Source organism: Streptomyces sp. NPDC002734 (assembly GCF_040295685.1).
Taxonomy (GTDB): Bacteria; Actinomycetota; Actinomycetes; order Streptomycetales; family Streptomycetaceae; genus Streptomyces.
In genome coordinates, this window is the sequence record NZ_JBEOVU010000009.1 from 1 (window position 1) to 202,402 (window position 202,402).

The 202,402-nt window shown below is 72.2% G+C and carries 166 protein-coding genes, 14 tRNA genes, 1 rRNA gene, 1 other RNA gene and 1 riboswitch; of the genes, 89 read left to right on the forward strand and 93 right to left on the reverse strand.

The features are described 5' to 3' along the window. The 3 genes from ABT026_RS10290 to dnaA all read right to left on the reverse strand — a co-directional run. Nucleotides 1–398 (reverse strand): NAD(P)-binding domain-containing protein (locus ABT026_RS10290; protein WP_351113729.1); only part of this gene is annotated, 398 nt, incomplete at its 3' end. Nucleotides 399–591: 193 nt separating this feature from the next. Then, a complete protein-coding gene (gene dnaN / locus ABT026_RS10295) occupies nt 592–1,722 on the reverse strand; it encodes a DNA polymerase III subunit beta (RefSeq protein WP_351113885.1) in 1,131 nt (376 codons plus the stop codon). 993 nt (nt 1,723–2,715) lie between these two features. After that, complete coding sequence (gene dnaA, locus ABT026_RS10300; RefSeq protein ID WP_351113730.1) at nt 2,716–4,821, reverse strand: chromosomal replication initiator protein DnaA; 2,106 nt, start codon at nt 4,819–4,821, stop codon at nt 2,716–2,718. A 506-nt stretch (nt 4,822–5,327) separates the two neighbouring features. Here dnaA and rpmH point away from each other — a divergent pair. From rpmH to ABT026_RS10345, 9 genes are all read left to right on the forward strand, one after another. Beyond that, on the forward strand, nt 5,328–5,465 hold the full coding sequence (rpmH, locus tag ABT026_RS10305; RefSeq protein WP_003975051.1) for a 50S ribosomal protein L34: 138 nt from the start codon (nt 5,328–5,330) through the stop codon (nt 5,463–5,465). 21 nt (nt 5,466–5,486) lie between these two features. After that, a complete protein-coding gene (rnpA, locus tag ABT026_RS10310) occupies nt 5,487–5,858 on the forward strand; it encodes a ribonuclease P protein component (protein ID WP_351113732.1) in 372 nt (123 codons plus the stop codon). After that, on the forward strand, nt 5,855–6,229 hold the full coding sequence (gene yidD / locus ABT026_RS10315; protein WP_351113734.1) for a membrane protein insertion efficiency factor YidD: 375 nt from the start codon (nt 5,855–5,857) through the stop codon (nt 6,227–6,229). The genes rnpA and yidD overlap by 4 nt, the downstream gene beginning before the upstream one ends. Before the next feature lie 3 nt (nt 6,230–6,232). Next, on the forward strand, nt 6,233–7,537 hold the full coding sequence (yidC, locus tag ABT026_RS10320; protein ID WP_351113735.1) for a membrane protein insertase YidC: 1,305 nt from the start codon (nt 6,233–6,235) through the stop codon (nt 7,535–7,537). Between the two features lie 19 nt (nt 7,538–7,556). After that, nucleotides 7,557–8,069, forward strand: a complete 513-nt coding sequence (locus ABT026_RS10325) for a Jag family protein (protein ID WP_351113736.1) — start codon at nt 7,557–7,559, stop codon at nt 8,067–8,069. 121 nt (nt 8,070–8,190) lie between these two features. Further along, nucleotides 8,191–8,910, forward strand: coding sequence for a 16S rRNA (guanine(527)-N(7))-methyltransferase RsmG (gene rsmG, locus ABT026_RS10330; protein WP_351113737.1), 720 nt, complete (start codon nt 8,191–8,193; stop codon nt 8,908–8,910). Between the two features lie 372 nt (nt 8,911–9,282). Further along, a complete protein-coding gene (locus ABT026_RS10335) occupies nt 9,283–10,419 on the forward strand; it encodes a ParA family protein (protein ID WP_351113738.1) in 1,137 nt (378 codons plus the stop codon). After that, complete coding sequence (locus ABT026_RS10340) at nt 10,416–11,546, forward strand: ParB/RepB/Spo0J family partition protein (RefSeq protein WP_351113739.1); 1,131 nt, start codon at nt 10,416–10,418, stop codon at nt 11,544–11,546. The genes ABT026_RS10335 and ABT026_RS10340 overlap by 4 nt, the downstream gene beginning before the upstream one ends. Nucleotides 11,547–11,684: 138 nt before the next feature. Further along, a complete protein-coding gene (locus tag ABT026_RS10345) occupies nt 11,685–12,302 on the forward strand; it encodes a GNAT family N-acetyltransferase (RefSeq protein ID WP_351113740.1) in 618 nt (205 codons plus the stop codon). Nucleotides 12,303–12,412: 110 nt separating this feature from the next. Here the strand turns inward: ABT026_RS10345 and trxA are convergent, their stop codons facing one another. The 7 genes from trxA to ABT026_RS10380 form a co-directional block, all read right to left on the reverse strand. Next, entirely contained in the window at nt 12,413–12,745 is a 333-nt protein-coding gene (trxA, locus tag ABT026_RS10350; protein WP_351113741.1) for a thioredoxin, read from the reverse strand. A gap of 35 nt (nt 12,746–12,780) precedes the next feature. Then, the gene (trxB, locus tag ABT026_RS10355) at nt 12,781–13,752 is read right to left on the reverse strand and encodes a thioredoxin-disulfide reductase (protein ID WP_351113742.1); all 972 of its coding nucleotides are present in this window, start codon (nt 13,750–13,752) and stop codon (nt 12,781–12,783) included. A 160-nt stretch (nt 13,753–13,912) separates the two neighbouring features. Next, nucleotides 13,913–14,815: an RsmA family anti-sigma factor gene (locus ABT026_RS10360; protein ID WP_351113743.1), complete on the reverse strand. Its 903-nt coding sequence runs from the start codon at nt 14,813–14,815 to the stop codon at nt 13,913–13,915. Next, on the reverse strand, nt 14,812–15,525 hold the full coding sequence (sigM, locus tag ABT026_RS10365) for an RNA polymerase sigma factor SigM (protein ID WP_351113744.1): 714 nt from the start codon (nt 15,523–15,525) through the stop codon (nt 14,812–14,814). Before sigM ends, ABT026_RS10360 begins: the two co-directional genes overlap by 4 nt. Before the next feature lie 81 nt (nt 15,526–15,606). Then, complete coding sequence (locus tag ABT026_RS10370; protein WP_351113746.1) at nt 15,607–17,283, reverse strand: protein kinase family protein; 1,677 nt, start codon at nt 17,281–17,283, stop codon at nt 15,607–15,609. Nucleotides 17,284–17,400: 117 nt separating this feature from the next. After that, nucleotides 17,401–19,662 (reverse strand): murein biosynthesis integral membrane protein MurJ, encoded by a 2,262-nt coding sequence (gene murJ / locus ABT026_RS10375; protein WP_351113747.1) that lies wholly within the window; start codon nt 19,660–19,662, stop codon nt 17,401–17,403. A gap of 46 nt (nt 19,663–19,708) precedes the next feature. Then, nucleotides 19,709–22,054 (reverse strand): DUF6049 family protein, encoded by a 2,346-nt coding sequence (locus tag ABT026_RS10380; protein ID WP_351113748.1) that lies wholly within the window; start codon nt 22,052–22,054, stop codon nt 19,709–19,711. 257 nt (nt 22,055–22,311) lie between these two features. Between ABT026_RS10380 and ABT026_RS10385 the strand changes: the two genes are divergently transcribed. After that, nucleotides 22,312–23,754, forward strand: a complete 1,443-nt coding sequence (locus ABT026_RS10385; protein ID WP_351113749.1) for a CCA tRNA nucleotidyltransferase — start codon at nt 22,312–22,314, stop codon at nt 23,752–23,754. Nucleotides 23,755–23,861: 107 nt separating this feature from the next. Here ABT026_RS10385 and ABT026_RS10390 read toward each other — a convergent pair whose 3' ends face one another. The 3 genes from ABT026_RS10390 to ABT026_RS10400 all read right to left on the reverse strand — a co-directional run bounded on the left by ABT026_RS10390 (nt 23,862) and on the right by ABT026_RS10400 (nt 27,101). Continuing rightward, complete coding sequence (locus ABT026_RS10390) at nt 23,862–25,172, reverse strand: MFS transporter (protein ID WP_351113750.1); 1,311 nt, start codon at nt 25,170–25,172, stop codon at nt 23,862–23,864. Between the two features lie 121 nt (nt 25,173–25,293). After that, nucleotides 25,294–26,376, reverse strand: coding sequence for an inositol-3-phosphate synthase (locus tag ABT026_RS10395; RefSeq protein WP_351113751.1), 1,083 nt, complete (start codon nt 26,374–26,376; stop codon nt 25,294–25,296). Between the two features lie 41 nt (nt 26,377–26,417). Beyond that, nucleotides 26,418–27,101 carry a PadR family transcriptional regulator gene (locus ABT026_RS10400; RefSeq protein ID WP_108956435.1) on the reverse strand — a complete coding sequence of 228 codons (684 nt, stop codon included), beginning with the start codon at nt 27,099–27,101 and terminating at the stop codon, nt 26,418–26,420. A 373-nt stretch (nt 27,102–27,474) separates the two neighbouring features. Here ABT026_RS10400 and ABT026_RS10405 point away from each other — a divergent pair, with 373 nt between their 5' ends. Together ABT026_RS10405 and ABT026_RS10410 are read left to right on the forward strand one after the other, a co-directional pair. Beyond that, nucleotides 27,475–30,129, forward strand: a complete 2,655-nt coding sequence (locus ABT026_RS10405) for a transglycosylase domain-containing protein (protein WP_351113752.1) — start codon at nt 27,475–27,477, stop codon at nt 30,127–30,129. 98 nt (nt 30,130–30,227) lie between these two features. Continuing rightward, on the forward strand, nt 30,228–31,910 hold the full coding sequence (locus ABT026_RS10410; RefSeq protein WP_502967943.1) for a glycosyltransferase family 87 protein: 1,683 nt from the start codon (nt 30,228–30,230) through the stop codon (nt 31,908–31,910). A gap of 16 nt (nt 31,911–31,926) precedes the next feature. On the opposite strand, the gene ABT026_RS10415 is transcribed toward ABT026_RS10410, so the two are convergent. From ABT026_RS10415 to ABT026_RS10425, 3 genes are all read right to left on the reverse strand, one after another. Then, nucleotides 31,927–32,958, reverse strand: coding sequence for an alanine racemase (locus ABT026_RS10415; protein ID WP_351113753.1), 1,032 nt, complete (start codon nt 32,956–32,958; stop codon nt 31,927–31,929). A gap of 99 nt (nt 32,959–33,057) precedes the next feature. Beyond that, nucleotides 33,058–34,179 carry a lipid II:glycine glycyltransferase FemX gene (locus ABT026_RS10420; protein ID WP_351113754.1) on the reverse strand — a complete coding sequence of 374 codons (1,122 nt, stop codon included), beginning with the start codon at nt 34,177–34,179 and terminating at the stop codon, nt 33,058–33,060. 225 nt (nt 34,180–34,404) lie between these two features. Further along, nucleotides 34,405–34,731 carry a hypothetical protein gene (locus ABT026_RS10425; RefSeq protein ID WP_351113755.1) on the reverse strand — a complete coding sequence of 109 codons (327 nt, stop codon included), beginning with the start codon at nt 34,729–34,731 and terminating at the stop codon, nt 34,405–34,407. A gap of 261 nt (nt 34,732–34,992) precedes the next feature. Here ABT026_RS10425 and rpsF point away from each other — a divergent pair, with 261 nt between their 5' ends. The 4 genes from rpsF to rplI all read left to right on the forward strand — a co-directional run bounded on the left by rpsF (nt 34,993) and on the right by rplI (nt 36,698). Beyond that, nucleotides 34,993–35,283, forward strand: a complete 291-nt coding sequence (rpsF, locus tag ABT026_RS10430) for a 30S ribosomal protein S6 (RefSeq protein ID WP_351113756.1) — start codon at nt 34,993–34,995, stop codon at nt 35,281–35,283. 77 nt (nt 35,284–35,360) lie between these two features. After that, nucleotides 35,361–35,951 carry a single-stranded DNA-binding protein gene (locus ABT026_RS10435; RefSeq protein ID WP_351113757.1) on the forward strand — a complete coding sequence of 197 codons (591 nt, stop codon included), beginning with the start codon at nt 35,361–35,363 and terminating at the stop codon, nt 35,949–35,951. A 45-nt stretch (nt 35,952–35,996) separates the two neighbouring features. Then, nucleotides 35,997–36,233: a 30S ribosomal protein S18 gene (rpsR, locus tag ABT026_RS10440; RefSeq protein ID WP_006381652.1), complete on the forward strand. Its 237-nt coding sequence runs from the start codon at nt 35,997–35,999 to the stop codon at nt 36,231–36,233. 18 nt (nt 36,234–36,251) lie between these two features. After that, on the forward strand, nt 36,252–36,698 hold the full coding sequence (gene rplI / locus ABT026_RS10445; RefSeq protein ID WP_351113758.1) for a 50S ribosomal protein L9: 447 nt from the start codon (nt 36,252–36,254) through the stop codon (nt 36,696–36,698). Nucleotides 36,699–36,861: 163 nt separating this feature from the next. Here the strand turns inward: rplI and ABT026_RS10450 are convergent, their stop codons facing one another. Beyond that, nucleotides 36,862–38,208, reverse strand: coding sequence for an MATE family efflux transporter (locus ABT026_RS10450; protein WP_502967944.1), 1,347 nt, complete (start codon nt 38,206–38,208; stop codon nt 36,862–36,864). 463 nt (nt 38,209–38,671) lie between these two features. On the opposite strand from ABT026_RS10450, the gene dnaB reads away from it, so the two are divergent. From dnaB to ABT026_RS10475, 5 genes are all read left to right on the forward strand, one after another. Continuing rightward, a complete protein-coding gene (gene dnaB, locus ABT026_RS10455; RefSeq protein ID WP_351113760.1) occupies nt 38,672–40,153 on the forward strand; it encodes a replicative DNA helicase in 1,482 nt (493 codons plus the stop codon). Between the two features lie 204 nt (nt 40,154–40,357). Further along, complete coding sequence (locus tag ABT026_RS10460; RefSeq protein ID WP_351113761.1) at nt 40,358–41,008, forward strand: TnsA-like heteromeric transposase endonuclease subunit; 651 nt, start codon at nt 40,358–40,360, stop codon at nt 41,006–41,008. Nucleotides 41,009–41,085: 77 nt separating this feature from the next. Next, nucleotides 41,086–43,215 (forward strand): TnsB C-terminal domain-containing protein, encoded by a 2,130-nt coding sequence (locus tag ABT026_RS10465; protein WP_351113762.1) that lies wholly within the window; start codon nt 41,086–41,088, stop codon nt 43,213–43,215. Then, nucleotides 43,212–44,330, forward strand: coding sequence for an AAA family ATPase (locus tag ABT026_RS10470; protein ID WP_351113763.1), 1,119 nt, complete (start codon nt 43,212–43,214; stop codon nt 44,328–44,330). Before ABT026_RS10465 ends, ABT026_RS10470 begins: the two co-directional genes overlap by 4 nt. Next, the gene (locus ABT026_RS10475) at nt 44,327–46,984 is read left to right on the forward strand and encodes a TniQ family protein (RefSeq protein ID WP_351113764.1); all 2,658 of its coding nucleotides are present in this window, start codon (nt 44,327–44,329) and stop codon (nt 46,982–46,984) included. Before ABT026_RS10470 ends, ABT026_RS10475 begins: the two co-directional genes overlap by 4 nt. On the opposite strand, the gene def is transcribed toward ABT026_RS10475, so the two are convergent. Next, nucleotides 46,959–47,621: a peptide deformylase gene (def, locus tag ABT026_RS10480; protein WP_351113765.1), complete on the reverse strand. Its 663-nt coding sequence runs from the start codon at nt 47,619–47,621 to the stop codon at nt 46,959–46,961. The genes ABT026_RS10475 and def overlap by 26 nt on opposite strands. A 111-nt stretch (nt 47,622–47,732) precedes the next feature. Between def and ABT026_RS10485 the strand changes: the two genes are divergently transcribed. Next, nucleotides 47,733–48,314, forward strand: coding sequence for a winged helix-turn-helix domain-containing protein (locus ABT026_RS10485; RefSeq protein WP_351113766.1), 582 nt, complete (start codon nt 47,733–47,735; stop codon nt 48,312–48,314). Nucleotides 48,315–48,507: 193 nt separating this feature from the next. Here ABT026_RS10485 and ABT026_RS10490 read toward each other — a convergent pair whose 3' ends face one another. Then, nucleotides 48,508–49,071: a dihydrofolate reductase family protein gene (locus tag ABT026_RS10490; RefSeq protein WP_351113767.1), complete on the reverse strand. Its 564-nt coding sequence runs from the start codon at nt 49,069–49,071 to the stop codon at nt 48,508–48,510. A gap of 142 nt (nt 49,072–49,213) precedes the next feature. Beyond that, complete coding sequence (locus tag ABT026_RS10495; protein WP_351113768.1) at nt 49,214–50,440, reverse strand: GNAT family N-acetyltransferase; 1,227 nt, start codon at nt 50,438–50,440, stop codon at nt 49,214–49,216. 144 nt (nt 50,441–50,584) lie between these two features. On the opposite strand from ABT026_RS10495, the gene ABT026_RS10500 reads away from it, so the two are divergent. After that, nucleotides 50,585–51,988 carry a serine hydrolase domain-containing protein gene (locus tag ABT026_RS10500; protein WP_351113770.1) on the forward strand — a complete coding sequence of 468 codons (1,404 nt, stop codon included), beginning with the start codon at nt 50,585–50,587 and terminating at the stop codon, nt 51,986–51,988. Nucleotides 51,989–52,037: 49 nt separating this feature from the next. On the opposite strand, the gene ABT026_RS10505 is transcribed toward ABT026_RS10500, so the two are convergent. The 5 genes from ABT026_RS10505 to ABT026_RS10525 form a co-directional block, all read right to left on the reverse strand. Then, on the reverse strand, nt 52,038–52,490 hold the full coding sequence (locus tag ABT026_RS10505) for a GNAT family N-acetyltransferase (protein ID WP_351113771.1): 453 nt from the start codon (nt 52,488–52,490) through the stop codon (nt 52,038–52,040). 63 nt (nt 52,491–52,553) lie between these two features. Continuing rightward, on the reverse strand, nt 52,554–53,036 hold the full coding sequence (locus ABT026_RS10510) for an NUDIX domain-containing protein (protein WP_351113772.1): 483 nt from the start codon (nt 53,034–53,036) through the stop codon (nt 52,554–52,556). Between the two features lie 69 nt (nt 53,037–53,105). After that, nucleotides 53,106–54,017, reverse strand: a complete 912-nt coding sequence (locus tag ABT026_RS10515; protein WP_351113773.1) for a LysR family transcriptional regulator — start codon at nt 54,015–54,017, stop codon at nt 53,106–53,108. A gap of 330 nt (nt 54,018–54,347) precedes the next feature. Next, nucleotides 54,348–55,553, reverse strand: a complete 1,206-nt coding sequence (locus ABT026_RS10520) for a cystathionine gamma-lyase (protein ID WP_351113774.1) — start codon at nt 55,551–55,553, stop codon at nt 54,348–54,350. A 229-nt stretch (nt 55,554–55,782) separates the two neighbouring features. Beyond that, complete coding sequence (locus ABT026_RS10525; RefSeq protein WP_351113775.1) at nt 55,783–56,160, reverse strand: phage holin family protein; 378 nt, start codon at nt 56,158–56,160, stop codon at nt 55,783–55,785. A gap of 60 nt (nt 56,161–56,220) precedes the next feature. Here ABT026_RS10525 and ABT026_RS10530 point away from each other — a divergent pair, with 60 nt between their 5' ends. The 4 genes from ABT026_RS10530 (at nt 56,221) to ABT026_RS10545 (ending at nt 58,546) form a co-directional block, all read left to right on the forward strand. Beyond that, nucleotides 56,221–56,538 (forward strand): cupin domain-containing protein, encoded by a 318-nt coding sequence (locus tag ABT026_RS10530; RefSeq protein WP_351113776.1) that lies wholly within the window; start codon nt 56,221–56,223, stop codon nt 56,536–56,538. Between the two features lie 163 nt (nt 56,539–56,701). Continuing rightward, nucleotides 56,702–56,920 (forward strand): DUF5326 family protein, encoded by a 219-nt coding sequence (locus ABT026_RS10535; RefSeq protein WP_351113777.1) that lies wholly within the window; start codon nt 56,702–56,704, stop codon nt 56,918–56,920. A 232-nt stretch (nt 56,921–57,152) separates the two neighbouring features. Next, nucleotides 57,153–58,007: an IclR family transcriptional regulator gene (locus ABT026_RS10540; RefSeq protein WP_502967945.1), complete on the forward strand. Its 855-nt coding sequence runs from the start codon at nt 57,153–57,155 to the stop codon at nt 58,005–58,007. A 101-nt stretch (nt 58,008–58,108) separates the two neighbouring features. Continuing rightward, nucleotides 58,109–58,546 (forward strand): SsgA family sporulation/cell division regulator, encoded by a 438-nt coding sequence (locus tag ABT026_RS10545; protein ID WP_108956397.1) that lies wholly within the window; start codon nt 58,109–58,111, stop codon nt 58,544–58,546. A gap of 137 nt (nt 58,547–58,683) precedes the next feature. Here ABT026_RS10545 and ABT026_RS10550 read toward each other — a convergent pair whose 3' ends face one another. Then, nucleotides 58,684–60,324 carry a YibE/F family protein gene (locus tag ABT026_RS10550; protein WP_502967949.1) on the reverse strand — a complete coding sequence of 547 codons (1,641 nt, stop codon included), beginning with the start codon at nt 60,322–60,324 and terminating at the stop codon, nt 58,684–58,686. A gap of 293 nt (nt 60,325–60,617) precedes the next feature. On the opposite strand from ABT026_RS10550, the gene thiC reads away from it, so the two are divergent. Both thiC and ABT026_RS10560 read left to right on the forward strand, forming a co-directional pair. Beyond that, nucleotides 60,618–62,375 (forward strand): phosphomethylpyrimidine synthase ThiC, encoded by a 1,758-nt coding sequence (gene thiC / locus ABT026_RS10555; RefSeq protein ID WP_351113778.1) that lies wholly within the window; start codon nt 60,618–60,620, stop codon nt 62,373–62,375. A gap of 147 nt (nt 62,376–62,522) precedes the next feature. Further along, entirely contained in the window at nt 62,523–63,521 is a 999-nt protein-coding gene (locus tag ABT026_RS10560; protein ID WP_351113779.1) for a WD40 repeat domain-containing protein, read from the forward strand. Between the two features lie 101 nt (nt 63,522–63,622). On the opposite strand, the gene ABT026_RS10565 is transcribed toward ABT026_RS10560, so the two are convergent. The 3 genes from ABT026_RS10565 to ABT026_RS10575 form a co-directional block, all read right to left on the reverse strand. Next, nucleotides 63,623–64,435, reverse strand: coding sequence for a hypothetical protein (locus ABT026_RS10565; protein WP_351113780.1), 813 nt, complete (start codon nt 64,433–64,435; stop codon nt 63,623–63,625). Between the two features lie 270 nt (nt 64,436–64,705). Then, the gene (locus ABT026_RS10570) at nt 64,706–65,866 is read right to left on the reverse strand and encodes a metallophosphoesterase (RefSeq protein WP_351113889.1); all 1,161 of its coding nucleotides are present in this window, start codon (nt 65,864–65,866) and stop codon (nt 64,706–64,708) included. A gap of 383 nt (nt 65,867–66,249) precedes the next feature. After that, nucleotides 66,250–67,362, reverse strand: coding sequence for a LacI family DNA-binding transcriptional regulator (locus tag ABT026_RS10575; protein WP_351113781.1), 1,113 nt, complete (start codon nt 67,360–67,362; stop codon nt 66,250–66,252). Between the two features lie 421 nt (nt 67,363–67,783). Between ABT026_RS10575 and hisC the strand changes: the two genes are divergently transcribed. The 5 genes from hisC to ABT026_RS10600 all read left to right on the forward strand — a co-directional run bounded on the left by hisC (nt 67,784) and on the right by ABT026_RS10600 (nt 76,888). Next, entirely contained in the window at nt 67,784–68,863 is a 1,080-nt protein-coding gene (gene hisC, locus ABT026_RS10580) for a histidinol-phosphate transaminase (protein WP_351113782.1), read from the forward strand. A 347-nt stretch (nt 68,864–69,210) separates the two neighbouring features. Continuing rightward, a complete protein-coding gene (locus ABT026_RS10585) occupies nt 69,211–70,722 on the forward strand; it encodes a cytochrome ubiquinol oxidase subunit I (protein ID WP_351113784.1) in 1,512 nt (503 codons plus the stop codon). A gap of 19 nt (nt 70,723–70,741) precedes the next feature. Beyond that, the gene (gene cydB, locus ABT026_RS10590; RefSeq protein WP_351113785.1) at nt 70,742–71,749 is read left to right on the forward strand and encodes a cytochrome d ubiquinol oxidase subunit II; all 1,008 of its coding nucleotides are present in this window, start codon (nt 70,742–70,744) and stop codon (nt 71,747–71,749) included. A 24-nt stretch (nt 71,750–71,773) separates the two neighbouring features. Beyond that, complete coding sequence (cydD, locus tag ABT026_RS10595) at nt 71,774–75,547, forward strand: thiol reductant ABC exporter subunit CydD (RefSeq protein ID WP_351113787.1); 3,774 nt, start codon at nt 71,774–71,776, stop codon at nt 75,545–75,547. Nucleotides 75,548–75,820: 273 nt separating this feature from the next. Next, complete coding sequence (locus ABT026_RS10600; protein ID WP_351113788.1) at nt 75,821–76,888, forward strand: M23 family metallopeptidase; 1,068 nt, start codon at nt 75,821–75,823, stop codon at nt 76,886–76,888. A gap of 138 nt (nt 76,889–77,026) precedes the next feature. Here the strand turns inward: ABT026_RS10600 and ABT026_RS10605 are convergent, their stop codons facing one another. The 3 genes from ABT026_RS10605 to ABT026_RS10615 form a co-directional block, all read right to left on the reverse strand. Further along, the gene (locus tag ABT026_RS10605; protein WP_351113789.1) at nt 77,027–77,917 is read right to left on the reverse strand and encodes a Cof-type HAD-IIB family hydrolase; all 891 of its coding nucleotides are present in this window, start codon (nt 77,915–77,917) and stop codon (nt 77,027–77,029) included. 118 nt (nt 77,918–78,035) lie between these two features. Beyond that, nucleotides 78,036–78,938: an LLM class flavin-dependent oxidoreductase gene (locus ABT026_RS10610; RefSeq protein WP_351113790.1), complete on the reverse strand. Its 903-nt coding sequence runs from the start codon at nt 78,936–78,938 to the stop codon at nt 78,036–78,038. Between the two features lie 52 nt (nt 78,939–78,990). Continuing rightward, on the reverse strand, nt 78,991–79,563 hold the full coding sequence (locus tag ABT026_RS10615) for an RNA 2'-phosphotransferase (RefSeq protein ID WP_351113791.1): 573 nt from the start codon (nt 79,561–79,563) through the stop codon (nt 78,991–78,993). Between the two features lie 323 nt (nt 79,564–79,886). On the opposite strand from ABT026_RS10615, the gene ABT026_RS10620 reads away from it, so the two are divergent. From ABT026_RS10620 to ABT026_RS10640, 5 genes are all read left to right on the forward strand, one after another. Next, nucleotides 79,887–80,822, forward strand: a complete 936-nt coding sequence (locus ABT026_RS10620; protein WP_351113890.1) for an ABC transporter ATP-binding protein — start codon at nt 79,887–79,889, stop codon at nt 80,820–80,822. Then, the gene (locus tag ABT026_RS10625; RefSeq protein WP_351113792.1) at nt 80,809–81,750 is read left to right on the forward strand and encodes an ABC transporter permease; all 942 of its coding nucleotides are present in this window, start codon (nt 80,809–80,811) and stop codon (nt 81,748–81,750) included. The genes ABT026_RS10620 and ABT026_RS10625 overlap by 14 nt, the downstream gene beginning before the upstream one ends. Next, a complete protein-coding gene (locus ABT026_RS10630; protein WP_351113793.1) occupies nt 81,747–82,658 on the forward strand; it encodes an ABC transporter ATP-binding protein in 912 nt (303 codons plus the stop codon). Before ABT026_RS10625 ends, ABT026_RS10630 begins: the two co-directional genes overlap by 4 nt. A 28-nt stretch (nt 82,659–82,686) precedes the next feature. Continuing rightward, nucleotides 82,687–83,415 (forward strand): ABC transporter permease subunit, encoded by a 729-nt coding sequence (locus tag ABT026_RS10635; protein WP_351113794.1) that lies wholly within the window; start codon nt 82,687–82,689, stop codon nt 83,413–83,415. A 123-nt stretch (nt 83,416–83,538) separates the two neighbouring features. Continuing rightward, the gene (locus tag ABT026_RS10640; protein ID WP_351113795.1) at nt 83,539–83,763 is read left to right on the forward strand and encodes an SGM_3592 family protein; all 225 of its coding nucleotides are present in this window, start codon (nt 83,539–83,541) and stop codon (nt 83,761–83,763) included. Between the two features lie 330 nt (nt 83,764–84,093). Here ABT026_RS10640 and ABT026_RS10645 read toward each other — a convergent pair whose 3' ends face one another. The 9 genes from ABT026_RS10645 to ABT026_RS10685 all read right to left on the reverse strand — a co-directional run bounded on the left by ABT026_RS10645 (nt 84,094) and on the right by ABT026_RS10685 (nt 94,208). Further along, nucleotides 84,094–84,909 carry an HAD family hydrolase gene (locus ABT026_RS10645; RefSeq protein WP_351113796.1) on the reverse strand — a complete coding sequence of 272 codons (816 nt, stop codon included), beginning with the start codon at nt 84,907–84,909 and terminating at the stop codon, nt 84,094–84,096. Next, nucleotides 84,906–86,186: a serine--tRNA ligase gene (gene serS / locus ABT026_RS10650; protein ID WP_351113797.1), complete on the reverse strand. Its 1,281-nt coding sequence runs from the start codon at nt 86,184–86,186 to the stop codon at nt 84,906–84,908. The genes ABT026_RS10645 and serS overlap by 4 nt, the downstream gene beginning before the upstream one ends. Nucleotides 86,187–86,604: 418 nt before the next feature. After that, nucleotides 86,605–87,561, reverse strand: a complete 957-nt coding sequence (pheA, locus tag ABT026_RS10655; protein WP_351113798.1) for a prephenate dehydratase — start codon at nt 87,559–87,561, stop codon at nt 86,605–86,607. A gap of 62 nt (nt 87,562–87,623) precedes the next feature. Beyond that, a complete protein-coding gene (gene efeB, locus ABT026_RS10660; RefSeq protein WP_351113799.1) occupies nt 87,624–88,961 on the reverse strand; it encodes an iron uptake transporter deferrochelatase/peroxidase subunit in 1,338 nt (445 codons plus the stop codon). A gap of 7 nt (nt 88,962–88,968) precedes the next feature. Continuing rightward, nucleotides 88,969–91,167, reverse strand: a complete 2,199-nt coding sequence (locus ABT026_RS10665) for a copper resistance CopC/CopD family protein (RefSeq protein ID WP_502967946.1) — start codon at nt 91,165–91,167, stop codon at nt 88,969–88,971. Nucleotides 91,168–91,179: 12 nt separating this feature from the next. Further along, a complete protein-coding gene (locus ABT026_RS10670; RefSeq protein ID WP_351113801.1) occupies nt 91,180–91,674 on the reverse strand; it encodes a copper chaperone PCu(A)C in 495 nt (164 codons plus the stop codon). Next, the gene (locus ABT026_RS10675) at nt 91,671–92,315 is read right to left on the reverse strand and encodes an SCO family protein (RefSeq protein WP_351113802.1); all 645 of its coding nucleotides are present in this window, start codon (nt 92,313–92,315) and stop codon (nt 91,671–91,673) included. The genes ABT026_RS10670 and ABT026_RS10675 overlap by 4 nt, the downstream gene beginning before the upstream one ends. Before the next feature lie 103 nt (nt 92,316–92,418). Beyond that, entirely contained in the window at nt 92,419–93,177 is a 759-nt protein-coding gene (locus ABT026_RS10680; protein ID WP_351113804.1) for a YcnI family copper-binding membrane protein, read from the reverse strand. Nucleotides 93,178–93,341: 164 nt separating this feature from the next. Beyond that, the gene (locus tag ABT026_RS10685) at nt 93,342–94,208 is read right to left on the reverse strand and encodes a hypothetical protein (protein WP_351113805.1); all 867 of its coding nucleotides are present in this window, start codon (nt 94,206–94,208) and stop codon (nt 93,342–93,344) included. Nucleotides 94,209–94,388: 180 nt separating this feature from the next. Here ABT026_RS10685 and ABT026_RS10690 point away from each other — a divergent pair, with 180 nt between their 5' ends. Continuing rightward, on the forward strand, nt 94,389–94,847 hold the full coding sequence (locus tag ABT026_RS10690) for an ATP-binding protein (RefSeq protein WP_351113806.1): 459 nt from the start codon (nt 94,389–94,391) through the stop codon (nt 94,845–94,847). Nucleotides 94,848–94,921: 74 nt separating this feature from the next. Here ABT026_RS10690 and ABT026_RS10695 read toward each other — a convergent pair whose 3' ends face one another. Both ABT026_RS10695 and ABT026_RS10700 read right to left on the reverse strand, forming a co-directional pair. Beyond that, nucleotides 94,922–96,379 carry an aminopeptidase P family protein gene (locus tag ABT026_RS10695; protein ID WP_351113807.1) on the reverse strand — a complete coding sequence of 486 codons (1,458 nt, stop codon included), beginning with the start codon at nt 96,377–96,379 and terminating at the stop codon, nt 94,922–94,924. A gap of 295 nt (nt 96,380–96,674) precedes the next feature. Then, nucleotides 96,675–98,183: a PP2C family protein-serine/threonine phosphatase gene (locus tag ABT026_RS10700; protein ID WP_351113809.1), complete on the reverse strand. Its 1,509-nt coding sequence runs from the start codon at nt 98,181–98,183 to the stop codon at nt 96,675–96,677. Between the two features lie 626 nt (nt 98,184–98,809). On the opposite strand from ABT026_RS10700, the gene ABT026_RS10705 reads away from it, so the two are divergent. Further along, on the forward strand, nt 98,810–99,583 hold the full coding sequence (locus tag ABT026_RS10705; protein WP_502967947.1) for a bifunctional DNA primase/polymerase: 774 nt from the start codon (nt 98,810–98,812) through the stop codon (nt 99,581–99,583). Between the two features lie 335 nt (nt 99,584–99,918). Here ABT026_RS10705 and ABT026_RS10710 read toward each other — a convergent pair whose 3' ends face one another. From ABT026_RS10710 to ABT026_RS10720, 3 genes are all read right to left on the reverse strand, one after another. Beyond that, nucleotides 99,919–100,899, reverse strand: a complete 981-nt coding sequence (locus ABT026_RS10710) for a DUF5926 family protein (RefSeq protein ID WP_351113810.1) — start codon at nt 100,897–100,899, stop codon at nt 99,919–99,921. A 173-nt stretch (nt 100,900–101,072) separates the two neighbouring features. Beyond that, nucleotides 101,073–101,720 (reverse strand): ATP-binding protein, encoded by a 648-nt coding sequence (locus ABT026_RS10715; protein ID WP_351113812.1) that lies wholly within the window; start codon nt 101,718–101,720, stop codon nt 101,073–101,075. Nucleotides 101,721–101,803: 83 nt separating this feature from the next. Then, on the reverse strand, nt 101,804–102,631 hold the full coding sequence (locus ABT026_RS10720; protein WP_351113813.1) for a glycerophosphodiester phosphodiesterase: 828 nt from the start codon (nt 102,629–102,631) through the stop codon (nt 101,804–101,806). 306 nt (nt 102,632–102,937) lie between these two features. On the opposite strand from ABT026_RS10720, the gene ABT026_RS10725 reads away from it, so the two are divergent. The 5 genes from ABT026_RS10725 (at nt 102,938) to ABT026_RS10745 (ending at nt 106,870) form a co-directional block, all read left to right on the forward strand. Further along, nucleotides 102,938–104,470, forward strand: a complete 1,533-nt coding sequence (locus tag ABT026_RS10725; RefSeq protein WP_351113815.1) for a S1C family serine protease — start codon at nt 102,938–102,940, stop codon at nt 104,468–104,470. A 61-nt stretch (nt 104,471–104,531) separates the two neighbouring features. Continuing rightward, nucleotides 104,532–104,618: transfer RNA gene (locus tag ABT026_RS10730), tRNA-Ser, on the forward strand. Between the two features lie 288 nt (nt 104,619–104,906). Beyond that, entirely contained in the window at nt 104,907–105,173 is a 267-nt protein-coding gene (locus ABT026_RS10735) for a DUF6959 family protein (RefSeq protein WP_351113816.1), read from the forward strand. A gap of 472 nt (nt 105,174–105,645) precedes the next feature. Next, nucleotides 105,646–105,993 (forward strand): hypothetical protein, encoded by a 348-nt coding sequence (locus ABT026_RS10740; protein WP_351113817.1) that lies wholly within the window; start codon nt 105,646–105,648, stop codon nt 105,991–105,993. A 100-nt stretch (nt 105,994–106,093) separates the two neighbouring features. Further along, on the forward strand, nt 106,094–106,870 hold the full coding sequence (locus ABT026_RS10745; RefSeq protein WP_351113818.1) for a hypothetical protein: 777 nt from the start codon (nt 106,094–106,096) through the stop codon (nt 106,868–106,870). A gap of 78 nt (nt 106,871–106,948) precedes the next feature. Here ABT026_RS10745 and ABT026_RS10750 read toward each other — a convergent pair whose 3' ends face one another. Further along, nucleotides 106,949–107,110 (reverse strand): hypothetical protein, encoded by a 162-nt coding sequence (locus tag ABT026_RS10750; protein WP_351113819.1) that lies wholly within the window; start codon nt 107,108–107,110, stop codon nt 106,949–106,951. Nucleotides 107,111–108,140: 1,030 nt separating this feature from the next. Between ABT026_RS10750 and ABT026_RS10755 the strand changes: the two genes are divergently transcribed. Both ABT026_RS10755 and ABT026_RS10760 read left to right on the forward strand, forming a co-directional pair. After that, nucleotides 108,141–108,680, forward strand: a complete 540-nt coding sequence (locus tag ABT026_RS10755) for a SigE family RNA polymerase sigma factor (RefSeq protein ID WP_351113820.1) — start codon at nt 108,141–108,143, stop codon at nt 108,678–108,680. Between the two features lie 80 nt (nt 108,681–108,760). After that, the gene (locus ABT026_RS10760) at nt 108,761–110,419 is read left to right on the forward strand and encodes a long-chain fatty acid--CoA ligase (protein WP_351113821.1); all 1,659 of its coding nucleotides are present in this window, start codon (nt 108,761–108,763) and stop codon (nt 110,417–110,419) included. A gap of 87 nt (nt 110,420–110,506) precedes the next feature. Here ABT026_RS10760 and ABT026_RS10765 read toward each other — a convergent pair whose 3' ends face one another. Beyond that, a complete protein-coding gene (locus ABT026_RS10765; protein ID WP_351113822.1) occupies nt 110,507–115,270 on the reverse strand; it encodes a PAS domain-containing protein in 4,764 nt (1,587 codons plus the stop codon). A gap of 219 nt (nt 115,271–115,489) precedes the next feature. Further along, a complete protein-coding gene (locus ABT026_RS10770) occupies nt 115,490–116,026 on the reverse strand; it encodes a hypothetical protein (protein ID WP_351113823.1) in 537 nt (178 codons plus the stop codon). Between the two features lie 204 nt (nt 116,027–116,230). Here ABT026_RS10770 and ABT026_RS10775 point away from each other — a divergent pair. The 3 genes from ABT026_RS10775 to ABT026_RS10785 all read left to right on the forward strand — a co-directional run bounded on the left by ABT026_RS10775 (nt 116,231) and on the right by ABT026_RS10785 (nt 118,110). Beyond that, nucleotides 116,231–116,321, forward strand: a tRNA-Ser gene (locus ABT026_RS10775). A gap of 336 nt (nt 116,322–116,657) precedes the next feature. After that, nucleotides 116,658–116,730 (forward strand) — tRNA-Arg (locus ABT026_RS10780). A 966-nt stretch (nt 116,731–117,696) separates the two neighbouring features. After that, entirely contained in the window at nt 117,697–118,110 is a 414-nt protein-coding gene (locus tag ABT026_RS10785) for a hypothetical protein (protein ID WP_351113824.1), read from the forward strand. A 73-nt stretch (nt 118,111–118,183) separates the two neighbouring features. Here the strand turns inward: ABT026_RS10785 and ABT026_RS10790 are convergent, their stop codons facing one another. Further along, complete coding sequence (locus tag ABT026_RS10790) at nt 118,184–118,762, reverse strand: hypothetical protein (protein WP_351113825.1); 579 nt, start codon at nt 118,760–118,762, stop codon at nt 118,184–118,186. 141 nt (nt 118,763–118,903) lie between these two features. Between ABT026_RS10790 and ABT026_RS10795 the strand changes: the two genes are divergently transcribed. Beyond that, entirely contained in the window at nt 118,904–119,890 is a 987-nt protein-coding gene (locus ABT026_RS10795) for an NAD(P)-dependent oxidoreductase (protein ID WP_351113826.1), read from the forward strand. Continuing rightward, nucleotides 119,887–120,771 (forward strand): DUF2797 domain-containing protein, encoded by an 885-nt coding sequence (locus ABT026_RS10800; protein ID WP_351113893.1) that lies wholly within the window; start codon nt 119,887–119,889, stop codon nt 120,769–120,771. Before ABT026_RS10795 ends, ABT026_RS10800 begins: the two co-directional genes overlap by 4 nt. A gap of 78 nt (nt 120,772–120,849) precedes the next feature. Here the strand turns inward: ABT026_RS10800 and ABT026_RS10805 are convergent, their stop codons facing one another. From ABT026_RS10805 to ABT026_RS10820, 4 genes are all read right to left on the reverse strand, one after another. Then, nucleotides 120,850–121,323, reverse strand: a complete 474-nt coding sequence (locus ABT026_RS10805) for a PPOX class F420-dependent oxidoreductase (protein ID WP_351113827.1) — start codon at nt 121,321–121,323, stop codon at nt 120,850–120,852. A gap of 76 nt (nt 121,324–121,399) precedes the next feature. Then, a complete protein-coding gene (locus tag ABT026_RS10810) occupies nt 121,400–122,221 on the reverse strand; it encodes a YceI family protein (RefSeq protein WP_351113828.1) in 822 nt (273 codons plus the stop codon). A gap of 152 nt (nt 122,222–122,373) precedes the next feature. Then, nucleotides 122,374–124,782, reverse strand: coding sequence for an MFS transporter (locus tag ABT026_RS10815; RefSeq protein ID WP_502967950.1), 2,409 nt, complete (start codon nt 124,780–124,782; stop codon nt 122,374–122,376). Between the two features lie 86 nt (nt 124,783–124,868). After that, a complete protein-coding gene (locus ABT026_RS10820) occupies nt 124,869–125,351 on the reverse strand; it encodes a MarR family winged helix-turn-helix transcriptional regulator (RefSeq protein ID WP_351113830.1) in 483 nt (160 codons plus the stop codon). 313 nt (nt 125,352–125,664) lie between these two features. Here ABT026_RS10820 and ABT026_RS10825 point away from each other — a divergent pair, with 313 nt between their 5' ends. Further along, the gene (locus ABT026_RS10825; protein ID WP_351113831.1) at nt 125,665–125,862 is read left to right on the forward strand and encodes a hypothetical protein; all 198 of its coding nucleotides are present in this window, start codon (nt 125,665–125,667) and stop codon (nt 125,860–125,862) included. A 120-nt stretch (nt 125,863–125,982) separates the two neighbouring features. On the opposite strand, the gene ABT026_RS10830 is transcribed toward ABT026_RS10825, so the two are convergent. From ABT026_RS10830 to ABT026_RS10865, 8 genes are all read right to left on the reverse strand, one after another. After that, nucleotides 125,983–126,870 (reverse strand): RNA polymerase sigma factor SigF, encoded by an 888-nt coding sequence (locus ABT026_RS10830; RefSeq protein ID WP_108956324.1) that lies wholly within the window; start codon nt 126,868–126,870, stop codon nt 125,983–125,985. Between the two features lie 243 nt (nt 126,871–127,113). Beyond that, nucleotides 127,114–127,929, reverse strand: a complete 816-nt coding sequence (locus ABT026_RS10835) for an RNA polymerase sigma factor SigF (RefSeq protein WP_351113894.1) — start codon at nt 127,927–127,929, stop codon at nt 127,114–127,116. A 415-nt stretch (nt 127,930–128,344) separates the two neighbouring features. Then, nucleotides 128,345–128,638: a Dabb family protein gene (locus ABT026_RS10840; RefSeq protein WP_108956322.1), complete on the reverse strand. Its 294-nt coding sequence runs from the start codon at nt 128,636–128,638 to the stop codon at nt 128,345–128,347. Between the two features lie 40 nt (nt 128,639–128,678). Beyond that, nucleotides 128,679–128,861, reverse strand: a complete 183-nt coding sequence (locus ABT026_RS10845) for a hypothetical protein (protein ID WP_351113895.1) — start codon at nt 128,859–128,861, stop codon at nt 128,679–128,681. A 170-nt stretch (nt 128,862–129,031) separates the two neighbouring features. Continuing rightward, nucleotides 129,032–129,116, reverse strand: a tRNA-Ser gene (locus ABT026_RS10850). Between the two features lie 98 nt (nt 129,117–129,214). Beyond that, complete coding sequence (gene tadA / locus ABT026_RS10855; protein WP_351113896.1) at nt 129,215–129,646, reverse strand: tRNA adenosine(34) deaminase TadA; 432 nt, start codon at nt 129,644–129,646, stop codon at nt 129,215–129,217. Between the two features lie 111 nt (nt 129,647–129,757). Beyond that, nucleotides 129,758–130,321 (reverse strand): tRNA adenosine deaminase-associated protein, encoded by a 564-nt coding sequence (locus tag ABT026_RS10860; protein WP_351113897.1) that lies wholly within the window; start codon nt 130,319–130,321, stop codon nt 129,758–129,760. Between the two features lie 197 nt (nt 130,322–130,518). Continuing rightward, complete coding sequence (locus ABT026_RS10865; protein ID WP_351113902.1) at nt 130,519–131,412, reverse strand: TrbL/VirB6 family protein; 894 nt, start codon at nt 131,410–131,412, stop codon at nt 130,519–130,521. A gap of 150 nt (nt 131,413–131,562) precedes the next feature. Between ABT026_RS10865 and upp the strand changes: the two genes are divergently transcribed. Continuing rightward, a complete protein-coding gene (gene upp, locus ABT026_RS10870) occupies nt 131,563–132,198 on the forward strand; it encodes a uracil phosphoribosyltransferase (protein ID WP_351113832.1) in 636 nt (211 codons plus the stop codon). 109 nt (nt 132,199–132,307) lie between these two features. On the opposite strand, the gene ABT026_RS10875 is transcribed toward upp, so the two are convergent. From ABT026_RS10875 to ABT026_RS10895, 5 genes are all read right to left on the reverse strand, one after another. Next, the gene (locus tag ABT026_RS10875; RefSeq protein ID WP_351113833.1) at nt 132,308–132,964 is read right to left on the reverse strand and encodes a LytR C-terminal domain-containing protein; all 657 of its coding nucleotides are present in this window, start codon (nt 132,962–132,964) and stop codon (nt 132,308–132,310) included. Nucleotides 132,965–133,056: 92 nt separating this feature from the next. Continuing rightward, nucleotides 133,057–133,353 carry a type II toxin-antitoxin system VapB family antitoxin gene (locus ABT026_RS10880; protein ID WP_108956311.1) on the reverse strand — a complete coding sequence of 99 codons (297 nt, stop codon included), beginning with the start codon at nt 133,351–133,353 and terminating at the stop codon, nt 133,057–133,059. A gap of 163 nt (nt 133,354–133,516) precedes the next feature. Beyond that, a complete protein-coding gene (locus tag ABT026_RS10885; RefSeq protein WP_351113834.1) occupies nt 133,517–134,113 on the reverse strand; it encodes an HhH-GPD-type base excision DNA repair protein in 597 nt (198 codons plus the stop codon). A 234-nt stretch (nt 134,114–134,347) separates the two neighbouring features. Next, on the reverse strand, nt 134,348–135,604 hold the full coding sequence (locus ABT026_RS10890; protein WP_351113836.1) for a cation:proton antiporter: 1,257 nt from the start codon (nt 135,602–135,604) through the stop codon (nt 134,348–134,350). A 4-nt stretch (nt 135,605–135,608) separates the two neighbouring features. Then, nucleotides 135,609–136,094, reverse strand: a complete 486-nt coding sequence (locus ABT026_RS10895) for a cation:proton antiporter regulatory subunit (protein WP_502967948.1) — start codon at nt 136,092–136,094, stop codon at nt 135,609–135,611. Between the two features lie 239 nt (nt 136,095–136,333). Between ABT026_RS10895 and ABT026_RS10900 the strand changes: the two genes are divergently transcribed. The 3 genes from ABT026_RS10900 to ABT026_RS10910 are packed head-to-tail and all read left to right on the forward strand — an operon-like array spanning nt 136,334 to nt 138,491. Next, complete coding sequence (locus ABT026_RS10900; protein ID WP_351113838.1) at nt 136,334–136,798, forward strand: hypothetical protein; 465 nt, start codon at nt 136,334–136,336, stop codon at nt 136,796–136,798. Then, entirely contained in the window at nt 136,795–137,625 is an 831-nt protein-coding gene (locus tag ABT026_RS10905; RefSeq protein ID WP_351113839.1) for a hypothetical protein, read from the forward strand. The genes ABT026_RS10900 and ABT026_RS10905 overlap by 4 nt, the downstream gene beginning before the upstream one ends. Continuing rightward, entirely contained in the window at nt 137,622–138,491 is an 870-nt protein-coding gene (locus tag ABT026_RS10910; RefSeq protein ID WP_351113840.1) for a hypothetical protein, read from the forward strand. Before ABT026_RS10905 ends, ABT026_RS10910 begins: the two co-directional genes overlap by 4 nt. An 18-nt stretch (nt 138,492–138,509) precedes the next feature. Here ABT026_RS10910 and ABT026_RS10915 read toward each other — a convergent pair whose 3' ends face one another. The 3 genes from ABT026_RS10915 to ABT026_RS10925 all read right to left on the reverse strand — a co-directional run bounded on the left by ABT026_RS10915 (nt 138,510) and on the right by ABT026_RS10925 (nt 141,638). Then, nucleotides 138,510–139,958, reverse strand: a complete 1,449-nt coding sequence (locus ABT026_RS10915; protein WP_351113841.1) for an FG-GAP and VCBS repeat-containing protein — start codon at nt 139,956–139,958, stop codon at nt 138,510–138,512. A gap of 143 nt (nt 139,959–140,101) precedes the next feature. Next, nucleotides 140,102–140,971: an AraC family transcriptional regulator gene (locus ABT026_RS10920; RefSeq protein ID WP_351113842.1), complete on the reverse strand. Its 870-nt coding sequence runs from the start codon at nt 140,969–140,971 to the stop codon at nt 140,102–140,104. 91 nt (nt 140,972–141,062) lie between these two features. Continuing rightward, a complete protein-coding gene (locus tag ABT026_RS10925) occupies nt 141,063–141,638 on the reverse strand; it encodes an NADPH-dependent FMN reductase (RefSeq protein ID WP_351113898.1) in 576 nt (191 codons plus the stop codon). A gap of 199 nt (nt 141,639–141,837) precedes the next feature. Here ABT026_RS10925 and ABT026_RS10930 point away from each other — a divergent pair, with 199 nt between their 5' ends. Next, complete coding sequence (locus ABT026_RS10930) at nt 141,838–142,674, forward strand: helix-turn-helix transcriptional regulator (protein ID WP_351113843.1); 837 nt, start codon at nt 141,838–141,840, stop codon at nt 142,672–142,674. A gap of 27 nt (nt 142,675–142,701) precedes the next feature. Here the strand turns inward: ABT026_RS10930 and ABT026_RS10935 are convergent, their stop codons facing one another. Then, nucleotides 142,702–143,259: a helix-turn-helix domain-containing protein gene (locus tag ABT026_RS10935; protein ID WP_351113844.1), complete on the reverse strand. Its 558-nt coding sequence runs from the start codon at nt 143,257–143,259 to the stop codon at nt 142,702–142,704. A 75-nt stretch (nt 143,260–143,334) separates the two neighbouring features. Here ABT026_RS10935 and ABT026_RS10940 point away from each other — a divergent pair, with 75 nt between their 5' ends. Both ABT026_RS10940 and ABT026_RS10945 read left to right on the forward strand, forming a co-directional pair. After that, entirely contained in the window at nt 143,335–145,020 is a 1,686-nt protein-coding gene (locus ABT026_RS10940; protein WP_351113845.1) for an FAD-dependent oxidoreductase, read from the forward strand. A gap of 151 nt (nt 145,021–145,171) precedes the next feature. Next, nucleotides 145,172–146,098 (forward strand): calcium-binding protein, encoded by a 927-nt coding sequence (locus ABT026_RS10945; protein ID WP_351113846.1) that lies wholly within the window; start codon nt 145,172–145,174, stop codon nt 146,096–146,098. A gap of 204 nt (nt 146,099–146,302) precedes the next feature. Here the strand turns inward: ABT026_RS10945 and ABT026_RS10950 are convergent. Continuing rightward, nucleotides 146,303–146,390, reverse strand: a tRNA-Ser gene (locus tag ABT026_RS10950). Between the two features lie 71 nt (nt 146,391–146,461). Between ABT026_RS10950 and ffs the strand changes: the two genes are divergently transcribed. From ffs to ABT026_RS10980, 6 genes are all read left to right on the forward strand, one after another. Beyond that, nucleotides 146,462–146,560, forward strand: an RNA gene (gene ffs / locus ABT026_RS10955) — signal recognition particle sRNA small type. A 78-nt stretch (nt 146,561–146,638) separates the two neighbouring features. Then, complete coding sequence (locus tag ABT026_RS10960; RefSeq protein ID WP_351113847.1) at nt 146,639–149,014, forward strand: DNA polymerase III subunit gamma and tau; 2,376 nt, start codon at nt 146,639–146,641, stop codon at nt 149,012–149,014. Between the two features lie 133 nt (nt 149,015–149,147). After that, nucleotides 149,148–150,401: a phosphoribosylamine--glycine ligase gene (gene purD / locus ABT026_RS10965; protein ID WP_351113848.1), complete on the forward strand. Its 1,254-nt coding sequence runs from the start codon at nt 149,148–149,150 to the stop codon at nt 150,399–150,401. A 294-nt stretch (nt 150,402–150,695) separates the two neighbouring features. Further along, the gene (locus ABT026_RS10970) at nt 150,696–152,594 is read left to right on the forward strand and encodes a M48 family metalloprotease (protein ID WP_351113849.1); all 1,899 of its coding nucleotides are present in this window, start codon (nt 150,696–150,698) and stop codon (nt 152,592–152,594) included. Nucleotides 152,595–152,688: 94 nt separating this feature from the next. Further along, complete coding sequence (locus ABT026_RS10975; protein ID WP_351113850.1) at nt 152,689–154,143, forward strand: N,N-dimethylformamidase beta subunit family domain-containing protein; 1,455 nt, start codon at nt 152,689–152,691, stop codon at nt 154,141–154,143. Nucleotides 154,144–154,306: 163 nt separating this feature from the next. Continuing rightward, nucleotides 154,307–155,206: a phosphoribosylaminoimidazolesuccinocarboxamide synthase gene (locus ABT026_RS10980; RefSeq protein WP_351113852.1), complete on the forward strand. Its 900-nt coding sequence runs from the start codon at nt 154,307–154,309 to the stop codon at nt 155,204–155,206. Nucleotides 155,207–155,255: 49 nt separating this feature from the next. On the opposite strand, the gene ABT026_RS10985 is transcribed toward ABT026_RS10980, so the two are convergent. From ABT026_RS10985 to ABT026_RS11020, 8 genes are all read right to left on the reverse strand, one after another. Next, nucleotides 155,256–155,331 (reverse strand) — tRNA-Gly (locus ABT026_RS10985). Nucleotides 155,332–155,354: 23 nt separating this feature from the next. Next, nucleotides 155,355–155,969, reverse strand: coding sequence for a response regulator transcription factor (locus tag ABT026_RS10990; protein ID WP_351113853.1), 615 nt, complete (start codon nt 155,967–155,969; stop codon nt 155,355–155,357). After that, on the reverse strand, nt 155,966–157,297 hold the full coding sequence (locus ABT026_RS10995; protein WP_351113854.1) for a sensor histidine kinase: 1,332 nt from the start codon (nt 157,295–157,297) through the stop codon (nt 155,966–155,968). Before ABT026_RS10995 ends, ABT026_RS10990 begins: the two co-directional genes overlap by 4 nt. Before the next feature lie 42 nt (nt 157,298–157,339). Further along, nucleotides 157,340–158,146, reverse strand: a complete 807-nt coding sequence (locus ABT026_RS11000) for an ABC transporter permease (RefSeq protein ID WP_351113855.1) — start codon at nt 158,144–158,146, stop codon at nt 157,340–157,342. Continuing rightward, nucleotides 158,143–159,168: an ABC transporter ATP-binding protein gene (locus ABT026_RS11005; protein WP_351113856.1), complete on the reverse strand. Its 1,026-nt coding sequence runs from the start codon at nt 159,166–159,168 to the stop codon at nt 158,143–158,145. Before ABT026_RS11005 ends, ABT026_RS11000 begins: the two co-directional genes overlap by 4 nt. Before the next feature lie 140 nt (nt 159,169–159,308). After that, nucleotides 159,309–159,384, reverse strand: a tRNA-Gly gene (locus ABT026_RS11010). 87 nt (nt 159,385–159,471) lie between these two features. Continuing rightward, nucleotides 159,472–159,543: transfer RNA gene (locus ABT026_RS11015), tRNA-Gly, on the reverse strand. Nucleotides 159,544–159,659: 116 nt separating this feature from the next. Next, entirely contained in the window at nt 159,660–159,980 is a 321-nt protein-coding gene (locus ABT026_RS11020; protein ID WP_351113857.1) for a histone-like nucleoid-structuring protein Lsr2, read from the reverse strand. Between the two features lie 393 nt (nt 159,981–160,373). Between ABT026_RS11020 and purS the strand changes: the two genes are divergently transcribed. From purS to purM, 6 genes are all read left to right on the forward strand, one after another. Then, on the forward strand, nt 160,374–160,637 hold the full coding sequence (gene purS, locus ABT026_RS11025) for a phosphoribosylformylglycinamidine synthase subunit PurS (protein WP_108956272.1): 264 nt from the start codon (nt 160,374–160,376) through the stop codon (nt 160,635–160,637). Continuing rightward, a complete protein-coding gene (purQ, locus tag ABT026_RS11030; RefSeq protein WP_351113858.1) occupies nt 160,634–161,335 on the forward strand; it encodes a phosphoribosylformylglycinamidine synthase subunit PurQ in 702 nt (233 codons plus the stop codon). Before purS ends, purQ begins: the two co-directional genes overlap by 4 nt. Further along, nucleotides 161,332–163,593 carry a phosphoribosylformylglycinamidine synthase subunit PurL gene (purL, locus tag ABT026_RS11035; RefSeq protein ID WP_351113859.1) on the forward strand — a complete coding sequence of 754 codons (2,262 nt, stop codon included), beginning with the start codon at nt 161,332–161,334 and terminating at the stop codon, nt 163,591–163,593. Before purQ ends, purL begins: the two co-directional genes overlap by 4 nt. A 258-nt stretch (nt 163,594–163,851) precedes the next feature. Continuing rightward, entirely contained in the window at nt 163,852–164,661 is an 810-nt protein-coding gene (locus tag ABT026_RS11040; protein WP_351113861.1) for a sterol carrier family protein, read from the forward strand. A gap of 279 nt (nt 164,662–164,940) precedes the next feature. Beyond that, the gene (purF, locus tag ABT026_RS11045; RefSeq protein WP_351113862.1) at nt 164,941–166,461 is read left to right on the forward strand and encodes an amidophosphoribosyltransferase; all 1,521 of its coding nucleotides are present in this window, start codon (nt 164,941–164,943) and stop codon (nt 166,459–166,461) included. Nucleotides 166,462–166,572: 111 nt separating this feature from the next. After that, nucleotides 166,573–167,640, forward strand: coding sequence for a phosphoribosylformylglycinamidine cyclo-ligase (gene purM, locus ABT026_RS11050; RefSeq protein ID WP_351113863.1), 1,068 nt, complete (start codon nt 166,573–166,575; stop codon nt 167,638–167,640). A gap of 155 nt (nt 167,641–167,795) precedes the next feature. Here purM and ABT026_RS11055 read toward each other — a convergent pair whose 3' ends face one another. Further along, a complete protein-coding gene (locus ABT026_RS11055) occupies nt 167,796–168,041 on the reverse strand; it encodes a DUF3073 domain-containing protein (protein ID WP_108956261.1) in 246 nt (81 codons plus the stop codon). Between the two features lie 426 nt (nt 168,042–168,467). Next, nucleotides 168,468–169,547: a Leu/Phe/Val dehydrogenase gene (locus ABT026_RS11060; RefSeq protein WP_351113899.1), complete on the reverse strand. Its 1,080-nt coding sequence runs from the start codon at nt 169,545–169,547 to the stop codon at nt 168,468–168,470. A gap of 247 nt (nt 169,548–169,794) precedes the next feature. Between ABT026_RS11060 and ABT026_RS11065 the strand changes: the two genes are divergently transcribed. Both ABT026_RS11065 and bldC read left to right on the forward strand, forming a co-directional pair. Beyond that, nucleotides 169,795–170,637, forward strand: a complete 843-nt coding sequence (locus tag ABT026_RS11065; RefSeq protein ID WP_351113864.1) for a DUF8083 family protein — start codon at nt 169,795–169,797, stop codon at nt 170,635–170,637. A 486-nt stretch (nt 170,638–171,123) separates the two neighbouring features. After that, nucleotides 171,124–171,330 carry a developmental transcriptional regulator BldC gene (gene bldC / locus ABT026_RS11070; RefSeq protein WP_003949541.1) on the forward strand — a complete coding sequence of 69 codons (207 nt, stop codon included), beginning with the start codon at nt 171,124–171,126 and terminating at the stop codon, nt 171,328–171,330. 860 nt (nt 171,331–172,190) lie between these two features. Here the strand turns inward: bldC and ABT026_RS11075 are convergent. The 6 genes from ABT026_RS11075 to ABT026_RS11100 form a co-directional block, all read right to left on the reverse strand. Further along, a tRNA-Asp gene (locus ABT026_RS11075) sits at nt 172,191–172,265 on the reverse strand. A 126-nt stretch (nt 172,266–172,391) separates the two neighbouring features. Then, entirely contained in the window at nt 172,392–176,387 is a 3,996-nt protein-coding gene (hrpA, locus tag ABT026_RS11080; protein WP_351113865.1) for an ATP-dependent RNA helicase HrpA, read from the reverse strand. 149 nt (nt 176,388–176,536) lie between these two features. Beyond that, nucleotides 176,537–176,613, reverse strand: a tRNA-Phe gene (locus ABT026_RS11085). Between the two features lie 24 nt (nt 176,614–176,637). After that, nucleotides 176,638–176,712, reverse strand: a tRNA-Asp gene (locus ABT026_RS11090). Nucleotides 176,713–176,759: 47 nt separating this feature from the next. After that, nucleotides 176,760–176,832: transfer RNA gene (locus ABT026_RS11095), tRNA-Glu, on the reverse strand. Nucleotides 176,833–176,912: 80 nt separating this feature from the next. Further along, the gene (locus ABT026_RS11100; protein ID WP_351113866.1) at nt 176,913–178,511 is read right to left on the reverse strand and encodes a metallophosphoesterase family protein; all 1,599 of its coding nucleotides are present in this window, start codon (nt 178,509–178,511) and stop codon (nt 176,913–176,915) included. Between the two features lie 105 nt (nt 178,512–178,616). Here ABT026_RS11100 and ABT026_RS11105 point away from each other — a divergent pair, with 105 nt between their 5' ends. The 9 genes from ABT026_RS11105 (at nt 178,617) to ABT026_RS11145 (ending at nt 187,579) form a co-directional block, all read left to right on the forward strand. Continuing rightward, the gene (locus ABT026_RS11105; protein WP_351113867.1) at nt 178,617–178,967 is read left to right on the forward strand and encodes a metallopeptidase family protein; all 351 of its coding nucleotides are present in this window, start codon (nt 178,617–178,619) and stop codon (nt 178,965–178,967) included. A 203-nt stretch (nt 178,968–179,170) separates the two neighbouring features. Next, nucleotides 179,171–179,698 carry a hypothetical protein gene (locus ABT026_RS11110; protein ID WP_351113868.1) on the forward strand — a complete coding sequence of 176 codons (528 nt, stop codon included), beginning with the start codon at nt 179,171–179,173 and terminating at the stop codon, nt 179,696–179,698. A gap of 229 nt (nt 179,699–179,927) precedes the next feature. After that, a complete protein-coding gene (locus ABT026_RS11115) occupies nt 179,928–182,291 on the forward strand; it encodes a DEAD/DEAH box helicase (protein ID WP_351113869.1) in 2,364 nt (787 codons plus the stop codon). Between the two features lie 141 nt (nt 182,292–182,432). Next, nucleotides 182,433–182,505, forward strand: a tRNA-Lys gene (locus ABT026_RS11120). A gap of 72 nt (nt 182,506–182,577) precedes the next feature. After that, the gene (locus tag ABT026_RS11125) at nt 182,578–183,726 is read left to right on the forward strand and encodes a dihydrofolate reductase family protein (RefSeq protein ID WP_351113870.1); all 1,149 of its coding nucleotides are present in this window, start codon (nt 182,578–182,580) and stop codon (nt 183,724–183,726) included. A 49-nt stretch (nt 183,727–183,775) separates the two neighbouring features. Next, nucleotides 183,776–183,849 (forward strand) — tRNA-Met (locus tag ABT026_RS11130). Between the two features lie 132 nt (nt 183,850–183,981). Then, nucleotides 183,982–185,115 carry a PP2C family protein-serine/threonine phosphatase gene (locus tag ABT026_RS11135; RefSeq protein ID WP_351113871.1) on the forward strand — a complete coding sequence of 378 codons (1,134 nt, stop codon included), beginning with the start codon at nt 183,982–183,984 and terminating at the stop codon, nt 185,113–185,115. A 234-nt stretch (nt 185,116–185,349) separates the two neighbouring features. Continuing rightward, nucleotides 185,350–185,489: riboswitch (cyclic di-AMP (ydaO/yuaA leader) on the forward strand. Nucleotides 185,490–185,500: 11 nt separating this feature from the next. After that, nucleotides 185,501–186,541 (forward strand): M23 family metallopeptidase, encoded by a 1,041-nt coding sequence (locus ABT026_RS11140; RefSeq protein ID WP_351113873.1) that lies wholly within the window; start codon nt 185,501–185,503, stop codon nt 186,539–186,541. Between the two features lie 93 nt (nt 186,542–186,634). Beyond that, entirely contained in the window at nt 186,635–187,579 is a 945-nt protein-coding gene (locus tag ABT026_RS11145; protein ID WP_351113874.1) for an aldo/keto reductase, read from the forward strand. 20 nt (nt 187,580–187,599) lie between these two features. Here ABT026_RS11145 and trmB read toward each other — a convergent pair whose 3' ends face one another. Both trmB and ABT026_RS11155 read right to left on the reverse strand, forming a co-directional pair. Continuing rightward, a complete protein-coding gene (gene trmB, locus ABT026_RS11150) occupies nt 187,600–188,361 on the reverse strand; it encodes a tRNA (guanosine(46)-N7)-methyltransferase TrmB (RefSeq protein ID WP_351113876.1) in 762 nt (253 codons plus the stop codon). 86 nt (nt 188,362–188,447) lie between these two features. Next, the gene (locus tag ABT026_RS11155) at nt 188,448–189,872 is read right to left on the reverse strand and encodes an NsdA family TPR-like regulatory protein (protein WP_351113877.1); all 1,425 of its coding nucleotides are present in this window, start codon (nt 189,870–189,872) and stop codon (nt 188,448–188,450) included. A gap of 648 nt (nt 189,873–190,520) precedes the next feature. Here ABT026_RS11155 and ABT026_RS11160 point away from each other — a divergent pair. Then, nucleotides 190,521–192,647 carry an asparagine synthase-related protein gene (locus ABT026_RS11160; RefSeq protein ID WP_351113878.1) on the forward strand — a complete coding sequence of 709 codons (2,127 nt, stop codon included), beginning with the start codon at nt 190,521–190,523 and terminating at the stop codon, nt 192,645–192,647. Between the two features lie 257 nt (nt 192,648–192,904). Here the strand turns inward: ABT026_RS11160 and ABT026_RS11165 are convergent, their stop codons facing one another. Together ABT026_RS11165 and ABT026_RS11170 are read right to left on the reverse strand one after the other, a co-directional pair. Then, nucleotides 192,905–195,064, reverse strand: a complete 2,160-nt coding sequence (locus ABT026_RS11165; protein WP_351113901.1) for a sigma-70 family RNA polymerase sigma factor — start codon at nt 195,062–195,064, stop codon at nt 192,905–192,907. A 231-nt stretch (nt 195,065–195,295) separates the two neighbouring features. Next, the gene (locus ABT026_RS11170) at nt 195,296–196,036 is read right to left on the reverse strand and encodes a TetR/AcrR family transcriptional regulator (protein WP_351113879.1); all 741 of its coding nucleotides are present in this window, start codon (nt 196,034–196,036) and stop codon (nt 195,296–195,298) included. A gap of 380 nt (nt 196,037–196,416) precedes the next feature. Between ABT026_RS11170 and ABT026_RS11175 the strand changes: the two genes are divergently transcribed. Both ABT026_RS11175 and ABT026_RS11180 read left to right on the forward strand, forming a co-directional pair. Further along, nucleotides 196,417–197,814, forward strand: a complete 1,398-nt coding sequence (locus tag ABT026_RS11175; protein ID WP_351113880.1) for an NAD(P)/FAD-dependent oxidoreductase — start codon at nt 196,417–196,419, stop codon at nt 197,812–197,814. Between the two features lie 163 nt (nt 197,815–197,977). Then, entirely contained in the window at nt 197,978–199,651 is a 1,674-nt protein-coding gene (locus tag ABT026_RS11180; RefSeq protein WP_351113881.1) for an ATP-binding SpoIIE family protein phosphatase, read from the forward strand. 65 nt (nt 199,652–199,716) lie between these two features. On the opposite strand, the gene ABT026_RS11185 is transcribed toward ABT026_RS11180, so the two are convergent. After that, nucleotides 199,717–201,009 carry an MFS transporter gene (locus ABT026_RS11185; protein WP_351113882.1) on the reverse strand — a complete coding sequence of 431 codons (1,293 nt, stop codon included), beginning with the start codon at nt 201,007–201,009 and terminating at the stop codon, nt 199,717–199,719. A 117-nt stretch (nt 201,010–201,126) separates the two neighbouring features. Here ABT026_RS11185 and ABT026_RS11190 point away from each other — a divergent pair, with 117 nt between their 5' ends. Next, nucleotides 201,127–201,693, forward strand: coding sequence for a MarR family winged helix-turn-helix transcriptional regulator (locus ABT026_RS11190; RefSeq protein WP_351113883.1), 567 nt, complete (start codon nt 201,127–201,129; stop codon nt 201,691–201,693). A gap of 638 nt (nt 201,694–202,331) precedes the next feature. After that, a 16S ribosomal RNA gene (locus ABT026_RS11195) occupies nt 202,332–202,402 on the forward strand; the annotation flags it as partial.

The window sequence follows — 202,402 nt, forward strand, 5'->3', positions numbered from 1 at the left end:
CCGTGCACACCGCCGGAGACACCGCAGTCCACGAAGCCGATGCCCTTCTCGGCCAGCTCCGCGGCGTGCTTCTCGTCGTCCGTCCAGCGCGAGTTACCGCCGTCGACCACCACGTCACCGGGCTCCAGGAGCTCGCCCAGCTCGTCGACGGTGGACTGCGTCGCGGCGCCGGCCGGGACCATCACCCACACCACGCGCGGCGCCTGCAGGCTGTCCACAAGCTCACGCAGGCTGTGGACGTCCGAGACGTCCGGGTTGCGGTCGTAGCCCACTACGGTGTGGCCTGCGCGGCGGATCCGCTCGCGCATGTTGCCGCCCATCTTGCCGAGGCCGATGAGACCGAGCTCCATCAGTAGTTCCCTTTGGTTGCGAGGTGGGGTGTGGGCGCGTTCCGGCACCCACGTCCGAGCGTAAACCCGGCTCCGCACCGCCACCCGATGGGCGGCCCCTTGACCTGGTGCTTCGACCGGTGGCAGGCGACGCCGCGTGCGGCGCCACCCGTCCGGGGCGGCTCCGCGGTGCGCGGAACCGTCCGGAAAACGGCTCCGCGGTGCGCGGGGCACACCCCTGGCACCGCGGAGGGACAGCAGGTCAGCCGCTGAGGCGGACCGGCATGATCAGGTACTTGTAGGCCTCGTCGGCCTCGGCGTCCACGGCGGCCTTGCCGCTGAGCAGTGCCGGCTTGGTCGACGTGGTGAAGGACAGCTGCGCGACCGGGGAGTCGATGGCGCTCAGGCCGTCCAGCAGGAAGGTCGGGTTGAAGGCGATCGAGATGTCGTCGCCCTCCAGGTTGGCGTCGACCTTCTCCACAGCCTGTGCGTCGTCGCTGGAGCCCGCCTCCAGGATCAGCACGCCCTGCTCGAAGGTCAGCCGGACCGGGGTGTTCCGCTCGGCGACCAGGGCCACGCGCTTGACGGCCTCGACGAACGGGGCCGTCTCGATGGTGGCCACGCTGTTGAACTCGGTCGGGAAGAGCGTGCGGTACTTCGGGAGGTCGCCCTCCAGCAGTCGCGTCGTGGTGCGGCGGCCGGCGCCCTCGAAACCGATCAGGCCCTCGCCCTTGCCGGAGCCGGAGAGCGCCAGGATCACGCTGTCACCGCTGGTCAGCGCCTTGGCGGTGTCCAGCAGCGTCTTGGCGGGCACCAGCGCCACCGCGGAGGCGTCCGGGTTCTCCGGCTTCCACAGGAACTCGCGGACCGCGAAGCGGTAGCGGTCGGTGGAGGCCAGGGTGACGGTGTCGCCCTCGATCTCGATGCGCACACCGGTGAGCACCGGGAGGGTGTCGTCGCGGCCCGCGGCGATCGCGACCTGGGCGGCGGCCGCGGCGAAGACCTCGCCGGGGACCGTGCCGGTGGCGTTCGGCATCTGCGGGAGCGCGGGGTACTCCTCCACAGGGAGGGTGTGGAGGGTGAACCGGGACGAGCCGCAGACCACCGTCGCCCGCACGCCGTCGGTGGAGATCTCCACCGGGCGGTTGGGGAGGGCGCGGCAGATGTCGGCGAGGAGACGGCCGGAGACGAGCACCGTGCCCTCCTCCTCGACCTCGGCCTCCACCGAGACCCGGGCCGAGACCTCGTAGTCGAAGCTGGAGAGACTCAGCTGCCCGTCCTCGGCCTTCAGCAGCAGGCCCGCGAGGACCGGGGCCGGCGGACGGGCGGGCAGGCTGCGCGCAGCCCAGGCCACCGCCTCCGCGAGTACGTCGCGTTCCACCCGGATCTTCACCGTTGCCGCCTCCTGCTGTTGCCGGCGTCCCTCGCCCTGCTGGCCTTCGTCGGTGGTGTAGCCGGCTCCCCGGGAGGGGAGAACCACCGGGGACCAGTCTGACGCATCCCGCTGACAGCTGTTGCCGCTCGGGTCAAGTCGCACCGAGGCCCGTCAGGGCCGCCCGAGCCGAGTTGTGCACAGGACCCACTTCGAAACGAATTCCCGGCTCTCTCAAGTTGGGAGTAGTAGTAGGGGCTGTGGATACCGTGGATAACCCCGTTTTCCCAGGTCAGCCCCGGTTTTTTATCCACCGACCCTGTGGGTGGAGCCGGTGGACAACCCGGTGGTTCTGTGGACGGCGGAAAGTTCTGCACAGCCCATGCACAGGGAGGGGCTACTTCTCCCCAGCTGCGTCCCCAGCTTTTCCCAGGTTTCCCACACCCCACTCCCGCAGCATGATGTGACGCGCTTCACTCCGAGCAGTGATCCGGCCCTGGATGTTGCCGAACAGTGGACAGTGATGTGGAGAACCGCCGGTTCGCTGGGGACAACCAGCCACAACCTGTGGGTTGCCGGTGGACAACCGAAGCGGCCTCCTGTGGGCTTCGAGACTGTCCACAGGCTGTGGAAACTCTTCGTCCACGAATCCACAGGGCGCTGACCTGTTCTGATGAGCGGTCACCGGGGTTACCTGTGGACACATTCTGGACAACGTGGCCCTCCCCAGGCTGTGGATGCCAGAAAGTCCCCGAATCTGTGGAGGAAGACCGTAACCCCGGCTCCGCTCGAACGGAGTGGGCGGGTGTTCCCCTCCCGAAAGCGCCCGACAACTCCCCGAGAGCGGTTTGGCAGCGACCCCTGAGGCGGCCGACGGGCCGTCACGGGCGACGAAAAGCGCCCCGGAGCGGAACTCCGGGGCGCTCGTGACGCGTTCGTGCGGGACGGTGGCGGGGTCTGGGCCCCGGCCGGGTGCGGAACCGTTGCCCCCTGCCGCCGGCGGCTCGTGCCGCCTCAGCCGTTCTTGATGCGGTTGGTGAGCTCGGTGACCTGGTTGTAGATGGAGCGCCGCTCGGCCATCAGGGCGCGGATCTTCCGGTCGGCGTGCATCACCGTCGTGTGGTCGCGGCCGCCGAACTGCGCGCCGATCTTCGGCAGAGACAGGTCCGTGAGCTCACGGCACAGGTACATGGCGATCTGCCGTGCCGTCACCAGCGCCCGGCCGCGGGAGGTACCGCACAGGTCCTCCACGGTCAGCCCGAAGTAGTCGGCGGTGGCCGCCATGATGGCCGAGGCGGTGATCTCCGGCGCCGAGTCCTCGCCGCCGGGGATCAGGTCCTTGAGAACGATCTCGGTGAGCCCCAGGTCCACCGGCTGCCGGTTGAGCGAGGCGAACGCCGTCACCCGGATCAGCGCGCCCTCCAGTTCACGGATGTTCCGCGAGATCCGCGAGGCGATGAACTCCAGCACCTCCGGCGGGGCGTTCAGCTGCTCCTGCACGGCCTTCTTGCGGAGGATCGCGATCCGGGTCTCCAGCTCGGGAGGCTGGACGTCGGTGATCAGACCCCACTCGAACCGGTTGCGCAGCCGGTCCTCCAGCGTCACCAGCTGCTTGGGCGGCCGGTCGCTGGAGAGCACGATCTGCTTGTTCGCGTTGTGCAGGGTGTTGAAGGTGTGGAAGAACTCCTCCTGCGTCGACTCCTTGTCCGCGAGGAACTGGATGTCGTCGACCAGCAGGATGTCCATCTCCCGGTAGCGCTTGCGGAAGCTGTCGCCCTTGCCGTCACGGATCGAGTTGATGAACTCGTTGGTGAACTCCTCCGAGCTCACGTACCGCACCCGGGTGCCCGGGTAGAGGCTACGCGCGTAATGCCCGATGGCGTGCAGGAGATGGGTCTTGCCGAGCCCGGACTCCCCGTAGATGAACAGGGGGTTGTACGCCTTGGCGGGCGCCTCCGCCACGGCCACCGCCGCGGCGTGCGCGAAGCGGTTCGAGGCGCCGATGACGAACGTCTCGAAGAGGTACTTGGGGTTCAGGCGCGCCGCGGGCTCGCCCACGCCCGGGGTCCCCGCACCACCGCCCGCGCCGGAGCCGCCCAGAGAAGAAGAGGAGGACCCCGAGGAGGGCGAGGAGACGGAGGAGGGCGCCGGTGCGTAGCCGTCGTACCCGCCCCGGTCGAAGCCGGGCCGCTCGTAGCCGCCGTCGCCGCGCTGCGGACGCTCGTAGTCGCCGCGGTCCTGGCGGTCCTGGCGCGCGTCCCGGTCGGTGTGGTCGCCGCGGTCAACGCGCTCGCCACGGGAGTCGGGGGAACGCTCGTACCCGGGCCGGCCGTAGTCGGGCCGCTCGAAGTCCTTGCGCTCGGGGCGCTCGTAGTCGCTCCGGTCGTACTCGGGACGCTCCGGGCGCTCGGCGGGAGACCGGTCGTATTCGCGGCGGTCGTGATCCCGGCGGTCGTGGTCGCGCCGCTCGTACTCGGAGCGGGAGTAGTCCTGGCGGTCGTAGTCGCCGGACCGGCCGTAGGGGGCGCGGTGCCGTCCGTACTCCTGGGCCCCGTAGTCCTGGCCGTAGTCCTGGCCGCCGTACTCCTGGGAGGAGGAGGGCGTGGCGTACGGATCGCGCTCCGGGAAACCGAGCGGCTGCTGCTGCCAGCCGAAGTCCTGCTGTCCCGGACGCGGCCACGCCCCGGGCTCCGGGCGCTGGTGCTCCGGGTAGGCAGGGCGCGCGGTGGGCAGCTGCTCCTGCCGGGACTCCGGCGCGGCCTCGCGCGCCGGAGCGGCCGCGGGGCCCTCCAGCTCCTCCTGGCCGCCGCCCGACGGCGACGTGGACGGAGCCGGCGGCTCACCCATGGAGGTGTCGACGGTGATGGCGATACGAATGGGGCGCCCGCACTCACGGGTCAGCGTGTCGCTGACCACCGGGGCGAGCCGTCCCTCCAGCACCGTCTTGGCGAATTCGTTGGGGACCGCGAGGAGCGCCGTGTCGGCGACCAGGGCCAGCGGCTGGCAGCTGCGCAGCCACCTCTCGTCCTTGGCCTCCACTCCCTGCCCACGACCCTCGCCGAGGAGCCCGTCCAGCACCCGGGGCCACACTGCGGCAAGATCGGCGGGTACGTCAGCCACAGTGCACGCTCTCTCACAGGTCCCACGTCGGTGTGGTGCGGGACGATCGGTCGGCCGTCCGGCGGACGGCAGGTAACGAATCAGTCGGGCCGGGGGAGAACCGAACGAAACGGGAGTCCACCCACGGTAGTCAGGGCAACGGCTGTGCATCAAGTCGTTGTCCCCAGCCTGTGGACAGTGTGCCGCCGTGCCACGCCGGGCCGGAAATCGAGAGGGAAGGCGTCTTCCGCCCCGTCCCTCCGAAGGTCTGTCGCACCCCTGGTGAGCTGCGGTCACGAGGTAGGCTGCCGGGGTCACACAACCGTCGGGTTTGACCGGATGGCGCAGCCGCGCGTACCGTGACCAGGTCGAGTTGTCGATGGCTGCTGCCGCCTGCCTCCGATGGGCAAAGATCACGTACCAGTGATCGAGAAGCGGTGCACTCGGGCGTAAGCGAGCTACTCGTGGGCGCACGGTGACAGCCAGACGGCACCCGCCACCCACCGATTCATTTCTGGAGCCCCCGAGTGAGCAAGCGCACCTTCCAGCCGAACAACCGTCGTCGCGCGAAGACCCACGGCTTCCGGCTGCGTATGCGGACCCGTGCCGGCCGCGCGATCCTGGCGACCCGCCGCAGCAAGGGTCGCGCCCGTCTGTCCGCCTGATTCCGGTCAGGTCATGACGTCGTGCTGCCCACCGACAACCGGCTGAGGCGGCGCGAGGACTTCGCGACCGCTGTACGACGAGGGCGCCGGGCAGGCCGCCCGTCCCTCGTCGTCCACTTTCGTAGCGGTGCCACGGACCCGCACGCGCAGGGGGAGAGCGCTCCCCCGCCGCGTGCGGGTTTCGTCGTGAGCAAAGCCGTGGGCGGAGCAGTGGTGCGCAACAAGGTGAAGCGTCGACTTCGTCACTTGATGCGCGAGCGGGTCGCTCAGCTGCCCCCCGGTAGCCTGGTAGTCGTACGAGCGCTGCCCCCCGCGGGCGGCGCGGCCAACGAAGAACTGGCCCGAGACCTGGACGCCGCCCTCCAGCGGCTGCTGGGAGGGGGCACGCGATGAAGTACCCGCTGCTGGCTCTGATCAAGCTCTACCAGTGGACGATCAGTCCGCTGCTCGGGCCGGTGTGCAAGTACTACCCGTCGTGCTCCCACTACGGCTACCAGGCCATCGACCGGCACGGTGCGATCAAGGGATCGGCGCTCACCGCGTGGCGCATCCTGCGCTGCAACCCGTGGTCGCTCGGCGGCGTGGACCATGTGCCTGAGCGGAAACGTCCGCGCTGGCACGAGATGCTGCGAGCCTTCTGGCACGCACGCAAGGGCGGGACCTCCGCCGAATCCGCCACCGTGGAGCGAGGAGAGACGGGCAACCAGCCCGACCCCTCCCCGAGCCCGGCCGCAGAGACCCCGTCCCATGCCCAAGGAGCATGATTAGTGGACACGATTGCCGGCTTCTTCAGCTTTATCACCACACCCGTTTCCTGGATCATCGTCCAGTTCCACACCGTCTACGGCGCTCTCTTCGGCGAGTCCAGCGGCTGGGCCTGGGGTCTGTCGATCGTGTCCCTGGTGGTGCTGATCCGCATCTGCCTGATCCCGCTTTTTGTGAAGCAGATCAAGGCGACCCGGGCCATGCAGACGCTGCAGCCCGAGATGAAGAAGATCCAGGAGCGCTACAAGAACGACAAGCAGCGCCAGTCCGAAGAGATGATGAAGCTGTACAAGGAGTCGGGTACCAACCCGCTCTCCTCGTGCCTTCCCATCCTGGCGCAGTCGCCCTTCTTCTTCGCGCTGTACCACGTCCTGAACGCCATCGCGCAGGGCGAGCCCATCGGCGTCCTGAACCAGAGCCTGGTGGACAGCGCCCGCCAGGCCCACATCTTCGGCGCTCCTCTCGCTGCCAAGTTCACCAGCCCGGAGTCGGTGCTCGGGCCGCTCCAGGCCAGCGTCACCGACGTCCGCGTCGTGACCGTGGTCATGATCGTCCTGATGTCGCTGTCGCAGTTCTTCACCCAGCGCCAGCTGATGACGAAGAACGTCGACACCTCGGTGAAGACGCCGTTCATGCAGCAGCAGAAGATGCTGATGTACGTCTTCCCGGTGATCTTCGCGGTCTTCGGCATCAACTTCCCGGTCGGTGTCCTCGTCTACTGGCTGACCACCAACGTGTGGACCATGGGCCAGCAGATGTACGTGATCCACAACAACCCGACCCCGGGTTCCAAGGCCCAGGCCTCCTACCTCGAGCGGCTCGCCAAGAAGATCGAGCACAGCGGTTCCCTCCGTGGCCGTGGCCGCCGCGCCATCGTCAAGGCCATCGTCGCCAAGGGCCGTGACCGCAACCCCGCCGAGCGGAAGTTCATCACCGGGCTCAACAAGATGGGCTTCGCCGCCCAGCCCGACGGCACCGTGGTGAAGAGCGAGAAGCTCGCCGCCGACCAGGCCGTCGACGGGCCCGGGGCCACCACCCCCGCCGGCGCCCCCAAGCGCCAGCAGCCGAAGCGCCAGACCAAGGCCCAGCGCCAGGCCGCCGTCAAGGCCGCCGCCGACGCGGCCGAGGAGGAGGCGGAGGCCGCCGAGGGCGGCCACCCGAGCTCCGAGCCCCAGGACACCAAGCCGCAGGGCGCCAAGCCCCAGGGCGGTGCCACCAGGGCCGGTGGCGCCGGCAACGGCCGCAGCCGGGCCCAGTCGGGCCGTAAGGGTCCCCAGCAGCGCTCCAAGTCCTCGTCCAAGAAGTAAGCAAGAAGGAGCCCATCCCGTGACGGAAGGCACCATCCCCTCCGCCGCCGACGGCGCGGACGCCTTGACCCGCCTGGAGCAGGAGGGCGAGATCGCGGCGGATTACCTGGAAGGTCTGCTGGACATCGCCGACCTCGACGGCGACATCGACATGGACGTCGAGGCCGACCGGGCGGCCGTGTCGATCATCAGCGACTCGAGCGGCCGCGACCTGCAGAAGCTGGTCGGCCGTGACGGTGAGGTGCTGGAGGCTCTCCAGGAGCTCACTCGCCTGGCCGTGCACCGGGAGACCGGTGACCGCAGCCGCCTGATGCTGGACATCGCCGGCTTCCGGGCCCGCAAGCGCGAGGAGCTCTCCGAGATCGGCGCCAAGGCCGCGGCCGAGGCGCGCAGCAGCGGTGAGCCGGTGCGGCTGCGCCCGATGTCTCCGTTCGAGCGCAAGGTCGTGCACGACGCGGTCAAGGCCGCCGGTCTGCGGAGTGAGTCCGAGGGCGAGGAGCCGCAGCGCTTCGTCGTCGTACTGCCTGCCTGATTCGGCGCGCGTACGTTCCACGGCCCCGTCTGTTGAGCAGACGGGGCCGTGACTTTGTCAGCCTGGTAGTTCTGGTGGTCAGCGCCCAGTGCGCTTTTTGCGGTACGGAAGGACGGTCCTCGTGACGGAGGCAGCAGAGCTTCCCCCTGCGCCCGAGCAGGCGCGTGCAGTGTTCGGCGATCGCTTCGACGACGCCGTGCGGTACGCCGAACTGCTGGCGGAGGCAGGCGTGCAGCGCGGGCTCATCGGCCCACGTGAGGTGCCCCGGCTCTGGGAACGGCACCTGCTGAACTGCGCGGTGCTCTCCGAGGCCGTGCCCGAGGGCGTGACCGTCTGCGACGTCGGTTCCGGCGCCGGCCTCCCCGGCATCCCGCTGGCCCTGGTCCGCGGTGATCTGAAGATCACGCTGCTCGAGCCGCTGCTGCGGCGCACCAACTTCCTCACCGAGGTGGTGGAGCTGCTCGGGCTGGACCACGTGACGGTGGTACGCGGCCGTGCCGAAGAGGTCCTCGGCAAGCTGCCTCCGGTCCACGTGGTCACCGCGCGCGCCGTGGCGCCGCTGGACCGTCTGGCGACCTGGGGTATCCCGCTGCTGCGGCCCTACGGCGAGATGCTCGCACTGAAGGGCGACACCGCCGAGGAGGAGTTGAAGGCCGCATCCTCCGCGCTCAGCAAGCTCGGTGCCGTGGAGACCGGCGTCCTCCAGGTCGGCGACGGCGTGGTGGATCCGCTGTCGACCGTGGTGCAGGTGAAGGTCGGCGAGAGCCCGGGAGGCGTCCGGTTCGCTGCCAAGCGCGCCAAGGCTGCCCGCCCAGCCCGCGCCGCCCGCCGCCGCCGCTGACACCTGCCGTGGGCGGAGCGCTGCCCCGCCCACGGCCACGCGCGGCCGCGTGCCCCCTCCGGGGGTCCGCCGGTGGTCACTGGCGTCTGCTGGTACTCCACCCCGGTTCACGCAGGCCCCACGTTCCTGTCGTCCGGAGTGTCGGAGGGCCCGTCGGCCCCAGGCTCGGCATCGTTGTTTCACGTGAAACGTCGCTCACTCCTGCAAGGCGTCATCGGCCGCAGCCACGCCGCCGCCGAACCCCGCGACCGTAAGCCCGCCACCCCCCTCCGGAAACCCTCCAGCGGTTCACCGGACCGGGGCGACAAGTTGTCCACAGAGGCGGATTTCTCCACAGAACGACCGGCCTCACTGGTTCGCACCCCCAAAGGCATGGGACGCTCTGTGTATAGAGAGCCTGAAGTCGAGGAGAGTGAATCCTTGCGGTCCGACGCCAACATCGCGGGACCGATGACCGATCCGGTCCCCGGTCCCCGCACCGAGTCGCAGGGGGACGATGTTTCACGTGAAACACCGCCCCCCATGGACGACACCCCTATGGGACACGCCAGCCAGCAGGCGGTGGACGCCATGGGGCGCGCTGCCGGGGAAGGTCTGCCCCGCCCGGAGCAGACCCGGATCATCGTGGTCGCCAACCAGAAGGGCGGGGTCGGTAAGACCACCACGACGGTCAACGTCGCCGCCTCGTTGGCGCTGCACGGGAACCGCGTCCTGGTGGTCGACCTCGACCCCCAGGGCAACGCCTCGACCGCGCTGGGGATCGACCACCACGCCGAGGTCCCCTCGATCTACGACGTCCTGGTGGACAGCCGCCCTCTCTCCGAAGTGGTGCAGCCGGTACCGGACGTGGAAGGGCTCTTCTGTGCGCCCGCCACCATCGACCTGGCCGGTGCCGAGATCGAGCTGGTCTCTCTGGTGGCCCGTGAGAGCCGCCTACAGCGTGCGCTCCAGGCGTACGAGCAGCCGCTGGACTACGTCCTCATCGACTGCCCGCCGTCCCTGGGCCTGCTGACCGTCAACGCGATGGTGGCCGGCGCGGAGGTGCTCATCCCCATCCAGTGCGAGTACTACGCGCTGGAGGGTCTGGGGCAGCTGCTGAGGAACGTCGAGCTGATCCGGGGCCACCTGAACCCGAACCTGCATGTCTCGACGATCCTGCTCACCATGTACGACGGCCGGACGCGCCTGGCGTCCCAGGTCGCCGAAGAGGTTCGCACCCACTTCGGCGAGGAGGTGCTGCGCACCAGCATCCCGCGCTCGGTGCGGATCTCCGAGGCCCCCAGTTACGGGCAGACGGTTCTGACCTACGATCCAGGTTCGAGTGGTGCCCTCTCCTACCTGGAGGCGGCACGGGAGCTCGCACTCCGGGGCGTGGGCATCCGCTACGACGGCTCGCAGGCCCACACGGGCGCTGCGGTGGGGCAGCTGTCCGGCGGGCAGCCGCAGGGCGGTCAGGTCGCGGACGGTCAGATGATGAGCGGACAGAACATGGTGGAGGGGATCCAGTGAGTGAACGACGCAGAGGGCTGGGCCGCGGGCTTGGCGCGCTGATCCCCGCGGCACCGACAGGGGACAGGCCGGTCGGTGGTCCCGGGACGGCCGCTCCGGTCTCCGCGGGCACGGCGACCCAGACGGTTCCGACGGTCCCTGGTTCTGCCGGAGAGCGCGGTGTTCCGGCGGCCAAGCTGGCGTCCCTGCCGTCGGCCCTTCGGGAGGAGGACCACGCAGCGGGGTCGGCCTCCGAGCTGCCGGCTCCCCCGGTGGGCGCGTACTTCGCCGAACTCCCGCTGGACGCCATCACCCCCAACCCTCGGCAGCCCCGCAAGGAGTTCGACGAGGACGCACTGGCGGAGCTGGTCACCTCCATCAAGGAGGTCGGCCTGCTGCAGCCCGTGGTGGTCCGGCAGACGGGGCCGGGGCGCTACGAGCTCATCATGGGCGAGCGCCGGCTGCGGGCCAGCCGTAAGGCCGGCCTGGAGGCGATCCCTGCGATCGTCCGCGGGACCGAGGACGAGAAGCTCCTCCTCGACGCCTTGCTGGAGAACCTCCACCGCGCGCAGCTGAACCCGCTGGAGGAGGCCTTCGCCTACGACCAGCTCCTCAAGGACTTCGAGTGCACTCATGACCAGCTGGCGGACCGGATCGGCCGGTCCCGGCCTCAGGTCTCCAACACGCTGCGTCTGCTGAAGCTGTCCACCGCGGTACAGCGGCGCGTGGCGGCGGGCGTGCTCTCGGCCGGCCACGCCCGCGCGCTGCTCTCCATCGAGGACGCGGAGGAGCAGGACCGGATGGCGAAGCGGATCGTCGCCGAAGGGCTGTCGGTCCGTGCGGTGGAGGAGATCGTCCAGCTGATGGGCACCGGCCCGGAGAAGCCCGCTCGGGCCAAGGGGCCGCGTGCCGGCTCCAAGGTCTCGCCGGCTCTCTCTGAGCTCGCCACCCGTCTGTCGGACCGCTTCGAGACGCGCGTCAAGGTCGACCTCGGCAAGACCAAGGGCAAGATCACGGTCGAGTTCGCGTCCGTGGAGGACCTCGAGCGCATCCTGACGACACTGGCTCCCGACGAGGCGCCCATGCTCCAGGACATCTCGACGCCCCACGCCGAGGAAGACGGGCACGCCGGGGACCCGATCGAGTAGGCGACGATCGCCCCGACTGAATCGGCAGCGCGGGTCATGTTCGGCTAGTTCCGGACACGACCCGCGCTTTGCTTTGTGGAGCGGGCATAAGGGCCTCATGGTGGAGGGTGGGACCACAGGAAGCGAGGAAGAGCGTTCATGGGGCGTCGGCTTGTTCCGCTCACACTGGACAATCTCCAGGACCTACCGCGGCGCTGCCGAGGGTGTGTCTTCTGGGAACTGGACCCCTTCAGTGGGGAGACGGCTCTCCAGGACGGCACAGCCGAGGGCGAGAAGGAGTCCTGGATCTCCGCCGTCTTGCTGGACTGGGGTTCCTGCGGCCGCCTCGTCTACGTGGACGACGTGCCGGCCGGGTTCGTGCTCTATGCGCCGTCGGCCTATGTGCCGCGTGCCACGGCTTTCCCCACCAGTCCCGTTTCCCCGGACGCCGTCCAACTGATCACGTCGTTCATTCTTCCTGAGTTCCAAGGACAAGGCCTGGGCCGGGTCCTGGTGCAGACCGTGGCCAAGGATCTGCTGCGGCGGGGCTTCAAAGCGGTGGAAGCATTCGGCGACGCACGCTGGAAGGAGCCTGCCTGTCTGCTCCCCGCGGATCATCTGCTGGCGGTCGGCTTCAAGACGGTCCGCTCCCATCCGACCTACCCGCGACTGCGCCTGGAACTGCGCTCGACGCTCTCCTGGAAGGAGGACGTCGAGATGGCCCTGGACCGGCTGCTGGGCGCCGTGCAGAAGGAACCGGCACTCCGCCCGCTCTGAGGGCCGGCGGAGCCGGAGAAGGGCGAAGGGCCGACCCGTCCGGGTCGGCCCTTCGCCGGCGTGTTCCTCGCATGTTTCACGTGAAACGAGGTTTCACGTGAAACATGGCCTCACTCGGAGATGAACTCGTCGAGGTCCCGCACGATCATCGCCTTCGGCTTGGCGCCGACGATGGTCTTGGCAACCTCGCCGCCCTGGTAGACGTTCAGGGTCGGGATCGACATGACGCCGTACTTCGCCGCAGTCGCCGGGTTCTCGTCGATGTTGAGCTTGACGACCTCGATCTTGTCCGCGTGCTCGGCGGCGATCGCTTCCAGCGACGGGGCGATCTGACGGCACGGGCCGCACCAAGCGGCCCAGAAGTCCACGAGGACGGGCTTGTCGCTCTTCAAGACCTCTTCTTCGAAGGTCTCGTCGGTGACGTTCTTCAGGCTGCCAGCCACTGAGGGCTCCTCACTACGAATCGGGGGGAAGGAAATCAGGCCGAGGTCTTCTCCGGCTCCGCCTGCTGCTCGGAGTCGGAGAGAGAAGCCAGGTAGCGCTCGGCGTCCAGGGCGGCGGAACAGCCGGTGCCTGCGGCGGTGATCGCCTGACGGTAGGTGTGGTCCACCACGTCGCCGGCGCCGAAGACGCCCGTCAGGTTGGTGCGGGTGGAGGGGGCGTCCACCTTGAGGTAGCCCTCGTCATCGAGCTCCAGCTGACCCTTGAAGAGCTCGGTGCGCGGGTCGTGACCGATGGCGATGAACAGACCGGTGACCGCCAGGTCCGAGAGCTCGCCGGTCTTCACGTTGCGCAGCTTCAGGCCCGAGAGCTTGGCGTCGCCCTGCACCTCGGCGACCTCGCTGTCCCAGATGAACCGGATCTTCGGGTCGGCGAAGGCACGCTCCTGCATCGCCTTGGAGGCTCGCAGGGTGTCCCGGCGGTGGACGATGGTGACCGACTTGGCGAACCGGGAGAGGAAGGTCGCTTCCTCCATCGCTGTGTCGCCGCCGCCGATCACGGCGATGTCGTGCTCCCGGAAGAAGAAGCCGTCACAGGTGGCGCACCAGGAAACGCCTCGCCCGGAGAGCGCGTCCTCGTTCGGCAGGCCCAGCTTGCGGTGCTGGGAGCCGGTGGTGACGATGACGGCCTTGGCGCGGTGCACCGTGCCCGCAGTGTCGGTGACGGTCTTGATCTCACCGGCCAGGTCGACGGAGACGACGTCGTCCGGGATCAGCTCCGCACCGAAGCGCTCCGCCTGGGCGCGCATGTTGTCCATGAGCTCCGGGCCCATGATGCCGGTCTGGAAGCCGGGGAAGTTCTCGACCTCGGTGGTGTTCATCAGGGCGCCACCGGCGGTGACGGCGCCCTCGAACACCAGCGGCTTCAGCGACGCGCGCGCGGTGTAGAGCGCCGCCGTGTAGCCGGCGGGCCCTGAGCCGATGATGATCACGTTACGGACGTCGCTCACGGCGGGTTTCCTCGTCTCTGGACTGCGTCTTCAGGGGCTCTTCTGGTGCGGTGAGCCTGGTTCGGTGCTCTCACCTCACCCCAACGGATCCTAGAGGCCGGGCATTCCCCGCTGTGCGCGGGCACGCGAGTGTCTCAGGGCGGGCGTCCAGCGGTCGTCGTCAGTTCGAGGACCGGGCGTACGAGCGCCGGAGGAGAACGTCTCCCTTGGTCTCCTTGCCCGAGGAGGCCTGGGTGATGCACGAAGCGTCCACCACGTAGGCAGTCACCCGGGAGTCCTTCGCGGGGTCGGGAAGGACCACCAGGTAGGCGTCCTTCTCCTGGAACCTGCCGCGCTGAGCGGCGAGTGCCTCCGCATCTCCACCGATCCCTGCCCGGATACAGGCGGGGACCTCGACAGCCGGCCGGACCAGGGTACGGGGCTGGGGAGAGGACGACTGCGTAGAGATGTCGGCCTCGTCGAGGAGGCCGGTCACGCGTTGTTGGAGCGGCTGTCCGGAGAAGGTGGCCGCCGTGGCGGGGGGCGTGTCCGTCTGGAAGGGCTGGGTTACCCAGACGCCGATGCCGAGCGCCGCAGCGACGAAGGCAGCGCCGAGCGTCAGGGAGCGTCGGCGGGATGCGCGCGTCCGAGGCCTGCTTTCACCGGGGCGGCCCGGGCCGGTGGCTGCGACGGGCTTCCGGCCAGCGGGACGCGATCCGGCGCGGCCGGCGGGCCGTGCCGCGTCTCGCTCTGTTTCACGTGAAACATCTGCCGCACGAGCAGCACCGGGGTCGAGCGCACCCGGGGATGCGGCAGCCGCGGTGTCGGAGGCGCTCAGCAGCGCTTCGGCGGCGAGGGCGGCGTCGATCCGTCCGGAGACGTCGGCAGGCATCCGCACCGGGCCCGGGAGGGTTCCGAGGGCGCAGCGGATCTCCTCCAGTGCCGAGAGGACGTCGGCGCAGAGCACGCAGTCGTCGAGGTGACCGCGCACCGACTCTGTACGGTCGGGCGCGAGTGCCCCCTCCGCCAGGTCGGAGATCTCGGTGACGTCCGGGTGCCCGGCCGTGTCCTTCGTCGCGGTCACGCTCGTTCACCTCCGCCCTTCGCGGTAGCAGAATCGGTGGGTCCGGTGAGGGGCTTCTCAGAGACCCCAGGTGGGACGGACGCGCGGGGCGGGTGGTTCCGTCCTTCACCCGAAGGGTGTCCTGGTCGGGCACGGGGCGGCCGCAGATGGGTCAGCAGAGGCAGCAACCGTGCTCTCCCTCGGGCGCAGCGGCTCTTCACGGTGCCGACGGGGACGTCGAGGATGCCCGCCGCCTCCACGACGGGATACCCCTGCATGTCCACCAGGACCAGGGCCGCACGCTGGTCGGCGGGCAGGGTGGCGAGAGCCGCGACCAGTTCCCGCTGGAGGTCGTTGCGCTCGGCCGGGGCGGAGGCCGCCTCGTGCGGCTCCAGCAACTGCTCCATGCGCTCGGGGTCGTCCACCGGTGACGTTCTGCGGGTCGCTGCCTTGCGGATGCGGTCCAGGCAGGCGTTCACGGTGATGCGGTGCAGCCAGGTGGTGACGGCCGAGTGGCCACGGAAGGTGTGCGCGGAGCGGTAGGCGGAGACCAGGGCGTCCTGGACGGCGTCGGCCGCCTCTTCCCGGTCGCCGAGGGTGCGGAGTGCCACCGCCCACAGCCGGTCACGATGGCGGCGGACCAGTTCACCGAAGGCGTCGGGGTCGCCCCGGAGGTGGAGGTCCAGCAGTTCCTGGTCGTTCGTTCCGCCGTACCCGCCGACGTCCGCCATCCGCCCCTCCCCCTGTGGTTCCTTGCCCGGGGTGGGCCGCTCACCCTGTGGCATCCGGAGCGGCGACCCGTCCCCGATGCGTCAGCTGGTCACCTTGATGTCGACCACCCGGCCGCGGAACGTGCCGGCGCTCTCCGGCGGCAGCTTGGTCAGCCAGACCAGAAGGTAGCGGGACTCGAGGTCCTTGCCAGGAGTGAGCGTGACCTTCGTACCGGAGCCCTGGGCCACCTTCTTGAACGCGTCGAAGGAGTTGGGCTGTGCGCCGTCCGCGCCGGAGGCCGCGCGCAGCTCGACCGAGGTCTCACCCACGAACGTGACAGTGACCTTGCCGACCGACTGCTTCTTGCCGAGGTCGAGGATGACTCCGACACCCGGCTTCAGATTGCCGAACTTGGCATCACCCGAGTAGTAGTCCGTCTGCCAGTAGGTGCCGGGCGTCTTGTCGTAGACCTTCCCTATGTCCGCGGGCTTCTCGCGGCCGTCCCTGGCGAACGGATCGAAATCCGTGGCGTCCTTGATGGCTATCGGCAGAGGCGTCTTCGGCTTCTCATCCTGCGGCGCGTTCTGCGGCACCGTGTCGAGCGGTTCGGGTTTCTTGTCCAGCAAGGTGGCCGCGAGCTGCCAGCTGCCGAGGCCCAGGGCGGCGATCAGGAGCGCCGAGACGGCCCACTTGAGCGCCTTGCCCGTCTTGGTGTCCAGCGGAGCGGGCGGGGTGGGCACGGGCGGCGGCACGGGGCCCGCCGCCGTGTAGCCGGTCGGGGCGTAGGGAGGCCGCGCGTACTCCGACGGCGGGGTGAAGGAAGGCTCGGGGCGCCGGACGCGCGGCATCTCCGTGACCGCCTTGGCCAGCTCCTCCGGAGTCGTGCAGGCGGACTCGTGGCGGGAGGCGGTGGCGCCGTTGTTGGCGAGGGCACGCATCGCCAGCTCGGACAGGCCCAGGTGGACCCCGGCCCGGACCTGGTCCGGGGGGATCAGCCCGAGGTCCTTGGGCAGGCCGGCGAGACCGTGGGCATCCGTCTCGTAGGGCCAGCGGTGGGTGAGGGCGGCGTAGAGAAGGGCGCCGAGGGCTTCGGTGTCGGCGCGCTGCGGGGTGTCCGTGCTGATGCCGCGCAGGGCGGAGCTCACGGCGAGGCCGCGGATCCGCCACTGTCCCGCGGAGGTCCGCAGAACGGTGCTCGGGGTGAGGCAGAGGTGGGCGAGGCCCTCGCGGTGGGCCGCCGCCATGGCCTGGGAGACCTGTAGCACCATCTGGTAGGCCTCGTGTGCCTCCAGCGGTCCGGAGGCCAGCAGGCCGGTGAGTTCGGTGGCGTCGGGGAGCCACTCGTGGACCACGTAGACGAGGTCGTCGTCCTCGACCGCGTCGAGGACCTGGACGAACCGGGGGTCACCGAGGAGAGCCGCGGCGCGGGCTGCGGACAGGACCGAACGGGCGCGAGGGTGGTCGGTCGGCAGGATGTGCACGCCGACGGCACGGCGCAGCATCTCGTCCATCGCCCGCCAGCTGCTGAACCCGTCCAGACGGGTGACGCATTCCTCCAGGCGGTACCGCCTGGCCAGCTTGTGACCGCTGTGCAGTTCGAGCGCCTGGGCCGGGACCTGGTCCGTCACGACCATGTCGCCCTGCGTCTGGTCGTGCTCCGTGCCCGGTTGCCGCTTCTGGGCCACCCCGTCGGCCGTGGACTTCTCCGCCTCGGCGGTCGACGACTCGTCGCCGCCTTTGCCTGCCACGTCGACGGCAGCTGTGCTTCGTTCCGCCACCGTCGTTCCTGCCTCCCCATCCATCGCGTGCTCACCACGCCGAAACCCATTGTGCCCACAGTCCGTCACTCCGCACGACAAGCGGTGGCGGCCGATGGTTGTGCGCCTACCCCGGACTCATCGCCCGAGGCGTCCCCTGACCATGCCGACCAGAGAGTTCAGCTCCTCCACCCTCATCCGCCGGGCGGCGAGGAAGAAGACTCCGAGAAGAACGATGCCGCCCAGGATGAGCGCGCTCAGCGATCCGAGAAGACTCCAGCCCAGAGTCTGGCCGATGCCGTAGCAGACGGCCCCGCTGAGTGCGGCGGCCGGAACCGACGCGATGCAGAGCCTGGCATATGTCCGCAGTACGCGGGAGCCGTCGAGGTCACCGCCGAGCTTCTTGCGCAGGCGCCGCCAGGCGACGCCCACGCCGATGCCGTACGCCAGGCCGTAGGAGGCGGCCATGCCGACCACGGCCCAGCGGGCCGGCAGCAGCAGGAAGCAGAGGAACGACGCGCCGGCGTTGCCCGCCGCGACGATCACGGTGTTGTAGAAGGGGGTCCGGGTGTCCTCGTAGGCGTAGAAGGCACGCAGCACCACGTACTGGACCGAATAGGGGATCAGGCCGAGGCCGAAGGCCATCAGCATGTAGCCCATGTTGGTCGCCGCGGAGGTGCCGGAGCCGCCGAACATCAGGTTGCACATGGGGACGCCCAGGGCGATGAAGCCGAAGGCGATCGGGACGATCGCGACGGCCGTGGTCCGCAGGCCCTGCGAGATGTCGTCCCGGACCGCGCCGGTGTCGTCCTCCGCGGCGGAGCGGGCCAGCCGGGGCAGCAGCGCGGCCATCAGCGACACGGTGATGATCGCCTGCGGCAGGCCCCAGATCAGCTGGGCGTTTGCGTAGGCGCTGAAGCCGGTGCCGTTCTTGTCGCCGCTGTCCATGAGGGCCCGGGTGGCCAACTGGGAGACCACCACTGCGCCGAGTTGGTTGGCGAGCACGAAGAGGACGGTCCACTTGGCCAGCTTGGCGGCCTTGCCCAGGCCGTGTCCGCGCCAGTCGAAGCGCAGTCGGAGGCGGAAGCCGCTCTCCTTGAGGTACGGGATCATCGCCAGCGCCTGGACCACCAATCCCAGCAGCACGCCGATGCCGATGAGACGGACGCCTTCCGGCGGGATGCTCTCCACGCTCATCTTCGAGTCGGCGGACGTGCCGTAGACCCAGAGGAACATGCCGAGCGTCACGATGATGACGATGTTGTTGAGGACCGGGGTCCACATCATCGCGCCGAACCGGTTCCTCGCATTGAGGATCTGACCCATGACGACATGGACGCCCATGAAGAAGATCGTGGGCAGGAAGTACAGGCTGAGGGTGACGGCGACGTCGTTCGCCGCGGGGTCTCCGGCGAGGGAGTCCGACAGGGCCCGGACCAGAAGCGGTGCGCCCACCATGGCGAGCCCGGTGAGGACGGCCAGCGACACCATCACCAGGGTGAGGAGGCGGTTGGCGTACGCCTCGCCGCCGTCCTCGTCGTTCTTCATGGCGCGCACCAGCTGAGGCACGAAGACCGAGTTCAGGCCGCCACCCACGGTGAGGATGTAGATCATCGTCGGCAGCTGGTAAGAGACCTGGAACGCCTCACCGAGCAGCCCGAGGCCCAGGGCGGCGACGATCATCATCGACCGGATGAAGCCGGTGAGCCGCGACACCAGGGTGCCGGCGGCCATCACGGCACTCGACTTGAGGATGCCGGAGGCGCGGCCGCCCTTCTTGGCCGCCGCCGCGGGCTCCTCCGGTCCGCCGGCCGCGGGGCCGGACGGCTCTGGGCGGGCCTGAGGCGCGCCGGCGGGCCCTGGAGGCACGCCGGGGACCGTCGGAGGCTGCGCGGGGCCAGGGACGCCCACCGGGGGCATCCCCGCGCCCGCTGCGGGGCCGACCGGAGGCCGGGCACCGCTCGGCTGCTGGTCGCGGTAGAGGTTGGCGAACGCGTCCTGGTTCTGACCCGCCGAGGGGGCGCCGCTCACCAGCTCGTCGACGCCGACGTAAGGGGAGTGGTCGTCCGCGGACGGCCGGGCGCCTGCCGGCGCCTGGCCGGGTGCCGGGGCCCAGACCCGCGGGTCCGGAGCGCGGGGCGGCTCGGGGGCCCGCGGACCCCCCTGCGGGGCGTGCGCCTCCGGCGTCACCGGCGGCCGCACCGAAGGGTCGTAGAGCCCGTCGCCGGCCGGATCCTGCGTAGGCAGGTCCTGGCCACGGTAGGGATCCTGGTCGTGGGCGTCCTGGAAGTACGTGTCCGCGGGCGGCGGAGGCACCTGCCCGTGCTCGGTCGGCGGCACCCCGGGGTGGCCCGGCCCGCTCGCGGACCGGCCGCGGTCACCGTCGTACGGCGCGTTCATGGTTACCCCACCTCATGGTTCCCGGGCCGACCGGCCTCGACATCGCTCAACGGTCCACTTTCTCACCCGTGGCGGACGGGTCGGCGCTTTCCGCCGAGGTGTCCGGGGCCGGGTCACTCGCCTGCTCGGAGGCGTCCGGAGTCCGGCCGGGGCCGTCCCCCTGCTCGGCCGCGGCGTCGGCCTCCGCGTCGCGGCGGGCCGCGGCGCGCTTGCGCTGGGTGTACATCCGGAATCCGGCCAGCACCAGGATCAGCACGCCGCCGCCGATCACCAGCATGACCGTCGCCGTCACCTCGGTGGCCCGCACCTTGAACGTCACCGAACGACCGTAGGCCTGGCCGTCCTCGGTGTAGAGCTGGGCGACGACGGTGGACGGGCCGTTGGCGTTCGCCGAGGTGGTGAACTTCACCGACTGGCTGCGGCTGCCGGCCACGGTGATCGGCTGTTCGTCGTACCGCTTCCCGTTGATCTCCAGACGCGTCGGGTTGGTGGAGGTCAGCCTGACCACCAGGCCCTCGACGTCCTGCAGGAGGTCGTTCTTGACGGTCACCGGGATGGTGGCGCTGTGCCCGGAGAGCTTGGTCTCCGACTTGTCGATCAGCCACACACGATCGGCGAGGTCGTCCAGGTACGCCTTGACATCGGCACGGTAGTCGCCCGCCGCCCCGGCGTGCCCCCGCCAGGAGACGGACATCGCGCGGTTCATGGCCAGTCCGAAGGGAGTCACCACGCGTCCCTTCCTGCTGAGGATGACCTTGAAGCTGTTGAGCTTGTCCTGCGTCCGTGCGATCTGCTCGAAGGCCTCTCGGGGGAGTTCCTTCTTGCGCAGTGCGGAGGGGTAGGCCGAGCGGGGCGGCAGCGACGAGGAGGCGCGCGGATCGGGGTCCGTCTCCGCGGTCTCCGACAGCGCCTGCGGCAGGGACCAGGATCCTTCCCGGAGGGCGGTCAGGGCCTCGGCCATGGCCTGCGCCTGGGCGGCGGACGGCGTGCGCTGCGGAGCGACGAGGATGCTGCGCTCCCGGCTGGTCTGCTGGGTGATCGCGACGCTCTGTCCGAGGAACTGCTGCACGGCCTGGGTGGAGTTCTCCGCCCGGGACAGGTCGCCCTGGAAGGCGGTCGACAGCAGTGCGTCGGCCACCACGGCGGTGGTGCCACCGCCGATGGGCCGGGCGGCGGACGGGGTGTACGACAGGCCGTCCTTGAGACTGTCGCTGCGTGCGATCACCTTGTCGGCGCCGGCTGAGGTGGCCACGTTCTTGATCGCGGGGTCGAGCGCGCCGTCGACGGGCCAGGCGTACTCCGTGGAGGCCTCCACGTGGAGGACGGTCCGTACGGTCAGGGCGGCCACATCGGTCGCGCTCTTGAGCTGGTTCAGGGTGCCGCTGACGTTGCGGCCGTTGTGCGCGATGGACGCCAGGTCCGGGTCCGCGAACGGCAGCGCGACGACCTCTTCGTCCTGGACCGCCGCGGTGAGCTTGGACAGCCAGCGGGCCGCATCCTTCTGATGCGCGCCGCGGACGCTGCGGCCGTCCTCCCCCTTCACCTCGTAGGCGCTGTCCGCCATCACGTCGACCGTGGCCAGAAGGTCCGGGTCGACCACCCATGTGATGTCCAGGTCGTCGCCCAGGGAGACCATCCGGTCCAGGCGGCCGCCGGGTGCGATCTCCTTGCCCAGGGAGTCGTTCAGGAACACCGGGGCCCGGTCGTCGTCGGAGGCGGTCTCGGCGGTCATGCTGACATCCGAGATCAACGGCCACAGGAAGGTCGTGCGGGTGGCGGTCCGGGTGTCCGGCTGCCAGGGAAGGACGGTCCGCCGGATGCCGAGCACCTGCTCCGCCCACGGCTGTTCAGCGGTCAGGCCCGAGACCGAGGCGCCGAACTGGTAGACCCCCGCCTCGCCAAGGCCCAGTTCGTCGGCCGGGACCGTCATGGTGAAGACCTGCGAGACCTTCGGCTCAAGCCGCTCGAACCCGGTGGTGTACTTGCCGCCGACCGGGTTGCCGTCCACACCGGGCTGGAACGCGGTGTGCCGGGAGACGTTGTCGATGGCCGAGCGGGTCCCCAGGGCCTGTCCCAGCCGGAGGTCCACCCGGGCCTTGGTGATCGGCTTCTTGGTGGTGTTGGTGACGGTGCCCGACACGGTCAGCGTGTCGCCCTCGGAGAGGACGCCGGGCGTCACCTTGTTCAGAGAGACCGAGACCGGACCGGAGGCGGTTTCGGCGGTCTTCGCCGTGGTCGGCGCGCTCGCCGGAGCCGCGGTCGCCTCCTCGGCGGAGGGCAGGAAGAGGAAGCCGGCCAGCAGAGGCGCTCCGGCCAGCACTGCGCCGGTGCGCCGCAACCACCGGCGGCCAGGTGAGGAACTCATCCCCTGGAAGTCTGCCGCCTGGGCCACGCGCTCGTCCGTCCCTCGTCGTCGGTGGTGGTCTTCGGTACCGGATTCTCGGCTGCCGGTCGTACGCGACCGGTCGCGGATCGTGCCGCTCGTCGGCGCCTGTCCGAGTGTGCGTCCAGGCATGGTAACGAGGTGCGAGGAGCAGATGCGCCGCGGACCGCTCCAGCACGATCAAGCTCACTGTGTGGACCGTCACCCGGGCACTCGGAAATTACTGGCGAGCGGTGGCGGGGCCGGGCCACGTACTCTTTTCTGTTGTGCCGAACGCCAATGAAGACAAGTCCAGTGCCCTGAGCCAGGCCGAGAGCCTCGCGGTCAGCGAACTGCTCCGCGTGGCTCCCGTCGCCGACGACCTAGGACGCCGATTCCAGGACGCGGGGTTCCGTCTCGCGCTGGTCGGCGGATCGGTACGGGACGCCCTGCTGGGCAGGCTGGGCAACGATCTGGACTTCACCACCGACGCCCGCCCCGAGGACGTCCTGAAGATCGTCCGGCCGTGGGCCGAGGCCGTCTGGGAGGTGGGCATCGCCTTCGGCACCGTGGGTTGCCAGAAGGACGGTTACCAGATCGAGGTCACCACCTACCGCTCGGAGGCGTACGACCGCACCTCACGGAAGCCCGAGGTGTCCTACGGCGACTCCATCGAGCAGGACCTGGTGCGGCGGGACTTCACGGTCAACGCCATGGCGCTCGCGCTTCCGGAGCAGGAGTTCATCGACCCGCACGGAGGCCGGGAGGACCTGGCACGCCGCGTGCTGCGCACGCCGGGCACCCCCGAGGAGTCCTTCTCCGACGACCCGCTGCGCATGATGCGCGCCGCGCGCTTCGCGGCGCAGCTGGACTTCGAGGTGGCGCCCGAGGTGGTCGCCGCGATGACCGACATGGCCGGCCGGATCGAGATCGTCTCCGCCGAGCGGGTCCGGGACGAGCTCAACAAACTGATCCTCTCCGCACGGCCGCGCAAGGGCCTCACGCTGCTGGTGGACACCGGTCTGGCCGACCACGTGCTGCCCGAGCTTCCGGCGCTGCGCCTGGAGCGGGACGAGCACCACCGGCACAAGGACGTCTACGACCACACGCTGATCGTGCTGGAGCAGGCCATCGACCTGGAGGAGGACGGCCCCGACCTGGTCCTCCGTCTTTCCGCGCTGCTCCACGACATCGGCAAGCCGCGCACCCGCCGCTTCGAGCAGGACGGCAGGGTCTCCTTCCACCACCACGAGGTGGTGGGCGCCAAGATGACCAAGAAGCGCATGACAGCGCTGAAGTACCCGAACGAGATGGTGAAGGACGTCTCCCGACTGGTCGAACTCCACCTTCGCTTCCACGGGTACGGGACCGGCGAGTGGACCGACTCCGCGGTGCGCCGCTACGTGCGGGACGCAGGTCCTCTTCTCGACCGCCTGCACAAGCTGACTCGCTCGGACTGCACCACCCGTAACAAGCGGAAGGCGACCGCGCTGTCGCGCGCCTACGACGGACTCGAGGAGCGCATCGCCCAACTGCAGGAGCAGGAGGAGCTGGATTCGATCCGCCCGGACCTCGACGGCAACCAGATCATGGAGATTCTGGGCGTCGGCCCCGGGCCGGTGATCGGTCGGGCTTACTCGTTCCTGTTGGAGCTTCGCCTGGAGAACGGGCCGATGGAGCACGACGCCGCCGTGGCAGCGCTCAAGGAATGGTGGGCCGGCCAGAGCTGATCAGGCCCGACCGCCGACCGGTCACCGTTTCACGTGAAACGTCGGTGTCCGGAGGTGGTGGCGAGGTGGTGGAGTGATGGGCGATGTTTCACGTGAAACATTGCCCATCACGCGTCCGAGGGCCGCGTCCGGTCTGGTGCCCGGCCGGCGAGCCGCAGCAGGACCAGTGTGGTGAGGCCGTAGAGCGCCGCCACGGTGAGGACCAGGGACGGGGAGCGACCGTCGTGCGGCAGCATCAGTGCCGCCAGCCCGGCCGCGGCGACGAACGCCACGTTGAAGAGGACGTCGTACAGGGAGAAGATCCGGCCCCGGAACTTGTCCTCGGTGTGGGACTGCACCACCGTGTCGGTCGAGATCTTCGCGCCCTGGGTGACAAGCCCCAGGACGAAGGCGGCCACCAGGACGGACGTCGGGCGGAACGGCAGGACCAGTGCCGGTGCGAGCACCGTGGCACTCCCGGCGCAGATCGTCATCCAGCGCATCGGGCCCAGTCGACCGGCCACCGAAGGCGTGATCACCGCGGCGGCGAAGAAGCCGGCCCCCGAGACCGCGACTGCCACACCCAGCAGCGCCAGGCCGTCCCGTGTGCCTCCCACGGTCGTCTCGTCGTTCCAGGTGTGACGGCAGAGCATCAGCACCATCACCGTCTGGGCGCCGTAGCAGAAGCGCATCAGCGTCATCGCGACCAGCGCCCAGGCCGTCTGCCGCCTCTCGGATTCCCCGAGGTGCCGAAGACCGTCGGCCAGGCCGCGGGCGGTGCCGCTGACCGCCTGACGCATCTTCGGGGCGGTAACCCCGTTCCGGTCCGGCCCCAGCAGGGACGGCGCCATGCGGAGCGAGGCGAGCGCGGCACAGAGGTAGAGAGCGGCGCCCAGCAGCACCACCACGGCGTCCGAGTCCGCGCCGGCCAGGCGGACCACGAAGGCCAGACCGCCACCGACGGTGGCCGCCAGGGTGCCTGCCGTCGGAGTGAGGGAGTTGGCCGTGACCAGCTGCTCGCCGTCGACGACGCGGGGCAGGGAGGCCGAGAGGCCGGCCAGGACGAAGCGGTTGACCGCCGTCACGCACAGCGCGGAGGCGTAGAACAGCGGCCCGGGCGCACCGCCCAGCATGAGGAACGCGGTCACCAGGGCGAGCAGCGCGCGCAGCAGGCTGCCGAACAGCAGGACCTGACGGCGGCGCCACCGGTCGAGAAGGACCCCGGCGAACGGACCCACGAAGGAGTACGGAAGGAGCAGTACGGCCATGGCGGAGGCGATGGCCGCCGCCGAGGTCTGCTGCTCGGGGGAGAAGACGACGTAGGTGGCGAGCGCCACCTGATAGACGCCGTCCGCCGCCTGCGAGAGCAGTCGAACACCGAGCAGGCGTCGGAAGTCCCGCAGGCGGAGCAGGACGGACAGGTCGCGTACAGCGGACATGGCGCTCAGCCTCACATACGCAGGCCCGGGAACGGGGGGAGGGGCCCCGGGCGACATGCCCGGGGCCCCTCCTGAGTCCCAGTGGTGCTCCCGCCGGTTCACGCCGGCGAGGGGACGGGTGTCAGCGCTCGACCTCACCCGCGATGAACTTCTCGACGCTGGTGCGGGCCTCGTCGTCGAAGTACTGGACCGGCGGGGACTTCATGAAGTAGCTCGACGCGGAGAGGATCGGGCCACCGATGCCCCGGTCCTTGGCGATCTTCGCAGCGCGCAGGGCATCGATGATGACACCCGCCGAGTTCGGGGAGTCCCAGACCTCGAGCTTGTACTCCAGGTTCAGCGGGACGTCACCGAAGGCGCGGCCCTCGAGGCGGACGTACGCCCACTTGCGGTCGTCCAGCCAGGCCACGTAGTCGGACGGGCCGATGTGGACGTTCTTCTCGCCGAGGTCCCGGTCGGGGATCTGCGAGGTGACGGCCTGCGTCTTGGAGATCTTCTTCGACTCGAGGCGGTCGCGCTCGAGCATGTTCTTGAAGTCCATGTTGCCGCCGACGTTGAGCTGCATGGTGCGGTCCAGGACCACGCCGCGGTCCTCGAACAGCTTCGCCATCACGCGGTGCGTGATGGTGGCGCCGACCTGGGACTTGATGTCGTCGCCGACGATCGGGACACCGGCCTCGGTGAACTTGTCAGCCCACTCCTTGGTGCCGGCGATGAAGACCGGGAGGGCGTTGACGAAGGCGACCTTGGCGTCGATGGCGCACTGGGCGTAGAAGCGGGCCGCGTCCTCGGAACCGACGGGCAGGTAGCAGACCAGCACGTCGACCTTCTGGTCCTTGAGGACCTGGACGACGTCGACCGGCTCCTCGGCGGACTCCTCGATGGTCTCGCGGTAGTACTTGCCGAGGCCGTCGAGGGTGTGACCACGCTGGACCGTGACACCGGTACGCGGCACGTCACAGATCTTGATGGTGTTGTTCTCGGAGGCGCCGATGGCGTCGGCGAGGTCGAGACCGACCTTCTTGGTGTCGACGTCGAAGGCGGCGACGAACTCCACGTCACGGACGTGGTACTCGCCGAACTGCACGTGCATCAGGCCAGGCACCTTGGACGCCGGGTCGGCGTCCTTGTAGTACTCGACGCCCTGCACCAGCGAGGCGGCGCAGTTGCCCACGCCGACGATGGCTACGCGAACCGAACCCATTGCGGTGGCTCCCTGTGTGTACTCGGTGAAACCCTGTGGCTTCACGTGTTGTTGTCTTCGGGCGTCTCGGGCGGGGTGTCGACCCCACGCCGGGTCTGGCCGCCCGTCGCTCCGGATGACGTGTCCTGCTGAGCGGAACCCGAGGACGGCGACCGCTTCTGGTCGCGCCCGGCCCGCTCGCTCTCGATGAGCTCGTTCAGCCAGCGCACTTCGCGCTCCACGGACTCCATGCCGTGGCGCTGGAGCTCAAGGGTGTAGTCGTCGAGGCGTTCCCGCGTGCGCGCGAACGACGCACGCATCTTCTCCAGGCGCTCCTCGAGACGGCTGCGCCGGCCTTCCAGCACGCGCATGCGCACGTCCCGTGAGGTCTGCCCGAAGAAGGCGAACCGGGCCGCGAAGGTCTCGTCCTCGTAGGAGTCGGGTCCTGTCTGCGAGAGCAGTTCCTCGAACCGCTCCTTACCTTCTGCCGTCAGCCGGTAGACGATCTTGGCGCGGCGCCCGGTGAGGGGGGCTGCCAGGGCGTCCACGGGTTCGGCCGAGGGTTCCTCGATCAACCAGCCGTTTGCGACCAGCGTCTTGAGGCATGGGTAGAGGGTTCCGTAACTGAAGGCGCGGAATACGCCCAGCGACGTGTTGAGCCGTTTGCGCAGCTCGTAGCCGTGCATCGGGGACTCGCGGAGCAGACCGAGAACGGCGAACTCGAGGATCCCGGCACGCCGGCTCATCGTCGCCTCCTCTCTGCCGCGGACTGTCGGGTCGGCAGTTTATGTTCCCCCGATGTATCGAGTCGATACATCCGAACGATAGGTCTGCCTCGGGCGGCGTACAAGTGTGGTCTCGGTGAGCGGCGTCACATCACCGATTCAGGTCGTAGCGCTATGCGTTGTTCGTGCGTGAGAACCCGATTTGGCGCTGTTCGGCGATGCGTAGTCTGTGCGGCATGCAATCCGCCGGGAACCAAGTGACGTCCGTGATACGTCCACGTCCCAGGTGTAGTACGGCTGATCGAATGACCGTCGGCCGTACGTCGGGGGGACCGGAAACCAGCCGCTGTTTCCAGGCGCTCATGTGTGCGCCTGCCCGAGGAGTAATCGTTCGATGAGCGAGCACCGTCGCAAACCGCCACAGCCGCAGGGAGGCGGACGTGCCGCGGCCCGACGCGCCCAGTCCGGTTCGTCCTCCGGCCGCCGTGCGGCTCCGAGAGGAGCCACCAACTCCTCCGCCGGCTCGTACTACGGGCCTGACGCGGAGGAGCGTCCGTACGGCGGACGCGCGGAGGCCCGCCGGGCCGCGCAGAGGTCCGGCGGCGCCGGAGGGGCCGGAGGAGGCCGCCGCAGGGCGGCACCCCCGGAGGGGCGGCGTGGCCGCAACGCGTCCAAGGACCGTTTCATCGACTACCCGCGTGCCGGAAAGTACGGCGCCGCCCGGTGGGTGCCCTCGTGGCGCCTGGTCACCGGCACGTTCGTCGCCTTCTTCGCCGGCCTGATGCTGGTCGGCGGCATCGGGTACGCCATGGTGGAGGTCCCCGACCAGGACAAGGCCGCGATCGCGGAGACCAATGTCTACTACTGGGCCGACGGGTCCCGGATGGCGTCCACGGGTGGTGGCACCACTCGCCAGAACGTGGAGATCGAGGACATTCCGCCCGCGCTGCGAAACGCGGTGATCGCCGCTGAGAACGCGTCCTTCGAGGACGACCGGGGCGTCGACCCGATGGGCATCGCCCGGGCGCTGTTCAACATGGCCAAGGGCGACGAGGTGCAGGGTGGTTCGACCATCACCCAGCAGTTCGTGAAGAACACCTACCTGGACCAGAGTCAGACCCTGACGCGTAAGTTCAAGGAGCTGTTCATCTCCATAAAGGTCGGCTCGAAGATGTCGAAGGACCAGATCCTCGCGGGCTACCTGAACACCGCCTACTACGGGCGGAACGCCTACGGCGTCCAGGCGGCATCGCTGGCGTACTTCGACAAGGAGGCCAAGAAGCTCAGCCCTGAGGAGTGCGTCTTCCTGGCCTCGGTGCTCAAGGGGCCGAACCTCTACAGCCCGGACGGTGGATCCGGTGACAACGCGACTCCGGAGAAGAACCGCGAGCGCGCCGAGCTGCGATGGAAGTGGATCCTGGACCGCATGGTCGAGGTAGGCCGGATGACGCCTGCCGAGCGGAGCAAGATCGGGGACTTCCCCAAGCTGAAGAAGCGCCCCACCACGGACCTCCCCGGCCAGAAGGGCTACCTGGTCGACATCGCGAAGACGTATGTGGCCAAGACCGCCGGTATTTCCGCGGACGAGCTGGACAAGCGGGGTGGTTACAAGATCTACACCACCTTCGACAAGGACCGCGTGAGGGAGCTGGAGAAGGCCGTCGAGAAGTCCCGCAAGACACTGCTCGACGAGAAGGCCCGTCCGAAGACGGACACCCACGTGCAGTTCGGCGGTGCCTCCGTCGACCCCGACACCGGGGCCATCGTGGCCGTCTACGGTGGTGACGGCTTCGACAAGAACCACTTCACCAACAACGCCAACACCTCGGGTGTGCCGGTCGGCTCGACCTGGAAGCCCTTCGTGCTCGCGTCGGCCATGGAGTACGGCACGATCCACACGGACGGACAGCCGCTGTCGCCGCAGAGCCTCTACCAGGGCAACGACGGAACAGTGATCACGGACCAGAGCGGCAAGCCGCTGCTGAACGACAAGAACCAGCCGTTCAAGCAGGCGAACGAGGGCCCCACGCCCTGGGGCATGATCACGCTCGAGAAGGCCATGGAGCAGTCGGTCAACGTGCCGTTCGTGCAACTCGGCATCGACGTGGGTCTGGACAAGACCCGGAAGACCGCCAAGAGCCTGGGCATTCTCGAGAGCAGCTTCGACACAGGCAACCTGGACACCGCGTCGTTCTCGCTGGGTACCTCGACGCCGAGTGCGATCCGTATGGCGGACGCGTATGCGGGATTCGCCTCCTCCGGTGATCACTACGAGCCGTTCTCCGTGACCAAGGTCGTGGACGTCAAGGGCAACGAACTCCCCGACTTCGAGCCGCCGGAGAAGAAGAAGGGTCTCGAGCCGGAGGTCGCGGACAACGTGACCAAGGTGCTGGAGAACGTGGTCCAGAACGGTACGGCCAAGGCGCTGGCGGATCTTCCGTTCCCGAACGCCGGCAAGACCGGAACCACCGACGAGAACAAGTCCGCCTGGTACGTCGGGTACACCACGGAGCTCTCCACGGCGGTGGCGATGTTCCGGACCAACCCGAAGGACAAGGAACTCCTCTCCATGAACGGAGTGGGCGGTCTCACCTCCATCCACGGTGGTGACATCCCTGCCGACGTGTGGAAGGAGTACATGTCCATCGCCATGAAGGACGAGGACTACAAGCCGAAGCCCTTCCCGGATCCGGCACCGCTGGGGACGGTCTACAACCCGTCCCCGAGCCCGGAGCCGAGCCCGTCGGAGTCCGCGCCGGAGGAGGACGAGGAGAAGGACGACCGGCCGAAGCCCAGCAAGCCGGCCGAGCCCTCGTCGAGCTGCCAGCCGTTCGACTTCGAGTGCATGGGCGCCGGTGGGAACACCACCGACGGCCAGACCACCGACGGCGGAACCTTCGGCGGCACGGACACCGGCGGCACCACTACCGGTACGACCACCGACGGCACGACCGGCGGTGAGACCGATACCGGAACGGTGAGCGAAGGCACGGTCTTCGGCAATACCAATACCGGTGGCGGAAACGGAAGAGGCGGAACCACCGGATAGCGGCGGAATCGGGCGTCACGTCCGTTTCACGTGAAACATGGGCCGCCACACCTACGGGTGCGGCGGCCCTCGCCCTTTTCCGGCGCGGGTACGGCAGGATGTGCGCCATGCCGAGCGCAGAGACGATGCACGAGAGCACTCCCGAGCCGGGTACCGGAGCCACCGTGGCGCGGGTCGCGACGGAGCCCGTGGCGCCGACCCGCGAGGACCCGGTGGCCGCGTCGGGCAGTGCCTTCCTGGGCGGTCCCCTGGGCCGGCACTCGCTGACCGGCGCCTCCTGGTGGTCGCCGGTACGCATCGTGGTGCTGGTGGCGATGGTGGTCTTCGCCCTGGGGTTGATCCAGAAGGCCCCTTGCTACAACGGCGGCTGGTTCTTCGGCGCCGGGGCCCAGTACACCCATGCCTGCTACTCCGACATCCCGCACCTGTACCACGCGCGCGGCTTCGCCGAGGGCCTGGTCCCGTACTTCGACCGCCTGCCCGGCGACATGGAGTACCTCGAATACCCGGTGCTCACCGGCGTCTTCATGCAGGTTGCCGCCTGGCTGACCCCGGACGGCGGCAGCTACCAGGACCTGGGACAGCACTACTGGATGGTCAACACCGGCATGCTGATGGTGTGCGCCGCGGTGATCGCCGTCTGCACCGTCCGTACCCACTCCCGGCGGCCCTGGGACGGCCTGCTGGTCGCCCTGGCGCCGGCCTTCGCACTGACCGCCACCATCAACTGGGACCTCCTGGCGGTCGCCCTGACGTCCGCGGCGATGCTGATGTGGGCGCGGTCCCGACCGCTGGCCTTCGGCGTCCTGCTCGGTCTGGCCACCGCCGCGAAGCTCTACCCGGTCTTCCTGCTGGTCCCGCTGCTGGCTCTGTGCTGGCGTGCCGGACGTCTGCGGGCGTACGGGACCGCGGTGGCGGGCGCGGCGGGCGCCTGGCTGGTGGTGAACCTGCCGGTGATGGTCTTCTCCTTCGAGGGCTGGTCGAAGTTCTACCGCTTCAGCCAGGAGCGCTCGGTCGACTTCGGCTCGTTCTGGCTGATCCTCGACCAGCGCACCGATCTGAACCTCGCTCCGGCGGTGGTGAACCCGATCGCCCTCGTCCTGACCGTCGCGGCGCTCGCCGGCGGGGTGGCGCTGGTCGTGGCCGCGCCCAGGCGCCCTCGCTTCGCACAGCTGGCCTTCCTGGCCGTCGCGGCCTTCATCCTGACCAACAAGGTCTACTCGCCGCAGTACGTGCTCTGGCTGGTCCCCCTGGCGGCCCTGGCGCGTCCGCGGTGGCGCGACTTCCTGATCTGGCAGGCCTGCGAGGTCACGTACTACCTGGGCATCTGGATGTACCTCGCGTTCACCAGCGGTGGCGACAAGGCGAAGGGGCTCCCGTTGGAGGGGTACCAGTTCGCGATCGTCGTCCACCTGGTGGGGACGCTCTTCCTCTGCGCCATGGTCGTCCGCGACATCCTGCACCCGGAGGCGGATCCGGTGCGGCGATCGGGCGACGACGACCCCTCGGGCGGCGTGCTGGACGGAGCGCCCGACGCCGTGGCTCTGCGCGGCCGGTCCGGGCCGTCGGACGAGCCGGGACCCGAAGGGCACGACGAGCACGACGGGACGGACGGGGACGGCGAGCGCGGCGCCTCCGGCGACGGAGACGGCGATCGCGACGGGGACGGCGACCGCGACTCCACGGACGCCTGGGGCGACGTGGACGATGAGGACCCCTGGAAATACCGCGGCGGCCCTCTCCGGAAGGAGAAGGCCGTCGGGGGGCGGAACGACGGCTGAGGACGCCGCAGGCCGCTCAGTTGTCCACGAGGCGGTCGAACTGGGTGGTCGTGTGGCGCAGGTGGGCGACGAGCTCGTCGCCCACCGTGGGCTCGGGGGCGTCCGCCGGGACGAAGAGGATGGACACCTGCATGTGCGGGGGCTCGGCGAACCACCGCTGCTTGCCCGCCCACACGAAGGGCGACAGGTTGCGGTTGACCGTCGCCAGGCCGGCCCGCGCCACGCCCTTGGCCCGGGGCATCACGCCGTGCAGCGCCTTCGGCGCCTCCAGGCCGACGCCGTGCGAGGTACCGCCGGCCACGACCACCAGGTAGCCGTCCGAGGCGGCCTTCTGCTGGCGGTAGCCGAACCGGTCCCCCTTGGAGACCCGCGTGACGTCCAGGACGGCGCCGCGGTACTCGGTCGCCTCGTGGTCACCGAGCCACAGCCGGGTCCCGATCCGCGCGCGGAAGCGCGTCTGCGGGAACTGCTGCTGCAGCCGCGCGAGTTCGTCCGCCTTGAGATGGCTGACGAACATGGTGTGCAGCGGCAGGCGGGCGGCCCGGAGACGGTCCATCCACCCGATGACCTCCTCGACGGCGTCCGAGCCGTCGGTGCGGTCCAGGGGGAGGTGGAGCGCGAAGCCCTCCAGGCGGACGTTCTCTATGGCGGCGTGCAGCTGCGAGAGTTCCGCCTCGCTGACGCCGTGGCGCTTCATCGAGGACATCACCTCGATGACCACCCGCGCCCCCACGAGGCCGTAGACCCCGTCCACCGAGGAGACCGACCGGATGACCCGGTCGGGCAACGGGACAGGCTCCTCGCCGCGGCGGAAGGGCGTCAGGACCAGCAGGTCACCGCCGAACCAGTCCTTGAGCTTGGCCGCCTCGTAGGTGGTGCCGGTGGCGAGGACGTCGGAGCCCAGCCGGGTCGCCTCCTCGGCCAGGCGCTCGTGACCGAAGCCGTAACCGTTCCCCTTGCAGACGGGGACGAGGCCGGGGAACGAATCCTGCACGTGCTTGTGGTGTGCCCGCCAGCGCGCGGAGTCGACGTAGAGCGTGAGCGCCATGGCCGGTCCGGACCCTTTCTCGTGGCTTCGGGTGAAGTGTGGAGCGTCGCGGCCGCCCGCGGCGGCCTCAGCTGACTATGGAAGCAAACACCGCCGAGGTCAGCGGCGCGACATGTAGATGTCGAGAGCCTTGTGGAGCAGCTTGTTGAGCGGGAAGTCCCACTCGCCCAGGTACTCCGCGGCCTGGCCGCCGGTGCCCACCTTGAACTGGATGAGGCCGAAGAGGTGGTCCGTCTCGTCGAGCGAGTCGGAGATGCCCCGCAGGTCGTACACGGTGGCGCCCAGGGCGTAGGCGTCCCGGAGCATCCGCCACTGCATGGCGTTGGAGGGGCGGAACTCGCGGCCGAGGTTGTCGGAGGCGCCGTAGGAGTACCAGACGTGCCCGCCGACGATCAGCATGGTCGCCGCGGAGAGGTTCACCCCGTCCTTGCGGGCGAAGTACAGCCGCATGCGGTTGGGGTCCTCGGCGTTGAGCGCCGTCCACATGCGCTGGAAGTAGGAGAGCGGACGCGGCCGGAAGTGGTCGCGGACGGCGGTGATCTCGTAGAGCCGCTGCCACTCCTCCAGGTCCTCGTAACCGCCCTGCACGACCTCCACGCCGGCCTTCTCGGCCTTCTTGATGTTGCGGCGCCAGAGCTGGTTGAAGTTCCTGTGCACGTCCTCCAGCGACCGGTTCTCGAGCGGCACCTGGTAGACGTACCGGGGCTGCACGTCGCCGAAGCCGGCGCCGCCGTCCTCGCCCTGCTGCCAGCCCATGCGGCGCAGCTTGTCGGCGACCTCGAAGGCGCGCGGCTCGATGAAGTCGGGCTCGATGTCCCGCAGCCGCTTCACCTCGGTGTCCTGGATGCCCTTCTTGATGGAGGGCGCGTCCCAGCGGCGGATGATCACCGGCGGGCCCATCTTCACCGAGAAGGCGCCCTGCGCCTTCAGGTGAGCCAGCATGGGCTCCAGCCAGTCGGTGAGGTTGGGGGCGAACCAGTTGATGACCGGGCCTTCGGGCAGGTAGGCCAGGTAGCGCTTGATCTTGGGGAGCTGCCGGTACAGGACCAGACCGGCGCCGACCAGCTCGCCGGTGCGGTCGTCGAACCAACCGAGGTTCTCTGAGCGCCACTCGGACTTCACATCCGCCCACGCCGGTACCTGCATGTGGCTCGCCGAGGGCAGGCTCTGGATGTACGCCAGATGCTGTTCTCGGCTGATCGTCCTCAGGGTCAGGCTCATTCGGGGCGCTCCTCGGGCTGGCGTGTCCCCACATGTAGGGGCTCCGGCTCTCGCGCCGAAGCCTACTGTGCCAGCCGAACGTACTGACGGACACGTACGGAGTCCGCCCCGGTCCGGGGGCCGGCGGAGCCGGCGCGGACCGGGGCGGACGGGTGGCGGGGGCGGACGGGGAGAATTCGGAGCTGCTCCGGCTGATCCGGGGCTGATCCAGCGACTCCGGCGGCTCTACGAGCCGATCCCGCCGAAAAGACCGCCGTGCGACATGCCCAGGAGCAGTCCCAGGGCGCAGGCGCCGATGCCGACGATCAGCCCGAACCGCTCCCGGGTGGTCGCCGAGATGAACTGGCCGACACCGCCCGTGACGATGCCGATCAGCCCCGCCCACGAGGTGAGAAGGTGCAGGTGGTGGAACCCGGCGGTCGCCAGGGCCACCACACCGAGCACCAGCGTGACGCCGAGCAGGGCGTTCACCTTGGGGTGGGGCCTGTGATCGGTGGCGAAGAGGGACCCGTGAATGGTGGGCCGCGGCTGCGAACGCGTTGTCTGTGCCATGAGCACCTCCCGACGGAAGCGGCGCATCCTAGTCGGCGAGTACCCGATATGTGCCGGATCGACGCTGTTCGCGCACGGATTTCAGCCGGAAGCCGGTGTGCGGGTAGTCTGTACCGTCTGCACCGGTGTCTGCCCACGTCAGGAAGGCATCCATCCCGACTGTCAGTGGGGCCCGATACCGTTGCTCACGTAACACCACGCATACAACCCTCCTGCCACGGATCGACCGTGGCCGCTGAGTCCAAAGGAGGTGGGTTCCACATGCGTCACTACGAGGTGATGGTCATCCTCGACCCCGATCTGGAGGAGCGCGCCGTCGCCCCCCTGATCGAGAACTTCCTCTCCGTCGTCCGTGAGGGCAGCGGAAAGGTCGAGAAGGTCGACACCTGGGGCCGTCGTCGTCTCGCGTACGAGATCAAGAAGAAGCCCGAGGGCATCTACTCGGTCATCGACCTGCAGGCCGAGCCTGCGGTCGTCAAGGAGCTCGACCGCCAGATGAACCTGAACGAGTCGGTCCTCCGGACCAAGGTCCTCCGTCCCGAGATGCACTGAGCCTGCCGGCTCGGTCCATCCCGGGAATCGAGTAGCACCACCAGCAACCAGCAGCTAACCCGCTGAGAGGTTCCCCCATGGCAGGCGAGACCGTCATCACGGTCGTCGGCAATCTCGTCGACGACCCCGAGCTGCGCTTCACCGCGTCTGGTGCGCCGGTCGCGAACTTCCGAGTCGCGTCCACCCCCCGCACCTTCGACCGGCAGACCAACGAGTGGAAGGACGGCGAGAGCCTGTTCCTGAGCTGCTCGGTCTGGCGGCAGACGGCGGAGCACGTCGCGGAGTCCCTGACGAAGGGCATGCGCGTGATCGTCCAGGGCCGCCTCAAGCAGCGGTCCTACGACGACAACCAGGGCGTCAGGCGGACGGTCTACGAGCTGGACGTCGAGGAAGTCGGCCCCAGCCTGCGCAGCGCCACGGCCAAGGTCACCAAGGCCGCCGGAGGCGGCGGCGGTGCCCGCGGCGGCCAGGGCGGTTACGGCGGCGGTGGCGGCCAGGGTGGCGGCGGCTGGGGCGGAGGCCCCAGTGGCGGTCAGCAGGGCGGCGGCTCCCAGCCTGCCGACCCGTGGGCGTCCGGCGGTGCTCCCGCCGGCGGCCAGGGCGGCGGCGGCTGGGGCGGCAACCAGGGCGGCTCCGGCGGTGGCTACTCGGACGAGCCCCCCTTCTAGGGCGGACTCGTCACCCACACTTCTTGATCACACAGGAGAATCACCATGGCGAAGCCGCCTGTGCGCAAGCCGAAGAAGAAGGTCTGCGCGTTCTGCAAGGACAAGGTCCAGTACGTGGACTACAAGGACACGAACATGCTGCGGAAGTTCATTTCCGACCGCGGCAAGATCCGTGCCCGCCGGGTGACCGGCAACTGCACGCAGCACCAGCGTGACGTCGCCACGGCCGTGAAGAACAGCCGTGAGATGGCGCTGCTGCCCTACACGTCCACCGCGCGATAAGGGAAGGGTGACCGAAAAATGAAGATCATCCTCACCCACGAGGTCTCTGGCCTCGGCGCTGCCGGCGACGTCGTCGACGTCAAGGACGGCTACGCTCGCAACTACCTGATCCCGCGGAACTTCGCGATCCGCTGGACCAAGGGTGGCGAGAAGGACGTGGCGCAGATCCGCCGCGCCCGCAAGATCCACGAGATCCAGACCATCGAGCAGGCCAACGCCATCAAGGCGCAGCTCGAGGGCACCAAGGTTCGTCTGGCCGTTCGCTCCGGCGACGCCGGTCGTCTCTTCGGCTCCGTCACCCCGGCTGACGTCGCGTCCGCGATCAAGGCTTCCGGTGGCCCCGAGGTCGACAAGCGCCGCATCGAGCTGGGCGCCCCGATCAAGACCCTGGGCTCGCACGAGACCTCGGTGCGTCTGCACCCCGAGGTTGCCGCGAAGGTCAACGTCGAGGTCGTCTCTGCCTGAGCTCCGGCTCGGGTCTGAGCTCTCGGCTCGGCATCACTGAGAAGGGCCGCACCCCCTGGGTGCGGCCCTTCTTGGCTGTCCGGTCTGTCCCGTGAGCGGTGTTTCACGTGAAACCGTCCGCACGACGCGGCGGGTGGACGGCCCGCGGGCGCTGCTCCCTGCGTCAGCGGACGGCCCCGGTCACCAGCCAGTGGCCGGACCGTGCCCGCCACCACAGGGTGGCCATCCGCACCGCCATCATCAAGGTCATCGCACCCCAGAGCGCGGTGAGACCTCCGCCCATGGAGGGCACCAGCAGGGCGACGGGCGTGAAGACGGCGAGCGTCGCGATCATGGCCCAAGCCAGGTACGGGCCGTCTCCCGCGCCCATCAGGACCCCGTCGAGCACGAAGACGACCCCGCTCAGCGGTTGCGACACCGCGACGACGATCAGGGCGGGGAGCGCCGCGTCCCACACCGCGGTGTCACCGGTGAACATGGGCAGCAGGAGTGGCCGGGCCAGCACCACCAGAATGCCCAGCGCGATGCCGACGGCGATGCCCCACTCGACCATGCGGCGGCAGACCGCCCGGGCGCCGTCGGCGTCACCGGCCCCCAGGTAGCGTCCGATGATGGCCTGCCCGGCGATCGCGATGGCGTCCAGGGCGAAGGCCAGCAAGCTCCACAGGGAGAGCACGATCTGGTGGGCTGCCACGTCCGCGTCGCCCAGCCGGGCGGCGACCGCGGTCGCGATCAGCAGGATGGCGCGGAGGGAAAGGGTGCGGACCAGCAAGGGAGCACCGGTCTGGGCCGAAGCCCGGATGCCTGCCGCGTCCGGGCGGAGTGAGGCTCCGTGGCGACGGGCTCCCCGCACGACCACCACCAGGTAGACGGCCGCCATGCCGCACTGGGCGATCACCGTGCCCCAGGCAGAGCCGGCGATCCCGAGGTCCAGGCCGTAGACCAGCAGGACGTTGAGGACCGCGTTGGCCAGGAAGCCGGCGACGGCGACGCGCAGAGGCGTCTTGGTGTCCTGGAGTCCTCGTAGGACGCCGGTAGCCGCCAGGACGATCAGCATCGGCGGAATGCCGAGCGAGGAGATGCGCAGGTATGTCACCGCGTACGGCGCGGCGGTGTCCGAGGCTCCGAACAGGTCGATCAGCGTCGGAGCGGTGGGCAGCACGGCGACGATCACCGCACAGCCCAGCAGGACCGCCAGCCAGATGCCGTCCATGCCCTGGCGTATGGCGGCGCCTAGTTCCCCGGCGCCGACCCGCCGGGCCACCGCTGCCGTCGTGGCATAGGCGAGAAAGACGAAGATGCTGACCGCGGTGGTCAGCAGGGCCGAGGCCACGCCCAGCCCGGCGAGTTGCGCGGTGCCGAGGTGCCCGACGATGGCGCTGTCCGCGAGGATGAAAAGAGGCTCGGCCACCAGAGCGCCGAAGGCCGGAAAAGCCAGAGCGATGATCTCGCGATCGTGTCGCCGTCGGCCCGTACGGCCGGTCGCGGAAGCCTGTGTCATAAGCACCAATCTAATCTTCCACAGGTAAGTGGTGCAATGCCACTGGGCCTCTTACCTTTTGACCGGCGGCGTGTGTTCTCGCACAGCGTTCCGGTAGATCTTGGCCCGGCGGCCGATTTTTTTCTTCTGCACAAGCCGTGGATCGCGTTACCGCAGGTCAGAGAGGTCACGCCGGGAAGGCTGCGGGCTTGTTCACAGCGCTGTCCACCGACTCGTGCACAGGTTTCCGGGGGTTGTCCACAGCATACGGCCGTTCTTCCACATGGCCTGTGGATAACCAGATTGGCTGCAGGTGCCCGCGGGCTTAGCGTGGTGCGGTGCCCGCCCTCTGCGGCCAGTGAGATTTCACCACGAAACCGGCGTCCGACGCCGGTGCCGACGAGGGCTGCGGGCAGCTCGATCTGTCAGAGCCGTGCCGTACAACTGAGAGGCACGGCGAGGTCCGCGCGGCGGACGGGAGGAGGGTCGCTCGGTGAGCATTTCCGAGCCCTTGGACGACCCCTGGGCCGAGAGCGGTCCCAGTGATCGTCTGCCCGCGTCGCGCCGTCGTGAGGACTCCGGTCAGGGCCGCTCCGGTGGCCGTGGAGGGCGTTCCGGCGACGGGAGGTGGGACGACGAGGAGGTCTCCCCCTTCGAGCGGGTGCCCCCGCAGGACCTCGACGCCGAGCAGTCCGTGCTCGGCGGCATGCTGCTGTCCAAGGACGCCATCGCCGACGTGGTGGAGATCCTCAAGGGCCACGACTTCTACAAGCCCGCCCACGAGCTGATCTACCAGGCGATCCTCGACATCTACGCCAAGGGCGAGCCGGCCGACCCGATCACCATCGCCGCCGAGCTCACCAAGCGCGGCGAGATCAACAAGGTGGGCGGCGCGGCCTACCTGCACACCCTGGTGCAGACGGTCCCCACCGCGGCCAACGCCGAGTACTACGCGGAGATCGTTCATGAGCGCGCGGTGCTGCGGCGCCTGGTCGAGGCCGGCACCCGCATCACCCAGATGGGATACGCGGCCGACGACGACGTCGACGAGATCGTCAACCGGGCCCAGGCCGAGATCTACGCCGTCACCGAGCAGCGCACCAGCGAGGACTACCTCCCGCTCGGCGACATCATGGAGGGCGCGCTCGACGAGATCGAGGCGATCGGCTCCCGCAGCGGGGAGATGACCGGTGTGCCGACCGGTTTCACCGACTTCGACGCCCTGACCAACGGCCTGCACCCCGGCCAGATGATCGTCATCGCGGCTCGTCCCGCGATGGGTAAGTCGACCCTGGCGCTGGACTTCGCCCGCGCGGCGTCGATCAAGAACCAGCTGCCGAGCGTCATCTTCTCCCTCGAGATGGGCCGCAACGAGATCGCCATGCGCCTGCTGTCCGCCGAGGCGCGGGTGGCCCTGCACCACATGCGCTCCGGCACCATGACCGACGACGACTGGACGCGTCTCGCGCGCCGGATGCCCGACGTCTCCGCCGCGCCCCTCTACATCGACGACTCCCCCAACCTGTCGATGATGGAGATCCGGGCCAAGTGCCGCCGCCTCAAGCAGCGCAACGACATCAAGCTGGTCGTCATCGACTACCTCCAGCTGATGCAGTCCGGCGGCTCCAAGCGCGCCGAGAACCGCCAGCAGGAGGTCTCGGACATGTCCCGTAACCTCAAGCTGCTGGCCAAGGAGCTGGAGATCCCGGTCATCGCGCTCTCCCAGCTGAACCGAGGCCCCGAGCAGCGCACCGACAAGAAGCCGATGGTCTCCGACCTGCGTGAGTCCGGCTCCATCGAGCAGGACGCCGACATGGTCATCCTGCTCCACCGCGAGGACGCCTACGAGAAGGAGTCACCGCGCGCCGGCGAGGCGGACCTGATCGTGGCCAAGCACCGTAACGGCCCGACGGCCACCATCACCGTGGCCTTCCAGGGCCACTACTCGCGGTTCGTGGACATGGCACAGAGCTGACCGGCACCGCTGTAGGTTCTCAAATCTCGTGTCATTTTCTCAGTTGCGATGTCATCTGAGTGGCCGATCTGACACGGGATTGAGAATCGCTGCTCATCGCTATCACTCGTTTGGGTGACCCTGTATCAGGTCCGGCCTGTGAGCCTCCCGCGGATGCGAACGTAGCGCCCGTGAAGGGGACTGCCTGCGATCCGGGGGTGACTTATGGAGGCAGGGCTGAGCCCGGGATCGATCACCGTGAGCCTGCGGGGCCCGAACGGCAGCTTGCTTGAGAACCGGGAGTGGACTGCTTCCCCGATCGACGGGCTTGCGGCGGCGGACCCGTGGCGGATCTTCCGCTGGTACCGAGGCCAGCGGCACTACTCGGGCACCTACTGGTCCGCCACAATGCGCGACCACGTCATCTACGAGTCGCGCCTCGAACTGGAGAGGCTCCTCTTCGCTGATTTCGACCCGGCCGTACGGCACATCGTGGCCCAGCCCTTTTTGCTCAAGGCCGAGGTGGATGGGGCCGTGCGCAAGCACATCCCGGACTATCTTCTGGTCACCGACGAGGGGCCTGTGATCGTGGATGTGAAGCCACTGCACCGGTTGTCCAAGCCGGAGGTGGCCTTCACTTTCGGCTGGACCCGTGAGGCGGTGGAGGTTCGCGGGTGGAGTTACGAGGTCTGGAGCGAGCCACCTGCGGCTGAGCTGGAGAACGTCCGTTTCTTGTCGGGCTACCGCAGGGACTGGCTGTTCGATCGTGGGCTCGTCGACGAACTCCGTGGCGCTGAACTCGATGGAGTCTCTTTGCGACGCGCGGCGGTCAGCCTGCCTGGTCACCCGGAGGAGCAAGTCCGTTCTGCGGTGTAGCACTTGCTGTGGACGCACGAGTTCACGGTTGATCTCGACCGGCCGCTTAGCTCGGCGCACGTGCTGAGGAGGACGGCGTGAGCAGGGCGGGGGCACGGGTCGGCGTCGGTACGCACTTCCGCTATGACGGGGAGACCGTCGAGGTGGTCGAGATGGCTGCCACCACGGCCGGCAACGAGGTCGTCCTCAAGGACGGCCAGGGCAGGCTCCTGCGTCTCTCTTTGCGGGAACTGCTCTTCTCTGACCGGGCCATCCTCATCCCCGAAGGGCCGGGACCGTCCTCGGACGACGCCGAGGAGATCGCTTCAGTGGTGCTGGGGCAGCTGGACGAGGATGCCAAACGGCAGATCCTGGAGCGGGCCGAGCACGTTCGGGAACTTCTCACGGGATATCGGTCCGGCAGCGCTGAACTGGCACGTGAAGGCGAACCGCGAGCTCCGTACACGCCAATGCTGTCGCTGGAGGCACGCTATGCGGCGAAGGCTTCGGAACTCGGCGTCGCCGATCGCACCATTCGACGATGGGTCGCCGACTACCGCCGACACGGTGAGGCCGGACTGGTCCAGCGGACAAGTTCCCAGGCACGGCCCTTCGGCAGGGCCGATGACCGATGGGTGGAGACCGCGCTGGAAGTCATGGTCGAGCACACGGGAGAGTCGAAGCCTTCACGCAAGATGGTCATCGACCGGACTCGGGCCCGGCTGATCGCGCGGTTCGGTCCCGACGTCGTCCCCCAGCCCAGCCAAGCCACTGCCTACCGGGTGCTCACGGAGCTGGAGCGGCGGCACCCGCTGTTCCGCCTGAGTACGAAGCGGAACCGAGACATCGCGGACCGGCCGGAGGGTCCGTACGGCAAGCTGCGGCCGACGCGGCCGGGTGAGTACCTGCTGATGGACTCCACTCGGCTGGACGTCTTCGCGTTCGACCCGCTGACTCTGAAGTGGGTGCAGGCCGAATTGAGTGTTGGGATGGATTGGTACACCCGCTGCATCACGGGGATCCGGCTCACCCCGGTGTCGACGAAGGCGGTGGATGTCAGCGCGGTGCTGTTCCAGTCGTTCCGGCCGAGGCCGGCGGGGCGGGACTGGCCGCGCGGTGCCGTCTGGCCCGAGCACGGCATCCCGCGCACGGTCCTGGTCGACGTCGAGGGCACCGTCGGTCCCGGGCTGGCCTCGCCGCCGCTGGTCCCCGAGACGCTGGTGGTCGATCACGGCAAGGTCTACCTCTCGGAGCATCTGACCAGCGTTTGCCGCCGGATGGGCATCTCTATCCAGCCGGCTCGACTGCGGACGGGCCGCGATAAAGGTCCGGTGGAGCGTTATTTCCGCACCCTGCGGGAGGGGCTGCTGCAAGCGCTGCCCGGCTACAAGGGGCCCGACATTCATTCGCGGGGCGAGAGCCCGGAGGACGATGCGTTCTTCTTCCTCGACGAGCTTGAGGCGATCATCCGGGAGTGGACGGCGGCGGTCTATCACTGCAAGCCGCACTCCAGTCTGGTCGATCCGGGCCTGCCGGGCCTGCGGATGTCCCCGGCGAAGATGTTCGAGCACGGCATGGCGCGGGCGGGCTACATCGAAGCACCGCGCGACCGGGACCTGGCTTACGAGTTCCTGCAGACGAAGTGGCGCACGGTCCAGCACTACGGGGTCGAGATCGGCCGCCGCCGCTACAGCGGCCCTGGCCTGCCCGAGCCGGGCATCCGCAGTCCCTACGACAGTCCAGTCAAGAACGGCTGGCCGTTCCAAGTGGACCCCGACGACATCACCAAGATCTACTTCTGCAACCCCACAACCCGCGCATGGCACACCCTGCCGTGGGAGCATGCACCGTCGGCCGAGATGCCGCTGAGTGAGGACGCGTTGACATTCGCCCGGCAGTTGGCCGCCTCGAAGTATCGCTTCCCCGACGACCGGCTGGCCGTCGCCGACTTGCTTCAGCGGTGGAACCTCGGGCTGGGCACCACGATCGCCGAGCGGCGCATGGCCCTGCGGCTCTCGCGCGAGCAGGCTGCCATTGAACTTCCGGAGAGTGAGGCGGAGACAGTCGTCTCGCTTCCATCCGTACGCAAGGCCCTCGGCCAAGACGAGGTAATGCCGAAGCCGGAGGAGCCCGATGCGGTGGCGGAAACGGGTGATGACGACGAGGCCGATGTGGAGGACCTCGCTGAGGAGAACGACTTCTACGCCGATGCTCTGGAGGACGTGTGAGTGAGGAGCGTGTTCCGGAGCCGGACAGTCTCGCCCTGTCGCGGAAGGAGGACTTCAAGGCGTTCGCTGAGAGCCCTCGCCGCAGCCGACCTGATCTGCTGACCCGCAAGCAGCTGAAGTCCCTGGACACGCAAGAGAGGGCTGACTACGACCGGCAGCGCCGGAAGTGGCACGCGAACATCGGCCCGGTCAAGACGCCACAACTGGCAGAGCTCCACGAGGACTTGTGGGACATTGTCGACAGCAATGAGCAGGACGGTGACAAGGCCAAGGGGGCGGTGGCCGTCGACGCGTTCCCGGGGCTGGGCAAGACTACCTCGGTGCTTGCCTTCGCCCGCGACTTCCACCAGCGGGAGATCGAGGAGTCGGGCCCGTTCACGAGTCAGGGGCACGAACGGATCCCGGTCTGCCGGGTCGGGCTGACCGGGAACACCGGGATGAAGGACCTCAACCGGGCCATGCTGGAGTTCTTCGGCCACCCCGGAACGGGGCGGGGCACCACCGCCCAGTTCGGACGGCGGGTGCTGGACTGCGTGTTGTGCTGCGATGTCCGACTGGTGGTTCTGGACGATCTGCACTTCCTGAAATGGGGACAGAAGAGCGGCATCGAGGTGAGCAACCACCTGAAGTGGATCGCCAACGAGTTCCCGGTGACGTTGCTGATGGTGGGGGTCGAACTCGCGGAGAAGGGCCTGTTCGGCGAGGGAACGAACGGCCGCGACACAGCTCTGGCCCAGACCGGCCGCCGCACCACCCGCCTCGGGCTTCGCCCGTTCACCATCGACGCGGAGGCCGGACGCCGGGAATGGCGGCAGATGCTGCTGGCCCTCGAACAGCGCGTCGTGCTTGCCGACAAGCACCCCGGCATGCTCGCGGACGACCTGTCGGATTACCTCTTCGCCCGCAGCACCGGACACATCGGCTCGCTGATGACGCTGATCAACCGCGGCTGCCAGCGGGCGGTCCGCACCGGCGCGGAACGTCTTGACGAGGAGCTGATGGACCGGGTGAAGAACGATGAGGCGTCCGAGGCTGCCCGCCTCGAACTTCAGGCCGCGCTGGAGAAGAAGCGGCTGACCAGCCGTCCGCGGTCCCGGGGCCGACGAGCCGCATGAGGCAGTCGGCCCGCACCCTGCCGATCCGGCTGCCGCCCGTGCCGGGCGAGGCCCTGGACTCCTGGTTGGAGGCGACGGCCAGACGGATAGACACCACGCTCGGCGATGTCCTGCTGCACTTCGGATTCCCGGTCCGGCAGAGCGCTGGAAATCAGTTCCGGGGCATCCCGACGGACTGGACGATCTTCCTCGACGAGCAGTTGACCGCCGCCGTCGCGCACGCCACCGGGACGGCCCCGGAGGCGGTCACTGCGATGACCCTGGCGCACTATGACGGACGGGCCCTGCAGATGAGTGCCGCAGGCCGGGCCGTGTCGCGGCATGTCCTTTGGGGGCGCGGCCGGGGGTCCCGGTTCTGCCCGGACTGTCTCCGCTCCAGCGAGGGTCGCTGGCAGTTGTCCTGGAGGCTCGGCTTCTCCTTCGCCTGCACCCAGCACCGCCGCCTGCTGGCGGACCGCTGCCCGCACTGCGGGCGGGTTCCGCGGCAGCGGCCCCATTCAGGCCGATCCGTCCCCCAACCGGAACTCTGCGGCAATCCGCCGATCCGCCCCGGCGGTCCGGTTACGGCCGGCTGCGGCACCGATCTCACCCGTGCTTCGACGCTTCTCCTGTCTTCCGGCCATCCGGTTCTCATGGCGCAGGACCGGGTGATGGGGATCATTAACGGGGCGACGGCGGCCTTCGGCCCCTACCGGATCGTTCCCCAGCCGACACCGGCAGTGCTGGCCGACATCCGGGCTCTGGGCATCCGCGTCCTGAGCGACCTTCCTGCTGCTGTCCTGCGTGAACGGATACCGGCCGATATCGCAGAAGTGCACCTCGCTACCGATCGGGTCGTCCCGCACGCCGAACAGGCGGCGGACCGCCCAGGATTCATGGCTCCGCCGCGAGCCGTGGATGCCGCCGTCGCGGTCACCATGGCCTTGGGCATCCTGGAACAGCCGGGAATCCATCCGGCCGGCGAGGCCCTGCGGGGCCTGCTGGACGAAGTACGCGAGGAACTCGCGCAGATCTCGGTGACCAGCATCGACGACTGGGGCCGGGGCATCAGCCCGGTGCTGCAGTCCGTGCACCTGGCCGCCCTCGCTCCTTCCCTCCGCCCCAGCGAGCACCTCCGCTACCGCACCACGACCGAGACTCCCCGCCGACCGACAAAGACCACCCGGGACATCGAGCAACGGGCCAAGAAGATCCCCACGATGTTCTGGCCGCCCTGGGCAGTCCGGCTCACACCACCTGCAGGAATCCATGCACGTGCCCTGGCCCCCGTCCTCGCCGCCCTGCTGCTGATCCCCGACAGCCGCACCTCCCTGGACCAGGCCGCCAGGCTGGTCGGCGACGTGATCGACGGCATCGAGATCTCACGCCTCCTCCAAGAACTCGACGACCTTCCGCAATGGCCGGACATCGTTACCGCCCTGGATCGGCTCGCCAGCCACCTCGACGCCGACGACACCCCCATCGACTACGGCCGTCGCCGGCTCCTGGGCTACACCGGCCTGCTTCCCCACGGCCGCTGGCTGGAGATCTGCCGCCGCACCGGAACACCGCCGGGGACCGGCCGACGCGAACGCATCGCCCGCAGCCAGCTCTTCAGACGCTTGAGCGGCCTGCCCACCGAGTCTGCCCCCGACGATCCGGGCGGGCTCGACAGTGCAGAGTTCCGGGCGACGTCCTTGAGGTTCACCGCCCTTCAGACCCCCGAACTCGCACACGCACTCCAGCAGGAAGCCCTCAACTTCCTGGCCTCGCACCACATCCACGATGAGCCCGCGACCTGGCAGCCTCCCACCACGCTGCTGGCCGGACTCTCCCTTCCCGGACCCGACCCGGCGAACATCGACCTACCCCGCCTGCACCAACTCGTCCGAGAACGCCAGCACCCCGTTCAGCACGCCGCCCAAGCCCTGGGCACAACCGTCGAGGCCATCCGACATGTCCTCGACGAACACCCAGCCCCCGCACCCCCGCTGACGGAGAACGCCGCGAGAGCTACCGGCCGCATCCGGCAGCAAGCCCGGCAAACCGTCCCGGAAGAGCGCTTCATTCAGCTCTACCTCGACGAACATCGGTCTCTCCAGCAGATCGCCACCCTCACGGGCTTCTCTCGCAGAGTGCTGACCGACCTTGCCAGGGAGTACGGCATCCCGCTTCGCGAAGGTCCACAGGACTACAAACGCCGGGGCGCCGTCGAACGGGACTGGCTCATCGAGCAGTACGTCCACCGTCGGCGAACTCTGCCGGACCTCGCCCGCGAAACCGGCATGAGCACCGCGAACATGACCCGCTGGGCTCACACCCACAACATCCCCCTCCGGCCACGCGGCGGAGCCAGCCACCACACCGCCCTCCGTGCCCCCGAGCAGGCCACAGATGCCCCCGCCATTCTGCGCGCTGCCCTGACCAGCCCAAATACCCGGCAGCGACTCGAACGCTTCGCTGCCGCCTTGCCCTACCCCACCGTCACCGAAGCCGCCCGAGCCCTCGGCATTCACCAATCGACACTTACAACCCAGATCAACCGGCTCGAAAAGGACCTGGGCCGACCCCTGATCGAACGTGCTGAACGGGGCCGCAGGATGCGGCCCACACCCTTCGGTAGAAAAGTGGCCGCTGCCGCCAAGCGTTTCATTGGCCCAGGCGGGCGGCCTTGATCGTGCGTTGGGCGAAGACCTCCTCCCGGCGGTCTTCCATCTGTCTCAACGCGTCCTTGCGGTCCCGCTTGGAGAGCCGATCAAGATACGTATGGCCCACGAGGTGATCGGTCTCGTGCTGCAGACACCGGGCGAAGTACCCCAGCCCCTCGATGACGAGTGGGTTGCCATCCTTGTCGAACCCACGGGCGACAGCACGATCGGTGCGGGGAACCGCCATGCCTGCACCGGGCACCGACAGGCAGCCCTCGAAGTCGTCAATGAGCCGGCGGCTACCCGGATCGGGCAGGTCCAGAACCGGGTTGATGATGTGACCGACATGCCGGATCCCATAATCGTCCGGGCAGTCATACACGAACAGGCGCAGGTCAACGCCAACCTGGTTGGCAGCCAGGCCGGCGCCGTCGGCTACATACATGGTCAGGAACATGTCGTCGATTAACGCCGACAACTCCGGAGTCCCGAACTCGGTCACCTCCCGGCATGGACGGCTCAGTACCTCCTCACCGACCACCGTGACCCTGCGAACCGAACCCCGTCCTGCCTCTGGCGGCAGAGCCGGATAGGTGTCCACCGGCCGGCCTTGCACACGGACTCGTCGGTCGACGGAACGGGACCGCTCGTGACGAACAGACATGGATGTCTCCCTTTTGCGCACGCCACAGATGCCGCGGAGGTCACCGCAGCTGATTGCCTTCAGCAGGACTACTGCTTGCCAAGCTCTTTGCAAAGTAGCAGACTTTGCAAAGTGACTGAAGATGACGTCAACACCCCGGACGACCAGACAGCCGACACCGGCGAAGAATTGCGTGAGCACGAAGTCCGCACAGCCCTGCTGGACCTGCTCGCCGAGGTCGGCACTGTCACGGCGACCGAAGCCGCCTCCCGGCTGGGCTACAGCTCTGGCCTCTGCTCGTTCCACCTACGGCAGCTCGCACGCCACGGATACATCGAAGAAGCCCCCCACCGCGGGGGCCGCGCACGTCCCTGGCGTCTGAGGCAGCACACCCCCGCTGCGGAGGGTCCCATGGCGGAAGAGCAGTTCGGCGACCTGGCCCGCGGGCTGGAGGACGAGAGCTGGCAGCGGTGGCTGACCCAGCGAGACGAGGCGCCGGCCGAATGGCGTCACGACGAAGCCTTCAGTGCCGTCGCCTACCTGACACCCGAAGAGATGAGCCGGGTCGCGGACGTGATCCGACGGGCCCTGGCGCCCTACCAGGACCGCGAACAACGCCCTCTGGCCCGGCCCGACGGTGCTCGACCGGTGGCCCTCATCACCCGACTCTTCCCCTTGCTTCCCCACGCAGCAGACGGCGCGGACCAGGACTGAGAAGACGTCGGCCGTTCGCACTCACTTGAGGAAATGACACGGCGCTGAGACAGCAGGCAGATGACACGACGTGAGACAGCCTGAAAACGTCCAGGCCACGGCGTCGCCGCATGACACAGCGGCTGAGAACCTACAACCGCGAGGTCCGGCTTTCACGGCACGCTCGCGGGCGGCCGAGTCACGCACCCGGTGTTCAGCGCCGCGTCCCGTACCTGGTCAGGACCACACCGCAGGGCAGTGTGCGCGTCTCCACCAGGTTCAGGTTCACCCAGTTGTCCAGCGCGGTGAAGAACGGCGTGCCGCCGCCCACCAGGACCGGCGCGGTGGCCAGCACGTACTCGTCGATCAGCCCGGCCCGCATGGCCGCCGCGGCGAGCGCCGCGCCGCCGATGTCCATCGGGCCGCCGTCCTCGGCCTTGAGCCGGGCGATCTCGGCGACCGCGTCTCCGGTGACCAGGCGGGTGTTCCAGTCGACCTCGTGGATCGTCGAGGAGAACACCACCTTCGCCATGTCCCGCCAGCGGCGCCCGAACTCGATCTCCGCCGGCGTGGAGTCGGGCCGCTGGTCGGCGGTCGGCCAGTAGGGGGCCATCATGTGCCACAGCTTGCGCCCGTACAGCGACAGCTCGGTCGCCTGCAGCTGGTCGGACCAGAACTGGAAGAGCTCGTCGCTCGGCACGCTCCAGCCGATGTCGTCGCCGGGCGCGGCGATGTAGCCGTCCAGGGACACGTTCATGCCGTAGATCAGTTTCCGCATGGCGCCAGCCTTTCGTGGATCGGGACCACGCGTACGGACCGACGCGGCACGGGAAACTCATCGGTGCGCCCCGTGCCCGCGTACGGTCCACGCGCTCCGGCTCGGCCGTGGCGCGTCGGCGCCGGGCCGCCGGTCACGTCGGTCAGAACCAGTGCAGGCAGTGCGGCGTGCGTTCGGCGCGGAAGAGCGCGTCGGCGAGCTCGGGGGCGCCCGGACGGTGGGCCCTGATGTGCCCGGCCCGCACCAACGTGCTCGGCAGGGTCCCGCCGAGGTAGACCGAGCCCAGGTCGCTGACGTCCAGCGAGAGGTCGGGCTCCTGGTCGGTCGGGGCGCAGTCGGCCTTCCCGTCCTGGACGGTCAGCCGGTACCGGCCGTGCTCACCGAGCCAGGGGTCGTCGACCTCGAGGACGAGTTCGCCTTCCTCCGACCAGCCCCGGGCGGTCAGGGCGCGCGGGATGTCGAGCAGCCGCACCCACAGCCAGTCCGTGCTGTCGCCCAGCTCGCCGGCCCGGTAGTCGGTGAGCTGCCAGCGCAGCGGATGACCGGGCGGAAGGTGCTTGAAAACCACCTTCCCGACCAGGTCGTGCTCGAGCAGGAACCGGGCCAGGGCGGTGAAGGCGGCGTCGTCGACGGTGATCGTCTCGTCCACCGTCAAGGTCCTCTCCTTGTCGACGGAGTAGCTGGCGTACCCGTCGGCCACGCCGTCGGCGTCACGGTGGACGGCGATGTACCGCGGGGCCCGTGCGATCGGCGGCTGGCCCGCACCCAGGCTCCACCAACGGTGCGGGCGCGACAGCGCGCCGGGCTGCGTGCGGCGGTACCGGTCGTAGACCTCCTCCAGGAGGCCGCCGCACTCGGCCCGCCGCAGCACCTCGACCGAACCGGTGCGGGCCGCGGACCCGTCGGCGGCCTCCCCCGCGCGCGGCCGTGCGAGTGCCGCCCGGTGGCGGTCGACCGTCATCCTCTGCGTGTAGGTCGCCGGGCCGTAGCCGAAGCGCCGGTAGATCACCGCCTCCGAGGACAGCAGCACCGACAGGATCTCGCCCTGTTCACGCAGGTCGGCGAGCTGGCGCCGCATCATGGCGCTGAGCAGGCCCTGCCGTCGGTGCGTGGGCAGGACGCCGACCGCGGTCACCCCGGGCGCCGGGACCACGGCGCCGCCCGGCAGCGTGAGGTCGAAGGAGTACGCGCCGACCGTGCCGACGGGCCGCCCGTCCTCCGTGACGGCGAGCAACGAGCGGTCCATCTCGAACGCCGACCACCACGCTCCCTCACCCTCCGCCGGAGTCTCGCGTTCCATGGCGAACGCGGTGTGGGCCGTGTCGACGAAGACGTCGAAGTCCTGCTCGGTCGTGGAACGGATTTCCATCGCTGGCTGTGCCTCCCCGGTGTCCGGCGCCACGGCGGTGTGGGCCCGCCACAGTGCAACGTGACGACAGGTCCAGGTCAAACCATTTACCGCCGGGCCGGAACACGGTCGCCCCGGCCCGACCAGGTCTGATGCACTGAGGTCATGACGACACCTCAGGATGAGAACGCCCTGCTGCCCGCCACCCGGCGCGCCCTGCTGCACCGCATCGCGGTCGCCCAGTCCGAGGGACGCACGCCGTCGCTCACCGCGGCGGTCGCCCGGGGCGGCGAGATCGTGTGGACCGGGGCGCGGACCTCGGTGGACGGGCACGCACCCGACGGCGACGTCCAGTACCGGATCGGGTCGATCACCAAGACCTTCGTCGCCGTCCTGGTGATGCGGCTGCGCGACGAGGGGCGGCTCTCGCTCCAGGACCCCCTGGAGAAGCACCTTCCCGGAACGTCGGCGGGCGAGGCCACCATCGCCCAGTTGCTGGCCCACACCGCGGGCCTGGCCGCCGAGTCGCCCGCGCCGTGGTGGGAGCGGACACCGGGCTCGCTGCGCCCCGAACTGGCCGACGTGCTCGGCGACAACCCCGGACTCCATCCGGGCGGGCGCAGGTTCCACTACTCCAACCCCGGCTACACGCTGCTGGGCGCGCTGGTGGAGGAGCTGCGGCAGGAACCGTGGGACCAGGTGCTGCGCCGAGAGGTGCTGGAACCGCTCGGTCTGCACCGCACCGGCCCGGACCCGGTGGCCCCGTCCGCCGGCGGCTGGGCCGTCCATCCGTGGGCCGACGTCCTGCTCCCCGAACAGGTCGAGGACCTGGGCCGGATGGCGCCCGCGGGGCAGCTCTGGTCGACCACCACCGACCTGGCACGCTTCGCCGTCTTCCTGGCCCACGGTGACGACCGGGTGCTGAGCGCGGCCTCGCTGGCCGAGATGCGGACCCCCGCCGCGCCGCCGGAGCCGGGCGACCTGGCGTCCGGGTACGGCTACGGGCTGGGCATGCAGATCCAGTACTGGGGCGAACGTCAGGTGGTCGGCCACTCCGGCTCGGTCCCCGGCTACCTGGCCAACCTGTCCCTGTCCGTCGCGGACGACGTGGCCGCGGTGGTGCTGGTCAACAGCACCTCCGGGGTCCCCATCTCGACGCTGGGCGCCGACCTGGTGCGCATCGTCGCGGAGGCGGAGCCCCGCATCCCCGAGCCGTGGCGCCCCCTGCCGGACGTCGATCCGGAGACGCTGGCGCTGACCGGTCCCTGGTACTGGGGGACCCAGGCCTTCGTCCTGCGCCTGACCCCGGACGGCGGCGTCTCACTCGATCCGCTGGCGGCCAACGGCCCCCGCAGGTCGCGCTTCCGGGCGGCCGGGGACGGTGCTTGGACCGGCCTGGAGGGCTACTACGCGGGGGAGACCCTGCGGGCGGTCCGGCGTTCCGACGGGACCGTGAGCCACCTGGACCTCGGGTCGTTCGTCTTCACCCGCATCCCCTACGACCCCGCCGCCCCCGTCCCGGGTGGCGTGGACGAGGGCGGCTGGCGCGGGCTGAAGCAGGAGGGCTGACCGTCTTCCCGGGCCATGACCGGCCCGGGAAGGCCACCCGGCCCGGCGTTCACAGCTGGAGCTTGAAGCCGAGGTGGGAGGCGGTGAAGCCGAGACGCTCGTAGAACCTGCGGGCGTCGGTCCGGGTGGCGTCGGAGGTCAGCTGCACCAGCCCGCACCCCTGCCGCCCGGACTCCTCGATCGCCCACCGGACGAGCTGCGTGCCCAGCCCGCTGCCGCGCTCGTCGGAGTGGATCCGCACGCCCTCGATGACCGACCGGGTGGTGCCGCGGCGCGAGAGGCCGGGGATCACGGTCAGCTGGAGGGTCCCGACGACCGTGCCGGAACGCTCGGCCACCATCAGGTGCTGGTGGGGGTCCGCCGCCAGCCGCTCGAAGGCCACCAGGTAGGGGTCCAGGTCGTCAGGGGTCTCGCGGAGCGCACCCAGGGGGTCGTCCGCGTACAGGGCGACGAGGGCGGGTACGTCGCCCACCTGGGCAGGGCGTATCGAAAGATCACTCATGCCCGCACCCTAGGGCCTGTCCGCGGTGCGGAGCCCTGCCCCACCAGATCGGCGGTGTGCGGTTCACACCAGATCGGCGGCGTGCAACGCGCGGACGCCCTCGATGTTGCCGTCCAGGTAGTGCCGCAGGGAGAGCGGTACGAGATGGACGGAGGCGATCCCGACGCGGGTGAAGGGCACGCGCACGATCTCGTACTCCCCGGCAGGTTCCTCCACCTCGGGACCGTGACGGAGGGAGGGATCCATCGACTCCAGCCGGCAGACGAAGAAGTGCTGGATCTTGACGCCGGTGGACGCCTCGTCGGGGCCGATGTGCTCCACGGTGTCCACGAAGCAGGGAATGACGCCGGAGATCTTGGCGCCGAGTTCTTCGTGCACCTCGCGGTGCAGCGCCTCGACGACCGTGGCGTCCTCGGGCTCCACGCCGCCGCCCGGGGTGACCCAATAGGGGTCGACACCGGGCTTGGTGCGCTTGATCAGGATGAGGTCGTCACCGTCCAGGAGGACGGCTCGGGCGGTGCGCTTGACCACGGGGCGGACGGTCATGGGGGAAATCTGGCCCGCGATGTTCCACGTGAAACATCGCCCGGGGCCATTCGCCGGTGAGCCGCGCTCTCAGGACCACGCGGCGGCGGCCTGCTGCAGGAGCTCCCGTGCCCGGCCGATGTGCGGAAGGCCGAGTGTGCCGCTGCGCGTCACCAGGAAGTACGTCCGCAACGGAGAGACATCGGGTTCGTACGGGACGACCAGCGAGCCCCGCTCCAGGGCGGTGGCGCACAGGTAACGCGGCAGGACGGCGAGGCCGGCGCCCCGCTCGGCGCAGGCGAGGACCGCCCGCAGGTCCGGTACCACCACGGCTCCCGAGGCCGCGGCGGGGACGGCGTCGAAGACCGCGGCCCAGTAACGCGAGACGAACGGCAGCGACTCGTGCACCTCGACCACGGGGAGCAGGTCCAGCCGGGCCAGGAGCTCCGCAGGCCGGTGCCGGCGGCCGGAGCCCGCCCCGGCCACCAGTCCCGGGGCCGCCACCAGGACGTGCTCCTCGTCGCACAGCGGGATGGAGTGCAGCAGCGAACCGCGTGGGCGGGCCGTGGTGACGGAGAGGTCGTAGTGTCCGGCAGCCAGCCCTTCCAGGACCTCCTCGTCGTTGCCGAAGGAGGCGCGCAGCGGCGGTGCCAGGCCGTTGTCGTCGGTGAGGCCCACCAGGGCGGGCAGGACGCGCTCGGCCAGGAACTCCGGAGGTCCCGACAGGTGGAGGGTGCGCGGTGCGCCGTCGTCGCCTCCGGCCTCGGCTATCTCCACCAGCGCGTCCAGGTGCGGAGCGGCCCGGTGGGCCAGCTCGTCGCCGATGCTGGTGGGCACGACCCCGCGTGCCCTTCTCAGGAAGAGCGGGCGGCCGAGCTGGCGCTCCAGCGTGCGGATCTGGGAGGTGACAGCGGGCTGGGAGAGGCCGAGCAGAGCGGCGGCGCGGGTGAAGGACCCGGCTCGGTGCACCGCCACGAAGGTGCGGAGCAAGGCCAGATCCATGGACGCCCCCTCGGCTTCCCCGGGCGGTACCGGCCGCCGTCGGCGGCCCGTCGGCCGCGTCCCACTATAAATATGTCGATACGACCCTGTCGCTCCCGTGATTGGACACTGACACAGAGTCAACTAGCCTTGGTCGCGCGGTGCGACCGGGTGGTCGCACGGTGGGCAGGAGGCCAGGTCCGAGCCACGAGGGGGGAGGCTCGGGCCGGGCCCTTCGCGCTCCGGGGGCGGTGCCCAACCGCACCGCCCCGGACCGCACCGCCCCCGACCGCACTGCCCCGGCCGCGTCGTCGCGGCTGCGTGTCGCCGAGGGACGGGCACAGTTCCCGGTCAGTGTCCGGCGGTCGTGCCCGCCGCCTTGTCGAGGGCCCGCAGCACGTCCGCCAGCAGGTCGTCCGGGTCCTCGGCGCCCACCGAGAGGCGGATGAAGCCCTCCGGCACCGCGTCCCCGCCCCAGCGGCCCCGCCGCTCGGCGCTGGAGCGCACCCCGCCGAAGCTGGTCGCCTCGTCGACGAGACGCAGCGACTCCAGGAACCGCTCGGCGTGCTCGCGGCCGGGCAGGGTGAAGGAGACCACGCTGCCGAAGCGGCGCATCTGCCGCGAGGCCACGGCGTGGGACGGGTCGTCCGGGAGGCCGGGATAGCGCAGGTCGCCCACCTCGGGCCGGTCCTTGAGGGCCCGGGCCAGGGTGAGGGCGGTGGCGGCCTGCCGGTCCACCCGCATCTGCAGGGTGGAGATCGAGCGGTGGGCCAGCCAGGCCTCCATCGGCCCCGCGATCACTCCGGCGATCTTCCGCCAGCGTCGTACCGCGTCCATTGCCTTGCCGCGGGCACCGGTCACATAGCCGAGCAGCACGTCGCCGTGGCCGGTCAGTTGCTTGGTCCCGCTGGCCACCGAGAAGTCGGCGCCCAGTTCCAGCGGCCGCTGGCCGAGCGGGGTGGCCAGCGTGTTGTCGACGGCGACCAGGATGCCCCGGGAGTGCGCCTCCTCGGCGAGCCGGCGCACGTCGCAGACGTCCAGGCCGGGGTTGGAGGGCGTCTCGATCCACAGCAGCCGGGCGCCGTCGAGCACCTCGAGCTGCGCGTCGCCACCGGTCGGGGCGGTGCGGACCTCGACGCCGAAGGCCTCGAGCTGGGCCCGGACCAGGGGGAACACCTGGTAGCCGTCGCTGGGCAGGACCACCGTGTCGCCGGAGCGCAGCTGGGAGAAGAGCACCGCGGAGATCGCACCCATGCCGGAGGGGAAGACCAGCGTCTCCACGTCCTCCCGGCCGGGAGCCTCGAGCTCGCCGATGGCGTTCTCCAGCAGGGTCCAGGTGGGGTTCTCGTCCCGGCCGTAGGTGTACGGACCGGTGGGTTCGCCCGGCAGGTGGAAGTGGGCGGCGAACACCGGGCCGGGGAGGGTCGGCTCGTACTTCACCGGTTCCGGCAGGCCGGCGCGGACCGCCCGGGTGCCGTCACCGGTCGTGGGGTGCGTCGTGCCCGTGCCGTCGGCCTCGGCGCCCTGTCCTGGGGTGTGCGCGGCGGAGTCGTTCATACGGCCCGTCCTTCCTGGTGCTCACGTCCGGTGGCGGCCGGCAGGCTCGCCACCCCCACTGTCTCAGGGCGGTCGGCCGGCCGGACGGACGGGTGGCTGAACAGGCAGGTCAGGGACGTGGCGTCGTCTCACCAGGCGGACAGGACGCGATCTGCGGCGGGCCGGGACGCCCAGGCGACGCGGGAAGGCCCAGGCCGCGCTGTGGCGGCCTGGGTCGTCCGGAGCGCGGTCAGTCGTCCTCGGGGAGGATCAGGTTGAGGGCCCAGGAGACCACCGAGATGACCAGACCGCCCAGGACCGCGGTCCAGAACCCCTCGACGTGGAAGCTCAGGTCGAGCTTCCCGGCGATCCAGGAGGTGAGCAGCAGCATCAGGGCGTTGACCACCAGCGTGATCAGACCGAGGGTGAGGATGAAGAGCGGGAGCGTCAGCAGCTTGACGACCGGCTTCACCAGCAGGTTGACCAGGCCGAAGATCAGGGCCACCAGGATCAGCGTCCAGGCCTTCTTGCCGGTGCTTCCGCCCTCGAGGCTGATGTCGTCGATCAGCCACACGGCCACCGCCAGGGCTCCCGCGTTGGCGAGCGTCTTGACTAGGAAATTCATCATGTATCTGATCGTGGCAGAAGAGATCGATAGTGGTCCTGGACTCAAGGGGCGAGCGGGGCGATGAAAGCATTCCGGCTGGACGAACTCGAGGCCGAACGGGCCGCCAACGACGGCGCGTATCTGCAGTTCCTGCGCGAACGGCACATGTCGGTCGGGCTCTACGCGCTGGACGCCGGCACGCAGGATCCGCAGCAGCCGCACCACCAGGACGAGGTGTACTTCGTGGTGAGCGGACGCGGCTGGCTCACCGTGGGGACCGAGACCACCGAGGTGGCGCGCGGCAGCGTGGTCTACGTGCCGGCCGGGGTCCCGCACAAGTTCCACCACATCAGTGAGGACCTCAGGGTGATGGTCGTCTTCTCCCCGCCGGAGGGGTGACGGAGGGCTCCGGCCGAGGGTCGCGGGGCCGCGTCCCCTAGGGGTGCGGTCAGGGGGGAACGGGGGTGCCCGGAGCCCCTGCCGGCCCCTTCGCGCGCCTAGCATCGATGATGTGGCGCCCGAGACGCGGCGCCCGACTCGCAGAGGGAAAAGGGGCTGGGCGATGCGTGAGATCCTCGCGGACGTGCCGTGGTGGGTGAAGTGGGTGGCGATCCCGGTGATCGCGCTGGTGGTCTTCGGCGGCTTTCTGCTGAGCCTGCTCGGCTTCCTGGTGCACCTGCTGTTCAAGGTGCTGCTGTTCGTGGCGCTGGTGGGAGGTCTGATCTTCCTGGTGCGGAAGTTCACCGGCTCCTCCTCCTCGTCCTCCGACGGGAAGTGGTAGAGCGCGCCCGGCGCGCAAGGGGCGGATCCCTCGTGAGAGGGAAGCTTCGCCCGCGGGGTGTATGCGGCAGGTGACGGACCGTTAGAGTCCGGAACTCGACGTGGGGGAGCCAGAGCCCCCGCGGGCGGCCTGCACATCCCCCGTGTTTCCCCGGCACGGGCAGCCCCTCGCGCTCCGGGAGTGACCCTTGGCCACGGCCGACACCGCGTCCGCCTCGCGACGCGCCCCATCGGTGCCAGTCCAGCCCACCCAGGCGGGCCACCTGCCCGCCGGCTCCGCGAAGGGGGGCCCGGGCAGAGGCGGAGCGGCCGAGGGCGCCGGAAGACCGCGCCAGGGCCAGCCGGCGACGCTGATCGGATCGGTCCAGCGGGCGATGCGCCTGCTGGAGACCGTGGCCGCACACGAGCAGGGCGCACCGGCGAAACAACTGGCCCGGCAGGCGGGGCTCGCGCTGCCGACCACGTACCACCTGCTGCGCACCCTCGTGCACGAGGGCTATCTGCGGCGAGACAGCGGCCTCTTCCACCTCGGGGACGCCGCCGAGCGGCTGAGCCGCAGACTGGCCCGGCAGAGACGTCGCGGCGCGGTCACCGAGGCGTTGGCCCACTGGCACGACGCCGTGGGAGCCCCGCTGTACTGCGCGCGCTACCGCGACGGGGAGATCGAGGTCGTCGGCGTCGCGGACTCCGAGGAGAGCCCGGCGGTCGACGAGTGGGCCGACTTCCGGGCCACCGGGCACGCGCACGCCATCGGGCAGTGCCTGCTCTCCCAGCTGGACGAGGACGCCCGCCGGGACCACCTGGCCCGCTACCCGGTGCAGCGGCTGACCCCGTACACCGTCGAGGACGAGCGCGTCCTGCTGCGGCGTTTGGCGGCCTGCCGCCATGGGGAGCCAGTGATCGAGCGTCAGGAGTACGTCCTGGGCACGGTGTGCGCGGCGATCCCCATCCGGATCGGCACGCTCGTCGCCACGGTGGCCGTCTCCCTCCCCGCCCAGCAGGCCGACGGCCTGCTCCCGGCGGCCCGCCGGCTGCAGGCCGAGATCGGGCGCCAACCCGGTGTCCTGGCCCTGTCTTTCAGTATCTGAAAAATCACTCCTTGTGATTCGCCGTGTACGTTCAGCAAGATGGCGCGCAGGGTCAGCAGGATGAGTCCCGGACAACCCGAGGACAAAAGACGGGGTAGGCGATGCGCGAGTCGGTGCAGGCAGAGGTCATGATGAACTTTCTCGTCTCGGACGAGCTCTCGTTCCGCATTCCGGTCGAGCTGCGCTACGAGACCTCTGATCCGTTCGCCGTGCGACTGACCTTTCACCTTCCTGGTGACGCGCCGGTGACCTGGGCCTTCGGTCGGGAGCTGCTGATCGACGGGGTGGGGCGGCCCTGCGGGGACGGTGACGTGAGAGTGTCGCCGGCCGACCCCGACATGCTGGGCGAGGTGCTGATCCGTCTCCAGGTGGGCCGCGACCAGGCGCTGTTCCGCTCCGGCGCCGCTCCGCTGGTGGCGTTCCTGGACCGGACGGACAAGCTGGTGCCGCTCGGTCAGGAGGGCGCGCTGGCCGACTTCGACGCCCACCTCGACGAGGCGCTGGACCGCATCCTGGCCGAGGAACAGAGCGCCGGCTGACCTGCCCGCCGTGGTCGGCTCCGCTCCCCTGAAGGAACGCTTCGGCCCGGCGGTCGCTGCCCGGGCGGCCCTGACCCGCCTCCCGGGGGCCGGGAGCCCGCGCCGCACCTCCGACGCGGGTGTCACGCCCGGTGAGGTCAGCGGCGGCGGCGACGCCCGCGGTTGGCGCGGCTCCGCCCGGCCGTCTGCGGGGCGCCTCGGCCGTCGGGGCCGGGGCGGTCGGCGGCGACCACCAGGGCGGCCAGCGCGGTGGTCACCGGCACCGAGGCAACCAGGCCGATGGAACCGACCAAGGTGCGCACGATCTCCTGGGCGACCAGCTCGCTGTTGGCGACGGAGCCCACGCTGCTCTGGGCGATCGAGAAGAGCAGCAGCAGCGGCAGCGCGGCGCCCGCGTAGGCGAGCACCAGGGTGTTGACCACCGAGGCGATGTGGTCCCGGCCGATGCGCAGACCGGCGCGGTAGAGGCCGCGCGGGCCCAGCGAGGGGTTGGCCTCGTGGAGCTCCCAGACCGCCGAGGTCTGGGTGACGGTCACGTCGTCCAGGACGCCCAGCGAGCCGATGATGATCCCGGCCAGCAGCAGGCCGCTCATGTCGATCTGCGGATACAGGCCGTGGATCAGGCCGGTGTTGTCGTCGGTGTTGCCGGTCAGGACGGCCCAGTCGATGAACACCGAGCCCAGGACGCCGATCAGCAGCAGCGACACCAGGGTGCCCAGGACCGCCACCGAGGTCCTGGCCGACAGGCCGTGGCACAGGTAGAGCGCGATCAGCATGATGGCGCTGGATCCGACCACCGCGACCACCAACGGGTTCGAACCCTGGAGGATGGCGGGCAGGATGAACAGGGTGAGGACCAGGAAGCTCACCGCCAGCGCGATCAGCGCCATCAGGCCCCGCAGCCGGCCCACGACCACCACGGCCACCGCGAAGATGCCCGCCAGCAGGGCGAGCGGGAACTTCCGGTTCATGTCCATGACCGAGTACTGCAGTTCCTTCGGCGCGGACGGCTCGTAGGCGGCGATCACCGAGTCGCCCTCGGCCAACTGCCGGGACTGGTCCTTCTGGACCAGTTCGGTGAAGGTGCGGCCCTTGTCCTTCCCGGTGTCGATCCGCACCGTGGCCAGGGAGCACTCCTGGTCCTTCTTGCTCTGCTGTCCGCAGGAGGTCTTCTCCACGCGGGTGACGGTGGCCTGCTCGGTGTGCCGGTCGAAACCCACGCCGGAGCGCTCGTGGCCGGGCGCCCCGCCGGGCCACAGGACCAGCAGACCGACGGCGACGGCGGCGGCGAACGGCACCAGGACGGCGGTGATGATCCTCCGCAGCCGGCGGGAGGCCGGTGCGGCCGGCCCGTGCGCGTGACTGTGCCCGTGTCCCCCGCCGGAGCCGTGGCCGCCACCGGAACCCTGTCCCCCGCCGGAACCGGGTCCCCCGCCGGAGCCGTGCCCGTGCCCGTGGCCGGACCCGGATCCTCCGGCGGAGCCTGGTCCGTGGCTGTGGCTGTGGCTGTGGCTGTGGCCGTGTGCGGCGGCGTCGTCCCCCGAGCCGTGCCCGTCGCCGGAGCCCTGTCCCGCCGCGGCGCCGTACCCGCCACCTGGCCCTTCGGCGTACCCGCGGTCCGATCCGGCGCCGTACCCGCTACCCGGCCCGGGTCCCCGTCCCGGCCCCGTACCGGGAGCGGATCCGCGGCCGGGCGGAGGGCCGTAGCCGGGTGGCGGACCGTAGGCGGGACCGGGGCCATGACCGGATCCGGCGCCGTGCGCGTGACCGTGCGGCAGGCGAGGGCCGTTGGGGGAACGCGGCGGTTCGGGAGGCGGTTGCATGGTGCTCACGGACAGATCATCCCAAGAGTGACAGAGGCCTACTGTTCACCGCGCCCGGCGAGACGCTAGCGTGGGGTCACCTTTGCACACGCGGGAGCTCGGAGCACCGGGCTGAGAGGACGCTGACCTCCGCACCGCCCCCGGAACGGGGCGGGCGGACGATGTTTCACGGGAAACATCGTCACGGAGACCGCTGCGTCGACCGCCGAACCTGTTACCGGGTAATGCCGGCGTAGGGAGTAGGTCTCATGACCGACAAGGACGCACGCACGCCTGCTCGTTGGCACAAGAGCTATGTCGAGGGCTCGCGCTCCGACATTCGCGTGCCGATGCGGCAGGTCCACCTCACCAATGGCCGTTCGGTGTCGCTGTACGACACCTCCGGCCCGTACACCGACCCCGAGGCGGCCACCGACGTCCGCCGGGGCCTGCCGTCACTGCGGCAGAACTGGATCGTCGCCCGGGGGGACACCGAGGAGTATCCCGGCCGTCCGGTCCGGCCCGAGGACGACGGAATCCGCCACACCTTGCCGCGCGGCGGGCTGCGGAACCTGGACGCGGTGTTCCCCGGTGCGCCGCGGCTTCCGCGTCGCGGCCGGGACGGCCGTCCGGTCACCCAGCTCGCCTACGCGCAGCGCGGCGAGATCACGCCGGAGATGGAGTTCGTCGCCCTCCGGGAGAACGTCGCCCCCGAAGTGGTGCGCGAGGAGATCGCGGCGGGCCGGGCGGTGCTGCCCGCCAACGTGAACCACCCGGAGATCGAGCCGATGATCATCGGCAAGCGGTTCCTGGTGAAGGTCAACGCCAACATCGGCAACTCCGCGGTGACCTCCTCCATCGAGGAGGAGGTGGAGAAGATGACCTGGGCGACCCGCTGGGGCGCCGACACGGTCATGGACCTCTCCACGGGCCGCAACATCCACACCACGCGGGAGTGGGTGCTGCGCAACTCGCCCGTCCCGATCGGCACCGTGCCGCTCTACCAGGCGCTGGAGAAGGTGGAAGGCCGGGCCGAGGAGCTGACCTGGGAGATCTACCGGGACACGGTGATCGAACAGGCCGAGCAGGGCGTGGACTACATGACGGTGCACGCCGGGGTCCGGCTGGCCTACGTGCCGCTGACGGCCGGTCGCAAGACGGGCATCGTCTCGCGCGGCGGGTCCATCATGGCCGCCTGGTGCCTGGCCCACCACCGGGAGAGCTTCCTCTACGAGCATTTCGAGGAGCTGAGCGAGATCCTCGCCGCGTACGACGTCACCTACTCGTTGGGCGACGGCCTGCGTCCGGGATCGATCGCCGACGCCAACGACGAGGCGCAGTTCGCCGAGTTGCGCACCCTCGGGGAACTCGGCCGCATCGCCAGGCGGTGCGGTGTGCAGACGATGATCGAGGGCCCGGGACACGTCCCGATGCACAAGATCAAGGAGAACATCGACCTCCAGCAGGAGATCTGCGACGAGGCGCCGTTCTACACCCTGGGCCCGCTGACCACGGACATCGCTCCGGGCTACGACCACATCACCTCCGGGATCGGCGCGGCGATGATCGCCTGGTGGGGCACGGCGATGCTCTGCTACGTGACGCCCAAGGAGCACCTGGGCCTTCCCGACCGCGACGACGTCAAGACGGGAGTGATCACCTACAAGATCGCCGCCCACGCCGCGGACCTGGCCAAGGGACACCCGGGCGCCCAGGAATGGGACGACGCGCTCTCCGACGCCCGGTTCGAGTTCCGGTGGGAGGACCAGTTCGACCTCTCCCTGGACCCGGTCACGGCACGGGAGTTCCACGACGAGACGCTCCCCGCGGAGCCGGCGAAGACGGCGCACTTCTGCTCCATGTGCGGGCCGAAGTTCTGCTCGATGCGGATCAGCCGGGACATCAACGAGCGGTTCGGCGGTGACGCGGCGGCGGGTTCGCCGGAGGAGATCGCCGAGGGGATGCTGCAGAAGTCCAAGGAGTTCGCGGCACGCGGCAACCGGGTCTACCTGCCGCTGGTGGACTGACTCGGCGTCCGGAACCGCGAGCCGGGCCCGCGACCCACGGGGGAGTCGCGGGCCCGGCTCGATCCGTCATGCGGCGACGCGACCGTGGGTGCTCCGCCATGATGCGTCGATGACGTACGGCGTACGTCCGCCGACGGAGGGGGAACGATGGGCAACACGGATGTGGTGCGGTGGAAGTCGACCGGCGAGGTGCGGTCGTTGGTGTGGGAGGGGGACGACCTCGTCGACAGAGCGGACGGGGTACGGCGCTGGACGTCCGACGGCGTCGAGCACCCCTCAGGATGCGTGTACGCGTACCCCTTCGACCGGGCCGTCGTCTCGCCGTCCGGCCGGTACACCGTCGCATACACCGAGCGGGGGACGAAGGCGCTGCTCCTCGACGGAGAGCGGATCGTCCGTGAGCTCAACAGGAGCTACTACCACGCCGAGGACTTCGACTACCCGGTGGCGCTGGGCGCGCTCTCCGACGGTCGGGAGGTGCTGGCGCACTGTCCCGAAGCCTATGAGGTCATCGAAGTCGAGGACGCGGCAACGGGTGAGCGGCTCACTCATGGCGAGCGGACGCCGACCGACATCTTCCATTCCAGGCTCGCCATGAGCCCCGACGGCAAACACCTCCTCTCGGCCGGCTGGCTGTGGAGTCCTTTCGGCATTGCCCAGGTGTACGACCTTGAACGGGCACTGGCCGAGCCGGCCGTGCTCGACGACGAGGGCCTCCTGCCGTGGGGCGGGTTGAACGCCGAAATCGACGCCGCCTGCTGGCTCGACGGCGATCGCCTGGCGGTGGCGACGGGTGAGGACGCGGCCGACGATGACGACGAGGGCGACCCGGCAACGATGGGGCCCAGGGAGTTGGGCATATGGTCGTTGTCGGAGCGGAGATGGCTGCACAGGCACCGGCTTGAGCTTCCGATGGGCACACTCGTCGGGCACGGTGATCGCGTCATCGTGCTGTGCGAGTACCCGCGGCTGATCGACGTGGCCACTGGAGCCGTGCTGGCGGAGTGGCCGGAGGTCGGCGTCTCACCGCGCGTCGGCAGCTACGGGGTGAACCACGTACCGACTCCCGTCGCCGCACTTCATCCGGACGGCAGCCGTCTGGCGGTGGCCCAGCCGGACGCAATTGCGATCCTTGCGCTTCCTTAGCCGGCTGGCGTGTCCGTCCCCGGAGGAGATCGCCCCCGGTGCGGCGGCGTGTCACGCCGGCCGGGCGCCTGTGCGCGCCCGGCCGGCGTGGCCGCGTCACCTCAGGGGTTGCGGCGGTCCCGGCTGGAGAAGTCGGGGCTGCTGTAGCCCGGGCTGCTGAAGCGCGGGCTGGTCATCCGGCCCGGCTCCCGACGGGCACCGGGGTGGCCGTCCTGGTCACCCGGCGCGGGCAGCGGTCCGCCGGCCGGGGCGACCCGGGAGGCGGAGGCCGACGCCTTCTCCAGGAAGGGCTGGAGGCCGAGCTCGCGCAGAGCCTCCAGCCACTCCAGGCGGGCCCGCTCCAGGTCCGCGTCCTGCCGATGCCGGGGCTCCACGTGGTAGGCCCGGGCGCCGTTGCGCAGGGCGGTAATCAGCAGTCCGGCCGCGGCGGTCAGCAGGCCGCCCGCGGCCAGCGCCCCGAACACCCAGCCGGCGGTCAACAGGGTCCGCGCCATGGCCGGTTCCGGCGTGACCATCTTCAGCACGTAGCCGATCAGCAGCAGCACGACCGCCGACGCTCCCGCCAGCAGGGGAGCCAGGACGACGGCCACCGCGCCCGCGCCGGGACCGGAGGCGTCGGCCTCCCGCGCAACGGCGTTCTCCGCGGTGTCGGATTCCGGCTCCCCGGCCGGGTCGGCCAGACGCCGCAGGCCGTCACGGAGGTCGAGGTAGTGGCCGTACTCGACGGCCGCCGCCTGGGCGATCTCGTCGGCGCAGGCCAGGGCGTGCGTGCGCAGCTGCTCGGTGTTCGGCCGCCCGGTGAGAACCGCCGGGTCACTCTCGCGCGGGGTCGAGCGCAGAACCTCGTCCAGGGCTCGCTCGAAATCGGGGCGGTCCTCGTTCCGCAGGTGCTGCGGGTGGCTGGTCATGTGCATCCCCCGATGCTCCGTAGGGCTGTGGCTCGGCATGCCGACGAGCCGTCTGGCTGGGACGGAGGGGAGCCTGCTACGGATAGTCCGATGGTAGTGCCGTGGCGGCGGGTGATGACAAGGGGAATTCCGGGAGTTTCCCGGTTTCCTGCCGGATCCGCGCCGGATCCGGCAGGAAATGCGACGTATGAACTCCCGTGATGTGCTTGGGAGTTGATCACTGCGCGTGATCAGGCGCAGGGGAAGGCGCCGGATGCGGCGACGGGTGCGCCCGGGTCAGGCGACGGGCAGGCGCCGCACCAGGAGGGTGCCGGCCATGGTGACGCCGCCGTCCATGGCGACGGCCAGGCCGTCGGCGTAGATGTGCGGCCCGTCGATCGGGGAGCGTCCCGAGCCCGACGCGCCGTCCTCCGAGCCCGCCTCGCCGGTGAGGTACGGGATCGGGCTGTGGCCGTGGACGATCCGGGTGCCGCCGTAGGCGTCGAGGAGCTCGCGGGCGGCGTCCACACCGCCGTCCCGGAAGGCGAACCGCTTGGTGAACTTGCGGAAGAGGTCCCACACCTCGTCCGGGTCGTTGCGGGTCAGCGTCTCCCGGACGGTGTCGTTGACCTCCTCGATGGAGGCGCCGAACTCCAGGTACGCGGTGGTGTCGGAGTGCACCAGCAGGTGCCCGTCGACCTCCTCCATGGCGGCGAGCCGCGACATCCACTGCAGGTGGTGGTCGCGCAGACGCTCCATGTCCGCCTTCTGACCGCCGTTGAGCAGCCAGGCGGCCTGGAAGGTGGCGGTGCCCGCGCTGGAGTTGACGGGCGTGTCGGCGTACCGCTTGGCGCCGAGCAGGAGGAGCTCGTGGTTGCCGAGCAGCGCCTTGCAGTAGCCGCCCGCGGCCGCGGCCTCGGCCGACAGCCGCATCACGAGGTCGATCACGCCGATCCCGTCGGGGCCCCGGTCGGTGAAGTCGCCGAGGAACCACAGCCGGGTGTTGCCGGCCGACCATTCGCCGTTCGCGTCGACGATGCCCTGCTCGTGCAGCGCGTCCAGGAGCTCGTCGAGGTAGCCGTGGACGTCGCCGACGACGTAGAGCGGGCCGGGGGCGGGCTGCCCCGCGGTCGTCGCCTCCGCGGGACCGGCGGCGGGGGACGGGATGAGCTGCAGCGTGTCGCTGCGGCGGATCACCGGGAGGTCCCGCTCGGTCGGGGTGTACTCGTCGGCGCGGTGACCGGGGATGTCCTCGGGCGGCACCGAACCGGGGTGCGGTTCCGCCGGGGGCTCGCTGTGCGCGGCGGAGGCCGGCGGCACGGGAGCGGGAGGGATCACCGCCGCTGTGTGCGGAACGGGTTCGTGGACGTATGCGGGCACCCGGAAGTCGCGCAGCGTCGCCGTACGCTCCACCTCGGGTCCCCGACCGGCCCCCTGAGTCATCGACCCCTCCACCATCGCGCCGCGTCTGCACCGCATCGGACTGCCTGGTGGCAGCGGCCCGCGGTGCCGTGCGCCCATCATAGGAACGCGGATCGTGCCGTGGGACGACCCAGGGGTGGTGAATCCTGCGGCACGAGGGGATGACGGGCGGGATTTCGGCCGAATCGCACGGTGTGCGCCGGTTGACGTCGCTCCGGCGACCGCCGTCCTGCCCCCTGCCGCCGTCCGCGCGCCCCTCGACCGGGTCCGTCCTCCCGCGTGCCCGCCCTCACCTGACGTGCCGTCCGCCGGGCAGGCCCAGCCCCCTACCGGCGTCCGGCCCGGCCACCCCTGCCCGGCCGTCCGCCCCCGCCCCGTCCCGCCGTGGGGCGAGGGGCCGGAGCGGGGCGGGTGGCGTGTCAGCCGGCGCCGGCCGCGCGGGGAGGGCTCACGGTGGTGCGGGCCGGGCGGCGCTGGGACGACGCGCGGACGATCAGCTCCGTCGGCATCACCTGCTCGACGGGCTGGTCCGAGGCGATGCCCTCGATGGCGTCGATCAGCAGCTGGACCACGGCCGTGCCGATACGGCGCGGCTTGAGGGAGAGCGTGGTGATCGGCGGCTCGGTGGCGGCGTAGACCGAGGACTCGCTGCAGCACACCAGCAGCAGGTCCTCGGGCACCCGCAGCCCGTACCGCCGGGCGGCCGCCAGGAGGTCCGTGCCGTTGGGGTCGAACAGGCCGTACACCGCGTCCGGGCGGTCCGGACGGGCCAGCAGCCGGTCGGCGGCGACCGCGCCCGCGCAGGGGTCGTGAGCCGGGTAGGACTCGTAGACCGGGTCCTGGCCGACGCTCTCGCACCAGCGGAGGTAGGCGGTGGTCGACAGCCGGGTGTAGGTGTCCGTGCTGGTGCCGGTGAGCAGCCCGATGCGGCGTGCGCCGGCCGCCGCGAGGTGGTCGAGGATGCCCAGCACGGCGGCCTCGTGGTCGTTGTCCACCCAGGCCGTCACCGGAAGGGTGCCGTCCGGGCGGCCGTCGGAGACCACCGGTAAACCCTGACGGGCCAGTTCGGTGACGACCGGGTCGTGGTCCGAGGGGTCGATGACCACCGTCCCGTCCAGCGCCACGTTGGACCACACGTCGTGCCGTGAGGTCGCGGGCAGGATGACCAGGGCGTATCCGCGGTCCAGCGCCGCCGAGGAGGCGGCCCGCGCCATCTCGGCGAAGTACGCGAACTCCGTGAAGGTGAAAGGTTCATCCCCGTACGTGGTGACGGTCAGGCCGATGAGGCCGGACTTCCCCGTACGGAGGGTTCGGGCCGCGGCCGAGGGGCGGTAACCGAGACGGTCGGCCACCTCACGGACGTGGCGGCGGGTGGCATCGGGCAGTCGGCCCTTGCCGTTGAGGGCGTCGGAGACGGTCGTGATGGACACTCCGGCCGCGGCGGCGACGTCGCGGATCCCTGCCCGGCCTGGTCGGCTGCCCCGGCGGCTGATCTCCGCCCGGTTCACCTGGTGCTTCCCTGCTGCTGTCATGGCGAGCCGATAGTAGGGCTCGGAAGGCAGGGTGGGCCGGATGCATATGCGCCCGTTGACAGGGACGATTCTCCATGGTCATGTGGGCGCAATCACCTTGGAAATTAAGGTGCTTGAGTGTTGGAGTCGAAGGACCGAGCGTCTCGGCGGGTGCATGCAATATGCACCGGAGAGGTCCCGCCCGGGGTGCAACTCACCTTCACGGGTGATGCGCGCCAGGGCGCGAGCCACCGGCGCGCGTGATTTTCGCGGTTGCGCCCCTGGACCCGCGGTTGTTCCGGCACCCCGGACCGCTCCCGCCGGAGGGCGCCCAGCGGGGCCGTCACGCCGGGCCGGTACCGCCGGGGCGGGCGGCTCTTAGGCTGATAGCCATCGGTGCCTGCGGCGCAGTGAGCCGCCGGCCGTCATGAGGAGGACTGCGGTGAGCGAGACGACCCCCAAACTGCGTGCCGAGCTGGAGGGAGTGCCCTCCTACAAGCCGGGCCGCCCGGCTTCGGGGACGGGCCCGGTCGCCTACAAGCTGTCCTCCAACGAGAACCCCTACCCGCCGCTGCCCGGCGTGATGGAGAGCGTGGTGGCCGCCGCCGCCTCGTTCAACCGGTACCCCGACATGGCCTGCACCGGCCTGACCGAGGAACTGGCGGAGCGCTTCGGGGTGCCGGCCTCGCACGTGGCCACCGGCACGGGCTCGGTGGGCGTCGCCCAGCAGCTGCTGCAGTCCACCAGCGGCCCCGGCGACGAGGTGATCTACGCCTGGCGCTCCTTCGAGGCCTACCCGATCATCACCCGGATCAGCGGCGCCACGCCCGTGCAGGTCCCGCTCACCCCGGGTGACGTGCACGACCTGGACGCGATGGCCGCGGCGATCACCGACCGGACCCGGCTGATCTTCGTCTGCAACCCCAACAACCCGACCGGCACGGTGGTGCGCCGGGCCGAGCTGGAGCGCTTCCTGGACCGGGTGCCGAGCGACGTGCTGGTGGTGCTGGACGAGGCGTACCGGGAGTTCATCCGGGACACGGACGTCCCCGACGGCGTGGAGCTGTACCGCGACCGCCCCAACGTCTGCGTGCTGCGCACCTTCTCCAAGGCGTACGGCCTGGCGGGTCTGCGGGTCGGGTTCGCGATCGCCCACGAGCCGGTGGCGGCCGCGCTGCGCAAGACGGCCGTGCCGTTCGGCGTCAGCCAGCTGGCGCAGGACGCCGCGGTCGCCTCGCTGCGCGCGGAGGACGAGCTGCTCGGCCGGGTGGGCTCCCTGGTGGGCGAGCGCACCCGGGTGGTCGCGGCCCTGCGCGAGCAGGGGTGGACCGTGCCGGACACCGAGGCGAACTTCGTCTGGCTGCGGCTGGGCGAGCGGACCATGGACTTCGCGGCTGCCTGCGAGCAGGCGGGTGTGGTGATCCGCCCGTTCGCCGGGGAGGGCGTGCGGGTCACGGTCGGGGAGACCGAGGCGAACGACCTCTTCGTCAAGACGGCGGAGGACTTCCGCCGCACCCTCTGACCCCGGTCCTGACCCGGTCCTGACCCTGGTCCGGACTCTGGTCCTGATCCCGGTCCGGTCCGCCGACCGGACGTGCCGCGGCCCGGTGGCCCCTTCGGGGAGCCGCCGGGCCGTCGTCGTTCCGTCGGCCGCGGCCTGGGTGAGGTGTGGTTCTCGGAGCGTGCGCGAGGGGCGGGTTTCGGCCGATCCGGGCCAGTAGGGGGACCCCCCTGTACGACCGTTCGACCGACATGCTGATAATAGCTTGTGAATGTGAACGCTTTCACAAGCGCGCATGTTCATCCCCCCATGTGCGGATCTGGTGGAACAAAAACTCCGCCTCGAGGCACCGCTGTGAAGGAGAACGCGTGGACCTCGCCCTGGCACCCGAGACACTCGCCCGCTGGCAGTTCGGCATCACGACCGTCTACCACTTCCTCTTCGTCCCGCTGACGATCTCCCTGGCCGCGCTCACGGCCGGCCTCCAGACGGCCTGGGTCCGCTCGGGCAAGGAGAAGTACCTCAGGGCCACCAAGTTCTGGGGCAAGCTCTTCCTGATCAACATCGCGCTGGGCGTGGTCACCGGCCTGGTGCAGGAGTTCCAGTTCGGCATGAACTGGTCCGCCTACTCCCGCTTCGTGGGGGACGTCTTCGGGGCGCCGTTGGCCTTCGAGGCGCTGATCGCCTTCTTCTTCGAGTCGACCTTCATCGGGCTGTGGATCTTCGGCTGGGACAAGCTCCCGAAGAAGATCCACCTGGCCTGCATCTGGATGGTGGCGGTCGGCACCGTCCTCTCCGCCTACTTCATCCTGGCGGCGAACTCCTGGATGCAGCACCCGGTCGGCTACCGGATCAACGAGGCCAAGGGCCGCGCCGAGCTCACCGACTTCTGGCTGGTGCTGACCCAGAACACCACGCTGGCCCAGGTCTTCCACAGCCTGGCCGCCGCCTTCCTGACCGGCGGCGCCTTCATGGTCGGCATCGCCGCCTTCCACCTGGCCCGAGGCCGGCACATCGCGGAGATGCGCACCTCGCTGCGGCTGGGCCTGGTGACGGTGGCGGTCGGCGGCCTGCTGACGGCGGTCAGCGGCGACGTGCTCGGCAAGGTGATGTTCGAGCAGCAGCCGATGAAGATGGCGGCCGCCGAGGCGTTGTGGGAGGGCGAACGCGGGGCCCCGTTCTCGCTCTTCGCCTACGGGGACGTCGACAAGGGCCACAACACCGTGGCGATCCAGATACCCGGCCTGCTCTCCTACCTCGCCGACTCGGACCTGGACCACTACGTGCCGGGCATCAACGACATCAACGAGGAGATGCAGGAGAAGTACGGCCCCGGCGACTACCGCCCCAACATCCCGGTGGCCTTCTGGAGCTTCCGCTGGATGATGGGCTTCGGCATGGCGTCCCTCGGGGTGGGCGTGCTCGGACTCTGGCTCACCCGCAAGAAGTTCCTGCTCCCCCGGCATCTGCGGACCGGGGAGGACGAGGTGCCGCGCCTGGTCCTGCTGCCGCGCGGCAGCGTCCTCGGTCCCCGGACGACCCGGCTGTTCTGGCAGGTGGCGACCTGGACCATGGCGTTCCCGCTGATCGCGAATGCCTGGGGCTGGATCTTCACCGAGATGGGCCGCCAGCCCTGGGTGGTGTTCGGCGTCTTCCAGACCCGTGACGCCGTCTCCCCCGGCGTCGGTCAGGGCGAGGTGCTGGCCTCGATGGTCCTCTTCACGGTGGTCTACGCGGCGCTCGCCGTCGTCGAGGTGAAGCTGCTCGTGAAGTACGTGAAGGCCGGCCCGCCCGAACTCACCGAGGCCGACCTCAACCCGCCCACCCGGATCGGCGGCGACCCGCAGGACGCCGACCGGCCGATGGCCTTCTCGTACTAGCAGGCAGGAGTCGCCCCGCATGGAACTTCAACTGCACGACGTCTGGTTCGTCCTGATCGCCGTCCTGTGGACCGGCTACTTCTTCCTGGAGGGCTTCGACTTCGGGATCGGTGTCCTCACCCGGCTGCTGGCCCGGGACCGGACCGAGAAGCGGGTGCTGATCAACACCATCGGCCCGGTCTGGGACGGCAACGAGGTCTGGCTGGTGACCGCGGCCGGCGCCACCTTCGCCGCCTTTCCCGAGTGGTACGCCACGCTCTTCTCCGGCTTCTACCTTCCGCTGCTGCTGGTCCTGCTCTGCCTGATCCTGCGCGGGGTGGCCTTCGAGTACCGGGTGAAGCGCTCCGGCGAGCAGTGGCAGCGCAACTGGGAGTCGGTGATCTTCTGGACCTCGCTGCTGCTCGCCACCCTGTGGGGCGTGGTGTTCGGCAACATCGTCCGCGGCCTGCGGATCGACCGGGACCTGGAGTACGTGGGCACCCTGGGGGACCTGCTGAACCCGTACGCCCTGCTGGGCGGAGTGACCACCCTCGCGCTGTTCACCTTCCACGGCGCCCTCTTCGCCGCGCTGAAGACCGAGGGGGAGATCCGGGACCGGGCGCGCGGACTGGCGCTGCGGCTGGGCGCCGTCACCGCCGTGCCGCTGGCCGGCTTCCTGCTCTGGACGCTGCTCCTGCGGGGCGGGACCCCGGGCCTGGTGACCGCGGCCCTCACCCTGGCCGTCCTGGCCGTCGCGGTGTTCACCGCGCGGGCGGGGCGGGAGGGCTGGGCGTTCGTCTTCTCCGGTCTCGGCGTGGTGGGGCTGGTGGCGGTCTTCTTCCTGTCGCTGTTCCCGAACGTCATGCCCTCCACGCTGGACGAGTCCTGGAGCCTCACGGTCACCAATGCCTCGTCCAGCCCCTACACCCTGAAGATCATGACCTGGTGCGCGCTGGCGGCCACGCCCGTGGTGCTGCTCTACCAGTCCTGGACCTACTGGGTGTTCCGCAAGCGGATCGGCACACGGCACATCGCCGTGAGTCACTGACCCCTCTCACGGACGAGGTTTCACGTGAAACCGGTGGACCCCCGGCTGGTGCGTCACGCACGCGCCACCCGCTTCTTCCTGGCCGCGGTGGTGGCCCTGGGCCTGGCCGGGGCGGGACTGGTCGTCGCCCAGGCGACGCTGATCGCCGCGGTGGTGGTCGGCGTCTTCCAGCGAGGGCTGACCACCGGCGAGCTGGGATTCCCTCTGCTGGCCCTGGCCGCCGTCGCCTGCGGGCGGGGACTGGTCGCCTGGCTGACCGGCCTCGCCGCCCACCGGGCGAGCGCGGCGGTCAAGTCCGAGCTCCGGGGGCGGCTGCTGGCACGGACAGCCGCCCTCGGTCCCTCCTGGCTGGACGGGCAGCGCACCGGGTCGCTGGTGAACCTGGCGACCCGGGGCGTGGACGCCCTGGACGACTACTTCGCCCGGTACCTGCCCCAGCTGGGCCTGGCCGTGGTGGTGCCGGTGGTGGTGCTCGCACGGATCGTCGCGGGTGACTGGGTCTCCGCGGCGATCATCGTGGCGACCCTGCCGCTGATCCCGCTGTTCATGGCGCTGATCGGGTGGGCCACGGAGGCACACACCGCGCGGCAGTGGCGGTTGCTGTCGCGCCTCTCCGGCCACTTCCTCGACGTGGTCGCCGGGCTACCCACCCTGAAGGTGTTCGGGCGGGCGAAGGCCCAGGCGGAGTCGATCCGCCGGATCACCGAGGAGTACCGGCGGGCCACCCTGCGCACGCTGCGGATCGCCTTCCTCTCCTCGTTCGCACTGGAGTTGCTGGCCACGCTGTCGGTGGCGCTGGTGGCGGTCACCATCGGCATGCGGCTCGTCCACGGGGAACTGGACCTCTACACCGGGCTGGTGGTGCTGGTCCTCGCGCCCGAGGCGTACCTGCCGCTGCGGCAGGTGGGGACGCAGTACCACGCGGCGGCGGAGGGACTGGCCGCCGCGGAGGAGGTGTTCGCGACGCTGGAGACGCCGCTGCCGGTGGCGGGGGACCGGCCGGTGCCGGCGGACACGACGATCACCTTCGAGGACGTCACGGTGCGCTACCCGGACCGCTCGGAGGACGCCGTTCGGGGCGTCTCGTTCACCGTGGAGCCCGGTGCGGTGGTCGCCCTCACGGGACCCAGCGGCGCGGGCAAGTCCACGCTGCTGCGGGTGCTGCTCGGCTTCACCGGGCCCTCGCGGGGGCGGGTGTGCGTGGGTGGCGTGGACCTCGCGGAGATCGACCCGCAGGACTGGCGGTCGCGGATCGCCTGGGTGCCGCAGAGGCCCCACCTGTTCGCGGGGAGCGTGGCGGAGAACGTGCGGATGGCACGGCCCGGCGCCGACGAGGCCGAGGTGCGACGGGCGCTGTCGGACGCCGGGGCGCTGGAGTTCGTGGACGCCCTGCCGGAGGGGACCGGCACGTTGCTGGGGGAGGACGGCGCGGGGCTGTCGGCCGGGCAGCGGCAGCGGATCGCGCTGGCCCGCGCCTTCCTGGCCGACCGGCCGGTGCTGCTGCTCGACGAGCCGACGGCCGCGCTGGACGGGGCGACGGAGGCGGAGATCACCGAGGCGGTGCGGCGGCTGGCGGTGGGCCGGACCGTCCTGCTGGTGGTCCACCGGCCCGCACTGCTGGCGGTGGCGGACCGCGTGATCCGGCTGACGGCGCCGTCTGCACCGTCAGCGCCGTCTGCGGCGTCTGCGGCGTCTGCGGCGTCTGCGCCGTCCGCGGCGGGGCGTGAGGTCTCGGCGGGGCGTGAGGTCGCGGGCGGCCCGGGCCGCTTGCCCGATTACGACCGCGGCCCCGCGCCGGGTGGTTCCCCGGTGACCCGCGCCGCTGCCCCGGCGACCGGTGCTGCCGACACGTCGGTGACAGCTGCCGCCGGGCCGGTGGTGGGAGCCGCCGCCGGGCTCGTGGCCGCTTCCGTGAGCGGGGCGGTGCTCGAGGGCGGTGCCCGCCCCGTGGCCGCGCAGGCGGTCGGTCGTGGGCGTGCCGGTGGGCGAGGCGTGCTGCGGCGGGTGCGAGGGCTGTCAAGGGCGCGGCGGGGGCGGCTCGGGACGGCGCTGCTGCTGGGGAGTCTCGCACTGGGCAGCGCGGTGGGTCTGATGGCGACCTCCGGCTGGCTGATCTCCCGGGCCTCCGAGATGCCGCCCGTGCTGCACCTGATGCTCGCGGTGACCGCGACCCGCGCCTTCGGCATGGGCCGTGCCGTCTTCCGCTACGCCGAACGGCTGGTCTCACACGACGCCGTGCTGCGGATGCTCGCCGACACCCGGGTCGCGGTCTTCGCGCGGCTGGAGCGGCTCGCTCCCGCCGGGCTGCGCGGCGCACGCCGGGGAGATCTCCTGTCCCGCCTGGTCACCGACGTGGACGCCCTCCAGGACTACTGGCTGCGGTGGTTGCTGCCCGTCGGCGCGGCCCTGACGGTCTCGGCGGGCTCCGTGGCGTTCGCGGCCTGGCTGCTGCCCGAGGCGGGCGCCGTCCTGGCCGTGGGGCTGCTGGCGGCCGGGGGAGGCGTCCCGCTGCTGACCGCGGCGGTGGCCCGGCGGGCGGAGGCACGGCTGGCGCCGGCCCGTGGGGAACTGGCCACCCGGGTGACCGACCTGCTGACTGGCACCGCCGAGTCGACGGTGGCCGGTGCGCTGCCCGCCCGGCTCGCCGCCGCCCGCGCGGCCGACGCCGTGCTGACCCGGATCGCCGCACGCACCTCGTCCGCGAGCGCCCTGGGCGACGGGCTGGTCGCGCTGATCGGCGGCCTCACCGTCGCCGCGTCCGCGCTGGTCGCGGTCCCCGCGGTGGGCGCGGGCAGGCTGGACGGGCTGCTCACCGCGGTGGTGGTGCTCACTCCCCTCGCCGCGTTCGAGGCCGTGCTGGGACTGCCGCTCGCCGCGCAGTACCGGCAGCGGGTGCGGCGCGGCGCGGAGCGGGTCTTCGACGTGCTGGACGCGCCGGATCCGGTGCGGGAGCCCGAGCGGCCGCTCCCGGCTCCGGTGTCGCCGTTCCCCCTCGTGATGCGCGGCCTGTCGGCCCGTCACCCCGGACAGCGCGGGACGGCGTTGAGCGGGGTGGACCTGGTGCTGGAACCCGGACGCCGGGTGGCCGTGGTGGGAACGTCCGGCGCGGGCAAGACCACCCTGGCCCAGGTGCTGCTGCGGTTCCTGGAGCCCGAGGCGGGGTCCTGCACCCTCGCGGGGGTCGACATCCGGGAACTGGACGGCGACCGGGTGCGCCGGCTGGTGGGGCTCTGCGCCCAGGACGCCCACCTCTTCGACAGCAGCGTCCGGGAGAACCTGCTGATCGCGCGGAAGGACGCCACCGACGCGGAGCTGCGGGCGGTCCTGGACCGGGTCGAGCTGCTGGAGTGGGTGGACGCCCTTCCCGAGGGCCTGGACACCCTGATCGGGGAGCACGGCGCACGGCTCTCCGGCGGCCAGCACCGCCGGCTCGCCCTGGCCCGGGCGCTGCTGGCGGACTTCCCCGTCCTGGTGCTGGACGAGCCCACCGAGCACCTGGACCTGCCGACCGCCGACGCCCTCACCGCGGACCTGCTGTCCGCCACCGAGGTGTCCGCCGCCCAGGGACGGTCCACCGTGCTGATCACGCACCGCACCGCGGGCCTGGAGGCGGTGGACGAGGTGGTGGTCCTGGACGGCGGACGCGTGGTGCAGCGGGGCCAGTACACGGATCTCGCCACGGTCGCGGGGCCGTTCCGCACGATGGTGGAACGCGAGGCGGAGGCCGCACTCCTCACCGCCCGGCCCGTGGACCTCGCCGGCCCGGTGCCTCGAAGCCTGGCCCCGACGGCCGGCTGACCTCGGGGCCCGGCGACCGGCGAGCCACGACCGTCGTCGAGGCAGGACCGGCGAGGCAGGACAGGACCGCCGAGCCACGGCGGGCGAGCCGGGCCAGGGGGGCCGGGTCGGAGAAGGTCGGGCCAGGGAGGGCCGGACCAGGTGGGCCGGTCCGGGCGGCGTGCGGGCCGCGTCCCCCGGCTGCCGCAGAGGTTCCCTCGGGTGCCGTACGGGTTCCCCCGGCCGTACGTCTCCGGCGAGCCAGGCGCGGGTGGCGCCGCCAGCATCGCTGACATGCCTTCACCTCGCCGTGTCCTCCCGCTGGTTCCGGTCCTGTTGTGCACCCTGGCCGCGCTGGCCGTGCCGCACGCCGCCGCCGAGGAAGGGAGAGGGCTGGCCGCCGGTCCACCGGACGACGGTGGCCTCAGTACCCGGGTGGCGCGCCTGTACCGGGAGGCGGCCCGGGCCACCGACCGGTACGAGGCCGACGCCCGCCGGCTGGAGCAGGAGCGCGCGCGGGCGGGGAAGCTGGACCGGCTGCTGGCCACCAAGCGCCGGGAGGCCGAGGTGATCAGGGCGGACGTCGGCCGGTACGCCGCGGCCCAGTACCGGGCGGGCGGTGGTCTGCCGGTCACCGCGCAGATCCTGCTCTCGGGTGACGCACGGGCGTTGATGTCCGGTCAGCGGGCCGTCTGGCGTGCGGACCTCGCCCTCCAGAACGTGATCGACCGGAGCCGCCGTGCCGAGCGGCGACTGGCCGACGAACGCCGGAGGGCGGAGGAACGACGGCAGCGGCTGGAGGAGCACTCGGCCGAACTGGACGGGAAGCGGAAGCGGATCGAGAGCACCCTGGAGGAGGCGCGGACGCTGCTCCAGAGCCGGGCGGACGCCTCGGTCGCCGCCGGTTCGTGCCGTAGCGCGGTGCGGCTGGAGCAGCCGGAACCGTCCGCGCCGGGGACCTGGGTGACGCCGGTCGAGGAGTACGCGCTGTCGGCCGGGTTCGGCCAGGGAGGCGTCCGGTGGGCGAGCCGGCACACGGGGCAGGACTTCGCGGTGCCGATCGGCACACCGGTCCGCGCGGTGGGCGACGGCCGGGTGGCCAGGGTGTCGTGCGGCGGCCCCTTCGGGATCGAGGTGGTGGTCGAGCACCCCGGCGGTTACTTCACCCAGTACGCGCACCTGGCCGCGGTCACCGTCGATCAGGGGCAGCGGGTGACGGCCGGCCAGTGGATCGCCCAGTCGGGGACCAGCGGCAACTCCACCGGCCCGCACCTGCACTTCGAGGTTCGCGTCACGCCCCGCTCGGGATCGGCGCTCGACCCCGTCCCCTGGCTGGCCTCCCACGGAGTGCCCCTCGGCTGAAGCCCGGCAGGGCACAGACCCCCGCCGGGCGGAACCCGCGCCGGGCCGGGCACCCGTGGGACACACGCCGGGCCAGGCCCACGCCGGGGCCCGCCTGGCCGGCACCGCGCCGGCCCAGCCCTCACCCCGCCGCGGCGGCTACGGCAGGTCGGCGAGGATCTCCTCGATGACCAGCGCGACCCCGTCCTCGTTGTTCCCCGCGGTCTGCCGTCCGGCGGCCCGCAGCGCGTCGGGATGGGCGTTGCCCATGGCGTAGGCCCGTCCCGCCCAGGTCAGCATCTCGACGTCGTTGGGCATGTCGCCGAAGGCGACCACCTCCGCGGGGGAGATCCCCCGCTCGGCGCAGCACACGGCGAGCGTGCTGGCCTTGGAGACGCCGGGGCCGCTGATCTCCAGCAGGGCGCTGGGGCTGGAGCGGGTGACCGTGACCCGCTCGCCGAGCGTGCCGCGGGCCAGGGCGAGGAACGCGTCCGGCTCGAGATCGTGGTGGAAGGCCAGCAGCTTGAGCACCGGCAGGGAGGCCGCGACGCCACCGGGCGCCAGCAGCTCCTCCGCGTCGCCGTAGGAGTCGGGCTCCTCCACGAAGATGCGCGGGTAGGCGCGCTCCTGGTGGAAGGCGTAGGTCTGCTCGACGGCGAAGAGCGTGCCGGGCACCGCCTCGCGCAGCAGCCGGACGGTCTCCCTGGCGTTGGCATGGCCGACCTCGCGGACCTTCGCGAAGCGGTGGCGTCCCGGGCCGTCGTGCAGGTCGACGACGGCTGCCCCGTTCCCGCAGATGGCGAGCCCGTGCCCCTGGAGGTGGTCGGCGACGACCTCCATCCAGCGAGCGGGCCGCCCGGTCACGAAGAAGACTTCGAGGCCCGCCGCCTCGGCGGCCGCCAGGGCGGCCACCGTGCGGGGCGAGACCGACTTGTCGTCCCGCAGCAGCGTGCCGTCGAGGTCCGTGGCGATCAGCCGGGGCGGAACTGCAGCGTGGGCCCGGGTCGCGGGCGCTTCGAGAGCTGAGGTCACCCCGCCATTCTCGCGCATATGCCAGCACGTGCGTGCGGACGTCCGCACATTTGAGTGAGAATCGACCCCTGAATGATCGGTTCCCCCGCAAATGCCGGGTAGGCCGGGCGGAGCAGGTCCAGCCGACGGCTGGAGTTCAGCTCAATTGCGCCGGTGCCTCGGTGGCGATGCGCTCGAAGGTCTTCTCGTCCACGGCGAACTCCGAGTCGGGGATCGGCATGTGGATCACCAGCTCGGTGAAGCCCAGCTCGGCATGACGGCCGGCGAAGTCGACGAAGGCGTCCACGGACTCCAGGGGAGCGTTGCGATCCGGGGTGAAGCCGGTGAGCAGCACCTTGTCGAGCTCCTTGACGTCCCGGCCGATGGCCGCGCAGGTGTCCGCCAGCCGCTCGGTCTGACGGCGGATGGCCGTCACCGAGTCCTCCGGGGTGCCGGTCTCGAAGATCGTCGGGTCGCCCGTGGTCACCCAGGCCTGACCGTGGCGCGCGGCCAGCTTCATCCCGCGCGGCCCGGTGGCCGCCACCGCGAAGGGCAGGCGGGGCCGCTGGACGCAGCCCGGGATGTTGCGGGCCTCGTGCGCCGAGTAGTAGTCGCCCGTGTAGGAGACCGAGTCCTGGGTGAGCAGCCGGTCCAGCAGCGGGACGAACTCGGCCAACCGGTCGGCGCGCTCCCGCGGAGTCCAGGGGTCCTGGCCCAGCGCGGTCGCGTCGAAGCCGGTGCCTCCGGCACCGATGCCCAGGGTGATCCGGCCGCCGGAGATGTCGTCGAGGGAGATCAGCTCCTTGGCCAGGGTGACCGGGTGCCGGAAGTTGGGCGAGGTGACCAGGGTGCCCAGGCGGACCCGGGAGGTGACGGTGGCAGCGGCCGTCAGGGTGGGAACGGCGCCGAACCACGGGCCGTCCCGGAAGGTGCGCCAGGACAGGTGGTCGTAGGTGTAGGCGGTGTGGAAACCGAGTTCCTCGGCGCGTTCCCAGGAGGCTCGTCCACCCTCCTGCCAGCGGCGGTACGGCAGAATCACGGTGCTCAGACGCAGGCTCATGGTGCGAGCCTACGGCCGGGGCGTTTCACGTGAAACATCCCAGCCGCGCGCTTCACCCTTGCTGTAGCCGCAGGTATTCCGGCGGGACCGACCGGGTCAGCCAGACGCCGTTGGCGCTCACCTGGAAGACATGGCCGTCCCGGTGCATCGCCCCGGCGTCGACCGTCAGCACGAGGGGGCGGCCTCGGCGGGCGCCCACCTTGGTGGCGGTCTCCCGGTCCACCGAGAGATGGACGTCATGGCGGGCCATCGGACGCAGTCCTTCGGCGCGGATCGCGTCCAGGGACCGGGCGACGGTGCCGTGATAGAGGAACGGCGGCGGCACGGCCGCCTCCAGGCCGAGATCCACCTCGACGGTGTGGCCCTGACTGGCGCGGATCCGGGTGCCCTCGACGGCGAAGCGCCGTTTGTCGTTGGCCGCCACCGCGTGGTCGAGCTCCGCCCGGCTGATCGGGAAGCCGTGGGTCGCGGCCGCTTCCAGCAGGGCGTCGATCTCGACCCAGCCGCCGGGGTCGAGGGTGAGGCCGATCCGGTCCGGCTGATGGCGCAGATGCCGGGAGAGGTACTTCGAGACCTTCACCATGCGCCGGTCGTCGGTGCCGGCGTTTTCCTGAGAGGTGTTCATGTGGCCCAAGTCTCAGGCATCGGGCGTTTGATCCACAGCGAATTACGGTTCTCCACAGGATTGGGGGACCAACCTGTGGACAACTTCGCCGCGATACGGACGGAGCCGCCCCATCACGCCACGGCCCGCCGCCGGCCCGTCCGCCCACCCGTCCGTCCGTCCGTCCGCCCGCCCGACGGTCCCTCCGCCCCACCCGTCACGGCTCCCCGTCTCAGCTCCCGGGGGGACCCTTACGCGTCCCCTACATCTGGAGGGTGAGTCGGGCACGCCCTACGGGAGGACGACGCGCCCCCGCCCGCCCCCCTACCGTCAGGGCCGTGACTGTGATCCTGACCGAAAGCCTGAGCAAGCGGTTCCCCCGGGTGACCGCCCTCGACCGGCTCACCCTGGACATCGGCTCCGGGGTGACCGGCCTGGTCGGCGCCAACGGCGCCGGCAAATCGACCTTGATCAAGATCCTGCTGGGCCTCTCCCCCGCGTCGGAGGGACGCGCCGAGGTGCTGGGCATGGACGTCCGGGCCGAGGGCGCCGCCATCCGTGCCCGGGTCGGCTACATGCCGGAGCACGACTGCCTGCCGCCGGACGTCTCGGCCACCGAGTTCGTCGTCCACATGGCGCGCATGTCGGGTCTGCCGTCGGCAGCCGCCCGTGAGCGCACCGCCGACACCCTGCGGCACGTGGGCCTGTACGAGGAGCGCTACCGGCCCATCGGCGGCTACTCCACCGGCATGAAGCAGCGGGTGAAGCTGGCCCAGGCGCTGGTCCACGACCCGGACCTGGTGCTGCTCGACGAGCCCACCAACGGTCTCGACCCGGCCGGCCGGGACGACATGCTGGGCCTGATCCGGCGGATCCACACCGACTTCGGCATATCGGTTCTGGTCACCTCCCACCTGCTGGGGGAACTGGAACGCACCTGCGACCACGTCGTCGTGATCGACGGCGGCTCGCTGCTGCAGTCCAGCTCGACGACCGACTTCACCCGGTCCACCGCGGTCCTCGCGGTGGAGGTCACCGACAGCGACGAGCACCCCGACGGCATCGAGGCCCTCCGCAAGGCCCTCGACGCCCAGGGGGTGCGCACCGAGGACGGCGGCGCCGGCCTCCCCGGGGCGGGCCGCATCCTGCTCCTCACCGCGGACGGCGACGCCGCCTACGACCTGGTCCGCGACACCGTCGCCGGCCTCGGGCTCGGCCTGGTGCGCATGGAACAGCGCCGGCACCACATCTCGGAGGTCTTCCGCCATGACGACCGATAGCCTCACGCCGGCCGGCTCCCCGGGCAGGCCGTCACGGCCGGGCGACGGCGCCGCGCCGGAGAGCCGGATCCACGACATCGGCTACCGCGGCTACGACGGCCCCCGCCTGGGACGCTCCTACGCCCGCCGCTCCCTGTTCGCGCAGTCCCTGCGCGGCGCCTTCGGGCTGGGCCGCTCCGCCCGGTCCAAGATCGTGCCGGTGATCATCACCGCCGTGATGGCGCTGCCCGCGGTGATCATGGTGGCGGTCACCATGATCACCGGCAGCAAGGAGCTGCCCCTCCCCTACGTCGAGTACGCCGTCGGCTTCGACATGGTGATCGCCCTGTTCCTCGCCGCCCAGGCGCCCCAGGCGGTCTCGCTGGACCTGAGGTACCGGACCATGCCGCTGTACTTCTCCCGCCCCATCGAGACCTCGGACTACGTCCGGGCCAAGTACGCGGCGATGGCCTCGGCGGTCTTCGTGCTCACCGCGCTGCCCCTGGTGCTCCTCTACGTCGGCGCGCTGCTGGCGAAGCTGGACTTCACGGACCAGACGACCGGCTTCGCCCAAGGGCTCGCCGGCGCCGCCGTGCTGTCCCTGCTGCACTCCGCCATCGCCCTGCTGGTCGCCGCCCTCACGCCGCGCCGCGGCTTCGGCGTGGCCGCGGTGATCGCCGTGATGACCCTGTCCTTCACCGCGGTCACGGCGCTGCAGGTCGCCGCGGACGAGAGCGGGGCCTCGGGTGCCGTGAACTGGATCGGCCTCTTCTCGCCGAGCAGCCTCATCTACGGCCTCCAGCACGCCTTCCTCGGTGCCGAAGGCCCCTTCCCGGGCGAAGTCGGGCCGTCCGCCGCCCAGGGCGTCGTCTACCTGCTGGTGATCGCGACGCTGATCGCCGGCTGCTACGCCCTTCTGATCCGCCGCTACCGAAAGGCCGGGCTGTGACCACCATCAAGCTCGACCACGTCTCCCGCTGGTTCGGCAACGTGGTCGCCGTCAACGACATCACCATGGACGTCGGCCCGGGCGTCACCGGTCTGCTGGGACCGAACGGGGCGGGGAAGTCCACGCTCATCAACATGATGGCGGGGTTCCTCTCCCCCTCGGCCGGGACCGTCACCCTCGACGGCAGGCCGGTCTGGCGCAACGAGGACATCTACCGGGAGATCGGCATCGTCCCCGAACGCGAGGCGATGTACGACTTCCTGACCGGCCGTGAGTTCGTGGTGGCCAACGCGGAGCTGCACGGTCTGGGGGACGCCGAGGCGCGGAGCGCCCTGGCCCTGGTGGAGATGGAGTACGCCCAGGACCGCCGGATCGGCACCTACTCCAAGGGCATGCGGCAGCGCGTGAAGATGGCGTCCGCGCTGGTGCACGGGCCCTCGGTGCTGCTGCTCGACGAGCCGTTCAACGGCATGGACCCGCGCCAGCGGATGCAGCTGATGGAGGTGCTGCGCCGGATGGGGGCCGAGGGCCGCACCGTGCTGTTCTCCTCCCACATCCTGGAGGAGGTCGAGCAGGTCGCCTCGCACATCGAGGTGATCGTCGCCGGACGCCACGCGGCCAGCGGTGACTTCCGCTCCATCCGCCGTCTGATGACCGACCGCCCGCACCGGTACCTGGTGCGCTCCAGCGACGACCGGGCGCTGGCCGCGGCGCTGATCGGCGACCCGTCGACGTCCGGCATCGAGGTGGACACGGCCGAGGACGCGCTGCTGATCCAGGCGGCCGACTTCGGCCGGTTCACCGCGCTGCTGCCCCAGGTAGCCCGCGACCACGGCATCCGGCTCTACACGGTGTCGCCGTCGGACGAGTCCCTCGAGTCCGTCTTCTCGTACCTTGTCGCGGCCTAGCGACACAGCGGCCCAGGAGGCCCTCACGATGTCCACAGCCTTCCATCCCACGGTGGCCCGGCTCACCTACCGGGCCCTGCTCGGCCGGCGCCGCGCCCTCGTCCTGGGCAGCCTGCCGCTGCTGCTCGTGGTGATCTCCGTCGTGGTGCGGCTCATGGCGGGCGCCGACCCGCAGAGCGCGGTCAACGTGCTCGGCGGCTTCGCGCTGGCCGCCATGGTGCCGATCGTCGGCGTGATCGCCGGCACCGGGGCGATCGGTCCCGAGATCGACGACGGTTCGGTGATGTACCTGCTCAGCAAGCCGGTGAAGCGGCGGACCGTGCTGCTCACCAAGCTGGTCGTGGCGATCGGGGTGACGATGGTCTTCTCGGCCGTCCCCACCCTGGTCTCCGCGCTGATCCTGGCGGGAACGGCGGACGGGGTCGCCGTCGCCTACACGGTCGCCGCGATGGTCGCCTCGGTGGCCTACGCCTCGCTCTTCCTGATGCTGGGCACGATCACGCGTCACGCGGTGGTCGTCGGCCTGGTCTACGCCCTGGTCTGGGAGGCGCTGCTCGGCTCCTTCGTGCCGGGGGCCCGGGCCCTGAGCGTCCAGCAGTGGGCGCTGGCGGTCGGCGGCGACCTGGCCGAGGGGAAGCTGGTCACCTCGGAGGTCGGCACGGTCACCGGCGCGGTGCTGCTGGTCGTGCTCACCGTGCTGGCCGCCTGGTACGGGGCCCGCCGCCTGCGCACCCTGACCCCCGCGACGGAGGAGTGAGACCCGCGAGCCTCACGCACCCTCCCGACGGGGTGCGTCCGGCGGCGATCTCCTCGAACGTGACTCCGGATCCCCTTGCGTCCCGGCACACTGGGCGTCAGGGGATCCGGGAGGTACGGGGAGATGGCGGAACCTGACGGGACGGCGGGTCCGGAGGACTGGGACGAGGTCGTCCTGGACGAGGACTTCGTGCGCGGCGCGACGGTCCAGGAGCCGTCGGGCCGGGCCAGGATGCTGGCGGCGCGGTGGCGGCGGGAGCCGCCCCAGCCGGAGCCGTGGCGGACGGACCAGCCCCCGGCGGGCTGGTTCTGGAGCAAGGCGCGCCGCCGCAGGTGGCGGCGCAAGTGACCCGCCCCGTGCGGCCGCCCGCCCGCTAATTCGGTGGCGGAGCGGGCCCGCGCGGAGGCACAGTGGGGTGTCACGCCGGACATGTCCGGCGTGACGTGGTCCGGGAGCGGGGACGGGGAGGAAAGGCCCCGGCCCCCGGCTGGGCAGGCCCGCGCCGGCGCCGGTGGGATTCGTTACCCCACCGCGCACGTGCAGCTGGGAGCCGCCCGGGGGCGGCCGCTTCGAGCGCGCGGGAACACAGCCCCGCGCGGGCCGCCCCACCCGGGACCACTCCTCCACCCCTGCCGACGGCGCCCGACGCGGCGCGTGAGCCGCGCGGGCAGCAGCAGGTCAGGGAACGAGGAGGCGTTCCAGGACCACGGCGATGCCGTCCGCGTCGTTGGACGTGGTGACCTTGTCCGCGACCGCCTTGACCTCGTCGTGGGCGTCGGCCATGGCCACGCCCCAGGACGCCCACCGGAACATCGGTATGTCGTTGGGCATGTCGCCGAACGCGATGGTCTCCGAGGCCTTCACGCCCAGCCGCCGCGCCGCCAGCGACAGCCCGGTCGCCTTGCTCAGCCCCAGCGGCAGCAGTTCCACGATGCCCGCGCCGGCCATCACCACGGTGACGAACCCGCCGGCGACCCGCTGGGCCGCCTCGGTGAGCTCGTCGTCACCCATGGTCGGGTGCTGGATGTAGAGCTTGCTCAGCGGCGCCGCCCACAGGTCCGCGGGATCGGTGAGCGGCTCGGCCGGCAGGTGGCCCACCGACCGGTAACCGGGGGAGACCAAAACGTTCCCGTCGAGCCCGTCCCGGGCGACCGCGACGAACAGCGGCCCCGTCTCCGCCTCGATCTTGGCGAGGGCCAGCTCGGCGATCCTGCGGTCCAGCGTGACCGACGTCAGTAGCCGCCCCGCACCCGCGTCGTAGACCTGACCGCCCTGGCTGCACACGGCGATGCCCCGGTACCCGAGGTCGTCGAGCACGTCACGGGTCCACGGCACGCCGCGCCCGGTGACCACGATGTGGGCCGCGCCCGCCGCGGTGGCCGCGGCGAGCGCGTCACGGGTGCGCCCCGAGATGGTGTCGTCGGAGCGCAGCAGCGTCCCGTCGAGGTCGGTCGCGATCAGCCGGTAGGGGAAGGACGACGGGGGAGGCGTCACTTGGCCACCGGCTCGAAGACCTCACGGCCTCCGAGGTAGGGGCGCAGGACCTCGGGGACGCGCACCGAGCCGTCCGCCTGCTGGTGGTTCTCCAGGATGGCGACGATGGTGCGCGGCACCGCGCAGAGCGTGCCGTTGAGCGTGGCCAGCGGGCGGGTGCCCTGCTCGTCGCGCAGACGGATCTGCAGGCGGCGGGCCTGGAACTCGGTGCAGTCCGAGGTCGAGGTCAGCTCGCGGTACTTGCCCTGGGTCGGGATCCACGCCTCGCAGTCGAACTTGCGGGCGGCGGAGGAGCCGAGGTCACCGGTGGCCACGTCGATCACCCGGAACGGCAGCTCGAGCGAGGTCAGCCACTGCTTCTCCCACTCCAGCAGGCGCTGGTGCTCGGCCTGCGAGTCCTCCGGGGCGACGTAGGAGAACATCTCCACCTTGTCGAACTGGTGGACGCGGAAGATGCCGCGGGTGTCCTTGCCGTGCGAACCGGCCTCGCGGCGGAAGCAGGGCGAGAACCCGGCGTAGCGCAGCGGGAGACGGTCGGCGTCCAGGATCTCGTCCATGTGGTACGCCGCGAGCGCCACCTCGGAGGTGCCGACCAGGTACAGGTCGTCCTCCGCCAGGTGGTAGACGTCCTGGCCGGAGCCCTGGCTCAGGTAGCCGGTGCCGGCCATCGACTGCGGGCGCACCAGCGCCGGGGTCAGCATCGGGGTGAAGCCGGCCGCGGTGGCCTGCGCCATCGCGGCGTTGACCAGGGCCAGCTCCAGCAGGGCGCCGACGCCGGTGAGGAAGTAGAACCGCGAGCCGGAGACCTTGGCGCCCCGCTCCACGTCGATGGCGCCCAGCAGCCGGCCGAGCTCCAAGTGGTCACGGGGCTCGAAGCCCTCGGCCGCGAAGTCGCGGATCGAACCGTGGGTCTCGCGGGTGACGAAGTCCTCCTCGCCGCCGACCGGGACCTCGGGGTGCACCAGGTTGCCCAGCTGGACCAGGAGCCGCTGGGTCTCCTCGGCGGCCTCGTCGCGCTCGGCGTCGGCGGCCTTCACGTCGGCGGCGAGCGTGCCGGCGCGCTTCAGGAGCTCGGCCTTCTCCTCGCCGGACGCCTTGCCGATCAGCTTGCCGAGCGACTTCTGCTCGTTGCGCAGTTCGTCGAAGCGGACGCCGGACGACCTGCGCCGCTCGTCGGCGGAGAGCAGGGCGTCGACGAGCGCGACGTCCTCTCCACGGGCGCGCTGCGAGGCGCGCACACGGTCAGGGTCCTCACGGAGCAGGCGAAGGTCAATCACGGGACCAGGCTACCGGTGCGCGCGTGGCGGTCACGACCCAGTATTCACCGGTGTCCGGACGGCGGCGGAGCGTCAGGTTGTCCACAGAAATGCACAGCCTCGGACAAGAGTTATCCACAGGGTTTCCGCCCAATCTGTGGACAACGGAGGTGCGTGCTCCGAATGAGGGCCGGGAGGGCCTGATCCCCTACGAATGGGGCCTCAGGAGGAGTAATGCGGCCACTTTCGAGTGAAAAGAAGGGAGGTCGATGAGAGATTCCACGGAAAAGGGTGAATGAGGGAAGGTTGCCCGTAACTCCCCCCGGAAGATCCGGGAAGAGCGATTTGTCGACGGCAACCCGTATTGACATCGACTTGTCCCCAACTCGTGCACCAGGTGCCCGCCCCGCCTGTGGACAAGGCCTGTGGATAACTCCCGTCAGTTCGGGAAACGGCCGTCCTGGCACCGGGCCACCCACTCCGCCGCCGCGACGAACTCCGCGTCGGTGGTGCCGGACAGCGGCCTTCGCAGAGCGTCGGCGGTGACGTCGGTGACGTCGGTGACGTCGGCGCGCGGATAGGAACCCAGGTAGCGCACCTTGAGGCAGGACCGCTTGAGCCCCATCAGGCTTTCCGCGACCCGTCGCTCCGAGATATGGCCCTCCGCGTCGATGGCGAAGCAGTAGTTGCCGATTCCCTCACCGGTGGGGCGGGACTGCAGCAGCATCAGGTTGACGCCCCGGACGGCGAACTCGCCCAGCAGATCGCGCAGCCCGCCGGGGTGGTCGTCACGCTGCCAGATCACCACCGAGGTCTTGTCCGCACCGGTGGGGGCGGCCGGCCGCGCGGGGCGGCCGACCAGGACGAAGCGTGTCTGCGCGTTGTCCGCGTCGTGGATGTTCGTCTCCAGCGGGACCAAGCCGTACCGGGCCGCGGCGAACTCACCGGCGAAGGCGGCGTCGTACCGGCCTTCCTGCACCAGCCGGGCGCCGTCGGCGTTGGAGGCGGCGGACTCCCAGAGCGCGTCCGGGAGGTGCGCCTTCATCCAGTTCCTGACCTGCGCCTGCGCGGCGGGATGGGCGGTCACCGTCTTGACGTCCTCCAGCCGGGTGCCCGGCCGGACCAGCAGCGCGAAGGTGATCGAGAGGAGCACCTCGCGGTAGATCATCAGCGGCTCGCCCGAGACCAGCTCGTCCAGAGTGGTGGTGATCCCGCCCTCGACGGAGTTCTCGATCGGCACGAACGCCGCCTCGGCCTCCCCGGCGCGTACGGCGTCCAGCGCGGCCGGCACCGAGAGCATCGGGAGCAGTTCCCGGGTGGCGGTCTCGGGCAGGGTGCGCAGGGCGACTTCGGTGAAGGTGCCTTCGGGGCCGAGATAGGCGTACGTCGCGGGCATGCGACCCACAGTAGTCCTCGCGCGGGCCGCGCCAGGGCCGGTCCGGATCGCGGACCCCGCCGTCAGCCCTCCAGCAACGCCTGCCCCACGTACTCCCCCGCGGCCGCCCCACCCGGCACCGCGAAGAGGCCGCTGGCCTCGTGACGGATGAAGGCGGACAGCGCGTCCCCGCGGTCCAGCTTGCGCTGCACCGGTACGAAGCCGCGCAGGGGATCGGCCTGCCAGCTGATGAAGAGCAGGCCGGCGTCGGGCGCGCCGTCCTCGGCGAAGCCGTCGTGGAAGGAGAACGGCCTGCGCAGCATCGCGGCCCCGCCGTTCTGGTCGGGACGGGTGATCCGGGCATGGGCGTTCAACGGCACGACCAGGCCGCCGGAGGCGTCCTGCTTCTCCAGGTCCATCTCCGTGGTCTCGTCGCCTCCGCTGAGCGGGGCGCCGTCCGCCTTGCGGCGGCCGATCACCGCCTCCTGGTCACGTTGGGGGAGCCGCTCCCAGTCGTCCAGCAGCATGCGGATGCGGCGCACCACGGCATAGGAACCGTGTGCCATCCATGCGGGCTCGCCCTGGGCGGGGACGAAGACCCGCTGGTCGAAGTCGGCGTCGGCCGGCTTCGGGTTGTTGGTGCCGTCCACCTGGCCCATCAGATTGCGCGCGGTCGCGGGGCGCGCGGTGGCGCCGGGCGACCGGTTGAAGCCGCTCATGTGCCACCGGACGCGGGCTGCCTCGCCGGCCTCCTTCTGCAGGGCCCGCAGGGCGTGGAACGCCACCGGGCCGTCGTCCGAGCCGACCTGGACCCACAGGTCTCCGTTGCTGCGAGCCTTGTCCAGACGGTCGCTCGAGAACGCGGGCAGCGGGTCCAAGGCGGCCGGACGCTGCTTCTCCAGACCGGTCCGGCCGAAGAAGCTGTGGCCGAAACCGAAGGTCACGGTCAGGCCCGAGGGCCCGGCGTCCCGGGCCACCGCGGTGTCCTCGTGCGGTGCGGGCCGTCCGGCCATCAGCCGTTCGGCCACCTCGGACCAGCGGCGGAGGAGTGCGGCGGCCTCGCGACGGCCCGCGCCCGGGGCGAGGTCGAAGGCGATCAGGTGACCGTGCGCCTGCGCGGGCTGGAGGATGCCCGGCTGATGTTTCACGTGAAACTTCGCCCGGTTCGTACCGAGGGCGGTCAGGGGGGCGACGTCGGGAGTCTCCGGAGCCGTCGCGCGCCCGGCCGTGTAGCCGGCGGCCACACCGCCGGCGCCCAGCACGAGGCCGGTGGCGCCGGCGGTGCCGAGCAGCCGCCGGCGCGAGAGGGCGCCGGGAGGCTGCTCGGCAGCGCCGGCATCGGGGTCCGTGCCGCCGGTGGCGGGCCCGGACCGCGGGCCGGGCAGCAGGTCGGAACGGTGGTCGGAGCGGGGGTCGTGCATCTGGTCGTCAGCCGATCTTCACGTTCTTGTCGACGGTCACCTGGTCGATGTCGGAGGTCCGCACGGTGACCGACACCTTCCAGTCGCCCGCCATGGGGATCTGGACACCTGCGGCGGACCAGTGGCCGGACGAGATGTGCTTGGGCGACACCGGCAGCGGGCCGACGTTCTTGTCCTCCAGGGTGAGCGCCACCTTGAGCTCGGGGAGGTCGTACGGAGCGCCGTAGGAGTGCTCGGCGTAGACGTGCACGATGTTCTCCCCGACCTGAGCCGGGACGAACTCCAGCCGCACCACGCCGTCGCCGTCCTTGCCGCCGGTGTCGAAGGGCAGCTCGACGGAGACGGTTCCCGTGGCTGCCTTGAGCGAGGCGGCCGCCGCCCGTGCCTGCTGTTCGGTGCGGCCGGGCTCGGCCCCGGTGAGCGCGGTGGTCACGGCCAGGACGACGACGGCCACCGCGACCTCGGCGAGGACGGAGCGGCGCAGTCCGGCGCGCGGGGCGTCGGCGTCGCGTTCCTTGCGGCGGCGGGCGGTCTCGACGGCCGCGCGCTGGCGGGCCAGCTGTTCCGCGCGGCGCGGGTCGGCGTCGTCGTCCCCGTCACCGCTGCCCGTCTTCTGGGCCGGCACCTCACCGGCCAGGTGGGCGACCGCGGCGGCGGCCCCGGCGGACCCCACGGCCGCGGCCGCGCTCGCGGCGCCGACGGAGCCCATGGTGCTGGTGGCCCCGAGTTCCCCGGCGGCCTCCCCCGCCCCGGCCCGCACCCCCGGCTCACCGGCGGCGTCGGCTCCGGCGGCACCGGCTCCGGCGGTCCCGGCGGCCCCGACCGAACGTGCCGCCTCGACCTCCGCGGTCTGCCCGGGCTCGGCCGTGCGCTCGTCGGCCTCCTGAGCGTCCTGGACATCCTCGGCGCCCTCTGCGGGCTCCGCCCCCGCGGCACCCTCCGCCTCGGCGTCGTCGAGGCGCCGGGTCCAGCGGCGGGAGATCCAGGCGATCCCCACCAGCAGGGCCACCAGCCCCGCCTTGACGATCAGCAGGCGCCCGTACGACGTGCTGGTGAGCGCGTCCCAGGAGCCGACCTGGCGCCAGGACTGGTAGACGCCGGTGACCGCCAGCGCCGCCACCGAGAGGAACGCCACCCGCGAGAAGCGGTGCACCGCGGCTCTCTCCACGGTGATCTCCGCCGAACGCCGGTACAGCGCGACCAGCAGGGCGGTGAGCCCGCCCAGCCACAGCGCCACCGCCAGCAGGTGGATCACGTCCACCGGCATGGCGATCCCCGGCTGGAGCCCCGCCGAGGCGTGCTCCGACAGCGCCCAGGTCGCCGCGAGCCCCGCGGCGACGACCACGCCGCCCACCGTCAGACCGAACGACAGGTCCCGCTTCTCCGCGCCGTCCGCACGCCGCTGGTAGGTGCCGAAGAGGACCGCCACGAACAGCGCGGCCACCGCGAGCAGCAGCAGACGGCAGACCAGCGCAGCCCCGGCGCTGCTCCGCAGCACCTGGGCGAGGAGCCCCATGTCGGCGATGTCGCCCAGCTTCCCGGAGCCGATGTACGCCCCGCGCAGGAGCAGCAGCGCCAGCGTCCCGACGGTGAGGGCGAGCCAGCCGCCCACCACCAGCCGCTGCAGCGCGCGCACCCCGGCGCCCCGCCGCCAGCAGATCAGTACGAAGGCCGCGCCGCCCACCAGCACCGTGAACCCGGCGTAGGAGACGTAGCGCGCCACGTCGTACAGGGTGCCCACCACCCCGCCGCCCGCCGACTGCTCCGACAGGGTCACCGAGGTCTGCGAGGGGGCGCCCACCGAGTAGGTGTAGGCGCCGGCGACGGGGTGGCTGTCCTCGGACACCACCTGGTAGGCCACCGTGAACGTGCCGAACGGCAGGCCCTCGTGCAACGTCACCCGCACGCTGGTCCCGTCGACGGACGGGGCCTTGCCGATGTCCACCCGGTTGCCCTCGGGGTCGAGCACCCGGACGGAGTCGGCCGAGACGGCGACCTTCTCGGAGAAGGTGAGCGTCACCTGCTCGGGAGCGCGGTTGACCACCGCCCCCTGCTTCGGGTCGCTGCCGGTGAGCGCGGCATGTGCCGACGCCGGACCGGCCCCGGCCAGCAACAGCCCGGCCATGGTGAGCAGCAGCAGTACCAGTACACGTGCGATCCGCGGTCCTGCGGTGGTCGCCGTGCGGGGCGCGATGGTCGGCGTCACGGTGGTCCCTCCCTAGTGCCGGTGGTGCGACGGTGTGTAGGTGGCCGATTGGACCGGCATGTCGACCGTGACCGGGTCGGCGTCCTTGAAGCGGAGCTCGACGGTGACCGTCTCGCCCTTCGCCGGCCGCCGGGTCAGGTCCTCGAACATCAGGTGCGTGCCGCCGGACTCGAGCGTCAGCCGCCCGCCGGCGGGCACGTCGACGGACGCGGCGGGACGCATCGTCCCGTCGACCGTCTCGTGCACGGTGACCCGGGCGGCCAGGTCGCTGGAGACCCCGGTGAGCTCGGCCGCCTGGTCGCCGTCGTTGACGACGGTGAGGAAGCCGGCGGCCAGTTCGTCGCTCACGGGCTGCGGCATGTACGCCCCCTCGACGGAGAGGTCGGGGCCGTCCTGCGCTCCGCAGGCCGACAGCGGCAGGGCGAGCGCGGCGACGGCGGTGAGCGCCAGACGACGGCCACGTGCCGCGCACCGGCGCACCGGACGCCCGGGGGCGGTGCGGGTCACGGGTTCTCGCCCTTGATCAGCTCGGGCAGGTCGGCGGACCAGTCGCCGACGGTGGCGTCCTCGCCGTAGAGCACGTACCCCTGGTCGGTCTTCGGGGAGAAGGCGATCACCTGGGTGCCATGGGTGGAGACGTAGCTGCCGTCCTTCTTCTCCACCGGCTTCTCGATGGAGATGCCGACGGTGCGCGCACCGGCCTGGATGGTCGCGAAGTCCCCGGTCAGGCCGACGATGTCGGAGTCGATGCCCTTGAGCCAGGAACCGAGTTCGGCGGGGGTGTCGCGGTCGGGGTCGGTGGTGACGAAGACGACGCGCAGCTCGTCCTGCTGCGCCTTGGTCAGCGACTTCTTGGCGACGGCCAGGTTGTTCATCGTCAGCGGGCAGATGTCGGGGCAGTGGGTGTAGCCGAAGTAGATCAGCGTCGGCCTGCCCTTCGTCTCCTCGCGGAGGTCGAACTCCTTGCCGTCGGTGCCGGTGAGCACCAGGTCGGGCTTCTCGAACGGCGTGTCGAGGACGGTCGCCGCCTTGTCGTCGGGGGCCACCTCGCTCACCGCGGTGCCCGGCTCCTCGGAACCGGACGAGCAGGCGGACAGGGTGAGGGCAGCGGCGAGCAGGGCGGCCGCGGTGAACTTCTTCTTGCGCATGGTGTCTCGTGTCCCGGTGGTGGACCCGGCCGTCGCCGGGACGCGTGAGGACGCGTCCCGGCGACGGCCGTTGGGCTGGATGGGTCGGTCAGGCGTACGGCGGTCAGGCCGTGCGGCGGCGGGCCAGGACGCCGAAGGCGACGCCGGCGACGCCCACGACGATGCCCACCACGCCCAGTACACGGGCAGTGGTGTCCGTGCTGTGGGAGGCGGCGTGCTGCGTGTGGCCGTCGGAGTGGTCGGCCCGGTCGGCCTTGGCCTCGCTGCCGGAGGCGGCCTGGTTCTTCTTCTTGTCGCCGTGGCCGTGCCCGTCCTCGGCGGCGGCGGAGAGCGCGAGCACCGGGGCGGGGCTGTCGGGTTCCTCCTGGCCCTCCTCCTGGAGCTCGATCCAGCGTACGACCTCGCCGTTCGAGTACGTCTGGAGCGCCTTGAAGACGAGTTCGTCGGCGTCCTCGGGGAGCGGGCCGACCGAGACCGGGAACTTCTGGAAGAAGCCGGGCGAGATGCCGCCCTTCTTCTTGTCCTCGGCGGTCCAGACGATCTTCGTCACGGCCTCGTCGACCTGACGGCCGTGCAGGTCGAGCGGCTTGTCGAGCTTGCTCCGGGTCACCTTCACGTCCCAGCCCTGGACGGGCTGCGGCATCACGGAGGCCAGCGGGTGGTCCGCCGGGAAGTTGACCTCGAGCTCGGTGGTCGAGGCGTTGTCGCGCTCGTTGGGAACCTTGAACGCCACGGTGGCGTAGCCGCCCTTGGCCGCGGCGCCCTCCGGCTGCACGCTGACGTGGGCGAAGGACGGGGACGAGAGCAGCAGGACGGACGCGCCGGCCGCGGCGACGGCGGCGGCGATACGGGATGCCTTCACGGGCACACTCCACTTCCGGATTCACACGGTGGATTCGGTCGGACGGCGCGCGCAGGGCGCGCCGGGCCGCGTGACGGCGGCGTCCGGTCCGGATCCGGCGGTCACGGAAGGCCCCGTCGACGGGGTCGACAGGCCGTGCGCGGGACAGGGAGTAAGGCGTCGCGTCAGGCGGCGAGGGCGAGGGTGCGGACCGAGGCGGGCGGGCCGCGCCTGATCACCGCGTGCTGGAGGGGCACGGTGGACGGCGCCGGGACGTCGTCGAGGACGGAGCCCGGCGGGACCTGCGGACGCTCGTGGGCGCCGGGCAGGCCTGAATGGAGGAGTCGCACCAGTGCCAGGGCGGCGAGCAGCGGCCGCAGCACCGTCGGCCGGCCGGTCAGGTCCTGTCCGGCGAGCCGCATCAGCCGCAGCAGCGCCAGATCGCCGCGGCGCAGCAGCCAGCCCGCGGCCAGCCCGGCCAGCGCGTGGCCGAGCAGCATCGGCAGCGACGGCAGCACGCTGAGCCAGGCGTCGGAAGGACCGGTGTGCTGGTGGCCGTGCCCGCCGCCGGCACTCAGGCGGGCGAACTCCGCGAGGTCGCGGCCGAGTCCGGCGTCGACCAGTATCTGCCGGGCCTCCTCAGCGGTCAGCCGGTTCGCGCCGCACACGATCCGGGAGGCGCGGTCCACCACGGCCGCCGAGTCCACGGCGCCGCCGGCCCCCATGCCCGCGGCGCCGTGCCGGCCGCCGGCCATGGACTGCGGGCCCAGGGCGAAGAGGGTGTGCAGGACCAGCTGGCAGACGACCAGGAACCCGGTGATCCGGGGCAGCGAACGGTTCCGCTCGCGCCCGGCGAACGGCAGGGCGGCCACCAGGACGAGGAGGAAACCGGCGACCCAGGTCCACCAGGAGGGGACGGCCGGGTGCGAGGCCGAGGACGCGAGGACGTGCCCTCCTCCGGCCAGCACGACGCAGACCGCGGCGAAGGCCGCGGCCCTCGGGTACCGGAGGTCGTCCCCGGTGTGCGCCGTGCGCTGGTGGAGGGCAGTCATGGCGGGCCCATCATCCCACTCGCCGCTCCCGCATCACAGACCAGGTCCGATATGCGCCGAGTGCCGCCATTCGGCCCGCCGCCGTATGGGCGTTCTCACGTCGAACGGGCGCTTAGGCACGGGGAGTAAGGGCAATACGTATCGGTATGTCGAGCCGAGCCGCCGCCTGGAGGCAGGAGCATGAGCATCTTGTGGTCACTCCAACTGCGGCGTGAGGCTGCCAGCGTTCCCTTCGCACGGCGTCTGCTGCTCGGGGCGATGGAGACGGCAGGAGTGGACCCGGACATCTGCTACGACCTGTCCGTGGCGCTCAGCGAGGCCTGTGCGAACGCCGTGGAGCACGGTGGGCACGGCGGCGGGGCCGCCGCGGACTACCAGGTCACGGCCTACATGGACGGCGAGCGGTGCCGGATCGAGGTCTCGGACTCGGGCCCCGGCTTCGACGGCGGCGCGCCCAGCCCGGTCCTTCCGTTCCTCCCGGAACCCGGCGGCGAGGCGGAGAGCGGCCGCGGACTGATGCTGATCCGGAAGCTGGCCGACCATGTCCGCGTCGACAACCTGCCCGGTGCGGGCGGTGCGGTCGTCAGCTTCGACAAGCTGCTCAAGTGGCGTGAGAACGCGCCCCTGACCGCGGTCTGAGACCGCCGTCGGGGGCGCGTACGTCGTCGACGGGCCCCGTGCCGCCCCGGTGGGCGGCACGGAGGCGTGACGGGTCAGGCGCCGAGGCCCGCCATCCAGGACTCGACGTCCTCGGAGCGGCGCGGGAGGGCGGCCGACAGGTTCCGGTTGCCGTCCTCGGTGACGAGGATGTCGTCCTCGATCCGCACGCCGATGCCGCGGTACTCCTCGGGCACGGTGAGGTCGTCGGCCTGGAAGTAGAGGCCGGGCTCGACGGTCAGGCACATGCCGGGCTCGAGCGTGCCCCCGACGTAGGTCTCGGTGCGGGCGGCCGCGCAGTCGTGGACGTCCATGCCGAGCATGTGGCCGGTGCCGTGCAGGGTCCAGCGGCGCTGAAGACCGAGGTCCAGGACGCGCTCGACCGGGCCCTCGACGAGGCCCCACTCGACCAGCTTCTCGGCCAGCACGCGCTGCGCGGCGTCGTGGAAGTCGCGGTACTTGGCGCCGGGCCGCACGGCGGCGATGCCGGCCTCCTGGGCCTCGTACACCGCGTCGTAGATCTTGCGCTGGATGTCGGTGAAGCGGCCGTCGACCGGGAGGGTCCGGGTGACGTCGGCCGTGTAGTACGTGTGCGTCTCCACACCGGCGTCGAGCAGCAGCAGGTCACCCGAGCGGACCGGGCCGTCGTTGCGGACCCAGTGCAGGGTGCAGGCGTGCGGGCCGGAGGCGGCGATGGTGCCGTAGCCGACGTCGTTGCCCTCGACGCGGGCGCGCAGGAAGAAGGTGCCCTCGACGTACCGCTCGGAGGTGGCCTTGGCCTGGTCGAGGACCTTCACCACGTCCTCGAAGCCGCGGACGGTGGAATCGACGGCCTTCTGCAGCTCGCCGACCTCGAAGTCGTCCTTGACCAGACGCATCTCGGAGAGGCAGACGCGCAGCTCCTCGTCGCGCTCGGCGGTGACCTTGTCGGTCAGCGCCGCCTCGATGCCGGCGTCGTAGCCGCGGACCACGCGCACCGGGCCGGTGGCCTCGCGCAGCGAACCGGCCAGCTCGCGCACGTCGGAGCAGGGGATGCCGTACAGCAGCTCGGCCTCGGAGAGCGAGTGGCGGCGGCCGACCCACAGCTCGCCCTGGCCGGAGAGCCAGAACTCGCCGTTCTCGCGGTCGGAGCGCGGCAGCAGGTAGAGCGTGGCGGTGTGCCCGTCCGTGGCCGGCTCCATGACCAGGACGCCGTCCTCGGTCTGGTTGCCGGTGAGGTAGGCGTACTCCACCGAGGCGCGGAAGGCGTACTCGGTGTCGTTGGAACGCGTCTTGAGGTTGCCGGCGGGGACGACCAGGCGCTCGCCGGGGAAGCGGGCGGAGAGCGCGGCGCGGCGGCGGGCGGTCTCCTCCGCCTGGGCGATCGGCTCCAGGTCGCGCAGCTCGGTGTCGGCCCAGCCCGTCCGCATGTTCTCGGCGAGCTCGTCGGACACGCCCGGGTACAGGCCGTTCTTGCGCTGCTTGATCGGCTCTTCGGCTTCGGTGTCCGGGGTCTCCGGCAGCTCTTCCGCCACGTCGTCCTCCTCGATGTACTGATGTATGCACCATCGTACGTTTCGGGGCAGGACGGCCCCAGGGCCGGAAGCCGCCCGGTACGCGCGGTCACGGCCCGCCACGCAGGGCATGCGCGGCACCGGCCCCACGGAACGGGCGCGCTGCGGGTCAGCAGGTCCGCGGCGGGTCAGCGGGTCCGCGGCCGGTCAGCAGGTCCGCAGCAGGTTCGCGGCGGGTCAGCGGGTCCGAGGAGCGGTTCGGCTGCCGGGCGGAGGCGGCGAGCGGCCCCGGCCCGACGGGACCGCCCGCCGGGGTTCAGTCGAAGCGGGCGGCGAGGAGGACCATGTCGTCGGTGCTGTCCGACGCGTCCCGCCCGTCCGGCAACATCGCCTGCAGCACGTGGTCGGCGACCGTCTCCGGGTCGTCGCGCAGCCGCCGGGGGACGCCCGCAGCGGCCCGGTGCAGCCGGGCGAACGCCCGGTCGACGGAGTCGCCGGTGCGGCGCAGCAGGCCGTCGGTCCACAGCAGCACCGTCTCCCCGGGGTCCAGGCGGACCTCGGCGCCCGGCGCCTCCCAGCAGCCGAGCATGCCCAGCGGGGCGGAGACCCCGGTCTCGACGAACTCGGCCCGCCGGTCGCCGAGCACCAGCGGCGGGTTGTGCCCCGCCCCGGCCAGGGTCATCCGGCGCCCGCCGGGGCGGCAGTGCGCGAACAGGGCGGTGGCCGGGCAGCCGGGCTCGGTGAGGCGGAGCATCAGCTCGAGGTCGGAGAGGACGGCGACCGGGTCCTCGCCCTCCATCACCGCGTAGGCGCGCAGCGCGGCCCGTAGCCGCCCCCTCGCGGCCACGGCCTGCGGCCCGGAGCCGGCGACCGAGCCGACCGCCAGACCGAGCGCCCCCTCGGGCAGCGGCAGCGCGTCGAACCAGTCGCCGCCGCCGAGCGGCCCGGTTCGGTGCCGCACGGCGAGCCGGACGCCGGGCATCGTGGGGAGGCGGGAGGGGAGGAGGCCCTCGGTGAGCGCGGCCAGGCGGGCACGGGCGCGGTCCACCTCCAGCAGCCGGGCCAGGTGGTCGCCGGCCAGGCCGAGGTAGTGGGCGGCGGTGCGGCGTTCGGCCGGGCCGGGGACGGCCGGCCCGTCGAACAGCCAGACCGCGGCGCCGAGCCGGGAGCCGTCGTGCGGGTCCAGGGCGTGGGCGTAGGCGGCCGCGTACCCCAGGCGTTCCGCCACCTCGCGGTGGCGGGGGGTGAGGGAAACCTCGGCCGCCAGGTCGGGGCGGGCCACCTCGGTCAGCGTGGGGTCCGTGGTCAGCGGGGCCTGCGGACGGTCGGCGGCCGGCACCGTCTCCAGCTGCCCGAGCTCCTCGTGGGTCAGGCCGTGCCCTACCGGGGTGTGCGGGCCGTACTGGCCGGGCGGCCCGTCCTGGTCGAGCACCGCCAGTCCCCGCCGAGCGCCGAGCAGGCGGGCCCCGGCGTGCAGGATCTCGCGCAGCGCGTCGCGGACGGTGCCGGTGCGGACCAGGCAGCGGGTGAGGTCGTGCAGCGAGGCGAGGTCGGCGATGCGGCCGGCCAGCCGGTCCTCGAGGAGGGTGCGCGGCTCCGTGCAGTGCCGGGTGCCGGCGGGGCGGGCGGGGGCGTCGGGAACGGCGCCGGTCCGCGGGGGCGGCGTGCACGAGGGCGTCCCGGCCACGGGAGGCACGGTGGGGGACGCGGGGGCGGAGGAGGGCAGGGGTGAATCGAATCCGGCCACTTTCGGCGGGTGAGGGGCGCTCATGGCGTCCGGCTTCCGGGCCGGTGCGTAGCGTGCAAAAGCATCGCAAACCCCCATGTGGTTCCGCGCAACCGACGGTCCCCCCACAACTAACGGACTCATCACGAGATGTCCAGTATTGTCCCGTCCGTGGCGTCGGTGTCCCTGGAGGTCCTTCCGCCGCCACTCCGGTGCGCTCCTGGGGCGGGAGGTGCCGGAGAGGTGGACGGGGACGGGCCGGGATCTGTCCGGAAAACGCCGTGGCCCTGTGGGGGTGCGGTCGTATAGGGATGCGCCCGCGGCGCGTCACCCCGGACTTGCGGGGGTACCTACTGGTGAGAGAGCCGGAGGTTGTGGAGCGGGCCGCGTGGAACCCGGTGACCGCTCTCCCGCGTGCTGTTGGTCGACGGCCGAACCGGTGTCCGGAAGTGGCGTGGCCGCGGTGCTCACCGCGGCGAGCAACACGAAACACCGTACGTGCGCAACCGACGTGACAAGGAACGGCGAAACGCAACTTCGCCACCCCGCGCCATGCCCATGCTGGTGATGGGCGCACCACGGCCGCGGAGCAGCAGGCTCGGCTCGTGCTCCCTGCCCGACATGGGCCGGTGAAGCGCCGCAGTACGTACGCAGTGCAGTGATCGACACATGGTGTGAAGCAGTCCTCGGTGTTGCCAGCGTGCAACGGAAAGGAACGAGCGCCCATGCGCGAGATCCTCGGAAAGCGACGCAGGCTTCTGTCGCTCCTGTCCGGTCTGCTCCCCGGGAGCGGTTCGGCCTCTCCGGGCGGTCGCCCGGCCGACGGGAGCATGACCGGTGGGAGCGTGACCGGTGGGAGTGTGACCGGCGCCGGCCGGCCGGCCTGCACGGCCGTGACGGCCGAGGCCGCCGCCCAGTTCGCCCGCTGGGGGTGGCGGGTCCTGCCCGGAGCGGCGCCCGGTCCGCAGGGGCACGGCGGGTGCGCCTGCCCCGACGCGGACTGTCCGTCGCCGGGAGCCCACCCCTTCGACCCCGCCCTGCCGGCGGCGACCCACGACGCGCGGATGGTGGGGTGGTGGTGGGGCAACCGGCCCTTCGCGCCGGTGCTGCTGGCCACGGGGGAGGGCGAGGGGCCCAGCGCGGTGAGTCTTCCCGCGGTGGCCGGCGCCCGCGCCGTGGCGGAGCTGGAGCGTGAGGGCGTACGGCTCGGCCCGGTCGTCGCCTCGCCCACCCGGTGGGCGCTGCTGGTGCGGCCGTACTCGCTGGAGCGGCTGGGCGAACTGCTCTACGCCCAGGACATGGTGCCCGGTTCGCTGCGGTTCCACGGGCAGGGCGGCTATCTGGCGCTGCCGCCGTCGGCGACCGGTCAGGGGCGCGTCCGCTGGGTGCGCGAGCCGGAGCCGGGCGACGCGGCGCCGTGGCTGCCGGACGTGGAGCGGGTGGTCGGCACGGCGGTGACCGCGCTGACCCGTCCCGAGGTCGGCGCGCCGGACGCCTGAGCGCGTCCGCGCGGAGGAGTGCCGGACGGTCGCCGTCGGGTCTCCCACGGACCGCCGGACCGGAGGAAACGGGAGGAAGCCGGCGAAAGCCGGGGGTCGGAGCCGTCGGCCGGCGGCCCGGGCGGGCGCCTCGACGAGGTCGCGCACGCGGCCTCGGAGGCCCCGCCGAGGGGGGCCGGACAGACGAAGACCCGGTTGCTGGCGACGGGGGATGCACCAGCAACCGGGCTACTTGAACGTTAACAAGAGATCGGCCGTTGGCAAATTCGGTCGCGGCCCTTTCGGCCGTCCCCGGATGTGCCCCGGAAGACCCTTGTGGCGCGGCCCGAAAACCGTCAGCTCAGCGTCACCTGGCGGTTCGTCAGACCCCCGCGCGCACGGCGCTCGTCCGTGGTCAGCGGGGTGTCGTCGGACAGTGCCGCGGCCAGTCGCTCGGCGAACTCGGCGGCCGGCTTCTCGACGTCCTCGGCGGTGACCCCGGTCGGCAGGTCCCACACCGGGACGACCAGGCCGTGGGCGCGGAACGAGCCGACCAGACGGGTACCTTCGCCGAGGTCGGTGCGACGCGCGGCGTCCAGCCGGGCGAGGGCGTCGAGCAGACGCTCCTCCTCGTGCGGCATGACCCAGCGCAGGTGGTTCTTCTCCGGCGTCTCGCACCAGTAGGCCGCGTCCACGCCCGTCAGCTTGACGGTCGGCACGGCCGCCTCGTTGGCCCGCTCCAGAGAGGCCTTCACGTCGGCGGTGGCGGCGGACGCGTCCGGCACCCAGAACTCGAAGCCGGAGTGCACCACCGGCTCGAACGGGGCGTCGGCGTCCAACAGGTCCTGCAGGCGCGGGCCGTCGGCCTGCGCGCGGCGGCCGGCCACCGGGTTGCCCGGCTCGGTCTCCAGGGCCTGCGTCAGCACGTCGGCCAGGTCGCGGCTGAGGTCGCCGGAGGAGGTGTCGTTCTGCAGGCCGATCAGCACCGAGCCGTCGTCACGGCGCAGCGCGGGCCAGGCCATCGGCAGCACCGTGGCCAGGGTGACCGAGGGGACGCCCTCGGGCAGACCGTCCTTGAGGGTCAGTTCGACGGTCGCGGCGGGCACCAGCTCGCGCAGCGCGACCCAGTCGCACTCGCCCGGCAGGCCCTCGAACGGACGCTGCACCAGCTCGGTCACCGCCTGGGCGGCGGCCCGGCCGTGACAGGCCTTGTAGCGGCGGCCACTGCCGCACGGGCAGGGTTCGCGGGCGCCGACGACCGGGACGTTCCCGTCGTCGACCTGGGATCCGGCCGCGCGCTGCGGGCGCGCGCCCTTCGTCTGACGCTTCTTGGCCATGGGGTGTCTCCCGGGTACGGCTGGGCTGCTCGTGCTTCGGCCGCGAGCCTAGCCGCTCCCCGCGCCCGCGCCGTCGCCGACGGCGCGTCACCACGCCCGCCCGCCGCGGCGCTCGGGCGTGTGTGCCATATGCCAGTGGTCGACGCGCGTAGCACGTGACATCGGCGGGGCGCTCATGGCAGATCGTCGAAGGGGTCCGGGAAGGCGAGGTCCAGATCGGCGAGCTGAACCACCGCGGGCACCCGTGGCGCGACCACCCGCGCGGCGAAGTCCTCGCGGTGACGCCCGGCGTCCGGGTCGTGCACGTCCCGGTGGACGACCACCCAGACCGTGACCTCGCCGCAGACGCCGTCCCGCACGCCCCAGTCGTCGGCCAGGGAGGTGATGATGTTCAGCCCCCGGCCGCCGTGCGCCGTCACGGACGGCGTCGCCGGGCGGGGGCGGGTCGGGCCGCCGCCGTCGGTGACCTCCACGGTCAGCCGGCCGCCCGGATCGATCCGCCAGGTCACCCGCACCTGGCCGTCCGCGGTGCCGCTCAGCGGACGCCCGTGCTTGCAGGCGTTGCTCAGCAGTTCCGACAGGATCAGCACCGCGTCGTCGATCACCGGATCGGGCACCCCGCCGCGGCGGAGCTCGTCACGCACCCGATGTCTTGCCCGGCCCACGCCGGCCGGTCCGTGCGGAACGGACATGCTCGACGACGTGGGCACCTCCTGTGCCACCATCAACGCCACCCCCGAGACCTCCTTCGCCCCACGCCAGGGTGTGAATGCCCCCTTGATCTGCGGCGGAAACCGCCGGGGCGGCCCGGCGGGACGCATTCACCCCCACCGGCGACACGCCGGATGCGCCGGTGCACTCCCGGAAAACGCCCGGCAGCGGGGCCGACGGGCCCCCGGCGGGGTCAGCGGCCGAGCTGGCGCAGGACCGCGTGCGGCCGGTTCGTGATCACGGCGTCCACCCCGAGCCGGGCGCAGAGCTCCACGTCCGAGGGATCGTCGACGGTCCAGACGTGCACCCGCTGACCGGCCCGCCGCAGCCGCTCGATGTACGACGGGTGGGAGCGCACGATGCGGATCGAGGGCCCGGCGATGCCCACGCCGGCCGGCAGCCGCCCGTCACGGAGCCGGGGGGAGACGAACTGCATCAGGTAGACGGTCGGCAGGGTCGGCGAGGCGGCGTGGATCCGGTGCAGCGACCGGGCCGAGAAACTCATGATCCGCACCGGGGACTCCTCGGGCGCCTCCGGGGCGTCCAGGCCGAAGCGCTTGAGGAGCATCAGCAGCCGCTCCTCGACCTGCCCCGCCCAGCGGGTGGGGTGCTTGGTCTCCACGGCCAGCTCCACGCGCCGCCCGGCGTCGCTGACCAGCTCCAGCAGGCGCTCCAGGGTGAGCACCGAGGTGGCCTCGCGGTCCTCCGGCCGGTGCTCCCACTCGGGGGCCTCCGGGCGGCCGTGCCACTGCTCCGGGTTCTTCCACGAGCCGAAGTCCAGGGCGGCGAGATCCGCCAGCTCCAGTGCCGAAACGGCCCCGCGGCCGTTGGAGGTGCGGTTGATGCGGCGGTCGTGGACACAGACCAGATGGCCGTCGGCGGTGAGACGCACGTCGCACTCGAGCGCGTCGGCTCCGTCCTCGATGGCCTTCCGGTACGCGGCGAGGGTGTGTTCGGGTGCGTCCTCGGAGGCGCCGCGATGGGCGACGACCTGGATGCGCCGCTGCGTTGCGTTCGTCACCGCGACATGGTGCCACCCCGGACGCCCGGCCGGGGAGCCGGTGGGGAGGACGACCGCGGAGCCGATGGCGGACCTGGTGACGGACCAGGTGGGGGACCTGGTGACGGATCCGGTGACGGAGCGTCCTGGGCAGCCATTTGGCACGCGTGACGGAAATGGGTGAATTGCCCGTAGTAAACAATGTCGGGGCAGGACGCCGTACGGCTTATCGTGCTCTGACGCCCTGTGGGAAAAGCTGATGGACGGATGCCACCCATCCCGCCCATGCGTCAGCCCGTACACCAGCCTGGATCGAGGAGAAGAGCTGTGAGCAGCGAGAACGAGGGCACTGCGGTTCCGCCGGTTCCGTCCGCCCCGCCGGCGACGGGGGAGACTCCCGCTGCTCCTCCGGCAGCCGCGCCGCCCGTCCCGCCCGTGCCCACGGCGCCGCCCGCGGCGAGCGCCCCGACCGAGCAGCTGCCGCCGGTGCCTGCCGAGCAGCCGGCCGAGCAGCCGGCCGCACACCCGCACGCCGCGGCCTACCCGCACACCGCCCCGGACGCCGGAGCCCAGGTCCAGACCCAGGTGCAGGCCCAGCACCAGCAGCCGTACGCGGCGGCCGCGCAGTCCGGCGTCCCGGCGGCGGAGCCGGCCGGCGCCTGGCCGCCGCCCACCGCCCCCGGCGCCCCCGGCGCTCCGGGTGGTCACGGCACCGACGTGTGGGGCGCGCCCCTCCAGCAGCCGGCCCCCAAGCCCCGCCGCGGCGGACGCGGCCTGATCACCGCGGTGATCGTGGCGGCCCTGGTGGCCGGCGGCGTCGGCGGCGGCATCGGCTTCAGCCTCGCCGACTCGTCCAGCGGCCCGAACAGCTCGACCGTGGTCTCCGCGGGCGGCGGCAGCGTGCAGCGCGCCCCCGACTCGGTGGCCGGCGTGGCCGCCTCCGCGCTGCCCAGCACCGTCACCATCGACGCCCAGAACTCCGGCGGCGAGGGCGGCACCGGCACCGGCTTCGTCTTCGACACCGAGGGCCACATCGTCACCAACAACCACGTCGTCGCCGAGGCCGTCGACAGCGGCAAGGTCACCGCGACCTTCCCGGACGGCAAGAAGTACGACGCCGAGGTGGTCGGCCACGCCCAGGGCTACGACGTCGCGGTCATCAAGCTGAAGAACGCCCCGGACAACCTGAAGCCGCTGCCGCTGGGCGACTCCGAGAAGGTGGCGGTCGGCGACCCGACCATCGCCATCGGCGCCCCGTTCGGCCTGTCCAACACCGTCACCACCGGCATCATCAGTGCCAAGAACCGCCCGGTGGCCTCCAGCGACGGCGGCGCGGGCAGCAAGGCCTCCTACATGAGCGCCCTGCAGACCGACGCCTCCATCAACCCGGGCAACTCCGGCGGCCCGCTGCTGAACGCGGACGGCTCCGTGATCGGCATCAACTCCGCGATCCAGTCCGCCGGCGACGGCTTCGGCACCGGCCAGGCCGGCTCCATCGGCCTCGGCTTCGCCATCCCGATCAACCAGGCGAAGTTCGTCGCGCAGGAGCTCATCAAGACCGGCAAGCCGGTGTACGCCAAGATCGGCGCCTCGGTCACCATGACGGAGGGCGAGGGCGGCGCCCGCATCATCGGCGACAGCGGCACCGCCGTCGAGCGGGGCGGCCCGGCCGCCAAGGCGGGCCTGGAGCCGGGTGACCTGATCACCCGCTTCGACGACAAGGCCATCGACAGCGGCCCGGCCCTGATCGGCGAGATCTGGACCCACAAGCCGGGCGACACGGTGAAACTCACCTTCGAGCGCGACGGCAAGGAGCGCACGGTCGAACTGACCCTCGGCTCCCGCACCGGCGACAACTGACCTGACAACCTCCCTCGCGGACCCGTTACTCTTGTCCCCGCGCCGGGCTCGCCCGACGCGGGGAGGCGTGCCCGAGCGGCCGAAGGGAACGGTCTTGAAAACCGTCGTGGCAGCGATGTCACCGTGGGTTCAAATCCCACCGCCTCCGCGGTGAGAGCAGCGAGAACGGCCCCTGACCAGCACATCCGGTCGGGGGCCGTTCTCATGTCTGCCTGCGGTGGCCGGCCGGTGTTCCCCGCGGTTCCCCGCACGACCGGGCACGGCAGGGGCACGGGCACCGCTGATCTTGCCAATCCCGTTGATGCTCCACGGCATCGTGTACGAGGCTGTTCACCTGCGTTCACGCGCTCTCGGCAGCTCACCGGGTCCCAGCTCTGGTCCCGCTCCGCATGCCCGTGGGCGGCGCTGAACGAGACGGAACTGAGGCGGGGCTCCGATGGAACGAGTAGAGGCCGAACTGTTCACCGACGGTGGGAACGACGCCGTGGTCCGCCTCCCCGGCCGCAACTTCCCCGGCGTCCTGATCCAGGGGGACACACTCAGCATCCTCCAGTCGTCCGTGGCCGAACTCGTCGAGCTGTGCGCCGCCGGTGACCTGGAGGAGGCCCGGCATGTGGCGGGCCTCCTCCACACCGATCTGGGGGAGAGGCTCCGGCGCTACACCGAAGCGCTCGAAGCTCATGGGATCCGCCGACCCTTCTGATCCGTAGCTCTGGCCGGATCGGCCAATGACGGCCGTTCCGGTTGCCACCCGGGCAGGGGGACCATGGAACGGCATGTGCTGGAATCGCTGTTGGCCGGTGACGACGAAGCGTCCGTGAGAGCTCTGGCCACCCTCCGCGGCGGCGCCACCTACTGGGTGTCGGACCGGGCACAACCCGCAGGCGTGCATGCCGGAGTTTTCACGCACCGGCTTCAGCGCATGCGCATGCATGGGCTCGAACCTCTCGGGCTGGAACGAGCAGTGCAGCTGCTCCGCGAACATGGCCGGCCAGCGCGCACAGGTCTGATCGATGCCGCCGATCGGACATGGACCACCCTGCTCTTCCTCACCGAGGACGGCAGCGCACTGATTGCCTGCGCCGGCTGGCCGCTCCCGCTGGTCGCCAGGAAGTCATCTGAGCGACGCGTGGACGGACCAAGCCGTTGCCGATCACCTCGCGGTTGCACGGGATGTGCTGGGTATCGGCACGATGGTCAATGTCAACGTGACCGTCACTGTGGTCGTCCTCCCTCAGGAGCCGAGTGATGACAGCCCGGAATTCGATCACGTCGTCGAGGCCAGCCTCGATGCGTCGTCGGGTCGCCTGTTAGTCCTGGGCTGCACGGATTACGCCCCCGATGCGGCCACGTTCGAGGTCGCACCGGGCTGGAACCGCGTCCGCGTGTCCCGGAGCAACTTGGCTCGGGCAGCTCAGGCCGACATCGACTCCGACGCGAGTTCCGGGACCACCGAGAAGATCCGTATCCAGGTGTGGGCGGCCTTGGAGTCTCCCGCAATGATCATCAAGCGATGGTCCTAGTCCTGCGGAGTTTCGGAGCCCCGCCTCAGCCACCTTCGACCGGCACCCGCCCGCGGCGCCCCGCGCCCGCAGACAGTCCCGGGGCGGTTGAATGCGAGTGGTGAACTGGGCGCAGATGTACGACTGCCAGGGGGACGTCGATCGCGTTCCCGAGCTGCTGACGCGGTTGGAGCGTAAGGACGACGCGGAGGCGTGGGAAGAGCTGGACCTCCGGCTCGTCCTCGAACACAGCATGGTGTTCCCCGCCAGCTTTGCCGCGCTGCCGCGCCTGGTTCGTCTCGCGCAGCGAAACGCGCGGGCACGGAGTCTGGCCGCGGCGATCGCCCGGTGTGCTGCGGGGAGCCACGGCTGCGACGCCCTGCTGGTGGGCTGTGCCGATGCGTTCGCGGAACTGCGGGACGTGCTGGACCGACACCTGCGGTCGCGGCCGGGCGACTACCTCGTGACCTTCCTCGGCCTGCTGGCGGTGGAAGGGCAGTACCACTGGAGTGCCGCCCTGGGCGACTTCGCGGACGACTTCTACGAGGTCGCCTGCCCCCACTGTGCCGAGGCGGTGACGATCGCCATTGGCGGCTACGGGCGTTACTCCGCGATCCGGGACTGGAACCTGGGCGACGTGGACCGGCGGGACCTGCGCCCGGCGTCTCCCGCGGACCTCTCGGGCACCGGTCGAGGGATGCACGAGAAGTGCGTCCGCGACGGGCAGGCCGCGCTCGCCGAAGGAATCACCTACCTCTTCGGCCGGGCGGAATGCCCGCGCTGTGCCAGCGTCTTCCACGTCGCGGACGAGTACGCGTCTGCCAACTGCCCAGTGATCCCGGCCTACGACCCGGCCTGGGAGCGGGACGCAGCGGAAGACCTTCGACGGGACGCCTGACAGGCCTCACGTCGATGCCGCGTCGGCTTGAACACCGGCTACCCGCCGGAGCCCCTCTTGGGCAAGCGAGTGAGGCTCTCAGATGGTGAGCAGACCGGCGAGCAGCAGGGCCCCCAGCGCGGAGAAGGCCCGCGCTCTCCTCCAGCCCGGTCCAGACGCCTGACGGGTCAGCTCCCAGAGGCCCACCAGACAGCCCCCCAGGCCGAGCGTACTGCGCAGCAGGAACAGGGCGGTGTGCACAGAGCCTCCGGAAGCGTGCGGACAGGGCCGAAGGCTATCCGCGTCTCCCGGTGAGCGTTCAGCGGGGTCGGACGGCGAGCGCACGGGGCCAGGGGGCAGGTCGGCCCGTCTCACCGCTGCGGCGAAGTCGCTCGTGTCCCCGGTGACCGCGCGTGCGGCGGTCCCGGTCAGCGTGCGGTGCGACTCGGGGTCCGCCGCTGCCGGTCGCCGCGAGGGGTGCGGGCCGGCGTCCGGCCGCCCGACCCGGTACCGGGCGCCTTCGCGTGCCGGCGCGGCACCGTTCCGGTGAGCTCGTCACGATTTCTCCGCTTGGGGGTTTATCGACAAGACATCACGCTTGCGAGCGAACCGGCGGTGCGGGACGGTTTGCCCGGGGTGGGGTGGGCATGTCTCGGGGCGAGGAACGCAACAGCGGGACGGTCCGGTCAACCGCCCCGTCCGAAGGGCCGGTTCGCCGGCCCGGAGGGAAACAGCCCTTCTCGTGACTCGGTGTTCGTGTCGGCCCACCCACAAAGGAGGAACCAGATGGCATCCATCCGCACGACCCGCGTACGCAGCGCGGTGGCGCGCGGCGGCGGTCCCCCGGTGGGCGAGCGGCCCACCCACGGGAGCCGGATCCACCAGGGAGGTCTGTGGTGAGCGGACCGCGGCCGTCGGAGCGCTAGGGCCCGGCGGTCGCGGAAGGAGCGTGCTTCATGGGGATGCCTGTGCGCGTGACGGCGGATCGACGCCGACACGCGCACAGGTGCGTTCCAAGGCGTGCCACCGAGTTCCGGGCGTTCCGGTGCGGGCCGGGGCGTGCCGCTGAGTTCCGGGGCGTGCCGATGCGTTCCGACGCGGTGCCGGGGTTCGGGCGGCCGAGGGAGGCGTGACGCCCCCGGCGACGACCCTGAGCCCACCCCAGGGGGAAACCCCGAGGCCGCCTCGCTCTCCAGGAGGTGGGGACGTCTCCCCTCTCCGACCTGCGGGGGACCCCGTCCGGTCCCTGCGGCCGATCCGCCCGTGCCCCGCCGCTCCTAGCGTGGGAGGTATGACAGCCAGGACGTCACCGCCACCGCCGCGTGCGACCTCCTACGCCTCCTTCGCGTCGTACGTCCAGGCCCGCCGGCCGGTGCTGCTGCGCACCGCCCGCTCGCTGACCAACGACCCCTTGGACGCGGAGGACCTGCTCCAGACCGCCCTCGCCCGCACCTACGTCCACTGGGACCGGATCGCCGACCACGGCGCCCTCGACGGCTACGTCCGCCGTGCCCTGGTGAACACCCGCACCTCGCAGTGGCGCCGCCGCCGCGTCGAGGAGCTGCCCAGCGAGACCCTGCCCGAGCCCCGCGAGCACACCGCCGCGCCGGCCGACCCGGCCGAGCGGCAGGCCACCCGCGACGCCCTGTGGCGCGCGGTCCTGCGTCTCCCCGACCGTCAGCGCGCCATCGTCGTGCTCCGCTACTACGAGGACCTGAGCGAGGCCCGCACCGCCGAACTGCTCGGCGTCTCGGTGGGCACGGTGAAGTCGGCACTGTCCCGTGCCCTGGTCAAGCTGCGCGAAGACCCCGAATTGCCTCTCGCCAGGTAGTGACGGGAGAGCCTGAGTCTGTGCAGAATCACCGGAAACTTACCGACGCGTAACGACGCGCGTTCCTCGGGGAGGCACCGGTGCAGAGCACGATGCAGGACGTCGAGCTGACGGTCTCGCGAATCCTGGCCCACGGCACGACCGTCCACGGTCGTTCCGAGGTCATCACCTGGACGGGAGAGGGGGCGCCCGAGCGCCGCACCTTCGCCGAGGTGGGCCGCCGGGCCGCCCAGCTCGCCCACGCCCTGCGCGACGACCTCGGCGTCCGCGGCGACGACCGGGTCGCCACCCTGATGTGGAACAACAGCGCCCACGTCGAGGCGTACTTCGCCATCCCCTCGATGGGCGCCGTGCTGCACACCCTCAACCTGCGCCTGCCCGCCGAGCAGCTGGCCTGGATCGTCAACCACGCCGCCGACAAGGTGGTCGTCGTCAACGGCACCCTGCTGCCGCTGCTCGCCCCGCTGCTGCCGCAGCTGCCCACCCTCGAGCACATCGTGGTGTCCGGCCCCGGCGAGCTCTCGCTGCTGGACGGGGCGGCCGCCCGGGTCCACGAGTACGAGGCGCTGATCGCCGGGAAGCCGGAGAGCTACGACTGGCCCCGGCTGGACGAACGCCAGGCCGCCGCCATGTGCTACACCTCGGGCACCACCGGAGACCCCAAGGGCGTCGTCTACTCCCACCGCTCGATCTACCTGCACTCCATGCAGGTCAACATGAGCCAGTCGATGGCGCTGACGGACAGCGACACCTCCCTGGTGGTCGTCCCGCAGTTCCACGTCAACGCCTGGGGCATCCCGCACGCCACCTTCATGACCGGCGTCAACATGCTGATGCCGGACCGCTTCCTGCAGCCCGCCCCGCTCGCCGAGATGATCGAGACGATCCGCCCCACCCACGCCGCCGCCGTCCCCACCATCTGGCAGGGCCTGCTCGCCGAGCTCAAGGCCAGGCCGCGCGACGTCTCCACGCTCACCCAGGTCACCATCGGCGGCGCGGCCTGCCCGCCCGCGCTGATGAAGGCCTTCGACGAGTTCGGCATGCGGGTCGTCCACGCCTGGGGCATGACCGAGACCTCCCCGCTGGGCACGGTGGCCCGCCCGCCGGCCCACGTGGAGCCGGGTTCCGAGGAGGAGTTCGCCTACCGCACCACCCAGGGCCGCTTCCCGGCCGGCGTCGAGGCCCGCCTGACCGGCCCGAACGGCGAGCGCCTGCCCTGGGACGGCGAGTCGGCCGGCGAGCTGGAGGTGCGCGGCCCGTGGATCGCCGGCGCCTACTACAACGGTCCGGACGGCGAACCGCTGCGCCCGGACGACAAGTTCAGCGAGGACGGCTGGCTGAAGACGGGCGACGTCGGCGTCATCGACCCGGACGGCTTCCTCACCCTGACGGACCGGGCCAAGGACGTCATCAAGTCCGGCGGCGAGTGGATCTCCTCGGTGGAGCTGGAGAACGCGCTGATGGGGCACCCGCAGGTCGCCGAGGCCGCCGTGGTGGCGGTGCCGGACGACAAGTGGGGCGAGCGCCCGCTGGCCGCGGTGGTCCTGAAGGAGGGCGCGGAGACCGGGTTCGGCGAGCTGCGCGAGTTCCTCGGCGCGGAGGGCGGTATCGCCAAGTGGCAGCTGCCGGAGCGCTGGACGCGGGTCGCGGCGGTGCCGAAGACGAGCGTCGGCAAGTTCGACAAGAAGGTCATCCGCCGGCAGTACGCGGCGGGTGAGCTGGACGTGACCACGATCTGACGTCCCGGGACGCCGGCCCCCCGCCGGCGCACGACGCGAAAGGGGCGCCCCGCGGCACGAGCCGCGGGGCGCCCCTTTCGCGTGCCGTCAGTTGGTGCCGATGCGCGCCAGCAGGTCGACCAGGCGGTCCTGCACCTCGTCCTCGGTGGAGCGCTCGGCCAGGAACAGCACCGACTCCCCCGACGCCAGCGACGGCAGCGCGTGCGGCTCCACCGGCGCCGTGTAGACGACCAGCGGGGTGCGGCTGAGGCGGCCGCTGGCGCGGAGCCAGTCGAGGATGCCGGCCCGGCGCCGGTCCATCCGCATCAGGTCCATCACCACCAGGTTGGGCAGCATCTGCGCGGCCACCGCCGCCGCCTGCCCGTCGTCCACGGCCCGCCCGACCTGCATGCCGCGCCGCTCCAGCGAGGCGGTCATCGCCAGGGCGACCTCGTCGCGCCCCTCGATCAGCAGGACCCGGGGCGGGTGCTGGTCGCTGTCCCTGGGGGCGAGCGCCTTGAAGAGCACGGCCGGATCGGCGCCGTACGCCTCCTCGCGGGGCGCGTGCGCCAGCCCCGCGGTCACCATGACGGGGACCTCGGCGGCGACCGCGGCCTCGCGCAGCGACTGCAGGGCGGTCCGGGTGATCGGGCCGGTCAGCGGGTCGACGAAGAGCGCGGCGGGGAACGCGGCGATCTGCGCGTCCACCTCCTCGCGGGAGTTGACCACCACCGGGCGGTAGCCGCGGTCGCTGAGGGCCTGCCGGGTGGTCGGGTCCGGAGCGGGCCAGACCAGCAGACGGCGCGGGTTGTCCAGGGGCTCCGGCGGCAGCTCGTCGTCCATCGGGCGCGGCTGCGGCTGGTCCGAGACCTCGACGGCCCCGCCCGGACCGTCCAGCGGCTCGGGACCCTCGGCGGCGTCGGCGTCCGGCGCGCCGATCGCGTAGGACCGGCCCACGCTGTTGTCGGGCAGCGCGCCCGGCCGGGGAGCCGGGGCCGGCGGCCGGGGCAGTCCGGCGGACGGCACCGGGGGCAGCGCCGGGACGCCGCCCGTGGGGGAGCCGGGGGCGCCGGGAGCGGCGGACGGCGTGCCCGGGGCCGGCGTCGCGGTGGGCTCGGCCTCGGCGGCACGGGTGCCCAGCTTGCGACGACGGCCGTTGGAGGCCGGGTTGACCGGCGGCGGGGTCTGCTGGCCCTGCCCCGGACGGCGGGCGAACGGAACGCCCTGACCGAGGGTGCGGACGCTGAACGCGCGGCCCTGCGTGCTGTTGGTGCTGTCGCCCGGGGGAGTCACGGCGGGTGCGGCGGGTGCGGCGGGCTGCGCCGGAGACGGGGCCGGGGCCGGGGCCGCGGGCTGGGCCTGAGGCTGTGCCGGGGCCGGCGGCGGCGTGGCCGTCGACTCGGCGGGCAGCGGCTGGGCCAGTCGGGGCTGCGGCGGCGGCACGGGCTGCGCCGCCTGGGCCTGCGCCTGCACCGGGGCCTGGGCCTGCGGGGGTGTGGTGCCGGTCCCGGGGGCGGACGGCTGCACCGGGGCGGCCGTGCCCTGCGGGGCCACCGGGGTCGCTCCCGGCACGGGCTGCTGCGGGGCCGGGGCGGCCTGGGGTGCCTGCGGCGCGGGCGCGCCGGGAACCGCGGCACCGGGCCAGACCGGGGCGGGGCCGGGCACCTGGGCCATGGCCGAGCCCGCCGGGGCCTGCGCGGGCACCGGCTGGGGAACGTCCTGCGGCCCGCCCTGCGGCGGGACCGTGGCCGTCTGGGCCGGGACCGGCTGCACGGCGACCGGCTGCACGGCGATGGGCTGCTGCCCCGGCACGGGCTGCTGCGCGGGGACGGGCTGTGCGCCCGCCGCGGCGGGGGCGGTCCCCTGCGCGGGCACCGGCGCCTGCTGCCCGGCGGCCGGAAGCCCCCGGGGCACCGGCTGCGGCGCGGCACCGGGCGGCGGCACAGGCTGCCCGGGCATGGGCTGGGGCTGCGGTACGACACCGGGCTGTGCCACGACGCCGGGCTGGGGCGCGGCTCCGGGCAGGGGCACCGGCTGCATCCCGGGCTGCGGGACCGGCTGTGTTCCAGGCTGGGGAACGGGCTGCGTCCCGGACGGGGCGCCGCCCTGCGGAACCTGAGGCGCCATCCCCGGAGGAGCCGCCTGCGGCGCCGCCTGCGGAACGGCCTGGAGGCCAGGCTGCGGAACGGCCTGCAGCCCCGGCTGAGCAACGCCCTGCGCCGCTCCGGCACCGGATGCACCCGCATCAGGCGTACCCGCACCGGCCATGCCCGCCCCGGCCGCACCGGCCAGGTCGGACCCCGCGCCGTCGGTGGCGCGGTCCGCGTCGGCCGGCGGCAGCGCGAACGGCGAGCGCGGCGCGGCCTCCTGGGCCGCGGCCCTCGCCTCGGCGGCGGCCATCGCACGACGCCGCCGCCCGGACGGCTGCGCGGCCTGCGCACCGGCGGCCTGCGCCTGGGAGTCCTGTCCGGCGTCGGCCCCCGCCGCCGGCAACGCGGCGGGCAACGCCGCCGCGCCCTGTGCCTCGGGGGCACGGCCCCCGGCGGGCACCGGCACGCCCTGCGGCGGCACCGTCCCGCCGAGTCCCACGGCGTTGGCCGCGGCGCCCGCCGCGTGCTCGGCCGCCGTCACCACCGCACCGGTCGGCGGCGACTGCGCCGGGGCGCCGGGCTGTCCGGTCCCCTCCACGGCCGCGCCGGTCTCCTCCGGGCTCGGCCGTCCGCGCCGCCGACGGCCCGTACCGGCCGCCGCCGGAGCCGCCGTGCCGGAGTCCTGCGCGCCCGCCGGCTGCTGCGCCGGAAGCGCGACGTCGACCGAGTCCTCCTCCGCCGCGGCGGCACGCCGACGCCGGCGCCCGGTCGGCGCGGCGGCGGGAGCCTGCTCGGCGCCGGGCACCGCCGCATCCGGGGCAGCCGCGGACGCCGCCGCGCTCGCAGGGGTGTCCGCGGTCGCGTCCGCCCGGGGAGCGTCGTCGAGGAAGGAGTCCACCGAGGAACGCCGCGCCCGCCGCCGCCCGCCGCCACCGGCCGAGGTCGCCCCGGCAGCCGGCGCCGCCTCCGGGGCCGCAGCCGCCGGAGCCGGGGCCGGGGCCTCGACGACGCCCGCGCCGGTCCCCAGCGGCACCTCCAGCACGAAGGCGCTGCCGCTCATCCCCGGCACCTCGTGCGTCTGCAGCACGCCGCCGTGGGCGCGGACGATGCCCTGCACGACCGGGCCGTGGACCGGGTCCCCGCCGGAGTAGGGGCCGCGCACCTCGATGCGCACCACCTCGCCGCGCTGGGCGGCCGCCACGACCACCGTGTTGTCCATGTAACCGCCCGTGGAGACAGGCGCGTTGCCGGTCGCGTCGACCCCGGCGACGTCCGCCACCAGGTGCGCCAGCGCGGTGGCCAGGCGCTGCGGGTCGACCTCCGCCTCGATGGGCGGCGCGTGCACGGCGAACTGCACCCGGCCTGGGCCGATCAGCTCCACCGCGCCGTCGACGCCGGCCGCGACGACCGCGTCCAGCATCACCTTGGCGCGGTGCAGGTCCTCGCCGCCCGCGGCCAGGGACTGGTAGCCGAGCACGTTGTCGATCAGCTGGGTGATCCGGGAGTAGCCGGCCGACAGGTGGTGCAGCACCTGGTTGGCCTCCGGCCACAGCTGACCGGCGTCGTCCGCCGCGAGGGCGGACAGCTCGCGGCGCAGCTCGTCCAGCGGCCCGCGCAGCGATCCGCCCAGCAGCGACAGCAGCTGCTCGTGGCGGGCGGCCAGTTCGTCGTAGCGGTCCTTCTCCCGCTCGGCGAGCGAGGCGTAACGCTCCTCGGCGTCGGCCGTCGCCTCCTCGAGCCGCTCGGTGAGCTCGCGGACCTTCTCGGCGCCGGTCCCGGTGAGCTCGCGGACCTCCTCCGCGTGGGCCTCGGTGAGCTTGCGGATCTCCTCGGCGTGCGACTCGGTGAGCTCCTCGACCTGGCCGACGTGCTGCTGGCGCAGCGAGGTCAGCTCGGAGGCGTGCTCCTCGGAGAGCTTCTCCAGCTCCTCCTCGTGCCGCTTCTCGGCGTCCTCGCGCTCCTTGACCAGGTTGTCGAAGGGCCGCCGGTCGGTGAACGTCATGACCGCGCCGACCAGTTGGTCGCCGTCGCGCACCGGCGCCGTGGTCAGGTCGACCGGCACCTTGTCGCCGCCGCGGGACCACAGCACCTGCCCGCGCACCCGGTGCTTGCGCCCGGAGCGCAGGGTGTCGGCGAGCGGGGACTCGTCGTACGGGAAGGGGGTGCCGTCGGGGCGCGAGTGCAGGATCAGCTCGTGCAGCTCGCGGCCGCCGAGGTCGCTGGCCCGGTAGCCCAGAATCTGCGCGGCCGCCGGGTTGACCAGCACGACCCGGCCGTCGGTGTCGGTGCCCACCACGCCCTCGGCGGCGGCACGCAGGATCATCTCGGTCTGCCGCTGCGAGCGGGCGAGTTCGGCCTCGGTGTCCACGGTGCCGGTGAGGTCGCGGACGACCAGCATCAGCAGCTCGTCACCGGTGTAGGCGGGGCTGTGGCCGTCGTGGGCCTGGCCGCCGTTCTCCAGGTTCGCGCTGGTGACCTCGACCGGGAACTCGCTGCCGTCGGTGCGGCGGGCGATCATCCGGGTGGGCTTCGTCCGGGCGCCGGGCTGCAGGGGGTCGTCCGGCCGCCGCATCGACCCGGGGATCAGCCGGGAGTCGAACTCCGGGAGCAGGTCGAGCAGTCCGCGGCCCACCAGGGCGGTGCCGGGCGTCTCGAAAGCGTCCAGGGCGATGGTGTTGGCATTGACGACGGTGCCGTTGGCGTTGACCAGGACCAGCGCGTCGGGAAGCGCGTCCAGTATGGCTGCGAGGCGAGCAGCGCCTCGGGATGGCCTGCTGCTCACGAGACGCATTCCTCCCTGTTACCGCACCGTGCTGACCGTGTGGGCCATCTTGCCAACCGCCCCGGCACGTGTCACGGGCAGAGTCTACGGGCACCGCGCGCCCCGGCGGCCCCGGATGAGAGGGAGGTCGCACGAGAGGTTGACGCGAGATGCGGGGGAAATGTGCGGCCCGACCCTCCTCTTCCTGGGCCTTCCGGGGGCTTCGGCGGAGCCCTGCGACTACCGTGCGGCCCGGATCTCGGGGAGGACCGGCACCATCGCGTCCCAGCGTGCGGTGCGGCAGCCGTCGTGGCGGTCGTACGCGGCGTTCACCCTTCGCCCGTCCCACCATCCGGTGATCCGTGCGGTGGCCGGGCCGCCGTCCACCATCGTGCAGAACGGCCTCGGCACCGACGGGGCGAAGGGATCCCGCGGACCGGCCGGACCCTCGGGACCCGCGCCGAGGGCGGGTCCCGCGAAGCCGCCGGGACCCGCGGTGGCCGGGCGTGCGGGGCGGGTCAGTTCGTCGAGCCGGGCGCAGGCGGCCGCCGCGTGCGGGTGGTCGCCGCCGCGGGGGTGGCAGTCGAGCCGGTACCGGCCGTCCAGGCCCTTCCCCGCGTGCTCGACGGTGACGGTGAGCCGGTCCCGCAGCTCGTGGTCCCCGAGCGGCGAACCGGCGGCCGGGGCCGGGACGGCGGCGAGAGCCGCGACGGCGGCGACGGCGGAGAGGGCGGCCAGGGCCGGCCGGGCGGCGGTGCGCGTGGTGGCGTGAGACATGCCCTGCTCAACGTGGGAGGGCGCCTCCCGGTAGCGGTCTCGTACACCGGTCCGAAGCCGGCCCCGCGGCCGATTCCTCCGGCACGCCGTAAGCCCTTTGCCCTGCGGGCCACGCGCCTAGTACCGTGGGGGCCAATTGGTGACCGGGCGCTCGTCTGTGTCATCATCTGCACACACCGCTCGCGCTTGCGCGAGAGCTGTGCTGGAGGCGTCGCCTAGTCCGGTCTATGGCGCCGCACTGCTAATGCGGTTTGGGTTTTACGGCCCATCGAGGGTTCAAATCCCTCCGCCTCCGCATCTCTCGGGCCCCTGTTCCTCGAACAGGGGCCCGAGGTGTTTCCACGCGTCCGTCGCCCGGGTTCGTCGTCACGTCCTTACGGGGCACTCCCCCTCGGCACCCCCGGTGCCCGCCCCGCTCCGCCCGGGCCGCGCGCTCCGCCCGTCCGCACCCCTTGACGAGCGGCTCGACCGGCGGCGCACGGGGGCGGCCCCGGGAGCACGCGTTTCGACGTTTCCGCAGCTCAGGCCGGGTGCGCCGAATGGATTTCACATGTCGGCGGCAGTCATGTAATGTTCTTCCTGTCGCCGGGACGGGCCGAAAGGAACCGAAACGGAGACGACAACAAAACAAGCACTCGTAGCTTAACGGATAGAGCATCTGACTACGGATCAGAAGGTTGCAGGTTCGAATCCTGCCGAGTGCACACAGGTGAGAGGCCCCGGACGAGAGTCCGGGGCCTCTTGCGTTGCTGTCTCGCGTCGGCGGTGGGGGCTCGGCGCGCGTTCGTTCGGGAGGGGCGTATGAGGTTCAGAGCTGGAGTGACAGGTGCGACCGCAGTGCTGCTGGCGGCCTTGGCGGGGTGCGGAACACCGGGGACCGCGGGCACGGGGGACTCGGTGGGGCCGGCGCCGGCGGGCACCGCATCGGTGACGGAGAACGCGAGCGCCCCTTCCGCGGAGCTACAGGGCCGGTGGTGGACGTGGGCAGCCGCGGAGCCTGAGAGGACGAACCCTGTCGCCGACACGGACGGAAGCGCGTGCGGACGCAATCAACCGGACGATGTGTGGTTCCTGGCCGGGACCTTCGGAGATCAGGTCGAGCGGGCGTGCCAGGTCCCCCACGGTCGTCCGATCGTTGTGCCGGTCGTCAACCTGGTCGGAGACCAGGAGAGCTGTGCGGCTTTCATGCGTGATGCGGAAGGAACCGTGCTCCTTGACGGCAAGGCGGTCGAGCCGGAGCGGTACGAAGGCGACTCGATCACGGTGCGAGGCGCTCAAGGCAACCCGATCACCGGGGAGGAAGGCCTCTTCACAGCGACAGGGTGTGGCCTGTGGGTGCAGCTGCCGTCCCTCTCTCCCGGGACGCACGCACTCGAGGTCCGTGGACGATCGGACGACTTCTCGACCGGTGTGGACTACGCGTTGACCGTCTCCGCCTCGTCGCGTTAGGCGCGGCGTACGGCAGACGACGCCGAAGTGCTCACGGCGCACCTGTGCCTCGTCCGCTTCCGCGAAGATTTCCGCCCGCCTTGTTCCCGGTCGATCACGCACAGCGCCTGGTCCACCCGCGCGCCCAGGTTCCGCAGAGCGATGTCGGAGTGGGTCACGGGCAGGCAGTCTCCCAGCCGCGCGCCCTTGGCGGGAGGCCGGTCGCCTGGTGGAGTGGGCGGATGATTTCTCAGATGGTCTGTGTGGCCGTGAGGGCCTGTGTCGGTCTCGCCCTGAGGGCGCGGCATTCCCGGCGGGTGGCGGAGCGGGCCGAGGCGGGGGAGGAGGTGTCCCTCCTTGTCATGGCCAGGCGTGGCGACCGGGGAGGCCGGTTCACCGTGGGCCGGGTGCGGACCGGTGTGCCGTTCCGGTGGGTGGCCACCCGGCCGTGGGCCCGGCTGCGGGAGCTGCCGGCGGGTCTGCGGGACCCCCGCATTCGCCCGGCGACCTTCGGTGAGTCGCTGTGGCTGCCGCCGCGGGGGATGGTGATCGAGTGCGGCTCCTCCACGGGACTGGTGCTGCTCGGGGTCCGGCCGGAGCACCAGGGGCTGGTCGCGAGCATGATCCGCCGAGCGGGTGACACGTCGGACCGGTGACGCGTCGGATCGCCGACAGGTCGGTCCGGTTGCGCGTCGGACCGGTGAGCCGGCCGGACCGAGGGCCGGCGGGCTATCGGGAGCAGGACGGCTCGGGGGTCCAGTCCGGGTCGTCGCAGCCGAAGTAGGTCCACGTGCCGTCGGAGAACCGGTCGTCGGTGCTGTCGGTGTAGATCTCGAACGCGCGGTGCGGAGTGACGCGGTAGTACTCGCGGACCGGGTCGCCCTCGACGGTGAGGGAGGTGACCTTCAGCTCGGCGGTCCTGTCGCGGTCCAGCGCACGGCGGAGGCAGGCGATCTCCCGTGTCGCCCGGGTCTTCAGCTCCTGCCCTTGGGCGAGGGTGACGTCACCGCAGCTCCGGTAGGGGTCCCTGGCCTCGAAGCGGGCCTTCTGCGGGTCGTACGTGACGACCAGGACCGCGGCGCAGGCGAGGCAGAGCAGCGTCCCCAGGGTGGTCCAGCCGATCGCCGCCCGGCGGACGCGACGTGTGGCGGTCCGGGTGTCGCCGAGGGGGTGCCGCCGGCGCAGGCGTGCCCGTGCGCGGGCGGAGCCCCAGCGGGTGAAGAGGTGGATGCCGAAGAAGGCCGTGGCCAGCCCCGCCGCCAGGACGCACAGGACGACGGTGGTCGACGGTGCCGAGTCGCTGATCATCGGCTGATCGTCCTGGCTCCGGGCAGGCGGGTCAACGGGTTCGGCGAAGTCGGACCGGACCAGGACGGCGGCCCGGGACATAGTGGTGACGGGTACCGCCGCAGGTGCCCGGACAGGTTCACCGCACAGGGAGCTGACGTCATGACGGATAAACGCACCGTGGCCGTGCTGGGCACCGGGATCATGGGGGCCGCGATGGCCCGCAACATCGCCCGGGCCGGGCACGCCCTGCGGGTGTGGAACCGCAGCCGGGAGAAGGCGGAGCCGCTGGCCGCGGACGGGGCGCACGTCGCCGGGACGCCGGCCGAGGCCGTCGAGGGCGCGGACGTGGTCGTCACCGTGCTGTACGACGGCGCCGCCGCGCTGGAGGTGATGCGGCAGGCGGCCCCGGGGCTGCGGGCCGGCGCCGCGTGGGCGCAGGCCACCACGGCGGGGCTGGAGGCGCTGCCGGAGCTGGCGGAGTTCGCCGGGAAGCACGGTCTGGTGTTCTTCGACGCGCCGGTGCTCGGCACCCGGCAGCCCGCCGAGGAGGGCAAGCTGACGGTGATCGCCGCGGGGCCGGTCGCGGAACGGGACCTGGTGATGCCGGTGTTCGACGCCGTCGGCGTGCGCACGGTGTGGGCCGGGGAGGACGGCGCGCGGGGTGGTGCGACGCGGCTGAAGCTGGTGGCCAACAGCTGGGTGCTGGCGGTGACCGGTGCGGCCGGCGAGGCGCTGGCCCTGGCCGAGGGACTGGGGGCCGACCCCGAGGCGTTCCTGGACCTCGTCGCGGACGGCCCGCTCGACATGCCCTACCTGCGGCTCAAGGCCGGGATGATCATGGAGGACCGGCTGACCCCGGCCTCCTTCGCGGCGGAGACCGCGGCCAAGGACGCGCGGCTGATCGTGGAGGCCGGGGAGCGGCACGGGGTGCGGCTGGACGTCGCCGCCGCGAGCGCCGAGCGGTTCCGCCGGGTCGTCGAGCAAGGGCGCGGGCGGCAGGACATGGCCGCCGCGTACTGGGCCAGCTTCGAGGAGGACGGGACCGGCGCCTCCGACGGCGGTGCCGCCGCCCCCGCCCCCGCCCCCGCCCCCACTCCCGGGAACGGGCCCGAGCGCGGGCAGGGGCGCGAGGGGCAGGCGTCCTGACCGCGCGGACCTGGCGGAGCGAGGGGCTGCGCTGGACGGCCGAGGGCCCGCTGCTGCGGTGGCGGGGCGGCCGGGAGAGCGCGCTCCCGCCGGGAAAGCGGGTGGTCCTCGCGGTGCCGCAGGACGCGGTCCGCCGCTGTGTCGGGGCCCGCGGCAACGCCTGCCCGGTGGCGGCGGAGGTGTCCGGCCGGTCGGGGTCGGCGCGCTGCGAGGAGTGCGCGCGGCTGGAGCGGGCCCACTCGGTGGCGGCGGACACCCGGGCCGACGACCCGCAGCCGTACCACGTCTACCTGGCCTGGTTCGGCCCCGGCATGACCAAGGTGGGCATCACCGCCCTGCGGCGCGGGCCCGACCGGCTGCTGGAGCAGGGCGCGGTGACGTTCACCTGGCTGGGACGCGGACCGCTGATGGCGGCGCGCAGGACGGAGGAACTGCTGCGGGCGGCGCTGCGGGTGCCGGACCGGATCCCGTACGAGGCCAAGCGGGGGGTGCGGGCGGCGCTGCCGCCGACGCCCGGTGAACGGGCGGCGGAGGTCGCCGCGTTGCACGCGCGGGCGTCGGATCTGCCGGGGTGGCCGGAGGCGTTGGAGCGGGAGCCGCTGGAGGTGGTGGACCACGTCGCGGTGTTCGGGCTCGAGGGGCTGCCGCCGGCGGCCGGGACGGTGCGCGAACTGGTGCCCGGCGGCGCGGTGGAGGGGACGCTGGTGGCCGCGGCCGGGCCCGACCTCCACCTGCGGACCGGGCAGGGCGTGGTGGTGCTGGACACCCGGTTGCTGCCGGGCTGGCCCCTCACCGCTGCCCCGGAGGCCGGCCCGGGTCTGCCCCTCCCGCTGAAGCCCCTGCCGCAGGGCCCCGCCCCGGCCCAGCCGGGCCTGTTCTGACCCGGGGGTGCCCCGGACCCCCGGGACTCCCCGGCCCTCCGGGCCCCCCGGGCGCCCCGGACCGCCCCGGCGGACGGTTCAGTCCTGTTCCGCCACCAGGCGGGCCGGGAAGCCGCCGGTGGCGACCGGGCTCCAGGAGACCGGGGTGACGCGGATGATCGACTTCCCCTGCTTCAGCATCGCCGCCCGGTACTCGTCCCAGTCGGGGTGCTCCCCCGCGATGTTCCGGTAGTACTCCACCAGCGGCTCCACCGAGTCCGGCGCGTCGATCACCTCGGCGGTGCCGTCGATCTGCACCCACGGGCCGTTCCAGTCGTCGCTGAGGACGAGGACCGAGACCCGCTCGTCGCGCTTGGCGTTGCGGGTCTTGGCCCGCTCCGGGTAGGTCGAGATCACGATGCGCCCGGAGTCGTCGACTCCGCAGGTCAGCGGCGAGCCCTGCGGGCCGCCGTCGCCGCGGCGGGTGAGCAGGATCGCGCGGTGGCGGGGACGGACGAAGTCCAGCAGCTCCACGAGGGACACGGAGAGGTTGGTCGCGATGTTCGGTGCCATGCCCCGCAGCCTAGGGGCCGGACGGGCGCGAGGGCTCGCGGCCCGCCGGTCCTGGCGGCGGGCCGGCGCGTGGCCGTCAGGCGGCCGGCAGTTCGGTGCCCCGCACGGCCTGGACGTCCAGTTCCACCCGCAGCGTGGTGCCGATGGCGGCGATGCCGGCCTGGACGATCTGGTTGTAGTTCATCGCGAAGTCCTCGCGCCGCAGCTCGGCGGTGGCCCGGAAGGCGGCGCGGGTGCCGCCCCACGGGTCGGCGCCGGTGCCGAGGTAGCTGAGGTCCAGGTCGACCGGGCGGACCAGGCCGCGCATGGTGAGTTCCCCGTGCACCGTCCAGCGGTCGCTGCCGGAGGGGGTGAGGCCGTGCGACCGGTAGGTGATCTCCGGGTACTTGTCGACGAAGAGGAAGTCCTCGGAACGCAGGTGCTCGTCGCGCATGCGGTTGCCGGTGTCGATCGAGGCGGCGGCGATCACCGCGTCCACCCGCGAGTGGACGACGTCGTCGGCGGCGATCTCCACGGTGCCGGCGAACTCGGTGAACCGGCCGCGCACGCTGGAGATGCCCAGGTGCTGGGCGACTGCTCCGACCGTGGAGTGCACCGGGTCGACGGTCCAGGGGCCGGGCGGCGGAAGCTCCTCACCGCCCTGCCGGGCCAGGGTGACGGTGCCGACCTCGGCGCGCCCGGTGGCGGTGACGAGGGCGCTGGCGGCCACGGGGGCGTAGCCGACGGCCGTGACGATCACCGTGTAGGCACCCGGCGCCAGGGCCGAGGCGTCCCGCACCACGCCCTCGGCGTCGGCCTCGGCGCGCAGGGCCTGGGCGCCGTGGGCGTCGGTCAGCGTGACGACCGCGTGCGACACGGCCCATCCGTCCCGAGTCCGGACTCGGGCGGTCAAAGACATCCCTTTATCTCCCTAAAAAGGCTTACAAATTGGCCGTAAAGAGGCAGAAAGTGTCTGCGGCGAAGTACGGGCAGGGGCGCTGTCGGTGGTGGGGAAAAGGACCGGCCGGTGGCAGGGCTCCCTCGGGGAGCCCTGCCACCGGCCGCGATCGCCTACTCGCCCGGGTGGGAGAGCTCGACGACGTGGTCCTCGACGTCCTGCCGGACGGCCAGGGTGGTGGCCACCGGCGGGTAGCCCGTGGCGATCACCGTGTAGTCGCCGCCGTCCAGGTCGGCGAAGGCGTACACGCCGTCCTCACCGGTGGTGGCGGTGGAGACCACGTTGCCGGCCGCGTCCAGGAGCGTGACCCGGGCGTCCGCCAGCGGGCCGTACGGCGAGCGCACGACACCCTTGAGCTGCGAGCCCGCCTCCAGCACGGCCTCCACCCGGGTGACCCCGGTGGTGGCCACCTGGACCGGAAGGGCGCTGGGCCGGAAACCGGCGGCGTTGACCGCGACGGTGACGTCGCCGGGGACCACCGCGGCGAAGGCGAACTCGCCCGCCTCGTCGGTGGCGCCGGTGGCGATCAGGTCGCCCCGCACGTCGGTGACGATCACCATGGCGCCCACCACCGGCTCACCGGTGGCCGCCGCGCGGACGACGCCGGTCAGGCCGCTCGTGCCGCTCAGCAGGATGTCGTACGCCAGCGGCTCGCCGTTCACGGTGACCGTGGAGGCCTGCGGCTGGAAGCCGTCGGCCGAGGCGATCAGCACGTACGAGCCGACGCCGGGGACGTCCACCGCGTAGGCGCCGTCGGCCTGGGCGATGGCCCGGCCGAGCTGGCGTCCCTCCAGCGAGATCAGCGTGACCGCGGCGTGCGGCAGCGGGGCGCCCTCGCCGTTGCGGACGTGGCCGTGCACCGGGAGGCCGGTGCGCTCCACCGTGGCCGTGGCGGCCACCGCGGTGGCGGTGGCGGCGGCGACGGCCCCGGTGGACGGGGCGGCGTGCTTCGGGCCGGCCGTGGCCGGGACCTCGGCGGTGGCCTCGTCGGCCGGGGTCTCGCCGGCGGTCTCGTCGAGCGCCGAGTGCCGCTTGAGCGGGACCTCCTTGATGAAGAGCGTCAGGAAGAACGCGACCAGGGCGATCGGGGCGGCGAGCAGGAAGATGTCGGCGATGCCGTGGCCGTAGGCGCTCTCCATGAGCTCACGGACCGGGCCGGGCAGCGAGGACAGGTCCGGGATGGAGTCGCTCGCGGACGCCGAACCCATCGCCTTGGCGTACCTCGGGGGCAGGTCGGCGACGCCGTCCTTGACGTAGTCGGTGATCCGGTTGCCCAGGACGGCGCCGAAGGCGGAGACGCCCACCGTGCCGCCCAGCGAGCGGAAGAAGTTCGCCACCGAGCTGGCCGCGCCGAGGTCGCTGGGGGCGACCTGGTTCTGCGCGGCGAGCAGCAGGTTCTGCATCATCATGCCGACGCCGACGCCCATCACGGCCATGAAGATCGCGACGTGCCAGTACGGGGTGTCGTAGCGGATGGTGCCCAGCAGGCCGAGGCCCGCGGCGAGGAGGAAGCCGCCGGAGACCAGCCAGACCTTCCACTTGCCGGTGCGGGTGATCAGGTTGCCGGAGACGGTGGAGGAGACGAACAGGCCACCGATCATCGGGATGGTCAGCACGCCGGACATGGTCGGCGACTCGCCCCGCGCCAGCTGGAAGTACTGGGCGAAGAAGATGGTGCCGGCGAACATGCCGATGCCCACGAAGAGCGAGGCGAGCGAGGCCAGCGCGACGGTGCGGTTGCGGAACATCCGCAGCGGGATGATCGGCTCGGAGACCTTGGACTCGACGAGGACGAACAGCAGCGCGAGGGCGATCGAGCCGCCCACCATCGCGTAGGTCTGCCAGGAGTTCCACTCGTACTTGTCACCGGCGAAGGTGACCCAGAGCAGGAGCAGGCAGGTCGCGGCGGTCACCAGGGTGGCGCCCAGCCAGTCGACCTTGACCTTCCGCTTGACCACCGGGATGCGCAGGGTCTTCTGCAGCACGATCAGGGCGACCACGGCGAACGGGATGCCCACGTAGAAGCACCAGCGCCAGCCCAGCGACTCGGTGTCGGTGATGACGCCGCCCAGCAGCGGACCACCCACGGTTGCGACAGCGAACACCGCGCCGAGGTAGCCGGCGTACTTGCCGCGCTCACGCGGAGCGATGATCGAGGCCAGGATGACCTGGGACAGGGCGGACAGACCGCCACCGCCGATGCCCTGGAAGACACGGAAGACGATCAGCGTCTCGGGGTTCTGGGAGAAGCCCGCGCCCGCGGACGCCACGACGAAGATGATCAGGGCTATCTGGATCAGCAGTTTCTTGCTGAAGAGGTCGGCGAGCTTGCCCCACAGCGGGGTGGACGCCGTCATCGACAGCAGCGAGGCCGTGATCACCCAGGTGTAGGCGGACTGCCCACCGCCCAGGTCCGCGATGATCCGGGGCATCGCGTTGCTCACGATCGTGGACGAGATCATCGCCACGAACATGCCGAGCATGAGGCCCGACAGGGCTTCCAAGATCTGCCGGTGCGTCATCTGGACGCCGCCGGAGGTCCCTCCCCCGTGCTCGGCGTTGGCCCGCACACCAGCCGGTGTGGTGGTTGCCATACGTTTCCCTTTGTCTACTGGGTGGTCTGTGCTGCACGGTCGTGCTGGTGCACGGCCGAGGTGTTCCGACGGCAGTCGCCGAAGCTCTGCCGGAAGCGCGTCATCAGCTCGGTGAGACGGGCGACGTCCTCGTCGCTCCAGTCCCCGAGCCGTTCGGAGAGCAACGCGGTCGAACGCTGCGACAGCTCCGCCAGCCGGTCCCGGCCCGCGTCGCTGAGGCGCAGGAGGCGGGAGCGCTTGTCGTCCGGGTCGGGCAGTCGTTCCACCCATCCCAGGTCGGCGACGTGCGAGACGTGCCGGCTGCACACGGAGATGTCCACCGCGAGCAGCTCCGCGAGCCGGCTCAGGCGCATGTCCCCGTGACGGTCCAGGAGGATCAGTACGCCGGCCGATCCGGGCGGGCAGTCGGCCGGCAGCTGCCGGCCCAGTTCCCGCTTGACGGCGCCGACGGCGCTGAGCTGCCGCAGTAGCTCCTCGAACTGCGCCTGTCTGGCCATCGAGCCTCCCAGGGCCGCGCGTCGATCGTTGCGTATGCCAACCGTAAGAAGGTTGGTTGCAGTAGGCAAATGAAAACGGTGTGGGCTACATCAAAACTTGGCAAAGGCAAGTATTGGCGAAAGTGAAGGTTGGGTAAGAGCGCAGGTCAGGGCCCGGCGGCTGGTCCGGGGAGGGGTGGGCGGGCGCCGCGCGCGGGACGCGCGGGCGTCGCGGGGATGCGACGGGAACGCTCCGGGGCGGTTCCGGGCAGGTTCGGCACGGGTTCCGGCCCGCACTTGGGCCGGGCACCCGCCATTCGCTAGGGTCCTGGCCATGGCTAACACCCAGGGCCCCCAGGGCAATTACGACCCGGCCGGCAGCACCCAGATGTTCCGCGCGTTCGTCGACGAGGCGCCGCAGGCGCGTCAGCAGCAGCAGGCGGCCTCCGCGGGACCCCGGATCGGCGTGATCATCGGCATCGTCGTCGCCGTGGCGGTCGTCGCCGCGGTGGCGTGGCTGGCGCTCGCCTGACACGCACGACGCGCCCCGGGTCCGACCCGGAGCGCGGACGGACGACGCCGGGCCGCCGGAACCCGAGGGTTCCGGCGGCCCGGCGTCCGTCGTTCCACGGCCGGCCCGCGGGCGGGCCGGTCAGTCCGCGATGAGGCCCTCGCGCAGCTGCGCCAGGGTGCGGGTCAGCAGCCGGGAGACGTGCATCTGGGAGATGCCGACCTCCTCGCCGATCTGCGACTGGGTCATGTTGGCGAAGAAGCGCAGCGTGATGATCCGGCGCTCGCGCGGGGGCAGCTTGGCCAGCAGCGGCTTCAGCGACTCCCGGTACTCGACGCCCTCCAGCGCGGTGTCCTCGTAGCCGAGGCGGTCGGCCAGCGAGCCCTCGCCGCCGTCGTCCTCCGGGGCCGGGGAGTCCAGCGAGGAGGCGGTGTAGGCGTTGCCCACCGCGAGGCCGTCGACCACGTCCTCCTCGGAGACGCCGAGGACCGCGGCGAGCTCGGAGACGGTGGGCGAGCGGTCCAGCTTCTGGGAGAGCTCGTCGCCGGCCTTGGTGAGCGCCAGGCGCAGCTCCTGGAGGCGGCGCGGGACGCGCACCGACCAGGAGGTGTCACGGAAGAAGCGCTTGATCTCGCCCACGACCGTCGGCATCGCGAAGGTCGGGAACTCCACGCCGCGCTCGCAGTCGAACCGGTCGATCGCCTTGATCAGCCCGATGGTGCCGACCTGGACGATGTCCTCCATCGGCTCGTTGCGGCTGCGGAAGCGGGCCGCGGCGTAGCGCACGAGGGGGAGGTTGAGCTCGATCAGGGTGTCCCGGACATAGGCGCGCTCCGGGCTGTTCTCGTCGAGCGAGGCGAGCCGCAGGAAAAGGGAGCGGGACAGCGTGCGGGTGTCGATGACGGCCGGGGCGGCGGCGGGCGCCGGAACCGGCGCTTCGTCGAGGCCCGGGACATTGTCGAGCGCGTCGGGCGCGGACGCGCTCTTCGTGAGCGTGAGCACCTTCGAGCTGCCCTGGTCTGCGGACATGCCACCCCCTTTTGGGTCGCGGACGGTCGCGGCCGGCGCTCCGTCGGGGAGCGCAGCCCTCACCTGAATACCGGAGCCTGGGTCCCGGCAAACACGCTTCCCGAAGAATGTCACAAGTCGGCAACGCGCTGTAGTGACTTGTCGACTTGTGGCAGGTGAAGAGGCGCAGCACAGAGGCCGTATGACGGCACGTCACGGCTCAACGGGGCACAGGGGGGCGCACCGCCGAATCCCTCCTGGGGATTATGCCTCGATCCTGTTTGCGGACCTCAGCCGTTGGAAGGATCGGGCCAGCAACCGCGACACGTGCATCTGGGAGACGCCCAGTTCGGCGCTGATCTGCGACTGCGTGAGGTTGTTGTAGTAGCGCAGCAGCAGGATGCGCTGCTCCCGCTCGGGGAGCTGCACCAGCAGGTGGCGGACCAGATCGCGGTGCTCGACGCCGTCCAGCGCGGGGTCCTCGTAGCCGAGCCGGTCCAGCAGGCCGGGCATGCCGTCGCCCTCCTGGGCCGCCTCCAGCGAGGTCGCGTGGTAGGAGCGGCCGGCCTCGATGCAGGTGAGGACCTCCTCCTCGGAGATCCGCAGCCGCTCGGCGATCTCCGAGGTGGTCGGGGAGCGGCCGAAGGCGGTGGTGAGGTCCTCGGTGGCGGCGTTCACCTGCACCCACAGTTCGTGCAGACGGCGCGGGACGTGCACGGTACGGACGTTGTCGCGGAAGTACCGCTTGATCTCGCCGACCACCGTGGGCATCGCGAAGGTGGGGAACTGCACGCCGCGGTCCGGGTCGAACCGGTCGATCGCGTTGATCAGCCCGATGGTGCCGACCTGGACGACGTCCTCCATGGGCTCGTTGCGGCTGCGGAAACGCGCGGCGGCGTAGCGGACCAGGGGGAGGTTGGCCTCGATCAGGGCGCCCCGGACCCGGTCGTGCTCGCGGGTGCCCGGCTGGAGGTGCTTGAGCTGCCCGAAGAGGACCTGGGTGAGCGCCCTGGTGTCCGCGCCCCGGGTGCCGCGGGTGCGCTCGGTACGCGCGGGGGCGTCGGCGGGCTGCTCGGCCACGCGCTCGGCCACGGGCTCGGCGGGCTGCTCGGTCACGCGCTCGGCGGCGCGCTCGGCGGGCTGCTCGGTCACGCGGTCGGCGGGGCGATCGGTGACGTGCTCGGTGGGGCGGTCGGCGCGCTCCAGGCACTCCACGGTCGCGGAGCGGTCGGTGCTCTCGGCGCGTGGGGCGGGTTCCTGGGAAGGCACGGGAGGCGCAGTACTGGCCGGCACGGTCAACTCCACCTCGTCATCGATCAACTCATCCGTCAAAAGCGGTCATAGCATCACAAGACGGAACAAGGGGCGCAAGCACCTGCCCCCCTGCCGTGTTGGCGGCGGCGCGGGGTGCCGAGGGGGCCGGGAGGCCGTGTCCCGAACGCGAAGGAGCCCTCCGCCGAGCTCGGCGGAGGGCTCCGGAAGCGATCCGGAACGGTCAGAATTCGTAGTCGGCGATCACCCAGGTGGCGAACTCGCGCCACAGCGCGACCCCGGCCTGGTGCTCCGGGTGCTCGACGTAGGCGCGCAGCGCCTCGGCGTCCTCGACCGCGGAGTTGATGGCGAAGTCGTAGGCGATGGGACGGTCGCTGACGTTCCAGCCGCACTCCCAGAAGCGCAGCTCCGGGATCTTCTCCCCGAGGGAGGCGAAGATCCGCGCCCCCTCGACGACCCGCGGGTCGTCCCGCACGACGCCGTCGTTGAGCTTGAAGAGGACCAGGTGGCGGATCACGGGGACTCCCGGGTGCACGGGGGCCTCGGCGAACGTGTCGTCAGCTGCTGCCGCCGCCCTGCGCGATCCAGGTCATGAAATCGCCGACGGCGGAGGCGGCCGCGGAGATGCCCTCGAAGCCCATCTCGACATAGCCGGCAGCGGTGTGGGGGTCGGTGATGATCACGTACAGCGCGAACACCACGACGATGCCCAGCCCTATCGTCTTCGCGTTCGCCGCCATCGCGGTCCCTCCCCCGTCAGCCATCCGGCCTGCTGCCGCGGGGAGTCTAACCGCGCGGCCCCGGACGCACACAAGTTCCCGTGCCCGCACGGGACGCGCACCCGCGCCTCCCCCGGGCTCACGAGGGACACGCACGAAGGGCCCCGCCTTGCGGCGGGGCCCTTCAGAAGCGGTAGCGGAGGGATTTGAACCCTCGGTGACTTGCGCCACACTCGCTTTCGAGGCGAGCTCCTTCGGCCGCTCGGACACGCTACCGAGGGAGACTTTACATCACGGTGGCCGCTGGCAGAAATCGGTTCCGCGGCCCGGTCCGCGGGGGAACGCGGCGGGAACCCGGAGGGCGTCGGGGGAGCTCAGCGGGCGCGGAAGAAGTCCGTGAGCAGGCGGGCGCAGTCGTCGGCGAGGACGCCCTCGATCACCTCGGGACGGTGGTTGAGACGGCGGTCGCGGACCAGGTCCCACAGGGAGCCGGCGGCGCCGGCCTTCTCGTCGCGGGCGCCGTAGACGACCCGGTCGACCCGGGACTGCACCAGCGCTCCCGCGCACATCACGCACGGCTCCAGGGTCACCACCAGCGTGCAGCCGGGGAGCCGCCACTCGCCCCGCGCGGCCGCGGCGCGGCGCAGCGCCAGGACCTCCGCGTGGGCGGTCGGGTCGCCGGTGGCCTCGCGTTCGTTGTGGGCGGCGGAGAGCACCGTGACGCCGTCGGGGGCGAGCACGAGGGCGCCCACCGGGACGTCGCCCCCGGGCAGCGCGGCCCGCGCCTGGTCCAGGGCGAGGCGCATGACGGACCGCCAGGGGTCGCGCACGGGATCCGGGCCGGGGCCGGAGGCACGGCTCCGCCCCGCGCCCGGAAGGGGGCGCGGGGCGGTCGGGTCGTTGGTCACACGGGGACGTTAGCGGACCGTCTCCAGGACCTCGGAGGCGCCGAGGGTCTCGGCGATGGTGTTGAGCGCGCCGTCCGCCACCAGGAGACGGAGTTCCTTCTCGCTCACGCCGAGGTCGTCCAGGACGGCGGCGTCGCCGACCGGTCCGTGCGGCACGAAGCCGCCGGGGCCGGTCGTGCCGTCGTCGTTCTCGTCGTTGTCGTCGGACGCGCCGGCCGTCACGAGCGGTTCACCGTCCTCGGTGCCGTCCAGGTCCAGGGTGTCCAGGTCGGTGGTGTCGTCCTCCTCCGGATCGCGGCCGAGCACGTCGTCGGTGAGCAGGATCTCCCCGTAGGAGCTGCGGCGGGCTGCCGCCGCGTTGGACACGTAGATGCGAGGGTCGTCCTCGCCGTCCACGCGCACCACGCCGAACCAGGCGTCCTCCTGTTCGATCAGCACCAGCACCGTGTCGTCGTCGGGCGAGGCTTCCCGGGCCAGGTCGGCCAGGTCCGCCAGGGTCTCCACATCGTCGAGCTCCGTGTCGCTCGCTTCCCACCCGTCTTCGGTGCGCGCGAGCAGTGCGGCGAAGTACACCGTGACTCTCCCACTGGTCATAGGTGTGCCGGTTGGGGGTCCCCCCGGCGGGGTCGCGGGCGGGAACCGAGGTTCCGCCCACTCGGAATCGTGGCAGAAACCTCGCGCCCAGGGGATGTCTTCGACCGCCTGTGTCTGGCTCTTTTGCCCGGGATCTGCCCCGAAGCCCTTCGCGCGCCCGGCGCGTCGTGGTGCGCCTACCAGCGGAAGGTGCGCATGCGCATGGCGTGGCGCAGGCGTGCCGCCTTGGCGCGGCGGGGCTGCACGCGGGCGCGCAGCTCGCGCGCCTCGGCCAGGTCGCGCAGGAACTGGGCCCGTCGGCGACGCCGCTCCTCGTCCGTCTCCGGGGGCCTCACCGGGCGGGGCGGGGGCGGCGGCTCGGAGCTGCTGCGGCGCGGGGCGCCGGACGGGGGGATGAACCCGGCGGCGGGCCCCGGCCCCGTCCCGAGCACGGTCCGGGCCACGGCCCGGCGCTCGGTGCGGGTCTCGTCGGCGGGGCCGGCGGGTCCCGGTCCGGTCCCGGTCCCGCCGCCGGCACGGGAGGCGGCGGTGCCGCCGGCACGGGAGTCGGTGGCTGCCTTGGCGCGGGAGGCGCTCCGGGCACCGGTACCGGAGGACCGCTCGGCGGCGCCCGACCCGGCCCCGGCACGGGACCCGGTGCCTGCCTCGGCGGAAGGGGACCTCGTGCCTGCTTCGGCCGAACGGGGCCCGGTGCCTGCTTCGGCCGAACGGGACCCGGTGCCCGCCTTCGCGGCGGGGGGCCGGGTTCCGGCCTTCGCGCGGGACCCGGGGCGGGGCTCGGCGGCGGGCTTCGCACGGGACCCGGGGACTGCGGGGCCCGCCCCGGTGCCGGCCTTGGCGGCGCGGTCCCCGGAACCGGCCTTGGCGCGGGAGGCGGGACGGGTGCCGGTCCCGCGCTCGGTGCGCGACTCGGCACGCCCGGTGCGTGGCTCGGCGGTGCCGGACTCGCCGGGGCCGCGCCCGGTGGGGGAGCCGGCGCCGGTGCCGGGCTCGCCGGCCCGGGACCTCTTCGCCTTGTCCCGCGGCGGCTGCCGTCGGGGCGCCTGCTGTCGGGGACTGCGGTCGGGCACAGCGTCACCACCCCGGTCCGGTCTGTCCGTGTTCCCTCCACCTTCCCTCGGTCGCAGGATTCGATGCCGCCCGGACGAGGCGGACGCACCCACCGCCGGGGACCGGACGGCCTGGTGGGTGGGGTCCTCGCGCCCGGTTACTGTGGAGCAATGCGTCTCCACGTCGTCGACCACCCGCTGGTCGCCCACAAGCTCTCGACCCTGCGCGACCGGCGCACCGATTCCGCGACCTTCCGTCGGCTCGCCGACGAGCTCGTCACCCTGCTGGCCTACGAGGCCACCCGTGACGTGCGCACCGAGCAGGTCGAGATCGAGACCCCGGTGGCCACCACCACCGGTACCCGGCTGTCCCACCCGCGCCCCCTGGTGGTGCCGATCCTCCGGGCCGGCCTCGGCATGCTCGACGGCATGGTCCGGCTGCTGCCGACCGCCGAGGTGGGCTTCCTCGGCATGGTGCGCAACGAGGAGACGCTGACCGCCTCCACCTACGCCACGCGGATGCCGGAGGACCTCTCCGGCCGCCAGGTGTACGTGCTGGACCCGATGCTGGCCACCGGCGGCACGCTGGTCGCCGCCATCCGCGAGCTGATCGAGCGCGGCGCCGACGACGTGACGGCCGTGGTGCTGCTGGCCGCTCCGGAAGGCGTGGCGATCATGGAGCGCGACTTGGCCGACGTGCCGGTCACCGTGGTCACCGCCTCCATCGACGAGCGGCTCAACGAGAACGGCTACATCGTGCCGGGCCTCGGCGACGCGGGCGACCGCATGTACGGCGCCGCGGAGTAACGCCTCCCACACGCACGTGACGAAAGACCTCGCCCCTCGGGGCGAGGTCTTTCACGTTGCGGAGGCGCGGGTGGAGGCCGGCGCGGGTCAGGGGAGTGGGTGCGGGGGCTCAGCAGCCCTTGCGGGTGGCCTCGGGGGCCGGTGCGGGGGCGGTGAGCGTGGTGAGCGCCTTGTCGGCGTCGCCCGGCGCGGACAGGTCCTTGAAGGCGTCGCCGATGATCAGGTCGACCACCGGCGTCTTCGCCTTCGCGTCCGGCTTGCGCGCCGGGTCCGTCCTGACCTCGGCCCCGGCCAGCTGGGTGTCCAGCACCGGCAGCACGGTGTCGGCCGTCTCCGGGCCGCCCATCAGCAGCCCGGCGGCCTTGACCTTCTTGTCGTACTCCTTCGGCGCGTTGCCCACCTCGCCGATCTTGAAGCCGCGCTTCTTCAGCTCGTCGGCGGTCTTCTTGGCCAGACCCTCGCGGGTCGTCGCGTTGAGGACGTTGACGGTGATGCCGTCGGGCCGCGGATAGACCTTCGCGGGGGTCGGCGAAGCGGACGGGCGGGCGGCGCACCGCGCGCTCGCGCCGGCCGCGGAGGCCTGGTCACCGCCGGTGAAGACGTCGATGAGCTGCAACGTGCCCCAGCCGAGGAGCCCCAGCAGGGCCACGGGGAGCGCGGTCAGCGCGACGATTCTGCGGCGCTTCTTCGGCCGGCGCATGCGGGGGTAGGTCTTCCCCGTCACGCGGTACCGGCCGCCCATGCCGGGTGGGGTCAGCATGCTCATGAGCGCAGCGTAGTGCGCCCGGCCGAGGATGCCTACAAGACGATCATCATCCTGGCGGGAGACAACCCGAAAGGGTCAACAGCCTGCGCCGGTCAGTCCATTTCGAGCACGCGGGCGTGCAGGATCTGACGCTGCTGGAGCGCGGCGCGGACCGCGCGGTGCAGGCCGTCCTCCAGGTAGAGATCGCCCCGCCACTTCACGACGTGCGCGAAGAGGTCGCCGTAGAAGGTGGAGTCCTCGGCGAGCAGGGTCTCGAGGTCCAGCTGGCCCTTGGTCGTCACGAGCTGATCGAGGCGGACCGGGCGCGGTGCGACGTCCGCCCACTGCCGGGTGCTTTCCCGGCCGTGATCGGGGTACGGCCGGCCGTTTCCGATGCGCTTGAAGATCACACGGAAAGCCTACCGGGGATGGTGCGCCCGGCGCAGCCACGTAACTCGAACCGGCCACCCCGTGCACACCCCGCGACGCCCCGGCGTCACCCGGACGGTCACCGCCGCGCAGTGAACCCGGCGGCCGGTGAACGCAGGCGCCGGCGGGCCGGACCCGGGCCGGCTACTTCGCCCTGGCGGCCTTCGCCGCCTTCGCCGCCGCCTTCATCTCCTGCTTGTGGGCGCGGACCTTCACCAGGGAGTCGGGGCCGGTGATGTCGGCCACCGAGCGGAAGGAGCCCTCGTCCCCGTAGGAGCCCGCCGCCTCGCGCCACCCCTCCGGGCGAACCCCCAGCTGCTTGCCCAGCAGGGCCAGGAAGATCTGCGCCTTCTGCGCGCCGAAGCCCGGCAACTCCTTGAGCCGCTTCAGCAGCTCCTTGCCGTCCGTCACGTCCCGCCAGACCGCCTCGGCGTCCCCGTCGTACCGCTCCACCAGGTACTGGCAGAGCTGCTGGATGCGCCCGGCCATCGAACCGGGGTAGCGGTGCACGGCCGGCTTCTCGGAGAGCAGCGCGGCGAAGGCCTCGGGGTCGTGCGCGGCGATCTCGTGGGCGTCCAGGTCCTGCGCGCCCATCCGGTCGGCGATGGTGCGGGGTCCCTTGAACGCCCACTCCATCGGCACCTGCTGGTCCAGCAGCATGCCGACCAGCGCGGCGAGGGGGCTTCGGCCGAGCAGCTCGTCGGCCGGGGGGTCCTGGGCGAGGTGGAGGGTGACGTCCATGCCCCCGATGATCCCGCGCCCATCGGCGTCCCGCTCCCCGGCCCCCACCACCTCGCCGCCTTCCGCTTTTCCCCGCGCACGCGACCCCACCTGGAGGACGGGCCGCAGAAGCGTCTTCCGCTCACGTGCCGCCCCGGGCCTCGGGCGCGAGGCGGCAGCCTCGGTGCGGTCCGGCGGCAACCACGGTGCGGTCGGGCCCGGGCACTCGCCCGGCCCCGAGCCCCGTCACCCGCGTCAGGACCTCTCGGCCGGCTCCGTCTCCCGCGCGTCCACGGCGGAAGCGTCCGCGGCGGGCGGGACGGCCGTCCCCGCGGAGGCGGCGCGGCGCCGGGCCGTCGCCCGGGTGAGGGCGAGCGCCACCGGCTGGGTGTAGCGCGCGGTGAGCGGTCCCACGATCACCAGGATCAGCACGTACGCCGTGGCCAGCGGCCCCAGCCGCGGCTCGATGCCCGAGGTGACCGCCAGTCCCGCGATCACGATGGAGAACTCGCCGCGCGCCACCAGCGTGCCGCCGGCCCGCCAGCGCCCGTTGACCGAGATGCCCGCGCGCCGGGCCGCCCAGTAACCGGTGGCGATCTTGCTGAGCGCGGTGACCACGGCCAGCGCCAGCGCCGGCAGCAGCACCGGCGGTATCGCGGCCGGGTCGGTGTGCAGGCCGAAGAAGACGAAGAACACGGCGGCGAACAGGTCCCGCAGCGGCGACAGCAGATGGTGCGCGCCCTCCGCGACCTCGCCGGACAGGGCGATGCCCACCAGGAACGCGCCGACCGCCGCCGACACCTGGAGCTGCTGGGCGATGCCCGCGACCAGCAGGGTCAGCCCCAGGACCACCAGCAGCAGCTTCTCCGGATCCTGGTGCGAGACGAACCGGGAGATGTGCCGTCCGAACCGGACCGCCAGGAAGAGCACCAGCCCGGCGACGCCCAGCGCGATCGCCAGCGTCACGCTGCCGGCGGCGAGGCCGGTGCCGGCCAGCAGGGCGGTGATGATCGGCAGGTAGACGGCCATCGAGAGGTCCTCGAGGACCAGGATGCTGAGGATCACCGGGGTCTCCCGGTTGCCGACCCGTCCGAGGTCGTTCAGCACCTTGGCGATGACGCCGGAGGACGAGATCCAGGTGACGCCCGCCAGGACGACGGCGGCCACCGGTCCCCAGCCCAGCAGCAGCGCCATCGCCGCGCCCGGGAGCGCGTTGAGCGCCATGTCGACCAGGCCGGCCGGGTACTGCGTCTTGAGGTTGGAGACCAGGTCGGAGGCGGTGTACTCGAGCCCCAGCATCAGCAGGAGCAGGATGACGCCGATCTCCGCCCCGATCGCCACGAACTCCTCGCTGGCGCCCAGCGGCAGCAGGCCGCCCTCGCCGAAGGCGAGCCCGGCCAGGAGGTAGAGGGGGATCGGGGAGAACTGGAAGCGCCCGGCGAAACGGCCGAGAAGGCCGAGGCCGAGGATGATGGCGCCGAATTCGATGAGGAACGTCGCGGTCGAATGCACCCGATCAGTCCTGCTCGAGTATCGCCGCGGCGGCCTGCACGCCCTCGCGGGTGCCGATCACGATCAGGATGTCGCCGCCGGCGAGGCGGAAGGCCGGCGTCGGCGAGGGGATCGCCTCGGCGCGGCGCATCACCGCCACGATGGACGCGCCGGTGTGCGTCCGGATCTGCGTGTCGCCGAGCAGCCGGCCGTTCCAGCGGGCGGTGGCGGAGAGCTCGATGCGCTCGGCGACCAGGCCCAGGTCGCCGGCGGACAGCAGGCTGGGGCTGTGGTGGTCGGGGGCCAGCGCGTCGATCAGCGCCTGCGACTCGCCGGGGGTGAGGTGCACCGACAGCTCGGCGGCGTCGGGGTCGTCCTGGCAGTAGGCGGTGATCGTGCGGCTGCCGTCGCGCTGGGCCACCACCGAGAGGCATCGGCGTTCACGCGTCGTCATGTCGTACCGCACGCCGATCCCCGGCAGGGGCGTGCTGCTGAGCCGTGGAATTCCCACCACAGTCCCTTTCGCTGTGATTCGCCCTGGTTCGTACCGGGCGGTATGTGTAATGCGCAGGTAAAGCCCGCTCCGCCACAGTAGGCGACGCGGCGTGAGAGCCCGGAGACGGGCGGTGGTGGTTTCCGTCACCGTCCGGGCCGTTGACGTGTCCTGAACAGCCCCCTACGTTCTCCCTGGCCGGTACTGACCGGTCAGTAGGAACCGGTCCGCGCGGACCTCGGCCTCCGGAGGGGCGTATGCCACGCGAGCGAGTTTCCGCAGGCCGGCGAGCGGCCCTGATCGCGGTGGTGACGGTGTCCGTCGCCTACGCGCCGATCGCCATGACCGAGCTGTGGCCCTACGCCGACGAGAACGCCCCGGCGATCGGCGAGACGCTGCTCGCCGCGATGGTCTCCCCGTCCTACGTGGCGGACGCGCTGGCCACCCGGATCGGCCCGTACGGCCGCAGCCTGATCCCGCTCGTGGTGCACTCGGTTTTGGGCGGCCTGCTGATGCTGCTCGGCCCCGCGCAGCTGCTGACCGCGGTGCGCCGCCGGCTCCGGCTGCACCGGGTGCTCGGCGTCCTCTACGCCCTCACCGTGTACGGGTCGATGGCGGGCGCCGGCGTGTACCTGGCCCGCACCGCGCCCGCCGACGCGTTCAGCGGGGCGGCGTTCTGGGTGGTGCGGCCACCATCCTGGTGGGCACGGTGCTGGCCGTGACCTTCGGCGTGGGGGCCGTGCTCGGCGGCTTCCCGGACCTGCACCAGCGCTGGCTGCTGCTGAGCTACGGCTTCCTGCTGACCGCCCCGCTGCTGCGGCTGGAGTGGAGCGCACTGCCGCTGCTGATGCCCGGCGCGTCGATGGCCGAGGTCAACCGGGTCGCCGTCATGCAGCTCGGCACCCTGGTCGCCTTCGGCGCGCTGCTCGCCTCCCGCGCCCTGGACCGGCGACGGCGGGTGCCGGGCCTGGACGGGAGCTGGGCCCCCTGGCCGGTGCTCGCGGCGGCCCACCTGGCGGGCGGCCTCGCGCTGCTGCGGATCCTCTCCGGCCCGGGGTGGGGCGGGGAGACGGGCCCCCTGCTCGCGGGCTACCTGGCGCCCTTCGCCGTCATGTACACCGTGCTCCTATGGCGTGCGCTGACCGCCGAGGGCTGGCCGCGGGAGGAGTGGCGGATCCACCTGACCGCCCTGTGCCTGTCGCCCGCGCTGTCGCTGGGCCTGTCGGCGCCGTTCGCCCGGGCGCTCCACCTGGACCGGCCGGGCGCGCTCGCCGCCGCGCTGGCGGTGGGCGGCGGTATCACCGCGTTCCTCGCGGTGCTGACGGTGAGCCTGCGGGTGATGCACGCCCGTGAGACCGTCCGCCGGAGCGGCGTCGTCCGCCCGAGCGGCACCGCCGTCTCCGGAACGCCCGACGCGGGCGAGCACGTGACCGACGACGGCACCGAGCCCGCGTCCGACCACCCGTCCGAGCCCGCGGAGAACGCGTCCGAGCGCGGGGCGGACAACGCGACAGACGCGATCGACGCGACCGAGAAGGAGCCCGCATGAGCACGGTCCCCACCGAGACGCCCACGACCCGGGCCCTGGGCGCCGGCGCCGCGCTGCTGGCACAGACGGTGGGGGTGGTGAGCCTGCTCAACGGGCTGCTGCTGGTCGCCGTCAACGCCACCGGCACCCTCTTCGGGGCGTGGCACTCCCCCGAACCGCTGGGTCAGGCCATGGTGGGGGCGGCGATGCTCGGCACCACGCCGGGCCTGTTCGCCCTCGCCCGCTGCCACCGGTGGGAGGAGGCCCGCACCATGATGTGGCCGACGGTGGTCGCGCTGACCGGGCTGAGCGCGGTGACGTTCCTCAACCGGGACGCCCTGGTGATGGTCCGCGGCGGCGGGATCGTCAGCTTCCTCTACTCCCCGGGCTGGGTCGCGGTGGTCACCGCGCTGGCCCTGTGGGCGCTCGCCGCCGCCCTGCCGCACCCCCGCCGTCCGCGCACCCTCCCGGACGGCGCCCGCCTGCCGCTGCCGGCCTGGTCCAAGCCGGCCCTCGCCGTGCTCGGCTCCTCCTGGTTCGGCATCGGCACGGGACTGCTGTTCCTGCCCGGGTACTGGGGCGGCTTCGTGCCCTGGCAGGTGAACCGGGCCGACGCCCAGGCCCTCGGGGTCTGGGCGCTCGCGCTCGGCGTCGGCGTGCTGGGCACGCTGGCCGAGGACGACCTGCGGCGCAGCCGGGCCGCGATCCTCTCGGTACCCGGCGTCGCGCTGGTCGCCGCCGTCGTGCTGGCCGTCCGTGCCGACGCGGTGCGCTGGTCCTCCGGCCCCGCCCTCGCGCTGGTCGCGATGCTGCTCGGGCTGCTGGTCGCGGGGGTGTCCGGGCTCTGGCTCACCCGGGACCGGCGGCCGGCGCCGGTCCTGGGATGAACCGGTGGTCGGTGCGGGTCAGCCGGAGAACCAGGTGCCGAGGTCGCCGTAGGAGAGGCCCAGGGAGGCCACGGTGAACGACTTCGAGCCGGTGCCGGTGATGCCGGTCGAGGAACCCTTCAGCAGGTGCGCCATGCCCGGGGTCTGGCCCACCCAGTCGTCCGTGCCCACCATCAGGTCGGCCCGGCCGTCACGGGTGTAGTCGGTGAGCTTGAGCGTGTTGCCGAAGTTGTCGTCGGCCTCGATCGAGCCCGCGACCCCCGAGGTGCCCTGGTCGTAGGCCTTCGCCCCGGTGCCGGACAGACCGCCGGCCCGGCCGAGCAGCACGGTGACCGCGCCGCCGTCGCGCTTGCCCGCCAGGTCCTCACCAGGGCTGCCGACCGCGAGGTCCGCGTACCCGTCGCCGTTGACGTCCCCTGCGGCCACCGCGTAGCCGAACAGGTCGTCGTCCTCCCTGGCACCGGGCACGCCGGTGGTGTCCTGGGTGAACTTCACCGGCTTGCGCGCGGTGTCCGGCCCGATCGCGCCGCCGTACTGCACGGCCACGTAGCCCCGGGTGCGGTCCGGGTTCTCCCCGCCGCGGCCGACGGCCAGATCGCCGTAACCGTCCTTGTCGAAGTCGCCGATCGCGGCGGTGACGGGGCCTGTGCTCTCGTCCGGAATCGCGTCGGGGAGCAGGATGCTCGCCGTGCGGGTGGCGAAGTCCCCGCCGCCGCGGTGGTGGTAGGCCCTCAGCTCGATGCCGTCGGCGGGGCCGAGATCCAGGCCCAGGATGTAGAGGTCGGTGACGCCGTCGGCGTTCACCTTGCCGGCCACCAGCTCGTGTACGTACAGGTAGTCGTAGCTCCCGCCCAGGGACTGCACGCCGCCGTGGCCACCGGCCCGGGTGAACGGGCCCTTCAACATCACCGCACCGTTCTGGCTGCGGCTCGCCGCGACGAGGTCGGTGTCGCCGTCGCCGTCGAAGTCGCCCACCGCCATCTGCTCCCCGAACGCGTCGCCGGAGTTCTCGTACTCAGGCGCGATCGGGGAGTGGAACACGGTGCCCGAGCCGAGGCCCTTGGCCCCACCCCAGACGACGGTGACGCCCCCGGCCATCTGCAACTCGTCGACCTGTTCGCCGGGCGAGGCGACGAGCAGGTCCGCGTAGCCGTCCCGGTCCAGGTCCGCCGTGGTGACCTCCATGCCCCAGCCGTCATCCGCTTCCACGGCACCGGGTATGCCGGCCGAGTTCTGGTGGATCGTCTGCACCTTCGTCCCCGGGCCGGAGGAGGTGCCGTACACCACGTCGACCCGGTAGTCCTTGCCGTACCTCCCGCCGGCCAGGACGAGATCCCGGTAACCGTCCCCGTTGAAGTCGTCGGCGAGTTTGGCGGGCGCCGCGGAGGCGGGGCCGGCGGTGACCAGCGGTCCGACGAGGGCCGCGGCGAGGACCGCCGCGAGCGTGGCGGTGCGGATGGGGCGCAACGAGACTCCAGGGTCAAGGGTGAAGAGGTGGTGCGGTGCTGCCTCTTCGACACGCGTGCCCGTCCGATGGTTGTACGCCGTCCCACTGCCCGCGGCGCCTCGCCTTGCTGCCCGCGGCGCCTCGCCTCGTCACCACGTCGTCGTCACGCGGGCTCGACCGGCAGCCAGAGCTCGCAGGTGGCGGTGGAGAAGTCGTCCGCCCGCTCCAGGACGGCGACGACCGACGGCCCGGGCCGCAGCCGCCACGGGTTGGACGGGAACCACTCGGTCGCCGTCGCCGCCCAGGTGTTCTGCAGCGCCTGCGGGTGCGGACCCGCGCTGCGGAACACCGCCCACGTGCCGGCCGGCGCCTCGACGACGTCGAGGTCCTCGGGCACCGGCGCGTCCGCGGGCACGGCCACCCCGTGCAGGTACGTCAGCTCACTGCCCTCCGCCGCGTCCTGGGCCACGTCGTCGGTGACCTGGAGCAGGCCCTGCGGCTCCGTGGCGCTCAGCGCCTTGAGCCGCCCGTGCTCCTCCATCGGCAGTGAGCCGATGTGCCGCTGGATGTGCGGGTTGACGCCCTCGTGGATCAACGGCACGCGGGCGGCGTGACCGATGAGCCGGAACGCGGGACGGTCGGTGATGCGGGTGTCCATGGGGGTGCTCCCTTCGACGCTCAGGCGGAACCTGAGCTGCGGTTGTGTCCGAAGGGGGCCTCCGTCGCGGCGCACCTCACCGGGCGCCGCGCCGTGCACGGCGCGGAACGCCCGGCCGAACGCCTCGGCCGACCCGTACCCGTGCCGCACCGCGATGCCCAGCAGGTCCTCGCCGCCCCGGACGACGTCCGCCGCGGCGACCGTCATGCGCCGCCGCCGCACGTACTCCGAGAGCGGCATGCCGGCCAGCGACGAGAACATCCGCCGCAGGTGGTACTCCGTGGTGCCGGACCGCCGGGCCAGCGCGCGGACGTCGAGCTCCTCCGCGAGGTGCTCCTCGACCAGGTCGACCAGTTTGTTGAGCGCCGCGATCACGAGGCCTCCTTCCGTCCACGACCCTCGCAGGAGCCGGGCGTCCCGCACCCGACCGCTGCGGACCGGTCCGATCATCCGCCCCCTCCGGGACTCACGCCGGGAACGGCACCGCCTCGCGCGCCGACCGCAGCGCGCCCGCCCACCAGTGCAGCTGGTCGAGCATGGTCTTCGCGTAGCCGGCGGTCCCGGGGTCGAGCGGCCGGCCGTCCTGCCACTCCGCCCAGTAGTTGGGGAAGGCCAGCCGGTCCCGGACGGACAGAGCGTGCAGCTCGGTCAGCACGTTCTCCAGGTGCAGCACCGCGTGCCGCCCGCCCGAGGCGCCTCCGTAGCTCACGAAGGCCACCGGCTTGGCCGTCCACTGGGTGAAGTGCCAGTCGATCGCGGCCTTCAGGGAGGCGGGGTAGCTGTGGTTGTACTCGGGGGTGACGAGGACGAAGGCGTCGGCGCTCTCCAGGGCGTCGGTCAGGGGCGCCATCCCGGCCGGGCGGGGGTAGGAGTCGCCGGCGAACTTCGGTGAGTCGGCGGGCAGTTCCACCGGCAGCTCGACGTCGGCCAGATCGACCACCTCCACCTCGAACCCGTCGTGCTCCCGGGCCTGTTCGGCCACCCAAGAGGCGACGACCGGCCCGAACCGCCCCTCCCGGACGCTCCCCACGACGACGGCCAGCCGGTGCCTCCCCGTGTTCTCCGTGTTCCGAGTGCTCTGCGTGGTCTGCGTGGCCTGCGTGCTCTGGGGTCTCCGTGGTCTCCATGCCCTTCACGATCGTCCCGCCGCCCGGGGACAGCCAGACCGTGCCGAGGCTGGCCCCCGCAGGGCCACCCTGAGTCCTCCCCGGGCACCGGGCGCCGCCCCTAAGCTCCCTTCCATGGGGACACCGTTAGGAGACTTCCTGCGCGCCAAGCGCGACAGCATCCAGCCCGCGTCGCTCGGACTGCCCGACCACGGCCGCCGCCGGTCGCCCGGTCTGCGCCGCGCCGACGTCGCCGTGCGGGCCGGCATCAGCGTCGAGTACCTCACCCGCATCGAGCAGGGCCGCGACCGCCACCCCTCGCCCGCGGTGGTGAACGCGCTGGCCGACGCCCTCAGCCTCGACCCGGCGGAACGCAACCACCTGCGGTACCTGACGAAGATCACCGGCGGCGAGTGCGCGGCCCACGCCAGGCCCGCGCCCGTGAGCCGCAGCGTCCGCCCGGCCGTCCTGGAGACGCTCCGTCTCCTCGAACCCGCCGTCGCCGCCGTCACCAACCGCCTCGGCGACGTCCTCGCCCACACCCCCGGGTACGCGGCCGTACTCGGCGCGGGCGGCCTGCTGGACGCCGAGGAACCGAACCTCACCCGCTACGTCTTCACCGACCCCCGCGCCCGGGAGTTCTTCCCCGACTGGGGCCACGTCGCCGACGAGCAGGCCTTCGACCTGTGGCTCGGCCCCTCCGTCGAGACCGCCGCCTGGTTCACCTCGGACCTCGCGGCAGCCGCCGGCCCCGAATTCACCCGCCGCCTGAACCGCCACCTGGTGCCCGACCGCGGCGCACTGCGGATCGCCCACCCCTCGGGCCCGCTGCTCCGCCTCACCCGCGAGACGCTGGAACTCTCCGACGACGCCCAGCAGCTCACCGTCCTCCTCCCGGCGGACGAGACCACGGCGACCGCCGTGGCCCAGCTGCTCGACGGCCCTCCGCGTCACCTGAAGGCCCTCGCCTGAAGCGCGTTCGGCGCGCTCCCGGCGAGCTCACTGGTGCACGTGCGCGCGCTGTCCGTCCCGGTCGAAGACCATGAGCAGCTCGGCGGGACCGTCCAGGGCGGTGAACGCGTGCGGGACCATCGTCGCGAATTCCGCCGCCTCGCCCGTGCCGACGTCGATCTGCCGCTCGCCCAGCCACAGACGCACGCGTCCCTCCAGCACGAGCAACCAGTCGTGGCCCGGGTGCACCCGCTGGGACGGCGGGGTGTCGGACGGCTCGAGGCGCATCTTCATCGCGACCGTGCGTCCGTCCGGACGGCTGAGCGCCCATGTCGTCCGCGCGCCGCTGCTGTGCGCGACCGGACGGATGACGACGTCGTCGTCCGTGGGCGCCTCGAAGAGCACGTCCAGACTCATCTGCAGGGCGTTGGCCAGCGGCACCAGCACATCGAGACTCAGCGTGCGCTTGCCCGTCTCGACGCGGCTGATGGTCGACGGGCTGAGGTTCGTGCGCTCGGCCAGCTCGTCCAGGGAGTAGCCCAGGGTGGTGCGCATGCTCCGCAGGCGCGACCGGGCCAGGGCTTCGATGTCGTTGACTCCGTTCATGGGTCCATCGTGGAGCATCTTGCGGATAATGCAAGTCTGTTTGCGGGAACCGCCGGGAGCAGTACCGTCGACTGCATGAGCGAGCACCCCACCCCCGGTCAGGACCAGGCCCCGTCCGCGCCCACCGGACAGGCCGGTCACACCCAGCACCCCACCATGGAGCGGCACTGCGACGTCGCCGTGATCGGCGGCTCGGCCGCCGGTCTCGCCGCCGCCCTGCAACTCTCCCGCCAGCGGCGCGGCGTCGTCGTGGTCGACGACGGCACCCCGCGCAACGCCCCCGCCGCACACATGCACGGCTACCTCGGGCACGAGGGTGCCGCACCCGGCGAGCTGATGGGGATCGGGCGCGCGGAGGTGCGCGCCCACGGCGGGGAGGTGCTCGCCGGCCGCGTCGTGGGGGTGCGCCGTCGCGAAGACGGCCGCTTCCGGCTCGACCTCACCGGCGGACACACCCTGGTGGCCCGTCGCGTCCTCGCCGCCACCGGCCTGACCGACGAACTCCCGGCGATCGACGGCGTCGCCGAAGGGTGGGGACGCGGCGTGATCCACTGCCCGTTCTGCCACGGCTTCGAGGTGCGCGACCAGCGCCTGGTGCAGATCGTCACGCACCCCCTGGGCCTCCACCCGACCCCGCTCTTCCGGCACCTGACCGACCGGCTGACCGTCGTGCTGCACCACCCGGCCGGGCTCGACGAGGCCGCCGTCGAAGCCCTCGCCGCCTCCGGCGTCACCGTCGAGCGCAGCGAGGTGAGCCGGGTCCTCACTGGGCTGGACGGCGAGGTGTCCGGGGTCGAGCTCGGCGACGGCCGCGTCCTGGAGGCCGACGCCGTCGTGGTCGGCGCGCGCTTCCGGGCACGCGCCGACGTGCTCGCCGGGTGCGGGCTCACCACCACCCCGCACCCCACCGGCGCCGGCGACGTCCTCGCCGTCGACGCGCGCGGCGAGACCGCCGTACCGGGGATCTACGCGGCCGGCAACGTCACCGACCCGAGCCTCCAGGTGCTGCCGTCGGCCGCCCAGGGCAGCCAGGTCGGCGCCATGATCGCGTTCAGCCTCGCCGACGAGGATCTGCGCGCCGCCGTCCGGCACTCGGGCGAGGAGGCCGACTGGGACCACCGCTACGGAGGCCCCGACCGGGCCTGGAGCGGGAACCCCAACGGCACTCTCGTCCACGAGGTCGCCCCCCTGGCCCCGGGCAGCGCGCTCGACGTCGGCGCCGGCGAGGGAGCCGACGCCCTCTGGCTGGCCGAGCACGGCTGGAAGGTGACCGCCACCGACATCTCCGGCAACGCGCTCGCCCGGATCCGCGCCGAGGCCGAGCACCGCGGGCTCGCCGTCACCCTCGTCCGCGGCGACGTCAACGATCCCGCGCCCCTCGGCGCCGAGACCTTCGACCTCGTCTCCCTCCAGTACGGCTCGTTCAAGCGCACCCCCGACCGGCGTGGCCTGCGCAACCTGCTCGCCGCCGTCGCCCCCGGCGGCACGCTCCTGGTCGTGCACCACGACCTCACGCCCCTGCGCGACCCGGTGGACGTGACGACCCAGACCCGGATGTACGACCCGGAAGCGTTCGTCGGCGTCGACGAGATCGCCGCCGCGCTCGCCGCGGACCCCGGCACCTGGCACGTCGAGACCCACGAGACCCGCCGCCGCCCCCCGGGCGCGGCCAGCACCCACCACGTCAGCGACGTGGTGCTGCGCGCGGTGCGACGCACGACCTGCGGGCCCGCTCCTGAGCGACGGGACAGCGTCGGGTGACGCACCTCACAAGCCTCAACTGCCGCGCGCGCACAACCCTTTCGCCGCCTCGCCGATCTGGGTTGTGCGGCCGCAGTGGCCGTGCGCGATGTGGGGTCCGGTCGTCCGCGACCCGCATCCGCCTGTCGACAGTCGATAACGGAGCCGCCTCATGTCCCAGTACGCCCGCAGGAAGATGACGTCCGGCAGGAAGGTGACCCTGGGCGTCAGCGCCCTGGCCGCCTCCGGACTCGCCCTCGGCCTGCTCGGCGCACCGTCCGCGATGGCGGGCGAGACCGGACCGGCCGGAGCGCTGGAGCGGAGCAGGGCCGCGGCCGCCGACGCGTCGGCGGCGAAGGCCGCCGCGCCCAAGGCCCTGTCCGCGAGCGGCACCGCCGCCTCCACCACCGTCTCCGGGATCACCGTCAACGGCGGCAACAGCGCCGGTGTCGGGACGACGAACACGCAGACGATCACCGTGAAGTGGACCGTCAACGGCGGCTCGACGCTCTACGGCACCGACGCGGCGCTCTGGCGCGGCACCGACCTCGAGGACGGGCTGGAGCAGTTCCTGCTGTCCGAGGAGTTCGGCGCGGACACCAACCCCTGCGTCCAGTCCGGCGCCACCACGTTCAAGTGCACGACCACCTACAAGATCAACCCTCAGTACGACCTGACGAACGCGGACGCCGGAGCCTGGAAGATCTCCCTCTACGCGATCACCGACGCGACCACGTCCGTGAACAACGACTACGCCAAGACCTGGTACCTCAAGCGCCTGTCGCGGCTGAACACCAACGCGGCCCCCGAGCCCGTCGCCAAGGGCAAGACGATCACGATCACCGGCAAGCTCGAGCGCGCCAACTGGGACACCCACAAGTACGCGGGCTACACCCAGCAGACCGTGCGCCTCCAGGAGCGCTCGATGACCGGCTCGTACGCCACCACCAGCAGCCACAGCACCGGCACCGGCAGCCTGGCGGGCGTCGAGAAGCAGACGCGCACCGCCACCACCGACCGCTGCTACCGCTACAAGTTCGAGGGCACCACCACCACGCCGCCGGTCACCGCCACCGGTGACTGCGTCGACGTGCGCTGAACCCCGGCCTGACCGACCGCACCGGGTCGGCGGGGCGACGAACCCCTGCCTCGACCCGGTGTCGTCCGGCCCGGACCGCTTCAGCGGTCCGGGCCGGCACGTTTCCGCCCGGACCACCTGGAAGTGACGGCCGGTCCTGCGGGCAACGCCGAAGGGCCCCACCGCGAACGGTGGGGCCCTTCGACATCGTGCCCGGTGAGGCACTGGCGGAGGATACGAGATTCGAACTCGTGAGGGGTTGCCCCCAACACGCTTTCCAAGCGTGCGCCCTAGGCCTCTAGGCGAATCCTCCGGGAAGAACATTACATGACTCGAGACAGTGGTCGCGAACTCGTTCTCCCCGGCCGGATCGGGTACCCTGTGCGGAGCCCCTCACGTGGCGCTATCTGACTGAACTCCCCCAGGGCCGGAAGGCAGCAAGGGTAGGTCGGCTCTGGCGGGTGCGTGGGGGGCGCTTGCGTTCCCGGGTTCGCCGGCGGTCGCTGTGGGGCTGTCCACAGGCCCTCCGGTATGTCGGCGCTCGCCTATAACCTCGTAGGCGTGTCGTCTCTCGCGCTGTACCGCCGCTACCGTCCCGAGTCCTTCGCCGAGGTCATCGGGCAGGAGCATGTCACCGACCCGCTGCAGCAGGCGCTGCGGAACAACCGGGTCAATCACGCGTACCTGTTCAGCGGCCCGCGCGGCTGCGGCAAGACGACCAGCGCCCGCATCCTGGCCCGCTGCCTGAACTGCGAGCAGGGCCCCACCCCGACGCCGTGCGGAGAGTGCCAGTCCTGCCAGGACCTGGCGCGCAACGGCCCGGGCTCCATCGACGTCATCGAGATCGACGCCGCCTCGCACGGTGGTGTGGACGACGCCCGTGAGCTGCGGGAGAAGGCGTTCTTCGGCCCGGCGTCCAGCCGCTACAAGATCTACATCATCGACGAGGCGCACATGGTTACCCCGCAGGGCTTCAACGCCCTGCTGAAGGTGGTCGAGGAGCCCCCGGAGCACCTCAAGTTCATCTTCGCGACCACGGAGCCCGAGAAGGTCATCGGCACCATCCGCTCCCGGACGCACCACTACCCCTTCCGCCTGGTTCCGCCGGGCACGCTGCGCGACTACCTCGGCGAGGTCTGCGGCAAGGAGCAGATCCCGGTCGAGGAGGGCGTGCTGCCGCTGGTGGTCCGCGCGGGCGCCGGCTCGGTCCGTGACTCGATGTCGGTGATGGACCAGCTCCTGGCCGGCGCGGGGGAACAGGGCGTGACGTACGACATGGCCACCTCGCTGCTCGGTTACACGGACGCCTCCCTGCTGGACTCCGTCGTCGAGGCGTTCGCCACCGGTGACGGTGCGGCGGCCTTCGAGGTGGTCGACCGCATCATCGAGGGCGGCAACGACCCGCGGCGTTTCGTGGCGGACCTGCTGGAGCGGCTGCGCGACCTGGTGATCCTGGCGGCGGTCCCGGACGCGGCGGACAAGGGGCTGATCGACGCCCCGGCCGACGTGCTGGAGCGGATGGCGGCGCAGGCGTCGGTGTTCGGCCCGGCCGAGCTGAGCCGTGCGGCGGACATCGTCAACGAGGGCCTCGGCGAGATGCGGGGCACGGCCTCGCCGCGCCTGCAGCTCGAGCTGATCTGCGCGCGGGTGCTGCTGCCCGCCGCGTACGGGGACGAGCGGTCGCTGATGGCGCGGCTCGACCGGATGGAGCGGGGCATCAACTTCTCGGCGGGCGGCGGCGCCCCGGCCATGGGGTACGCGCCGGGACCCGACGCGCACGGGCCCGCGGCCGCCCGGGCCGCGGCCCGCCCCGGTGGCGGTGCTCCGCAGCCCGGTCCGCAGGCTGCCCCGCAGGGGGCGCCGCCGCACCCCGGCCAGCAGGCCGCCCCGCACCCCGGCATGCCCGCCGGTCAGCCCCAGGCCCCGGCCGCAGCACCGCAGCACCAGGCGCCCGCCCCGCAGCAGGCGCCCGCCGCCGCGCAGGTTCCCGCTCCCGCGCCGGAGCAGGCCCCGGCACAGAGCGCTCCGGCCCCCGGCGCGTGGCCCACGGCCGCCTCCGCCGGCGGCGGTCGCCGCCCCGGCGGCTGGCCCACCGCGGCAGCCGCGGGCAGCGGCGCGCCCGCGGCACGCCCGTCCGCTCCCGCCCAGGCTCAGGCGCAGCCCCCGGCTCCCGCGCAGGCGCACGGCGCGGCCCCGTCCGCGCCCGCCGCCGCGCCTCTCCAGGCGCCGCCCGCGGGCGGGCTCGACCCGCGCACCCTGTGGCCCAACATCCTCGAGGCGGTGAAGAACCGCCGCCGGTTCACCTGGATCCTGCTCAGCCAGAACGCCCACGTCGCGGGCTTCGACGGCACGACGCTCCAGATCGGCTTCGTCAACGCCGGCGCCCGGGACAACTTCTCCGGCAGCGGCAGCGAGGACGTCCTGAAGGCGGCGCTGGCCGAGGAGTTCAACGTCCAGTGGAAGATCGACGCCGTGATCGACCCCAGCGGCGGCTCCGCGCCGCCGGCCGGGAGCGGCGGCGGTCCCGGCGGCGGCGGAGCCTACGGAGGCGGCGGCTTCCCGGCAGGCGGCGGCTTCGGCGGCGGCCCCGGTGGGGGACCTGGAGGCGGTCAGCCCGGTGGCGGTCCCGACGGCGGCTTCGCCGGAGGCGCCCCGGCGGGCGGCGGAGCCACGGCGTACCAGCGCCCCGCGCCGCCCCAGCAGGCGTCCGCCCCGTCCCGGCCGCAGCAGCAGGCCCCCGCCGCCCGGCAGGACCGCCCGGCCGCGCCGCCGCAGCAGGCTCCCGCTCCGGCCCCCGAGCCGCGAAGACACGTGGCGCCGGAGGACGACATGCCGGCCCCGGACGACCCGGACCTCGACGAGTCGGCCCTCTCCGGCCACGAGCTGATCGTGCGGGAGCTCGGGGCGACGGTCGTCGAAGAGGTCGTTCACGAGTAGTCGTTCACGAGTGGCGGCGGGGCCCGCCGGGGAGGGGAAGCCCCGCCGGGTTGGAGGAAGCTCCGACGTCGGCGGCCGTCCACGCCGGGCGGTGCCTACAAGAGGCGCCCGGCGCGCCCGTTAGGCTGAGCACGTGAAGGTCCTCGTCATCGGCAGCGGTGCCCGCGAACACGCCCTGTGCCGCTCCCTGTCCCTCGATCCCGCCGTCACCGCGCTGTACTGCGCCCCCGGCAACGCAGGTATCGCCGAGGTGGCGGAGCTGCACGCGGTCGACGCCAACGACGGCGCGTCCGTCACCGAACTCGCCCGGCGGCTCGAAGCCGACCTGGTGGTGGTCGGTCCCGAGGCCCCGCTGGTGGCCGGCGTCGCCGACGACGTCCGCGCGGCCGGCATCCCGGTCTTCGGCCCGTCCGGCGAGGCCGCGCGGCTGGAGGGGTCCAAGGCGTTCGCCAAGGACGTGATGGCCGGCGCCGGCGTCCCCACCGCCCGCTCCTACGTGTGCGCCACCGCCGAGGAGGTCGCCACGGCGCTGGACGCGTTCGGCGCGCCGTACGTCGTCAAGGACGACGGCCTGGCCGCGGGCAAGGGCGTCGTGGTCACCGACGACCTCCAGGCCGCCAAGGAGCATGCCGCCGCCTGCGAGCGCGTGGTCGTCGAGGAGTTCCTGGACGGTCCCGAGGTCTCGCTCTTCGCCATCACCGACGGCACCACCGTGGTCCCGCTGCAGCCCGCGCAGGACTTCAAGCGCGCGCTCAACGACGACCAGGGCCCCAACACCGGCGGCATGGGCGCCTACTCCCCGCTGCCCTGGGCCGATCCGGCCCTGGTGGACGAGGTCATGGCGTCGGTGCTCCAGCCGACCGTCGACGAGATGCGCCGCCGCGGCACCCCGTTCTCCGGCCTGCTCTATGCGGGCCTGGCGATCACCTCGCGCGGCGTGCGGGTGATCGAGTTCAACGCCCGCTTCGGCGACCCGGAGACCCAGGTGGTCCTGGCCCGGCTGCGGACCCCGCTGGCCGGCGTGCTGATGGCCGCCGCCACGGAGAACCTGGGCGACCTGGAGCCGCTGCGCTGGAGCGAGGAGGCCGCGGTCACCGTGGTCGTCGCCTCGCACAACTACCCCGGCACCCCCCGCACCGGTGACCCGATCACCGGTCTGGACGAGGTCGCCGAGAAGGACGCCCCGCACGCCTACGTGCTGCACGCCGGCACCCGGCGCGAGGGCGACGCGGTGGTCAGCGCCGGCGGCCGGGTGCTGTCGGTCACCGCGACCGGCTCCGACCTCACCGAGGCCCGCGACCGCGCCTACACGGCGGTGGCCCGGATCAACCTCGACGGGTCCCAGCACCGCACCGACATCGCGCTCAAGGCGGCCATGGACGCCTGATCCACCGCCTTGCGGCAGCCCCAGGGCCCCGGATTCCCCGCCTCCTCCAGGCACCGGAATCCGGGGCCTGATCTTTGCGCTGCGTCATCCACCTTTCCCCAAAGCCATTCCATCGGGTGAGCGATGGCCGGTATGGCTGACTGGGGTGCGCACCGTGACTAGTGTGCCCCGCGAGCGTTCCGGCACTTGGCCCACAGGCATTGCGCTGTCCTGGCCCGGTGCCACAGTGGGGGCATGGACAACGCGGCCAGGCGACGGACAGGCGACGCACACGTGAGGGGGTGAGGTCCGGTCGTGACCGGTACGGGCATGGAGACCGGCGCACCGGGCGCGCGCTCACGGGCGCTCGCCGTGCTGCGCGTGCGGGGCTGGGCGCTCGCGGCGGCGCTGCTGCCCGCCGGGGTGTGCGTGGTGCTGCTGACCGGGGACGCCACCGGCCGGTTCACCGGGCCCGCCTGGGACGTCGTGCGTCTGGTGACGGGCGTCCTGGCGCTGCTGGCGCTCGCCGCCGCGGCCGTCGTCTCGCTGGTCGTCGCCCGCTCCCGCCCTGCCACCAGCCCGACGGTGCCGATCCCGGAGCGCTCGGCGCCCGACCTCTACCGGCTGGTCCGTGATCTCGCCGACCGGCTGGGTGTCCCGGCGCCCTCCTCCATAGAGCTGACCCCGGACTGCGACAGCTGGCTGGAGGACCGCTCGCATCCGTCGCACGAGGCCGCCTCCGGCCGCCGGACGTCCGTGCTGCGCAGGCTGGCCGAACCGCACCGGCGCGACCGGACGGCTCCGGTGCTGGTGATCGGCTCGCCCTTCCTGTGGTGGATGCGGGTGGGCGAACTGCGTGCGGTGCTCGCCCCCGTGGTGGCCGGCACCGGCCCCTCCGCCCACCCGGACATAGCCGCGGCCCGCCGCTTCGTGCGTGGTCTGGACGCCGCGATGGCCGTGACCGCGGACCCGCAGCGCGGCGGGCCCGCCCGGCTGGTGCTGGGCGGGGTGGCCCGCGTGGTGCGGCTGATGCTGCGTGGCTGCGCGCCGCACGCCGCGGAGATGGAGCGCGGGGTGGCCGCGGCCGCCGCGGAGCGTGCACAGGCTGTGGACCACGGGCTGCGGGTCGTCGCCCAGGAGCAGGTGGGGCTCGCCTACGCGGGCTGGGACCGGCTGCTCACCCGGGTCGCGCAGCCGGCCTGGCGGATGCGGCGCTGGCCGGCCCGGCTGGACGTCGGCGTGGTCGCCGCGCTCACCGAGCTGTCCCGCCGTGACCGGCTGGCCGAGGGCTTCACCTCCCGGCTCGGCGACCGGCCCGCCTGCGACCTGCTGGAGGAGCCGGGCACGATCGACGAGGCGACCTCGCTGCTGGCGGCCCGCCTCTTCCACGGCGCCTCCGCCGGATCGAGCGGACAGTGGGCCCCGGTGGAGTGGCACGAGTACCCGGAGGAGGTCGTGGACCGCGCGTGGCGCGCCGACGCCGACCGGCTCCACCGCGTCCTGGACGCGCTGGGCCCCCACCAGACCCCCGGCGACCGCACCCTCTCCCGCGTCCTCGACCACCTCACCGCCCCCACCGCCCCGACCGCCGACGCCGGTGGCGGGACCCCGGCCGACGCCGCCGCGGCTCCGGCAGCCACCGCCGTCCCGTCTTCGCCCGGCCCCACGCCGCCCGCCGACGGCGAGCCCGCCGACACCGCACCGGAGCCCGACGAGCCGCACGAGCCCGACGAGCCGCACGAGCCCGACGAGCCGCACGAGCTCGGCGACCCCGACGGCGGCGACCCGCTGCGGGACAACGAACGCGCCGCCGCACTCGCCGCCGGGCTCACCGCCGAACTGGCCCGCGAGGAGGCCCATGCCACGCGCGAGGGCGGTGGCGGGCCGGCGGCCGCGGCCGGGGGGCCGGGCGCCGGTTCGACCTGGTGGGACGACGGGCGGCTCCCGCTGCTGCCGCCCCCACCGCCCCGCTCCGGCCGGGACCTGCTCGCCGACCACGTCGCCGCCATGGTCTGCTGCGCCGCGGTGGACACGGCCGGAGCCGCGCCGGGCCTCGACTGGCTGGACGGCCCCGCCCTCCTGGTGCGCGGCGAGCGCGTCGGCGACCTGGGCGCGCGGGTGCTGAGCCTGGTCGAGGAGGGGGACCCCGTGCCCCTGCGCGCCTGGCTGCGCGACCTGGGCGTCCGCGCGGAGAAACCGGTACGGCTGGGGTGACCGCGCCGGGGGGCGCGGCACCACCGAGGGCGGGAGGACACCGCCCGGCGGGGGAGCGGGACGCACGACGAACACGAGGGAGGGGGAGCGGCACATGGACCCTGAGCGGATCCGCCGCTGGGAGTCGGGGGCGTTGGCGCACGGCGTGACGGACCCGTTCGGACTGGGGCCGTTACCGTGGCTGCGCGGCGGCGAGACGTACTTCGACGACACCGGCCAGGTGGTCCCCTGGTACGTCGACGAGCCGGGCCCGCGCCCCGCGGGACCCCGCCCCGCCGACGACGTGCGCCGCCAGATCAAGGGCTTCGCCTCGCCCGGCGCCGTCGCGCCCGGGGAGCCGATCGACTTCCGCGTCACCGTCGAGCCGCCGCAGGAGTTCGGCATCGACGTCTACCGGATCGGCCACTACGGCGGCGACGGCGCGACCAAGGTGACCAGCAGCCCGCGGCTGGCCGGCCTGGTGCAGCCCTCGCCGCTGGTCGCCGACCGGACCGTCTCCTGCCACCACTGGTGGCTGTCCTGGCGGCTCACCGTGCCCGCCGACTGGCAGCTCGGCGCGTACGTCGCCGTGCTGACCACCGCCGACGGCCACCGCTCGCACGTCCCGTTCACGGTCCGCGACAACCGCCCCGCCGACCTGCTGCTCCTGCTGCCCGACATCACCTGGCAGGCGTACAACCTGTACCCGGAGGACGGCGTCACCGGTGCCAGCCTCTACCACGCCTGGGACGACGAGGGCCGGCTGCTCGGCGAGTCCGGGGCGGCCACCACCGTCTCCTTCGACCGCCCCTACGCGGGCGCGGGACTCCCGCTGCACGTCGGCCACGCCTACGACGTGATCCGCTGGGCCGAGCGCTACGGCTACGACCTTGCCTACGCCGACGCCCGCGACCTGCACGCCGGCCGCGTCGACCCGGGCCGCTACCGGGGCCTGGTGTTCCCCGGACACGACGAGTACTGGTCCCGGCCGATGCGCCGGACCGTGGAGCTCGCGCGCGACCAGGGCACCTCGCTGGTCTTCCTGTCGGCCAACACCCTGTACTGGCAGGTGGAGCTGGGCCCCTCCGCCCCCGGGGAGCCGGACCGGCTGCTCACCTGCCGCAAGCGCCGGGGACCGGGCCGCCCGGTGCTCTGGCGGGAGGTCGACCGGCCCGAGCAGGAACTGCTCGGCATCCAGTACGGCGGCCCGGTGCCCGAGCCCGCCCCGCTGATCGTCCGCAACGCCGGCCACTGGCTGTGGGAGGGCGCCGGGGTCGCCGACGGCGAGGAGATCCCCGGGCTGGTCGCCGGCGAGGCCGACCGCTACTTCCCGCGCGCCCCGCTGCCCGCCCACGACGAGCGGGTGCTGCTCGCCCACTCGCCGTATCCGGACGCCGCGGGCGTGCGGCGCCACCAGGAGACCTCGCTGTACCGGTCCCCCTCCGGCGCGCTGGTCTTCGCCTCCGGGACCTTCGCCTGGTCCCCGGCCCTCGACCGGCCCGGCCACGTCGACCCGCGGATCCAGAAGGTCACCGCCAACCTGCTGGACCGCATCTGCAAAAGGGACTGAACGGTTCCCCACCCGCGGCTGAACGGTTCCCCTCCCGTGGCCGGCGAGGGACGGCCGCGGCCCGCCCCAGGTCGGCGGCGGACGGCCCCAGGCCCCCCGGACTGCCTCGGATCTCCCGGTACGGGAGAATCGGGGGCATTGGACCAAACCACGGGGAGGAACCGTGTCCGGATTCGTCGAAAAGCCCGAGCCGGTGCAGGTGCCGGGCCTGGTACATCTGCACACCGGCAAGGTGCGCGACCTGTACCGCAACGAGGCGGGCGACCTCGTGATGGTCGCCAGCGACCGCATCTCCGCCTACGACTGGGTGCTGCCCACCGAGATCCCCGACAAGGGGCGGGTGCTCACCCAGCTCTCCCTGTGGTGGTTCGACCAGCTCGCCGACCTGGTGCCCCACCACGTGCTGAGCACCGAGGTGCCGGCCGGCGCGCCCGCCGACTGGGCGGGCCGCACCACGATCTGCAAGAACCTCGAGATGGTGCCGGTCGAGTGCGTCGCGCGCGGCTACCTGACCGGCTCCGGCCTGGCCGAGTACCGGGAGTCCCGCACGGTCTGCGGTCTCGCCCTGCCCGAGGGCCTGGTGGACGGCTCCGAACTGCCCGCCCCCATCTTCACCCCGGCCACCAAGGCCGAGGTCGGCGAGCACGACGAGAACGTCGCCTACGAGGAGGTCGCCCGCAAGGTCGGCGCCGAGGTCGCCGCGTTGCTGCGCCAGACCACGCTCGCCGTCTACGGCCGCGCCCGTGACGTGGCCCGCGACCGCGGGATCGTCCTGGCCGACACCAAGTTCGAGTTCGGCTTCGAGGGCGACCGGCTGGTCATCGCCGACGAGGTGCTCACCCCGGACTCCTCCCGCTTCTGGCCGGCCGACGTCTGGGAGCCGGGCCATGCCCAGCCGTCCTACGACAAGCAGTTCGTCCGCGACTGGCTGACCTCCGACGCCTCCGGCTGGGACCGCCACGGCGAGCAGCCGCCGCCGGCCCTCCCGCAGGAGATCGTCGACGCGACCCGGGCCAAGTACCTCGAGGCGTACGAGCGTCTGACCGGCCTCGCCTGGAGCTGAGGCCCCGGAACGCCGAAGGCCCCGGTCGGATGACCGGGGCCTTCGGAACTGGAGCGGACGACGAGGCTCGAACTCGCGACCTCAACCTTGGCAAGGTTGCGCTCTACCAACTGAGCTACGTCCGCCTTGCGCCGTGGCGCGAGAGCAACTATACCCAACCTCGCTCACGAGCGGTACGCGCCGCTGTGTGACGGTTCTCCGCCCCCAGCTTGGAGACGGCCGAGGACAGGTAGTTGCGGACCGTACCGGGGGAGAGCCCGGCCCGTTCCGCGATCTCGGTGACGGGCGCTCCGTCCGAGGCCAGGTCCAGCACCTCGGCCTCCCGCGCGGTCAGCGGCGAGTCCCCGGCGGAGATCGCGTCCGCCGCCAACTCCGGGTCGACGTAACGGTTCCCCGCGTGCACGGTGCGGATGATCTCGGCCAGGCGGCGTGCGCTCACCGTCTTCGGCACGAAGCCGCGCACCCCCGCCGCCAGCGCCCGCTTGAGGTGGCCGGGCTGCCCGTGGCTGGTCACCACCAGGACCCGGCACTCCGGCAGTTCGGCGCGCAGGGCTGTGGCCACCTTCACACCGTCCGCCCCCGGCATCTGCAGGTCGAGGACGGCCACGTCGGGCCGGTGCGCCCGTGCCATGGCCAGCGCCTCCGGTCCGGTGGCGGCCTCGGCGACCACCACCAGGTCCTCCTCCAGGGCGAGCAGCGCGGCCAGGGCGCCGCGGATCAGGTGCTCGTCGTCGGCGAGCAGCAGACGGACCGGTGCGCTCACGAGGCCGCCTCCAGCACGGCCTCGTGCCCGGTCCCGGGCCGGTCTCCGGCACCGGGCGCCCGGGCCGGAACCTCGGCCACCAGCCGGAACGTCCCGCCGTCCATGCCCCCGCCCTCGCCAGAGTTCCCGCCCACGCCCCCGCTCCCGTCGCCTTGGCCCTCGCCGCCCTCGCCGCCCTCGTCCCCGCACCCGCCCCGCCCGGCGGTGAGCGTCCCGCCCACCTCGGCGAGGCGTTCACGCAGCCCGGCCAGCCCCGAGCCGCCCGTGCTCGCGACGCCCTCGGCGCCGTCGTTCTCCACCACCAGCCTCACCCGTCCGTCCTCCGTCGCGGCGGTCACCGCGCACCACTGCGCGTTCCCGTGCCGCAGCACGTTGGTCGTCGCCTCCCGCACCACCCAGGCCAGCGCGGACTGCACCTCGGCGGGCAGGTCCATGTCGGCGACGGACACCTCGCACCGGATCCCGGCCGCCTCCAGCACGCCCTGCGCGCCGGCGATCTCGGTCCCCAGGTCGGCCCGGCGGTAGCCGCGCACCACCGCGCGCACCTCGCGCTGCGACTCCTGCGCGATCCGCTCCACCTCGGTCATCTGGTCCACCGCCTCCGGCCGTCCGCGCCGCGCCAGCTCCACGGCCAGCTCGGCCTTGAGCGCGATCACCGCGAGGTTGCGTCCCAGCACGTCGTGCAGGTCCCGGCCGAACCGCAGCCGCTCCTCCGCCACGGCCAGCCGGGCCCGGTTCTCCCGCGCCTCGTCGAGCTCGTACACGGCGTCGAGCAGCCACACGGTGAAGACGGAGGTGAAGGCCGTGAAACCGGTGACGAGCACCATGACGAGGGTGAGGAACAGCGCGACGGTGGCCGGCGATCCGTTCGCCAGGGCCACCACGCCCGTTCCCACGCCGAACCCGGAGACGGCCGCCGGGACCCGGGCCCGGTTGCGGACACCGAGCACCAGGATGCCGCCGCCGAAGGCCAGCACCATCGCGAACACCGCGCCGGCCGCCTCCTGGAGGGCGTGGTCCTCCGTCCGCCCCGCCAGCAGCAGGGCCGCCACGGCCACCGCGCCGGTCATGACCCCGAGGGCCAGCAGCAGCCGGCCCGGCCGCTCCCGCCTGCCGCGGGTCCAGTCCAGTGCGCGGGACGCGGTCACGGCACACAGGGCGGCGTGCGTGATGACGACCAGGGCCACGGGCACCGCGTCGGGAAACCCGAGGGGCGCACCCAGCGGCACCGCGACCGCGGTCTCGGTCAGCGCGAAGCCGTGGAACGACCACCGCGTGTACGTCTCCACCTTCGCCGGAGTGCTCTTGCTCCCCCACCACTGCCGCACGCGCTGTTCCCCTCTCCGGTCGGGCCCTCGGGCCCGTGCATGTCAGCGCCGCGGGTCCCAGCGGAACCAGCGTCGCACGGCGAACATCCCGAGCACGATCCATGCCAGGGCCGTGCCCACGGCGGTCAGCGCCTCGCCGGCGGTCATGGTGCCGAGCCAGCCCTCGCGGATCAGACGGATCACCGGGGACAGCGGCAGCAGGTCGAGCACCGCGGCGATCCGGTCGGGCATGATCTCGGTCGGGAAGGTCATGCCGGACGTGACGGCCGTCAGGAAGAGGAACGGCAGCGAGGTGACCTGGCTGCTCTCCGCCGTCCTGGTGAGCCCGGCCGTGGCCGCGCCCAGCGCCGCGCACAGCAGGGCGCCCAGGACGACGCCCAGCACCAGCAGGTGCGGGGCGCGCGGGGCGCCGATGTCCAGCAGCACGGCGCAGGCGACGCCCAGCAGCAGCGACTGGACCAGGCTGACGGCGAGCACCGGGGCGGCGGTCCCGCCGAGGATCTCCACGTCGGACGCCTCACCGGTGCGCAGCCGCTTGAGCACCAGCTCCTCGCGGCGGGAGACGTAGGTGGACACCAGGGTGGCGTAGACGGCGAAGAGCATCGAGAAGCCGATGCCGGCCGACAGCATCATCACGCCCAGGCTGAGCCCGTGGGCAGCCAGGTCGACCTCCCGCATGCCCTGCTGGACGCTGAACGGCAGCAGCAGCGGAATCACCATCGCCGTGATCACCGCGCTGCGGTTGCGCAGCAGCAGCGTGAACTCGGCCCGGGCCAGGGCCCGCAGGCGTCCGGCGGGGGTGGTCGGGCCCCGGCGGGCGGCGCCGGCGGCGGTCGTGGGGATGCTCATGCGGTCTTCTCCGTCTCCCGGGCGGTGTCCCGCCCCGTGGCGGTGCTCTGCTCCATGGCGGGCCCGGTGACCGCGCCCGCGGCGTCGCGGTGTCCGCCGGCCTCACGGGCGATGTCGAGGAACGCCTCCTCCAGGGAGGCGGAGCGCACGTCGAGGCGGCGCAGTTCGACGCCCTCGGCGGCGGCCCAGGTCAGCAGCGCGGTGGCGGTGCGCTGGAGTTCACGGGTGTGCAGGAGCAGCCGCGAACCCTGGGTGTGGTGGTCGACGACGCCCATCGGGGCCAGCGGCGGCAGGTCGCCCGGCAGGAGCCCCGCGGGCAGCTCGAAGGAGATCCGGGAGGGCCGGGTGGCGGTCACCTCGGCGGGCGTCCCGGCGACGGCGATCCGGCCGTCGTGCAGGATGGCCAGCCGGTCGGCGAGGTCCTCGGCCTCCTCCAGGTAGTGCGTGGTCAGCAGCACGGTGGTGCCCTGGTCGCGCAGGGCGCGGACCAGGTCCCAGGTCTCGCGGCGGCCCTCCGCGTCCAGGCCGGTGGTGGGCTCGTCGAGGAACAGCACCTCGGGGTCGCCCAGCAGGGCCAGCGCCAGGTCCAGGCGGCGGCGCTCGCCCCCGGACAGCTGCTTCACCTTCACGTCCGCACGGCCGCGCAGGCCGACCAGCTGGAGCACCTCACCCTCCGGCCGGGCGCCGCTGGTGCAGCCGGCCCACATCCGTGCCGTCTCCGCGACCGTCAGCTCGGAGGGGAAGCCGCCCTCCTGGAGCATCACGCCGGTCCGGGGCCGGACGGCCGCGCGGTCCGCGTACGGGTCGTGGCCGAGGACGCGGATCCGGCCGCCGGCCGGGCGGTCCATGCCCTCCAGCAGTTCCACCGTCGAGGTCTTGCCCGCACCGTTGGTGCCGAGCAGCGCGAAGATCTCGCCCCGGCCCACCGAGAAGGAGATGCCCCGCACCGCCTCGTAGCCGCCCTTGTAGACGCGGCGCAGGTCGGTGACCTCGATCACCTGCTCGCGTTCGCTGATGTCCATGGCCTCAGCATTCCGCCGGGCACGCCCCGACGGCAGTGCGTGCTGTCATCGGTCCGTATGACAAATGTCAGCAGCGGACCGGACTCCGGGACCAGGGGAAACGCCGAAGGCCCCGGTCTGATGACTGGGGCCTTCGAAACTGGAGCGGACGACGAGGCTCGAACTCGCGACCTCAACCTTGGCAAGGTTGCGCTCTACCAACTGAGCTACGTCCGCATTGCCTCCGACCGGCTTTCACCGATCGGTGCGAGCACCAGCCTACCGGATGCGGAGGGGTACTCCGGACCGGATCGGCCGATGAAGAGCGGGTGACAGGGATCGCACACTGCGCCTCCCCCCTGGAAGGGGGGTGTTCTACTACTGAACTACACCCGCACGGTTCGGGGTTCCGGCCTTCCGGCCTCGCCCCTCGGCGTGCCTGAACTCTAACTGATCACCCGGGGTGCTGCGCAAGTCCATTCGCCGGAGGGGCGCGGAAGTCGTCCGACCCGTCAGCTCCGCGCCGCCGCGAACGCCTCGTAGACCCGCTTGGGGATGCGGCCGCGGGCCGGCACCTCCATGCTGTGCGCCTGGGCCCAGGCCCGCACGGCCGCCGGGTCGGGCGCGACCTCGGTCTGCCGGTAGACCTTTCCGGAACGCGCGCGCTTACGGCCCGCCTCGACGTACGGGGCGAGCGCGTCGCGCAGCTTCCCGGCATTCGTTTCGTTCAGGTCGATCTCGTACGTCCGGCCGTCGAGGCCGAAAGCGACCGTTTCCGCCGCCTGTGAGCCGTCGATGTCGTCGGAGAGGGTGACCACGACACGCTGAGCCACGAATATCGGTCCTTTCCTGCGGGACCCCGTCGGTTCCCGGATGCCGTCGAACGGCGTGACGTGCCGAAACGTCGTCCGGGACGCGCCGTGGACCACCGGGCCGTCCGGTTGTGACGGCCGAATGTCCTCCGGCCGACAATTACTTTGTACAGGGCCGGTCGTCATAAGGGGAAGTGCGGGGAAATCGTTTCGCGGGTTGCGCCACGAAATCCAGGAGAATCGTCACCTCCTTTTCCGGCGGCCCGGCGATCATGTCCGGCAATGCCCGGGGGATCAAGGAAAGACTCATCCTGAAGTGATGCGGAACACGTAGTTTCCTACTAATCTACCCGCGTAGAAATTTTGTCCGGGTAGTCTGAAGGAACCTGCTCAGCACCAACATCGGGAGTGCCAGTGGCACGCGTCGTAGTCGACGTCATGCTCAAGCCGGAGATCCTCGACCCCCAGGGCCAGGCGGTCCAGCGCGCGCTGCCGCGCCTCGGTTTCGAGGGCATCTCCGACGTCCGTCAGGGAAAGCGTTTCGAGCTCGAGGTCGACGGCCCCGTCGACGATGCGGCCCTCGCCCGTATCCACGAGCTCGCCGAATCCTTCCTCGCGAACACCGTGATCGAGGACTTCACCGTCAAGGTGGAGGAAGTCGCGGAGGCGGCGAAGTGACCACCCGTATCGGCGTCGTCACTTTCCCCGGAAGCCTCGACGACCGTGACGCGCAGCGCGCGATCCGGATCGCCGGGGCCGAGCCCGTCGCCCTCTGGCACAAGGACAAGGACCTCAAGCAGGTCGACGCCGTCGTGCTGCCGGGCGGGTTCTCCTACGGCGACTACCTGCGGGCCGGCGCCATCTCCCGCTTCTCGCCGGTGATGGAGACGCTCATCGAGCAGGCCAAGGCCGGCCTCCCGGTCCTCGGCATCTGCAACGGCTTCCAGATCCTCGCCGAGACGCACCTGCTGCCCGGCGCGATGCTGCGCAACAACCACCTGCACTTCATCTGCCGTGACCAGAAGCTGCGGGTGGAGAACGCGGACACCGCCTGGACCTCGGACTACGAGGCGGGCCAGGAGATCCTGATCCCGCTGAAGAACGCCGACGGCCGCTACACCGCGGACGAGTACACGCTCGACAAGCTGGAGGCCGAGGGGCGGGTGGCCTTCCGCTACCTGACCGACGGCGCGGACGCGGACGGCTACGGCAACCCCAATGGCTCGCTGCGGAACATCGCCGGCATCACCAACGAGGCCGGGAACGTCGTCGGCCTGATGCCGCACCCGGAGCACGCCGTGGAGTCCCTCACCGGCGGCGGCACCGACGGCCTGCCGTTCTTCACCTCGATCCTCAAGAAGCTGGTCACCGCATGAGCCGCACCCCTCTGGACACGGTCGAGCACGCGGCCGCGACCCCCGACGTGGAGCAGCCCTGGGCCGAACTCGGCCTGAACAAGGACGAGTACGCGCGCATCCGCGAGATCCTCGGCCGCCGCCCGACCGGCGCCGAACTCGCCATGTACTCGGTGATGTGGTCCGAGCACTGCTCGTACAAGTCCTCCAAGGTCCACCTGCGCCAGTTCGGCGAGAAGGCCCCGCAGTCCGAGGCGATGCTGGTCGGCATCGGCGAAAACGCCGGTGTGGTCGACGTCGGCCAGGGCTACGCGGTCACCTTCAAGGTGGAGTCGCACAACCACCCGTCGTACGTGGAGCCCTACCAGGGCGCCGCGACCGGCGTCGGCGGCATCGTGCGCGACATCATCGCGATGGGCGCCCGCCCGGTCGCCGTGGTCGACCCGCTGCGCTTCGGCGCGGCCGACCACCCCGACACCCGGCGCGTGCTGCCCGGCGTGGTCGCGGGCATCAGCGGCTACGGCAACTGCCTGGGCCTGCCCAACATCGGCGGCGAGGTCGTCTTCGACGCCTGCTACCAGGGCAACCCGCTGGTCAACGCCGGCGCCATCGGCGTGATGCGCCACGAGGACATCCACCTGGCCAAGGCGTCCGGCGCCGGCAACAAGGTCATCCTCTACGGGGCCCGCACCGGCGGCGACGGCATCGGCGGCGCGTCCATCCTCGCCTCCGAGACCTTCGACGACGCCAAGCCCTCCAAGCGCCCGGCCGTCCAGGTGGGCGACCCCTTCCAGGAGAAGCTCCTCATCGAGTGCACCCTGGAGGCCTTCCGGGAGAAGCTCGTCGTCGGCATCCAGGACCTCGGTGCGGCCGGCCTGTCCTGCGCCACCTCCGAGCTCGCCTCCAACGGCTCCGGCGGCATGCGCGTCGAGCTCGACGACGTGCCGCTGCGCGACTCCACGCTCTCGCCCGAGGAGATCCTCATGAGCGAGTCGCAGGAGCGCATGTGCGCCGTGGTCGAGCCGGCGAAGGTCGACCGCTTCCTCGAGATCTGCGAGAAGTGGGACGTCATCGCCACCGTCATCGGCGAGGTCACCGACGGCGACCGGCTGGAGATCTACTGGCACGGCGGCAAGATCGTCGACGTCGACGCGCGGACCGTCGCCCACGAGGGCCCGGTCTACGACCGCCCGTACGCGCGCCCCGACTGGCAGGACGCGCTCCAGGCCGACGACGCCGCCAAGCTGCCCCGTCCGGAGAGCTCCGACGAGCTGCGGGCCCAGGTTCTGAAGCTGGTCGGCTCCCCGAACCAGGCCTCCAAGGCGTGGATCACCTCCCAGTACGACCACCTCGTGCAGGGCAACACGGTCCTCGCCCGCACCGAGGGCGACTCCGGCATGATCCGGGTCGACGAGGAGACCGGCCTCGGCGTCGCCATCGCCACGGACGGCAACGGCCGCTACGCCAAGCTCGACCCGTACACGGGCGCGCAGCTCGCGCTGGCCGAGGCCTACCGCAACGTGGCCGCCACCGGCGCCAAGCCGCTGGCCGTCTCGGACTGCCTCAACTTCGGCTCCCCCGAGGACCCCGCGGTGATGTGGCAGTTCGTGGAGGCCGTGCGCGGTCTGGCCGACGGCTGCCTCCAGCTCGGCACCCCGGTCACCGGCGGCAACGTCTCGCTCTACAACCAGACGGGCGAGGCGGCCATCCACCCGACGCCGGTCGTCGCCGTGCTCGGCGTGATCGACGACGTGGCCCGCCGCACCCCGGCCGCCTTCCGCGAGGAGGGCCAGCTGATCTACCTGCTCGGCGACACCGAGCCGGAGTTCGGCGGCTCCGCCTGGTCGCAGGTGATCCACGACCACCTCGGCGGCCTGCCGCCCAAGGTGGACCTGGAGCGGGAGCGGCTGCTCGGCGAGATCCTGATCTCCGCCTCCCGTGACGGCATGGTCGACGCCGCCCACGACCTGTCCGACGGCGGCCTGATCCAGGCCGTGGTCGAGTCCGCCCTCGAGGGCGGGAAGGGCGCGCGGCTGGTCGTGCCGGACGGGCTGGACGCGTTCACCTTCCTCTTCTCCGAGTCCGCGGGCCGCGCCGTCGTGTCGGTGCCGCGCTCCGAGGAGCTGCGCTTCACCGACATGTGCGGCGCGCGGGGCCTGCCGGCCACCCGGATCGGAGTGGTCGACGGCGACGCGGTCGAGGTCCAGGGCGAGTTCACGCTCCCCCTGACCGAACTGCGGTCCGCCCACGAGGGCGTGATCGAGGGTCTGCTCGCCTGACCCGACCCGCTCCAAGGCACCCGGCCCGCCCCACGCGGCGCCGGGTGCCTTCACGTCGGGGCACGGTCGCCCGCGCGTTCGGCCCCGAGAGACCCGGGCCACGGCTCGGGGGTCTGGCGACGGTCGCCCGCCTTTTCCGCTCCGGCCGCGCGCACGGTGGGGTCCGTGGTTGCCTGCGCGTCCGGCCCGGTGCCCGGCCGTCCGGCCTCAGGTGACGGTGCGTCCGGCGTCGGGTAGGCACCCGTTACGCTCGCCCGTATGGCACCCGGTACCCGGAAGAAGCCCCGCACCTACGACCCGCTCCGCACCCGCACCGCGGTGCTGGCCCAGTTCGCCAACGTGCGCCGGACCGTCGGGGACCTGACGCCCGAGCAGCTCGCCGCCCCCGCGCGGATGGGCGACTGGACGGTCCGTGACCTCGTCGCCCACATCGCCTTCGCCGTCGGCAGCACCAGCCGTCTGCTGGACCTTCCCGAGCCGCCCAAGGCCGAGTTGATCCCCGCCACCTGGACCGGCACCGCCGCCCGGCACGCCGAGAGCGTCGCCGCGTCCGCCCGGGACCTCGCCGAGGCGCACCCCGACCTGGACGCCCTCTACGCCGAGACCGCCGAGCGGCTCGCCGGAGACCTGGAGGCCCACCCTGGCCGCCGTCTCCTCGCCGCCCGGACCGGCGCCCTGACCCTCACGGACTACCTCGCCACCCGCTGCGTCGAACTCGCCGTCCACACCGACGACCTGAACGCCGCCCTGGCCGCCGTGGGGGGCCCGCAGACGTCCCAGGACCGGCAGGCCCTGGCCGCGGCCGTCCGGGTCCTGGCCGACGCCCTCGCGTACGCCGCGCCGGGCGGCTCCACCGAGGTCCGGGTGCCGCCGTTCGCCGTCGTGCAGTGCGTGGAGGGCCTGCGGCACACGCGGGGCACCCCGCCGAACGTGGTCGAGACCGACCCGCTGACCTGGCTCCGTCTCGCGTCCGGCCGGCTCGGCTGGGAGCAGGCCCGGGAGGCGGGCTCGGTGTCCGCGAGCGGGGAGCGCGCCGACCTGTCCCCGTGGCTGCCCGTGATCGGCTGACCACCCCGGGCGGCGTCCGCCCGGGGACCGCGGGTCACGATCCGTGGACGAGGCTGTCCGCTCCGTGGACGGGCGGGTGTGCGTCGTCTCACTCGTGAGGCCCCCGGAAGTCCCCGCCCGTCGGCGCCACCGCCCGCAGCGGGCCCGACGGCGCGGCCGTATACCACCTCTGACCTGCGAAAACATGGCTCCGCCCGGCCGGCCGGGACCGCGTCGGCGGCAATCGCCCCCATCCTGCTCCATTCGGCGCAACGGCCGTCCTCCCCTACACTCGAAGACGTGCCTCGTGGTGACGGTCTCCTCAATCACGACCTTCTTCCCGGCGAAAAGGGCCCCCAGGACGCTTGCGGCGTCTTCGGTGTCTGGGCTCCGGGTGAAGAGGTCGCCAAGCTCTCGTACTTCGGGCTCTACGCCCTCCAGCATCGGGGTCAGGAATCCGCGGGTATCGCGGTCAGCAACGGCTCCCAGATCCTCGTCTTCAAGGACATGGGCCTCGTGTCCCAGGTCTTCGACGAATCCTCGCTCAGCTCCCTGCAGGGTCACATCGCGGTCGGACACGCCCGCTACTCGACCACCGGCGCCTCCGTCTGGGAGAACGCCCAGCCGACCTTCCGGGCGACCGCGCAGGGATCCATTGCCCTCGCCCACAACGGCAACCTGGTGAACACGGCGGAGCTCGCCGGCCTGGTCGCCGAGCTGCCGGAGCGGAACAACGGCTCCGCCCCCACCGCGACCAACGACACCGATCTGGTGACGGCCCTGCTGGCCGGCCAGACGGACGAGGACGGCAAGCCGCTGTCCATCGAGGCGGCCGCCTCCCGGATCCTCCCCGAGGTGCGTGGCGCCTTCTCCCTGGTCTTCATGGACGAGCACACGCTCTACGCCGCCCGTGACCCGCAGGGCATCCGCCCGCTGGTCCTGGGCCGGCTGGAGCGCGGCTGGGTGATCGCCTCCGAGTCGGCGGCGCTGGACATCTGCGGCGCCAGCTACGTGCGCGAGATCGAGCCCGGCGAGTTCGTCGCGATAGACGAGAACGGCCTGCGCTCCTCCCGCTTCGCCGAGGCGCGCCCCAAGGGCTGCGTCTTCGAGTACGTGTACCTGGCCCGCCCGGACACGGACATCGCCGGCCGGAACGTGTACCTCTCCCGCGTGGAGATGGGCCGCCGCCTCGCCGCCGAGGCGCCCGCCGAGGCCGACCTGGTCATAGCGACGCCCGAGTCCGGCACCCCCGCCGCGATCGGTTACGCGGAGGCCTCCGGCATCCCGTTCGGCGCGGGCCTGGTCAAGAACGCCTACGTCGGCCGGACCTTCATCCAGCCTTCGCAGACCATCCGCCAGCTGGGCATCCGGCTGAAGCTGAACCCGCTCAAGGAAGTCATCAAGGGCAAGCGCCTGGTCGTGGTGGACGACTCCATCGTCCGCGGCAACACCCAGCGCGCACTGGTCCGGATGCTCCGCGAGGCCGGCGCGGCCGAGGTCCACATCCGGATCTCCTCGCCGCCGGTGAAGTGGCCCTGCTTCTTCGGCATCGACTTCGCCACCCGCGCGGAGCTGATCGCCAACGGCATGAGCATCGACGAGATCGGCACCTCGCTCGGCGCCGACTCGCTCGCCTACATCTCCATCGACGGCATGATCGAGGCGACCACCATCGCCAAGCCGAACCTCTGCCGTGCCTGCTTCGACGGCGAGTACCCGATGGACCTGCCCGACCCCGAGCTGCTCGGCAAGCAGCTGCTCGAGACGGAGCTGGCCGCGCCGGTGGAGACCGCCGCCAGCGCCGCCATCCGGCGTCCGTAGCCCGCCGACGCGCGTCGCCGGGTCCCTCGCGGGGCCCGGCGACGGCCTCCGGCCTCTCGCAGATTCCTCGCAGCGCTCCAGCTGTACACCCGACAGAAAGCTCACACAGTCATGTCCACTGAGACAGGTGCCAGCTACGCGGCTGCAGGCGTCGACATCGAGGCGGGCGACCGCGCCGTCGAGCTCATGAAGGAATGGGTGAAGAAGACGCAGCGCCCCGAGGTGCTCGGCGGCCTCGGCGGTTTCGCCGGCCTCTTCGACGCCTCCGCCCTCAAGAACTACGAGCGCCCGCTGCTCGCCTCGGCCACCGACGGCGTCGGCACCAAGGTCGACATCGCCCGGCAGATGGGCGTCTACGACACCATCGGCCACGACCTGGTCGCCATGGTCATGGACGACATCGTGGTCTGCGGCGCCGAGCCGCTCTTCATGACCGACTACATCTGCGTGGGCAAGGTCCACCCCGAGCGGGTGGCCGCCATCGTCAAGGGCATCGCCGAGGGCTGCGTCCTGGCCGGCTGCGCCCTGGTCGGCGGCGAGACGGCGGAGCACCCGGGCCTGCTCGGGGCCGACGACTTCGACGTGGCCGGCGCCGGCACGGGCGTGGTCGAGGCCGACGCGCTGCTCGGCCCGGACCGGATCCGGGAGGGCGACGCGGTGATCGCGATGGCCTCCTCCGGTCTGCACTCCAACGGCTACTCGCTGGTGCGCCACGTGCTGCTCGAGCGCGCCGGCATGGCGCTCGACGCCCACGTCGAGGAGCTGGGCCGCACCCTCGGCGAGGAGCTGCTGGAACCGACCAAGATCTACTCGCTGGACTGCCTGGCCCTGATGCGCACCTGCGAGGTGCACGCCTTCAGCCACATCACCGGCGGCGGCCTGGCGGCCAACCTGGCCCGGGTGATCCCGGACGGTCTGCACGCCGTGATCGACCGGTCCACCTGGACGCCGGACCCGATCTTCTCGCTGGTCGGCCGGACCGGCCAGGTCGAGCGGCTGGAGCTGGAGAAGACCCTGAACATGGGCGTCGGCATGATGGCCGTCGTCCCGCAGGAGTCGGTCGAGGTCGCCCTGTCCACGCTGGCCGACCGCGGAGTCGAGTCCTGGGTGGCCGGCGAGATCGTCGCCCGGGGCGAGCACGCCACGGGCGCGGAGCTGACCGGCGACTACGCCGCGTGATCACGCCGCCGGTCCCGGCGGGCGCGTCGTCCGCCGGGACCGGGTGGCACTCCGTTGGCGGCGCCGGCCGGTCCCAGCGGTCCGGGGCAACACTGAACCCGGCTCGGTGCCGAAGCACCGAACCGGGTCCAGATCGGTATGAGCGGTGAACGCTGTCAGGCGCCGCGACGGTGAGAGGACTCTTCGTCCTCGTCCTCGTCGTCGGCCCCGTAGAGCTCGGCGTACCGCGAATACAGGTCGTCGTCCTGCTCATCGTCCTCGAACCGCTCGCCGTTAGGCGTCGGATTCGACGTCGATGCGCCCAGCTCCTCGGCCAGGCGTGAGAGATCCGTCCCGCCGCTGTTGTACTTCAGCTGGCGGGCGACCTTCGTCTGCTTGGCCTTGGCCCGGCCGCGCCCCATGGCTCGACCCCCTCAACGACGGGGCGCGACGGCCCCAGAGTCTTGACGCGTTCATGATCCAGAACGGACTCTCCGCAGAGAGACCGGTCTGTAGGGCTTCCACGGTACCTGAGCCCACGCCCATACGGTACGTCGCCCGCACCAAGCGTGTGTGCCCAGTACCCGCGAGGTGCCCTGTCCCCGCTGGTCAGTGACGATTTTAACCACTTCCGCCCGGAAGACCCGCCCGGAGAAGTGACAGTTGTCTCCCGCTGTCCGGACCTCTGACCTCCGAACACCGGTGCCGCGAGGCGATCATCCGCACGAAACCGGCGCGTCACCACCTCGTCACCGACACGATTCTTCACTCCGGAGGGCGAAGGGTCGGGCGAGAAGATGACGCGCCGGTCTCGTGCGCGAGGGTGCCGCCGGGTCAGGCGGACCGGATCATCGGCCCGACCGACGGGATTCGGCCATCCTCTGCTCGGCGATCCGGTCGGCCGCGGCGGCCGGCGGGATGCCGTCCGTCTTCGCCCGGGCGAACAGCTCCAGGGTGGTGTCGAAGATCTTCGTCGCCTTCGCCTTGGCACGGTCGAAGTCGAAACCGAGGAGCTCGTCGGCCACCTGGATCACGCCGCCGGCGTTCACCACGTAGTCCGGCGCGTAGAGGATGCCCCGGTCGGCGAGGTCCTTCTCGATGCCGGGGTGCGCCAGCTGGTTGTTGGCCGCGCCGCACACCACCGTCGCGGTGAGCGCCGCCACGGTGGCGTCGTCGAGCGCGCCGCCGAGGGCGCACGGGGCGTAGATGTCCAGGCCCGGCGTGCGGACCAGTTCCTCCGCGTCCGCCGCGACCCGCACCGAGGGGTGCTGCGCGAGCAGCGCCCGCACGGCCTCCTCGCGGACGTCGGTGACGATCACCTCGGCGCCGTCCGACAGCAGGTGCTCCACCAGGTGGCGCCCGACCTTGCCGACGCCGGCGATGCCGACCGTGCGGCCGCGCAGCGTGGGGTCGCCCCACAGGTGCTGGGCGGAGGCCCGCATGCCCTGGAAGACGCCGAACGAGGTGAGGACCGAGGAGTCGCCCGCCCCGCCGTTCTGCGGGGAGCGCCCGGTGGTCCAACGGCACTCCTGGGCCACCACGTCCATGTCGGCGACGTAGGTGCCGACGTCGCAGGCCGTCACGTACCGGCCGCCCAGCGAGGCGACGAACCGGCCGTAGGCGCGCAGGAGTTCGTCGGTCTTGTGCTTCTCCGGGTCCCCTATGATCACCGCCTTGCCGCCGCCGTGCTCGAGGCCTGCCATGGCGTTCTTGTACGACATCCCGCGGGCCAGGTTGAGGGCGTCGGCGACGGCCTCGGCCTCCGTGGCGTAGGGGTGGAAGCGCGTCCCGCCGAGGGCGGGGCCCAGGGCGGTGGAATGGATGGCGATCACGGCCTTCAGTCCGCTGGCGCGGTCCTGGCAGAGCACGACCTGCTCATGCCCCCCTTGCTCCGACTGGAACAGGGTGTGCAGGACGCCGTCGGTCATTTCGGTCACGGTGGTGACTCCTGGATGAGAAGCGGCGGTTACGGCGGTCCCCGTACGGGTGGCGGGAACCGTGGCACGAGGGTAGAGCCTGGAGAGCCGCCCTGACCGCCTCCACGCAGGATCATCCACGCGAGGAGTACGCGCCGGTCCGGGCCTAGACGGTTCTGGCTGCTTTTCCCAGCATTGCGCCCACTTCGGATCCGGGTGGGACGGGTTTCGGACGTCGGCCCTCGGGGAGGGTGGAGGGGTGCCCAAGGTGACCTCGGTGATCGTTCCCTATCCGGCCTATCTGCGGGTCTACGAGCCACTGGCCGCCTTCCCCCGGGAGGAGCGCGCCCACTGGGAGCGTTACGCGGCCCGTCCGGGACGGCCCACCTGCCAGGACGAGCTGCGGCGTTCCCTCGCCGACCTGCTGGCCACCCCGCCGTCGCCGGTGCCGGCGCACGAGAGCGGGGACGCGTTCGTCACGGAGGTGGACGGCGTGGTCTGCGTGTGTCCCTGGCGGACCCGGCTGCGCGGCTGGCAGGCGCTGCGGGACGTCGGCACGGACCTCCCGCCGACCGTCCTGGACGCCGTGCTGCCGCCGGTGGTGCGCGAGGAGGCCGGCCGCGACTACGAGCGGTGGCTGACCCGTCATCCGGACGCCCGGCCCTGGATCCACAGCGCCACCTGGCACGTCCCGGGGCACTGGTTCGTGCTGGTCGCCGACGAGGAAAGGGAGTGGCGCCCCGGCGCGGACGGCGCGGTGCCGGTGCTCCGCTACCGGACCCGCATGGCCGACGCCCGGCGGCGCCTGGCGCGTGGCCTGCGCACGGTGCGCGAGTCGGTGGGGGAGGGGGCGATGACCGAGGCGCTGGTCGGGGTGGGCCGGTGGCTGGAGGAGTTCCACCCGCGCTCCCTGGTGGAGCTGGACTACGGAGGGCTGGTGCACGCCCTCCCGGCCGACGACCTCGCCGAGGACCACTCGGCGGCGGACGCGGCCGAGGCCCTGGCGGCGCTGCGGGACGGCGACGGGGAGGCGGCCGGCGAGGCGTACGAGCGTCTGGTGGACCGGTGGCGGGCGGTCCGGCAACGCGGGCTGGCCAGCTGACGCCCGGAGCGTGCGGTGGTGAGCCCCCGGAGCGCGCCGGACCCGGATGCACGCCCGTCACGAAACGGACACATATCCCTAAGCGTGACGGAGTGCACGTACCCGGCCCTTGCGTATCTTGCCACCCCTCATGCCAAAATAGGACAAGGAGCCCGGGGAGGGCTCCTGCTGTCCGCCTGGGCGGGCATCGGCGCTGAACGCCTGGGGGGTCTGATGGCCTCTGTGGACTCTGTGACTGATCGTCACAGTGGAGTGACTGTCCGTTATGGCACGGTCCATCGGCTTCCGTCGCTGATGAACACCTGGGAGGGCAATTCCATCGGTTTGGCCGACGCGGCTGGACAGATGGTGTAGTTGTAGTGCCGAGGACAAGCCGTTCGTCCTATAACCGACTCGACTCGCGTCCGCCATTTCGGGCAACGCGGGTCAAGGTGCAGAATTTAGAGGAAAGAACCGAGAACGTCGGTTCTCCCGAGGAGGCCGCTCATGACCGCTCGCACCCCTGATGCCGAGCCGCTGCTGACCCCGGCTGAGGTCGCCACCATGTTCCGCGTCGACCCCAAGACGGTGACGCGGTGGGCGAAGGCCGGCAAGCTCACGTCGATCCGCACGCTCGGCGGGCACCGGCGCTACCGCGAGGCCGAGGTCCGCGCACTGCTGGCGGGCATCCCCCAGCAGCGTAGCGAGGCCTGACAGCCATTGATTCGAAGGTCCGTGGCGATCACGGTGCCCACAATTGAATAGCTGGACGCGCGAGGCGGTCCCCCAGCCGCCGAGACGTCCGTCACTCAGCTCCACACGACGCCGGTCCTGCCCCAACAGGACCTGGTCCAGGGCCTCCGGGCTTCTCGGACATCCCCTTGCACGTTGACGCGTCGTCGATCGCGCTGGACTCCGCCGGGTCCAGCGCGATCTTTTTTTGCCCTCGGGACGGTGACTGAAGGCCTCTCCAAGGCCTCTTCGCGGGACCTCCGGCGGATCTCCACCCCCTGCGCGTCCGCGCAGATCAGAGCGGCGGTCAGGGCGCCGACGAGATCCCGGGGCGGGCCTGCGGGAGAGTGCAATTGCACATATAAAATTGACATGATGTAAGCGGGGGTTAACTACACCCCTTTCAAAAACTGTTGAGGTGACACCTTTCACACCGACGACGGCTTGTTGCCGGTGTGACCTGTGCGCTATTGGACGGGACAGCGGCATATGCGGCCGCCGGCGCCCGTCGGTGCGGCGGGCTCCCCGCACACCTCGCGCCGCCGGAGTGCGGGGCCCTCGCGAGGCGCGTGAGGCCCTGCGGGGTGCGCCGGGGCGCGGGGGGACCGGAGGGGCCTTTCGGGGGCTGTGGTCGGTTTCTGACGCTCTTTCGGGGACGTCCTCCCGGACCCGCATGCCCCGCCGGGCCTTCCCCACACCCGGCCCCTGGCCGGACCCGGGGCCCGGCCGGCCTCTCGTGGGGCTGTCGGCGGTCCCGGTGAGCTCGCCGGCCTCGGCGGGCTCAGCTGTGCGCACACACGACGAAGGCCCGCACCGATGAGGTGCGGGCCTTCGAAGAAGTGCGGTCCTGACGGGATTTGAACCCGCGGCCTCCACCTTGACAGGGTGGCGAGCACTCCAAACTGCTCCACAGGACCAGGTGCTTCACACCGTAGGTTTCCTGTTCGGTCCCCTGCGCTGTGCTGCGAGAAGGACTCTACAGGAGTGCGGCCGCCTGGTCGAACTCACTGTGGGTCAGCCGCTCGTCACCCGTTCGAGGCCGCTCAGGGAGCCAGCCCGTCGATGGTCTTCACGATCCGCTTGTCCGAGACCGGGTAGGCCGTCCCCAGGGCGTGCGCGAAGTAGCTGACCCGCAGCTCCTCGAGCATCCACCGCACCTCCCGCACCGCCTGCGGCACCGGACGGCCCTGCGGCATCTGCTCCAGGAGCCAGGCGTACTCGTCCTGCATCTCGTGCACCTTCTCCATGCGGGTGGTGTCCCGCTGGACGTTGGTGGCCATCTGCTGCAGCCGCCGGTCCGCCGCGACCAGGTACCGCATCAGGTGCGGCAGCCGCGTGAGTCCGGCCTCGGTGACGAAGCCCGGCTTCACGAGGCCGTCCAACTGCCTGCGGACGTCGGTGAGGTTGGCGAGCAGGGCGGGGCTCCTGACCGACTTCAGCCGCCGCTCGCAGGCCTGCCAGGCGGCCAGCACCTGCTGCACCTGACCGACCGCGCGCACCGTGGTGTCCACGATCTCGGCCCGCACCTTGTCGTAGAGCTTCCGGTAGGACTCCTCGTCCCACGCCGGACCTCCGAAGTCCGCGATCAGCTTGTCCGCTGCCGCGAGCGCGCAGTCGTCGAACAGCGCCTGCACGGAGCCGTGCGGGGTGGCCGACAGCGCCAGCTTCTGCGCGTTGGAGAGCCGGTCCAGCGCGAACTTCGCCGGGTTGACCGGGATGTTGCGCACGATCAGCCGCCGGGTGCCCCGCCACATGGCCTCGGCCTGCTCGGCCTCGCTGTCGAACAGCCGTACCGATACCGTGTCGCCGTCGTCCACCAGCGCCGGGAAGGCCTTCACCGGCTGGCCGGCCCGCTTGGTCTCGAAGACCCGGATCAGCGTGCCGATCGTCCAGTCGGTCAGCCCCGTCTGCTCCAGCGAGGGGCCGCCCGAGCGCTCGGCGGTCGCCGCGGCGGCCTTGGAGATGGCCTGGCGGGCCTTGGGGCGCAGCCGCAGCTTCAGCGCCTCGAGGTCCTTGTCCTCGGCCAGCTTGCGGCGCCGCTCGTCGACGATCCGGAAGGTGACCTCGAGGTGGTCCGGCACCTTCGACCGGTCGAAGTCGCCCGGCTCCAGGCGCACCCCCACCATGCGGTGCAGCTCCCGCGCCATCGCCACGTCCAGCGGCTCCTGGCCCGGCACCGCCACGTCGAGGAACCGCTGCGCGAAGTTGGGCGCCGGGACGTAGTTGCGGCGGATCGGCTTGGGCAGCGAGCGGATCATCTCGGTGACCAGTTCCTCGCGCAGGCCGGGGATCTGCCAGTCGAAGCCCTCGTCGGTCACCTGGTTGAGCACCTGCAGCGGGATGTGCACGGTCACGCCGTCCGCGTCCGCGCCGGGCTCGAACTGGTAGGTGACGCGGAAGGTGAGCCGGCCCTGCCGCCAGGAGTCCGGGTAGTCGTCCTTGGTGACCTGGCCGGCCTTCTCGTTGATGAGCATGGACCGCTCGAAGTCGAGCAGGTCCGGCTCCTCCTGGCGCTTGTGCTTCCACCACGAGTCGAAGTGCGCGCCGGAGACGACGTGCTCGGGGATCCGCTGGTCGTAGAAGTCGTACAGGGTCTCGTCGTCGACCAGGATGTCCCGGCGGCGGGCCCGGTGCTCGAGCTCCTCGACCTCGGTGAGCAGCTTGCGGTTGTCCGCGTAGAACTTGTGGTGGGTGCGCCAGTCGCCCTCCACCAGGGCGTTGCGGATGAAGAGTTCGCGGGAGACCTCGGGGTCGATGCGCCCGTAGTTCACCTTGCGCTGGGCGACGATCGGGACGCCGTAGAGCGTCACCTTCTCGTACGCCATCACCGCGGCCTGGTCCTTCTCCCAGTGCGGTTCGCTGTAGGTCCGCTTGAGCAGGTGACCGGCGAGCGGCTCCACCCACTCCGGCTCGATCTTCGCGTTGACCCGCGCCCACAGGCGGGAGGTCTCGACCAGCTCGGCGGACATCACGAACCTCGGCGGCTTCCGGAAGAGCGCCGATCCGGGGAAGATCGCGAACTTGGCGTTGCGCGCGCCGAGGTACTCGTTCCGCGAGGCGCCCTTCGCGGGCTCCTTGCCCCCGGAGTTGGTCGCGGTGTCCTTCACGTCCTTCATGCCGATGTGCGAGAGCAGACCGGCGAGCAGCGAGACGTGCACGGACTGTTCGGGGGCGTCCTCCTCGTTGAGGCGTATCCCCATCTGCTGGGCCACCGACCGGAGCTGGCCGTAGATGTCCTGCCACTCGCGGATCCGCAGGAAGTTCAGGTACTCCTGCTTGCACATCCGGCGGAAGGCGGACGAGCCGCGTTCCTTCTGCTGCTCACGGACGTAACGCCACAGGTTGAGGAAGGTCAGGAAGTCGCTGGACTCGTCCTTGAACCGGGCGTGCTGCTGGTCGGCCTGCGCCTGCTTCTCGGCGGGCCGCTCGCGCGGGTCCTGGATGGAGAGGGCGGAGGCGATCACCATGACCTCGCGGACGCAGCCGTTGCGGTCGGCCTCCAGGACCATCCGCGCCAGCCGCGGGTCCACCGGCAGCTGGGCGAGCTTGCGGCCCGTGTCGGTGAGGCGCTTGCGCGGGTCCTTCTCCGCCGGGTCCAGCGCGCCGAGCTCCTGCAGCAGCTGGACGCCGTCGCGGATGTTGCGGTGGTCCGGCGGGTCGATGAAGGGGAACTTCTCGATGTCGCCGAGGCCGGCGGCGGTCATCTGGAGGATGACCGAGGCCAGGTTGGTGCGCAGGATCTCCGCGTCGGTGAACTCCGGGCGCGCCGCGAAGTCGTCCTCGGAGTACAGGCGGATGCAGATGCCGTCGCTGGTACGGCCGCAGCGGCCCTTGCGCTGGTTGGCGCTGGCCTGCGAGACCGGCTCGATCGGCAGCCGCTGCACCTTGGTGCGGTGGCTGTAGCGGGAGATCCGGGCGAAGCCGGGGTCGATCACGTACTTGATGCCCGGCACCGTCAGCGAGGTCTCGGCCACGTTGGTGGCCAGCACGATCCGGCGGCCGGAGTGCTGCTGGAAGACCCGGTGCTGCTCGGCGTGGGAGAGCCGGGCGTAGAGCGGGAGGATCTCGGTGGACCGGAAGCGTTTCTTGGTGAGCGCGTCCGCGGTGTCGCGGATCTCCCGTTCGCCGGAGAGGAAGACCAGGATGTCGCCCGGTCCCTCCGCCATGAGTTCCTCGCAGGCGTCGGTGATCGCGGTGATCTGGTCGCGGTCCGCCTCTTCGGAATCCTCCTCGAGGAGCGGGCGGTACCGGACCTCCACCGGGTACGTCCGGCCGCTGACCTCGATGATCGGGGCGTCGCCGAAGTGCCGGGAGAACCGCTCCGGGTCGATGGTCGCCGAGGTGATGACGACCTTGAGGTCGGGGCGGCGGGGGAGCAGCTGGGCCAGGTAGCCCAGCAGGAAGTCGATGTTGAGGGACCGCTCGTGCGCCTCGTCGATGATGATCGTGTCGTAGGCGCGCAGGTCGCGGTCGGTCTGGATCTCGGCCAGCAGGATGCCGTCGGTCATCAGCTTGACGAAGGTGTTCTGGCCGACCTGGTCGGTGAACCGGACCTTCCAGCCGACGGCTTCGCCCAGCGGGGTGTTCAGCTCCTCGGCCACGCGCTCGGCCACCGTGCGGGCGGCGATCCGGCGGGGCTGGGTGTGACCGATCATCCCGCGGACGCCGCGGCCCAGCTCCATGCAGATCTTGGGGATCTGGGTGGTCTTGCCGGAGCCGGTCTCACCCGCGACGATCACGACCTGGTGGTCGCGGATCGCCTCGGCGATGTCGTCCTTCTTCTGGCTGACCGGGAGGGCCTGCGGATAGGTGATGGCCGGCACCCGGGAGGCGCGCTCGGCCAGTCGGGCCTCGGCCTTCTCGACCTCCGCCGTGATCTCGGCGAGCACGGCGGCCCGGGCCTCGGGTTTGCGGATCTTCCGGGCGCCCTCGAGTCGCCGCCCCAGCCGATGAGCCTCCCGCAGGGAGAGCTGGGCCAGACGGTGGGCGATGTCGCCGAAGGCGGGCGCGGCGGGGGCGGAGGCAGGCTGCGTAGACATACGCATTCCAGGATCGCACCTTCCCGAACGGGGTGGCGAGCGCATTAACCGGGGGTCGGTGCCCCGGCATGAGCGAGGACGGCACAGCGGACGACAGGAGGACGGCAACAGCGAAGACCCCCTTCGGCAACCGAAGGGGGTCTTCCTGGTGGTGGCTGGGCCCGGGGTCGAACCGGGGACCTTCCGCTTTTCAGGCGGACGCTCGTACCAGCTGAGCTACCCAGCCACGAGGTTTCACGTGAAACCTCAGCGGTCCTGACGGGATTTGAACCCGCGGCCTCCACCTTGACAGGGTGGCGAGCACTCCAAACTGCTCCACAGGACCAAGCTTTGTGCGCGACTTGCGTGAACAGTGTCGCACACGATCTTGCGTGCCCCCAACGGGATTCGAACCCGTGCTACCGCCTTGAAAGGGCGGCGTCCTAGGCCGCTAGACGATGAGGGCTATACGGCCCGCCTGGGCGCTTCTCAGCGCGTCGGGGACGTGAGAAGCATAGGTGATGCCGAGGGGTATCGCCAAAACGTTTAGCGCCCGTCGCCGGACCGTCGTGGCGACGGCTCCGCGGTGGACGGGACGGCTGGCGATCCGGAGCCGGAACCGGAGGGCGAGGGGGAGGCCCCGCCCGGCTGGTTCTCCTCCACCAGATGGCGGCTCACCTCGGCGGTCGTGAGGCCGAGACCGCCCAGCCGGATCTCGTCCCAGGCCTGGAGCCGGCGGCTGTCCCGGTCGAAGTAGAGGACCGACGTCTCGATCGGGTCCGGCTTCTTCCCCTCCAGCGCCCGCAGTCCGCCGCCGCCGGTGGAGCCCTCGGTGCGCAGCCGGGTGCCCAGCTTCATCAGCCAGGTGCGCTGCTTGTGGATGTGGCCGGACAGCACCAGCGGGACCACGCCGTCCACCTTCCGTGCCGCCTGCGGGTCGTGGACGACGGCGACGTCCACGGGCCTGCCGGCGCGGCGGTGGTCGCGGATCTCCGCGGCCAGCTGGACCCCGGCCCGCTCCGCGGCGGCCTTTCCGCCCTGCGGCTTGCTCCGGTCGGGCGTGTACTGGGGGTCGCCGGTCCCCGCGAACCGCAGCCCCGCGACGTCGACCGCCCCGCCCTCGTCCAGCACGTGCACGCCGTCCAGACCGGAGACGTACGTCTGCGTGTCGCGGGAGTCGTGGTTGCCGCGCACCCAGACGTAGGGAGCGCCCAGGTCCGGGATGGGGTCCAGGAAGCGGTTCTCGGCCTTGGTGCCGTGGTCCATGGTGTCGCCGGAGTCCACGATCACGTCGATCTCGTACTGGTCGACCAGGGAGGCGACGATCTCCCAGCTGGCCGGGTTGAGGTGGATGTCGGAGACGTGCAGGACCCGGATCGTCGAGGGGTCGGGCTGGTAGGCCGGGAGGGTGCTGGTGGCGTCGTAGAGCTTGGTGACGTTGGTGACCAGGCGGGCCAGCTCCTGCTGGTAGACGTCGAAGTCCGAGACGATGCTGCGCGCGTTGCCCACCACCGAGGGGGCCGAGGAGAGCAGGCCGGAGAACCGGGGCTCGAGCACCGAGTTGGGGTTCCAGGTGGCCCAGGCGGTGGCACCGGAGGCGCCGAGCAGCGCGAGGGCGAGGCCGCCGGCGGCCAGGGCGCGGCGCGGACGGCGGTAGACGATCAGCCCCAGTGCCGTCGCGCCCACCACCACGGCGGCGCCGGAGCGGACCGCGAGGGTGAGGAGGCCGTCGCCGACGTCCTCGGCGATGGCGTCCTGGAGGCCGGAGATGCGCTCGGGGTGGTCGACCAGGTCGCGCGAGCGCTCCGCGTCCAGCTGGTCGACGTCCACCTGGAGCCGGAAGGGCGCGGTGTGGGTGTCCAGGGACAGCGCGCCCAGCGGCGGTATGCGGATCTCGGTGCCGCCGTCCACCGAGGGGTGCAGGGCCATGGTGGTGTTCACCGGGCCGACCGGGGCGCGGACCACGCCGACGGTCAGCAGGCCCAGCCAGGCCCCGGCCAGCACCACCGCGACCAGCCCGGCGGCCCGCGCCACGGGGTGCGCGCGGTGGCCCGGTTCGGGCCGGATGCCCGGGGAGGACCTCCGCCTCAGCAGGGTGCGTATGCGGTGCGGCACGGCGGACAGGCGGACGTCGAAGCGGGGCATTGGGACCGTATGCCCAGGTCTCCGGCGGGATACGCGGTTCCGCGAGGTGGCGCCGGAACCGCCCGGGCGGGTGTGCGGACGGGCGTTGTGGCACAGAATGGCGGTGTGCTGGAGATGACGCGCGAGGAGTTCGAGGAAACGGTGGCGGAGGCGCTCGACCGGATCCCGCCCGAGCTGACACGGCTGATGGACAACGTCGCCGTGTTCGTCGAGGACGAGCCGCCGGCGGACGACCCGGAGCTGCTGGGGCTGTACGAGGGGACGCCGCTCACCGAACGGGGCGAGTGGTACGCGGGGGTGCTGCCGGACCGGATCACCATCTACCGGAACCCGACCCTGCGGCTCTGCGACACCCGGGAGGACGCGGTCGCCGAGACGGAGGTGACGGTCGTTCACGAGATCGCCCATCACTTCGGCATCGACGACGCGCGCCTGCACGACCTCGGCTACGGCTGAGCCCCGACGCCCGACGCCCGACGCCCGACGCCCGACGCCCGACGCCCGACCGCCGACGTCGGCCCCCGGGCCCCGGCGCCGGCCCCCCGGCGCCCGGTGCGGTGCGGCGGGCGGTGGTGATTGCGCGGCGCACGGGCGTGTCCTCCTGCGCCCGGCGGGAGTTGGGCAGGGTGACTCTCCCCCCGCCCTCGGAGGTGGCTCCCGTGCGCCGTGTGTACGTCCCCGTTCGTATTGCCGCCGCGGTCGTCGCCGTCTCCGCCCTGGCGTCCGGCTGCGTGGACCTTCCGGGTGAGGACGGTGACCGGGCCCGGCCGGCGCGGTCCGCGGAGAGCGACGGCGCCGAGGACGGCGGGGCGGGGTCGGGAGCCCCCGGCGGCGGCGCCTTCGACCCCCGGGTGACCGGCGAGGGCGCGCGCCCCGACTCCGGGGGCTCGCGGCGGCCCGGCGGGTCCGGCAAGGACGAGCGGCGTCCGGCGGACCGGAAGAAGGGCGAGCGTCCCGGGGAGGCCGAGGACCCGGTGGACACGGACCCGGGCGACGTCGAGGAGCCGGGCGAGCCGCTCCCCGCCGATCCCGGCGAGCCCGCGCCCGAGCCGCCCAGCCAGGAACCCAGCCCCGTGCAGCCGCAGCCCTCCCCGCCGCCGCCCTCGCCGGACCCCACTCCGGTCCAGCCGTCCTCCGCGCTGCCCCCCTCGCAGCCCTCCGCGGGCGAGGCGCCGGTGGCCGTGTAGCGGCTCAGGAGTGTGGCGTGGCTCGCGTTCGCCGTTCTCGTTTGCGCGGATGGGCGTGAGGTGCGTATGGTGGTAGATCGTTTGATCCCATTTGCCCGGCGCAGCGAAAAGAGCGCGCCGTGTGGCGCGTTCTCTCCCTTGCCGTGGCTGACCGCATCGAGGCGGTTCCTCGCGAAACACGGAGTTGACGGGCGCGTGCCGACGAGACTCCGGAAGGTTTCGCATAAGCATGTCCATTTCCAGTACTGATCAGTTCGTCGTCGCCGAGAACGAGACGGCGGCCGAGCTCGACGGGAACGACGAGAACTCCGTCGCCGTCGAGGCCCAGGACGCCGTCGAGGCTCCCGAGGTCACCGAGGCCGCGGACGCCGCCGAGGAGCAGGCTCCCGAGGAGACGGGGCCGACCTTCGCCGACCTCGGCCTCCCCGAGGGCGTCGTGCGCAAGCTCGCGCAGAACGGCGTGACCAAGCCCTTCCCGATCCAGGCCGCGACCATCCCGGACGCCCTGGCCGGCAAGGACATCCTGGGCCGTGGCCGCACCGGCTCCGGCAAGACCCTCTCCTTCGGTCTGCCGGCCCTGGCCCGCCTGGCCGGCGGCCGCACCGAGAGGAAGCGCCCGCGCGCCGTCATCCTCACCCCCACCCGTGAGCTGGCCATGCAGGTCGCGGACGCCCTGCAGCCCTACGGCGACGTGCTCGGCCTCAAGATGAAGGTCGTCTGCGGCGGCACCTCGATGAGCAACCAGATCTACGCCCTGGAGCGGGGCGTCGACGTCCTCGTCGCCACCCCGGGCCGTCTGCGCGACATCATCGGCCGCGGCGCCTGCTCGCTGGGCGACGTCCAGGTCGCGGTCCTCGACGAGGCCGACCAGATGTCCGACCTGGGCTTCATGCCCGAGGTCACCGAGCTGCTCGACCAGATCCCGGCCGGCGGCCAGCGGATGCTCTTCTCCGCCACCATGGAGAACGAGATCAAGACCCTGGTCGACCGCTACCTGCAGAACCCGGTCAGCCACGAGGTCGACGCCGCCCAGGGCGCCGTCACCACGATGTCGCACCACATCCTGATCGTGAAGCCGAAGGACAAGGCTCCGGTCACCGCGGCGATCGCCTCCCGCAAGGGCCGCACGATCATCTTCGTCCGCACCCAGCTGGGCGCCGACCGCATCGCCGAGCAGCTCCGTGACTCCGGTGTGAAGGCGGACGCCCTGCACGGCGGCATGACCCAGGGCGCGCGTACGCGCACCCTGGCGGACTTCAAGGACGGTTACGTCAACGTCCTGGTCGCCACCGACGTCGCCGCCCGCGGCATCCACGTCGACGGCATCGACCTGGTCCTCAACGTGGACCCGGCCGGCGACCACAAGGACTACCTGCACCGTGCCGGCCGCACTGCCCGTGCCGGCCGCACCGGCACCGTCGTCTCGCTGTCGCTGCCGCACCAGCGCCGGCAGATCTTCCGGCTGATGGAGGACGCGGGCATCGACGCCGGGCGTCACATCATCCAGAGCGGCACGGCCTTCGAGCCCGAGGTCGCCGAGATCACCGGCGCCCGGTCGATGACCGAGCTCCAGGCCGAGTCGGTGGCCGGCTCCGCCGCCCAGGCCGAGCGTGAGGTCGCCCAGCTCACCAAGGAGCTGGAGCGTCTGCAGCGCCGCGCCGCCGAGCTGCGCGACGAGGCCGACCGCCTCACCGCCCGTGCCGCCCGCGAGCGCGGGGACGACCCGGAGGCCGCGCTGGCCGAGGCCGCCGTCGTCCGTGAGGCCGCGGAGGCCACCGAGGCCGCCGCCGTCTCCGTCCCGGAGCAGCCGAGCGCCCAGCAGGTCGACCGCACCGAGCGCGAGGACCGCCCGCAGCGCCGTGACGACCGCGGCAACGACCGTGGCGACCGTCCGTTCAACCGTGACGACCGCGGCGGCGACCGCGGTGGCCGTTCCTTCGAGCGTCGTGACGACCGCGGCGGTGACCGTGGTGGCCGTTCGTTCGAGCGTCGTGACGACCGGGGCGGCGACCGTGGCGGCTTCCGCCGCGACGACCGCGGTGACCGTGGCGGCCGTTCCTTCGAGCGCCGCGACGACCGTCCGTTCAACCGCGACCGCCGTGACGACCGGAGCGACCGCCCGTTCAACCGCGACGACCGCGGTGGCCGTCCGTTCAACCGTGACGACCGCGGCGGCGACCGTGGCGGCCGTCCGTTCGAGCGTCGTGACGACCGTGGTGGTTTCCGCGGCAACGACCGTGGCGACCGTCCGTTCAACCGTGACGACCGCGGCGGTGACCGTGGCGGCCGTCCGTTCGAGCGTCGTGACGACCGTGGTGGTTTCCGCGGCAACGACCGTGGCGACCGTCCGTTCAACCGTGACGACCGCGGCGGCGACCGTGGCGGCCGTCCGTTCGAGCGCCGCGACGACCGTGGTGGTTTCCGCGGCAACGACCGTCCGTTCAACCGTGACCGCCGTGACGACCGCCCGGGCTTCCGCGCCGGTGGCACCTCGGACCGTCCGTTCGGCCGCCGCGACGACCGTCGTGACGACCACCGCGGTGGCTCCTTCGGCCGCCGTGACGAGAAGCCGCGCTGGAAGCGCAACGGCTGACGCGCCCGCGCACACCGCCTGTGAGGGCCCGCACGACTCCGGTCGTGCGGGCCCTCCGCGCTTCCCGCGCGCCGCCGGCCCCGGATACCCGCTCGGACGGGAGGCCCCCTCCCGCTATGCTCGGGGAAGCAACATCACCCTGGGCCCTTAGCTCAATTGGCAGAGCAGTGGACTTTTAATCCATTGGTTGTGGGTTCGAGTCCCACAGGGCCTACTTCTGACGCGGCGCATGCGCCCGGCCGACCCCGGCCGGAGCATGCGCCGCGTCACGTCCCGGAGCCGCCCCATGCCGCACCCCTACGTCCTGCTCTCCGCCGCCGTCTCGCTCGACGGCTGCCTCGACGACACCGGCCCGGAGCGGCTGCTGCTCTCGGGCCCCGAGGACTTCGACCGGGTCGACGCGGTGCGGGCCGCGAGCGACGCGATCCTCATCGGGGCCGGCACCCTGCGCGCCGACGACCCGCGGCTGGTGGTCCGCTCGCCCGCACGGCGGGCCGCGCGCACCGCCGCCGGGCTTCCGGAGTTCCCGCTCAAGGTGCTCGTCACCGGTTCGGGTGAACTGGACCCGGCGGCCCGCTTCTGGCGCACCGGCGGCCGCAAGGCCGTCTACACCACGGACGGGGGCGCATCGCGGGCGCAGGAGGCGCTGCGTGGCCAAAAGGACGTCGAGGTGGTCCCGGTGGGACCGGAACTGGACTGGCGGGCCGTTCTGGAGCACCTCCACGCCGTCCACCGGGTGCGACGGCTGATGGTGGAGGGAGGCGGCAGCGTCCACACCCAGCTGCTGCGCCTCGGACTCGCCGACGAGCTCCAGCTGGCGCTGGCCCCGCTGCTGGTCGGCGAACCGGACGCGCCGCGGCTCTTCGGCCCGGGTGGCTATCCGCCGGGCCGCCTGCGGCTGGAGGAGACCCGGCCGGTGGGCGATGTGGTGCTCGCCCGCTACCGGCCGGTCGCCCCGGGCGCCGGCCCCTCGGTCTCCGCCGCCGACCGGTACTGGCTGGGCCTCGCCTGCGACCTGGCCGAGGAGTGCCCGCCGTCCCGCACCGCGTTCAGCGTGGGCGCGGTGGTGGTGGCCGAGGACGGGACCGAGCTGGCCCGCGGCCACTCCCGGGAGGGGGGCGACCCGGTGGTCCACGCGGAGGAGGCGGCGCTCGCCAAGATCGACCCGGCCGACCCGCGGCTGCCCGGGGCCACCGTCTACAGCAGCCTGGAGCCCTGTGCCCGCCGTGCCTCCCGGCCGGCCCCGTGCGCGCGGCTGATCCTCGACGCGGGGGTGCGGCGGGTGGTCACCGCCTGGCGGGAGCCCGACACCTTCGTGGCGGCCGCGGACGGCAGCGGGGTGCTGGCGGCGGGCGGCGTCCGGGTGGTGCTGCTGCCCGAGTACGAGGAGCGTGCCGTGCGGCCCAACCGCCACCTGTCCGGCGGGGCGACGTGAACCGATTCGCTTTTCCCCCGCGCCATGTCGTACAGTGAAGACACAACGACGCGGGGTGGAGCAGCTCGGTAGCTCGCTGGGCTCATAACCCAGAGGTCGCAGGTTCAAATCCTGTCCCCGCTACTGAAGACTCAGGGCCGGAATCCTTTCAAGGATTCCGGCCCTGAGTGTTTGTGTCGTGCTCTCCTTCCTCCGCTTCATCCGCCCGGAGGCCAGCGGTCGCCGCTTTCGCCCGGGCGCGGAACGATGGTCTCCATGCTGAGGCGAGGCGGACCGGTGGATCCGGAGATCGAGGAGGCCCTCGGGTCCGGCCGCCGGTGGTTCCACTACGCCCGCATGGTGCTGCGGGTGCTGCCGTTCATCGCCCTGGTACTCGGCCTGGTCTACGACGGCCTGACGCCGCCGGACGTGACCCCGGTGCCGTTCTTCGCCGCCGCCCCGCTCATCGCGGCCCCGCTCTACACCCTCCGGGCAACGGTGCTCATCGGACTGCTGGCCACCGGTTGCATCCTCACCATGGAACTGATCCGGGACGCGAACTCGCCGGCGCTGCTGGCCACCGAGCTGTTCACGGTGGTCGTCGTCTCGGTGCTGTCGTGCGTGATGAACACCGCGGTGCACCGGGTCGACCTGCGCCTCGCGTCCGCCCGGCAGATGGCCGAGGCGGCGATGCGAGCCGTGATGCCGCCGCCGCAGCGGCGGATCGGCGCCCTGCGGATCGCCTCGCGGTACGAGGCCGCCCTCCAGGAGGCGAACATCGGCGGCGATCTCTACGCCGTGCACGACACCCCGCACGGGGTGCGGATGGTGCTGGGGGACGTGCGCGGTAAGGGGATGGAGGCCGTGGCCGCGGTCGCGGTCGTCGTCGGCGCCTTCCGCGAGGTGGCGGAACGGGCCGACAGCATCGAGCAGGCCGCGGAACACATGGAACAGGCGGTGGTGCGTGAGCGGGACCGACGGGCGGTGGAGCTGGAGCAGCAGGAGGGCTTTGTGCCGGCGGTGTTCGCCGAGTTCTCCCAGGACGGCCGGAGCGTGTCGATCGTCAACCACGGTCATCCGCCGCCGCTGCTGCTGGAGCCGGGGGCGCCGCCGCGGTTGCTGGACCCGGGGGAGGCCGGGAGTCCGCTCGCCCTCTCGGAGCTCACCGGGCCGCCCCGACCCGGACCGCCCGTTCCGCTGCGGCCGGGCGCCACGGTGCTCTTCTACACCGACGGCCTGACCGAGGCGCGGGACGAGGAAGGTGTGTTCTACGACCCGGTCGCGCGGCTGGAGGGGCGGGACTTCCGAGAGCCGGAGGACCTTCTGCAGTTCCTGTCCGAGGACGTGGCCCTGCACTCCGGGGGAGACGTCGAGGACGACATGGCCCTGCTCGTCGTACGGACCCTGTGACCGGCCGGAACACGGCAGCGGCACCCGGTACGCAGGGGGACCCCGGTGTAACGATCAAGCCAAGGCGGCGGTGGCCGTGTGACCGAAGCCATGTCCGTTTCGCCCTGATGAACCTCCATAGGTTCGGGCCACAGGGTCGGACGATGTGAAGGAACGGCTTGGAAATGAGCCACCGCTTCTATTAACGTTCGATAACGCAGCGCGCGGCTGTCCCAGCCGTCACAAGCGACGGCTCCGTGCGCTCTGCCGAATCCCGTAAGGGAACCGGGGAACCACTTTCCGGGGTGAATCGGGCGTATCTCCGTATACGCGCGTAGGAGACCTTCCCGCTCCGAACCCGTCAGCTAACCCGGTAGGCGAGACGGAAGGAAAGGAGCGCGCCCCCGTGGCGTCCAACCCCCCTGCCCCTGAACTGCCCTTCGTGCCGAGCCAGCGTGCGGCCGCCGACGCGTACGGTCCCGCCGGATTCCCCGGCGAGGGCTCCTTCGAGGAGTGGAACCCCAGCGAGGGGACGGTCTCCAGAGGCCGTCACCGGGTGACCAAGCAGCGGGGCCTGGCCCGCAGTTCCACCGTCCTCGGCGTCGGTGTGATCGCCGCCGTCGGCGCGGGCGGCATGGCCACCGCCGCGCCCGGCAAGGCCCCGGTGCACATCACCATGCCGCAGATGCCGTCGCTGGACCCGGTCACCTCCCTGCTTCCCGGCGGCGACGAGACCGAAACCGCGGCCGCCGAGCAGGCCCCCAGCGTCCTCGGCGAGATGGGCGTGGGCGTCGCCCCGGCCGAGACTCCGTCCTCCGCCGACGCCGGCGAGGCGCTGCGCACCCGCATCATGGCGCAGGCCGCCCAGCAGGAGCAGGAGGCCGAGACGCAGGCCGCGCTGGAGGCCCAGGAGGCCGCCGCCCAGGCCGCCGCCGAGAAGGCGGCCAAGGAGAAGGCGGAGGCGGAGGCCCGTGAGGCCGCCGCCGAGAAGGCCGAGGAGGAGGCCAAGGCCAAGGCCGAGGCCGAGCGCATCGCCAAGCTGGCGGCCAGCTTCGTCTCGCCGGCGTCCTCCTACACGATCACCTCCACGTACATGCAGGCCGGCTCCATGTGGTCCTCCGGCTACCACACGGGCCTGGACCTCGCGGCTCCCACCGGCACGCTGCTGAAGGCCGTCCACACCGGCACCGTCACCGAGGCCGGCTGGGCCGGCTCGTACGGCTACCGGACCATCCTCACCCTCGAGGACGGCACCGAGCTCTGGTACTGCCACCAGTCCTCGATCAACGTCAGCGTCGGCCAGAAGGTGACCACCGGCGACGTCATCGGCCGGGTGGGCGCGACCGGCAACGTCACCGGCCCGCACCTGCACCTCGAGGTGCACCCGGGCGGCGGCGACGGCGTCGACCCGATGGCCTGGATGGCCGCGCGCGGCGTCAACCTCTGACGAACGCCGGTTCCCTCCCCCCGCTTTCGAACAGATGCGGTCGGCCGGCGGCGCGTCGGAATGCGCCGCCGGCCGGACGCGTTGGTGACCGTCATGAGTGAACTGCGCAAGCTGGGTACGTCCGGCCTCGAGGTGTTCCCGCTCGCCCTCGGCGGCAACGTCTTCGGATGGACCGCCGACGAGCGGGAGTCCTTCGCCGTCCTCGACGCGTACACCGCGGCGGGCGGCAACTTCGTCGACACCGCCGACTCGTACTCCGCCTGGGTGGAGGGCAACGAGGGCGGCGAGTCGGAGACCGTCATCGGCAGGTGGCTCAAGGCCCGGGGCAACCGCTCCGAGGTCGTGGTCGCCACCAAGGTGAGCCAGCACCCGCAATACCGCGGGCTGTCCGCCGCCAACATCAGGGCGGCGGCGGAGGCTTCGCTGCGCCGGCTGGGCACCGACCACATCGACCTGTACTACACGCACTTCGACCAGCCCGAAACGCCGGTCGAGGAGATCCTGCTCGCCCTCGACCAACTGGTCCGCGAGGGCAAGGTGCGGGCGATCGGCGCGTCCAACATCACCGCCGAGCGGCTCCAGGAGTCGCTGGACTTCTCCGAGCGCGAGGGCTTCGCCCGCTACGCGGTCATCCAGCCGCACTACAACTTGGTCTCCCGGGACACCTACGAAGGCCGTCTGCGCGATGTCGCCGAGCGGGCGGGGCTGGCCGCCGTGCCGTACTACGCGCTGGCGTCCGGCTTTCTGACCGGCAAGTACCGCCCGGGGACGACCGTGGACAGTCCGCGGGCGACCGGAGCGGCCCGGCACCTGGAGAGCGGGCGCGGCCTGCGCGTCCTGGCCGCCCTCGACGAGATCGCCGAGGCACACGGCGCGTCCCCGGCCACGGTGGCCCTGGCCTGGCTGGCCGCCCGCCCGACGGTGGTCGCGCCGATCGCCTCCGCCCGCACGGTGGACCAGCTGCCCGCCCTCACGGCGGTCGCCGGCCTGCGGCTCACCGACGAGGAGACGGCCCGGCTGGACGCGGCCTCCGACTGATCCGCCGTGCCGCCGGTTCCTCAGACCCGGCGGAAGAGCAGGTCGCGCACGACGTGCCCCTTGTCCAGCCCCTGACCCTCGAACCGGGTGATGGGACGGAACTCCGGCCGGGGCGCGAAGTGCCCGTCGGGCTGCGTGTTGGCGAAGCGGGGGTGCGCGGTCAGCACCTCCATCATCTGCTCCGCGTACGGCTCCCAGTCCGTGGCGCAGTGCAGCACCGCGCCCGGGCGGAGCCGGTCGGCGGCCAGGTCCAGGAACTCGGGCTGGATCAGCCGCCGCTTGTGGTGCCGCTTCTTGGGCCAGGGGTCGGGGAAGTAGACGCGCAGCCCGGCCAGCGCGTCGGGCGTGAGCATCTCGCGGAGCAGGATGATCGCGTCGCCGTTGGCCACGCGGACGTTGCCGAGTCCGCTCCTCTCGGCGAGGCTCAGGAGGTTGCCCTGGCCCGGGGTGTGCACGTCCACCGCGAGGATGTTGGTCGCCGGGTCGTCGGCGGCCATCTGCGCGGTGGCCTCGCCCATGCCGAAGCCGATCTCCAGCACGACGGGGCGGTCGTCACCGAAGAGCTCGGTGAGGTCCAGGGTGCGGCGGCCGTCGATGTCCAGGCCCCACCGGGCCCAGAGCCGCTCGATGGCGTCGGCCTGGCCGGTGGTCACCCGGCTGCGGCGGGGCTGGAAGCTGCGGATGCGGCGCTCGTGGTGGGAGCCGGCCGGATCGGGCTGCGGTCCGTCCGGGAACCGGGGGGTCCGGGCGGGGCGGCGGCTGGGGTTCGGGGCGTCAGACACAATGCCCCGATTCTACGGCGCACCGCTCCTTCGCCCCGCTCCCACCACCCCCGGTACGGGCGCCGCCGTGCCGGGGGCGACGGAGGTCAGGCCGGGGTGCCGAGGAGAGGGCGGGCGCGTTCGCGTAACTCCACAACCCGCGGTTCGTCGCCGTACGGCTCGAGCCGGGTGAGCAGGTCCTTGACGTACTCCGTGGTGCGGGCGGACGAGATCCGCCCGGCCACCTCGACCGCGCGGACCCCCTGCTCGCAGGCGGCGTCGAGGTTGCCGGACTCCAGTTCGGCCACCGCGGAGACCACCAGCCGCAGCCCGTGTGAGCGCACGAACTCCTCGGTGGGCTTGGACAGCGCCTGCTCGGTGAACCGCCGCACCTGCCCGGGCGCCTTCAGGTCGCGGTAGCACTCGGCGGCGTCGGCGCAGAACCGGTCGTAGCCGTAGAAGCCGAGCCAGGTCGGGTCGTTGTCCCCCTCACGGGAGCGCTCCAGCCAGCTCTCGGAGGCCTTCAGCGCCGTCCCCGCCGCGGCCGCGTCCCCCGCCTTGGCGTGGGCCCGCGCCTCGACCAGGCGGAAGAAGCTCATGGTGCGGGCCGTGGCCAGCCCTCTGTTGCGCTCCACCGCGGCCTGGGCGAGGTCCACGCCCTCGTCGCCGAAGCCCCGGTAGGTGGCCTGGAGGGACATGGACGCCAGGACGTAGCCGCCCAGCGGCACGTCCGCCGCCGCGCGGGCCAGCCGCAGGGCCTGGATGTAGTAGCGCTGCGCGGCCTCCTGCTGCCCGGTGTCGAAGGCCATCCAGCCCGCCAGCCGGGTCAGCTCGGCGCTCGCCCCGAAGAGCGCGCGCCCGACGTCGTCGGAGTACGAACCGAGCAGCAGCGGCGCCGCCTCGACCCGCAGGCACTCGGGCACCATCGAGGACCGCCAGTCCCCGCCGCCGTACTTGGAGTCCCACCGCCGCGCGTCCTCCGCCGCCTCGCGCAGTTTGCGGACGTCGCTGTGGCCCACCTTCAGCGGCGAGCCGGACCCCTCCGTGGCGCCGGCCTCGCGCGCCACCGAGGTGTCGGCCGGGGATATCAGCCAGCGCGAGGCGGGTGTCGCGTAGGCGGAGACGGCGAAGGAACCGGCGAGCGACTGCCAGATGCCGCCCGAGCCCGCCCGCCGGCCGGCCAGGTCGAGCCGGTACAGCTCGGTGGCCGACCGCACCGCCTGGCCGACGTCGCGCGGGAAGGCCAGACCGACCTCGGGCGTCGGATCGGCGTCCGCCAGCCCGATCTCGTGCAGCGGGACCGGCCGGCCGAGCTTCTGCCCGATGGCGGCCGCGATCAGATGGGGGGCCGCGCCCTGCGGCACCATGCCCTTGGACACCCAGCGCGCCACCGACGTCTTGTCGTACCGGAGCGTCAGACCGCGCTGCGCCCCCAGGTCGTTCACCCGCCGCGCCAGCCCCGCGTTGCTGATGCCCGCGAGGGCGAGAACGGCGCCGAGCTTCTCGTTCGGCCCGCGTTGCTCCCTGGACATCCGGTTCCCCCTCGGCAGAGACGGCTGCCGCGGCTGGCATAAACCCGCGGCATTCGTAAACCCAGCGTAGTTCTCCGAATCCCATGCGTTAAGGGGCAAAGTTCCGTATGGCGAGATTGCTGCCCGGGCGGGAGTACGGAGTGTGTCCACGTGCTCCCGGTGTGTGGCCGTGCGCCCGGCCGTGCGCTCTACGTCGCCGGCGGCCGGGACTGTTCCATGGGTGATGCGTGGGTCGGCCCGCTGTACTGGATCCAGCGGGCTGGGGGACACCGCCGCCACATCCCCGCGGGCGGCGGACCGGTCCGGGAGGCGCAGCCCGCCTCCCGGACCGTACGTACTCCTCCGTATGTACGGAGAGTGTGCGCGGGGCTCCGCACATCGCACACAGTCGGCGTATTTGGCTGAAAATATGCCCCGCGCCGAGGGGTCGTCAGGGCCCTCCCGCCAGGTGAACGCAGGCGCACCGGGTGGTCACCGGGGGCGCGCCAGGGGGCGCATTCAAGTCGCCCCGGTGGAGCGCCACTTGACCGGGCCCTCGGGCGGCCGGCGCGGAGGGCGCGTCGGCATGCCTCCGTGACACTCCCTTCGTGGCAGCATGGTGCACAGGTTCGCTCGTGCACTGATTGTCCACAGCCTGTGGAGGCGTCGATGCGGTGGTTGGTGGGATGGAGCAGCACCGCCGCGGGCCATCGGCCGCCCGGCCCCGACCTCTTCGGCGCCTACGGCGAACCCGACGGCTACCCCGACGAGTTCGGTGAGGACACCCCCGAGCCGGTGGGCGCGCAGCTGCTGTGGGGAGGCGTCGACCCGCTGTGGGCGGTGGGCGACTGGCGGCCCGACGAGACCCGCGTCCTGATCGCCGACGCCCGCACCCGGATAGCGGTGGTGGGGCTGTGCGGGGCCACCGACGACCAGCTGCTGGCCGGTCTCTTCGCGGCCCGCGGCGGCGCGCTGCGCCACCTCACCGCCTGGCCCGGCAGCTACACCGTCGTCGTCCAGGTCGACCGGCGCACCACGATCTGCGGCGACCTGGCCGGCGCCCGCCCCGTCTTCCACACCCCCTGGCGGGGCGGCACCGCCTACGCCACCGCGGCCCTGCCGCTCGCCGACCTGGTCGGCGCCAACCTCGACTTCGGGCACCTGGCCGCACTGCTCGCCGCGCCGGAGGTCCCGGCCGCGGTGCAGGACTCGACCCCCTACGAAGGGGTGCGGCGCATCCCGCCGGGACACGCCCTGATCCTGCGCGCCGGAGCGCGCGAGGTCGCCGGGTACGAGCCGGTCGCCTCGCTCGCCGTGGCCGCGCCCTCCGCCGACCCGCACAGCGCCGTGGACGCGCTGCGCGAGGCGCTGGTGGAGGCGGTCCGCACCCGGCTGGCGGCTCCCCGGCACATGCCCGGCGCCGGGACGGACCCCGGGCCGGTGCCCGGCATGGGTCCCGCCGACCGCCGCGCCGACCGGATGCCGGTGCCCGGCATCGGCGCCGACCTGTCCGGCGGCCCCGGCTCCGGCACCCTGGCCCTGCTCGCCGCCGGTCTGCCCGGCCGCCCCGGCACCGTGCTCGGCCACGGCGCGGGCGCGGGGGAGCGGCTCCTCGCGGTCACCTTCAACGACCTGGCGGTCCGCGGCCGCGAGGCCGAGCTGGAGCGGGCGGGCACCCTGGCCGCCAACCCCCGGCTGCGGCACGTGGTGGTCGCGGGCGGCGCGGAGGCACTGCCCTACGCCGACCTCGACGGCCCGCTCACCGACGAGCCCGGCCGCTCGCTGGTCTCCGCGGCCCGGCACCGCGCCCGGTTCGCGGCCGGCAGCGCCGACCACTTCACCGGGCACGGCGCCCGCGAGGTCCTGGACGCCCACCCGGCGCGCCTCGCCGACCTGCTGATGGACCGCAAGCGCCGCCACCTGGTCCGGCCCACCATGGCCCTCGCCCGGGCGGACGGCTCGGTGCTGGTCCCGGCCCGGGTCTACGGCGCGGCCCGCAAGCTGGCCCGCACCTCCTACCCGGCCGGCATGAACGATTTGGCGGAGCGGCTGCGGCACCGCCGGTTCGACGACGGCTCCGCCGTGGCCGGAGCGGTGGAGGCCTCGCTGGCCGCGCTGGTGTGGGCCACCCCCGGTCCGGCCGCGCGGTGGCTGACCGGCGAGGCGCTGGCCGACGTCTCGGGGCGGCTGCAGGCGGCGACGCTGCGCGCGGCGGCCATGGGCCCCGGGCAGCGGCCCGGCGACTTCCGCGCCCGGGCCGCGCTGGCCCGCTACGCGGCGGACGTACGGGTGCTGGAGCAGGCGGCGGAGGTCCGCGCGCAGCGGCTGCACGCGCCGTTCCTCGACAACCAGGTGGTGCGGGCGGGGCGCGCCCTGCCGGAGACGCTGCGGGTGCGGCCCGGGGCACGGGCGGCGATCCTGCGCTCGGTCCTCGAGGGCGCGGGCGTCGGAGACCTGCCGCCCGGCTGGGGAGCGCCCAGCCACGCCACGGCGGAGGCCGCGGACCGGGCGGGACTGCGGGCCGCGGGGGACGTGCTGGGCGACCTGTTCACCTCGCCGTTCCTGGCGGAGGCGGGGCTGGTCGAGGCGCGGGTGGTGCGGGAGGCGTTGCGGGCGGGGGCGGAGGGCGAGCCGCTGGCCTCCGCGGGGCTCGCGGACATCGTCTCCCTCGAGCTGTGGCTGCGGCGGCTGCTGTCGCGGCGCGGCACCTGCTGGACCGGCACCGCCCGCCGCCGCGCCGCCCCCGCCGGCCTCACCCCACCCCGCCGCAAGGCCCTCGACGCGACGGGACGGTGACGGGGCGGGTCCCGTCACCGCGCCGCTTCCACCACCCTGCCGTTCCGCCCCCTGCGCCCACCGGTGTCGCCCAGCGGCACGATTGCCCGCAGGGCGGGTGGGGCCGTGGGCCCATGACGCGTGGTCGGGCCGGTGGCGCGTGGTCGTCCGCAGGTGGGCGGGGCCGTCCCGTGCCGTGGCGGCACGGTGGTCCGCCGCGGGGGAGGGGACGGTGACCGCACCCTCCTCGGCACGGCCGGCACCGTCCCGCCGCGAAGTCACCCGCAGACGAAGCGCGAGGCGGCCCAGTCCGCGGGGACCGCGAGGGCCCCGCCGCGCGGCTCGACGACGAGACGGACCGTCCGCCGCCCGGACAAGGCGACGGACACCGGCACCGCCGGATCCCCCGCCCGCACCACCCCGGACTGCCACAGCCGTACCCCGTCGGCGTGGATGGAGAACACCGCGGACCCCAGCCCCAGCGACATGTCGTCGATCCCTGCCATCGCCCGGTACGAGGTGCACGACCGGTTGAGGTCGATCACCACGGAGGACCGCCCGTTGACCGTCACCCCCTCGGGGTAGGTCACCCCGGCGACGGTGAGGGACCTCCGCTGCCAGACCCAGGTGCTCTGCGCGAGCCGCATCTCCGGCCCGCTGCCGTCACCGGAGACGCCGTACGGCAGGCCGCTCCACCGGTACTCGGCCGGCACCACGGGCGGGGGCGGCGACGGTTCCTCGGCCGGCCCGGGCTCCGGTTCGGGCGCGGGAGCGGGGGAGGGTGAGGGCGAGGGCTCGACGGACGGCACGGGCGCCTCGGCGGACGGCCCGGGCTCCGGCGGGGCGGACGACGCCGCCCCCGCCTCCACCGGCTGGGCGGGCCTCGCGGGCCCGGGCGACGGCGGCGCGTCCTCCGGCGCCGCGGCCGGCTCCGACACCGGCGGGGGACCGGCCACCGGCGTCGACGGCGCGGGGCGGTCGTCCCCGATCAGCGCGAGCGCCACCACCGCGGCGGCCACCGTGACCACGCCCGCGGCGATGCCCGCCTTGGCCGGAGCGCCCAGTCCCTCGGCCACCGCCCCGCCACCGCCGGCACCCGCACCGGTGCCCGCTCCGGAACCACCCGCGACCACACCCCCCGCGCCCCCGGCCGCCGCCGTGGCACCCCCCGCGCCCCCGGCCGCCGCCGTGGCACCCCCCGCGCCGCCGCCGGCACCCGCCGAGGCCACCGCCGACCCGCCCGCGGCCACCGCCCCGGCCCCGGTGCCGCCCGCGACGAGCCCCGCCACCTTGGCGTACCCCGCCGCGGCGAACCACCCGATGACGGCCACCGGCACCACCGCCGGGATGCCCTGCGCGACCTCCTTGATCTGCCCCGCCGCCATCCGGCACCGCGCGCACTCCTCGAGGTGCTTGCGCAGCCCCCGTTCGGCCCGGATCCGCAGCCCGCCCCGGGCGAACGCGCCCAGCCGGTCCGCGTGCCGGGCGCACTCCGCGTCGGCGGTCAGTGTCGCGCTGACGTGCGCCTGCAGGTACGCCTGCTTGAGGCCTTCACGGGCCCGGCTGGCGAGCACCCGCGTGCCGTTGGCGTCCAGCCCGAACAGGGTCGCGACCTCGCCCGGCGACTCGTCCTCGACCTCGGTGTGCCAGAGCACCGCCTGCCAGCGCTCGGGCAGCGAGCGGAACGCCCGCATCGCCAGGGACTGATCGGCCTCGTGCATCGCCCGCACGTCCGCGCCGAGTTCGAGCGTGTCGTCGTCCACCCGGTCGGTGCCGCGGATCGACTGCTCGACGAACACCGCGAAGTCGTCGACCAGTTGCTCGCGCCGGGTCGACCTGATCCACCCGGCGGCGGTGCGGCGCACGGTGGTCAGCAGGTAGGCGCGCACGGCGTGCCGCGGACCGGCTCCGCCGCGCACCGCCTGGAGCATGGCGGCGAACACCTCGGCGGTGAGGTCGTCCGCGGTGTGGGCGTCCCGGCAGCAGGTGCGGGCGTACCGGCGCACGGCGTCGGCGTGCCGGCGGTAGAGGGCCTCGTAGGCGGAGTCGTCCCCGGCCCGCATCCGCACGATCAACTCGGCGTCGGAGCCCGGGGCGGGGTCCCCGGCAGTCTCCCGGCCGCTGCCCGCCTCCCGCTGCACGGGGAAGAAGGCCCCGCGCCCGGGCCCCGCGGTCACCCCTGCCCCGTGCGACCGGCCCGCGGTCGCACGGGCCCCGGGCCCGGCCTCACGCGCCTCGCTGCCGGTCTCGCGCGCCCCGCTGCCGGCCTCACGCGCTCCGGCCTCGGGCTGCCGCGCTACCGGGCCGGGCGGCCCGGCCTGCTCGGGAATCCTCCCGGCGCCGGCGGGCCGTGACGCACCCGCGCCCGCACCCCTCGCACCCGTACCCGCACCCTCGCCGGCCCCGGCGCCCTTGTCGTTCCGCTCGTCCGCGCCCATATCTCGGCTGGCCCCCGCACGCCGGTCCGTCATGTCGCGGCCAGCGTGGCACAGCGGGACACGGCGTCGAGCGGACCGACGGAACTACCACTCGTCCGTGGGGTTTCGCCCGATCAGGGGTTCCAGCCAGGCACCCTCACGCGGCACAATCCGGGGCCGCGCACGAGGCCCCGGATCGAGCACCTGGACGGCCCCGGCCGCGCCCCGCCCGTCACCGGGCGGGGTCCCGCGTCAGGACGGCCGCGAACGCAGCCCCTCCAGCAGGATGTCCAGCAGCCGCGAAGAGGCCGCCGCCTGCTGCGCCGGGTCCGGCAGCGAGGGCGCGGCGGTCGCGATGACCAGCAGCACGTCCGCCACCGACACGTCCGTCCGCAGCTCGCCCGCGGCCCGCGCCCGGTCGACCAGCCGGCCGACCACGTCGAGCAGCGCCGCCGCTCCGGCGTCGTCGCCCGGCAGGCCGGACTCGCCGGAGTCCGCCGGGACGCTCCGCTGCTGCGGCACCCGGGCGTCGTCGGCCACGCCGACCCGCAGCACCTGCGGCGGCAGCAGCCGCCCGGCGCCCGAGGCGACCGAGGTGCGCAGGAACCGGGAGAGAGCCGACCACGGCTCGTCCTCCTGGCCCAGCGCGGCCCTCGCCTGGTCCGTCAGACGGGCCGTCTCCTCCTCGGCTATCCGCCGTACCAGCACGTCCTTGCTCGGGAAGCGCCGGTAGACCGTGCCCACGCCCACCCGGGCACGCCGGGCGACGTCCTCCATCGGAGCCCCGTAACCCAGCTCGCCGAACACCTCGCGGGCCGCGCGCAGTACGTGCTCCAGGTTCCGCTGCGCGTCCACCCGCAGCGGCGTCGTGCGCATCCCGCGGGCGGCGGCATGGGCGAGGCCGGTGCCGGTGACGCCCACCGTCGCCGCGACCGGCGTCGAAGCGGCCCGCGCGACGGCCGATGACGGCCGATGAGATTCCTGAGTCTGCATGTGTAACCCCCCGGTTCTTGCGTCTCCCCCCGGAGACTCCCCACCTTGGACGGCCGGGCCACGAGGAGAGGACGGATGCCAAGAAACCCGCCCGACGCGGACACGAACCGCGCATCCCCCCACACCCCGACGCACAACGAACATAGTTGAGTGGGCGTCAATTCAGAAGGGTCCCGTTCCGCGTGGGTGGGCCCTCGAAAGGAGTACACGGCGCACAAGTCCGCGCCGCGCCCCCGTCGGAAGCCCTCGATTCCCCCGCGACCTGCGGATTCCGCCGCGCGCTCCGATGCCACCGCCACGCTCCCGCGATCCGCCGCCGGTCACATGAATTGCCAAGGCTGTGGACAAAGTCCTGAGCGGGGTGCGTCATGGGGTGTGTGATGTTGAAGGAGCGCACCCGGGTACTGGTGGTGGGCGGCGGCTGCGTCGGGATGAACACGGCCCTGCGGCTGCAACGCCGCCTGCGCGCCGAGCTCCGCGCCGGCGCCGTGGAGATCGTCCTGATCACGGCCGACCCGTACATGACGTACCAGCCGTTCCTCCCCGAGGCCGCCGCCGGATCGATCTCCCCGCGGCACGTGGTGGTGCCGCTGCGCCGCGTCCTCGACGGCTGTCGGGTGATCGTCGGAGAGGTGACCGGCGTCGAGCACTCCCGGCGCCTCGCCCGCTACACCACCGCCGCCTCCGGGGAACGCGCCGCCCGCAACTCCTCCGCGCCCCGCGGCGAGTCGATCGGCTACGACGAGATCGTGCTGGCCCCCGGCTCCGTCTCGCGCACCCTCCCGGTGCCCGGCCTGGCCGACCACGGCATCGGCTTCCGCACCGTGGAGGAGGCCATCGGGCTGCGCAACCACGTCCTGGAGCAGCTGGACATCGCCGCCTCCACCCGCGACCCCGCCGTCCGCGAGGCGGCGCTCACCTTCGTCTTCGTCGGCGCCGGCTACGCGGGGGTCGAGGCGATCGCCGAGCTGGAGGACATGGCCCGCTACGCGGTCCGGCACTACAACACCATCGCTCCCGAGGACCTGCGCTGGCTCCTGGTCGAGGCGTCCGACCGCATCCTCCCCGAGGTCGACGAGCGGCTCGCCCGCTACGCCCTCACCCAGCTGCGCCGCCGCAACGTCGACGTCCGGCTGTCCACCCGGTTGCGCTCCTGCACCGACCGGGTCGTGGTGCTCGACGACGGCGCACGGCTGCCCGCGCGCACCCTCGTGTGGACCGCCGGGGTTCGGCCATCCCCGATGCTCGCCGCCACGGGCCTGCCGCTGGACCCCCGGGGGCGGCTGCGGTGCACCGGACACCTCGCCGTCGAAGGCGTCCCCCACGCCTGGGCGGCCGGCGACGCGGCCGCCGTCCCCGACCTCGCCGTCGACGCGCCCGGCACCACCGTGGCGCCCAACGCCCAGCACGCGGTGCGTCAGGCCCGGGTCCTCGCCGACAATCTCGTGCGCTCCCTGCGGGGTGAGCCGCCGGAGCGCTACGCCCACGCCCACCTCGGCGCGGTCGCCTCCCTCGGCCTGCGCAAAGGCGTCGCCCAGATCCGCGGGCGCCGGCTCACCGGCCGAGCCGCCTGGCTGCTCCACCGCGCCTACCACCTGGGCCGCCTGCCCACCCTCAACCGCAAGGCGCGGGTGCTCGCCGAATGGACGCTGGCCGGTCTGTTCGCGCGGGAGATCGTCTCGCTCGGCTCGATGGAGCACCCGCGTGCGGAGTTCGAACGCGCTGCCGGGGGAATGCATCCCGACGGCCCTCACCCCGACCCGAACGGGTCCACCTGACCGGACGAAGGAACTCCGCAAACGCGCCAGGCGTCCAACGGATGTCGGTGCAAACCGCCCCGGACCGCTCCGGGGCTGCCACACTGGTCCACCGTCCGCGGCGGCCGCCCGACCCGGCCGCATTCCGGAGCAGGCCGGAGACCACAACCCGAGGCAAGGATTCGTGAACTTCACGCGCTGGAGCGCCCGGCTCCCCGGAACGCAGCGCCGCGCCGCAGCGCGAGCGGGAACGGGGCCCTCCCCGGACGGAGCGACCCCGGGCCGGGAGGCCCAGGAGCGCCGGACCGACGGCTCGGTCCCCGCCGCCCGCGCCGAGCAGCCGGGCGGCGGATCCCGCCCCGGCGCCGCGGCCCTCGACGACCTGGCGGTCCACGAGGTGCTGGACCGCGTCCCCGCCCTGGTCGCCCTGGTCCACGGCACGGACCACCGCGTCGCCTACGTCAACGCCGCCTACACCGCCGCGTTCGGCCCCCGCACCCCGGGCGGAGCGGCCCGCGACCAGCTCCCGGAACTGGTCGAGACCGGCCTGCTCCCGCTCCTGGACCAGGTCCTGCGCAGCGCCCGCCCGCGCACGCTGAAGTCCCGCAAGGTCTCCGACGGCCGCTGCTACACCTTCACCTGCACCCCCGTGGCGGTCGAGGGGGAGCGGCACGGCGGCGTGCTGGTCTTCGCCGCCGACGTCACCGACCACGCCGAGGCGGCCGAGCGGCTGCGCGCCAGCGAGCGCCGTCAGCGCGAGACCGCGGTGACCCTCCAGCGCTCCCTGCTCCCGCAGGAGCTCGAGCAGCCCGACGACCTGCGCATCGCCGCCACCTACCACCCCGGCGGGACCGAGGCCGCGGTGGGCGGCGACTGGTACGACGTCATCACCCTCGGCGGCGGCCGCACGGCGCTGGTCATCGGCGACGTGATGGGGCGCGGAGTGCGCGCCGCCGCCGTGATGGGGCAGCTGCGCACCGCCGTGCGCGCGTACGCCCGCCTGGACCTCCCGCCGCACGAGGTGCTCCAGCTGCTGGACGGCCTGGCGTCCGAGATCGACGCCAACCAGATCGCCACCTGCGTCTACGCGGTGCACGACCCCAACGAGGGCCGCCTGGTCTACGCCTCGGCGGGCCACCTGCCGATCCTGGTCCGCGACGCCGAGGGCGAGGTGGTCCGCACCGAGGAGCCCACCGGCCCGCCGCTCGGCGCCGGCGGCTGGGTGCACGCCTCCGCCTCCGTGCCGCTGACCCCCGGGTCGACGGCCGTCCTCTACACGGACGGCCTGGTCGAGCGCCGCGACAAGGACCTCGACGAGGGGATCACGGCAATCGAGCGGGCGCTGGCCGGCGCGGGCGGCAACCCGCAGGTGATCTGCGACCGCCTGATGCGCTCCGCCGGGGTCACCGCCGACCACGACGACGACGTCGCCGTGCTGGTGGTCCAGCATCCCGAGCGCACCGGTGCCGCGGCGGACCTCTTCCGCCACGCCGAGCTGGAACTGCTCGGCGGCGCCGAGGCCGCCCCGCACGCCCGCGCGTTCACCTCCGGGGTGCTCGCCAGCTGGCGGTTCCCCGCGGACCTCTGCGACCTGGGTGTCCTGGCCGCCAGCGAACTGGTCGCCAACTCGCTCCAGCACGGGGTGCCGCCGATGCGGCTGCGGCTGCGCCGCACCGACCGCCGGCTGATCGTGGAGGTCACCGACGCGGACGACCACCTGCCGCGCCGCCGCCGCGCGGAGCCGGGCGACGAGTCGGGCCGGGGCATCGCGATTGTCGCGACCATCAGTTCCAGCTGGGGCTGCCGACGCACGCCGGGCGGCGGCAAGGCGGTCTGGTGCGAGTTCGCGCTGCGCTGAGCGCGCCGGCCGAGGGGCCGACGCGCTCGGAGTGATCCGCGCTCCCGGGTGCGGGAGCCGCGTGCTTACGCGTCCGCACCCACCGGCGCGGCCGGCGGCGAGGCGGGCGCGGACTGCGCCACCACCCGGGCGCGCGTGGCGTAGGGGTGGTTCTGCGCGGTGGTGAGCTGCCGCTCCAGCACCATCGCGAGCCCTGCCAGGCCGAGGCAGAACAGCAGCATCAGCACGATGTAGGGCCCGTGCAGCGCGGCGCCCATCGGCCCGCCCACAGCCGGGCCGATCGCCAGCGCCAGCTGCTTGACCAGGGCGAAGGCCGAGTTGTACTGACCGGCCAGCCCGCTGGGCGCGAGGTCGGCGACCAGCGGCGCCAGCGTCGGCGACAGCAGCGCCTCACCCAGTCCGAACAGCGCGTACACCGAGATGAAGGAGACGGTCGCCACGGCCTGGCTCACGTCGGCCAGCCCGGAGAACCCGGCGACCGCCCAGGCGACGGCCCACAGCAGACCCACGCCCGCGATCACCCGGGAACGCCGCCGCCGCTCCACGAACCGCAGCACCAGGAACTGGGCCAGCACGATCATCGCCGTGTTGGCGGCCAGCGCGGTGCCCAGCGTGGACGTCGAGATGCCCGCCGCCTCCACGCCGTAGGCGCTCAGACCCGACTCGAACTGCCCGTAGCAGGCGAAGAAGAGCACGAAGCCCAGGACGCAGAGCCAGACCATCGCCCGGTTGCGGAACAGCGCCCGCCAGTCGGCCTTGACCGCGGGCACCTGCTCCGGACCGCCGTCCTCAGGCAGCGCCGCCTTGGGCAGCCGCGTCGTCGCCATCACACCGGTGAGCAGGACGAACATCGCGGCCTGGATGGAGAACAGCAGGACGAACGAGCCGGGGCGCGACGGGTCCACCAGGTGGCCGCCGATCAGACCGCCGACGCCCAGACCGAGGTTCTGCAGGAAGAACTGCGTGGCGAACGCCCGGGTCCGTGAGAGCGTGGAGGAGCAGTCGACGACCAGGGTGGCCAGCGCCGGCTGCATCACGGCCTGGCCCGCGCCGAGCAGCGCCGCCGACAGCAGCACCGTGGTGGCGTCGGCGGACAGGCCCAGCGCCAGGGAGCCCGCCGCGGCCGTCACCAGCGAGGCCACCAGCACGGGGAGCGCGCCCCGCGACACGATGGCCCGCCCGGCGAACGGGAGCACGATCAGGGCGGCCACCGCGAACACCGCGAGGACCAGCCCCGCTGTCACGGCGCCCAGCCCCCGCACCTGTGCCACATAGACGTACAGATACGGAACGGTGAATCCCAGTCCGAACGCGCTGAGCGCGCTGCCCACCTGGATCCGCCGCATCGCCTTGCTCACTGTCACCTGCCTCGCTACGAGTCGTTAGCCCTGAACACTTCGAACCTAAAGTTCGAAGCTAAAGACTACACACCCAAGGTCTTCAGATGCCAAGTCTGTGCGTGCGATACTCCGCACATGGGCGACAACTCCGCAGACCCGACCGCAGCGGCTCTCGACGAGCCGACGCTCGAGGAGCAGATCGCGGCCTACCAGCGGGAGTTCCGGGATCTCGACCCACAGGTCGAGAAGGTCGTCTCCGCGCTGTCCCGGCTCAACCGGCGTATGAACGTCGCCTACAGCCGCCAGACCTCGGAGCTCGGCATCAGCAACGCCGAGTGGGAGGTGCTCAAGGCCCTGGTCCTCTCCGGCGCCCCCTACCGGATGGGTCCGGGCGAGCTGGCCAAGCGCCTCGGTCTGACCCCGGCCGCGATGACCCACCGGATCGACCGCATGGTCACCGAGAGCCTGGTGACCCGCGAGCGCGACGAGTCCAACCGCGTCCGGGTCATTGTCGAGCTCACCCCGCTCGGCCGCGAGCGGTGGCTGGACGCGATGCGGCTGGCGAGCGTCTTCGAGGAGGACCTCCTCCAGGACCTCTCCTCCGACGAGCGCGCCACCCTGGGCGAGCTGCTCAACCGGCTGCTCATCCGCGTCGAGCACGCCCAGCCGGACGCCGGCGGCCGCCTAAACGACCTGGACTGACGGCGCCGGCCGGGTCTCTTGACACGGCCCCCTCCGGTCCGTAAGGTTCTTCGAGTTGCCGCCGAGCCGTCACGGTTCCCCGGCAACCGTCCGCCGCTCTCAGCGGCACCTCACACCCAGCAAGATCACTCCCGCGGGATTCTTTTCGGCGTGCCCGGAATGCAATTCACGCGGATCTCGAGGTCTCCGGGCCGGCTCCGAAAAGGGCCGATTGGGAACCACGGGGAAGATCCGCTAAGGTTTGAGACGTCGGAACGGCCCAACAGCCGGGAAGACAAGCCCCTCTGACTGGGAATCAGGCGCCGAAAGGTTCTGATAGAGTCGGAACCGCCGGAAAGGGAAAACGCCGAAAGGCGAAGGACCTGGAAAGCACCGAGGAAATCGGAACGGAAACGGTCTGATAGAGTCGGAAACGAAGGAAGCGCCCGGAGGAAAGCCCGAGAGGGTCAGTACAAAGGAAGCGTCCGCACCTTGAGAACTCAACAGCGTGCCAAAAGTCAACGCCAGATATGTTGATACCCCGTCTCCTTCGGAGACGAGGTTCCTTTGAAAAAACACAGCGAGGACGCTGTGAACCGTCGAGCCTATTCCGCTCGCGGTTCCGCTCTCGTGATGTGTCACCCGATTACGGGTAAACATTCACGGAGAGTTTGATCCTGGCTCAGGACGAACGCTGGCGGCGTGCTTAACACATGCAAGTCGAACGATG

Coding starts and splice junctions, on each gene's coding strand:
- yidD (WP_351113734.1), top strand. CDS start 5,855: ATGAAGTACCCGCTGCTGGCTCTGATCAAGCTCTACCAGTGGACGATC.
- ABT026_RS10335 (WP_351113738.1), top strand. CDS start 9,283: ATGGGACGCTCTGTGTATAGAGAGCCTGAAGTCGAGGAGAGTGAATCC.
- ABT026_RS10345 (WP_351113740.1), top strand. CDS start 11,685: ATGGGGCGTCGGCTTGTTCCGCTCACACTGGACAATCTCCAGGACCTA.
- sigM (WP_351113744.1), bottom strand. CDS start 15,525: ATGGCGGACGTCGGCGGGTACGGCGGAACGAACGACCAGGAACTGCTG.
- murJ (WP_351113747.1), bottom strand. CDS start 19,662: ATGAACGCGCCGTACGACGGTGACCGCGGCCGGTCCGCGAGCGGGCCG.
- ABT026_RS10390 (WP_351113750.1), bottom strand. CDS start 25,172: ATGTCCGCTGTACGCGACCTGTCCGTCCTGCTCCGCCTGCGGGACTTC.
- ABT026_RS10395 (WP_351113751.1), bottom strand. CDS start 26,376: ATGGGTTCGGTTCGCGTAGCCATCGTCGGCGTGGGCAACTGCGCCGCC.
- ABT026_RS10400 (WP_108956435.1), bottom strand. CDS start 27,101: ATGAGCCGGCGTGCCGGGATCCTCGAGTTCGCCGTTCTCGGTCTGCTC.
- ABT026_RS10405 (WP_351113752.1), top strand. CDS start 27,475: ATGAGCGAGCACCGTCGCAAACCGCCACAGCCGCAGGGAGGCGGACGT.
- ABT026_RS10410 (WP_502967943.1), top strand. CDS start 30,228: ATGTGCGCCATGCCGAGCGCAGAGACGATGCACGAGAGCACTCCCGAG.
- ABT026_RS10415 (WP_351113753.1), bottom strand. CDS start 32,958: ATGGCGCTCACGCTCTACGTCGACTCCGCGCGCTGGCGGGCACACCAC.
- ABT026_RS10420 (WP_351113754.1), bottom strand. CDS start 34,179: ATGAGCCTGACCCTGAGGACGATCAGCCGAGAACAGCATCTGGCGTAC.
- ABT026_RS10425 (WP_351113755.1), bottom strand. CDS start 34,731: ATGGCACAGACAACGCGTTCGCAGCCGCGGCCCACCATTCACGGGTCC.
- rpsF (WP_351113756.1), top strand. CDS start 34,993: ATGCGTCACTACGAGGTGATGGTCATCCTCGACCCCGATCTGGAGGAG.
- ABT026_RS10435 (WP_351113757.1), top strand. CDS start 35,361: ATGGCAGGCGAGACCGTCATCACGGTCGTCGGCAATCTCGTCGACGAC.
- rpsR (WP_006381652.1), top strand. CDS start 35,997: ATGGCGAAGCCGCCTGTGCGCAAGCCGAAGAAGAAGGTCTGCGCGTTC.
- rplI (WP_351113758.1), top strand. CDS start 36,252: ATGAAGATCATCCTCACCCACGAGGTCTCTGGCCTCGGCGCTGCCGGC.
- ABT026_RS10460 (WP_351113761.1), top strand. CDS start 40,358: ATGGAGGCAGGGCTGAGCCCGGGATCGATCACCGTGAGCCTGCGGGGC.
- ABT026_RS10475 (WP_351113764.1), top strand. CDS start 44,327: ATGAGGCAGTCGGCCCGCACCCTGCCGATCCGGCTGCCGCCCGTGCCG.
- def (WP_351113765.1), bottom strand. CDS start 47,621: ATGTCTGTTCGTCACGAGCGGTCCCGTTCCGTCGACCGACGAGTCCGT.
- ABT026_RS10490 (WP_351113767.1), bottom strand. CDS start 49,071: ATGCGGAAACTGATCTACGGCATGAACGTGTCCCTGGACGGCTACATC.
- ABT026_RS10495 (WP_351113768.1), bottom strand. CDS start 50,440: ATGGAAATCCGTTCCACGACCGAGCAGGACTTCGACGTCTTCGTCGAC.
- ABT026_RS10500 (WP_351113770.1), top strand. CDS start 50,585: ATGACGACACCTCAGGATGAGAACGCCCTGCTGCCCGCCACCCGGCGC.
- ABT026_RS10505 (WP_351113771.1), bottom strand. CDS start 52,490: ATGAGTGATCTTTCGATACGCCCTGCCCAGGTGGGCGACGTACCCGCC.
- ABT026_RS10510 (WP_351113772.1), bottom strand. CDS start 53,036: ATGACCGTCCGCCCCGTGGTCAAGCGCACCGCCCGAGCCGTCCTCCTG.
- ABT026_RS10515 (WP_351113773.1), bottom strand. CDS start 54,017: ATGGATCTGGCCTTGCTCCGCACCTTCGTGGCGGTGCACCGAGCCGGG.
- ABT026_RS10520 (WP_351113774.1), bottom strand. CDS start 55,553: ATGAACGACTCCGCCGCGCACACCCCAGGACAGGGCGCCGAGGCCGAC.
- ABT026_RS10525 (WP_351113775.1), bottom strand. CDS start 56,160: ATGATGAATTTCCTAGTCAAGACGCTCGCCAACGCGGGAGCCCTGGCG.
- ABT026_RS10530 (WP_351113776.1), top strand. CDS start 56,221: ATGAAAGCATTCCGGCTGGACGAACTCGAGGCCGAACGGGCCGCCAAC.
- ABT026_RS10535 (WP_351113777.1), top strand. CDS start 56,702: ATGCGTGAGATCCTCGCGGACGTGCCGTGGTGGGTGAAGTGGGTGGCG.
- ABT026_RS10545 (WP_108956397.1), top strand. CDS start 58,109: ATGCGCGAGTCGGTGCAGGCAGAGGTCATGATGAACTTTCTCGTCTCG.
- thiC (WP_351113778.1), top strand. CDS start 60,618: ATGACCGACAAGGACGCACGCACGCCTGCTCGTTGGCACAAGAGCTAT.
- ABT026_RS10560 (WP_351113779.1), top strand. CDS start 62,523: ATGGGCAACACGGATGTGGTGCGGTGGAAGTCGACCGGCGAGGTGCGG.
- ABT026_RS10565 (WP_351113780.1), bottom strand. CDS start 64,435: ATGCACATGACCAGCCACCCGCAGCACCTGCGGAACGAGGACCGCCCC.
- ABT026_RS10570 (WP_351113889.1), bottom strand. CDS start 65,866: ATGGTGGAGGGGTCGATGACTCAGGGGGCCGGTCGGGGACCCGAGGTG.
- ABT026_RS10575 (WP_351113781.1), bottom strand. CDS start 67,362: ATGACAGCAGCAGGGAAGCACCAGGTGAACCGGGCGGAGATCAGCCGC.
- cydB (WP_351113785.1), top strand. CDS start 70,742: ATGGAACTTCAACTGCACGACGTCTGGTTCGTCCTGATCGCCGTCCTG.
- ABT026_RS10600 (WP_351113788.1), top strand. CDS start 75,821: ATGCCTTCACCTCGCCGTGTCCTCCCGCTGGTTCCGGTCCTGTTGTGC.
- ABT026_RS10605 (WP_351113789.1), bottom strand. CDS start 77,917: ATGCGCGAGAATGGCGGGGTGACCTCAGCTCTCGAAGCGCCCGCGACC.
- ABT026_RS10610 (WP_351113790.1), bottom strand. CDS start 78,938: ATGAGCCTGCGTCTGAGCACCGTGATTCTGCCGTACCGCCGCTGGCAG.
- ABT026_RS10615 (WP_351113791.1), bottom strand. CDS start 79,563: ATGAACACCTCTCAGGAAAACGCCGGCACCGACGACCGGCGCATGGTG.
- ABT026_RS10625 (WP_351113792.1), top strand. CDS start 80,809: ATGACGACCGATAGCCTCACGCCGGCCGGCTCCCCGGGCAGGCCGTCA.
- ABT026_RS10635 (WP_351113794.1), top strand. CDS start 82,687: ATGTCCACAGCCTTCCATCCCACGGTGGCCCGGCTCACCTACCGGGCC.
- ABT026_RS10640 (WP_351113795.1), top strand. CDS start 83,539: ATGGCGGAACCTGACGGGACGGCGGGTCCGGAGGACTGGGACGAGGTC.
- pheA (WP_351113798.1), bottom strand. CDS start 87,561: ATGCCCGCGACGTACGCCTATCTCGGCCCCGAAGGCACCTTCACCGAA.
- efeB (WP_351113799.1), bottom strand. CDS start 88,961: ATGCACGACCCCCGCTCCGACCACCGTTCCGACCTGCTGCCCGGCCCG.
- ABT026_RS10675 (WP_351113802.1), bottom strand. CDS start 92,315: ATGCGCAAGAAGAAGTTCACCGCGGCCGCCCTGCTCGCCGCTGCCCTC.
- ABT026_RS10685 (WP_351113805.1), bottom strand. CDS start 94,208: ATGACTGCCCTCCACCAGCGCACGGCGCACACCGGGGACGACCTCCGG.
- ABT026_RS10690 (WP_351113806.1), top strand. CDS start 94,389: ATGAGCATCTTGTGGTCACTCCAACTGCGGCGTGAGGCTGCCAGCGTT.
- ABT026_RS10700 (WP_351113809.1), bottom strand. CDS start 98,183: ATGGGGGTTTGCGATGCTTTTGCACGCTACGCACCGGCCCGGAAGCCG.
- ABT026_RS10705 (WP_502967947.1), top strand. CDS start 98,810: ATGCGCGAGATCCTCGGAAAGCGACGCAGGCTTCTGTCGCTCCTGTCC.
- ABT026_RS10710 (WP_351113810.1), bottom strand. CDS start 100,899: ATGGCCAAGAAGCGTCAGACGAAGGGCGCGCGCCCGCAGCGCGCGGCC.
- ABT026_RS10715 (WP_351113812.1), bottom strand. CDS start 101,720: ATGCGTCCCGCCGGGCCGCCCCGGCGGTTTCCGCCGCAGATCAAGGGG.
- ABT026_RS10735 (WP_351113816.1), top strand. CDS start 104,907: ATGGAACGAGTAGAGGCCGAACTGTTCACCGACGGTGGGAACGACGCC.
- ABT026_RS10755 (WP_351113820.1), top strand. CDS start 108,141: ATGACAGCCAGGACGTCACCGCCACCGCCGCGTGCGACCTCCTACGCC.
- ABT026_RS10770 (WP_351113823.1), bottom strand. CDS start 116,026: ATGTCTCACGCCACCACGCGCACCGCCGCCCGGCCGGCCCTGGCCGCC.
- ABT026_RS10785 (WP_351113824.1), top strand. CDS start 117,697: ATGATTTCTCAGATGGTCTGTGTGGCCGTGAGGGCCTGTGTCGGTCTC.
- ABT026_RS10790 (WP_351113825.1), bottom strand. CDS start 118,762: ATGATCAGCGACTCGGCACCGTCGACCACCGTCGTCCTGTGCGTCCTG.
- ABT026_RS10795 (WP_351113826.1), top strand. CDS start 118,904: ATGACGGATAAACGCACCGTGGCCGTGCTGGGCACCGGGATCATGGGG.
- ABT026_RS10805 (WP_351113827.1), bottom strand. CDS start 121,323: ATGGCACCGAACATCGCGACCAACCTCTCCGTGTCCCTCGTGGAGCTG.
- ABT026_RS10810 (WP_351113828.1), bottom strand. CDS start 122,221: ATGTCTTTGACCGCCCGAGTCCGGACTCGGGACGGATGGGCCGTGTCG.
- ABT026_RS10815 (WP_502967950.1), bottom strand. CDS start 124,782: ATGACGCACCGGCAGATCTTGGAAGCCCTGTCGGGCCTCATGCTCGGC.
- ABT026_RS10820 (WP_351113830.1), bottom strand. CDS start 125,351: ATGGCCAGACAGGCGCAGTTCGAGGAGCTACTGCGGCAGCTCAGCGCC.
- ABT026_RS10825 (WP_351113831.1), top strand. CDS start 125,665: ATGGCTAACACCCAGGGCCCCCAGGGCAATTACGACCCGGCCGGCAGC.
- ABT026_RS10830 (WP_108956324.1), bottom strand. CDS start 126,870: ATGTCCGCAGACCAGGGCAGCTCGAAGGTGCTCACGCTCACGAAGAGC.
- ABT026_RS10845 (WP_351113895.1), bottom strand. CDS start 128,861: ATGGCGGCGAACGCGAAGACGATAGGGCTGGGCATCGTCGTGGTGTTC.
- tadA (WP_351113896.1), bottom strand. CDS start 129,646: ATGCGCCTCGCCCTGGACCAGGCGCGGGCCGCGCTGCCCGGGGGCGAC.
- upp (WP_351113832.1), top strand. CDS start 131,563: ATGCGTCTCCACGTCGTCGACCACCCGCTGGTCGCCCACAAGCTCTCG.
- ABT026_RS10875 (WP_351113833.1), bottom strand. CDS start 132,964: ATGAGCATGCTGACCCCACCCGGCATGGGCGGCCGGTACCGCGTGACG.
- ABT026_RS10885 (WP_351113834.1), bottom strand. CDS start 134,113: ATGGACGTCACCCTCCACCTCGCCCAGGACCCCCCGGCCGACGAGCTG.
- ABT026_RS10900 (WP_351113838.1), top strand. CDS start 136,334: ATGCCACGCGAGCGAGTTTCCGCAGGCCGGCGAGCGGCCCTGATCGCG.
- ABT026_RS10910 (WP_351113840.1), top strand. CDS start 137,622: ATGAGCACGGTCCCCACCGAGACGCCCACGACCCGGGCCCTGGGCGCC.
- ABT026_RS10930 (WP_351113843.1), top strand. CDS start 141,838: ATGGGGACACCGTTAGGAGACTTCCTGCGCGCCAAGCGCGACAGCATC.
- ABT026_RS10935 (WP_351113844.1), bottom strand. CDS start 143,259: ATGAACGGAGTCAACGACATCGAAGCCCTGGCCCGGTCGCGCCTGCGG.
- ABT026_RS10940 (WP_351113845.1), top strand. CDS start 143,335: ATGAGCGAGCACCCCACCCCCGGTCAGGACCAGGCCCCGTCCGCGCCC.
- ABT026_RS10945 (WP_351113846.1), top strand. CDS start 145,172: ATGTCCCAGTACGCCCGCAGGAAGATGACGTCCGGCAGGAAGGTGACC.
- ABT026_RS10975 (WP_351113850.1), top strand. CDS start 152,689: ATGGACCCTGAGCGGATCCGCCGCTGGGAGTCGGGGGCGTTGGCGCAC.
- ABT026_RS11000 (WP_351113855.1), bottom strand. CDS start 158,146: ATGAGCATCCCCACGACCGCCGCCGGCGCCGCCCGCCGGGGCCCGACC.
- ABT026_RS11005 (WP_351113856.1), bottom strand. CDS start 159,168: ATGGACATCAGCGAACGCGAGCAGGTGATCGAGGTCACCGACCTGCGC.
- purL (WP_351113859.1), top strand. CDS start 161,332: ATGAGCCGCACCCCTCTGGACACGGTCGAGCACGCGGCCGCGACCCCC.
- ABT026_RS11040 (WP_351113861.1), top strand. CDS start 163,852: ATGGCACCCGGTACCCGGAAGAAGCCCCGCACCTACGACCCGCTCCGC.
- purM (WP_351113863.1), top strand. CDS start 166,573: ATGTCCACTGAGACAGGTGCCAGCTACGCGGCTGCAGGCGTCGACATC.
- ABT026_RS11055 (WP_108956261.1), bottom strand. CDS start 168,041: ATGGGGCGCGGCCGGGCCAAGGCCAAGCAGACGAAGGTCGCCCGCCAG.
- ABT026_RS11060 (WP_351113899.1), bottom strand. CDS start 169,547: ATGACCGACGGCGTCCTGCACACCCTGTTCCAGTCGGAGCAAGGGGGG.
- bldC (WP_003949541.1), top strand. CDS start 171,124: ATGACCGCTCGCACCCCTGATGCCGAGCCGCTGCTGACCCCGGCTGAG.
- hrpA (WP_351113865.1), bottom strand. CDS start 176,387: ATGTCTACGCAGCCTGCCTCCGCCCCCGCCGCGCCCGCCTTCGGCGAC.
- ABT026_RS11100 (WP_351113866.1), bottom strand. CDS start 178,511: ATGCCCCGCTTCGACGTCCGCCTGTCCGCCGTGCCGCACCGCATACGC.
- ABT026_RS11115 (WP_351113869.1), top strand. CDS start 179,928: ATGTCCATTTCCAGTACTGATCAGTTCGTCGTCGCCGAGAACGAGACG.
- ABT026_RS11125 (WP_351113870.1), top strand. CDS start 182,578: ATGCCGCACCCCTACGTCCTGCTCTCCGCCGCCGTCTCGCTCGACGGC.
- ABT026_RS11135 (WP_351113871.1), top strand. CDS start 183,982: ATGCTGAGGCGAGGCGGACCGGTGGATCCGGAGATCGAGGAGGCCCTC.
- ABT026_RS11145 (WP_351113874.1), top strand. CDS start 186,635: ATGAGTGAACTGCGCAAGCTGGGTACGTCCGGCCTCGAGGTGTTCCCG.
- ABT026_RS11155 (WP_351113877.1), bottom strand. CDS start 189,872: ATGTCCAGGGAGCAACGCGGGCCGAACGAGAAGCTCGGCGCCGTTCTC.
- ABT026_RS11160 (WP_351113878.1), top strand. CDS start 190,521: ATGCGGTGGTTGGTGGGATGGAGCAGCACCGCCGCGGGCCATCGGCCG.
- ABT026_RS11165 (WP_351113901.1), bottom strand. CDS start 195,064: ATGGGCGCGGACGAGCGGAACGACAAGGGCGCCGGGGCCGGCGAGGGT.
- ABT026_RS11170 (WP_351113879.1), bottom strand. CDS start 196,036: ATGCAGACTCAGGAATCTCATCGGCCGTCATCGGCCGTCGCGCGGGCC.
- ABT026_RS11175 (WP_351113880.1), top strand. CDS start 196,417: ATGTTGAAGGAGCGCACCCGGGTACTGGTGGTGGGCGGCGGCTGCGTC.
- ABT026_RS11190 (WP_351113883.1), top strand. CDS start 201,127: ATGGGCGACAACTCCGCAGACCCGACCGCAGCGGCTCTCGACGAGCCG.